Annotated in this window: 217 protein-coding genes, 1 tRNA gene, 1 other RNA gene and 15 pseudogenes (2 of these 234 cut by a window edge); 107 read left to right on the forward strand and 127 right to left on the reverse strand. The window is 64.9% G+C overall.

Going from position 1 to position 229162, the window contains the following annotated elements; all coding sequences use genetic code 11:
* The 9 genes from G6N54_RS09780 to G6N54_RS09820 all read right to left on the reverse strand — a co-directional run.
* Positions 1–646, reverse strand: partial view of a hypothetical protein gene (locus G6N54_RS09780; RefSeq protein ID WP_163789859.1) — the 5' portion only. The gene continues 200 nt to the left of window position 1, outside the view; only the first 646 of its 846 coding nucleotides appear in the window; the start codon lies at positions 644–646; its stop codon lies beyond the left edge, outside the window.
* A complete protein-coding gene (locus G6N54_RS09785) occupies positions 643–1821 on the reverse strand; it encodes an NHL repeat-containing protein (RefSeq protein WP_232073535.1) in 1179 nt (392 codons plus the stop codon). The genes G6N54_RS09780 and G6N54_RS09785 overlap by 4 nt, the downstream gene beginning before the upstream one ends.
* Positions 1818–2705 carry a NifU family protein gene (locus G6N54_RS09790; protein WP_163789860.1) on the reverse strand — a complete coding sequence of 296 codons (888 nt, stop codon included), beginning with the start codon at positions 2703–2705 and terminating at the stop codon, positions 1818–1820. Before G6N54_RS09790 ends, G6N54_RS09785 begins: the two co-directional genes overlap by 4 nt.
* Positions 2702–3949 (reverse strand): tetratricopeptide repeat protein, encoded by a 1248-nt coding sequence (locus tag G6N54_RS09795; RefSeq protein WP_179969191.1) that lies wholly within the window; start codon positions 3947–3949, stop codon positions 2702–2704. Before G6N54_RS09795 ends, G6N54_RS09790 begins: the two co-directional genes overlap by 4 nt.
* A complete protein-coding gene (locus tag G6N54_RS09800; protein WP_163789861.1) occupies positions 3946–4212 on the reverse strand; it encodes a hypothetical protein in 267 nt (88 codons plus the stop codon). Before G6N54_RS09800 ends, G6N54_RS09795 begins: the two co-directional genes overlap by 4 nt.
* A 5-nt stretch (positions 4213–4217) precedes the next feature.
* Complete coding sequence (locus G6N54_RS09805; RefSeq protein ID WP_179969192.1) at positions 4218–5045, reverse strand: hydrogenase maturation protease; 828 nt, start codon at positions 5043–5045, stop codon at positions 4218–4220.
* Positions 5046–5068: 23 nt separating this feature from the next.
* Positions 5069–6676, reverse strand: a complete 1608-nt coding sequence (locus G6N54_RS09810; RefSeq protein ID WP_163789862.1) for a nickel-dependent hydrogenase large subunit — start codon at positions 6674–6676, stop codon at positions 5069–5071.
* A gap of 52 nt (positions 6677–6728) precedes the next feature.
* Positions 6729–7700, reverse strand: a complete 972-nt coding sequence (locus tag G6N54_RS09815; RefSeq protein WP_163789863.1) for an NADH-quinone oxidoreductase subunit B family protein — start codon at positions 7698–7700, stop codon at positions 6729–6731.
* Between the two features lie 66 nt (positions 7701–7766).
* Positions 7767–8333: a DUF1641 domain-containing protein gene (locus tag G6N54_RS09820; RefSeq protein WP_163789864.1), complete on the reverse strand. Its 567-nt coding sequence runs from the start codon at positions 8331–8333 to the stop codon at positions 7767–7769.
* A gap of 257 nt (positions 8334–8590) precedes the next feature.
* On the opposite strand from G6N54_RS09820, the gene G6N54_RS09825 reads away from it, so the two are divergent.
* Positions 8591–9652, forward strand: a complete 1062-nt coding sequence (locus G6N54_RS09825) for an AraC family transcriptional regulator (RefSeq protein WP_163789865.1) — start codon at positions 8591–8593, stop codon at positions 9650–9652.
* On the opposite strand, the gene G6N54_RS09830 is transcribed toward G6N54_RS09825, so the two are convergent.
* Genes G6N54_RS09830 through G6N54_RS09845 form a run of 4 tightly spaced genes read right to left on the reverse strand, consistent with a single transcriptional unit; the run spans position 9649 to position 13358 of the window.
* Positions 9649–10551, reverse strand: coding sequence for a LysR family transcriptional regulator (locus G6N54_RS09830; protein WP_163789866.1), 903 nt, complete (start codon positions 10549–10551; stop codon positions 9649–9651). The genes G6N54_RS09825 and G6N54_RS09830 overlap by 4 nt on opposite strands.
* Positions 10548–11492, reverse strand: coding sequence for a CbbX protein (gene cbbX, locus G6N54_RS09835; RefSeq protein WP_232073537.1), 945 nt, complete (start codon positions 11490–11492; stop codon positions 10548–10550). Before cbbX ends, G6N54_RS09830 begins: the two co-directional genes overlap by 4 nt.
* Positions 11489–11914, reverse strand: coding sequence for a ribulose bisphosphate carboxylase small subunit (locus G6N54_RS09840; protein ID WP_163789867.1), 426 nt, complete (start codon positions 11912–11914; stop codon positions 11489–11491). Before G6N54_RS09840 ends, cbbX begins: the two co-directional genes overlap by 4 nt.
* Before the next feature lie 13 nt (positions 11915–11927).
* The gene (locus G6N54_RS09845) at positions 11928–13358 is read right to left on the reverse strand and encodes a form I ribulose bisphosphate carboxylase large subunit (protein ID WP_163789868.1); all 1431 of its coding nucleotides are present in this window, start codon (positions 13356–13358) and stop codon (positions 11928–11930) included.
* A 170-nt stretch (positions 13359–13528) separates the two neighbouring features.
* Here G6N54_RS09845 and G6N54_RS09850 point away from each other — a divergent pair, with 170 nt between their 5' ends.
* Complete coding sequence (locus G6N54_RS09850) at positions 13529–14527, forward strand: class I fructose-bisphosphate aldolase (protein WP_163789869.1); 999 nt, start codon at positions 13529–13531, stop codon at positions 14525–14527.
* On the opposite strand, the gene G6N54_RS09855 is transcribed toward G6N54_RS09850, so the two are convergent.
* On the reverse strand, positions 14515–15726 hold the full coding sequence (locus G6N54_RS09855; protein WP_232073538.1) for a GAF domain-containing sensor histidine kinase: 1212 nt from the start codon (positions 15724–15726) through the stop codon (positions 14515–14517). The genes G6N54_RS09850 and G6N54_RS09855 overlap by 13 nt on opposite strands.
* Positions 15723–16403, reverse strand: a complete 681-nt coding sequence (locus G6N54_RS09860; RefSeq protein ID WP_232073539.1) for a response regulator — start codon at positions 16401–16403, stop codon at positions 15723–15725. Before G6N54_RS09860 ends, G6N54_RS09855 begins: the two co-directional genes overlap by 4 nt.
* A gap of 154 nt (positions 16404–16557) precedes the next feature.
* Here G6N54_RS09860 and rpe point away from each other — a divergent pair, with 154 nt between their 5' ends.
* From rpe to G6N54_RS09875, 3 genes are read left to right on the forward strand one after another with little or no spacing between them, the layout of a single operon-like run.
* Positions 16558–17244, forward strand: a complete 687-nt coding sequence (rpe, locus tag G6N54_RS09865; RefSeq protein WP_163789870.1) for a ribulose-phosphate 3-epimerase — start codon at positions 16558–16560, stop codon at positions 17242–17244.
* The gene (gene tkt, locus G6N54_RS09870; protein WP_232073540.1) at positions 17241–19301 is read left to right on the forward strand and encodes a transketolase; all 2061 of its coding nucleotides are present in this window, start codon (positions 17241–17243) and stop codon (positions 19299–19301) included. The genes rpe and tkt overlap by 4 nt, the downstream gene beginning before the upstream one ends.
* 3 nt (positions 19302–19304) lie before the next feature.
* A complete protein-coding gene (locus G6N54_RS09875; RefSeq protein WP_163789871.1) occupies positions 19305–19646 on the forward strand; it encodes an HAD family hydrolase in 342 nt (113 codons plus the stop codon).
* On the opposite strand, the gene hypE is transcribed toward G6N54_RS09875, so the two are convergent.
* From hypE to hypF, 4 genes are read right to left on the reverse strand one after another with little or no spacing between them, the layout of a single operon-like run.
* On the reverse strand, positions 19603–20670 hold the full coding sequence (hypE, locus tag G6N54_RS09880) for a hydrogenase expression/formation protein HypE (protein WP_163789872.1): 1068 nt from the start codon (positions 20668–20670) through the stop codon (positions 19603–19605). The genes G6N54_RS09875 and hypE overlap by 44 nt on opposite strands.
* Complete coding sequence (gene hypD, locus G6N54_RS09885) at positions 20663–21763, reverse strand: hydrogenase formation protein HypD (RefSeq protein WP_163789873.1); 1101 nt, start codon at positions 21761–21763, stop codon at positions 20663–20665. Before hypD ends, hypE begins: the two co-directional genes overlap by 8 nt.
* Positions 21760–22035 carry a HypC/HybG/HupF family hydrogenase formation chaperone gene (locus G6N54_RS09890; protein WP_163789874.1) on the reverse strand — a complete coding sequence of 92 codons (276 nt, stop codon included), beginning with the start codon at positions 22033–22035 and terminating at the stop codon, positions 21760–21762. The genes hypD and G6N54_RS09890 overlap by 4 nt, the downstream gene beginning before the upstream one ends.
* 3 nt (positions 22036–22038) lie before the next feature.
* On the reverse strand, positions 22039–24348 hold the full coding sequence (gene hypF / locus G6N54_RS09895; RefSeq protein ID WP_163789875.1) for a carbamoyltransferase HypF: 2310 nt from the start codon (positions 24346–24348) through the stop codon (positions 22039–22041).
* A gap of 145 nt (positions 24349–24493) precedes the next feature.
* Between hypF and G6N54_RS09900 the strand changes: the two genes are divergently transcribed.
* On the forward strand, positions 24494–24835 hold the full coding sequence (locus tag G6N54_RS09900; RefSeq protein ID WP_163794637.1) for a hydrogenase maturation nickel metallochaperone HypA: 342 nt from the start codon (positions 24494–24496) through the stop codon (positions 24833–24835).
* Between the two features lie 12 nt (positions 24836–24847).
* Complete coding sequence (hypB, locus tag G6N54_RS09905; RefSeq protein ID WP_163789876.1) at positions 24848–25693, forward strand: hydrogenase nickel incorporation protein HypB; 846 nt, start codon at positions 24848–24850, stop codon at positions 25691–25693.
* Positions 25694–25700: 7 nt separating this feature from the next.
* On the opposite strand, the gene usfY is transcribed toward hypB, so the two are convergent.
* From usfY to G6N54_RS09915, 3 genes are all read right to left on the reverse strand, one after another.
* Positions 25701–26003, reverse strand: coding sequence for a protein UsfY (gene usfY / locus G6N54_RS31040; protein WP_269475883.1), 303 nt, complete (start codon positions 26001–26003; stop codon positions 25701–25703).
* A gap of 102 nt (positions 26004–26105) precedes the next feature.
* A complete protein-coding gene (locus G6N54_RS09910) occupies positions 26106–26525 on the reverse strand; it encodes a nuclear transport factor 2 family protein (protein WP_163789877.1) in 420 nt (139 codons plus the stop codon).
* Entirely contained in the window at positions 26522–27733 is a 1212-nt protein-coding gene (locus G6N54_RS09915) for a cytochrome P450 (RefSeq protein WP_163789878.1), read from the reverse strand. The genes G6N54_RS09910 and G6N54_RS09915 overlap by 4 nt, the downstream gene beginning before the upstream one ends.
* Before the next feature lie 162 nt (positions 27734–27895).
* Here G6N54_RS09915 and G6N54_RS09920 point away from each other — a divergent pair, with 162 nt between their 5' ends.
* Positions 27896–28483 carry a TetR/AcrR family transcriptional regulator gene (locus tag G6N54_RS09920; protein ID WP_163789879.1) on the forward strand — a complete coding sequence of 196 codons (588 nt, stop codon included), beginning with the start codon at positions 27896–27898 and terminating at the stop codon, positions 28481–28483.
* Between the two features lie 267 nt (positions 28484–28750).
* Here the strand turns inward: G6N54_RS09920 and G6N54_RS09925 are convergent.
* The 4 genes and pseudogenes from G6N54_RS09925 to pgm form a co-directional block, all read right to left on the reverse strand.
* Positions 28751–28873, reverse strand: a pseudogene (locus tag G6N54_RS09925) (SDR family oxidoreductase); the annotation flags it as partial.
* 613 nt (positions 28874–29486) lie between these two features.
* Positions 29487–29562: transfer RNA gene (locus G6N54_RS09935), tRNA-Ala, on the reverse strand.
* Between the two features lie 56 nt (positions 29563–29618).
* Entirely contained in the window at positions 29619–30815 is a 1197-nt protein-coding gene (locus tag G6N54_RS09940; protein ID WP_456299238.1) for an MFS transporter, read from the reverse strand.
* Positions 30816–30872: 57 nt separating this feature from the next.
* The gene (gene pgm, locus G6N54_RS09945) at positions 30873–32504 is read right to left on the reverse strand and encodes a phosphoglucomutase (alpha-D-glucose-1,6-bisphosphate-dependent) (protein ID WP_163789881.1); all 1632 of its coding nucleotides are present in this window, start codon (positions 32502–32504) and stop codon (positions 30873–30875) included.
* An 80-nt stretch (positions 32505–32584) separates the two neighbouring features.
* Here pgm and crcB (G6N54_RS09950) point away from each other — a divergent pair, with 80 nt between their 5' ends.
* The 3 genes from crcB (G6N54_RS09950) to G6N54_RS09960 are packed head-to-tail and all read left to right on the forward strand — an operon-like array spanning position 32585 to position 34442.
* Complete coding sequence (crcB, locus tag G6N54_RS09950) at positions 32585–32983, forward strand: fluoride efflux transporter CrcB (RefSeq protein ID WP_163789882.1); 399 nt, start codon at positions 32585–32587, stop codon at positions 32981–32983.
* On the forward strand, positions 32980–33348 hold the full coding sequence (gene crcB / locus G6N54_RS09955) for a fluoride efflux transporter CrcB (RefSeq protein WP_163789883.1): 369 nt from the start codon (positions 32980–32982) through the stop codon (positions 33346–33348). The genes crcB (G6N54_RS09950) and crcB (G6N54_RS09955) overlap by 4 nt, the downstream gene beginning before the upstream one ends.
* Positions 33345–34442: a DUF190 domain-containing protein gene (locus tag G6N54_RS09960; RefSeq protein ID WP_163789884.1), complete on the forward strand. Its 1098-nt coding sequence runs from the start codon at positions 33345–33347 to the stop codon at positions 34440–34442. The genes crcB (G6N54_RS09955) and G6N54_RS09960 overlap by 4 nt, the downstream gene beginning before the upstream one ends.
* Before the next feature lie 26 nt (positions 34443–34468).
* Here G6N54_RS09960 and G6N54_RS09965 read toward each other — a convergent pair whose 3' ends face one another.
* The 4 genes and pseudogenes from G6N54_RS09965 to G6N54_RS09985 all read right to left on the reverse strand — a co-directional run bounded on the left by G6N54_RS09965 (position 34469) and on the right by G6N54_RS09985 (position 37431).
* The gene (locus G6N54_RS09965) at positions 34469–35527 is read right to left on the reverse strand and encodes a hypothetical protein (RefSeq protein WP_163789885.1); all 1059 of its coding nucleotides are present in this window, start codon (positions 35525–35527) and stop codon (positions 34469–34471) included.
* A gap of 25 nt (positions 35528–35552) precedes the next feature.
* Positions 35553–36179 (reverse strand): GNAT family N-acetyltransferase, encoded by a 627-nt coding sequence (locus G6N54_RS09970; protein WP_163789886.1) that lies wholly within the window; start codon positions 36177–36179, stop codon positions 35553–35555.
* Positions 36180–36213: 34 nt separating this feature from the next.
* A pseudogene (locus tag G6N54_RS29865) lies at positions 36214–37050 on the reverse strand (TIGR03619 family F420-dependent LLM class oxidoreductase).
* 24 nt (positions 37051–37074) lie between these two features.
* Positions 37075–37431, reverse strand: coding sequence for a DUF488 domain-containing protein (locus G6N54_RS09985; protein WP_163789888.1), 357 nt, complete (start codon positions 37429–37431; stop codon positions 37075–37077).
* Between the two features lie 116 nt (positions 37432–37547).
* On the opposite strand from G6N54_RS09985, the pseudogene G6N54_RS09990 reads away from it, so the two are divergent.
* A pseudogene (locus G6N54_RS09990) lies at positions 37548–38938 on the forward strand (protein adenylyltransferase SelO).
* A 2-nt stretch (positions 38939–38940) separates the two neighbouring features.
* On the opposite strand, the gene G6N54_RS09995 reads toward G6N54_RS09990, so the two are convergent.
* On the reverse strand, positions 38941–39768 hold the full coding sequence (locus G6N54_RS09995; protein WP_163789889.1) for an LLM class F420-dependent oxidoreductase: 828 nt from the start codon (positions 39766–39768) through the stop codon (positions 38941–38943).
* Positions 39769–39871: 103 nt separating this feature from the next.
* On the opposite strand from G6N54_RS09995, the gene G6N54_RS10000 reads away from it, so the two are divergent.
* A complete protein-coding gene (locus tag G6N54_RS10000) occupies positions 39872–41434 on the forward strand; it encodes a flavin-containing monooxygenase (protein WP_163789890.1) in 1563 nt (520 codons plus the stop codon).
* On the opposite strand, the gene G6N54_RS10005 is transcribed toward G6N54_RS10000, so the two are convergent.
* A complete protein-coding gene (locus G6N54_RS10005; RefSeq protein ID WP_163789891.1) occupies positions 41361–41756 on the reverse strand; it encodes a DUF4267 domain-containing protein in 396 nt (131 codons plus the stop codon). The genes G6N54_RS10000 and G6N54_RS10005 overlap by 74 nt on opposite strands.
* Positions 41757–41776: 20 nt before the next feature.
* Positions 41777–44053: an SDR family oxidoreductase gene (locus G6N54_RS10010; RefSeq protein WP_163789892.1), complete on the reverse strand. Its 2277-nt coding sequence runs from the start codon at positions 44051–44053 to the stop codon at positions 41777–41779.
* A 373-nt stretch (positions 44054–44426) separates the two neighbouring features.
* Here G6N54_RS10010 and G6N54_RS10015 point away from each other — a divergent pair, with 373 nt between their 5' ends.
* Positions 44427–47312: an MMPL/RND family transporter gene (locus tag G6N54_RS10015; protein ID WP_163789893.1), complete on the forward strand. Its 2886-nt coding sequence runs from the start codon at positions 44427–44429 to the stop codon at positions 47310–47312.
* 39 nt (positions 47313–47351) lie between these two features.
* Complete coding sequence (locus G6N54_RS10020) at positions 47352–47972, forward strand: DUF732 domain-containing protein (RefSeq protein ID WP_232073547.1); 621 nt, start codon at positions 47352–47354, stop codon at positions 47970–47972.
* Here the strand turns inward: G6N54_RS10020 and G6N54_RS31300 are convergent.
* Positions 47969–48274: a DUF808 family protein gene (locus tag G6N54_RS31300; protein WP_163794639.1), complete on the reverse strand. Its 306-nt coding sequence runs from the start codon at positions 48272–48274 to the stop codon at positions 47969–47971. The two genes, G6N54_RS10020 and G6N54_RS31300, sit on opposite strands and share 4 nt — an antisense overlap.
* Before the next feature lie 264 nt (positions 48275–48538).
* Here G6N54_RS31300 and G6N54_RS10030 point away from each other — a divergent pair, with 264 nt between their 5' ends.
* The gene (locus tag G6N54_RS10030; protein WP_232073549.1) at positions 48539–49765 is read left to right on the forward strand and encodes a cytochrome P450; all 1227 of its coding nucleotides are present in this window, start codon (positions 48539–48541) and stop codon (positions 49763–49765) included.
* Positions 49766–49792: 27 nt separating this feature from the next.
* Here the strand turns inward: G6N54_RS10030 and G6N54_RS10035 are convergent, their stop codons facing one another.
* Positions 49793–50125, reverse strand: coding sequence for a DUF732 domain-containing protein (locus tag G6N54_RS10035; RefSeq protein WP_163789895.1), 333 nt, complete (start codon positions 50123–50125; stop codon positions 49793–49795).
* Positions 50126–50275: 150 nt separating this feature from the next.
* Here G6N54_RS10035 and G6N54_RS10040 point away from each other — a divergent pair, with 150 nt between their 5' ends.
* The 4 genes from G6N54_RS10040 to G6N54_RS10055 are packed head-to-tail and all read left to right on the forward strand — an operon-like array spanning position 50276 to position 54276.
* On the forward strand, positions 50276–51007 hold the full coding sequence (locus G6N54_RS10040; RefSeq protein WP_170313037.1) for a CDP-alcohol phosphatidyltransferase family protein: 732 nt from the start codon (positions 50276–50278) through the stop codon (positions 51005–51007).
* On the forward strand, positions 51004–51639 hold the full coding sequence (locus G6N54_RS10045; protein ID WP_163789896.1) for a lysophospholipid acyltransferase family protein: 636 nt from the start codon (positions 51004–51006) through the stop codon (positions 51637–51639). The genes G6N54_RS10040 and G6N54_RS10045 overlap by 4 nt, the downstream gene beginning before the upstream one ends.
* A 1-nt stretch (position 51640) precedes the next feature.
* Positions 51641–52549 carry a phosphatidate cytidylyltransferase gene (locus G6N54_RS10050; protein ID WP_163789897.1) on the forward strand — a complete coding sequence of 303 codons (909 nt, stop codon included), beginning with the start codon at positions 51641–51643 and terminating at the stop codon, positions 52547–52549.
* 20 nt (positions 52550–52569) lie between these two features.
* On the forward strand, positions 52570–54276 hold the full coding sequence (locus G6N54_RS10055) for an ABC transporter ATP-binding protein/permease (protein ID WP_232073551.1): 1707 nt from the start codon (positions 52570–52572) through the stop codon (positions 54274–54276).
* A gap of 1 nt (position 54277) precedes the next feature.
* On the opposite strand, the pseudogene glnA reads toward G6N54_RS10055, so the two are convergent.
* Positions 54278–55713 (reverse strand): annotated as a pseudogene (gene glnA, locus G6N54_RS10060) (type I glutamate--ammonia ligase).
* 336 nt (positions 55714–56049) lie between these two features.
* Here glnA and G6N54_RS10065 point away from each other — a divergent pair.
* Entirely contained in the window at positions 56050–57825 is a 1776-nt protein-coding gene (locus tag G6N54_RS10065; RefSeq protein ID WP_163789899.1) for an NAD-binding protein, read from the forward strand.
* A gap of 197 nt (positions 57826–58022) precedes the next feature.
* Here G6N54_RS10065 and mtf2 read toward each other — a convergent pair whose 3' ends face one another.
* The 7 genes and pseudogenes from mtf2 to G6N54_RS10100 all read right to left on the reverse strand — a co-directional run bounded on the left by mtf2 (position 58023) and on the right by G6N54_RS10100 (position 63274).
* Positions 58023–58844, reverse strand: coding sequence for a fatty-acid O-methyltransferase Mtf2 (gene mtf2, locus G6N54_RS10070; protein ID WP_163789900.1), 822 nt, complete (start codon positions 58842–58844; stop codon positions 58023–58025).
* Between the two features lie 75 nt (positions 58845–58919).
* On the reverse strand, positions 58920–59750 hold the full coding sequence (locus G6N54_RS10075) for an LLM class F420-dependent oxidoreductase (RefSeq protein WP_163789901.1): 831 nt from the start codon (positions 59748–59750) through the stop codon (positions 58920–58922).
* A 156-nt stretch (positions 59751–59906) separates the two neighbouring features.
* Positions 59907–60098 (reverse strand): annotated as a pseudogene (locus tag G6N54_RS10080) (hypothetical protein); the annotation flags it as partial.
* A 108-nt stretch (positions 60099–60206) separates the two neighbouring features.
* Positions 60207–60623, reverse strand: coding sequence for a hypothetical protein (locus G6N54_RS10085; RefSeq protein WP_163789902.1), 417 nt, complete (start codon positions 60621–60623; stop codon positions 60207–60209).
* Between the two features lie 24 nt (positions 60624–60647).
* Positions 60648–61013, reverse strand: coding sequence for a hypothetical protein (locus G6N54_RS10090; RefSeq protein WP_232073553.1), 366 nt, complete (start codon positions 61011–61013; stop codon positions 60648–60650).
* Between the two features lie 28 nt (positions 61014–61041).
* Positions 61042–62961 (reverse strand): hypothetical protein, encoded by a 1920-nt coding sequence (locus tag G6N54_RS10095; RefSeq protein WP_163789903.1) that lies wholly within the window; start codon positions 62959–62961, stop codon positions 61042–61044.
* 4 nt (positions 62962–62965) lie between these two features.
* Positions 62966–63274: an RNA 2'-phosphotransferase gene (locus G6N54_RS10100; RefSeq protein ID WP_232073555.1), complete on the reverse strand. Its 309-nt coding sequence runs from the start codon at positions 63272–63274 to the stop codon at positions 62966–62968.
* A gap of 208 nt (positions 63275–63482) precedes the next feature.
* Between G6N54_RS10100 and G6N54_RS10105 the strand changes: the two genes are divergently transcribed.
* Both G6N54_RS10105 and G6N54_RS10110 read left to right on the forward strand, forming a co-directional pair.
* Positions 63483–64292: an SDR family NAD(P)-dependent oxidoreductase gene (locus tag G6N54_RS10105; protein WP_163789904.1), complete on the forward strand. Its 810-nt coding sequence runs from the start codon at positions 63483–63485 to the stop codon at positions 64290–64292.
* 224 nt (positions 64293–64516) lie between these two features.
* The gene (locus G6N54_RS10110) at positions 64517–65056 is read left to right on the forward strand and encodes a restriction endonuclease (protein WP_163789905.1); all 540 of its coding nucleotides are present in this window, start codon (positions 64517–64519) and stop codon (positions 65054–65056) included.
* Positions 65057–65068: 12 nt separating this feature from the next.
* On the opposite strand, the gene G6N54_RS10115 is transcribed toward G6N54_RS10110, so the two are convergent.
* Positions 65069–65533, reverse strand: a complete 465-nt coding sequence (locus G6N54_RS10115; RefSeq protein ID WP_170313087.1) for a CAP domain-containing protein — start codon at positions 65531–65533, stop codon at positions 65069–65071.
* Positions 65534–66355: 822 nt separating this feature from the next.
* Between G6N54_RS10115 and G6N54_RS10120 the strand changes: the two genes are divergently transcribed.
* Positions 66356–66670 carry a hypothetical protein gene (locus G6N54_RS10120; RefSeq protein WP_163789906.1) on the forward strand — a complete coding sequence of 105 codons (315 nt, stop codon included), beginning with the start codon at positions 66356–66358 and terminating at the stop codon, positions 66668–66670.
* Between the two features lie 22 nt (positions 66671–66692).
* Here the strand turns inward: G6N54_RS10120 and G6N54_RS10125 are convergent, their stop codons facing one another.
* Both G6N54_RS10125 and G6N54_RS10130 read right to left on the reverse strand, forming a co-directional pair.
* A complete protein-coding gene (locus tag G6N54_RS10125) occupies positions 66693–68111 on the reverse strand; it encodes an SDR family oxidoreductase (protein WP_163789907.1) in 1419 nt (472 codons plus the stop codon).
* Between the two features lie 84 nt (positions 68112–68195).
* Complete coding sequence (locus G6N54_RS10130; RefSeq protein ID WP_163789908.1) at positions 68196–68663, reverse strand: limonene-1,2-epoxide hydrolase family protein; 468 nt, start codon at positions 68661–68663, stop codon at positions 68196–68198.
* A 95-nt stretch (positions 68664–68758) separates the two neighbouring features.
* Here G6N54_RS10130 and G6N54_RS10135 point away from each other — a divergent pair, with 95 nt between their 5' ends.
* The gene (locus G6N54_RS10135; RefSeq protein WP_163789909.1) at positions 68759–69388 is read left to right on the forward strand and encodes a hypothetical protein; all 630 of its coding nucleotides are present in this window, start codon (positions 68759–68761) and stop codon (positions 69386–69388) included.
* Here the strand turns inward: G6N54_RS10135 and G6N54_RS10140 are convergent.
* On the reverse strand, positions 69336–70595 hold the full coding sequence (locus G6N54_RS10140) for an IS30 family transposase (protein WP_456299236.1): 1260 nt from the start codon (positions 70593–70595) through the stop codon (positions 69336–69338). The genes G6N54_RS10135 and G6N54_RS10140 overlap by 53 nt on opposite strands.
* A 22-nt stretch (positions 70596–70617) precedes the next feature.
* Between G6N54_RS10140 and G6N54_RS10145 the strand changes: the two genes are divergently transcribed.
* Both G6N54_RS10145 and G6N54_RS10150 read left to right on the forward strand, forming a co-directional pair.
* A complete protein-coding gene (locus G6N54_RS10145; protein ID WP_163789911.1) occupies positions 70618–70950 on the forward strand; it encodes a hypothetical protein in 333 nt (110 codons plus the stop codon).
* 3 nt (positions 70951–70953) lie between these two features.
* Positions 70954–72222 carry a cytochrome P450 gene (locus G6N54_RS10150; RefSeq protein WP_163789912.1) on the forward strand — a complete coding sequence of 423 codons (1269 nt, stop codon included), beginning with the start codon at positions 70954–70956 and terminating at the stop codon, positions 72220–72222.
* A 68-nt stretch (positions 72223–72290) separates the two neighbouring features.
* On the opposite strand, the gene G6N54_RS10155 is transcribed toward G6N54_RS10150, so the two are convergent.
* Complete coding sequence (locus G6N54_RS10155; RefSeq protein WP_232073557.1) at positions 72291–73283, reverse strand: AI-2E family transporter; 993 nt, start codon at positions 73281–73283, stop codon at positions 72291–72293.
* 533 nt (positions 73284–73816) lie between these two features.
* Between G6N54_RS10155 and G6N54_RS10160 the strand changes: the two genes are divergently transcribed.
* Positions 73817–75331, forward strand: coding sequence for an FAD-dependent oxidoreductase (locus G6N54_RS10160; RefSeq protein ID WP_163789914.1), 1515 nt, complete (start codon positions 73817–73819; stop codon positions 75329–75331).
* 166 nt (positions 75332–75497) lie between these two features.
* Here the strand turns inward: G6N54_RS10160 and G6N54_RS10165 are convergent, their stop codons facing one another.
* The 5 genes and pseudogenes from G6N54_RS10165 to pdxR all read right to left on the reverse strand — a co-directional run bounded on the left by G6N54_RS10165 (position 75498) and on the right by pdxR (position 80246).
* Positions 75498–76199: a GAF and ANTAR domain-containing protein gene (locus G6N54_RS10165; protein ID WP_163789915.1), complete on the reverse strand. Its 702-nt coding sequence runs from the start codon at positions 76197–76199 to the stop codon at positions 75498–75500.
* Between the two features lie 291 nt (positions 76200–76490).
* Complete coding sequence (locus tag G6N54_RS10170) at positions 76491–77249, reverse strand: SDR family oxidoreductase (protein ID WP_163789916.1); 759 nt, start codon at positions 77247–77249, stop codon at positions 76491–76493.
* Positions 77250–77288: 39 nt separating this feature from the next.
* A complete protein-coding gene (locus G6N54_RS30385; RefSeq protein ID WP_232073559.1) occupies positions 77289–78143 on the reverse strand; it encodes a LuxR C-terminal-related transcriptional regulator in 855 nt (284 codons plus the stop codon).
* Positions 78047–78757, reverse strand: a complete 711-nt coding sequence (locus tag G6N54_RS30390) for a hypothetical protein (protein ID WP_232073561.1) — start codon at positions 78755–78757, stop codon at positions 78047–78049. Before G6N54_RS30390 ends, G6N54_RS30385 begins: the two co-directional genes overlap by 97 nt.
* An 80-nt stretch (positions 78758–78837) precedes the next feature.
* Positions 78838–80246, reverse strand: a pseudogene (pdxR, locus tag G6N54_RS10180) (MocR-like pyridoxine biosynthesis transcription factor PdxR).
* A gap of 215 nt (positions 80247–80461) precedes the next feature.
* Here pdxR and G6N54_RS10185 point away from each other — a divergent pair.
* The 6 genes and pseudogenes from G6N54_RS10185 (at position 80462) to G6N54_RS10210 (ending at position 87044) form a co-directional block, all read left to right on the forward strand.
* Positions 80462–80671 carry a hypothetical protein gene (locus G6N54_RS10185; protein ID WP_163789917.1) on the forward strand — a complete coding sequence of 70 codons (210 nt, stop codon included), beginning with the start codon at positions 80462–80464 and terminating at the stop codon, positions 80669–80671.
* A 38-nt stretch (positions 80672–80709) separates the two neighbouring features.
* Positions 80710–81630: an NADP-dependent oxidoreductase gene (locus tag G6N54_RS10190; protein WP_163789918.1), complete on the forward strand. Its 921-nt coding sequence runs from the start codon at positions 80710–80712 to the stop codon at positions 81628–81630.
* 16 nt (positions 81631–81646) lie between these two features.
* On the forward strand, positions 81647–82084 hold the full coding sequence (locus tag G6N54_RS10195; RefSeq protein ID WP_163789919.1) for a cupin domain-containing protein: 438 nt from the start codon (positions 81647–81649) through the stop codon (positions 82082–82084).
* Positions 82085–82140: 56 nt separating this feature from the next.
* Positions 82141–83535: pseudogene (locus tag G6N54_RS10200) on the forward strand (MFS transporter).
* Positions 83536–83688: 153 nt separating this feature from the next.
* Complete coding sequence (locus G6N54_RS10205) at positions 83689–84111, forward strand: MmpS family transport accessory protein (protein WP_179969193.1); 423 nt, start codon at positions 83689–83691, stop codon at positions 84109–84111.
* Positions 84108–87044, forward strand: coding sequence for an MMPL/RND family transporter (locus G6N54_RS10210; RefSeq protein ID WP_163789921.1), 2937 nt, complete (start codon positions 84108–84110; stop codon positions 87042–87044). Before G6N54_RS10205 ends, G6N54_RS10210 begins: the two co-directional genes overlap by 4 nt.
* Positions 87045–87092: 48 nt before the next feature.
* Here the strand turns inward: G6N54_RS10210 and G6N54_RS10215 are convergent, their stop codons facing one another.
* A complete protein-coding gene (locus G6N54_RS10215) occupies positions 87093–87317 on the reverse strand; it encodes a ferric uptake regulation protein (RefSeq protein WP_163789922.1) in 225 nt (74 codons plus the stop codon).
* 329 nt (positions 87318–87646) lie between these two features.
* On the opposite strand from G6N54_RS10215, the pseudogene G6N54_RS31310 reads away from it, so the two are divergent.
* From G6N54_RS31310 to G6N54_RS10230, 3 genes and pseudogenes are all read left to right on the forward strand, one after another.
* Positions 87647–88419: pseudogene (locus tag G6N54_RS31310) on the forward strand (SDR family NAD(P)-dependent oxidoreductase).
* A 51-nt stretch (positions 88420–88470) separates the two neighbouring features.
* The gene (locus G6N54_RS10225) at positions 88471–89004 is read left to right on the forward strand and encodes a cupin domain-containing protein (RefSeq protein ID WP_232073565.1); all 534 of its coding nucleotides are present in this window, start codon (positions 88471–88473) and stop codon (positions 89002–89004) included.
* A gap of 63 nt (positions 89005–89067) precedes the next feature.
* A complete protein-coding gene (locus G6N54_RS10230) occupies positions 89068–89460 on the forward strand; it encodes a Rid family hydrolase (protein WP_163789923.1) in 393 nt (130 codons plus the stop codon).
* A gap of 13 nt (positions 89461–89473) precedes the next feature.
* Here the strand turns inward: G6N54_RS10230 and G6N54_RS10235 are convergent, their stop codons facing one another.
* From G6N54_RS10235 to G6N54_RS10255, 5 genes and pseudogenes are all read right to left on the reverse strand, one after another.
* Complete coding sequence (locus tag G6N54_RS10235; protein ID WP_163789925.1) at positions 89474–90424, reverse strand: alpha/beta fold hydrolase; 951 nt, start codon at positions 90422–90424, stop codon at positions 89474–89476.
* Between the two features lie 671 nt (positions 90425–91095).
* Positions 91096–92256: an aldose epimerase family protein gene (locus G6N54_RS10240; protein WP_163789927.1), complete on the reverse strand. Its 1161-nt coding sequence runs from the start codon at positions 92254–92256 to the stop codon at positions 91096–91098.
* A gap of 52 nt (positions 92257–92308) precedes the next feature.
* A pseudogene (locus tag G6N54_RS10245) lies at positions 92309–93317 on the reverse strand (NADP-dependent oxidoreductase).
* Positions 93314–94285 (reverse strand): LLM class F420-dependent oxidoreductase, encoded by a 972-nt coding sequence (locus tag G6N54_RS10250; RefSeq protein ID WP_163789929.1) that lies wholly within the window; start codon positions 94283–94285, stop codon positions 93314–93316. Before G6N54_RS10250 ends, G6N54_RS10245 begins: the two are co-directional and overlap by 4 nt.
* Positions 94282–95412: an acyl-CoA dehydrogenase family protein gene (locus G6N54_RS10255; protein ID WP_163789930.1), complete on the reverse strand. Its 1131-nt coding sequence runs from the start codon at positions 95410–95412 to the stop codon at positions 94282–94284. Before G6N54_RS10255 ends, G6N54_RS10250 begins: the two co-directional genes overlap by 4 nt.
* Before the next feature lie 82 nt (positions 95413–95494).
* Here G6N54_RS10255 and G6N54_RS10260 point away from each other — a divergent pair, with 82 nt between their 5' ends.
* On the forward strand, positions 95495–96013 hold the full coding sequence (locus G6N54_RS10260) for a winged helix-turn-helix transcriptional regulator (protein ID WP_163789931.1): 519 nt from the start codon (positions 95495–95497) through the stop codon (positions 96011–96013).
* Positions 96014–96122: 109 nt separating this feature from the next.
* Here G6N54_RS10260 and G6N54_RS10265 read toward each other — a convergent pair whose 3' ends face one another.
* The 4 genes from G6N54_RS10265 to G6N54_RS10280 form a co-directional block, all read right to left on the reverse strand.
* A complete protein-coding gene (locus tag G6N54_RS10265) occupies positions 96123–97145 on the reverse strand; it encodes a hypothetical protein (protein ID WP_163789932.1) in 1023 nt (340 codons plus the stop codon).
* Positions 97146–97270: 125 nt separating this feature from the next.
* Entirely contained in the window at positions 97271–97624 is a 354-nt protein-coding gene (locus tag G6N54_RS10270) for a hypothetical protein (protein ID WP_163789933.1), read from the reverse strand.
* A gap of 240 nt (positions 97625–97864) precedes the next feature.
* On the reverse strand, positions 97865–99184 hold the full coding sequence (locus tag G6N54_RS10275; protein WP_163789934.1) for an amidohydrolase family protein: 1320 nt from the start codon (positions 99182–99184) through the stop codon (positions 97865–97867).
* Between the two features lie 73 nt (positions 99185–99257).
* Complete coding sequence (locus G6N54_RS10280; RefSeq protein ID WP_232073569.1) at positions 99258–100037, reverse strand: thiolase family protein; 780 nt, start codon at positions 100035–100037, stop codon at positions 99258–99260.
* A 66-nt stretch (positions 100038–100103) separates the two neighbouring features.
* Between G6N54_RS10280 and G6N54_RS30400 the strand changes: the two genes are divergently transcribed.
* Positions 100104–100274 carry a hypothetical protein gene (locus tag G6N54_RS30400; protein WP_232073571.1) on the forward strand — a complete coding sequence of 57 codons (171 nt, stop codon included), beginning with the start codon at positions 100104–100106 and terminating at the stop codon, positions 100272–100274.
* A 160-nt stretch (positions 100275–100434) separates the two neighbouring features.
* Here G6N54_RS30400 and G6N54_RS10285 read toward each other — a convergent pair whose 3' ends face one another.
* The 4 genes from G6N54_RS10285 to G6N54_RS10300 form a co-directional block, all read right to left on the reverse strand.
* Complete coding sequence (locus G6N54_RS10285; RefSeq protein ID WP_163789936.1) at positions 100435–100866, reverse strand: Zn-ribbon domain-containing OB-fold protein; 432 nt, start codon at positions 100864–100866, stop codon at positions 100435–100437.
* Positions 100859–102259: an aromatic ring-hydroxylating oxygenase subunit alpha gene (locus G6N54_RS10290; protein ID WP_163789937.1), complete on the reverse strand. Its 1401-nt coding sequence runs from the start codon at positions 102257–102259 to the stop codon at positions 100859–100861. The genes G6N54_RS10285 and G6N54_RS10290 overlap by 8 nt, the downstream gene beginning before the upstream one ends.
* A gap of 19 nt (positions 102260–102278) precedes the next feature.
* A complete protein-coding gene (locus tag G6N54_RS10295) occupies positions 102279–103184 on the reverse strand; it encodes an SDR family NAD(P)-dependent oxidoreductase (RefSeq protein ID WP_163789939.1) in 906 nt (301 codons plus the stop codon).
* 81 nt (positions 103185–103265) lie between these two features.
* On the reverse strand, positions 103266–104162 hold the full coding sequence (locus tag G6N54_RS10300) for an enoyl-CoA hydratase/isomerase family protein (RefSeq protein ID WP_232073579.1): 897 nt from the start codon (positions 104160–104162) through the stop codon (positions 103266–103268).
* An 82-nt stretch (positions 104163–104244) separates the two neighbouring features.
* Here G6N54_RS10300 and G6N54_RS10305 point away from each other — a divergent pair, with 82 nt between their 5' ends.
* From G6N54_RS10305 to G6N54_RS10315, 3 genes are read left to right on the forward strand one after another with little or no spacing between them, the layout of a single operon-like run.
* On the forward strand, positions 104245–104685 hold the full coding sequence (locus G6N54_RS10305; protein WP_163789943.1) for an SRPBCC family protein: 441 nt from the start codon (positions 104245–104247) through the stop codon (positions 104683–104685).
* The gene (locus tag G6N54_RS10310; protein WP_163789945.1) at positions 104682–105875 is read left to right on the forward strand and encodes an acyl-CoA dehydrogenase family protein; all 1194 of its coding nucleotides are present in this window, start codon (positions 104682–104684) and stop codon (positions 105873–105875) included. Before G6N54_RS10305 ends, G6N54_RS10310 begins: the two co-directional genes overlap by 4 nt.
* Positions 105865–106920 carry an acyl-CoA dehydrogenase family protein gene (locus G6N54_RS10315; protein ID WP_163789948.1) on the forward strand — a complete coding sequence of 352 codons (1056 nt, stop codon included), beginning with the start codon at positions 105865–105867 and terminating at the stop codon, positions 106918–106920. Before G6N54_RS10310 ends, G6N54_RS10315 begins: the two co-directional genes overlap by 11 nt.
* A gap of 3 nt (positions 106921–106923) precedes the next feature.
* Here the strand turns inward: G6N54_RS10315 and G6N54_RS10320 are convergent, their stop codons facing one another.
* The gene (locus tag G6N54_RS10320; protein WP_232073581.1) at positions 106924–108132 is read right to left on the reverse strand and encodes a cytochrome P450; all 1209 of its coding nucleotides are present in this window, start codon (positions 108130–108132) and stop codon (positions 106924–106926) included.
* Between the two features lie 139 nt (positions 108133–108271).
* On the opposite strand from G6N54_RS10320, the gene G6N54_RS10325 reads away from it, so the two are divergent.
* The 3 genes from G6N54_RS10325 to G6N54_RS10335 are packed head-to-tail and all read left to right on the forward strand — an operon-like array spanning position 108272 to position 111685.
* On the forward strand, positions 108272–110350 hold the full coding sequence (locus tag G6N54_RS10325) for a CoA transferase (protein ID WP_232073590.1): 2079 nt from the start codon (positions 108272–108274) through the stop codon (positions 110348–110350).
* Positions 110331–110570: a hypothetical protein gene (locus G6N54_RS10330; protein WP_163789953.1), complete on the forward strand. Its 240-nt coding sequence runs from the start codon at positions 110331–110333 to the stop codon at positions 110568–110570. Before G6N54_RS10325 ends, G6N54_RS10330 begins: the two co-directional genes overlap by 20 nt.
* Positions 110567–111685 carry a thiolase family protein gene (locus G6N54_RS10335; protein ID WP_163789955.1) on the forward strand — a complete coding sequence of 373 codons (1119 nt, stop codon included), beginning with the start codon at positions 110567–110569 and terminating at the stop codon, positions 111683–111685. Before G6N54_RS10330 ends, G6N54_RS10335 begins: the two co-directional genes overlap by 4 nt.
* Here G6N54_RS10335 and G6N54_RS10340 read toward each other — a convergent pair whose 3' ends face one another.
* Positions 111686–112906: a CaiB/BaiF CoA transferase family protein gene (locus G6N54_RS10340; RefSeq protein ID WP_163789957.1), complete on the reverse strand. Its 1221-nt coding sequence runs from the start codon at positions 112904–112906 to the stop codon at positions 111686–111688.
* Between the two features lie 108 nt (positions 112907–113014).
* Here G6N54_RS10340 and G6N54_RS10345 point away from each other — a divergent pair, with 108 nt between their 5' ends.
* From G6N54_RS10345 to G6N54_RS10360, 4 genes are read left to right on the forward strand one after another with little or no spacing between them, the layout of a single operon-like run.
* The gene (locus tag G6N54_RS10345; protein ID WP_163789959.1) at positions 113015–114238 is read left to right on the forward strand and encodes a CaiB/BaiF CoA transferase family protein; all 1224 of its coding nucleotides are present in this window, start codon (positions 113015–113017) and stop codon (positions 114236–114238) included.
* Positions 114214–115455, forward strand: coding sequence for a CoA transferase (locus tag G6N54_RS10350; protein WP_232073592.1), 1242 nt, complete (start codon positions 114214–114216; stop codon positions 115453–115455). Before G6N54_RS10345 ends, G6N54_RS10350 begins: the two co-directional genes overlap by 25 nt.
* On the forward strand, positions 115452–115898 hold the full coding sequence (locus tag G6N54_RS10355; RefSeq protein WP_163789961.1) for a VOC family protein: 447 nt from the start codon (positions 115452–115454) through the stop codon (positions 115896–115898). The genes G6N54_RS10350 and G6N54_RS10355 overlap by 4 nt, the downstream gene beginning before the upstream one ends.
* A gap of 54 nt (positions 115899–115952) precedes the next feature.
* Entirely contained in the window at positions 115953–117146 is a 1194-nt protein-coding gene (locus G6N54_RS10360; protein ID WP_163789963.1) for a cytochrome P450, read from the forward strand.
* A gap of 11 nt (positions 117147–117157) precedes the next feature.
* Here G6N54_RS10360 and G6N54_RS10365 read toward each other — a convergent pair whose 3' ends face one another.
* Genes G6N54_RS10365 through G6N54_RS10370 form a run of 3 tightly spaced genes read right to left on the reverse strand, consistent with a single transcriptional unit; the run spans position 117158 to position 119299 of the window.
* The gene (locus G6N54_RS10365; RefSeq protein ID WP_232073594.1) at positions 117158–118093 is read right to left on the reverse strand and encodes a phosphotransferase; all 936 of its coding nucleotides are present in this window, start codon (positions 118091–118093) and stop codon (positions 117158–117160) included.
* A complete protein-coding gene (locus G6N54_RS30405) occupies positions 118090–118497 on the reverse strand; it encodes a protein kinase family protein (RefSeq protein ID WP_232073596.1) in 408 nt (135 codons plus the stop codon). The genes G6N54_RS10365 and G6N54_RS30405 overlap by 4 nt, the downstream gene beginning before the upstream one ends.
* A gap of 7 nt (positions 118498–118504) precedes the next feature.
* Positions 118505–119299, reverse strand: a complete 795-nt coding sequence (locus G6N54_RS10370; RefSeq protein ID WP_163789965.1) for an SDR family NAD(P)-dependent oxidoreductase — start codon at positions 119297–119299, stop codon at positions 118505–118507.
* 137 nt (positions 119300–119436) lie between these two features.
* Between G6N54_RS10370 and G6N54_RS10375 the strand changes: the two genes are divergently transcribed.
* From G6N54_RS10375 to G6N54_RS10390, 4 genes are read left to right on the forward strand one after another with little or no spacing between them, the layout of a single operon-like run.
* Positions 119437–120486, forward strand: coding sequence for an acyl-CoA dehydrogenase family protein (locus tag G6N54_RS10375; RefSeq protein ID WP_163789967.1), 1050 nt, complete (start codon positions 119437–119439; stop codon positions 120484–120486).
* 11 nt (positions 120487–120497) lie between these two features.
* On the forward strand, positions 120498–121637 hold the full coding sequence (locus tag G6N54_RS10380) for an acyl-CoA dehydrogenase family protein (RefSeq protein WP_163789969.1): 1140 nt from the start codon (positions 120498–120500) through the stop codon (positions 121635–121637).
* 45 nt (positions 121638–121682) lie between these two features.
* Complete coding sequence (locus G6N54_RS10385; protein WP_163789971.1) at positions 121683–122282, forward strand: TetR/AcrR family transcriptional regulator; 600 nt, start codon at positions 121683–121685, stop codon at positions 122280–122282.
* On the forward strand, positions 122279–123103 hold the full coding sequence (locus G6N54_RS10390; protein ID WP_163789973.1) for a hypothetical protein: 825 nt from the start codon (positions 122279–122281) through the stop codon (positions 123101–123103). Before G6N54_RS10385 ends, G6N54_RS10390 begins: the two co-directional genes overlap by 4 nt.
* A 4-nt stretch (positions 123104–123107) precedes the next feature.
* Here G6N54_RS10390 and G6N54_RS10395 read toward each other — a convergent pair whose 3' ends face one another.
* A complete protein-coding gene (locus G6N54_RS10395; RefSeq protein ID WP_163789976.1) occupies positions 123108–123302 on the reverse strand; it encodes a hypothetical protein in 195 nt (64 codons plus the stop codon).
* Positions 123303–123395: 93 nt separating this feature from the next.
* Between G6N54_RS10395 and G6N54_RS10400 the strand changes: the two genes are divergently transcribed.
* The gene (locus tag G6N54_RS10400) at positions 123396–124601 is read left to right on the forward strand and encodes an amidohydrolase family protein (RefSeq protein ID WP_232073604.1); all 1206 of its coding nucleotides are present in this window, start codon (positions 123396–123398) and stop codon (positions 124599–124601) included.
* A 95-nt stretch (positions 124602–124696) separates the two neighbouring features.
* Here G6N54_RS10400 and G6N54_RS10405 read toward each other — a convergent pair whose 3' ends face one another.
* From G6N54_RS10405 to G6N54_RS10425, 6 genes are all read right to left on the reverse strand, one after another.
* Positions 124697–125632, reverse strand: a complete 936-nt coding sequence (locus G6N54_RS10405; RefSeq protein ID WP_163789978.1) for an SMP-30/gluconolactonase/LRE family protein — start codon at positions 125630–125632, stop codon at positions 124697–124699.
* Complete coding sequence (locus tag G6N54_RS10410) at positions 125625–126149, reverse strand: nuclear transport factor 2 family protein (RefSeq protein WP_163789980.1); 525 nt, start codon at positions 126147–126149, stop codon at positions 125625–125627. Before G6N54_RS10410 ends, G6N54_RS10405 begins: the two co-directional genes overlap by 8 nt.
* 448 nt (positions 126150–126597) lie before the next feature.
* Positions 126598–127212 carry a cytochrome P450 gene (locus G6N54_RS31315; protein ID WP_332107610.1) on the reverse strand — a complete coding sequence of 205 codons (615 nt, stop codon included), beginning with the start codon at positions 127210–127212 and terminating at the stop codon, positions 126598–126600.
* The gene (locus G6N54_RS31320; protein ID WP_308207258.1) at positions 127185–127820 is read right to left on the reverse strand and encodes a cytochrome P450 family protein; all 636 of its coding nucleotides are present in this window, start codon (positions 127818–127820) and stop codon (positions 127185–127187) included. The genes G6N54_RS31315 and G6N54_RS31320 overlap by 28 nt, the downstream gene beginning before the upstream one ends.
* A 26-nt stretch (positions 127821–127846) precedes the next feature.
* On the reverse strand, positions 127847–128434 hold the full coding sequence (locus tag G6N54_RS10420) for an enoyl-CoA hydratase/isomerase family protein (RefSeq protein ID WP_232073606.1): 588 nt from the start codon (positions 128432–128434) through the stop codon (positions 127847–127849).
* Positions 128435–128642: 208 nt separating this feature from the next.
* Entirely contained in the window at positions 128643–129839 is a 1197-nt protein-coding gene (locus G6N54_RS10425) for a cytochrome P450 (protein WP_163789981.1), read from the reverse strand.
* A gap of 111 nt (positions 129840–129950) precedes the next feature.
* On the opposite strand from G6N54_RS10425, the gene G6N54_RS10430 reads away from it, so the two are divergent.
* Both G6N54_RS10430 and G6N54_RS10435 read left to right on the forward strand, forming a co-directional pair.
* Positions 129951–130748 carry an enoyl-CoA hydratase/isomerase family protein gene (locus tag G6N54_RS10430; RefSeq protein WP_276057119.1) on the forward strand — a complete coding sequence of 266 codons (798 nt, stop codon included), beginning with the start codon at positions 129951–129953 and terminating at the stop codon, positions 130746–130748.
* Between the two features lie 2 nt (positions 130749–130750).
* Positions 130751–131953, forward strand: coding sequence for an acyl-CoA dehydrogenase family protein (locus tag G6N54_RS10435; protein WP_163789985.1), 1203 nt, complete (start codon positions 130751–130753; stop codon positions 131951–131953).
* Here G6N54_RS10435 and G6N54_RS10440 read toward each other — a convergent pair.
* Genes G6N54_RS10440 through G6N54_RS10485 form a run of 10 tightly spaced genes read right to left on the reverse strand, consistent with a single transcriptional unit; the run spans position 131950 to position 141217 of the window.
* A complete protein-coding gene (locus G6N54_RS10440) occupies positions 131950–132717 on the reverse strand; it encodes an enoyl-CoA hydratase/isomerase family protein (protein WP_163789988.1) in 768 nt (255 codons plus the stop codon). The genes G6N54_RS10435 and G6N54_RS10440 overlap by 4 nt on opposite strands.
* On the reverse strand, positions 132714–133514 hold the full coding sequence (locus tag G6N54_RS10445) for an enoyl-CoA hydratase/isomerase family protein (protein WP_163789991.1): 801 nt from the start codon (positions 133512–133514) through the stop codon (positions 132714–132716). Before G6N54_RS10445 ends, G6N54_RS10440 begins: the two co-directional genes overlap by 4 nt.
* Positions 133511–134374 carry an enoyl-CoA hydratase/isomerase family protein gene (locus tag G6N54_RS10450; protein WP_163789994.1) on the reverse strand — a complete coding sequence of 288 codons (864 nt, stop codon included), beginning with the start codon at positions 134372–134374 and terminating at the stop codon, positions 133511–133513. The genes G6N54_RS10445 and G6N54_RS10450 overlap by 4 nt, the downstream gene beginning before the upstream one ends.
* Positions 134371–134598 (reverse strand): lipoyl domain-containing protein, encoded by a 228-nt coding sequence (locus G6N54_RS10455; protein ID WP_163789996.1) that lies wholly within the window; start codon positions 134596–134598, stop codon positions 134371–134373. The genes G6N54_RS10450 and G6N54_RS10455 overlap by 4 nt, the downstream gene beginning before the upstream one ends.
* Positions 134595–136616 carry an alpha-ketoacid dehydrogenase subunit alpha/beta gene (locus G6N54_RS10460; protein ID WP_163790000.1) on the reverse strand — a complete coding sequence of 674 codons (2022 nt, stop codon included), beginning with the start codon at positions 136614–136616 and terminating at the stop codon, positions 134595–134597. The genes G6N54_RS10455 and G6N54_RS10460 overlap by 4 nt, the downstream gene beginning before the upstream one ends.
* Positions 136617–136667: 51 nt before the next feature.
* A complete protein-coding gene (locus tag G6N54_RS10465; protein WP_232073608.1) occupies positions 136668–137072 on the reverse strand; it encodes a nuclear transport factor 2 family protein in 405 nt (134 codons plus the stop codon).
* A 5-nt stretch (positions 137073–137077) separates the two neighbouring features.
* The gene (locus G6N54_RS10470) at positions 137078–137482 is read right to left on the reverse strand and encodes a Zn-ribbon domain-containing OB-fold protein (RefSeq protein ID WP_232073610.1); all 405 of its coding nucleotides are present in this window, start codon (positions 137480–137482) and stop codon (positions 137078–137080) included.
* Complete coding sequence (locus G6N54_RS10475) at positions 137479–138648, reverse strand: acetyl-CoA acetyltransferase (protein WP_163790003.1); 1170 nt, start codon at positions 138646–138648, stop codon at positions 137479–137481. The genes G6N54_RS10470 and G6N54_RS10475 overlap by 4 nt, the downstream gene beginning before the upstream one ends.
* Positions 138645–140147, reverse strand: coding sequence for a class I adenylate-forming enzyme family protein (locus tag G6N54_RS10480; protein WP_163790004.1), 1503 nt, complete (start codon positions 140145–140147; stop codon positions 138645–138647). The genes G6N54_RS10475 and G6N54_RS10480 overlap by 4 nt, the downstream gene beginning before the upstream one ends.
* Entirely contained in the window at positions 140144–141217 is a 1074-nt protein-coding gene (locus G6N54_RS10485) for an LLM class flavin-dependent oxidoreductase (protein ID WP_163790006.1), read from the reverse strand. The genes G6N54_RS10480 and G6N54_RS10485 overlap by 4 nt, the downstream gene beginning before the upstream one ends.
* Positions 141218–141293: 76 nt before the next feature.
* On the opposite strand from G6N54_RS10485, the gene G6N54_RS10490 reads away from it, so the two are divergent.
* From G6N54_RS10490 to G6N54_RS10520, 7 genes are all read left to right on the forward strand, one after another.
* A complete protein-coding gene (locus tag G6N54_RS10490; RefSeq protein WP_163790008.1) occupies positions 141294–142142 on the forward strand; it encodes a MaoC/PaaZ C-terminal domain-containing protein in 849 nt (282 codons plus the stop codon).
* Positions 142139–142771, forward strand: coding sequence for a TetR/AcrR family transcriptional regulator (locus G6N54_RS10495; RefSeq protein WP_232073612.1), 633 nt, complete (start codon positions 142139–142141; stop codon positions 142769–142771). Before G6N54_RS10490 ends, G6N54_RS10495 begins: the two co-directional genes overlap by 4 nt.
* The gene (locus G6N54_RS10500; protein ID WP_163790010.1) at positions 142761–143507 is read left to right on the forward strand and encodes an SDR family NAD(P)-dependent oxidoreductase; all 747 of its coding nucleotides are present in this window, start codon (positions 142761–142763) and stop codon (positions 143505–143507) included. Before G6N54_RS10495 ends, G6N54_RS10500 begins: the two co-directional genes overlap by 11 nt.
* A gap of 73 nt (positions 143508–143580) precedes the next feature.
* Positions 143581–144348 carry an enoyl-CoA hydratase/isomerase family protein gene (locus G6N54_RS10505; RefSeq protein ID WP_163790013.1) on the forward strand — a complete coding sequence of 256 codons (768 nt, stop codon included), beginning with the start codon at positions 143581–143583 and terminating at the stop codon, positions 144346–144348.
* A 74-nt stretch (positions 144349–144422) separates the two neighbouring features.
* Complete coding sequence (locus G6N54_RS10510) at positions 144423–145997, forward strand: class I adenylate-forming enzyme family protein (protein WP_232073614.1); 1575 nt, start codon at positions 144423–144425, stop codon at positions 145995–145997.
* The gene (locus tag G6N54_RS10515; protein WP_163790017.1) at positions 145994–146659 is read left to right on the forward strand and encodes a nuclear transport factor 2 family protein; all 666 of its coding nucleotides are present in this window, start codon (positions 145994–145996) and stop codon (positions 146657–146659) included. Before G6N54_RS10510 ends, G6N54_RS10515 begins: the two co-directional genes overlap by 4 nt.
* Positions 146660–147784: an acyl-CoA dehydrogenase family protein gene (locus G6N54_RS10520; RefSeq protein ID WP_163790019.1), complete on the forward strand. Its 1125-nt coding sequence runs from the start codon at positions 146660–146662 to the stop codon at positions 147782–147784.
* 3 nt (positions 147785–147787) lie between these two features.
* Here the strand turns inward: G6N54_RS10520 and G6N54_RS10525 are convergent, their stop codons facing one another.
* The gene (locus G6N54_RS10525) at positions 147788–148597 is read right to left on the reverse strand and encodes an SDR family NAD(P)-dependent oxidoreductase (RefSeq protein WP_163790022.1); all 810 of its coding nucleotides are present in this window, start codon (positions 148595–148597) and stop codon (positions 147788–147790) included.
* Positions 148598–148802: 205 nt separating this feature from the next.
* Between G6N54_RS10525 and G6N54_RS10530 the strand changes: the two genes are divergently transcribed.
* The 3 genes from G6N54_RS10530 (at position 148803) to G6N54_RS10540 (ending at position 151688) form a co-directional block, all read left to right on the forward strand.
* The gene (locus tag G6N54_RS10530) at positions 148803–149414 is read left to right on the forward strand and encodes a TetR/AcrR family transcriptional regulator (protein ID WP_163790024.1); all 612 of its coding nucleotides are present in this window, start codon (positions 148803–148805) and stop codon (positions 149412–149414) included.
* 178 nt (positions 149415–149592) lie between these two features.
* A complete protein-coding gene (locus G6N54_RS10535; RefSeq protein ID WP_163790025.1) occupies positions 149593–150348 on the forward strand; it encodes an SDR family oxidoreductase in 756 nt (251 codons plus the stop codon).
* 188 nt (positions 150349–150536) lie between these two features.
* The gene (locus G6N54_RS10540) at positions 150537–151688 is read left to right on the forward strand and encodes a DUF427 domain-containing protein (protein ID WP_232073616.1); all 1152 of its coding nucleotides are present in this window, start codon (positions 150537–150539) and stop codon (positions 151686–151688) included.
* A gap of 112 nt (positions 151689–151800) precedes the next feature.
* Here the strand turns inward: G6N54_RS10540 and G6N54_RS10545 are convergent.
* A pseudogene (locus tag G6N54_RS10545) lies at positions 151801–152154 on the reverse strand (SDR family NAD(P)-dependent oxidoreductase); the annotation flags it as partial.
* A 152-nt stretch (positions 152155–152306) separates the two neighbouring features.
* Between G6N54_RS10545 and G6N54_RS10550 the strand changes: the two are divergent.
* Entirely contained in the window at positions 152307–153164 is an 858-nt protein-coding gene (locus G6N54_RS10550) for a mycofactocin-coupled SDR family oxidoreductase (RefSeq protein ID WP_163790027.1), read from the forward strand.
* 359 nt (positions 153165–153523) lie between these two features.
* Here G6N54_RS10550 and ssrA read toward each other — a convergent pair.
* From ssrA to prfB, 11 genes are all read right to left on the reverse strand, one after another.
* Positions 153524–153891: a transfer-messenger RNA gene (gene ssrA / locus G6N54_RS10555) on the reverse strand.
* A gap of 115 nt (positions 153892–154006) precedes the next feature.
* Positions 154007–154849: a maleylpyruvate isomerase family mycothiol-dependent enzyme gene (locus G6N54_RS10560; protein WP_163790029.1), complete on the reverse strand. Its 843-nt coding sequence runs from the start codon at positions 154847–154849 to the stop codon at positions 154007–154009.
* Positions 154850–154867: 18 nt separating this feature from the next.
* On the reverse strand, positions 154868–155905 hold the full coding sequence (locus G6N54_RS10565; RefSeq protein WP_163790031.1) for a tetratricopeptide repeat protein: 1038 nt from the start codon (positions 155903–155905) through the stop codon (positions 154868–154870).
* A 6-nt stretch (positions 155906–155911) separates the two neighbouring features.
* Positions 155912–157153, reverse strand: a complete 1242-nt coding sequence (locus tag G6N54_RS10570) for an ATP-binding protein (protein WP_163790033.1) — start codon at positions 157151–157153, stop codon at positions 155912–155914.
* A gap of 53 nt (positions 157154–157206) precedes the next feature.
* Positions 157207–157956 (reverse strand): EamA family transporter, encoded by a 750-nt coding sequence (locus tag G6N54_RS10575; RefSeq protein WP_232073758.1) that lies wholly within the window; start codon positions 157954–157956, stop codon positions 157207–157209.
* Between the two features lie 92 nt (positions 157957–158048).
* Positions 158049–158558, reverse strand: a complete 510-nt coding sequence (gene smpB, locus G6N54_RS10580) for an SsrA-binding protein SmpB (protein WP_163790036.1) — start codon at positions 158556–158558, stop codon at positions 158049–158051.
* A gap of 2 nt (positions 158559–158560) precedes the next feature.
* Positions 158561–159454, reverse strand: coding sequence for a permease-like cell division protein FtsX (gene ftsX, locus G6N54_RS10585; protein ID WP_163790038.1), 894 nt, complete (start codon positions 159452–159454; stop codon positions 158561–158563).
* Complete coding sequence (ftsE, locus tag G6N54_RS10590; RefSeq protein ID WP_163794650.1) at positions 159454–160143, reverse strand: cell division ATP-binding protein FtsE; 690 nt, start codon at positions 160141–160143, stop codon at positions 159454–159456. The genes ftsX and ftsE overlap by 1 nt, the downstream gene beginning before the upstream one ends.
* Before the next feature lie 44 nt (positions 160144–160187).
* Positions 160188–160670: a hypothetical protein gene (locus tag G6N54_RS10595; RefSeq protein WP_163790040.1), complete on the reverse strand. Its 483-nt coding sequence runs from the start codon at positions 160668–160670 to the stop codon at positions 160188–160190.
* On the reverse strand, positions 160667–161635 hold the full coding sequence (locus tag G6N54_RS10600; protein ID WP_232073618.1) for a mechanosensitive ion channel family protein: 969 nt from the start codon (positions 161633–161635) through the stop codon (positions 160667–160669). Before G6N54_RS10600 ends, G6N54_RS10595 begins: the two co-directional genes overlap by 4 nt.
* A complete protein-coding gene (prfB, locus tag G6N54_RS10605) occupies positions 161625–162731 on the reverse strand; it encodes a peptide chain release factor 2 (RefSeq protein ID WP_163790042.1) in 1107 nt (368 codons plus the stop codon). Before prfB ends, G6N54_RS10600 begins: the two co-directional genes overlap by 11 nt.
* A gap of 183 nt (positions 162732–162914) precedes the next feature.
* On the opposite strand from prfB, the gene G6N54_RS10610 reads away from it, so the two are divergent.
* Entirely contained in the window at positions 162915–164276 is a 1362-nt protein-coding gene (locus G6N54_RS10610) for an FAD-dependent oxidoreductase (protein ID WP_163790043.1), read from the forward strand.
* 32 nt (positions 164277–164308) lie between these two features.
* Here the strand turns inward: G6N54_RS10610 and G6N54_RS10615 are convergent, their stop codons facing one another.
* The gene (locus G6N54_RS10615; RefSeq protein WP_163790045.1) at positions 164309–164512 is read right to left on the reverse strand and encodes a hypothetical protein; all 204 of its coding nucleotides are present in this window, start codon (positions 164510–164512) and stop codon (positions 164309–164311) included.
* A gap of 82 nt (positions 164513–164594) precedes the next feature.
* Positions 164595–164923 (reverse strand): annotated as a pseudogene (locus G6N54_RS10620) (hypothetical protein).
* A 124-nt stretch (positions 164924–165047) separates the two neighbouring features.
* Here G6N54_RS10620 and G6N54_RS10625 point away from each other — a divergent pair.
* On the forward strand, positions 165048–165476 hold the full coding sequence (locus tag G6N54_RS10625) for a pyridoxamine 5'-phosphate oxidase family protein (protein ID WP_163790047.1): 429 nt from the start codon (positions 165048–165050) through the stop codon (positions 165474–165476).
* A gap of 32 nt (positions 165477–165508) precedes the next feature.
* Here the strand turns inward: G6N54_RS10625 and G6N54_RS10630 are convergent, their stop codons facing one another.
* The gene (locus G6N54_RS10630; RefSeq protein ID WP_163790049.1) at positions 165509–166597 is read right to left on the reverse strand and encodes an SMP-30/gluconolactonase/LRE family protein; all 1089 of its coding nucleotides are present in this window, start codon (positions 166595–166597) and stop codon (positions 165509–165511) included.
* 64 nt (positions 166598–166661) lie between these two features.
* Between G6N54_RS10630 and hisN the strand changes: the two genes are divergently transcribed.
* From hisN to G6N54_RS10650, 4 genes are all read left to right on the forward strand, one after another.
* The gene (gene hisN / locus G6N54_RS10635) at positions 166662–167444 is read left to right on the forward strand and encodes a histidinol-phosphatase (RefSeq protein ID WP_163790051.1); all 783 of its coding nucleotides are present in this window, start codon (positions 166662–166664) and stop codon (positions 167442–167444) included.
* A gap of 77 nt (positions 167445–167521) precedes the next feature.
* Positions 167522–168919: an acyl-CoA dehydrogenase family protein gene (locus tag G6N54_RS10640; RefSeq protein ID WP_163790053.1), complete on the forward strand. Its 1398-nt coding sequence runs from the start codon at positions 167522–167524 to the stop codon at positions 168917–168919.
* A gap of 39 nt (positions 168920–168958) precedes the next feature.
* Complete coding sequence (locus G6N54_RS10645; protein ID WP_163790055.1) at positions 168959–170167, forward strand: acyl-CoA dehydrogenase family protein; 1209 nt, start codon at positions 168959–168961, stop codon at positions 170165–170167.
* A gap of 92 nt (positions 170168–170259) precedes the next feature.
* Entirely contained in the window at positions 170260–171519 is a 1260-nt protein-coding gene (locus G6N54_RS10650) for an IS30 family transposase (RefSeq protein ID WP_456299235.1), read from the forward strand.
* A gap of 43 nt (positions 171520–171562) precedes the next feature.
* Here G6N54_RS10650 and G6N54_RS10655 read toward each other — a convergent pair whose 3' ends face one another.
* On the reverse strand, positions 171563–172093 hold the full coding sequence (locus tag G6N54_RS10655; protein ID WP_163790058.1) for a GNAT family N-acetyltransferase: 531 nt from the start codon (positions 172091–172093) through the stop codon (positions 171563–171565).
* Positions 172093–172314: pseudogene (locus tag G6N54_RS31325) on the reverse strand (aldo/keto reductase); the annotation flags it as partial. The pseudogene G6N54_RS31325 and the gene G6N54_RS10655, both read right to left, overlap by 1 nt.
* A 66-nt stretch (positions 172315–172380) precedes the next feature.
* Here G6N54_RS31325 and G6N54_RS10665 point away from each other — a divergent pair.
* The 27 genes from G6N54_RS10665 to nuoN all read left to right on the forward strand — a co-directional run bounded on the left by G6N54_RS10665 (position 172381) and on the right by nuoN (position 199546).
* Positions 172381–173328: an acrylyl-CoA reductase family protein gene (locus tag G6N54_RS10665; protein WP_163790060.1), complete on the forward strand. Its 948-nt coding sequence runs from the start codon at positions 172381–172383 to the stop codon at positions 173326–173328.
* Positions 173329–173391: 63 nt separating this feature from the next.
* Positions 173392–174360 (forward strand): NADPH:quinone oxidoreductase family protein, encoded by a 969-nt coding sequence (locus G6N54_RS10670; protein ID WP_163790062.1) that lies wholly within the window; start codon positions 173392–173394, stop codon positions 174358–174360.
* 166 nt (positions 174361–174526) lie between these two features.
* On the forward strand, positions 174527–175642 hold the full coding sequence (locus G6N54_RS10675) for a homogentisate 1,2-dioxygenase (RefSeq protein ID WP_163790065.1): 1116 nt from the start codon (positions 174527–174529) through the stop codon (positions 175640–175642).
* Positions 175642–176841, forward strand: coding sequence for an alpha/beta hydrolase (locus tag G6N54_RS10680; RefSeq protein ID WP_163790067.1), 1200 nt, complete (start codon positions 175642–175644; stop codon positions 176839–176841). The genes G6N54_RS10675 and G6N54_RS10680 overlap by 1 nt, the downstream gene beginning before the upstream one ends.
* Entirely contained in the window at positions 176838–178121 is a 1284-nt protein-coding gene (locus G6N54_RS10685; RefSeq protein WP_179969194.1) for a CaiB/BaiF CoA transferase family protein, read from the forward strand. Before G6N54_RS10680 ends, G6N54_RS10685 begins: the two co-directional genes overlap by 4 nt.
* Before the next feature lie 3 nt (positions 178122–178124).
* Positions 178125–179024 carry a hydroxymethylglutaryl-CoA lyase gene (locus tag G6N54_RS10690; RefSeq protein ID WP_163790068.1) on the forward strand — a complete coding sequence of 300 codons (900 nt, stop codon included), beginning with the start codon at positions 178125–178127 and terminating at the stop codon, positions 179022–179024.
* Entirely contained in the window at positions 179024–179653 is a 630-nt protein-coding gene (locus G6N54_RS10695) for a TetR/AcrR family transcriptional regulator (RefSeq protein ID WP_163790070.1), read from the forward strand. Before G6N54_RS10690 ends, G6N54_RS10695 begins: the two co-directional genes overlap by 1 nt.
* Before the next feature lie 24 nt (positions 179654–179677).
* Positions 179678–180916 carry an acyl-CoA dehydrogenase family protein gene (locus G6N54_RS10700; protein WP_163790073.1) on the forward strand — a complete coding sequence of 413 codons (1239 nt, stop codon included), beginning with the start codon at positions 179678–179680 and terminating at the stop codon, positions 180914–180916.
* Positions 180913–181953: a phosphotransferase family protein gene (locus G6N54_RS10705; RefSeq protein WP_232073620.1), complete on the forward strand. Its 1041-nt coding sequence runs from the start codon at positions 180913–180915 to the stop codon at positions 181951–181953. The genes G6N54_RS10700 and G6N54_RS10705 overlap by 4 nt, the downstream gene beginning before the upstream one ends.
* Entirely contained in the window at positions 181950–182288 is a 339-nt protein-coding gene (locus tag G6N54_RS30410) for a DUF6285 domain-containing protein (protein WP_232073623.1), read from the forward strand. The genes G6N54_RS10705 and G6N54_RS30410 overlap by 4 nt, the downstream gene beginning before the upstream one ends.
* A gap of 9 nt (positions 182289–182297) precedes the next feature.
* On the forward strand, positions 182298–182699 hold the full coding sequence (locus G6N54_RS10710; protein WP_163790075.1) for a nuclear transport factor 2 family protein: 402 nt from the start codon (positions 182298–182300) through the stop codon (positions 182697–182699).
* Between the two features lie 8 nt (positions 182700–182707).
* A complete protein-coding gene (locus G6N54_RS10715; RefSeq protein ID WP_163790077.1) occupies positions 182708–183244 on the forward strand; it encodes a YceI family protein in 537 nt (178 codons plus the stop codon).
* A 30-nt stretch (positions 183245–183274) separates the two neighbouring features.
* Entirely contained in the window at positions 183275–183676 is a 402-nt protein-coding gene (locus G6N54_RS10720) for an Rv3143 family two-component system response regulator (RefSeq protein ID WP_163790079.1), read from the forward strand.
* Positions 183677–184012: 336 nt separating this feature from the next.
* Positions 184013–184390, forward strand: coding sequence for an NADH-quinone oxidoreductase subunit A (locus G6N54_RS10725; RefSeq protein ID WP_163790081.1), 378 nt, complete (start codon positions 184013–184015; stop codon positions 184388–184390).
* Positions 184391–184398: 8 nt separating this feature from the next.
* Entirely contained in the window at positions 184399–184953 is a 555-nt protein-coding gene (locus G6N54_RS10730; protein ID WP_036467525.1) for a NuoB/complex I 20 kDa subunit family protein, read from the forward strand.
* Positions 184950–185678, forward strand: coding sequence for an NADH-quinone oxidoreductase subunit C (locus G6N54_RS10735; protein WP_163790083.1), 729 nt, complete (start codon positions 184950–184952; stop codon positions 185676–185678). The genes G6N54_RS10730 and G6N54_RS10735 overlap by 4 nt, the downstream gene beginning before the upstream one ends.
* A complete protein-coding gene (gene nuoD, locus G6N54_RS10740; RefSeq protein WP_163790085.1) occupies positions 185678–187003 on the forward strand; it encodes an NADH dehydrogenase (quinone) subunit D in 1326 nt (441 codons plus the stop codon). Before G6N54_RS10735 ends, nuoD begins: the two co-directional genes overlap by 1 nt.
* Positions 187000–187773, forward strand: coding sequence for an NADH-quinone oxidoreductase subunit NuoE (gene nuoE / locus G6N54_RS10745; protein WP_163790087.1), 774 nt, complete (start codon positions 187000–187002; stop codon positions 187771–187773). The genes nuoD and nuoE overlap by 4 nt, the downstream gene beginning before the upstream one ends.
* Positions 187770–189086 carry an NADH-quinone oxidoreductase subunit NuoF gene (nuoF, locus tag G6N54_RS10750; RefSeq protein WP_163790089.1) on the forward strand — a complete coding sequence of 439 codons (1317 nt, stop codon included), beginning with the start codon at positions 187770–187772 and terminating at the stop codon, positions 189084–189086. The genes nuoE and nuoF overlap by 4 nt, the downstream gene beginning before the upstream one ends.
* Before the next feature lie 8 nt (positions 189087–189094).
* On the forward strand, positions 189095–191512 hold the full coding sequence (locus tag G6N54_RS10755; protein WP_163790091.1) for an NADH-quinone oxidoreductase subunit G: 2418 nt from the start codon (positions 189095–189097) through the stop codon (positions 191510–191512).
* Positions 191509–192768 carry an NADH-quinone oxidoreductase subunit NuoH gene (nuoH, locus tag G6N54_RS10760; protein WP_163790092.1) on the forward strand — a complete coding sequence of 420 codons (1260 nt, stop codon included), beginning with the start codon at positions 191509–191511 and terminating at the stop codon, positions 192766–192768. The genes G6N54_RS10755 and nuoH overlap by 4 nt, the downstream gene beginning before the upstream one ends.
* Positions 192761–193306, forward strand: coding sequence for an NADH-quinone oxidoreductase subunit NuoI (nuoI, locus tag G6N54_RS10765; protein ID WP_163790094.1), 546 nt, complete (start codon positions 192761–192763; stop codon positions 193304–193306). Before nuoH ends, nuoI begins: the two co-directional genes overlap by 8 nt.
* Entirely contained in the window at positions 193303–194088 is a 786-nt protein-coding gene (locus tag G6N54_RS10770; protein WP_163790097.1) for an NADH-quinone oxidoreductase subunit J, read from the forward strand. The genes nuoI and G6N54_RS10770 overlap by 4 nt, the downstream gene beginning before the upstream one ends.
* A complete protein-coding gene (gene nuoK, locus G6N54_RS10775; RefSeq protein ID WP_025735676.1) occupies positions 194085–194384 on the forward strand; it encodes an NADH-quinone oxidoreductase subunit NuoK in 300 nt (99 codons plus the stop codon). The genes G6N54_RS10770 and nuoK overlap by 4 nt, the downstream gene beginning before the upstream one ends.
* 21 nt (positions 194385–194405) lie before the next feature.
* Positions 194406–196292, forward strand: coding sequence for an NADH-quinone oxidoreductase subunit L (gene nuoL / locus G6N54_RS10780; protein WP_163794653.1), 1887 nt, complete (start codon positions 194406–194408; stop codon positions 196290–196292).
* A 78-nt stretch (positions 196293–196370) separates the two neighbouring features.
* Positions 196371–197954 carry an NADH-quinone oxidoreductase subunit M gene (locus G6N54_RS10785; RefSeq protein ID WP_163790099.1) on the forward strand — a complete coding sequence of 528 codons (1584 nt, stop codon included), beginning with the start codon at positions 196371–196373 and terminating at the stop codon, positions 197952–197954.
* On the forward strand, positions 197951–199546 hold the full coding sequence (nuoN, locus tag G6N54_RS10790) for an NADH-quinone oxidoreductase subunit NuoN (RefSeq protein ID WP_163790101.1): 1596 nt from the start codon (positions 197951–197953) through the stop codon (positions 199544–199546). Before G6N54_RS10785 ends, nuoN begins: the two co-directional genes overlap by 4 nt.
* On the opposite strand, the gene G6N54_RS10795 is transcribed toward nuoN, so the two are convergent.
* The 8 genes from G6N54_RS10795 to G6N54_RS10830 form a co-directional block, all read right to left on the reverse strand.
* Positions 199473–200708: a DUF6545 domain-containing protein gene (locus G6N54_RS10795; RefSeq protein ID WP_163790103.1), complete on the reverse strand. Its 1236-nt coding sequence runs from the start codon at positions 200706–200708 to the stop codon at positions 199473–199475. The two genes, nuoN and G6N54_RS10795, sit on opposite strands and share 74 nt — an antisense overlap.
* Complete coding sequence (locus tag G6N54_RS10800; RefSeq protein WP_163790104.1) at positions 200705–201205, reverse strand: hypothetical protein; 501 nt, start codon at positions 201203–201205, stop codon at positions 200705–200707. Before G6N54_RS10800 ends, G6N54_RS10795 begins: the two co-directional genes overlap by 4 nt.
* Complete coding sequence (locus tag G6N54_RS10805) at positions 201192–201668, reverse strand: helix-turn-helix domain-containing protein (RefSeq protein WP_163790107.1); 477 nt, start codon at positions 201666–201668, stop codon at positions 201192–201194. The genes G6N54_RS10800 and G6N54_RS10805 overlap by 14 nt, the downstream gene beginning before the upstream one ends.
* A gap of 218 nt (positions 201669–201886) precedes the next feature.
* On the reverse strand, positions 201887–207175 hold the full coding sequence (locus G6N54_RS10810; protein ID WP_163790108.1) for a beta strand repeat-containing protein: 5289 nt from the start codon (positions 207173–207175) through the stop codon (positions 201887–201889).
* A gap of 189 nt (positions 207176–207364) precedes the next feature.
* On the reverse strand, positions 207365–207526 hold the full coding sequence (locus G6N54_RS10815; RefSeq protein WP_163790110.1) for a hypothetical protein: 162 nt from the start codon (positions 207524–207526) through the stop codon (positions 207365–207367).
* A complete protein-coding gene (locus G6N54_RS10820) occupies positions 207523–207774 on the reverse strand; it encodes an LLM class flavin-dependent oxidoreductase (RefSeq protein WP_197939584.1) in 252 nt (83 codons plus the stop codon). Before G6N54_RS10820 ends, G6N54_RS10815 begins: the two co-directional genes overlap by 4 nt.
* A gap of 88 nt (positions 207775–207862) precedes the next feature.
* Positions 207863–209014 (reverse strand): acyl-CoA dehydrogenase family protein, encoded by a 1152-nt coding sequence (locus tag G6N54_RS10825; RefSeq protein WP_163794654.1) that lies wholly within the window; start codon positions 209012–209014, stop codon positions 207863–207865.
* 129 nt (positions 209015–209143) lie between these two features.
* Complete coding sequence (locus tag G6N54_RS10830; RefSeq protein WP_163790115.1) at positions 209144–210067, reverse strand: AMP-binding protein; 924 nt, start codon at positions 210065–210067, stop codon at positions 209144–209146.
* Positions 210068–210208: 141 nt separating this feature from the next.
* Here G6N54_RS10830 and G6N54_RS10835 point away from each other — a divergent pair, with 141 nt between their 5' ends.
* From G6N54_RS10835 to G6N54_RS31530, 3 genes and pseudogenes are all read left to right on the forward strand, one after another.
* Positions 210209–210883 carry a TetR/AcrR family transcriptional regulator gene (locus G6N54_RS10835; RefSeq protein ID WP_163790117.1) on the forward strand — a complete coding sequence of 225 codons (675 nt, stop codon included), beginning with the start codon at positions 210209–210211 and terminating at the stop codon, positions 210881–210883.
* Positions 210884–211002: 119 nt separating this feature from the next.
* Positions 211003–211695 carry a hypothetical protein gene (locus tag G6N54_RS10840; protein WP_163790119.1) on the forward strand — a complete coding sequence of 231 codons (693 nt, stop codon included), beginning with the start codon at positions 211003–211005 and terminating at the stop codon, positions 211693–211695.
* Between the two features lie 110 nt (positions 211696–211805).
* Positions 211806–211947, forward strand: a pseudogene (locus G6N54_RS31530) (hypothetical protein); the annotation flags it as partial.
* A 58-nt stretch (positions 211948–212005) separates the two neighbouring features.
* On the opposite strand, the pseudogene G6N54_RS10845 reads toward G6N54_RS31530, so the two are convergent.
* The 8 genes and pseudogenes from G6N54_RS10845 to G6N54_RS10880 form a co-directional block, all read right to left on the reverse strand.
* Positions 212006–213484: pseudogene (locus G6N54_RS10845) on the reverse strand (GMC family oxidoreductase); the annotation flags it as partial.
* 180 nt (positions 213485–213664) lie between these two features.
* Positions 213665–214114, reverse strand: a complete 450-nt coding sequence (locus G6N54_RS10850) for a hypothetical protein (protein WP_163790123.1) — start codon at positions 214112–214114, stop codon at positions 213665–213667.
* 2 nt (positions 214115–214116) lie between these two features.
* Positions 214117–215376, reverse strand: a pseudogene (locus G6N54_RS10855) (DUF58 domain-containing protein).
* A 7-nt stretch (positions 215377–215383) separates the two neighbouring features.
* A complete protein-coding gene (locus tag G6N54_RS10860) occupies positions 215384–216346 on the reverse strand; it encodes an AAA family ATPase (RefSeq protein ID WP_163794655.1) in 963 nt (320 codons plus the stop codon).
* 26 nt (positions 216347–216372) lie between these two features.
* Positions 216373–216855 carry a hypothetical protein gene (locus G6N54_RS10865; protein WP_163790126.1) on the reverse strand — a complete coding sequence of 161 codons (483 nt, stop codon included), beginning with the start codon at positions 216853–216855 and terminating at the stop codon, positions 216373–216375.
* On the reverse strand, positions 216852–217784 hold the full coding sequence (locus G6N54_RS10870; protein ID WP_163790128.1) for a DUF4129 domain-containing protein: 933 nt from the start codon (positions 217782–217784) through the stop codon (positions 216852–216854). The genes G6N54_RS10865 and G6N54_RS10870 overlap by 4 nt, the downstream gene beginning before the upstream one ends.
* A 161-nt stretch (positions 217785–217945) precedes the next feature.
* On the reverse strand, positions 217946–218809 hold the full coding sequence (locus tag G6N54_RS10875) for an SDR family NAD(P)-dependent oxidoreductase (RefSeq protein WP_163790130.1): 864 nt from the start codon (positions 218807–218809) through the stop codon (positions 217946–217948).
* Positions 218806–219408: a TetR/AcrR family transcriptional regulator gene (locus tag G6N54_RS10880; RefSeq protein WP_163790132.1), complete on the reverse strand. Its 603-nt coding sequence runs from the start codon at positions 219406–219408 to the stop codon at positions 218806–218808. The genes G6N54_RS10875 and G6N54_RS10880 overlap by 4 nt, the downstream gene beginning before the upstream one ends.
* 55 nt (positions 219409–219463) lie before the next feature.
* On the opposite strand from G6N54_RS10880, the gene G6N54_RS10885 reads away from it, so the two are divergent.
* A complete protein-coding gene (locus G6N54_RS10885) occupies positions 219464–220600 on the forward strand; it encodes a phosphotransferase family protein (RefSeq protein ID WP_163790134.1) in 1137 nt (378 codons plus the stop codon).
* A 5-nt stretch (positions 220601–220605) separates the two neighbouring features.
* Here the strand turns inward: G6N54_RS10885 and G6N54_RS10890 are convergent, their stop codons facing one another.
* A complete protein-coding gene (locus tag G6N54_RS10890) occupies positions 220606–221814 on the reverse strand; it encodes an IS110 family RNA-guided transposase (RefSeq protein WP_232073761.1) in 1209 nt (402 codons plus the stop codon).
* Positions 221815–222061: 247 nt separating this feature from the next.
* Between G6N54_RS10890 and G6N54_RS10895 the strand changes: the two genes are divergently transcribed.
* Complete coding sequence (locus G6N54_RS10895) at positions 222062–223177, forward strand: hypothetical protein (protein WP_163790136.1); 1116 nt, start codon at positions 222062–222064, stop codon at positions 223175–223177.
* On the opposite strand, the gene G6N54_RS10900 is transcribed toward G6N54_RS10895, so the two are convergent.
* Together G6N54_RS10900 and G6N54_RS10905 are read right to left on the reverse strand one after the other, a co-directional pair.
* The gene (locus tag G6N54_RS10900; protein WP_163790138.1) at positions 223160–224539 is read right to left on the reverse strand and encodes an LLM class flavin-dependent oxidoreductase; all 1380 of its coding nucleotides are present in this window, start codon (positions 224537–224539) and stop codon (positions 223160–223162) included. The genes G6N54_RS10895 and G6N54_RS10900 overlap by 18 nt on opposite strands.
* Positions 224536–225774 carry an MFS transporter gene (locus tag G6N54_RS10905; RefSeq protein WP_163794656.1) on the reverse strand — a complete coding sequence of 413 codons (1239 nt, stop codon included), beginning with the start codon at positions 225772–225774 and terminating at the stop codon, positions 224536–224538. Before G6N54_RS10905 ends, G6N54_RS10900 begins: the two co-directional genes overlap by 4 nt.
* Before the next feature lie 172 nt (positions 225775–225946).
* Here G6N54_RS10905 and G6N54_RS10910 point away from each other — a divergent pair, with 172 nt between their 5' ends.
* Positions 225947–227293, forward strand: coding sequence for a flavin monoamine oxidase family protein (locus G6N54_RS10910; RefSeq protein WP_163790140.1), 1347 nt, complete (start codon positions 225947–225949; stop codon positions 227291–227293).
* Here the strand turns inward: G6N54_RS10910 and G6N54_RS10915 are convergent.
* The gene (locus G6N54_RS10915; protein ID WP_163790142.1) at positions 227288–228247 is read right to left on the reverse strand and encodes an alpha/beta fold hydrolase; all 960 of its coding nucleotides are present in this window, start codon (positions 228245–228247) and stop codon (positions 227288–227290) included. The two genes, G6N54_RS10910 and G6N54_RS10915, sit on opposite strands and share 6 nt — an antisense overlap.
* Before the next feature lie 222 nt (positions 228248–228469).
* Here G6N54_RS10915 and G6N54_RS10920 point away from each other — a divergent pair, with 222 nt between their 5' ends.
* Positions 228470–229162: the 5' portion of a flavin monoamine oxidase family protein gene (locus G6N54_RS10920; protein WP_308207233.1), read on the forward strand. 654 nt of this gene lie beyond the right edge of the window; the window shows 693 of its 1347 coding nt (coding positions 1–693); its start codon is at positions 228470–228472; its stop codon lies beyond the right edge, outside the window.

The following is a 229162-nucleotide window of genomic DNA, read 5'->3' on the forward strand; positions in this document are numbered from 1 at the left end:
GCGGATCCGCGCCGGCGCTGTGCGATCCAGCGACCACGGACTTAATCGCATCCAGGTGTTCACGGCGGGCAGCGTCTTTGTTGACGCCGGAACTGTCGAACATCAACATCGACAAGGTCAGCGGAAACCGTTGCCCCGCTTCCGTTCGCACCACCCAGCGGCCGCCCAGCCAGGGGCGTGCCGGATCCACCTGCTGCATCTCCCCGAAGCCGCCGACCACGCCGAGGCTGGGTTCGTCGAGTTGATCGTCCAGCGGTGCCGGGCCCAGTAGTCCCAACGGTTGCCGCGCGCAGATCGAAAACAACGCAGCCGTCCCGATGATCTTGCCGGCGCGCAGGTCCGGTGTGATGCCGGCCGACTCGGCGGCCTCGGCGTATTCCAGGCATAACCGGTCCAGCGCGTGGTGCAGGTCGACCAGATCGTCACGCTCGGCCGTATCGGCCGGCGCCCTTCCGCCACCGAGTATTTCGCCGAACCGCTCGGCTGCGCCAATCAACGCATCATCCAGCGCTTCCAGGTGCGTGGCCACCAGCCGATCGGCCTCGTCGTCGTCGACCACCAGCCGCTGCAGCGACGTCGGCACGCCGGCCGGGGTGGTCCAGTAGAACCCGACCTGGCCGTCGGCCTGAACGATGCGGGGCCTCACCGCCGCCGCCAAATCACGACGCGATTGTTGCCCGAGTCCGCGACCGCCAGTCGGTCCCCGCACAGCGACAGGCCGTATGGCCAGCACAGGGTGTCGCGCTGCACGGAGGTCCAGCGGTTTTCGCCGTTGGCACCGAAGTGCGGCTGGGCCAAGACATAATCGGCGGCGCGATGGTCCGTTGGAATCGCTTCCCACAACAGAATTCGGTTGTTGGCGGTATCGGCCACCGCCAACCGATCGCCCTCTAGCCCGATCGCGTAGGGGAACCGGAACCGATCGCCGGTGTGCGGACCGTACGGCCATTCCTGCGAACTACTGAAATCCGGCTGGCCAATCAAGACGTCGGCGGGGCCGTCGGACGCCGGCGAAGGTGTCCAGCCCAGAAGGCGGTGATTGCCCGCGTCGGCGATCAGCAGCAGATCGTCGTGGCCGGCAATGTCGTGGGGCCAGCGGAAGCTGGCCGGGCCGGCACTCTCACCCCGGTTCTCTTCCCGGTGCGAGGCATCCGGTTGACCGAGCACCACGTCGGCGAGCTGACCGGGCTCGGGAATTCCGTTGTGCCAACCCAGCACCCGACGATTACCGGTGTCGGCCACCCAGAATGCACCGCCGATCACCGCGATCCCGAACGGCCAGTAGAACGACCCGGCCGAGCAGTCGGCGCCGGCATTGGGTTCCACCTCGGACGCGTCGGGCTGTCCGAGCACGATGTCCGGGGCGGTGTCGCTGTGCTCAGGGACCCCGTCCCAGATCAGGATGCGGTGATGCCAGGCATCCGCGACGACGAGACGTCCATCATGCAGCAGAACCCCCGTCGGCAGGTTCATCCCGCGTTCGGGTCCCCGGCGCCCCGCCGCGCGCCCTTCCGTTGAGCCATCCGGCTGGCCGAGCACCACATCGGCCGGCTGCTCATCGTCCGTCGGGACACCGTGCCACAGCAGCACCCGATGGTTTCCGGAGTCCGCGACTACCATGTGATCGTCACCCAGGAACACCCCGCGTGGCGAATACATCCACGCCATGGTGGGTTTCGCCGGAGGCAGCGCGAGTCCGCCGGGCGCGGGTGCGCCCAACCAGACGTCCGGCGACCATCCGCCGGTGAGGTCGACATCGGCCACCGGCTCGACCCGCGGGGGTAAGGCGGTGATGTTGCGCCGGACCGTGTAGCGGCTCATCCGCGCACTCGGACCCACACGTCTCCGTTGTCGACGCGCAGCGGCAACTGCTCGAGTTGCGCTCCGGGGGCACTGAGGCATTCACCCGAGGACGCGTCATAGCAGAAGCCGTGCCACGGGCAGGTGAGCGTGCCGTTGTGCACGTCCAGGATGGCGTTGTCCAATGGCATTGCCTCATGCGCACATTCGTTACGGTATGCCGACAACCGATGGTCGACGCTGACGACGATCACCTCCGCGCGCTCCCCCGAGTCGGCCGTCAGACTGCAGACCGTCAACTCGCCGTCGATCAAACCGGTGGCGGGCCCGACGACCGCCCACCCATCGCGACTGGAGGCCGAACCGATGCGCAGCGCCTCGATCGGGATCAGTGTCGGCGACGGCTCGTTGGGCAGCACCTCGACCGCCGAGATGGCCGGCACGCCCTCCACCAAGGCCTGTTCGACCAAGTTGCGCAAGGTCACCGACGACATCGAACAGCCGTTGCAAGCACCTTCCAGCCGCACGTAGGCGGTACCGTCGTCGACCCGGACCAGGGCGACATCGCCTCCGTGGCTTTGCAATTGGGGCCGAACCGACTCCAGCACCCGGTTGGCGTGGGTCAGCGGGTCCGGCCGGATGATCTCGTGCAGCGCCAACAGTAGGTGCACGATCGGATCGTCGACCAGCTCGAACAGGATCGCCCGGGCGGCGTCGTCCTCGCGCATGCGGCGCACGATGGTGACCAGTCCCGCACGATGCACGGCCTCGAGGGCAGACTTGAGTTCTTCGGCCACAGCGCGGGCCTTCGGGTCGAGGTCGGCCAAGGCCGCGACCGCGTCGTCGACCCGCTTGGCCAGTTCTTCGAGCCCGGGCTCGGAAATCTTCGACGACACCACCGTCATGTGACGTCCTTGGAGCGCAAAAGTGCGATTTGCCTTGCGATCTCGTCCAGCACACCGCGTACCGCACGCACCGATTCGTGGTCCTGCTGCTCCTCGAAGAGGAACCGCGCCTCGTAGAGCTTGGCCTTGGCCTGGTCGAACATCCCGAGGTGGGCCAGCGCGTTGCCCTGGTTGGCCAACACCCTGGCCCGACCCAGTGGGTCGGTGTCGCGGTCGCGGGCCGCGAGCACCGCCTCATACAGTTCCACCGCCTCGACAAGATTGTCGGCCTGATGCTTGGACGGGGTGTACACCAGCGAATTCGCCAGGTTCAGCTGAACGCTCGCCCACTGTTCGGGGTAACTCTCGCGGGTGTAGACCTTCAGCGCGGAACGCAGCGATTGCGCGGCCACCCCGAGACGAAGCTGGCCGGACGCCTCCACCATCGGCATGGTCAGGTACGCGGTCGCCAGGTTGGCGTGGGCCGAGGCCCACAGCAGCGGCGCCTCCTCCCGCAACACCAGCTGTAGCGCGGAGTGGTAATGGGGTATGGCCTGGGCCAGCAGCCCCGGATTGTCCTGGGCGCGTTCGTGTATCAGCCCCGCGACGGTCAGATGCAGTTCCGCGCGGGCAATGCGAAGACCGTCGGCGCCATCCAGTAGACGCAACGCCCGTTCCAGGCGGGGCTGCGCCGACGGGTCGTCGATGTCGCGGCAGATCGACCCGGCCGCCGCGATCAGCATGCCTTCCAGGCATGGCGATAGGTCTGTGGCGGACTGGGCGGCCCGTTCCAGCAGCGCGATTGCCGCCACCGGATCCCCTTGCGCTACCAGGTAACTGGCTTGTGCGGACAATGCGACGGCGGCGAGCTCGCCAGTTCTGCCGTCGGCGTCGGGCGGGGTGTCGCGCTGGCCGATCGTGAACAACACGAGGTCCACCAGGACATCGAAGTCACCCAGCTCGGCACGTAGCTTGTCGGCATCGACGCCGTCGGGTTGCAGCACGAACCGGTTGTATCGACTGACGGGATCGTCGGCGGTCAGTTGTCCCAACGCCGCCTCGACGTCACCGGAGTGGGCGAGCTCTAGGGCCCGCAGCGACTCGGGCCAGGCCGCGGGTTCGTTCCCGTTCAACAGCGCCGTGCGCACTGTGTCGTTCTCCATACCAGCGGGAATCAGCAAGTACCCCAGCGGCAGCGGGAACGCGCCGAGCGCTTGCGGTCGGGTGGCCAGGGCGATTTCAGCGGCGGCGGTCATGGCGGTCATCCATTGAGTGGTCCTCGGATATTGCGTTCGGCAGCACGCTTGATCAGGTTGGCCGACAACTCGGCGCGCCGCTTGGTGGAGTGCCCGTCGATCCGCTTTCGCACCACACCGTCGGCGAACACCACGATGATCTCGACGAACCAGCGGCCGGATTCCTCGACGACGACGGTCTGCACGTCGAGCGCCTCGTCGGCCGAGCTGTCGGCCCGCACCACCGTCGGCGGGCGTTCCGGCTGCGCCCCGTCCGTCGGCGGTTCAGCCATCAGAATCACCCCGATGACTCCCGCCGGCCCCCCAGCGGAATGCGTAGCGACTTGGTTGCATCGTCCCAGAATGCACCAGCGACGCCCGAAACGGCGCGGTCAGCGACCACCTCGCGGATAAGCAGCGATCGGTCACCCGCGGGGTTGCGCTGCTTCAGCAGCAGTCCCCCGCTGCGCGGGCCGCGCAAAGGGATCAGCCACAGGTCGCCGTCGCGGAGCACGGCGGCCACTGCGTCGGAGGGAAATCGGCTGGCCGCCAACGCCGCATCCAGGCGCAGGTAGCCGTCGGCGGTGAATTCGACCGTGGCCTCCGGGGTCGCGGCCGGTCGAAGTGCGGCCAGGTGGTCGGCCTCGATCCGATCGATGACCAGCTCCATCGCGGCCTGCACCGGTGCGGACAGGTCGGCGCCGAGCTCGACGCCTGCCACCTCGACGAGGTAGACGGTGATGTCGGTCGGGCAGTCCTCGCCGAGCGCCCAACGGGCGAACGCGATGGCGTGATCCCAACGGAACGAGTGGGTGTGCAGACCCTGCAGCGGCGGCAGGTCCGCCAGCTCGGAGCCCGGCACCTTGAAGATGGTGCCCGGCGCGGAGCCGGTCGCCGCCGCGTCGATGATCACCACCGATTCGGCCCCGCGCATTTGGAACGCCACGTCCATGCCCGCGGTGCCGCCATCCACCAGGCGTGCCCCATCGGGGACCCCGCGTTCCCAAAGGTGACGGACCAGAACGGGTCCGACACCGTCGTCACCTCGCAACAGGTTGCCGCAGCCGACCACCAACACCTCACAACCTGGAGTCTCCAGGTCGACCGCGTCGCCGGTGCTGGCCATACCGCAATCAGAGGCAGTCAGGATCACACCATGCCGTTGATCACGAACTGGGACAACTCTTTACCCGTCTTGCCGTCATAGGCGTGCACAGTACACACCAGGCAGGAGTCGAAACTGCGCGCCACGTGCCCGAGTTCCACCGGATCCTCGGCGTCCACGATCGGCGAACCGACCAGCGCGCTCTCGATCGGGCCGAGAACCTGTCCGCTGTCCCGCGGGCCGATGTTCCAGGCGGTGGGCGTGACCACCTGGTAGTTCTTGATCTTGTTGTCCTCGATCACAATCCAGTCGGACAGCGCGCCACGGGCCGCCTCGGTGGAGCCGAAGCCCATGCCCTCGGCGTGCTCGATCGGCTTGGAGTAGAAGCTCTCCTTGAGGTCGAGCTGGTCGAGCCACTCCCGGACCCACTTGTAGTACTTCGGGCCCTCGTGCATGCGGGCGAGCTGGCGGACCATGACACTGGGCCCGATCTTGTTCATGATGTCGACGAACAGCGGGTCATTGTCCTGGTGCGCTGCGGCGTTGGGCCCGCCGGCCGCCATCCGGCGCGCCAACGGGCCGGCCTCGAGCGGGATGTTGCCCAGGTTGCCCACGGCGTAGCGGGGCGACTTGGCCCAGCTGTATTTGCCGTCCTTGCGACCCTGTTCGGGATCGATCGGAATCGTCTCGCCTTCGAAGGGGTGCAGCGGGCGGCTGCCCTCGTAGAACGAGTGCGTGACGTCCTCGCGGACGTTGGCCTGGTCGAACTCGTACCACTGGCCCTTCGCGTACACACCGGAACGGCCGATCAGTGCGGCGTTGCGCCCGGCGATGGTCGGGTTCTCATAGAGCGACGGGTCGAAGTAGGTACCGGTCGAGATGTAGTTGCCGACGCCGGCGCCGTACTTGTCCAGGCCCACATCCAGGCAGTAGCGGATGAAAAAGCCGCAATCGCTGTTGTATTGGGATTCGTTCTCGTCGACCCAGGCCAGCACGTCTTCCCAGGTCTTGTTCTCCAGCCAGCGGTCGATGGTGCAGCCGAGCCAGTGCTTCTCCAGCCAGTTGTCCTTCCAGTGCTCGAGGATCGCGATCGAGCGGGTGACGTCGGACAGCGTGGGCGCGCACATCACCCCGCCGGGCACCATGAAGCTGGAGTGCGGCCACTGCCCGCCGAAGATCGCGTAGACCTCTACCGGCTTCGCCGAAAGCACCACGCCCGGTTGGTAGCTGGTGCCGACGTAGGGCGCGAACCGGCGGACGGCCTCGTCGTAGAGCTTGGACTTCGCGTAGTTCTTGTTGGTCAGGTCGATCGCGAACAGCGCGTAGAAGTAGCGCGGGATCGACTGCAGCGTCTCGCAGGCCTGGCAGATGTTGCGGACCAGGGTGGCGTTGTGCGGCATGTGCGTCCGCCACGCGGTGTCCAACGCGTACGCCGACTTATAGAGGTGGCTGCCACCGCAGATGCCGCAGATGCGCGGGCACACGATGAGGCCGGCCTGGGGGTCCTTGCCCCGCAGAATGATTTCGAAGCCCCGGAACATCGCGGCCTCGGTCCAGGCCGACGTGACGACGCCGTCCTCAACGGTGACGCGAACGTCGAGGTCTCCCTCGACGCGGCCCAATGGGCTGACATAGAGGTCGAGCGCAGTCATGTATTCCTCCTGAAATGTGGTGCACTACCTGGGCTGTGGGCGTGCGGGGCGGTCAGACGACGAACATGTTTTCTTTGGACCATTGCGGCGCGGCGATCCGGGCGGCCGCGGCGTGTGCCATGTAGGTCAGGTGATCCGAGCCCTCCGGGACTTCCCGCGGGATCATCCCGGACACCTTCTGCGTCTTGAACACGGTTCCCGGCGCCAGATCGAAGTGCGGGAATTCCGGTTCGGTGCAGCCCAGACACGGCATGCCGGCGCGGGTCTTCGACGACTGGCGGTTCCACAGGATCCGGTTGCACGGGGAGTGCGTCATCGGGCCGCGGCAGCCGAATTCGTAGAACAGGCAGCCTGTCCGGGTGCCCTCGCCGAAGGACATCGTCGACTGCTTGTACTCGAAGAATTGCACTCGGGTGCAACCGGTTTGGGTGAAAGTCTTGAAGAACGTCTCGGGTCGGTGCAGTTCGTCGAGGGTGATGTCACCGGCGCGGCCGGTCGCCAACGCGACGAGGATCTGAGTGATCCAGTCCGGGTGCGCCGGGCAACCGGGAATGTTGATTACGGGCAGGCCCATCTTGGACCGAAAGTCGGGCCCGAGGAACCCGCCCCTGTCGCGCTTGTGGAATTGCAGGCCGGTCGACGCGGACGGGTTGGGCTCCATCGCCGGGATGCCGCCGAAGCACGCGCAGTCACCGATGGCCACCACGATCTGCGCGGCGGACGCCAGGTCGGTGACCCAGTCCTTCATCGCACGGTCGGCGAACATGTCCATCCGGCCGGTGCCGTTGGGCGCCTCGATCACCGTGCCCTCGAACACGAAGATGTCCAGCGGCCGGTCGCCGTTGGCGCAATCCCAAAAGACCTTTTGTGCATTTTTGCCGAGTTCGAGCCCCAATGACGGATGCCACAATAAGTCGAGACCGAAATCGACAATCAAATCGACGACATTCGGTTCCTCGGCATTGAGAAATGACATGGTATTTCCGCTACATGCCCCGCCTTGAAACCATAAAACGGATGCCATAGGAACTCCTCTCGAAATGACGGTCGAGGGCGCGACCGCATTTGGTAATCGTGGGCTGGAAGTCTGTTACTGCGGGAGGCGCTTGCCGAACGCCCGGGCCACCTGTACCAGGAAGCCCAGACCGCGGTTGACGTCTTTGTCCTTGCTGACCCGCCACAGTCCGAACAACCCCTTGGGGCCTCCCGGGTCCGCGGCGGCGGCGGTCTTGCCCTCGACGAGGGCTTGACCCAACTCCCCCAGCACGTCGACGGCCCGCGGATCGACCAGCGGCGACTGCAGGATCTTGTTCAACGCCGGTGTCGCGGTGACCAGCGACGACGCCAGTTCGGACAAGCTGGCCGCGAGCGCCTGCAGGTCGACCGATCGCAGCTCGGATGCCACGCCGTCGAAACTGGGCAAGTTGGCGCCCGAGAAGTCGCGCGCTCCCGCGCGCAACTCGCCGACCGCCGATGCCAACGTCTCGCTGATCGCGTCACCGCGGCGGACGAAGCCGTCGAGGCCGGTCAGCAGGATCGCCAGCAGGTCGGCATGGTCGAGCAAGTTGTTCAGCGACGCGGCAACCGCAGGGTCGTCGAGTCGGTCGCGCAGTTGGTCCGCTGGGGACAGCGTGACAACTTGAGCGTTTGCCGGCATGGCACCTCCTTGAGGGATCGGGTGGGCTGTGCCCCGATTCCGAGAGAGCCACAGCGGACTGTGGCCTCGATCACAAAGCTAGCGGCCAGTTCGCGTTCTGCCTATCGCTTTCGCGCAACAGCTGTCAGGATTGCGAAGAGTTAGACGCGTTGGCGCGCGCTCGGCTAGCAGGAGACTTGCATGATCGCCACCGATTATTTAATAGACACTTCACAATTCGATGGCACGTCGTCGGAGCAGCCAGCAGACGATACGCGGTGTCGCGGCTAACCCGTCTGGGGTTCATCGATATCCGCCGGACGGCGAATCCGGTGCGGCGCAAGGTGCGCTCGCGGGGCGTCCCGCCCGCCCTGGCGGACAACGAAATCTTCTATACCGAGAACCCGACCGAAGCCATGAGATTGATGGCCAAAGCGCTCGCGCCGCTGTCGTTGCAGGTGGGACCCGACGACGCCGCGGGGTTTGCTGCGACCATGCATGGCGTGCGGCTGCGCAACGTCAGCATGCTGTACCTCGACGTGCATGTCGCTGCCACCATCGACATTCCGGTGCTCGGGCAGTACTTCGGCGTGCACATGCCCATGAACGGACGTGCGTTGGTCGATCACCGCGGCCGCAACTTCGAAGCCAACACGATCCGCGCGCTAGTGACCAGCCCGGGCGAAGCGCTGCGGATACAGTTCGACCACGACTCCCCGCAGCTGCTGATCCGGATCGAGCAGCGCGCTATGGCGGCCCACCTCACCCGGTTGCTGGGCCGAAGCTTGACCAGGCCCTTGGAGTTCGAACCCGATTTCGACCTTGCCAGCGAGGCCGCGATGCGTTGGCACACCGCGGTTCAGCTCATTCACAGCGAGGTGTTCCACCCCGGCTCGCTGATCCAGCGGGGCCAGGGTATCGGTGCGATCGAGGAACTGGTGATGAGCACCCTGCTGCAGCTGCAGCCGTCCAATTACCACGAAGAATTTCTCCAGCCGGCGCAGCCAGATCCACGACGGGTCGTCGTCCATGACGCCATGAACTTCATCGACGACCATCTCGCTGAACGCATCACGATGGACGAACTCGCCAAGGCGGTCCACATGAGTGTCCGCTCGATCCAGCAGGGCTTCCGCGAGGAGCTGAACATGACGCCGATGACCTACGTTCGCGAGCGCCGGCTGGAGCGAGTCCACGAGGAGCTCATGGACGCGATGCCCTCCGACGGGATTACCGTCACTGCGGTCGCCGAGCGATGGGGCTTCAACCACCTCGGAAGTTTTGCCGTGGAGTACCGAAAGCGGTGGGGCGAGGCGCCATCCGACACGTTGCGGCGCTAGGAAGCCCGGCGCACCGCGCTGACCTGCCGCCAGCCGAGGTCGGGATACGAGACCAGATGCTGGATGAGCAGTTCGGTGGCCATCGGCGGTGTGGGTTGGCTGACCACATGCCAGGGCCGCTTGACCGGCGTGCCCGGTACGGGCAGCTCGACCAACGCACCGGAGTCGAGCTCGCGCTGCACCGCCTGGCGCGAGACCAGCGTGACGCCCAGCCCCGCGACGGCCGCCGACACCACCGCACCGTGCGAGCCAAGCACCAACTGCGGCGGCGTGACGCCGAGCTCCTCGAGCAGGGTCATCAGCGTCGAGCGGGTGCCGGAGCCCTGCTCGCGCAACAGCCAGGTGGCCGTCGCCGGCGCGAAGCCGTCGGCGACCTCCGGACGCCCGACGACGATCAGCGTGTTCGGGCTGATCGCGCGGACCCGGACCTTCGACCGCAGCTCCTCGGGCGGCCGGCCGGCGAACACCAGGTCGACTTCATGGCGCGACAGCATCGGCCACAGCGCGCCACGCGCGGCAACTTCGACATGCAGCACCACGCCAGGATGTCGAGCACGAAACGACGCCAGCGCCGCCGGGATGAGCAACTCTCCCGCCGACGTCACCGCGGCCAACCGGATCGAACCGTTTTCGGGATCCGCCTCGCCGCGCGCGGCCAGAATCGCCTCGTCGTGCAGGCCGAGGATGCGGCGCGCGTATTCCACGTACCGCAGCCCGGCCGGGGTCAACCGCACCCCGCGACCATGCCGGTCGACCAGTGTGATCCCGATGTCGCTGCTCAGCGCCCGCAAGGCCGAGGAAATTGACGACTCGGTGACCACCAGACGTTCGGCGGCGCCGCGCACCGAGCCGGTGTCAGCGACCTCAACGAGCGCCCGCAGGCGCGCATTTGTCGTCATGCCGTCTCCCGTGTCTCGAACACCCGACTGGCCAACAGATCTACCGCCTCTATCGTGGTCAGCGCCGTAAGACCGACGCTCGTGTCGGCCTTTTCCAACAACCGCCGCGCATGCCGCAGCCGAGCTCGCTCCAACGCGTTACGCACACTGCGCGCATTGGCAAACCATGGCTGGTCACGGCGCCGGCAAAGATACTGGCGCAGCACGCCGCGCGCTTCCTCGGAAAACCGGTATCCCAGGCCGGCGATCATCAGGCCAGCGATGTCCTCGAGCTCCCCGATGCTGTAGTCCGGGAACGTGATGTGGTGGGCGATCCGGCTTTGCATCCCGGGGTTGGCCGAGAAGAACTGGTCCATCTTGTCCGCGTACCCGGCGAGAATCACCACCAGGTCGTCGCGATTGTTCTCCATCACCTGCAGCAGGATCTCGATCGCTTCGCCGCCGTAGTCACGTTCGTTTTCGACCTTGTAGAGGTAATAAGCCTCGTCGATGAACAGCACGCCGCCCATCGCCCGCTTGATGACGTCCTTGGTCTTGGGCGCGGTGTGGCCCACGTATTCGCCGACGAGGTCGTCGCGGGTCACGCTGACCAGATGACCGCGACGCAGGTAGCCGAGCCGGTGCAGCAGGTCGGCCATCCGCATCGCGACAGTGGTCTTGCCGGTGCCGGGGTTGCCAGTAAAGGACATGTGCAGCGTCGGCTGCGGGGCGCTGACCCCGAACCGTTCCCGCATGCGGTCGACCAGCAGCAGGGCCGCGATTTCGGCGATGCGGGTTTTCACTGGTTCCAGGCCCACGAGTTCGCTGTCCAGGGCGGACAGCACCTCGTCGACGCCCGAGGCAGCCCGGGCCGCCGCCAGGTCGACGACGGCGTCCGGGCCCAGCGGCTCGGGCTCGGTCTCGTCGACAACCTCACCGGGCGGGAAACCAAAGGCGGTCACGGTGATTCGTACCTCTGCCCGGCCGGCTGCGCCGTCGCATACGCGTAGGTGGTGTAGCCGATCTGGCGGTTCGCCCGCTCGGCTCGCTCCAGCCGGAACCCGGGCTCTTCGGCTGGCCGGTTGACGATGAACGAGAACGCCGTGGTCTGCCGGCCCAGGCTGGCGTCGTAGGCGTTTAGTCGGACGTAGCTGTTCGGGTTGGCCGCTCGGCAAGCGTTGACTTCGAGCAGCACCCCGGCCGCGTCCTTCAGGTCGAACATCGGCAGCCCCCACATCTCCCAGTAGGTGTTGCGTGGATGCGGATCGTCGGTGAACTCCACCGACAGCGGCCAACCGTGCTCGAGCGCATAGCCGATCTGCGCGGTGATCTCCTGGTCGGTGAAGTCGGGCAGGTAGGAAAACGTGCCTTGGGTGATTCGCATGCGCTCGCTCCTCTCAGACCCGGGTCGGCGTCGCGACGACGTCGGGGGTATCGGTGGATTCGTAGTTGAAGGTGATGTCGCCCCAGGTGGCCAGCGCGGTGTCGAGTGCGCGGTTGCGCGACGCGGCCTTCTTGAGGATCTCCGGACCTTCCTTGTAGTAGTCGCGGCCCTCGTTGCGGGCCTTGATCATCGCCTCCAGCGCGACGCGGTTGGCCTCGGCTCCCGCGGCGATGCCCATCGGGTGCCCGATCGTGCCGCCACCGAACTGCAGCACCACGTCCTCACCCAGATAGTGGATGAGCTGGTGCATCTGACCGGCGTGGATACCGCCGGAGGCGACCGGCATGACGCCCGGCATGGACACCCACTCCTGGTCGAAATACAGGCCCTTGACCGGGTCGGCGGCCACGCTGTCCAGACGCAACGTGTCGTAGAAGCCGGCTGTGGTGTTGGGGTCGCCTTCGAGCTTGCCGACCACCGTTCCGGCGTGGATATGGTCGACGCCGGCCAGCCGCATCCACTTCGAGATGACGCGGAAGCTCACGCCGTGACTCTTCTGCCGGGTGTAGGTCCCGTGCCCCGCGCGATGCAGGTGCAGGATGACGCTGTTGTCGCGGGCCCACTTCGCCATCGACTGAATGGCGGTGTAACCGATCGTCAGGTCGATCATGACGACCACCGAACCTAGCTCGGCGGCGAACTCCGCCCGCTCGTACATCTCCTCCATGGTTCCGGCGGTGACGTTGAGGTAGTGGCCCTTGATTTCACCGGTCGCGGCCTGGGCCCGATTCACCGCCTCCATGCAGAACAGGAAGCGGTCCCGCCACCGCATGAATGGTTGTGAGTTGATGTTCTCGTCGTCCTTGGTGAAATCCAATCCGCCGCGCAGCGCCTCGTACACGACCCGGCCGTAGTTGCGCGCGGAAAGGCCGAGCTTCGGCTTGGTGGTGGCACCCAGCAGCGGCCGACCGAATTTGTTCAGGTGTTCGCGCTCGGTCACGATCCCGTGGGCGGGACCCTGAAACGTCTTGACGTAGTGGGTCGGGATCCGCATGTCCTCCAAGCGCAGCGCCTTGAGCGGCTTGAACCCGAAGACATTGCCGATGATCGAGCTGGTCAGATTGGCGATCGAGCCCTCCTCGAACAGGTCGAGGTCGTAGGCGATCCAGGCAATCCACTGCCCCGGGGCGTTGGGCACCGCGTCGACCCGGTAGCACTTGGCCTGGTAGTGCTCGAACGTGGTGAGCCGGTCGGTCCAGACCACCGTCCAGGTCGCCGTGCTCGACTCACCAGCGACGGCGGCGCCCGCCTCCTCGGGGGGCACCCCCTCCTGCGGGGTGATCCGGAACGCGCACAGGACGTCGGTGTCCTTCGGCTCGTAATCCGGCTGCCAGTAACCCATCTCTGCGTACGGGATCACTCCCGCGTTCCATCTCTCAGTCATGGCTCGAATGGTGTCAGCGCAACAATCAACCTGTCTATCGATAATAGACCGCTAATACTTAGGTAAATAGTTAAGTATTGAATTACCCCCATCGCTTCCACCATTCGGGTGACGCCGAACCATCGCTGCTGCTCTTACCGTGTGCGCACACCGAGAGACAGGGAGCACCGATGAGCACGTGCCGACAGATCGCCCAAGCCATGACGGCGCCCGGAAAGGGCATCCTCGCCGCCGATGAGAGCATCGGGACGATGTCCGCGCGGCTGGAACAGGCCGGCGTCACCGCGACCGCGGACAGCCGCCGCACCTACCGCGAGATCCTTGCCACCACCCCCGGCCTGGCCGACGGGGTCTCCGGGATCATCTTCTGCGAGGAGACCCTCGGTCAGGTCTTCAGCGACGGGCGTCCATTCGCCCAGGCCGTCCGCGAACTCGGGATCCTACCCGGAATCAAGGTCGACACCGGCGCCAAGCCCTGCCCGGGACTACCAGGAGAGACGGTGACCGAGGGGCTGGACGAGCTCCCCGCCCGGCTGGCCCGCTACACCGAGATGGGCGCGGCGTTCGCCAAGTGGCGGGCCGTTTTTGCCATCACCGAAACCACGCCCAGCTGGGGCGCCATCGCGTGCAATGCGAATGCGCTGGCCCGCTACGCGGCGGCCTGCCAGGAGGCGGGGATCGTGCCGATCGTCGAACCTGAGGTGCTGATGACGGGCGACCACAGTCTTGCCCGGTGCGCCGAAGTGACCGCCGAGGTGCACGCCGCCGTGCGCCAGCAGCTGGGCCTTTTACAAGTGGATCTGGCCGGTATCGTGCTCAAACCCAACATGGTGATCGAAGGCGAAGATCACCCCACCCAGGCCACCGCGGAAGAAATTGCCGCGGCCACAGTTTCAGTGCTGCGCGCATGGCCGGCCGAACTCGCCGGCGTTGCGTTTTTGTCGGGAGGGCAGACGCCGACACGGGCCACCCGCAACCTGACGGCGCTGCAGGCGCACCGCACACCATGGCCGTTGACCTTTTCCTTCGGTAGGGCCTTGGTGTCACCGGCACTGGCCGCGTGGGGCGGTGATGAGACACGGATCGCCGCGGCACAGCAGGCGCTGTCCGGCCACGTCTCGGCGAACGCCTCCGCCGTGCGTCTGCGAAACGAGCTTCAGCCGGCCTGATCGGCGACACCGCGCAATGGGACGGTCACCGTGACCGTGGTACCCGATCCCGGCGTCGAGCGCACGACCAATCGGCCGCCCACCAGCTCGGAACGTTCTGTCATCGACAGCATGCCGTAGCTGGTGGGCGCCGGGACGGACGACGGGTCAAATCCGTCGATGCCGATCCCGTCGTCGGCAACCTCCAATCGGGCAACATCCGCCTCGACGGCAAAGCGCACGGTGCCAGTCATCGCGCGGGAATGCTTCACGACGTTCTGCAGGCATTCCTGCGCGATGCGGTACAAGGCCACCTCAACATGCTCGGGCAGTCGCTCGTCGGCCAACTCCAGGTCCAGGTCTACCTCCGGGATGGTCGATACCAAGCTGGCCAGCCCGCCGGCCAGACCGAGGTCGTCCAGCACAGGTGGCCGGAGCCCGCCGATCGCCGAACGAGCTTCTGCCAGCGTGAGATCGACTAAGTCGCGCGCTTTTTCGAGCTGTTCGGTGGCTTCGGCGCTGTCGTCGGTCTCGACGGCGTGGGCAGCCGCATCGAGTCGGTAGCTCAGGCTCACCAGCCGTTGAGAGATCCCGTCGTGAATGTCGCCGGCCAATCGCCTGCGCTCGGATTCCTGCGCGGCGATCACCTGTTCGGCGAAGGTGCCGTGCACCCGTTCCCGCGCGGCCAACTGCCGGTGCACCCGCGCTTGGTCGAGCGCGCCGGCGGTCAACCGCCCAATCGCCAGCAACAGCTGGATGTCACGGTCGGTGAAGTCCCGGCGGGCCACGGTGTGCACATTGAGGACGCCGACGAGCCGGCCCACCCCCGTCTCCATCGGGACCGATGCCATCGAGGTGAAGTCCGAGCCGCGCAATGCCGCGATCGGGACATAGCGCGGGTCTTCGTCTTTCCCGCTGGTGATGACCACGGGTTCGCGGTGTTGGGCCACCCAACCCGAGACTCCTTCGCCCAGCCGCAGCTGCACCTGGCCGATGCATTCGTCGAATGGTGGTGTCGCGCCAGCCAGACTCAACGACCCGCCGGAATCATCGAGGACATGCACGAAGCACACGTCGGACGCCGTGGCCGCGGTGATGAGCCGGGCGACCGCCGCCGCCACCGGCTCTACCGCCGGGCCGCTGCCGGTAGCGGCCACGATGTCGAGAAGCAGTGCGACCTCGCGGTCGGCATCCACCAGGCCCCGCACCGATCCCGTCACTGGTAGATCCCCTCGCGCAGCGCCACCGCGACCGCAGCGGTGCGGTCACTGACACCGAGCTTGCGATAGATGGAGCGCAGGTGGCTCTTGACCGTCTCGTCGCCGATAACGAGTTTGCTGGCAATGCCCCGATTCGACAGGCCAGCGACCACGAACGACAGGATTTCGCTTTCCCGCTGGCTCAGGCCCTGGCGCGCGCCCGGCCAGAATTCGTCGCGCTGCAGCCGGGCGGCGGTGTCGGCGGCCCGCGCGGCCAGGCCGGCGTCGATGGCGGTCAAACCGCTCTGGACATACTCCAGTTGCCGCACTAGTTCGTCGCTGTTGATGCCCTTCAGCAGATAGCCGGATGCCCCGACGCGGAGAGCCTGGAATAGGTACTGCTCGTCCTCGTACACCGAGAGCAGGATCACCTTGCTCGCCGGGTTGCGTTCGCGGATGTCACGGCACAGATCCAGACCGCTGGCGCCCTGCATTCTGACGTCACAGAGCACGATGTCGGGTTGCAGACTCTCGATGATTCGGAGCGCATTTTCGGCGCCGACCGCCTGGCCTACGACCCGCACCCGGTTACGAAAAGAGGCAAGCATCGCTTTAAGGCCCTCGATCACCATTTCGTGGTCGTCAACCAATACCACTCGAATGGGTCCGGTAATCGGCACCGCAGAGACCGCCATCATGCGAACACGATAATTGGCGACGCCAATGCCGTCACCTCCTTTTGCCCACATATTGCCGGTGACAACGTCACCCCGTATTCCCCCGCGTTGGGGGATTCGGCTTCCCGCAAGCCGCCGTAACGTCCCGGCAAGAGTAGAGGGAGGAATCGCTTTGATGACACCAAAGTTGGTCGCGTCGGTGCTGCCGGCAAACTTCGCCGAACTCGGCCGCGACGTTGCCGAGATCGAGCGCGCCGGTGTCGACCGGATTCAATGGGACGTCATGGACGGCCGGTTCGTCCCCAATCTGACCTTCGGTCCCGACGTGATCGCGGCCTGCCGCGACCGCGCCGCAATCGATTTCGAGGCGCATCTGATGGTCGAGGATCCCGATCCGATGTTGCCGCGGTGGGTGATCGAGGCGGGTTGTGAAATCGTGATCGTCCATGCCGAGGCGTGTCGACACCTGCACCGCACCCTGTCGAGCATCCGCGATCTCGGCGCCCGGGCCGGTGTTGCCCTCAATCCGGCCACCCCGTTGAGCGCGGTCCTCGACGTGCTCGACATCGTCGACCTGCTGCTCATCATGACGGTCAACCCAGGATTCGGCGGCCAGCGCTATCTCACCAGCATGGAACCCAAGATCGCGGCCGCTCGAGCTGAAATCGACCGTCGCGGAATGAATATCGAGCTCGAAGTGGACGGCGGCATCGGGCCTCGCACCATCGCCACTGCCGCGGCGGCCGGGGCCGACGTCTTCTGCGCCGGTTCGGCACTGTTCGCGGAGCCCAACATGACTGACCGGGTAAACGCACTGCGCACAGCCGTTTACGAGGCGAGCGGAAGGCTGGTGGCCCCGTGACCATCACACCACGAACGACCAGCGCACCGGAAGTCGCACTAATCCCTAAAGCGATCGAATCACTCACCAGCACAGACGAATTGGACCGACTAGCGATCAACACACTGCGATTCCTCGCTGCCGATGGTGTGCAGGCCGCCAACAGCGGACATCCCGGCTTACCGCTGGGTACCAGCGCGATCGCCTGGACGTTGTGGTCGCGGCACCTGCGCCACGACCCCGCTGATCCGCGCTGGCCCGACCGCGACCGCTTCGTGCTGTCCGCCGGCCACGGCTCGATGCTGCTCTACGCCCTGCTGCACCTGTTCGGTTACGGCCTGTCGATCGACCAACTGCGGAAGTTCCGGCAACTGGGCTCGCGAACCCCCGGGCACCCTGAGTACGGTCACACCCCTGGGGTCGAAACAACCACGGGCCCACTGGGACAAGGGCTTAGCAACGCTGTCGGGATGGCGTTGGCCGAACGGATGCTGGCCGCACGGTGCAACACCGACGAGCACACGGTCGTCGACCACCGCACCTGGGTGCTAGCCGGCGACGGCGACTTGATGGAGGGAATCAGCCACGAGGCCGCGTCGCTGGCCGGGCGCCTCCGGCTGGGCAAGTTGATCGTGATCTTCGACGACAACGACATCACCATCGACGGACCGGCGTCACAGAGCTGCACCGACGACGTCGAGGGCCGGTTCACCGCCTATGGCTGGCGAGTGCTCAGCGTCCCCGACGGCAACGACGTGCCCGCACTTGACCAGGCGTTCACCGAGGCGGTTCGCGGCGACGGCAGGCCTACGTTCATCCGGGTGGGCACCACCATCGGCTTCGGGGCGCCCGGCATCGAGGGGACCTCGAAAGCCCACGGGAGCCCATTGGGGTCGGAAGTGCTCCACGCCATGCGCACCCGTCTGGACTGGCCCGACGCACATTTCCACGTGCCCATTGCGGTCAGCGCGACCGCGGCCGTGACGGCCGCGCGAGGTGCCACGGCACGGGCGCAGTGGACTCAGATACACGCCGCGTGGCAAGTTGACCATCCGCAGCTCTCAGCGGACTTCCCGCTCGACACGGTTCCCACCGCCGACGACCTATCGGTGCTGACGCCGCTGGCCGACGGTTTGGCGTCGGGCGGAAAGTCAGCGACGCGCAAGGCATCCGGCTCGGCACTGGCGGCGCTGGCGGCCGTCTATCCGGGACTGGTCGGCGGGTCCGCCGACCTGGCCGCCTCGACCAACACCGCGATCCCCGGCGGTGACATCACGCCGGAGGACTACAGCGGCCGCACGATTCATTTCGGTATCCGCGAGCACGCGATGGCGGCGGTGATGAACGGCATCGCATTGCACGGCGGGCTGCGTCCATTCGGAAGTACCTTTCTGGTGTTCGCCGACTACCTGCGCCCGGCTTTGCGACTTTCGGCGCTGATGAAATTGCCGGTGGTGTATGTGTTCACCCATGACTCGGTACACGTCGGCGAGGACGGGCCCACACATCAGCCGGTCGAACAGCTGGAGTCGCTTCGACTCATTCCGGGCCTGACCGTGTTGCGTCCGGCGGACGCCGCCGAGACCGCGCTCGCGTGGCAGATTACGGCGGAGAACACCACGGGTCCAACAGCTTTGGTGCTGAGCCGCCAAGACCTTCCGGTGTTGGGCGGTGCCGGTCTGGACGACACCCGCCAATACGGCATGCGCGTGGTCCGCCCGGTGGCCGACACCGCCCACATCGTGCTGGCGGCCAGCGGCTCGGAGGTCGCCTTAGCCCTCGAGGCTGCCGAGTTACTCAGCGAGCATGGGATATCGGCGATCGTCATCTCGGTGATGTGGCGGGAACGGATCGCGGCCGCGCTGGACTCCGACGGCAGCGCCCTGCCCGATCTGCCGGTGGTGTGGATCGAGGCCGGCGTGACCACCGGCTGGCGGGCGCTGGCGCGGCCAGGCGACTCGGTGATCGGCATCGACCGCTTCGGCGAGAGCGGACCGGGTCCCGAGGTGGCAGCGCACCTGGGCCTGACCGCGGCGGCCGTCTTCGACGCTGCGCTGCGCAGCATCGCAGCGGGATGACTCGTGGCGCTAGAGGCGGTCGTCTTCGACGTCGACGGCACGCTGGCCGATACCGAACGCAACGGTCATCGGTTGGCGTTCAACGACGCGTTCGCCCAACACGGTTTGAACATCAACTGGACACCCGAGGCATACGGCCGGCTACTGGCGATCGCGGGCGGCCGCCACCGCATCAGATATGACCTGCGGGAGAGGGGGTTTGGCAGCCGCGCCGGTCGGTTGGCCTACGACATACACCAAACCAAGACAGCACTGTTCACCGATCGCATTCTCAACGGCGAGATCTGCGGGCCGCCAAGGACTAGCAGATGCGTGGAAGTTGCTCACCCAGTTGACGTTCGATGACCTGCGTAGTGCCAAATGGGGTCTTGCCCACCACCATGCCGGGATGCTCGGCAACGACACGACCGATGATCGCCGCGTTCGCGCCCTCGGTGCGCGTCCGCATCGCGGCCAGTACCGCTTCGCTATGGCCGGGATCGACGAACGCCACCATCTTGCCCTCGTTGGCCACCTGCAGGGGATCTAGCCCGAGAAACGAGCAGGCCGACGAAACCGCCTCGGGAATAGGGACTTTCGCCTGATCGAGTTCTATGCCGACCGACGCCGCACGGGCGATTTCGACGACCGCGGCGACAAGGCCGCCGCGGGTGGGATCGCGTAGCGCGTGCACCGCGGATCCTGCGGCGTCGAGCATGGCCGCGACCATCCGGTGCAACGGAGCGCTATCGGTGGTAACGGTGGTGCCGAAATCGATACCTTCGCGCACACTCATGATGGCCACACCATGCTCGCCCACGTTGCCCGACACGATGATATGGTCTGCGGCGCGGACCCGCTCGGGCCCAATGTGCACGCCCGGGGGAACGACACCCACCCCCGCGGTATTGACGAATAGCTGGTCGGCACCGCCGCTCGCGACGACCTTGGTGTCGCCGGTGACAATGCCCACGCCGGCGTTGGCGGCCGCCTTGCCCATGGTTTCGGCGACCGCGCCGAGCACATCCAGCTCGAGTCCTTCTTCCAGGATGAACCCGGCGGTCAGCGCGACCGGTTGGGCTCCGCTGCACGCCAAATCGTTGATCGTGCCGTTGACCGCCAAGTCACCGATGTTCCCACCCGGAAAGAACAGCGGGTGGACCACATACGAATCGGTGGTCAACGCGATGCGCCCGCCCGCGATATCCAGCAACGCCGAATCGCGCGCGGCACCGGCCACGCCGCCGAAGGCGGGCAGGAACAGGTTCTCGATCAGCTCCTCGGAGAGCACACCGCCGCCGCCGTGGCCCAGCACGATGCGCTTCGTCTCACGAAGCGGCAGCGGACAAACCCAATCGGCCGGGTCGATGGCGACCGGTGGCTCAGGCATGAGCGGCTTCCAACCGCCGGAACTGGTAGTAGGCCGCACAGGCGCCCTCGCTGGACACCATGGTCGCGCCCAGCGGCGTACGCGGCGTGCACGACTTGCCGAATGCCGGGCACTCGTTGGGTTTCAGCAGACCCTGCAGCACTTCCCCACTATGGCACTCCGCCGATTCGGACACCCGCAAATGCCCAACCCCGAACTTCAATTCGGCATCGAACTGTGCGTACCTCGGCGACAGCGCCCACCCGGACTTGGGGATCATGCCGATGCCGCGCCACTGCCGATCGGTCACCACGAACACGTCCGCGAGGGTCTGCTGGGCGACCGCGTTGCCCGCGGCGGTCACCGCGCGCGGGTAGGCGTTACGCAGTTGCGGCGTGCCCGCCTCCAGGAGGTCGACAGCCTGCCGGACGCCTTCGAGCAAATCCAGCGCCTCGAATCCGGTGACCACGATCGGAACCTGGAATTCGTCGACCAGCGGCCCGTATTCGCCGGTGCCCATCACGGTGCATACGTGTCCGGCGGCCAGGAATGCCTCGACCCGGTTAGTCGGCGAGCTCAAGATCGCCGTCATGGCCGGAGGCACCAACACGTGCGAGACCAGCATGGAGAAGTTCGTGAGCCCGAGTCGCTGCGCGTGCACCACCGCCATCGCGTTAGCCGGCGCGGTGGTCTCGAAGCCGACCCCGAAAAACACCACCTGCTTGTCGGGATTGTCGGCGGCCACCCGGGTGGCATCCAAGGGCGAGTACACGATTCGAACGTCGCCACCGCGAGCGCGCACACCGAACAAATCCTGACTGCTGCCCGGCACCCGCAACATGTCGCCGAAGGAGCAGAAGATCACGTCCTCGCGCGCCGCGATATCCAGCGCGCGGTCGATCATCTCGAGCGGCGTCACGCATACCGGGCATCCCGGACCGTGAATGAATTCCACCGCACCGTCCAGCAATTGGTCGATGCCGTTGCGAATGATCGAATGTGTTTGCCCACCACAGACTTCCATGATGGTCCAGGTTTTGCTGACGCGCTTCTTGATGTGGTCGACCAAGGTGTGTGCGGCCACCGGGTCACGGAATTCATCCAGATACTTCATGCCGGTTCCCTCCTGCCTTGACCCTCGTCACCGGCCAATTCGTCATCGAGAACCCCGAGGTCGTTGAACATCCGCAAGGTCTCCTGCGCCGACGCCTCGTCGAGGCGGGTGATGGCGAAACCGGCGTGCACGATGGTGTATTCGCCGATTTGCATGTCCGGCAGGTACGCCAGGCACACGGTCTTGGTGGTGCCACCGAAGTCGACGGTGCACATGCGCGTCCCCGCCTCGTCCCAGGTGCCGACGACTTTGCCAGGAATTCCGAGACACATACGCTATGTCCCTCTCTCGTGCCGGCGTGCCGCGATGACTGCCTGGCCTAGCGCCAGACCACCGTCGTTGCACGGCAATACTGCGTGGGTCAGCACCTCGAAACCGTTGCTGGCCAATTCTTTACGGAGTCCATCGCGTAGCAATCGGTTGACGAAGACGCCGCCGGTCAACCCGATGGTGCCGACACCTGCTGCGACTCGATATACCGCCTGCGCGGTCGCCCTGACGACGGCGGCGTGAAAGCCCGCGGCCAGATCGGCCGTTGGCGTGCCGCTCCGCAGACCCCGCACCAGTTCGGTGATCAGCGGCACCGGGTCCAAGACCCCCGCGGTCACCTCGAAGTCCATCGGCGCCGGTCGACCAAGGCGCGCCAGATGTTCGAGCTCGACGGCCGCCTGTCCCTCGTAGGTCACGTCGTGGCAGACGTCGAGCAAGCTGGCCACGGCGTCGAACAGGCGACCCATGCTGCTGGTGGCGACACATCCGATCCCATTTGGGATCTGCTGGGCGAGCACTCGGCGCGCCTGCTCGCTCAGCCGGGCGAACGCCGGAATGTCCTGTGCCCATTCGACGCCGGCGCGGTGTAGCAGGTCCAGGGCTATCCGGTCGGGGTGACGCACCGCGCCGTCACCGCCGGGCAGGGCAAACGGCTTCAGGTGTCCGACCCGCGTGAAGGCCACCGGGTCGGTCACCATGAGAAGTTCACCGCCCCAGATGGTGCCGTCCGTGCCATAGCCGGTGCCGTCGAAGGCGACCGCAAGCATTGGCGAGTCGAGCCGGCCGTGCTCGGCCAGCAGCGATACCGCGTGGGCGTGATGGTGTTGCACCTGCAGCACCGGCCGGCCCTGCCGCCGCGCCCAATGAGTCGTGGCGTAGGCCGGATGCAGATCGCAAGCGATAAGTCGGGGTTGACGGTCGGTCATGAACGCCAGGTGTTGCTCGGCCGATTCGAAGCAGCTCTGAGTCCGCGGGTCAGCCATGTCACCCAGGTGCGACGACAGGTGGGCGTTTCCGTCAGAGGACAACAGACAAAACGTCGTCTTGAGGTCCCCACCGGTTGCCAGGACCACGGGGACACCGGCCGTAGCGGGTGTCGAAACTGGAAGCGGCGCGTATCCGCGGGAACGTCGAATCGGCACCAGGCCGCCGTCGCCGTCAATCGTGAGAACCGAATCCTCGCACGGCACATGGATGGGTCGGTCGTGGCTGAGCACCGCGTCCGCCAAACCGTCGATCCAGTTCAGATCGGCATCGCGGAAGACGATCGGAGACCCCCCGTTGTTGGCCGAGGTCATCACCAGCGGGACCGGACCCAAACGATCGAAGAGCAGGTGGTGAACCGGCGAATAGGCAAGCACCACTCCGATCTCGGACAGGCCGGGTGCCACGCACGCCACGTTCGAGTCGTCGCGGGCGGGCAGCAGGACGATCGGCGCGGCAGGTGACCGCAGCAGTTGGGCCCCAGCATCGTCGACGTAACAGATACGTTGCGCCGCAGCGATATCGGAGACCATCACCGCGAAAGGTTTCGCGGGCCTACCCTTTCGGTGCCGCAGGTTGGCGACCGCAGCGACGTTGTCGGCGCGGCAAGCAAGATGGAACCCGCCGATGCCCTTGATTGCGACAATCAGGCCGTCCTCGAGCGCCTGCGTGGCCGCGGCGAGCGGTTCGAGGAAGTTACCGGGGCCCCGCCAAGACAGGGTCGGGCCACAGTCCGGGCAGGCAATGGTTTGCGCGTGGAACCGCCGGTCGGCCGGGTCTCGGTACTCGGCCGCACACGTGGCGCACATCGGAAACTTCGCCATGGTGGTGGCGGGCCGGTCGTAGGGCAGGTCGGTGATCACCGTGTAGCGCGGACCGCAGTTGGTGCAGGTAATAAAGGGGTGCCCGAAGCGGCGGTCGGTCGGATCGCGGAGTTCGCGCAGACAATCAGCGCAGATTGCGATGTCCGGCGGCACCAGGGTGCGTCGGTCGTCGTCGATGCGGCTGTCGACGATCCGGAACCCGGACTCGCCATTCGTCAGCAGTTGGCGGGCTTCGATCGAGTCGATACGCGCCATCGGCGGGTGGTCAGCGCTGAGAGCCGATACCGCGGCTTCGACGGCTTCGGGTGCACCCTCGAACTCGCAGTGCACCGCGCCGGAGTCGTTGTACACGCAGCCGGCTAGCCCGTGACGTGCGGCGATGCGTGCGACAGCGGGGCGGAATCCAACGCCTTGGACCACGCCCGCGATGTCGAGCCGCAACCGCACGCTGGTCACCGCAACACCTGACTGCCCATCACGAACCTCCCGAGCAGCAAGGACTCCCATGCCTAGTGGGCTGGCGGCATGGGCGGTCACGCTCAGGTTAGACCGGACCCAATGTGCCGACAATCACAATTTCGCACACAAAATCTGCGTTTTTCCGCAGTTAATTTTCGCGACAGCGTTGTCCCTCGCGAGGCAGCATGGTGTACTGCACGAGCTGTCGCTGTGTCAGGCCATCGCGGGTCTGGTGAAGCCCCATGCGGCGGGTCGTCGCGTCGATGTCGTGCGTGTCCAAGTCGGCGCGCTGCGACAGGTGGTGCCCGATTCCCTGGAGTTCTGTTGGTCGTTGGTGTGTCAGCAACTCGAAGAGAATATGGTCGATGCCCAGCTGGAGCTCGACCTCGTTCCCGCGGAGGTACTGTGCCACGACTGCGAACAACAGTCGCGGATTGAGTCTCGGTGGTCGGTCTACTGTCCGGGTTGTGCAAGCACGGACGTTGACGTGTTGTCCGGCAACGAGTTCTTGGTCACGTCGATCGAAGTGTCATGAAAGGGCAAGTGAGTGGGTAGATTTCACCGTCACGACGACGGCACCGTGCACAGCCACGACCACGATCGCGAGGGTCACCAGCACGAGCACGGCGACCACAGCGGATATGCGACCGGCTCGCAGCGCATCGACGTGCTCGAGTCCATCTTCGCCGAAAACGACAGTCGCGCCGCCATCAACCGGCGCGCCTTCGAGGCCAATGGCATCCGAGCCTTGAACCTGATGAGCTCGCCTGGATCGGGCAAGACCACGGTGCTGGCCGCCACCCTGGACGAACTCGGCGGCGAGATGGCCGTCGGGGTGATCGAGGGCGACATCGCCACCGACCTCGACGCCGCCAAACTCGCCGGCCGGGGCGCGCAAATATCGTTGCTCAACACCAACAATGGCTTCGGTGGCGAGTGTCACCTGGACGCCCCTATGGTCAACCGGGCACTGCAGGGGCTCGAGCTACCGGCGCTGGACCTGGTGATCGTCGAAAACGTCGGCAACCTGGTCTGTCCGGCAGAATTCGACGTCGGCGAGCACGCCAAAGCGATGGTTTACTCGGTCGCGGAGGGTGAAGACAAGCCACTGAAATACCCGGTCATGTTCCGGTCGGTCGATGTCTTGCTGCTCAACAAGATCGACTTGGTCCCCCACCTCGACGTCGACATTGCGACCTACATCGATCACATTCGACAAGTGAATCCGACCGCCGAAATCCTTCCAGTAAGTGCGCGCACCGGCGACGGCATGTCGAAGTGGTTTGACTGGTTGCGACAGTTCGCGTCCTCGAGTCGCACATCCGGGCCCGTTGCCGACGACGCGGGTTCCGCCCGGCACCTCGGCCAGGAGACGACCACAACACAAGGCTGAGCGCTGATTAGAAGACGGCTGAACTTCCCGCGGAATACACAGACAGCCAACGACTTTCCATTCTCAATACCCGGCGATGCTCCAGCGCAAGCCAGACTAGGCCACCTACGATCACCGGTATTCCGACGCCAACAAGTGTCAGCACCCACTCTCGGTGTCCGTACGCGGCTGCGGCCACCCCGCCAACCAATGACGCGACCCCGAGCACAATCGCCAAGAGTCCCGGCCAACAAAGTCTGTCTATGAAAAATTCGCCGGCATGCGGACACGTCGTGCGGAAATGATCGGTCGGATCTGCGGTGTCGCTCATAGCTTCTCCTCGGTAGAGCTGAGACGAAGCTAGTCGTGATCACTCGATCGGCCGTCCCCCATCCGGGTGGTCAGCGATGTGATCCCAAGGCGGAGTGCGTCGCTAATGAACGTCGGTGATCAAGTGGGTGAGCAGAAGCGACGCGAGCTTCCACGCGTCGGCGTGGCGAACCCAACGCTCGGTGTAGTGCCCGTAGCCGGTGACAGATGTGCCGTTGTCGAACACAATCCGATCCTGCACGGCCCATATCACCCGCGCCTCGTCGTCGTCGAGGTCGACCTCCGGGGTATGGACTTGGTGAGCAGTCTTGGCACCGGCTACCAGAGACTTCAAGAGTGCCAGCGTCTCGTTCCGCCCCACCGTCATCTGCGGATCGGACTGTCCGTCACTCATCCCGAATTCGATATCGTCGACCATCAACGCCGCCAAAGCATTCCAGTCCTGGGTGTCGAGTGTCCGGCAGTACTTGGCCTTGGCTTGCGTCAGTTCGTAGAACGCGATCAACTCGGCATGCCCGGTCATCGGACCGTCAGTTCCAATCGATCAAGTCGGCGGACCAGGATGCTGGGTAGCCATTGGCCGACGTCGGTGGCCTCGATCCAGGTGGTCTGGTGCAGCAGTGTCCGAAAGACGATCTGGGCTTCCAGGCGCGCCAGTGCAGCCCCGACGCAGAAGTGAGCACCCTTGCCGAACGTGATGTGCCCTTTGCCGCCGCTACGGTCCAGGCGGAACTCGTTGGGTCTGTCGAACTGTCGGGGATCGCGGTTGGCGGCTCCCCACATCAAGAGCAGGCGCGAATCGGCGGGCAGATCGACTCCGGCCAGCGTCGTGTCTCGGACGACGTGGCGGTAGTGGCCGCGGAACGGCGACTCGTACCGCAAGGTTTCCTCGATGAACGCACCCAGCAGATCGGGCTGGGCGCGGAGCTGTTCCTGAATGTCTTTGTGCGTTGCCAGGATCCACGCTGCACTGCCCAACAAGGAGGCGGTGGATTCGCCCGCGGCACTGAACAACGTCAGCATGATCGCCATCGCCGGCATGTGCTCCACCTCGCCCGAGGCGTAGCGGGCCGCCAGGTCGCCGATCAGCCCCGGCGAAGAATGTTCACTGGCCTTCGCGAAATGCTCCATGACGTAACCGGCTAGCTCCATCGCCGCCGCGCCGGCGGCGTCGAGCTCGCTCGGGCTAACGACGCCGTCGAGCAGAGTCGTCGTGGCGTAACCCAGTCGGATTAGCTTGTCGACGTCATCCTGGGGCAGTCCCAGCAGGTCGGCGACGACCATCATCGGGAGCCGATTCGCCATGGCACTCATCCACTCGATGCGCCCGTCGATCAACCCTCGAGTCCACAATTGGGTCGCAGTGGCTCCGGCGAATTCTTCGATGACGCGAATTCGCTTGGCAGCCAGATGAGGCACCAGTAGCTTGCGGTGTGCATCGTGCAGGGGGTCGTCGGCAGTGGCCAGGGCGTGCTGCGGGCCGCCCAGCGGTCCCATATCGAACGGTGTGACGGTGCCGTCGCGGTACACCATCGTCGCGGTCAGATTGGAAGAAAAGTCCTCGACACGGTTGACGGCCTCGGTCACGGCGTCCCAGCCGCACACCGCGTAGAAGGTGGAGTCGCCGATGCGTTGGACCGGTGATTGGTCGCGCATCCGATCGTAGAGCGGGTACGGGTCCTGTAAGGCCTCGGTGCCGAAGAAGTCGGTCGCGTCCGCCAAGAGGGTCATGGGGTCAGGGTGAACTCCGCCGGCACCTGCGTCAATGACCTGCGGCAAACGTGAAAACCGACCCGGCGCGGGCACGCCCGCGGCCCCCTCAGGGCACGCGCCCAACCAGCGCCTTCGCTGAGAAATGGACCTTGCTTTTTCTCACGGTGATAGAACGCAGTGATGGATTCGCGGCAAGCGCCGGCGGCTGATGACTGGCTGATAGGGCGAGATCGTCATACGGAGGCTGCCGAACGCATCTACGCCGCAGCCGCCGACCTGATGTCCCAACACGGGTATGACGGCTTCAACATCGACGCCCTGGCTGCCAAGGTCCACTGTTCGCCGGCGACCATCTACCGCCATGCCGGAGGCAAGAGCACCATCCGCGACGCCGTGATGAGCCGGCAGGCCGAAGGCGTACTCGAGTCGGTCCGCGAAGCCATCGCCGGGTTGACCGGTGCGGAACGCATCGTCACCGCCACCACGGTCGCGTTGAAGCGGCTGCGGGCCGATCCACTGTCAATCATCATGCGTTCGATGACCACACTCCCCGGCGAAGAGTGGCTCACGAAGTCCCCTGTCGTCACCCGCCTCGCCGACGAAATGGTCGGCCTGACTACGCCCGATCCCCTTGCGTCGCAATGGCTGATCCGAGCGTTTCTTGCACTGTGGTGCTGGCCGATCGCAGACGCCGATACCGAGGAGCACATGGTGCGGCGATTCCTCGGACCGCCCTACGACGCGGCATCCAACGACCCAGTCGCATAGCTTCAATTAGGTGCACAGGGCTCAGCTCAGCTGATCTTGGTGATTTGCACCGGCGTGCTCAGGACGAGTGAGCGGTTTCGTCCGCAGTTTCCGCTCGTGCCGGTGGTTTGGTCTGCGATTCCAGCAGACGCTCAAGAAATGGCTACGCGCCCAGCCACATCAGCCACCCAGCGTCACCGAACAACAGGTAAGCAACTGCTGCGGGCGCACCGCTAACTCGTCACGGGGCCGCACGCGCAACGATGTGCGGTCATGACGATCGCATGCTCATAGCTGCTCGGCGCCGCCGTCGACGAAAAGTTCGCTTCCAGTCATGAAGCTGCTTTGGTCGGAGGCCAAAAAGAGCACTGCGGCGGCAATCTCGCTAGGCCTTCCCAACCGGCCCATGGGCGACCATACTGCGCTCGCAAGTAAGCCGCTGCCCAGTCAGCAAATTCAGCTCGCCCAGGAATTGACCCCGGCCGTGGCGGGCCAGGACGGTTTCGCTGTGATCGGCGCCGGACTGGCGAACCATTTCGACGACGGCGCTGACCAATACGACAAAGTCATAACTAGGTTGGCTTGCCTCAAACAGCAGCTCCTCCAATAGAACTGGATTCGCCATGCCGTTGCTGTGCAACCGCGTCATTTGATCGTCATCCAAGACGGGAAAGACCTCAGTCTCGCTCGCGCACTCACACGTCTGACTACAGGAAGACGACGGTCACTGGCAGCGCAGCGGTTTCGTTTCCAGTGCCTGGGCAGGATCACATTCTCGGCCTCCGGCACGAGGGTTCCGATTGCCAAGTGAGACATGGCATTTCGGCGTAGCGGCCGAGGCCAAAGCCCGCGCCCGGCGGTAAACAGTGCCGACGTGCCACCCAGTGTGACTCGAGGTTGGCGAATGATGTTGTGTCTGTGCGCGTTATGGTCGGTCGCGCTCGCGATCCGACTGCGGCGAACCAAAACAATAACCCGGCCGATGGCCGGGGCGATCTGCAGCCAATGACGCGACTCATCACAATGGTGGAGCTAAGGGGATTCGAACCCCTGACCCCCACACTGCCAGTGTGGTGCGCTACCAACTGCGCCATAGCCCCAAGAAGTTGTGCCAATCGAAGCTACACCACCGATAACCGTCCTTCAAAACTGCTGGTCAGGCCGCATCGAGCTCGGCCTCAGACGGTAAGAGCTCCGGCGCCGGACGCGGTTCCGGCGACACCACCCACCCGAAGGCCGCGATCACCAGCACAATCCCGCTGATCGTGAAGCCCCAGCCGTAGTTCAGCTGCTCGGCGACCCAGCCGACCGCCATGGACCCGACGATCGCGCCCAGATCCGTCACCATCTGCACCGCCGCCACCGGAAGGCCCGCGCGGGCCTCGCTGCCCAGGATGTCGGCGACCGACGCCTGCAGCGGCGACATGAAGATGCCCGTCGTAGCACCGCTGACAAACGCCGCGACCATAAACGCCGCCAGCGACGACGCAAGGCCCAGCCAGACGGTCGCCACCCCGGAGGCCGTCAGGCCGACGATCAACAGCGTGCGCCGCCCCATCCGGTCCGACAGGTAGCCGCTGGGGACGACGGCAACGGCATTACCGCCCGCGAACGCCGCGAGCGCCCAGCCGATGACGCCGACGCTGCAGTGCATCACGTCGGAGAGGAACAGCGGGACCAGCGCGATGCGCAGCCCGAACGCCGACCAGCCCGTTGCGAAATTGGACAGCAGCGCCGACCGATAGGCGCGAACGCGCAGCGCTTGTCGCATCGTCACGGTTGATCGGGTTGGGGGCGGCGGCGCGGCCAGTGCCGAATTCCGCAGGCTGTAGAACAGCACCACCGCCACGCCCAACATTGCGACGCCGTACACGACGAACGGAGCGGTCAACCCCCACCCCGCCGCCAGGCCGCCGACCGCCGGCCCGCCGACAGCCCCGATCATGAATGAGGTGGTGAACAGGCCCGCGATCCGCCCGCGGGCGTCGGCCGGGCTGATGTGGATCATCAGTCCCAAAGCCGAGACATAGAACATCGTCGACCCGACACCGCTGAGGGCACGAAAGAGCAGCAGTTGCCAGTATGTCTGGGAAAACGCGCATGCGGTGGTCGACACTGCCACGACCAGCAAACCGCCGATATAGATGCGCCGCTCACCCAACCGCTGTGCGAGTAACCCGCTTACCGGTGCGAAACACAACCGACTCAACGAAAAGACCGTGACCAAGAAAGTCACGGCCTTGATGCTGACCCCAAACGTCCGCGCAAAGGCCGGCAACGCCGGCGACACAACACCGTAGCCCAGTGCGATCATGATATTCGCCCAGCTGAGGATCCAGACTTCGCGCGGCAGCTGAACAGAACGTGATCCGCGCCCCCCCCCCTGCGCGGGCACGACAGAGGGTAACGGTCACCCAATGACTTTATTAACTACCTCGCGCGCACTTTCCTGCACCTCGGCCAAATGCTCTGGCCCGTTGAAGGATTCCGCATAGATTTTGTAGACATCCTCGGTTCCCGAAGGTCGCGCAGCAAACCATGCATTGGCCGTCGTCACTTTCAGTCCGCCCAGTGCGGCGCCGTTGCCAGGCGCGGCGGTCAGCTTGGCGGTGATCGGCTCTCCCGCCAGCTCCGTGGCGGCCACCTCGTCCGGTGACAGCTTGGCGAGCCGGGCTTTTTGCTCACGGTCGGCGGGCGCGTCGAGCCGCGCGTAGTACGGCGTGCCGCACTTGTCGGCCAGCTCAAGATAGCGCTGCGACGGCGTGGACCCGGTGACGGCCAAGATCTCGGACGCCAACAGAGCGAGGATGATGCCGTCCTTATCGGTGGTCCACACCGATCCGTCGCGCCGCAGGAACGACGCCCCGGCCGACTCCTCGCCGCCGAAGCCGATGGTCCCGCCGATCAGGCCGTCGACGAACCACTTGAACCCGACGGGCACCTCGACGAGTTTGCGTTCGATGCCGGCGACCACCCGGTCGATGATCGACGAGCTGACCGCCGTCTTACCGACCGCGATGCCCGCCGGCCAGGCCGGCCGATGCGTGTAGAGGTAGTCGATCGCCGCGGCCAGATAGTGGTTCGGGTTCATCAGCCCCGCGTCCGGAGTGACGATGCCGTGGCGGTCCGAGTCGGCGTCATTGCCGGTGGCGATCTGGTAGTGGTCCCGGTTAGCGATCAGCCCAGCCATCGCATCCGGGGAGCTGCAGTCCATTCGGATCTTGCCGTCGTGGTCGAGCGTCATGAATCGCCACGTCGCGTCGACCAGCGGATTGACCACGGTCAGGTCGAGGTTGTGCCGTTCGGCGATCGCACCCCAGTAATCCACGCTGGCCCCGCCCAGTGGGTCGGCGCCGATCCGCACCGCGGCCTTGCGGATCACGTCGAGGTCGACCACGTTCGGCAGGTCGTCGACGTAGGCGTCCATGTAATCGTGGCGCTGGGCGGTCTTCAGCGCGCGAGCCAACGGAACCCGCTTTACCCCCGCGCCCCCGTCACGCAGAATCTCGTTGGCGCGCTTGGCGATTGCGTTGGTCGCGTCGGTGTCTGCCGGGCCACCGTTGGGCGGGTTGTACTTGAAGCCACCGTCGTTGGGCGGGTTGTGCGACGGTGTCACGACGATCCCGTCGGCCAGCGTGTCGGTGCGGCCGCGGTTGTAGCGCAGGATGGCGTGACTGACCGCCGGGGTCGGCGTGTAACGGTCGGCCGAGTCGATCATGGCGACCACATCGTTGGCGGCCAGCACCTCCAGCGCCGACACCCACGCCGGCGCCGAGAGGCCATGCGTATCCCGACCGATGAACAACGGCCCGGTGGTGCCGTGCGCGGCCCGGTACTCGACGATCGCCTGGGTGATCGCCACGATGTGGGCTTCGTTGAACGCGCCAACCAGGGCCGAGCCGCGGTGCCCCGAGGTGCCGAACGCCACCTGCTGCGCAACGTCGTCGGGGTCGGGTTGGATGGTGTAGTACGCCGTGACTAAACGGGCTAAGTCGACGAGGTCTTCGGGCTGGGCCGGCTGACCGGCTCGCGGATTGGCCATGTCTACAGATTGTGCCCGTGTCGGACGCGCCCGTCGCTCTACGCTGCATAGCGCAAAGGCAAACGAAAGGGAACCAACGAGTGGCACGACCTGACTATCGCGAGTCGGGCGCGGTCTTCGCCGGTGGAGCGGTGGGTGCGACGGCCCGCGCGGCGCTCAACACGCTCGCGCAGCCAGACCCGGCGACCTGGCCGTGGCCGACATTCGTCGTCAACATCGTCGGCGCCTTTGTACTGGGCTATGCCACCACTCGGCTGCTAGAGCGCCTGCCGCTGTCGAGTTATCGGCGGCCCCTTCTCGGCACGGGATTTTGTGGCGGCCTGACTACCTTTTCGACGATGCAGGTCGAGACGCTAAAGATGCTCGAACACGGCCATTGGCTGTTGGCGCTGGCCTACACCGCCACCAGCATTGTGCTCGGCTTGCTGGCCGTGCACCTGGCCACCGTTTTGGTGCGCCGGGTGCGGGTGCGCTCGTGACGACGGTTTTGGTCTGGGCCGGGGTCGCCCTGATCGGCGGCATCGGCTCGGTGTCGCGGTTCCTGGTGGATCGCACGGTCACCCGCCGGCTCGCGCGCCCGTTTCCGGTTGGCACGTTGGCGGTGAACATCAGCGGCGCCGCACTGCTCGGATTCCTCGGTGGGCTGGCATTGAGCAAGGACGCGGCATTGCTGACCGGCACCGCCTTCGTCGGCGCGTACACCACCTTTTCCACCTGGATGCTGGAGACTCAGCGACTCGGCGAGGAGCGGCGGACGTGGGCGGCGGTCGCCAACATCGTGGTCAGCGTCGTGCTCGGCGTCGCCGCGGCATTGCTCGGACAATGGTTGGCGGAGCGGCTATGAATGAGCCCTGCCTGAAGTTGACCGCGTATTTCGGCGAGCGGCAACGCGCCGTCGGCGACGGCGGGCGGTTTCTGGCCGACGCGATGTTCGATGTGTTCGGCACCCGGGGCGTCGCGACCAGCGTGATGCTGCGCGGCATCGCCAGTTTCGGGGCGAGCCATGAGCTGCGCACCGACGTGTCGTTGAGCCTGTCCGAGGACCCAGCGGTCGCGATCGCCGCGGTCGACGTGGAGCCCAAGATCCGTGCCCTGGTGGACGAAGTGGCCGCGCTGACCGGCCGCGGGCTGCTGACTTTGGAGCGCGCGCGGCTGGTCACCCGGCAACGCGGTACCGGCGCGCTCGGCGACTTCGACACGCACAACGGCGATGCGGCAAAGCTGACGGTGTATGTAGGCCGCCAAGAGCGCGTCGCTGGAAAGGCGGCTTACTACGCGGTCTGCGAACTGCTCTATCGGCACGGATTCGCCGGTGCCATAGCGTTTCTCGGCGTCGACGGCACCGCTCACGGACAACGCCGCCGGGCGCATTTCTTCGGCCGCAATGTCAACGTCCCGATGATGATCATCGGCATCGGATCGACGGAGCAGGTTTCAGCTGCCGCAACGGAATTGGCTGACGTGTTGGCCGAACCGCTGCTGACGGTCGAACGGGTGAGGTTGTGCAAACGCGACGGCGAGATGTTCGCACGCCCACAGCAGCTGCCGACGACAGACGCCCACGGACGCACCCTGTGGCAAAAGTTGATGGTGTACACCGCCGAGACCACCCGGCACGACACACTGCCCATCCACCGGGCCCTGGTGCACCGACTGCTGCATTCGGGAACGGCCCGCGGGGCAACGGTGCTGCGCGGCATCTGGGGATTTCACGGTGATCATAAGCCGCACGGGGACAAGCTATTTCAGGTCGCACGGCGAGTCCCGGTGACAACGATCATCGTCGACACACCGGAGTCGATCGCACGCAGTTTCGACATTGTCGACGAGCTGACCGGCCGACACGGGTTGGTCACCAGCGAAATGGTCCCGGCGGTGCTGTCGTTGGACGAGACGCAGCGCCTCGGCGACATTTCCCTGGCACAGCACGACTACTGATACCAAACCCCTTCGGGTGCAACCTTTTAACGGCGCGGATGGCACGGCGGGATGAGGGCTTTGTCCTCGTCGACCAGCTGACCCATCAGTTTGTTGTACGCGGCTTGCCGGGCAAGCGTGTCTTCGGCGGACGGCGGCGCGAACGAGTCTCGCCTCACCTCGGTCACCAGTACTACCGCATCCGTGGAGATCTTGGCGATGCGCTGCAGATGCGGTGCGAGATCGGGTGCCGACGCCTGCTGGGAGTAGGCGACAAGCTGATCCGACCAGTCCCGGTATTTGTCCAGTCCGGGGCCGCCGGGGGCGATCAACGACGCGTCGAGCATGTCGGGGTGGGCGTGGATGAAGTTCACGGCCGAGTCGGCGGTACGGCAGTCCCGGCTGGGCCGGTTCTGCTGGTACACCGCGAAAACTCCGCCGAACACGGCGGCGACGACAATCACGGCAGAAACCAGCCGAAACCGCAAACCTGGCGGCGGAGCGGCTGAGTCCTGCGCCTGCGCCAGCACCGCGAGTGCTTGTGGGCTCAAGGCGGCCGCCGAGCGCAGCAGCTCGAGGCGCTCCGGCAACGGGCGCGCTTTGTGCCTCGCCCAGCCCATTCGGGCCGCCACCAGCACCGCCAGCCCGCCCCAGGTCAGCCCGGCCCGGACATCGTTGCCGACGAATTCCAGCACCGCTGCCACCACCCACAGCACCGGCACGACCCACGCGACCCGGCGCTGCCACGCCGGCACCCGGCGCCGGTAAGCCATCGAAAGATCGCCGATGCGGATCGCCGCCGCCAAAACGTCCGGGTCCGAGGGGACCACACCGCGACGCAGCGCCTTGACCGCTTGGGAGCGTTGCGCCAGGTCCAGTCCGGTCACGGTCCGTGCGTAGCTCCGCCGAATCGGACGCTGGGCCCAGGTCATCAACGCAGTCACGATCACGCTGAACACCAGCACCGACAGCAGCGGCCAGGTCCATCCGGCGGCCGCGAAGCCGCGGAGTCCCAGCCCGCAGATCACCGAAAGCGTGAGTGTGAATACCGCCGCGTTTACCAGCCACAGCACCCACCAAGGCGCCACCACGAGCCGAGCCCACATGGCTACTCACTCTGGCAGAGGCAGGTCAGCTCTGTCGGGCCTGGGGCACGTCGTCGGGGGTACGGGGCAACACATACAGCGCCATCCGGCGGTTGGACATGTCGTGCTCGCCGAGAAATATGCAGCCGCCTCGTTCACAGAACTTGCGCGCCAAGACGTTGCGGTGGTCGGGATCGAACATGATTCGGCGACAGTGCGGTTCAAGGTTGAAGACGCTGACCAGTAAGTGCGGTAGCAAGTAGCTGACGTGCCCCTGGCTCAGGTAATCCAAGTCGGCCACCGCGACGTGTAGGCCCAAATCATAGGGATCGTAGTCATATCTAGCCGCAATGGAATCCTTTGCTGCCCTGTAGAGTTCGAGGTATCCGTGGTCTACCCCGTCCAGGCTGGCCACGAAGGGGCGAGAGAAGCTGCTGTCGAGTTGCGCACGCAGGTAACGACGCCAGCGCTCCGGCGGCCAGGGGTACTCCCATGATTCGGCCAGATGTGGTCGGTTCATCCACTCCGAGATCATCTCGGCGTCGGCGTCCGGATCGGCCAGACGCAAACCGTACGGCTCGGGTAGTTGTGGTATCGGCGGCGGCGCGACATCCCGAACCTCGGCGCTGATGTCGGTCAGTTGGCGGGGCAGGATCGCTTCAAAATCTGTCATGCCTTCCGCGCAGCCTACCCTCGTCGTCGCAGGCCTAGCTGTGATTCGTGACCCACCGATCGGCAAGCGCGCCAACCCAGCCGGCAACCGCGTCCGATCGCTCGGGTGGAGGCTCCACCAGGACCAGTTCGTCGACGCCCAATTCAGCCAACGCGTCGAGGTCCTTCTCGCGCGGATTGCGCAACGCCACCGCCAACCGCAGCTGGGCGCGGTCACGACGCGCCTCGGCGCACCAGCGGTCCAGCTTGCCAATGCGATCGCGCACCGCCGCCACATCGTCGAGGTTGAACCCGTACCAGCCGTCTCCCCAGCTTGCCACCCGCTGCAGCGCCGAATCGCTGTTGCCCCCCAACATAATTGGGATGCGATGGTCGTGAACCGGCTTGGGATTCACCCGGATCGAATCGAAACCGACGAACTTCCCGTCAAACGAGGCCACGTCGTCGCGCCACAACGGGCGCATCGCGGTGACGTATTCGGCGGTGCGCGCCGCTCGGTGCTCGAATGACATTCCAAGAGCGGCGAATTCCTCTTTGGACCATCCCGGCCCACGCCGAGCGCCAGCCGTCCGCCGCTCAACCGATCCAGACTCGCGGCCTGTTTGGCCACCACCACTGGATTGTGCTCGGGCAGCAGTAAGACGCGGCGAAGGACAGTGCGACCATCGGATCAAGCCAATCCGCCTGCGCTGGAACAGCAATCACACCATCATCGGAGCACGGGTAGTGCGAGGCGGTCCGGTCCACCATGACGACGTGCTCACCAGCCCAGAGGGTGGCAAAGCCGTATTCGTCGGCGCAGGAGGCGACGGCGCGATCACCGCCCGGTCGGCGCCGGCCCCGATTCCCAGTGCGTGCAATCCGAGCTGCATCGCACGATCGTCTCACGCCGAATTTCAATGGCCTTTGAGTAATTTCGCCAGGACCGCCGCGTGGCTTCCGTCCAGTTCGCGGGTGGCGCTGACCAGGGTCACGACGCCGTGCTCGGTCAGCTTGCGAAGCTCGTCGAACGCTGCGTTATCGCCCAGCTCTGCCCGGTAGCGCGACGCGAATTCGTCGAAACGTTCCGGTTGGTGGTGATACCACTCGCGGAGTTCCTTCGACGGCGCAACGTCCTTGCACCAGATGCCCACCCGCGGGTCGTCCTTGCGGATTCCCCGCGGCCAGATGCGATCGACCAGGACGCGCTGGCCGTCGTCGGGGTCGACGTCTTGATAGATCCGCTCGACCCGGATACGCCGTTTGGCGCTCATCCCAACAGCCTAGCCACACCCGCGATAGAAACCGATGCTCGTAACCTGGGGGCGTGAGTGTTGCATCGGAGATCAGCGTCCCCCTGCAAGACCGCTTCGCGCGCGAGCTGCCCGAGATGGGTGTCCGCTGGCAGTCCGAGCCGACCCCGGACCCACAGCTGCTTCTCCTCAACGAGCCGCTGGCCGCGGGACTGGGTCTGGACGCGGCCTGGCTGCGGAGCAGCGACGGGGTGCGATTTCTCGTCGGCAACCTGTTACCCGCCGGCGCGGTTCCGGTGGCGCAGGCCTACGCCGGCCACCAATTCGGTGGCCTGCAGCCCCGGCTGGGCGACGGACGCGCGCTGCTGCTCGGTGAGCTAGTCGACGACCACGGACGGGTTCGCGACGTCCACCTGAAGGGCTCCGGCCCAACCCCGTTCGCCCGCGGTGGCGACGGCCTCGCGGCGGTGGGCCCGATGCTGCGTGAATACGTGATCAGCGAGGCGATGCACGCGCTGGGCGTGCCGACGACACGCTCCCTGGCGGTGGTCGCCACCGGCCGGCCGATCCAGCGCGACACACTCCTGCCGGGTGCCGTGCTCGTCCGCGTCGCCAGCAGCCACCTCCGCATCGGCAGCTTCCAGTACGCCGCCCTTACCCGCGACGTCGACTTGCTGCGGCGCCTGGCCGACCATGCGATCGCCCGCCACCATCCCGGGGCGGCGGAGGCCGAACATCCTTACCGAGCACTATTCGAGTCGGTGGTCGGTGTCCAGGCCGCCCTGGTCGCGCGATGGATGCTGATCGGATTCGTCCATGGAGTGATGAACACCGACAACACCACGATCTCCGGCGAAACGATCGATTACGGTCCGTGCGCGTTCATGGAGGCCTACGACCCGGACACGGTCTTCAGCTCGATCGACCACTGGGGGCGCTACGCCTACGGCAATCAGCCCGCCATCGTGGGTTGGAATCTCGCCCGGTTCGCCGAGGCCCTGCTTCCGTTGCTGGCCGACAACGTCGAGGAGGGAATCGCGTTCGCCGAGCAGGCGTTCGGCGTCTTCCAAACCGAGTACGACGCCACGTGGTCGTCCGGCATGCGCGCCAAACTCGGGTTACCGGAGAACGTCGACGCCGCGCCGTTGGTCGACGACTTGCTGTCCCTGCTCAAGGAAAGCCACGTCGACTACACGTCGTTCTTCCGTCACCTCGGCCGGGCCGCCCGGGGCGACGCCGAGCCCGCGCGCGGTCTCTTCGTCAACCTGGCCGGCTTCGACGAGTGGCTGTCGCGCTGGCGCGCGTTGGACCCCGACGCCGCATCGATGGATCACGCCAACCCGATCTACATTCCGCGTAACCACCTCGTCGAGGAGGCCTTGACCGCCGCGACGGCCGGCGATCTCGGCCCGGTGCAGCAGCTGCTGGACGCCGTGACCAATCCCTATGACGAACGACCGGGGTTCGAGCGTTATGCGAGCCCGGCCCCCGAAGATTTCGGCGCTACCAAACCTTCTGCGGCACTTAGTTTTACGCGAACTTTGCGAACTCGGCCTGCAGCCCGTCCAAATGGCGGAGCGTCTCGTCTCGGGGTTCGGTGGGCAGCTCCACTAAGATGTGCTCGGCGCCGATATCGAGGTAACCCTGTAGCTCTTTGGCCGTCGGTTCTCCGCCATGGAAGTTGATCGAAGGGACATCCGGACCGGCCACCTCGCGCAGCTGCTCGAGCGCGGGCGCGAGTTCGGATGCCGACGGTGTCATCGAGAGCCAGCCCGCATGGAGCCGGGCGATGCGTTTGAAACCCGCCGGCCCCCCACCGAGGTAAAGCGGCGGATACGGTTGCTCCACCGGCTTGGGCCAGCTGTAAATCGGGTCGAAGTCGACGAATTCCCCATGGAATTCCGCCTTTTCCTGCGTCCAGATTTGAATCAGCGCGTCCAGTCGTTCGTCGACCACGCGTCCTCGAACCGCGGGATTCACCCCGTGGTTCGCGATTTCCTCGCGCAGCCATCCCACACCCACGCCGAAGCGAAATCGTCCCTGCGACACCAGATCCAGCGATGCGACTTCTTTGGCGGTGTAGATCGGATCGCGCTGCGGGATCAGCGCTATGCCGGTGCCCACCAGCAGGTTTTGCGTCGCGACCGCAGCAGCCGTCAGCGCCACGAACGGATCCAGCGTGCGGTAGTACTTCGCCGGAATCGGGCCGCCGCTCGGGTAGGGACTTTTCGTATCGACGGGAATGTGGGAGTGCTCGGCCAAAAACAGCGACTCGAACCCTCGCTCCTCGAGTCCCCTTCCCAGCTCGACCGGGCTGATGCCCTCGTCGGTGACAAACGTCAGCACACCCAAACCCATGTCTGCTCCCCTCGCCGGATGACGATCATCAGTCAACCGCATCGAGGCTCACGTGTCATCGATCAGATTCCTCACGGGCCGAAGTCGTGCGACAGTTTGTCCGATGACGAAAAACGTTGCGGCGATCGGCGCCGGGCCCAGTGGGCTGGTCGCCGCGCGTTGGCTCTTACGGCAAGGATTCGAGCCGATCATCTTCGAGCGGGCCCCGACGCTGGGCGGGCAGTGGGCGGGCCTGCATGGCCGCAGCGGCGTGTGGCCGAGCATGCATACCAATAGCAGTCGCACCGTCACCGCCTTCAGCGACCTCGAGCACACGACGGACCACGTCTATCTGTCCAACCGCGAGGTCCTCGATTACCTGCATCGCTATGCCGACACGTTCGGCCTCACGTCACGTATCCGGCTGGGCGCCCCGGTCGAACTGATCAGGCGGGATCCAGCCGGCTGGGTGGTGAGGCACACCGGCACCGACCGGCACTTCGAGCGAGTTGTGGTGGCCAGCGGGCGATTTCATGCCCCCGCCATTCCGACCGTGCCGGGTCTCGAGACCTTCTCCGGCCCCGCCGGGGCCATCTCCACTTATCGCTATCGCGATGGATCCACCTATCGCGGTAAACGAGTTCTCGTCGCGGGCTGCGCGATCAGTGCCCTGGAAATCGCGTCGGAGCTCGCCGAGCTCGGTGCAGCGCGCGTCGTCGTCACCCAGCGGCGGCAACGCTATATCGCGCCGAAGTTCGTCGCGGGTGTCCCCTCCGACCACCGGCTCTACACCCGCCACGGCGCCCTGGCGACCGAGCATCTGGCCGCCGCCGAGATCGACCAGATGCTCAAGGAGATCGTCGTAAGCGCCGCGGGCAGCCCCGATCAGTACGGCGCGCCCGCACCCGATCCCTCGTTGTCGACGGCGGGCGTGACGCTGAGCCAGCACTATCTTCCATTGGTTGCCGAGGGCCGAATCTCGGTGCACCCCTGGATGAAATCCGTCGCGGGTTGCACCGTGACTTTCGCCGACGGGCATGCCGAGCAGTTCGACGGGATCATCTTCGGCACCGGCTTCCGGCTTAGTCTGCCGTTCCTCAGTGACGACATCCGGGCGGTACTCGACCTCGACGCGATGCACCTGGACGCCGACCGCTACACGTTTCATCCCGACCTGCCGGGCTTGGCGTTCATGGGCCTATGGGACCAGTCGGGCGGATACTTTGTGCCGCTGGAACTTCAGGCCAGATGGATCGCGTACACGTGGGGCGGTGCGATCCCGGCAATCGCGGAGGGCGACCAACGCTCGGCGATCGATGCCTATCGCGCCAATCGGGGAACGTCGCAGAAGACCCGGATGGACCTCGCGGCGCTGACCTTCGCCCGCGCCGCCGGGGTCGAGCCCAGCCTGGACAACTGGCCGCGGCTGCGCCGTGCATTGCTGTTCGGCCCGCTTGCGCCGAGTTGCTTCCGGCTCGAGGGCCCGGATGCCTTACCCGACGCGGCCGAGCGGTTCGAACGCGATGCCGCCCGCTTCGGCGCGATCACATCGAACGACATGACCGCACGCGAACAGGGCCAATGGTCGCGGGTTCAAGCCGCCGACTCTGGCCTCAGCCGGCCGGCATCTCGGCTGCGGTGGGCCCGCGCCGCGCCGCCCCCCACAACCCGACGCCGATTCCAATGACGGCGCCGCCCAGGCCGATCAGCTGTTGTGAGCGCTTGAGCTCGCTGTGCACACTCAGGCCACCCAGCAGATCCGACGCGTCGGCCCCGCCGGACGCCAGGAACCACCCGCGAGTGTTCTTGCCGCGCAACGCGGCTGAGGCAAGCAACCCGCCGATCAACGCGTCGCGGTAACCCATCGATCGCAGCAGTAGTCGCGCCGTCGGAGTCGGCTCCCCGGGGTCGCCCCAGAGCTTGTTCGCACCGAGGGGATCAACGAGAAAGTGGACATCCGAAGCGAGTCGGATACTGCCCGCGATGAGCGCGGCACGGTCGATCGGCATGGCCGCAGCCTATCCCTGCCTCACCGGGCCGCGGTAACCCCGTCCGCCCCGGCGCCGACGGCGTGTTTCGCAAGGCAGGCCGCGCCAGGAGCGCAGGTTTCGACGACAGCTTTCAGCTCGTCGGCGGACAACCGAGCCGAGGCGCCGGTGAACTTCGGGTCGATGACGCTGCTGCCGAATTCGAGCCACTTCGGGTCAGCCGCCACATCGAGGAAACTAGCCAGCCGCGCCAGAGACGACCGGGTGTCGGCGACCAGGTCCGCGTAGGACAGCGGCAGGTAGCGGCCCGCGGGCAGGTCGGCGAGCTCGGATTCGCCGGTGACGATCAGTTCGCTCCACATCCGGGCGAAGCGGGCGATGGGCAGGTTCTGGCCCATCAGGGTGTCGACCTCGCAGGTGTCGCCGACCAGGGACGCGAGCTCGATCGGTATCGCCGTCGGATCCAGCCGCAGGCCGGGGTGTCGACGCTCCGGGTCGAGATCGAGGAGCTCCAGCGCGTCTTGAATCAGCGCCATCAAACGGAATCCGGTGTGTTCGCTCATCGAGACCGCCGTGTCCGGCCCATTGCGGTACAGGTGCACGAACTTCGCGTCGGGGAACGTCTCACGCAGCCACGGGACACTGCTCAACGACATGGCTGACCGCTCCACCACCACGGTCCCACCGAAATGCCTTGCAAGCCAAGCGAAGAGCTGCTGGTAGTGCCGCCGCGACGTTTGCTCAGGCCACGCCGGAATCTCCGCGGCGAGGGCATCGAACACGCCGTCGGGGTCCGACGAAAGATGCGGCAGCGTCATCATGGAAATCGCGGGGATCCCGGTCGTGCCCGCATCGAATCGGGTTCCCTGCAGGCGCGGGTAGATGAACTCCGGCATGGCCGAACCGCCGCGGACCATGGAGTCGAAGATCGGGTGCGGCTCGGCCAGCATCCGCCAGAACTGTTCGCCGGACAGCACCTGGTCGGCGGCCGACGACGCGCGCACCGAGAGGTAGAACTCGTTGAGGCTGAGCACATCTGGGTGAGCGGTGAGGACTCGCGACAGCGCAGTCGATCCGCTGCGTCCGACCGTGACGATGAACGTCAGCCCCCGAATGGGGCGCACCCGGTCGGCGGCGTGCGCGGTGACGTCGAATGGACCTCCGACAGCCACCAGGGGTGCGACCGTCGACTCCCGGGGTTCGTGCTTCTCGGGTTTGATCGTGAGGTAGCGCTTGTACCGCCCGACGCTGCCCAGCAGATAGTCGAAGTCGACGATCGTCTCGCGGTGTGGCTCGCCAATCACCGCTCGCGTACCGGTCGTGTCGTAGGTCCGGCTGTGCCCGAGGTACGGGAAAAACCCGCTGGCCCACCGCAGCCGTCGTTCCAGCAGATTGGGGCCCTCGATCGGGCCCTCCACCAGCGTCAGAGGGATCGGCGAGAGCGCGTTGAACAAGTCCACCAGCGTTTGCACCGCGACGTCGTGGTGGTGGACGACGTGATAGGTGCTCAGGCCGCCGGGGGCCAGCCGCATCAAGCGGACCATCTCGTCGGCGGCTTCGTCGGCCGGCATGTAGTTCAGATGGCCGTTGTGATCCCCCCTGAGCCTGATCGACATTTTGGTGCGCAACGGCCGCCCGGAGACCGAGAACAGGCGCATGCCGCTGTCCGCCGACGTGGACAGAAAGGAAAGCGGGTGCAGGGGGAAGTCCGGATGCGGTGGGCGATTGACGATCAGGGCGCTCGGCCGCAGCACCACGACCCGGCGCCCGGTCCGCCGCGCCCAGTCCCGTACCAGCGACTCGGACTCGAATTTGGACTGCTCGTAGTTGTTCTCGAGCCCTTGTTCGTCGCCCAGCTCCGTCTCGCAGATGAGACCCGACTTCCGCTTCCCGGCGACGAAAGCGGTCGACACATGGAACAGATCCGGCTCGCGCGATCCGGCCTCGGCGAGTTCGAGGATGCGAGTGGTCCCACCGACGTTGGTACTGCGCAGGTCGGCTAGGTCGGCGTCGAGCTCGATGCTGCCGGCGCAGTGCAGGATAGCGTCGGCGCTGTCGGCGAGTTCCTGGAATCGGCCCTCGGACAGCCCCAATTTGGGTGCGGCGAGGTCCACCGGCACAACGGTGAGTCGTTGGCGCAGCTCGTCCTCGGTCCACACCCGCCCATCGGTGACGGCCAGCGGGAGGGCCTTGCCGATGCGAGTGATTGGGTCCGACTGCGGCCGGGTAAGCAGCGTGAACGTCTCATCCCCGCGAAGGAGTTCTCCCAGGATGTGAATCCCGAGAAACCCGGTCGCGCCCGTGATCGCCCAGTGCATTACTACCCGTCCTCGCGCGAGACTTCGCGCCGAAACAGCCCGAATAACCCCCTCGCGAACTTACTTGCCGATCAGAGGTGCCGCCATCCGATCGACATACTTGAACCCGTTACCGCAGCTCACAAGACTGGCAGACGCCAACGAGCGCTGGCGGCGGCCGTAGGCTGTAATAGGTTTCCTGTCGCCGTCGATTCATCAATGAGAGACTTTGGAAGCGTTGCCTGGACATCACCTGCCCTCGCGGCAGGTTGACCGCATCACCGAGGAGACGAGAAATAGTGACAGCGGCTGCTGGCGCACCGGGGAGGACAGCGTGGCCCGAAGGGATCACGACTGACGTGAACGCCGACAACTTCTGCTGGCTGTGGGCCCTATGACGGATCCACGAGTCGACGGTGAACGTCGAACGCCCTTTGTCGCGCGGACGATCCATCGGATGTCTGTGCCCATCATCTTGGCGTGGCTGGCCCTCACCGTGATCGTGACGATGGCCATCCCCTCGCTCGAGAAGGTGGAGCAAGAGCGCTCGGTGTCGCTGAGCCCCAAAGATGCGCCGTCAATCCAGGCCATGCAGCGCTTGGGCCAGGACTTCAAGGAATCCAATTCCGACGCCTTGGCGATGATCGTCCTGGAAAGCCAGCAGCCGCTGCGCGACGATGCTCACCACTACTACAACCAATTGCTCAAGCAATTGGAAAGCGATCCGGACCATGTCCAGCACATTCAGGACCTGTGGGGAAACCCGGTCACCGCGAGCGGCGCGCAAAGCGAGGACGGTAAAGCCGCATACGTGCAGCTCAAGCTGGCCGGCAACCAGGGCACGAGCCTGGCGAATGAGTCAGCCGACGCCGTCCGCAACATCGTGGACCGGATGCCTCCGCCGGCCGGGGTCAAGGTCTACGTCACCGGCCCCGCGCCGCTCATTTCGGACCTGAATCACAGCGGTCAGAAGACGATCCTCAAGGTCACGCTGGTGAGCCTCGCGGTGATCTTCATCATGCTGCTGCTGGTCTACCGTTCACTTATCACGGTCATCTTGCTGCTGCTGATGGTCGGAATAGAACTGCAGGTGGCGCGCCAAATCGTCGCATTCCTTGGGAACATCGGCGCCATCAGTCTTTCCACTTTCGCCGCTAATCTGCTGATCACTCTCGCGCTCGCGGCGGGAACGGACTACGGCATCTTTTTCGTCGGCCGCTATCAGGAGGCCCGCCAGGCCGGAGAAGATCCGGCGACGGCGTACTTCACGACGTACCGCAGCACGGCCAAGGTTGTGTTGGCGTCCGGATTGACGATCGCCGGGTCTGTTTTCTGCCTCAGCTTCACCCGGATGCCCTATTTCCAGACGATCGGTATCCCCTGCGCGGTCGGCATGCTCGTTGCGGTGGCGATCGCGCTCACGCTGGTTCCGGCGGTTCTTGCCATCGGTGGCCGAGTCGGTCTGTTGGAGCCCCGGCGAACGAGCACGGATCGGCGCTGGCGCCGGATCGGCACGGCGGTCGTCCGGTGGCCAGGACCCATTTTCGCCGCGGCATGTGCCGTCACTCTGGTGGGCCTGCTCGCGCTGCCGGGGTACACGACCAACTACCACGATCGCGTGTATCTCCCCGATGACCTCCCGACCAACCAGGGCTATTCGGCCGCAATTCGGCACTTTCCGCTGGGCCGAATGTTGCCCGAGTTCGTGTTGATCGAGGCCGATCACGATATGCGCAATCCGTCAGATTTTCTGGTGCTGGAGCGACTGGCCAAGGGTGTTCTCGCGGTCCCCGGCGTCTCCCGGGTGCAGTCCGTCACCCGGCCCGCGGGGACCGCGATGGCGCACACGACGATTCCGTTCAGGTTCGGCGTCATGAACGCAAGCCAATTGGTGAACCTCGAATATCAAAAAGCCCGCATGAACGACATGCTGCTGCAGGCCGATGAGCTGAACAAATCGATCAGAATCACGACAACGCTGTACCACCTGATACTCCAACTCAACGCGGTGACGCATGACCTGGCCGGCCGAACGCACGAAGTCCAGGCGATCACCGGCGAACTACGAGACCAGATCTCGAACTTCGAGGATTTCCTGAGACCGATCCGCAGCTACTTCTACTGGGAAAAGCACTGCTACGACATCCCCATCTGCTTTGCGATCAGATCGCTTTTCGATTCGTTCGACGGCATCGACGCGATCAACGACAAGCTGGGCGAGCTGGTCATCAACATCGACAAGATCGACGTGCTGATGCCGAAGCTGGCCGCCGAGCTTCCGATTCAGATCGAAACCATGAAGAGCATGCGCACCATGATGCTGACCATGCATTCGACCATGACCGGCATCATCGGCCAAGCCGATTCGCAGGGGAATATCTCGACGGAGATGGGCGAGGCGTTCGACGCGGCGAAAAACGACGACACCTTCTACCTGCCGCCGGAGATTTTCAAGAACCCCACCTTCCAGCGCGTGATGGGGCTGTTCATGTCGCCGGATGGGAAAGCGGCGCGCATGACCATTTCGGATAGGGGAGATCCCGCCACTCCCGAAGGCATCGCGCGCGTCAAGGCGATCAAGACCGCGGCCGAGGAGGCGCTAAAGTCCACACCGCTGGAGAACACCAGCATTTATGTCGGCGGCGTCTCGGCCACCTACAAAGACTTGCAAGACGGCTCCCAATATGACCTGATGATCGCCGGAATCGCTTCGCTCTGTCTCATTTTCGCGATCATGCTGATGATCACGCGAAGCTTTGTCGCGGCGATGGTGATCGTGGGTACGGTCGTCACGTCGCTGGGGGCGTCGATCGGACTGTCGGTGCTGCTCTGGCAGCACATCATCGGGCTCGGGCTGGAATGGCTCGTGTTGCCGATGTCCGTCATCATCTTGTTGGCGGTGGGGTCCGACTACAACCTGCTGCTTGTCTCTCGGATGAAAGAAGAGCTCGGCGCCGGTATCAATACGGGCATCATCCGGGCGATGGGCGGTACCGGAAAGGTCGTCACGGCCGCCGGCCTGGTATTCGCCGTCACGATGGCCTCCATGGTCGTCAGCGACCTGACGGTGATCGGCCAAATCGGGACCACGATCGGTCTGGGCCTGCTGTTCGACACCTTGATCGTGCGCGCCTTCATGACGCCCTCCATCGCCGCGCTGCTGAGACGCTGGTTCTGGTGGCCGTTGAAGGTGCGGCCGCGGCCGGCCAGCTACCTGCTCCGGTCCGAGGGGCCCCGCCCGATGGTGCGCGCCCTGCTCGGCACCCGGGCGCCCGACTAAGACGCCGCACCGTCGCTCGCGGCCGCTACCATGGCCGTCATGTCCGAGCCGGTACCCGCTACCGACAAGACTGCCGGGCTGGCCGAGAGCGAGACCGCCGCCGCGCCCACTGCCGCGGAACCCGAGGCGGTCACGTCGGCCAACTCGGCCGGTCTGGCGTGGTCGCGCGGCGATGACGACGTCGATACCTCGGGCGACGCGGTGGGCCCGCGCCAATCATGGCGCGCCACCTGGCGTACCGCGGCCGCCCTGCTCGCGGCCGGGCTCGTGATCGCCGGTGCAATCGTCCTTGGGCGTTCGCTGTTGACTACGCATCCCAAGGCCGCGGCGCCCGCACCCACCACGGCACCGACCTCCAAGGCGGCCCCAGCGACGGCATCGACGGCCGCCCCGTCATCAATCGTGTCGACACCGAGTCAGGACAACAAGTACGTTCAGGACCTCAACGATCAAGGAATCTCGTTCGCCAATCCGGATGCCGCCATCTACAACGGCAAGATGGTGTGCGAGAACATCCGTCTGGGCATGACGGTGCAGCAGATCATCGCGGATTTCCGCGCGAGCAACCCCGCGCTGGGCAGCCACGCCGAGACGTACGTGACCATCTCGGTGCACGCTTACTGCCCACAGAACAGCAACCTGGTCGCTAGCGGGCCCTAACCAACCCACCAAGCCTTCTCGGCGCCCTCATAGCACGAGTAGACGCCGCCGAGCATCAGAACCGGAACCACCAGGCGCGGCGCGAACTGAGCGAACAGCATCGCCACGGGCAGGATCAACAAACCGTGCCGTGCTTCGTCGATCCGAATATCTTTGAGCCGGCCCAGGATCCGCTCGATGGTGACACGATCCTCGAACCGGGCGAGTGGCGCAGACGGCTTTGGATCGGTGGACGGAGAGCCGGTAGTAGTCGTCGACCAGCCGGCCGCATCAGCACTAAAAAGGGTTGGGCTAGAACATATCTGAAACGTACTATCGAATGCGCTATCGCCTTTTCAAACGGTGGCCGTCGCTTTCGCGATGGTGATGTTGCAGGTGTGGCCTACTTCCGTTAGGAGACGGCCAACCAGATCACACCGGCTGCCGTACCGTGGGACTGATTTAGGTCGTGCCGATAAACGCTCCCGAGGAGGATTGCTATCCAGACGAGCACCCGGTTTCGCTGGATCGCCAGGTATGGCGCTCCGCGCGCGTTCTTGGCGGTGCAGGCTCGCCGCGGACAACCCTTGGCCCGGTTTCTGCTGGGCCGGGCCAGCGGAGACGAGATGTATCGCCTCATCGAGGACATCAGGCAACAGGGCCGCCTGTTGCGGCGGCCGTTCGTGTGGGTGAGCGCCGACCACGAAATCTGCCGGGCGGTGTTACGCGACGACCGGTTCGGGGTCACCAACATCGTGAATGCCCCGCTCCCCCAGCCCTTTCCGGCATTACTGGAGCGAACGGACCCCGGCCTGCCCAACCCGGTGGAGCGTCCAGCCATGGTGATGTCGAATCCGCCGGATCACACCCGTTATCGGCGTTTGTTTGCGCAGAGTTTCACACCACGGGCCATCGACAGGCTCAGTGCTCGAGTCGGTGAAATCACTGCCGAATTGCTCGATGGCCTACAACGCAACCCACGGCCCGACCTGGTCGCCGACTTTGCCACCGAATTGCCGGTCGCGGTGATCACCGAGATCCTCGGGTTGCCAATCGATGCGCGCCCGCAGGTGCGCGAGTGGGGCTACAGCTTGGCGCCGCTCTTGGATTTCGGTACCAGCTGGAAGACGTTTCGCCACGCCGTCGAGCGGTTAAAGGAAGTCGACCGCTACGCCGCCGAATTCATCGAACGAGCGCGTGAGGGTGACTCGCACAACGACCCGTTCGGCCGCGTGGCCGCCGGCGGCGAGCTGACCCATCGCGAATTCGCCGCCAACGCAGCGCTTCTGGTCGGCGCCGGGTTCGAGACGACGGTGAATCTGATCGGCAACGGAATCGTCCTGCTGCTTGCGCATCCCCGGCAGCTTGCCCTGCTACGCGAAGATCCAGAGCTCTGGCCGTCGGCGGTCGAAGAGATTCTGCGATTCGAGAGTCCGGTGCAGATGCTGGTGCGCACCGCGCAGCGCGACGCCGACATCGCCGGAGAGCACATCCGCGCCGGCTCAATGTTCGTGCTGTTGATGGGCGGCGCCAACCGCGACCCACGCGTATTCAGCGACCCCGGCCGGTTCGACATCACCCGATCCAACGCGCGAGAGCATGTCGCGTTCGGTTCAGGCATCCACGGTTGCCTCGGCGCCGCCCTGGCACGAATCGAGGGCGTCATCGCGCTGCGCACCCTCTTCGAGCGCTTCCCGAGCCTGAGCCTGCGTGACCAGCCCGAACCGCTCGAGCTGGTCACGTTGCACGGATTCAAACGGCTACCCGTCGAATTAGGAACGCGGCCAGCCGGAGACGCGCGGTCGGTCAGGTAGCGCCGGCCCCGGCCTGCCAGACCAGACCTACGATGACGCCGGCAGTTGGTTAGTCAGTTCGCCGGCATGTTGAGGGCAGTAGGTGTTCACCGCGATCGAGGTGAACTGGACGGGGCTGTCCCCCTTGAACGCAGGATTGCTCTCCTCCAAGTCCTTGATGACCTCGGTCTCGGGCATGCCTTCGTCCATTAGTTTGCATTCGCTCTTGCCCACCCCGATGGCGATGCTCGGGGTCTGATAGGTGATGCCGGCATTCTTCAGCTGGGTCAAAAAGTTCGAATCCGGACTCGGATCGGCCTGAGCCGGTGCAGCAACGGCGATAACAGCAGCAACGCCCGCAAAAACGATTACCCCTCGCATCGCTTCATCTTCCTACAGGCTGGCGCGGTTGTCCTGCCGACCGTTATTGGGATCGGTAGTCATGGTCGCCGTATGTACTCGTCGCAATCGCAAGGCCACCCAGGCAGCGAATGCACAACAAATCGGCACCATACGAAAGGAGCCCCGGCCGTGACCAGCCTCTACGCGCTCAAGCCGTGGTTTACCCGGCGTTTGACGCCCATCGTCGACGCCGCTGTGGCGCGGCAGGTCTCGCCGGATGTGTTCACCGCGGCCGGCGTGACCGCGGCTGCGGCTGCCGGAGTGGCGGTCGCGTTCGGCTGCTGGCCGCTCGCGGCGCTGTTCATGGTGTTGCGGCTGGCCGGGGCCAACCTCGACGGCGCGGTGGCCCGCGCTCGTGGCGTCAGCCGGCCTTGGGGGTTCGTCGTCAACGAGCTCGGCGACCGAACGGCGGACCTGTTCGCCTTCGCCGGTCTGGCGGTGTGGGCGGCCCGGCAGCATGGCCCCGGACTGCACTGGCTGTCCTGGCTGGTGTTTCAGGTGTTGGTCGCCACGCTGGCCGCGACTCTTCCGACGTTCGCATCGCTGGCCGCGGCGGCCGCCGGCGCCACACGCCGCAACGGTGGCCCGCTCGGCAAGACCGAGCGCTGCCTGTTCGTGGTGCTGGCCACGGCGTTCCCGGTCGTCATGCCGGTACTGCTGGCGCAGTTGGTGAACGGTTCACTGATCACCACGGTGCTGCGGCTGCGGGCGGCGCGCCGCGAGCTGAAGCCTCAGCGCGTTGTCTTGGTGGAGCACTTCGACGCGGTCACGCAGCCGATCGACGTGGTCACGCAGCCGATCAACACGATCACCCGACCGTTGAACCTCGTCACGCGACCCCTCGCGGCAGTGGCAGCATGACCGCGAACCGGATGCCGAGCGTGCTTCGGCACGGGCTCTGGCGGACCGTGTGCGCCGCCTCGGGCGGCCTGACCGTCAGCGGACGCTGGCGCGCCACAGGCGCTTGCGTGGTCGTAGCCAATCACAGCTCGCATGCCGACTCCGCGGTGCTGCTGGCGGCGCTGCCGCCCGCGACCCGGCCGGTGATCGGCGCGGCGGCCGACTATTGGTTCGCCGTACCCACGCGGCGCGCCGTGGCGACCTCACTGATCGGCGTCCTGCCGGTGCGGCGCTCCGGTGACGGCACCTATGCCGCACTGCTCGCAGCGGCGGGCCCCGCGCTGAAAGCCGGACGCACGGTCGTCATCTACCCGGAGGGAACCCGGTCGACCGACGACACCATCGGTGAGTTCCGTTCCGGCGCACTGCGATTGGCCTGCGATTGCGGTGTACCGATCTTGCCCGTCGCGATCGCGGGCACCGCGGACGTACTGCCTAAGAACGGCCGCTACTCCCCCGCCCCGATGCGCGTTCAGATCGGTGCGCCGCTCGACCCACACACCACGTCGGCCCCGCAGCTGCGGGCACACGTACTGGCCTTGCGCGAGGACGCGGGGGCCGAGCTCGTCGACCGCTACGCGCTCGCGTCCTGACATGACGATCGTCGAGAAGTACCTATCGTTCGTCCACCGCGATCGGCGGATGCCGCTCCACGTCGACCTGGGCCCGATGCACATCCACCTCTACTCCCGGGCCGTTTTTCTGCTGTGGGTCACGGTGGCGATCCTGGCGCTGGCCGGCATCGTCGTCCTGGTCTCGCGCAAGCGGGAGCTGATCCAGAAATGGCGTACCTGGGCGCTCATCGCGCCCGCGGTTGGCCTCCCGGTGTGGCTTGGTCACGGCACCACCGCGGCACTGGCGGCGGCACTGGCCGTTGTCGCGGTGATCGAATACGCGCGATTGGTGAGGCTGCGCCGACTCGATACCTGTGTGCTTGTAGCGCTGGCGGTGCTCTACCCGATCGCCGCCTGGTTGCGCCCGTCGCTGTTGCAGCTCGCGCCCGCCGCCGTGCTGCTGTGCGCGCTGCCCTCGGTGTTCGGCGGGGATGTCGAGCACGGCGCCAAGCGCACGGCGTTCGCGGGGTTCGGATCGGTGTGGATCTGCTGGTCGCTAGCGCACCTCGTCATGGTGTGGCCGGACACGTATTTACTGTGCTTTGCCGTCGCGGCCACCGACGTCGCCGCCTGGTGTGGCGGAAAGGGGTTGCGCCGCATGGCGTGGGCGCGTCGGCCGTTGTCTCCGTTAAGCCCCAACAAGACGGTCGGCGGGATGGTCGGCGCGATCATCGGGGCGTCCGTCATCCTCTCACTGTTGGGCACCATTTCGATCGGACTGCTCGTCGCCGTTTCCATCGGTGGGGTTTTCGGCGACCTGCTCGAGTCCATGTTCAAGCGTCAAGCCCAAGTCAAGGACGCCGGCTGCTGGCTGCCGGGCTTCGGAGGACTGCTCGATCGGATCGACTCGTTGCTGCTAGTACTCCCGCTGGCCTACCTACTCGGATGAGGAATCAGATGACCTGTTCTGTGGCACCCACAATCACCACCCGTATCCCGCGGGCGACGATGGTCGGTGGGCTCGACGTACGCGACGTGAGTCTTACTCTCGAACGCAATATTGTTGCACTGGACCAGATTTCGTTCGCCGCACGTCCCGGCACCTTGACGGCGGTGATCGGCCCTTCGGGTGCGGGCAAGTCCACTCTTGCCCGAGTGATCACCGGGGCGGCGCGTCCGAGCGGCGGAGCGGTGGCGTTGGACGGGCGCGACCTGCACACCGCGTCGAGCAAGTCGTTGCGCCACCGGATCGGGATGGTGCCGCAGGACGACGTGGTCCATCCCCGGCTGACCGTCGGGCAGGCGCTGGAATTCGCGGCCGAACTGCGGATGCCCGCCGACACGGCCGCGTGCGATCGCCGTCAGGTAATCGCCTCGGTACTCGAGGAACTCGAGCTGACGACCTACACCGCGACCCGCATCGAAAAGTTGTCGGGCGGGCAGCGCAAGCGCGTGTCAATTGCCTTGGAGCTGTTGACACGTCCCTCGCTACTGGTGCTCGACGAACCCACGACGGGCCTCGATCCCGCGCTGGACCGCGCCGTCATGACCACGCTGCGCCGGCTCGCCGACGCGGGTCGGGTGATTGTAGTGGTGACGCATTCGTTGACGTTTCTCGATGTCTGCGACCAGGTACTGCTGCTGGCACCCGGTGGCAAGACGGCATTCTGCGGCCGCCCGGGCGAGATCGGGTCGGCGATCGGCGCCCGCGACTGGGCCGACATCTTCAGCATCGTCTGCGCCGATCCCGACGGGATGCGACGTCGTTTCATGCACGGCATGGGATCGCAGGACGCACTCACGGCGATTCAGGTCATCTGCCATCAGCCCGCGCAACGGAGTGAACCCGCAGGTCCCGGCCGATGGCGCCAGCTGTGGACGCTGGCACGCCGGCAGGTGCGACTCCTGGTCGCCAACCGCGGTTACTTCGTTTTCCTGGCCGCACTGCCGTTCATCGTCGGGCTGCTGCCCCTGACCGTCGCCGGTCATGCCGGGCTCGGCCACGCGGACGGGTCCGTACCGTTCGAGGCGAAGCACGTCATTGCGTTGATGAGCTTCGCCGCAATCCTGATGGGCGTCACGCTCACCGCACGCGACCTCGTCGGCGAACGCGCAATCTTCCATCGCGAGCAAGCCGCTGGATTATCCACCTCCGCATACCTTCTGGCGAAGATCGTAGTGTTCGGCGGGGCCGCGACTTTACAGTCGGCGATCCTGGTTCTGCTCGTCACGGCACCCGGGATCGGCAAGCCTGGGCCGTCGGGGGCGGCGGCACTGGGCAGCCCGATGTTGGAGCTGTTCGTTGGCGTGGCGGCTACCTGCGTGGTGGCGATGGTTGCGGGGCTTGCGATTTCGGCGTTGGCGCGCACCAGTGACCAGGTGATCGTGCTGCTGGCGATGACCTTGATGACGCAACTGGTGCTCGCCGGTGGGTTCATCCCGGTGACGGACCGGCCGCTGTTCGAAATCCTCGCCTGGTTCACGCCCGGGCGATGGGGTTTCGCGGCCACCGCGTCGACCGCGGATCTGACCCACCTCGTGGTCGGAATCGCGAACGACCCCCACTGGCGCCGCGCCGAGTCGGCATGGTTTTTCGATATGGCCATGTTGGCTGTGCTGGGGTTGACCTTCGCCGGTTTCGCGTGGTGGAAGAGTCGTCCCACGGTGCGCGCGTGACTCAGACGTCGTAGTAGAGCTCGAATTCGTACGGCGTCGGCCGCAGGTTGAACGGCGCGAGCTCGTAGTCACGTTTGAAGCTGATCCATGTCTCGATCAGGTCGGGAGTGAAAACGCTTCCCTCAGTGAGATATTCGTGATCCTCTTCCAGCCGGTCGATCACGGCCGCCAGTTGAGTGGGTGCCTGCGGAATCTCCGCGGCCTCGTCCGGCGGTAGCTCGTAGAGGTCCTTGTCGACCGGGGGTGGTGGCTCGATCTTGTTCTTGATCCCGTCCAGGCCGGCCATCAGCTGGGCCGCGAACGAGAGGTACGGGTTGCCCGACGAGTCGGGGCAACGGAACTCCAGCCGCTTGGTCTTCGGGTTGCTGCCGGTGATCGGGATACGCACGCACGCCGACCGGTTGCGCTGGCTGTAGACCAGGTTGATCGGGGCCTCGTAACCCGGGACCAGCCGCTTGTAGGAGTTCACCGTCGGGTTGGTGAACGCCAGCAGCGCCGGCGCGTGGTATGCAGGCCACCGATGTAGTGACGGGCAGTGTCCGACAGGCCGGCGTATCCGGTCTCGTCGTACATCAAGGAACCGCCGTCCTTCCACAGCGACTGATGACAGTGCATGCCGGAGCCGTTGTCACCGAACAGCGGCTTGGGCATGAACGTCACGGTTTTGCCCGCCTGCCACGCGGTTTGCTTGACGATGTATTTGAACATCTGGAGGTCGTCGGCCGCGTGCAGCATCGTATTGAACTTGTAGTTGATCTCGGCCTGTCCGCCACTGCCCACCTCATGGTGCCCCTTCTCCAGAAGAAAGCCGGCGTTGGTCAGGTGGGTGAGAATGTCATCGCGCAGGTCAACGTAATGATCGGTGGGGGCAACCGGGAAGTAGCCTCCCTTGGGACGGACCTTATAGCCAAGGTTCGGACTGCCGTCGGGTTCGTTCTCCTCTCCCGTGCTCCACCATCCGGATGTCGCATCCACCTTGTAGAACGAGCCGTTGGTGCGGGAATCGAAGCTCACCGAGTCGAAGATGTAGAACTCGGCCTCCGGGCCGAAGTAGGCGGTGTCCGCGATGCCGGAGCTGATCAGGTAGTTCTCCGCCTTGCGGGCGACGTTGCGCGGGTCGCGCGAGTAGACCTCGAGGGTGAAGGGGTCGTGCACGAAGAAGTTCACGTTGAGCGTCTTGCGGGCGCGGAACGGGTCGATCGTCGCGGTCTCCGGATCGGGAAGCAGCAACATGTCCGACTCGTGGATCGACTGAAGCCCGCGAATCGACGAGCCGTCGAACGCCAAGCCCTCCTCGAAGACGCCCTCGTCGAAGGCGTAGATCGGAATTGTGAAGTGCTGCATGGTGCCCGGCAAATCACAGAAGCGGACGTCGACATACTCAACGTGCTCGTCCTTGGCGAGTCTGAAGATGTCGTCGGGCGTCTTCTCGGACAAGGAATGCTCCTTTACGTAATGGCGCGACAGCGCTTTCTACGCCTCAACTATTTCGCCTGCGTGACAAACCCAAGTCGAATCTGTTGCGCCTCAAAAAGACTTGCGGGACATCACCGTTGACTTCTTTGCCGGAATCCTTCCGGTGGCATGTTTCGGCATTGTGTCCGATAGTCATATGAGCCAGCGGACGCTGGTAACAGCAGAGGTCGGAGTATTCATGGCGTACCACATGAAGTCGCAGCCGAATGGCGAACAGCGGGACCACGTTCGGCAGCTCGACATCGACTAGCTTGTCGCGATCGACCCTGGCGACAAGCGGACGAATCGACAGCACAAATGGGCGAACTCTTTCAATTCCATCGCGAAATCATCGTCAGCGGCGACGACCCGCTGTCGAAGACGATCGCCGAGGAGCTAAGGGGTGCGGGCGCTCGGCTCATCAAGATCAACACCGCCGCCGATCTTCTGGGCGCCGGGGTACATCGCGCGCGCGCCGTCGTCTGCGCTGGACCCAATGACGCGGTGAACCTCGAAATTGCCTTGTTGGCAAGAGAATACAGTCCGAATGTCCGCGTGGTGGCGCGTCTGGCCAATGACGTGCTGCGCGAAGCGGTGACCACCGTCAATGGCCCGGGCGCGATCTTGGACGTCGCCGATCTCGCGGCGCCCTCCCTTGTCGAGGCGGTACTGTCGCGTAACGCGCACCAGTTCGACACGGCCGGTATCGAATTCGTCGTCTGGGGATCCGAGGCTCCCTACAACGCGACACTGCGCGAGATCTACGCCGACCTGGCCCCGGTCGCGGTGGTCCACGGCAAGAACTCACCCGCCCCCGGCGAGGTGGTGCCGTGTCCCGGCCGGGATCTGCAGGTCTATGCCGGCGACTGGACGTCGATGATCGGCGTCAAAGACGAGTTGGAAGCGCGCGGGTTCACCTTGCCTCCCGCAACCGCGACGCGCTCGCGTCACTCACGGATACGCCGCGCCATCGATGCCGCGCGCACCATGCGCGACGACGTCAACCCGCTGCTTCTGCCCTCGTTGGTCTTCGCGCTGTTCCTCACGCTCGGCTCGACGGCCGTGGAGCAGTTCGCCTATCAGCATCAGCAGATGTCGTGGCTCGATGCGCTGTACTTCACCTCCGAGACGATCACGACCGTGGGCTATGGCGAATTCGGTTTCGGCGAGGAATCCGTTTTCCTGCGACTGTTCAATGTCGGGTTGATGTTCGGTGGCGCGATCGTTACCGCCATCCTTGTCGCTTTTCTCGCGGACCTGATGCTGTCCCGGCGCTTCGTCCAGACGGCCGGGCTGCGCCGGGCACGCCATATGCGCGACCACATCGTCGTGATCGGACTGGGCTCGATCGGCGTCCGCGTCGTCAGCGACCTGGCGACCGCCGGATACGACGTCCTCGTCATCGAACCGAACGTGAATAACCGATTTCTGCCGACGGTGGCCGAACTGGACGTGCCGGTGATTTTCGGAGACTCGGCGATGCGCCAGACGCTGGAATCCGCCCGTGTCGATCGCGCCCGCGGAGTCGCAGTGGTGACGCAGGACGACATGGAGAACATCGAGACCGGGATCGTCTTGCTGGAGATTTTGGGATCGGATACCAAGGTCCCGATCGTCATGCGGGTGCAAGGCCGCGCGCTGGGCACCGCGGTGAATCGGCGGTTCGGTTTCGAGAATGTGCGATCGATCGTCGACCTGGCGGCCCCGTGGTTCATCGGCGCGGCGATGGGACTGCAGGTGCTGGGCACGTTTTGGGTCGGGCAGCGTTCCTTCATGGTCGGCGGAATGCTCGTGGCGGAGGGCAGCGAGCTCGATGGTCTGCGCATGGTGGACTTGTCCACCCAGACGCGGGTCATCGCGATCACTCGACCGGAGGGGCCGGTTCGGCTACGCCCCCGCCGCGACGCTCTATTGAAAGCCGGTGACACGGTCTATGTGATCGGGCCCTATCGCGAGTTGATCGCAACGCTGCGCAAGGGCCAGCCTCCGCCGCTGACCGCCGTCAACGGAGAGCGTGCGGCGACGCTGGCGGCGGCGCGTGCACACAGGCCGGACGTCCGCCGGCCACGGTGGGCACCCGAACAGCAGGCTTGAGTCGCGCGGCGCCGGTCGCGGCGCAAGTATGGCCGGATGGCCGAGGGCGCCTGCGGAGGCGTATGAACTTTGACGACCCATCGGGGCGAGCCCAGTTCGCCCGCGGTCGACAGTCACCTTGACTCGCAACTGGTACCGCGCGCACAGCGCCTCGATCGCCGCCGGCCTATTTGGCCAACGAGGAACTGCCTGTGTCGTCACGCCTTCGCGAAGCAGTACATCCGGTAGTCGGTGGATCCGCCCCTTTGCATGTCCTGATAGACCCGCCACACGAGCACGTAGCCGTGGACCAGCAGCCACCTGTGCAGGAATGCCGGGACCAGACGCTCGACCGCGCGCATCCACCACTGCGAATTTTTCTCCATCCCCCGCATGACCTGTTCATTGATTGTCCTGTGCGAAAGCATCGACATTGGCGCGTTGGCTAGCTGCGCCTCCCAGGCTGCGACGGTGTCAGCAAAGCGGAAGTCGGCATACAGGAAATGGCCTCCCGGGCTCAGCACCCGGCCGACCTCGTCGAGGAAGCGCGGAAACTCGCGGTAAAGGTGCGAGGACTCGATATTGATTACCGCGTCGAAAGATTGGTCGGGGAACGGCAGCTGTTCGGCGTCGCCTTTCACGAATTCCAAGCCGTCGAGATGGTGCCGTTGTTGGCAGAACGCGATGCCGACGGGGTTCAAGTCCAGTCCCGTATACGAGGCCGGATGCGTTGTACGCATCAGGTAAGAAGCGCCGCCGCCGTGGCCGCAACCGACCTCCAGCACTCGTTTGCCAGCGAGGTCCACCTGGGTAGCGATCCGGTGGTAGAGCTGGATAAAGTACCGGTCGTGCTCGTCGGAAGCCGGTAGCGGCACCCCCATCGGCGGGTCTTCCTCGTAGCCGTAATTGAGGAACAAAACATCGTCCGAACGGAGCCGACGGGTCAGGTAGGGATAAAAGTATTGATATATGAACTGGATGAATTTCGCTTTGAGAGTCCAAAGCGGCGACGGACGAAACTCTGGGGCCTTGAGTTCCATGGACGGAGTGTAGTGCGATAGATCACCGGCGCGACAGAATTCTTCCGAATTCGCATATCGATGACGAGGGGCGTCTTAGCCCTGGTAGCTGTCGACCTTTGCGGCGTAGTCGTCGAGCAACCGCAACGATTCGTCGAGCGGGCGGCTGGGCAACAGCAAGGCGAGTCGGCCGTAGCCCAAATCCTGCGCCGCTTGCCAATAGTCGGGTTTAGCCGGTGTGCCGAACATCGCCAGTGGGACATCGCGCCCGCTGCCCTCACGCAGTTGATCGATGCGCTTGGCCAGATGCTCCAACGGGAGCGGATTGGATATCCAGCCCGCGTCGTGGCGAATCACCCGCTTGACCGTGGCATCGGAGTCGCCGCCGATGAAAATCGGCGGGTGCGGTGTCTGAACGGGCTTGGGCCGCAGGTAGGAAGAATCAAAGTTGACGTGCTTGCCGTGGTACTCAGCGGGTTCCGTGGTCCACAGCGCCTTGATGGCCTCGATGCGCTCATCGAGCAGAGCGCCGCGGGTCTTCGGGTCGGTGCCGTGATCGCGCAACTCTTCGATGTTCCAGCCCGCGCCCACGCCGAATATGAAGCGGCCACCGGAGATCAGGTCGATGCTGGCCGCTTCCTTTGCCGTGATGATCGGGTCGCGTTGGATCAGCAAGGCGATCCCGGTGAACAGCTCGATGGACGAGGTCACCGCGGCCGCCGCGGCCAGCGTCACAAACGGGTCGAGGGTCCGGTAGTAGATCGACGGCAGTTCGCCGCCCATCGGGTAGGGAGACTCCCGGCTCGCCGGGATGTGCGTGTGTTCCGCGATGACCAGGGACGTGAAACCACGCTCTTCGATGCCACGTGCCAGGGACACCGTGTCGATCGTGTCGTCGTTGACGAACGTTGCGACTCCGAACTTCATCGTCGCCCTCATCTGTCGGCTGCCGTCTACCGGGAGATCAACACCCCAACGCACGACGCTAATCCCGATGGGTGGCGGCCGTGTCAGTTGGGCTGGTCACCCCGGTGGCCTTGTCTCTGTGAGACGGCCACATTGGGCACCGACCGAGGCAGGCGGCTACAGCGGTTCGCCGATCTCAGGAACTAGGGCAATGTCCTCGGGCTGGCCATTGCGGAAGATTGCGGCGAGCTCACGTACCCGCCGTTTCGCCCAGTCAGTATCAAATTGACCCAAGATTTCATATTCGTACTTGAAGCGCTCCGCGCGATCACCAACACGTTTTGCAGCTTGGCTCGTCACTACGCCTTCGCCGAGCTTCTCCGACAACCGATCCATGTAGGCCTAGAAGTTCTGCAGATTTATCGCCCAAGGCGCGGTCCAGACTCGTCAAATCTGGGCTTGGGTTCCAATGGCCAGTCAGCCTCCCTGCAGGATGCTGTCACGCGCGACCGAAAAGTACTTCTCGATGCTTCCACGGATCCACTCGAGCCTTTGGATAGTAGTCGGGAAATCAACTTTCAGCTGATCCTTCCTTATCTCGTCGCGTGGAATGCCCTGCCTGATCGCCAACATGAAAATATATTGCCACTTCCCAGACCGATCAGAGGGACCAAACACATTGGGAGCGTCAAGCGGGGCAATCATGCAATTTATCGAAGCCGCTCGGGGCGATTCATAGATTTGAATCTTGCAATCCGCTGAAGAGTAATAGACGACTGAACTATTCGCCCCCCCTTCGACGACATCGTCGTCGTACTCATCTAATTGAAAGCCCAATTCATTCAATAAAGGTTCGACAATGGACCGGACCCCGGCCAAGAATTCCTCTGTCATTTCCGACCGTTCGCCTCCATATGGCTACCTTGCATCCCTCGACCGCAGTGCATCACAGGCGCTAGGAAAATGAACCTTGAAGAGCGCCTCAAGCCTGGACATCACTTCGTTCTCGTCGGCATCCAGTCCAGGAGCAGCTCTGCCAACATGTGCGTTACTGAGCATCAGCATGAACTGCCATTTCTTCGATCGGTTGACCAAGCCGAATTCGTTCGGTGCATCGAGCGGTGCGAGCATGAAGTCTATCCCGTCATCACGGGCCGACCAACAAACCTGCAGTTTGCAGTCTTCGCCGCGATAGTAGCTTGCCCAAGCTGCACGGTCTCCATAAATCTCAGTATCTTGTATCTCGTCGAGCTTGAAACCAACGCCAGACAACGTTGGCCTCAAAAACGTTCCACCTCACCTGGTTTCATGGTTAGCCGCCTCCTACGTATACCCACGAATCCCCGACTTGTCGGTAACCGTACGCTTCCGCATTGCTCTTCAGGAAAGCGATCTCCATCGCGGAGAACGAATTCGGATCCACTTCGAGAACATCTTCGACAGAGTCGAACTTCCCCAGCAGTTCATAGTCGATCCGCGGTACTCTGCTCTCCATTTGATCCCGCAGGAACTGCTCGTTGACTTGCCACACAAGGCCCTGCGATTCAGATTCACCCAGGCCATAGGTCATCGCTTCCCAGGCCGGGTCGCCGGTGCTGAAGAAGATTCCACCGTGACCCCTGGCTTCGCCGATGTAGCCTGCTTCCAAGCCACCGAATTTACCCAAAACAACTCGATCTGGGTTGTCGCCGACGTAGTGAGTCGACATTTCCGCGATTTGCCGAGCGAGGGTTGTGGTGGGCTCTCCGTGCGTGAAGGCGGAATTGAGATCCTGCCCCGCTTCCCCTGCCAACGGGTGGAAAGTGATTGGGTGTTCGAAACCGATCGGTGTATGCGGCAAATGTGTTGGGCCGTAGTCGATTGCGGCAGCCGCGTCAATGTCGGCAAGCCTCCCTACGCCTGCCACTTCCGGACCGAAGAGCAGTCCAGGCAAGGACACCGCTGCGTCGGAGGCTTTACCGCCCAGGTAATAGGCCGCGCTCGGCGAGTTCAAGGCATTCTGCACTTCGCCGATCGCCGCCCCCGCTGGGTTTTGAACAGTCTCGACGGTGCCTTGGATCATTTGCTTCCACGCGTCAAGCGCGCCCGGCAATCCGCGATTTCCTACCCCGAGAAGGTTGTGCACGCCCTCTTCGGTTGCAAACCAGCGGTCAGCGAATCCTTCACCGAATCCCGGGGGTGGCACAGGCTTCGGCTCAGGGGGCATATAGGGAGGAATTCCGCCCTGGTCGATCCACCGCTGTGCGCCGGCCACCGTTTCGTTCACGCGCGCCTCGATCTGATCCGGCGGCACGCCGTCGCCACGCAACACCTGGCGCAACAACGCCTTAGCGCTCTCCATCTCCGCCGGGCTCGGCTGAGGCAGCGGAACGGGCCCTTCCCGCAACAACATCTCCTGCAGCGACCGCGGCCTGCCGCCGGCTGCAGGACCCAGCGGGCCCCTCGGTGGCGCGCCGCCCGGCGCCCCGGCCGCAGGAACCGGCGGCACCTTCGGGGGTGTACCGCCCGGTGCCACGGCCGCCGGAGCCGGTGCGTCCTTAGGTGGGGCACCGCCGGGCCGAGGGTCTGCAGCTCCGGGGGGCATCAACATGTCTTGCCACGTCTTGGGCTTTCCCCCGGGCGGAGCCTCGCCAGGCGGAACCAACATGTCTTGCCACGTCTTCGGCTTACCCCCGGGAGCCGGGGGGCCCTGCGGCGCCGGAGCACCGCCCGGCGCGGACCCGCCGGCGCCTAACGGGACCGCACCGACGGCAGCGCCGATCGCGGTGGCCAGCTCGTGATCGGCGGTGTGGGCATGCACCTTGCAGGCGTTGAGGTCCGCCTGCAGGTTCTGCAGCTGGTAGGCCAGGTCGAGTCGATTCGGTGGAATTCCCTTGGGGCCAGAGTCGATTCGCCAGTCCGGCGTGATGGACCACCCGTTCGCCTGGGCAGCGTGCTCGATCTTGTCCAGCTCACCCTTGCACGCGCTCACATCCGCCTCGGCACGCGAAACCGCGGCCGCTACTTGCCTGGATTCCGCGCCGTCGGCCTCGATGTCGCGGCGAATCTTGCCTACGTCGATGCGGAAAGCGTCCCCCGCCTCGCCTTGCCAATCTGCGAGCACGCTATGGGCCTGTTGCAAGCTTTCCCCCAAGCGTTGCAACGTATTGGCGCGCCCGGTCGCCGTCTGGAACACCGCGCGAATCGCGTTCAGATCCCAGCGCTTGACGTCCGCGGGAGTCAAAGACCCCACCCGACTACCCCTGTTCTCGCACCGACCTGATCGCGCTGGCCGAGTCGTCCTCGTTCGTAGCGAACGCGACCATCGCTTCGGCGACGTGCGTCCCCAACCCGCCCACCCGGAGCTTGTGATGGCTGTGCTGGGTCTCCCACCGGGCAGCCAGCTGACCCAACGCCAGCTGCGAGGACCCGATCCAGCCCGGTGTGGCCTCGGCTAGCCCGTCTTCATGGCCGGCGAAGTCGATAGCGGCCTCACCGATCCCGTTGAGCACTTGGTTGCTGCCAACGTGCAGTGCGACGAGATCGACATCCAACTCATCAGCCACGATGACCCCCTCCCGGTCCCCTACACGGTGCCGTGAAGCTTAGCCCGTTTCGCGAAACCACGCCCTTCACCCTGAACCCATCGCCCGTGCCCTCGGCACCGGCGACCGCTACGGGCTCAACGGCGGAATGCCCAAGTCACTGACCCTGCTCGATCGGCTGGGCCGTACTATTCGCACGCTAGATGGCAGAGCGCTCTTGGAGGTCTCAGTGAGTCAACCCCATCCCCTCGACCGATACGTGGGCTCTTGGGCACTGGTAACGGGCAGCGCCAGGGAACGAGGCCTGGGCTTTGCGTACGCATGCGAGATTGCCAGCCGCCGTGTCAATCTCGTGCTGGTAGACATTCTGGCCGAGGAGCTGGAGGCCCGGGCGGCGACGCTTCGAACCGAGTACGGCGTCGAAGTCCGCACCATCACAGTCGATCTCGGCGACTTGTCGGTCTATCCGAGAATCCTCGAGCGGCTCGCCGACATCACCGTCGACGTCCTTGTCTGCAATCGCATGTACACCCCGAAGGACACGCCGAAAATCCTGGATATGTCGTTGGGCGTTCACAACGCGATGATCGATGTCAATGCGCGCGCCTACGTGAACCTGATCTACCCCTTCGCGCATCTGATGACGCGGCGGGGACGGGGAGCCATCGTGATCGTTTCATCGGGCGCCGGCCTGATTCCAGCGCCCTACACCGGCGCATACGCCGCCAACAAGGCTTTTCAAACCGTCTTTGGTGAGGTGCTGTGGTACGAAACCCGCGGTACCGGCGTTGACGTCTTGGTCATGTCCGCCGGCCTGATGGACACGCAGGGCCACACGTTATCGCAGTATCCACGCTGGCAGATCGCCGCCCCACGAGATGCCGCCGCGGAAACGCTAAGCGCCATTGGCCGTAGGCATCTCGTCATGCCCGGACGGCCGAATCGCTTCACCACCCTGCTCACCACCCGGCTGATCCCACGTCGCCGCGCCGTAATGACCATGGGGCGCTTCATGGAACGTGGATTGGGCAAGAACTAGCCGAGGATCTTCGCGGTCTCGCGTCGGACAAATCCCCCGCCGGCCGGCAAGCCACCAGTAGGTGTGCGAACAGACTCAAGGAACGCCGTGCCGAATTTTCATGCCTTTCACCCTTGTATTCGGCTCCTTGTCGTCGCCCATCTCTATCATCGGCTCATGCATAGGGCGTTATCGATCGTTGCTTCCGCGACTAAATTCCGGGGCCCGCGAGGCATTTCCACGGCATGAGGATCGCGTTCATCTTTCTCCCGCTTTACTTCGGGCTTCTGTTGGGCTACTTCACGCACCGCGTCGCGCTGGGCCTGGTAGGTGCCTGCTGTGGCCTCCTGTTCGCCGGACTCATCCAGCCGGCCTACCGTCGGTCACGGCGCCGACCACGGACCCATGCAGCCATCAGCGAGGTCGACGCGATGGACGGCGTGGAGTTCGAAGACTACGTCGCCGCACGTATGCAACGCGCGGGCTGGGAGGTCAGCTTCACCCCCGCCGTGGGCGACTACGGCGTTGACCTGATCGCGCAAAAGGACGGCCAGTACGCGGCGATCCAGTGCAAGCGGCACGGCAAGACGGTCGGCGTCGCGGCCGTCCAGCAGGTGGTGGCGGGTGCGCGTCATCACGGGTGCACGCGGAGCATCGTGGTGAGCAATCAGGAGTTTACCACTGCCGCAAAGCAATTGGCCTACACGCACGGCTGTCAATTAATCGGTCGCAAGGCGTTACGAAGCTGGGTACCCGCACCCACCGGAAAGGCATTGCGCGACTGAGGCTCGGCCGCCTCACGCGGCGAAATCTCCAACGATGGTCATTTTGTTGCCGTCAGACGCGGTGGCGAAGCCGACCTCGGTGTATGCGCAGTTCAGGATGATCGCGCGGTGTGGCGGACTTTGCATCCACAAGTCGAGCGCCTCATTCGGATTGGCCGCAGATCCGGTGCCCCAGAAGACGACCTCACCACTGTAGGGAGTCCGATAGCCCGCATCGGTGATACGCACCTGCGGTGAAGAGCCGTCCGAACCGATGTGGCCATTCACGCCGCTTCTGAGCATGTCGTTGGCGTGCCGCTGCGCGGCTTCTGTCAGACGCGGGTCGTTGCCGATCGCCCCGCATCCTTCGCGAACCAGATTGACGCCGCTGTACAACGACTCGTCTGCGTGCGCCCTAAAATTAGCAACGGTCCGGGGAGCCGTTAGGGAGAAGGCGCCGAGCGAGAGCACGGCAGCAATCTTGACCTTTCTCGTCATGTTGCCTGCTGCCACGCTTTGTTTGTCGCTCGTGGGCGCGCAGACGTTACCGTCTGGTGACTAGCCAGGTCACCCGGGCCGGGCGCTCAAAACGTCCAGCTCTGCCGCGGATCAACGAGGCAACCCTGGCGCTGAGCAGTGCCATATCCGCGATTCTCGCTGAACCCGCTGCTTAGCGCGGACACGACGTTTTGCTCACCGCAGGTGCGCGTCTCTCCTGCGGGCGTCTCTGGACGGTCGCGACTCCCACCCTCCTGATGCGCCGGTGCCCTTCAGGTTCGGTTCGGCTGACTCCTCATGCCGAGAGACTACGTGACCTATCACATATTATTCGACGATTCGCATATTTTGCTCGCAATGATATATATAGATTAGCTATAGTAAGGATGGCGGAAACGAAGCAACCGGAGGCGGTGGCCCAGGCGCCGAGGCCCATCCCACATCGTGATTAAGAGTCGAAATGAAGTCCAAACGCGCTCGCATCGGCGCTGCCCTACTAAGCTGTACCGCAGCAATCATGCTTCCTACTGGCGTTGCCAGCGCTGATCCACCAGACCCACACCTGCCGGACCTCCCGACGAACTACTGCGAGGGCCAGCGATTTATGGGATTTGTCTGCGACGGCACCAAGTATCCCGATGGATCGTTCTGGCACCAGTGGCGCGAGTCGCAAGACAGCGAGTACAGCTGGGGTCCTCCCATTTGGCACTTCGACTGCGTCAGCGGCGACGAGCCTTTCCCGGCCCCGCCCCCACCCGGCGGCTGCGACGGAGCAATTCCGCCCGCCTGACCTCAACCCGCACACTTTGAATAGGAATCGAAATGAAGTCCAAACTCTCTCGTATCGGTGCTGCGCTACTGGGCTGTACTGCAGCGCTCACGGTTTCCGCTGGCGTTGCCTCCGCTGAACCACCAGACCCGCACCTGCCCAACATCACCCGGAACTGGTGCGAGGGTGCGCGGATGTGGGGATACATCTGCGACGGCGCACCGTACGCGGACGGCTCGTACTGGCATCAGTGGGAAGACGAATACACGTACCACTACGACTGCGTCAGCGGTAACGAGCCATTCCCGGCCCCGCCCCCACCCGGCGGCTGCAACGGGGCAATCCCACCCGCTCCGCCACCGCCCTGAGCGCGGCGAGCAATAGCTGCAACTACCAATTGCTCGGCGAGTAATCCTTGAGAAAGCAGCCGCGCAGATCTTCGCCGGCCTCCCCGCGCACGATGGGGTCGTACACGCGAGCGGCGCCATCGACGAGGTCGAGCGGGGCGTGGAAACCCTCCTCGGCCAGCCTGAGCTTCGTTGGGTGCGGACGCTCGTCGGTGATCCAACCGGTATCGACGGCGGTCATCAGAATGCCGTCCTGCGCTAGCATTTCGCCGGCGCTGGTGCGGGTGAGCATGTTCAGCGCAGCCTTCGCCATGTTGGTGTGCGGATGCCCCGGGCCCTTGTATTTGCGACTGAACTGCCCCTCCATGGCGGACACGTTCACGACGTATTTGCGGCGAGCAGGTGATGCGGCCATCGCCGGGCGCAGCCGGCTCACCAGAATGAACGGCGCGGTCTGGTTGCACAGCTGAACCTCAAGCAGTTCCATCGGGTCCACCTCGTGTACGCGTTGCGTCCAACTGTTGATGGACGCGGTATCGGGCAGGAGGCCACCGGCATCGATTGCGGTGCCCGCGGCGATCCGGTCCGGCGATGCGCTTCGAGCCGCGAGGGCTAATTCCGTTACAGCGTGCGGAGTTTGGTGCTCAGCGAGGCTTCCGGCGAGTGCCGCGGGATGGGCGTCGCTGACGCGGTCGAACGTGATCACATCGACGAGTGCCGGCGCCGGAGTGCACTCCGACTCCACGAGCGCCGCGTAGGAGCCGGGCGCTCGGCGGACGGTTTGGGCGGCGTTGTTGATCAGGATGTCCAGCGGGCCTTGCCCGGCCACGGTGTCCGCCAGCGCGACCACCTTTGCCGGGTCGCGCAGGTCAATGCCCACGACGTGTAGGCGATGCAGCCAGTCGCCGCTGTCGGGCATCGTGGCGAAGCGGCGCACGGCGTCGTTCGGAAATCGGGTGGTGATGGTCGTGTCGGCGCCGTCGCGCAGCAGCCGCAGCGCGATGTACATGCCGATCTTGGCGCGCCCACCGGTGAGCAGGGCGCGTCTGCCCGTGAGGTCGGTGCGCGCGTCGCGCTTGGCGCGGTTCAGCGCGGCGCACCCCGGGCAGAGCTGGTGGTAGAAGGCGTCGACGACCGTGTAATGGTTCTTGCAGATATCGCAGGCGCGTGACCGGCGCAGCGTGCCTGCGGAAGCCCCAACCGTGGTGGACACCAGCGGCAGGCCCTGCGTCTCGTCGTCGATGCGCCCAGGCGCGCCGGTCGCGGTAGCGGCGACAACGGCGCGGTCAGCGGCCGCGATTTCATCGCGCTTGGCGTTGCGACGGGCCTTCTTGACTGATTTGAAGATGCCCGCCGTGGCCCGACGCACCGTGACGGCATCGGGATGTTCGGGTGGCAACGACTCGATATCCGCCAGCACCTGCAGGCATACGTCGAGCTTGTCCGGGTCGATCGCTTTCACGTAGGAAGGGTACGGCCTTAGTCCCGTTGATCGCGTATTGCTCGCCTTCCACGCGGTCGGAGCAGCCCGGATGTAATCACTGGGTCAGGGGCGGAGAGAGCCGCCCAGCCGACGGATCGGGTGGGTCAGACTGGTCGCGACGGTTTGTGCGAGGAATCCTGTGGCATCGAAATATTCGCGCCAATGCGTGATCTTCCCGGCATCGAAGGTCAGCACTCCGGCGACGGGTGCGGCGGCGATCAGCGTTCCATCGGCTCGTCGCAGGCGGTCAATGCGCGCGGTATGCACGACGTCGTCGTTGCTGGCGATGCTGAGGATTTCGACATCGATCGTCGCAAGCCCCAAGACCCGATGTGCGATGCGGAGAAAGCGCATTGCTTGACGCGGGCCGGTGAGCTTTGGGATGGGACGTTGATCCCAAACGCCTTCGCTGGCAAGCACATTGAAGGGCGTGCACATCGCATCGAACGACTCGCCCCATGCGGCGAAGAACTCGAGGGCCCGCAGCTCGTGCTGATCGGATGTCGTGTCGGACGCAGTCTTGACGGGCATGCGGCTATCTCCTATCCGGTGTTAGCGATCGTTCGCCGATCGCGATGTTCCCTAGTGCCGCCGTCAAGCGCTCACCCGTCCTCATCCTTCCTCAGGTGGAAACGTCGCGGCCATCCGGGCAGACGATCCGCCATCACTATTATTTAGCACTCATTCAATGCCGCGATGATGTGCTTGAGATGCGAAGACTCTTCCAGGCTGAGCGATATCAGGCTACAATTCTAATTTCTATTCAACAACATGGATTGCCGCCGGAAGGGAGCGCCATGTCGTACCGGGTGCAATTGCTATGTGCATGGGCCGGCCCGGCCACCGTGCTGGTGACCCTGCTCGGATGGCTGATTGCCGGCATCCTGCCGATCCCGCTGGGATCGTCGAGCAGCACCCAGGAGGTCGTTAACTTCTACGGCCACGACACCCGCGTGCTGAGCGGGTTGGTCATCTCCCAACTCGGCATCTGCCTGGTCTTTCCGCTGATCGGCTTGATCGGCTATTTCTTGCTGCGCATCGAGGGCCGACGCCCGATCTTGACGTTCGTGCAACTTGTCACCGGAGCGGCAACAGGTGTGCTGCTGCTTCTTCCTATGCTGCTGATGGCCGTGATCGCGTTTCGGCCCTATCGCAATCCCGAAATCACGGTGACGCTCAATGACATCGCGTGGCTGGGTGGATTCAAGGTTTGGTTGCAACAGTTGTGTCTGTCGGGGTGGACAGTAGCTTGTTGAGGCGGTTGGTGGGGTTGTCCCAGTTGAAGCGTTTTCGGGGTCGTCCGTTGAGTTCGTCGGCGACGTAGGCGAGGTGTTCGGCGTCGTGCACCGAAAGGTCGGTGCCCTTTGGAAAGTATTGCCGTAGTAGGCCGTTGGTGTTCTCATTGCTACCGCGCTGCCAGGGTGAGTGGGGATCGCAGAAGTAAACCTCGATGCCGGTGTCGATGCTGATGCGGGCGTGGTGGGCCATTTCGTGGCGTTGGTCCCAGGTCACGGTGCGGCGCAAGGTGGCGGGCAGGTCTTTGACCGCGGCGATCATGGCCTCGGCGACGGCCTCGGCGCTACGGGTATGGGGTAGGTGCAGCAGTCGGACATATCCGGTGGAACGTTCAACCAGCGTGCCGATTTGAGAGGCCTGGTCCTTGCCGATGATCAGGTCTCCTTCCCAATGGCCTGGCACGGCGCGGTCGTTAGCTTCGGCGGGCCGCTCACTGATGTTGACCATGCCTTGGATACGGCCGCGGCCGTCACCGGCGCAGGCCCGTCGGCGCGGTTTACGCAACGCGCGCCCGGTGCGCAGGCATGTCCTCAGTTCCCGGCGCAGTTCTCCGCGCCCTTGCACGTAAAGCGCCTGGTAGATGGTTTCGTGGGACACCTGCATCTCCGGGCGGTCAGGATAGGTCGCGGTCAATACCCCGGCGATCTGTTCGGGGCTGTACTTGTTGACCAACAACGCTTGCACCTCGGCCCGCAATTGCTCACAGCGGCCCAACTTGCCGGTCTTGGGTCGACGCGCCCGTTGCTCGCTGCGCCGCTGAGCGATGCGCGCCGAGTAGCCCGACTTCGCGTCCCAACCGGCCCGGCGGGCCCTGAACCGATACCGGGCGCGATAACGGCCCACATGCCCTCGCATGACACCGTTGTGGGCAATCTCGCGCATGATCGTCGACGGCGCCCGGCCCAACCGGCGCGCCATCGAACGGATCGACTCACCGTGCGCGGTGCCGATCATGATCTGTTCACGCTCATCCGCCGACAGCCGCGGCCGTCGCTGTCCTTGAGGCTTTGACCATCGTGGATTCACACCACCAAACCTGCGAAACCACTTGCTACCGCACGTCGCCGACACGCCGACCGCCACCCCGGCATCCTCCGAGGACCATCCCGCAGCGATCAAATCCCAATACCGCCGCTGCACCACCAACAACTGAGGCTGACCCGTCATCAACACCCCTAACTACGAAGTGTTGCAACCACCCCTTGAACTCAAGCTGGTGTTCCTCACCCCGATCGCACCGTTCATCATCCAAAACGTCGTCATCGGGATCGCCATCCTCAGCGATCAGGCGCAAATCCTGCCGCGCTGGGTCGGATACCTGAACTTCTGGATTGCGGCCTCGTTTCTGCCCGACGTGCTGGCCTTCTTTTTCCACAGCGGGCCGTTGTCGTGGCGCGGCGTCCTGGTGTTCTGGCTAGCCCTAACGACTTACAGCGTTTTTCTCGTCGGCATGGGGCTGGTCATGCGATCCGCGATACTGCGATCGGCCAGCGCAGCGGACCCAACGACCCTGGGGGGCTAACGCATGACAGTCGAAACCGGCCAACATCGTTGCGTTCGTCCGCCGTTCGACCCGGTCAGCATCTCGCCGGTTAGCTTTTGGCAACTCACCGCCGAAGAGCGCGAACCACATTTCAAGATCCTGCGCGACGAGCGTCCACTTAGCTGGCATCCTCCGCTGGAGGGCACGGTGATTCCCGCACCGGTTGACGGGGTTTGGGCGATTACCCGCAATGAGGACATTGCGTACGTCAGCAAGCATCCGGAGATATTCTCGTCAGCCCAAGGGGTGCAGATCGAGGCCATCCCCGACGACATCCTCGATGCCGCGGAATCGTTTCTGGGCATGGACGGCGCGAGACATTCGAGCCTGCGCCGACTGATCAGTTCGGTGTTCACGCCCCGACAGGTGGCAGCGATTCAGGACCAGGTCACCCAGCAAGCCGTCAAGATTGTCGACGATCTCCTCGCCACCACCGAAGGCGATTTTGTGGAGCAGGTGTCCAAGCCATTGCCGATGTGGACGATCTACGAAATGGTCGGTCTTCCCGCTGAGCGGCGCGACGAAGCGGCGCTGCACGCCGACGGCATGGTCTCATGGGCCGACGCCGACGTCGCCGCCGGACGCGAACCTGGTGCGGTGGTTACCGATTCACTTGTTGGTCTTCTCACGCTTGGCCTTGAATTGGCCGAGGAGCGACGTGCGCATCCCGAGAACGACTTGATGTCTCGACTGGTGGAGGCCGAGGTTGAGGGTCGCTGCCTCACCGACGACGAACTGGGCGCGTTCTTCGTCCTGCTCTCCGTTGCGGGGAACGACACCACGCGCAACACGATGACACTGACCACAATGGCCCTGCAGCAATACCCCGAGCAACGCCAACTGCTGGTCGACGACTTCGATGGTCGTATCAAATGCGCCATCGAGGAGTTTGTTCGGTGGGCGACCCCGGTGATGACCTTCCGCCGCACCGTCGCTCAGGACACGGAGCTACACGGCCAGCGAATCAACGAGGGCGACTGGGTGGTCATGATGTATTCGTCGGGCAACCGTGACGAACGAGTCTTCACCGACCCGAATGTTTTTGATATCCAACGTAAACCGAATCCCCACGTCGCCTTCGGTGGAGGCGGACCGCACTATTGTATGGGCGCATTTCTGGCGAAGATGCAACTCGAAGCCTTCTTCCGCGAGCTGATCTTCCGCGCCCCGACCCTGCGCGTCGGTCAGCCCGAATACCTCACCGGGAATTTCGTGCGCGCCGTCAAATCTCTTCCCTACGCTCTCGGCTAAGTGGCGCCGAGCGGTCACTTGACGTTGCGCCGGGTACCAAACGTTCACCTGACGAAGCGGCGGCGGTTTCACAGCTTGTCGAGTCGCGGAAACAGAATTTCCTGCGCCAGGAGCTGCAGGGCAGCCGCGATCGGGATGGCAACAAGCGCTCCGACGATCCCGAGCAGCGAGCCGCCGATCAATGCGGCCACCACGGTGATCAGCGCCGAAACATTGACCGCTCGTCCAATGATCTTGGGCACCAGAAGGTAGTCCTCGGCGAGCCGGAACACCACGAAGAACACGATGGTTCCGATGCACACCGGAAGCGACACGGTGAGCGCGACAGCGGCGACGACGAAACCGGCGATCGTCGACCCGACGACCGGGATCAGGTCGAAGACGGCCACGAAGATGCCAAGCAGCAGCGAGTAGGGTACCGCGAACGCGGTCAGCCAAATGAAGGTGGCAACCCCGGCGATGACCGAGATCAATACGTTGCCTAAAACGTAGGCACCGACCTTGGCGAAGACTTCGTCGCCGATGAGGATGGCGCGCGGCCGCCGGGTGTGTGGCACCAATCGGTAAAGGGTGGTGCGGATGCGGGGCATGTCGACCAGGAAGTACACCGTCAACACCGCGACGATGAGGATGTCGGCGACCGCTTCGAAGATGGCGGTTCCCGCACTGACCAAATCATTGAGGATCGATCCTCCCGAACCGTTGAGGGAGTCGGTGATCCGCTCCTGCAGATGGAAACGATCGTTGAGCCTACCGACAGCCGAGGAGTGATCCTGGGCCTGCTGGATGTAATGCGGCGCTTCGTGTATCAGCTCACCCGCTTGTTGGGCGAGCGGCGGGATAGCCGCACCAACAAAGGCACCCAGTAGTGCAAGAAAGATCGCGAACACCAACGTGGTCGCCGCCCACCGCGGCAGTTTGTGATTGACGAACCACGAAGTTGCCGGTTCGAGACCCAGTGCAAGAAAGAACGCCACACCGATGAGCAGCAGTATCGACGACATTGCTTCCAGGACAAGCACTGCCCCGTAGGTGACGGCGACGCCGGCGGCCGCTGCCATCCCCACGAAAAAAGGAGATCGCCGGTCAAACTGGCGACCCGGTCGGCCAAGGGGTTGTTCGTCTGAACTCATCTCGGCCGCTGCGGTTTCCGCCTCGGCGACCGGCCCGTCCTGCTGGTGAGGTTGGGCCACTAGATCTCGATCTACCTCGACCTCTCGGCCTTCGCCGATGAGGTCGTTATTGACACCCACCATTGGTCGACCTCCGCTAGTCCGTCCGCGGAACAGCCTCCGCTTTCCCCGGAGTACCCGGTTCCCGAGCTGCGAACAGCCGAGCTTCGTGCAGGTCATCTGCTTGCACCTTGCTGTCGGGGTATTCGCAACGGACACAAAATTCGGATGTCCGACATCGCGACGAGCGGATCGCCGCGCCGGGCTCACGTCACTTTTGGCGCGGGCATCACGCTTAGACCCACGCGTGGAATCGAGCCGCCGTCGTCATGGCCTCGGCGGGCTCCAGCAGGTTAGTCACGCCGGCCCTTTTTCACTGCGAGGTGGCGTTTCCCGGAGGGAACGCTAGGTATCAGGCAACGATGACGTCTTTGTGGGTTTCCGACCGGGTCGAACAACCTTGGGCCGTAAGCAAGCTCGATGACGGTCCCCGGTCGGCCGATGTCGTCGTCATAGGCGCGGGCATCACCGGGCTGATGACGGCGGTCCTGTTGGCGCGCGCCGGCAAGGACGTATTGGTGTTGGAGGCACGCACCGTCGGCGCATGCGCCACCGGAAACACCACCGCCAAGGTCAGCTTGTTGCAGGGCAGCCACCTTTCGAAGATCCTGTCCAAACACGGGAAGGGTGTGGCCCGTGCTTACGTCGACGGCAATCGTGAAGGTCAGCAGTGGATCCTGGACCATTGCGCGTCTCACGGCGTGGCGGTGCAGCGCGAAGACGCCTACACCTACGCCCAGTCCGCAAAGGGCATCCTGGCCGCGCGGGCCGAACTGAAGGCGTGCCAGACGATCGGAATACCCGCGGCTTGGGAAGACGATGCCAAGGTGCCATTTCCATACCACGGTGGTGTGCGACTGGCCGAGCAGGCGCAGTTCGATCCCATGTCATTCTTGGACACGTTGGTCGTCGAATTGCTCAGCCGCGGCGGCCGGTTGGTCGAGCACACCCGAGTACGTCGAGTGTCCGGCCACGGAAACGGACATCGCATACATGTCAACGACGCCGCAGGGCAGGAAGTCGAGATCAACGCCGCACAACTTGTGCTAGCCACCGGTATTCCAATTCTGGACCGCGGCGGCTATTTCGCGCGTCTGAAGCCAAGCCGGTCTTACTGCTTCGCGTTCAAGGTCCCGGGCGACATCACCCGACCGATGATGATTTCCACCGACTCCCCCACGCATTCAGTGCGCTACGCGCCAGTGGCGGACGGAGAGAGATTGATCGTGGGCGGCGCGGGCCACACCGTGGGTCGCGAAAAGAGCCCCTCCAAAGCACTGGCGGAGTTGTTGTCATGGGCTCGTACTCACTACCCCGGCGCGGTCCAGACCCACTTCTGGTCGGCGCAGGACTATACCCCTATCGATCATTTGCCCTATGTCGGCCCAATCTTGCCGAACAATGAAACCATCTTCATTGCAACGGGTTTCAGTAAATGGGGCATGACGAATGGCGCCGCGGCGGCGCTTGCGCTATCGAGCCGGATACTGGGTGGCCGAATGGATTGGTCCAGCGCCTTTGCCAGCTGGAGCCCGCACGAACTGTCGGGCCTGCTGACCGCCGTCCAATCCAACCTCGAGGTCGGCTTCAACTTGACCAAGGGCTGGGTCACCCCGGCGACACGGACGGGCCGTCGCGCACCCAACGAAGACGAGAGTGGCGTGGTGAGCGGACCACCGTGGCATCTGGAAGCCAGATCTCAGGTCGATGGCATAGAACATCGTGTTTCTCCGGTATGCCCCCACCTCGGGGGGATCGTGAATTGGAACGACGCCGACATGTCCTGGGAGTGCCCGCTGCACGGCTCGCGGTTCGCGCCTGACGGCACGCTGTTGGAAGGACCCGCCACCCGTGATCTGACCGCGCACCCGCGCTAACTAGTGCGCCCATTCAATGTCGTTGCGCGATGACGTTTTCAACGACACGGCTCGAACTAAGTTTGTTTTAACCTAACGCTGAGCGCAGGAGCTACGCGACCCGCCCGCGCGTTACAGCAGACCCGGTACCGATACCGGTGTCGGTGTGGTTGCGGCGCTTCAGGATTCAGTTGCTTTGGGTGCGCGTTTCTATGACACGGTTGGCAACGTCGGCAAGCTTGATTTGACTCTCCTGCGATAGAAGTCGCAGCATCTCGAAGGCACGCACATCATCGACGCCGTAGCGCTCCATGATGATGCCTTTGGCTTGACCGATACGGTCTCTGGTCGACAACGCCGCTTGCATATTCTCGTCGTGACGTGTGGCCAAAATCGCGGCGGCAGCATGAGGGGCGAGTACTGTGCCGGTGGTCTCGGCATCGGCGTCCCAGACTCCGGCCCTGAAAGAAAACAAATTCAGCGCTCCGGCCGTGCGGTCCGCGGTGTACAGCTTGAAGCACAGGCTACTTAGTACCCCCAGCTCCATAGCCGCGGGCGCATAGCGTGGCCAGCGCGATTCGGTCCGGAGATCATCACATCGCACAACCGTTTCCTGCAGGGCGGCCTCGGCGCAGGGTCCTTCGCGGAAGTCGTGCTGCAGGTTGTCAAGTTCGGCAGCCAAGCCCGTGGTATCTGCCAGGGACTCGAACTCTCCACCCTTTTTCACGAGCAGTATTCCGGCGATGTCGGCTCCCGGAATGAGCTCCACCGCTGTCGCGGTCACATCGTTGAGGACCTGCACAAGTGCTCGGGGCGCGGCAATCGTGCGGGCAAGCTCAGCCATGCGCACAGCGAGGTCGTGCCTGAGGGTCGGGCCGGAGGAATCCATGTAATCCGACTACCCACGATTCAACCCGCAACGCGACCAACCATCGGAACTGGTCAACAGAGCAAAGCGCCACCAGCTTCCGTCACGGCATCGAGTCGCGCCTTCCGCAGGTCACAAGTTCACCACGATCGTCATCGCAAGTTCTTACGCCACAGCGCCGTGGCGGGTCGTTTTGCCCGATGGGGACAGCGAGGACGTGGGCATCGTGAGAAGCAACGGTGTCCGTAGTTCCTGCGCCGCAACCAAGTGCTGGCCTCACGCGATTGGAATCACTTGAACCCAATCACTTTCCTAACTCCGGCGGCAGGAGTTTGCGTCGATCCAATCGGAGTATCGAGTAGCGAAGATAGTGGCGTTCTCGCCGGGTGCCAGGGTGTGATCGTCGATCACCGCACCGAAGTACGGCGCCTGGGCATCAGTCACGACCTGACGCTGATCACCATTGGCTGCCAGGCCCGCCCGGACAAAGTCGTCCATGCCCATTGCCTCGGGTCCGGCGATCTCCGTTACTCCGTTGAAAGGGCGTCCGACAGCCGCATGTACAACGGCGGTGGCGACATCGTCGGCCGCGATGGGACGGAACAACGCGTGCGGCAACCTGACAATGTCTCCGTCTGTTGCGGAATCGGCCAAGCCAAGCGCGAATTCGTAGAACGGAGTTGCTCGCACGATCGAATAAGGCCGGCCCGAATCTTTGATCAGGTTTTCCTGAGCTGCTTTCGCGGTGTTGTAGCCGCTATCGGGCATGATCTGCGCGCCCACTACGGACAACGCGACATGGTGTTTGACGCCCGCTTCCTGTTCAGCAGAAAGAAGATTCGTGGTCGTGGTCGTGAAGAAATGCATGACAGGTTCATCGTCGAACAACGGTGAATCGGCGACGTCGACCAGGACATCCGCGCCGGCGACGGCGTCAGCGAGCCCTTCACCGGTTAGTGAATCGACCCCTGATCGGCGTGAGGCGATGAGCACGTCGTGTCCCTGCGCGCTGAGTTTGGGCGCTACTTTCGACCCGATCAGCCCACGATCGCCAATGACCACGATCTTCATGATGTACCTTCCAGAGTTGCGCCTGCCTGGGCAGGCGAATTACGCGAGACCGAGTTCACGGGCCCGGCTCACCGCTGCACTGCGGTGTTCAACGCGGAGCTTGCGGTACACGGCGCGCTGGTGGGTCTTCACGGTGTTGAGCGAGACGTATAGCCGCGCACCGATCTCACGTCGCGATAACCGGGTGGGCAGCAAGCGAAGAACCTCGAGCTCCTTGGGGGTCAGCTCCTCACCGGACGCGAACACCTTGCCGAATTCGTTGACCGGTTTCGCGGCGATCGGATCAGCACTGCGCGCGATGTCATCGGCAGCGGCCAAGTGGCGCGCTGCCTCATCGCGGAGGCCCTCACCCTCGAACCAGGCTGCGGAACGTCGGTGCAGGTCGGCGACGAGATCGGGGTCGCTGCGGCGCAGCTCGGTGCGCAGCAACTCCGCGAACAGCTGGTGGTAGCGATACCAGTGACGTGACATGTCCAGTGGCACCACAAACAGGTTTTCGCGCTCGATCTTCTCCAAGATCGAGGATGAGCCAGACGTTTGCAGCATGGCGTCGCACAGCGCACCGCTGAGTCGGCCCAAGACCGAGGTCCGCAGCAGAAAACGGCGGATGTGCGGCGGCTGACCGTCGAGCACCTCGGCGACCAGGTAGTCGACGATGTGGCGGTTGTCGCCGGCGAAAGTCTGGATAAATGCGGCCGCGTCGACGCGACCGGCCAACGACAGCCCGGCAAGATGCAATCCCGCAGCCCACCCTTCCGTGCGGCAAAGCAGCAGTTGCACTTGCGCGTCGGTCAATTTCAAACCGACCATGCCGTCCAGCAGTTCCGCGGCTTCGCCGGACTGAAAGCGCAGATCCTCGGCCCGCAACTCCAGCAGCTCGCCGCGGGCCCGCAACCGCGCAACGGCAGCATGGGATCCGAGCGGGTCGCGATGGCCAGCTGGAATGTCTGCGGCATCCGTTCGACGACGAAACCCACCTGCTCATGCACGCTCCGATTTTCGACAAGGTGATAGTCGTCGAGGATCAGCGCGATCTGGTGATCGATGGCGGCCAGCTCGCCGAGCAGGGTGGGCAACACCAACTGTCGGAAGTCGGCACCCCTCTTGGTGAGCTCGAACGCACGCGGCGCCACCCCTGGGCTGGCTTTGCCCAGCGCCGCGATCACGCAGGACCAGAATCGCGAGGGATCATTGTCGGACGAATCAAGGGACAGCCAGCCCCGTCGACGACGATCATCGGCGCCGCTTGCCCATTGCGCCAAAAGCGTTGTCTTGCCCCAGCCCGCCGGTGCACTGAGCAACGTGAGCTTGCGAGAGGGTTCCGCCGAAAGGATCTCGATCAGCGCCCGCCGTTCGATGAGCTGAGCGCGGATGGTCGGGGCGGACGACTTGGTGGCCAGCAGCAGGGCCGGCTCACCCGTTTCGGTCGATGCTTCGCCATCGAACTCCAAGGGGATCGGTGTGACGTGCAGCCGATCGGCGATCGTGGAGCTGCCGGCGGCGATCATCCATTGAACGCTAATCGCGATGTCGCCCTGATCGTGGGCCACTTGGGCACGGCGAGATGGGGCCAGTTGACCGGGGGTGTTCAGTGCAGCAGGCGAATCAAGGCGTCCAGCGCCGCTGACCATGCGCTTGGCGCGGGCGCCGCAAACCCGATCACCAAGCCGTTCCGCTCGCTGGCGGCTTGGGGATGGCGATACACGTCAAGACCTTCCACGCCGAGCCGACGCCACGCGCGTTGCCGGCACAAGGCGCTCTCGTCGGCGCCGGCAAGCTCAAGTAGCACCTGCAGGCCCGCGGGCATTCCCGCGACGGTGGTCTTCGGCGACGACTGGGCAACCGCGGCGACAAGTTGCTCGCGGCGGCGCCGGTACTGGGCGCGCATCGTGCGGATATGTCTGTCATAGGAACCGGACACGATGAATTCGGCCATCGCCAACTGGTCGACGAAACCCGAAGTCTCCTCGCGTAAACCTCTCTGCTCGCCCACCGCATGGACGAGTCGGTCCGGCAGGACCAGCCACCCAAGCCGAAGGCCCGGCGCCAGCGACTTGCTCGCCGTCCCCATATAGATGACGTGTTCGGGATCGATGCCTTGTAGCGCACCGACGGGGCTGCGGTCGTAGCGGAATTCGCCGTCGTAGTCGTCTTCGATGATCAATCCCCCGGTACGTCGCGCCCAATCGACGACCGCCGCGCGGCGGTCGGAATGCAACGGCACGCCAAGCGGGAATTGGTGCGACGGCGTGAGCAGCACACTGCCCGCATCCGCTATGCCGTCGAGCGCCATGACATCGGCGCCATGCGAGTCTATTGCCAGTGGGGGGCAACGTAATTGCGCTCGAGTCAGCGACGCCCGCTGGGTATCCAGACCAAATTCTTCGACGGCGACGGCGGCGACCCCGTCCGTGGCCAACGCGCCGGCCACGAGGTTCAATCCTTCGGCGGCGCCGCTGCAGATGACGATGTTGCCCGGTCGGGCCCGAACCCCCCGAACACGAGCAAGATATTCGGCAAGGGCGCTGCGAAGCTCCGGCCGCCCATCTGGATCGGTGTAGCCAAACGCCTCGAACGGTGCGGCGTTGAGCGCTCGCTTGACCGCACGACTCCACTCCGTCCGTGGAAACGACGACAGGTCCGGATGTCCTGGTCGTAAGTCGTGGTCCAACTGGCGCTGCGTCCGTCGCTTGGTGGGTGAGGCGATGACCGGACGACTTCGGCCCGTTGGGCAACCAAGGTGCCCGAGCCATGGTGCGAGGTGAGCCAGCCCTCGGCGATGAGTTCGGCGTAGGCCCGGGCAACCGTGTTTCGCGCAACACCGAGGTCGGCGGCCAGCACGCGACTCGAGGGCAACTGAACGCCCGGCACCAATCGCCCCGAACGGATCGCGTCGCGAATGGCTTCCATCACCCCGTCACGCACCTTGCCGCCGGGGCGATCCAAGTAGAGATCCAACCCGGCGACCGAGCTTTGTGACCCGTTGGTTGCGCGCATTTCAGTGCTCGACGCGCCCCACGCCGGCGATCCCGTCCATGGCGTCATCTCCCCTAGAAAGGCGAAGTTAAGAGTACGCCGGTTGGCCGTCCACCCTGGGCCTTCGATCGCCCAGTCACCCTTTGCACTCACCCGGGTGAATTAGCTCGCCGGGTGATGACGACTCACCCATCAGCTGTGAATGCTGGCTCAGCAGATGGCGAGCGGAGGGCTACATGCAGCCGACGGTGTACCAGATCCGCATCCGCGGGCTCGTGACCGAGCGGCTCGGGTCCGCATTAGAGGGAATGCACCTTGAGACCGGTGCGGCCGAATCCGTGTTCACGGGTGAAATCCGAGACCAGTCACAGCTTTACGGACTGCTCGACCGAGTCCGTGATCTGGGCCTCGAGCTCGTCAGCGTACAACCCGCAGCCGACGGCTGACCCGATAAAAACCAACCGCACATCAGGAAGGATATGCAATGAAAGCCATTACTGTTTCAGACCATGAGGCCGGTGTCGCCGGCCTGTCGATGACGGAACTGCCCTACCCCCAGACCGCCGAGAACGATGTCATCGTACGGGTCGACGCCGCGGGTTTCACGCGCGGCGAACTTGACTGGCCGCACACCTGGATCGACCACGCGGGCCGTGACCGGACACCGAGCGTACCCGGCCACGAGCTGTCCGGAGTCGTGGCCGAGTTGGGTTACGGCACAACCGGTTTGACCGTGGGCCAGCGGGTGTTCGGGCTTGCCGACTGGGCTCGCAACGGCTCGCTCGCGGAATACACCGCCATCGACGCCCGCAATCTCGCACCGCTGCCGATCGACATTGACCATACGGTTGCCGCGGCACTGCCAGTCTCCGGATTGACTGCCTGGCAGGGCCTGCTCATCCACGGCCGCCTCGCCGCCGGACAAACAGTCCTGATCCACGGCGCCGCGGGCGGGGTCGGGTCGATCGCGGTGCAGCTGGCTCGTGAAATCGGAGCGCGGATCATCGGCACCGGCCGGACAGCGGATCGAGACCGGGCGCTGGAGCTCGGCGTCCACACCTATCTCGATCTCGAGACCGAAAGGCTCGAGGATGCAGGGCAAGTCGACGTCGTGTTGGATGTGATCGGCGGAGAGGTCCTCGACCGATCAACCGATCTGGTGCGGGCCGGCGGAACGCTCGTCACCATCGCCGAGCCACCGAAGACGCAACCGTACGACGGGCGAGCGATTTTCTTCGTCGTCGAAGCCGATCGCGCCCAGCTCGTTGAGCTGGCTACCCGAGTACGGGATGGACGCATCAAGCCGTTGGTGGGCGCCGTGTTGCCGCTCGCCGAAGCCGCCGCAGCATTCGCTCCCGGCAAGCGCATCGCAGGCAAGACGATCCTGCGCGTCGCCGGAGAGTGAAAAGGACTCTCCCGCAATGTCCCTCAAGATACCGCTCGCCGTACTGACACTTGCGGCGATGCTGGCGCCGACGGCCCGCGCCGAGCCTACGCCGCAGAATTCGCATCAAAATCCAGTTGTCCGACCGGTTTTCAACCAACTCACCAATGTCGCGGGCAAATCACTTGAAGGGGTGACCGTCAGTTATCCGCCCGGGGCTAAAAGCCTGGCTCACCACCACGCGAAATCGGCGTTCATCATGGCGTACGTGATCTCCGGAGCGATCCGCAGCCAGGTCGAAGGTGAGGCTGCGCGCGTCTATCATGCCGGTGAGACGCGGAGTGAAGCTCCCGGCGACCACCACACGATCAGTGAAAATGCCAGCACCATTGAACCCGCCGAACTACTCGCGGTCTTCCTAGTCGATACCGGTGACGGTCCGCTCACCACGGACGACGACGAGCCGCCGCAGTGACGCTGCGCGATACCGCGCCAACCAGCCGCGCGATGGTGGTCGCGGTGATGGTGTCGATGGTCGCGTTCCTCGACTCCACCGTGATCAACCTCGCTTTGCCGGCCACCGAACATGACCTCGGCGGCGGCCTGGCGTTGCAGCAATGGATCATCGACGGCTACCTGCTGGCGATGGCGGCCGCGATTCTGCCGGGCGGGTCCATCTCGGATCTGTTCGGCCGCGTTCCGGTAATGCGCTTCGGACTGTTGGCTTTTGGGGCGGGCTCGGTCTTGGCGGCGGCGTCCACCTCACCGGCGATGCTGATCACTGCGCGCATCATCCAGGGCGTGGGCGCGGCATTTCTGGTGCCGGGCTAGCTGGCACTGATCAACACGGTGTTCGATAAAGCCCGCCAGTCCGCGGCGATCGGCGTCTGGACCGGATGGACAGGAACCGCATTCGCGTTGGGCCCTCTGCTAGGCGGACTGTGCGTCGATTTCCTTGGCTGGCGTTGGATTTTCGTGTTGTCGGCGATCCCCATGGCGGTCGGGTATGCGCTGACGTTCTGGCTGTGTCCGATATCGGGGCGAGTCGAAGGCGCGCGCGTCGATACCGCCGGAGTGGTTCTGTCGTCGGTTGGGCTGGCCGCGACCGTGTACGCGTTGATCGAGGCGCAACGCGACGGCTGGATCGACCCGATGGTCACCACACCATTGGTGATCGGGGTTGCCGCACTGGTCGGCTTCGTGAGCTGGCAGCGCCGCAGCAGCCGCCCGATGCTTCCGTTGCCGCTGTTCACCTTTCGCAACTTCGGTGCCGCCAACGTCGTCACCGCGTTCGTCTACGGCGGGTTGACGCTGGGATCACTGGCCGTCGCGCTGTACACCCAGGAGATCGGCGGCTACTCCGCCACCGCAGCTGGCCTGGCGACCCTGCCGATCCCGGTGGTGTCGTTCGTATTCGCACGTCACGTCGGGCGCATCGCCGCGCGAGTGGGGCCGCGCGCGTTCCTGATCGCCGGCCCCGCCTTGGCAGGGCTCGGGCTGCTACTGATCCGCCCGAAATCTCATGGTTTCCATGCAATTACCGACCTGGCCCCGCGGATGACCGTACTGGCCGTCGGGCTGGTCGCGACTATCCCACCGCTGACGTCGGTGACGTTGGCCTCGGTGCCGGCCGAATACAGTGGCCTGGCATCGGCGATCAACAACGCCGTCTCGCGGTTAGCCGCGTTAATGTCGATCGGGTCCCTCGGCTTGATTAGCGCCGGCACGGCGAGTGTCTCCGGATTCGCCCACGCGTTAGAGGTGAGCGCCGCACTGTTTTTCCTGGGCGCGTTGTTCGCCGCGCTCTTGATCGCCGATCCCCCGGCCGGGCGCCAACCTGTGCCCTGCGATATCGCGGCGTTGTGCCGGGACCGGCCCGGTGTGCAACCCGCCCTGGCCAGCAGCCCCTCGACCGCGGCCGCATGACTCGCCCGCCGGACGAAAAGCGACAGTGAAAACTGTGAGCACCGCCACGCACGGGAATCAACTCGACCGCCATGGCGTTTGCGCAGCGGTGGCGAACGGGACGAGATGCCTTAATATCAGCCGATCGAGAACTGCTAAGCCGGGGGCACGGTGGTGAAACTTCTCAAGCGTGCATGGGTTCTGTTGGTCGTGGTCGTCGCAGTGATCATCGGCGGCGTCGCGGTTATGCGACTTAATGGCGTCTTCCCTGGTCCCGGCTTGCCCAAGCCCGACCCCCGGGATGCGACCCCGCCCTACGCGGCTAAGACCGCGATCTACGAAATCCTGGGACCGGCCGGGACGACCGGCGTCGTCAACTGGATGGATGCCGACGCCCAACCGCAGAAAGCCAACTTCACCACGTTGCCGTGGTCGCAGACGATCGTCGCCGAAATGCCCGGAATCTTCGCCTATGTCGTCGCCGAAGGTGACAGCGCCACGATCGGTTGCCGGATCACCGTCGACGGCAAATTGGTCGACCAGCAACAGTCCAACGGGCGCAACGCTCAGGTCTCCTGCTTGGACAAGTCCGCGTGACCGACAACACGAGCGACACGGACGAAATCCCTGTCCCGCAGCGCGCCGAAGTTGAGCGCCACCCGCGGATTGCGCGCAGCATCCGGGTCCTCGCGCTGCCGATCATCGTGATCTGGCTGCTGATCGCTGTGGGCGTCAACGTCTTCGTCCCCCAGCTGGAGGCGGTGGCAGAGGACGTCTCGGTGCCGCTGTCACCGTCCGACGCGCCCTCAGTAACCGGGATGAAGCACATCGGGCAGAAATTCAAGGAGTACGACTCCGACAACCTCGTCCTGGTGACCCTGGTCGGTGACAAGCCGCTCGGTCCGGACGCTCACCGGTATTACGACGAGCTGGTCAGGAAGCTGAAGCAGGACACCAAGCACGTCGAGCATGCGCTCGACTTCTGGGGCCAGCGGTTCACGGCGTCGGGCGTCGAGAGCTATGACCACAAGTCGGCCTACGTCCAGGTCAACCTCCGCGGTGACCAGGGTGGGGCCGTCGGCGACAAATCCGTTGACGCGGTTCGCCAGATCGTCGAGGAGACGAAGCCGCCACCTGGGGTGAAGGCCTACGTCGCGGGTCAGGGAGCCCTGACCGACGACACGATCGTGGTGGGCAATGAAAGCCTGTTCAAGATGACGATCATCACCATCATCGTCATCGCGATCATGCTGGCGTTCGTCTATCGATCTGTCGGCACAGTGCTGCTGACGATGGTGATTCTGTTCGTCGGGCTGGCCACCGGCCGAGGCGTGGTGGCGCTGCTGGGAAGCACCGGGATCATGGGGCTGTCGACCTTTGCCGTCAATATATTGACGGCACTGGCCATCGCGGCCGGTACCGACTACGCGATCTTCATGGTGGGCCGCTACCAGGAGGGTCGCGAGCGGGGACTAGACCGCGAAGCCGCGTACTACGACACCTTCGCCGGGGTCACCAAGGTGGTGCTGGGTTCGGGTTTGACGATCGTCGGGGCGTTGGCCTGTCTGCATTTCACCCGGCTGCCCTACTTCAGTTCACTCGCGTTTCCGTGCGCAATCGGCCTGCTGGTGGTGGTGGCCGCCGGGGTGACCCTGACGCCCGCGCTGATCGCGTTCGCGAGCGGGTTCGGTGTCTTCGATCCGAAGCGAAAGTTCAACTACACCCGGTGGCGCCGCCTGGCGACGGCCATCGTGCGGTGGCCGGCTCCCATCCTCGCCACCTCGGTCATCATGGCGATTGTGGGCGCTCTTGGGTTGGCGGGCTTCAGCCCCCGCTACAACGACTTGTACTACCTGCCGAAGAGCGCGCCCTCGGTCCAGGCTTACGACGCGGCCGATCGACACTTCACTCAGGCCCGGTTGAACCCGGATCTGCTGATGATCGAATCGGACCACGATCTGCGTAATCCGACCGACATGCTGGTCCTGGACAAGATTGCCGGAGCCATCTTCCGGGTGCCCGGCATCGAACGGGTGCAAAGCATCACCAGACCTCTCGGGCCGCCGATTCAAGATGGATCTGTTCCGTTCCAGCTCAGTGTGCAAACGGCACCTATCCGCAGCAACCTGACGTACCTCAAGGACCGCGTCGCCGACATCAAGAAGATCACCGGCTTCCTCGATACTCAGATCACCCTGTTGGAGCGCCAGTACGCGATAACCCAGAAGCTCGCGGACGCCGCGGACGACAGCTCGAAAACCACCGGGGAGACGGCAGCGATCACTGACGAAATCCGGGACCATATCGCCGATTTCGACGACTTCTGGAGACCGATCCGCAGTTACTTCTACTGGGAGAAGCACTGCTACGACATCCCCATCTGCTGGTCGCTACGAAGCCTGTTCGACGCCCTCGATGGTTTCGATCAACTGGCCGAAAAGTTCCACACCCTCACCGGCGACCTCGGTAGCACGGCTAAAGCCACGCGCGAATTGCTGGCGATCATCCCAGAGAACATCGCCGTCACAAAGGCGATCCGCGATACGACGCTGAACATCTACAGCACGTTCGACAACCTGGTCGAACAGTTCGACCGGTTGACCGACACGAACGCCGCGATGGGCAAGTCCTTCAACGACTCTCAGATCGAGAGCCTGTTCTACCTGCCGCCGGAAATCTTCCAGAACCCGGACTTCCAACTGGGATTGAGCTTGATGGTGTCGCCGGACGGCAAGGCCGCACGCTTCATCATCACCCACTCGGTGGATCCGGCGACCACAGAAGGAATCGCATCCGTCGACAAGGAGCGCAACGCGGCCAAGGAGGCACTGAAACTCACCTCGCTGCAAAACGCCGACATCTACCTCGGCGGCACGGCCGCAACGTTTTACGACATCGCCACCGGCGCCAAGTACGACCTGCTGATCGCCGCGGTGGCCTCGATCGTGCTGATCTTCATCATCATGGTGATCGTCACCCGCGCTTTGGTCGCGGCTGGCGTCATCGTCGGCACGATCGTGATGTCGCTGGGGGCCGCCTTCGGGTTCTCGACACTGATCTGGCAGCACCTCATGAATTTCCAGTTGCATTGGGTGGCAACCGAATTCGCGTTGATCGTGCTTTTGGCGGTGGGATCGGACTACAACTTGATGTTGGTGTCCCGAATCGAAGAGGAAATCGGGGCGGGCTTGAAAACAGGACTCATCCGCGGCATGGGCCTCACCGGCCCGGTGGTGACGGCGGCAGGTCTGGTGTTCGCCGTCACCATGGCCACGATGATCACCAGCGATCTCCGGGCGATTGGCCAGTTCGGTACGACGATCGGGCTCGGCCTGATGTTCGACACGTTCGTAGTGCGGTCACTGATCACGCCGTCGATCATGACCGTGATGGGACGCTGGTTCTGGTGGCCGAAGCGGGTACGGGTCCGTCCCGCCAGTCAGATGCTTCGGTCCGTGGGTCCGCGCCCGCTGGTTCGAGCGCTCGTGTACCAGCCGCGGCATGGAGCTCCCGCCGAGTCGCAGCCGTAACCCTCGCTACCGGACACCGACGTACGAGTTGAACTGGGGCGTAATGATTTACGCCTTGCGCGCCTTGGCGGCTTCGCGTTTATTCTTCTCTTTCACGTGGGACGAGCAGTTATGCGACAGATCGCAATAGAACTGGTCACTGCACTCATGCGAACAATAGTTTGATGCGTACGGATGCCAGTCGGGATCGGACAGGTGCCGCTGTCGGTCGTTCGCATCGAACGTGTGGCCGCAATGCACGCAGGTCTTGATCTTGGTCTTGGCCTTAACCATAACGGTCAGGGTACGCCCGATTGGCCTGGAAACGGTGCCGATTTGAGAACGACAGTTCGTTAGCGGGCGCGATTGACGCAGCCGCAAATTGCCGACGGCACAGCCTTATCCATCCACGTCTGGATTCGCGGAGGTGTGCTAATCACCCGGGTGAACAGGTCGTTCGGGTGATGACAGCTCACCCCGCCTGGCCGCAGTCTCAGTAGGAGCAGAACGGCGCGGGATTGTCACCCCTTTTGTGGGGCCGCTGCCCCGGGCAGGACATCACGCGTGGTCGCGGCAAGGGCGGCGGTCAGTCGAAGCCGTCGGGATGACCAGGGAGGCACCCAATGCATTTTGAGGCCAAGAAGGTCGTTGTTGTCGGCGGCAGCGCCGGCATCGGTCGACAGGTCGCCATCGACATCGTCGCTCATGGCGGGAGTGCGGTGATCGTCGGACGCTCGAAAGCGCGTGTCGACGACACCGTCGCCGAGCTGAAGAGCCGGCGCGGCGACGCCTGGGGCATCGCCGCCGAGCTGACGGATCGCGCCGCGGTCGCCGAGGTGCAGCGCGCGATGTCCGCGCATCACCGCGACGCGACACTGCTCGTCAACGCGGCCGGATTCTTCATCCCGAAGCCGTTTGTCGAGTACAACCAACAGTTCTACGACTCGTACATGGAGCTCAACTTTGCCTTGTTCTTCGTGACGCAAACCGTCGTCGGCGGAATGATCGCCAAGGGCGAGGGCGGCGCCATCGTCAACGTCGGCAGCATGTGGGCACACCAGGCCGTCGGCGCGCGACCCCATCGGCGGGGCACTCGATGCAAAAAGCCGGGCTGCATGCACTCACCCACAACCTGGCCATCGAGCTTGCCGGCCACCAGATCCGCGTCAACGCGGTGGCACCGGCCGCCGTCAAGACCCCGGCGCTGGAGCGATGGGTCCCGAAAGATGAGATCGACGCCACGCTCGACACTTTCGCACCGTTTCATCCCCTCGGTCGCGTCGGTACGCCCGCCGATGTCGCCAACGCCGTCACCTATCTGCTCTCCGATGAGGCCAGCTGGGTCACCGGCGCGATTCTCAACGTCGACGGCGGCGTTATGGCCGGCCGCAACTGAAGCAGGGCCGAAACATCTTGTTGTGCTGGACAATCGAGAAGGAGGTTTGCAGTGACAGTCGATATCTTGAGGCCGGGCGGCCCGCCGGCTAAGTCTGTCGGCCGCGCGGAAGGCAAGTACGTGTTCAATGGCACGATCGGTGTCCGCCACATCGTCAATTGGGCTCAGGCACAAGGACGCTTCTCCATCCTCGAGCATCCGATGTCACCCCGAGCCCTAGCCGCACCGCTTCATCGACACCACAACGAAGACGAGTACAGCTGGATCATCGAAGGACGCGTAGGTGCGTTGCTAGGCGATGAGGTGCGCTACGGCGGACCTGGCGACTTCATTTTCAAGCCACGAGGCCAATGGCATACGTTCTGGAACGCGGGTGATGCGCCCGCCCGCATCCTGGAGATTATCTCCCCCGCAGGATTTGAGCAGTTCTTCGACGAGCTTTCCGACCTCGGCGGCATAGACGCGATATCGGCACCAGCCCTAGCCGAACTCTGTGCGCGGTACGAGCTGGAGATGGACGTCGACAGTGTCCCCGAACTATGCAACCGCTTCGGCCTGAAGTTCCCCGGCGAACCCGTCTGGTAATGAACCGCCGGGTTCGCAATCCCTTCGTGCACCAACATATTTCACACCACAAGGAGTCTCGAGATGACAACCATTACCCCGATCCTCACCGGAGTGGGCGCGCACATCGCTACCGGATACGCCGATGCTGTCGCGGTATCCGGAGGCAGCACACAGATTTTCGTCTCCGGAACACCCGGGCTGCGCGAAGACGGCACCCCGCCTGAGGACTTCGCCGACGAAGCCCGGCAGTGCTGGGCTAACGTCGAAAGCGCGCTCGGCAAGGCCGGCGCCAAGCTCACCGACATCGTCAGTGTGCGCCACTGGCTGACCAGCCGCGACGATCTGCCGGCCTACCTGCCCATGATTACCGAGATCATCCACCACGAACCGGCCGCCATGCTCTCCATCATCGACGGGCTGGTGTGGCCGAACCTGCGCCTCGAAGTCGAAGTCGTCGCCATCGTGGCGACCTGAGATTTGTACAGGATCAGCGGGATATGTCTTGGCCCGTCGACACGGTCTCGCCGACGGGTTCTGCGCGGCCGATGAAGTCGATGGCGGCATTGATCCCAGGTCGGTGTCGCAGGATGCGGTAGTGCGCCAGGCGCCCCAGCCCGCGAGTGGTCATCAGTGTCGCGCCCGGCCAGAGATCGGCAAGTTTCTCACTCATGTCGTGCGGGCTGTCGGGGTCGTCGGGATCGTGGATGATCAGCAGCGGCGGCGGAGTGTCCAGGGTGGTCGCGATTCGATTGATATCGGTGTCGAACAGCGGCATCTTCAGACGCCGATCGAGGCGCCGATGCAGACCGCCGAGGATGCGCGGTCCGAAACCGTGACGATCGGCGAAAATATCTAGGTACCAAGAGAAGTCACCCATCGGTGCCAGAAATACCAGGCGTTCGGCCTCCGCGCCTCGGGCGACGGCCAGCGCGGCCGCTTTGGCGCCCAGGGAGTGCCCCACGATTGCGCGCGCAGGTCCGTGTGTGCGCACAAAAGCCCGCACCGCTTCGGCGCATTCGACGATCGTCGTACGTCCCGGCGCGAGCTCGCCCGGTTCGGATTCGTTGTGGCTCGGCAGATCGAAGGCGATGACCCGGTGTCCCGCTTCGACAAGCGGTTTCACGAAGACTCCGAGATGCGCGCGGCATCCGCCCCAGCCGTGCACCAGATACACCGGAGGCCCGTCGCCCCAGCACTCCCCCGCGATCCGGTGTCCGTCCCAGCGTGCCTCGAGAGGCTCGCCCGGCGGGACGCCGGGCGGCATGCGAAGGCTCGCGTCGACGGCCGGCGGCGTACACCACAACTCGACAGCCCACTTCGAACCGATTGCCGGGGCGAATCGTTCGAGCAACCCCAGCGCCCGCCGCACCCACGGCTCGACGGGAGGCTCGATGCCAGAGCCCGCTTCGGTTCCGGACACTCCACTTTCACCAACCATCAGTCCCTCCTTTCCGACGAGGGGTGGGCCACCTCATGCACGTGCCGTCACTGTCCATCGCCCGGAGGTCCCGGGCTCGTGGGACTCGTCGGGTTCGTGGGAGTCGTCGAGCTAGTAGGGCTCGTGGGGCTCGTCGGAGTAGTAGTGCTCGTGGGCGTGGGAGTCGCAAGGCCTGGGCCTACACCACACCAGTCCGCCACATCTTTCGGGTACTGCTCAAGCGGCGGAGGACAACGCTGGCCCGGCGGGAAATTGGCGCCGGCGTTGAGCAGATCGCAGGGCACATAGACCTGCTTGCCCGTCTGAGTGTTGGTCAGACATTTCGTCGGCGGCTGGCCATGGGCGTTGACGGGAACAACAGCCGCCACCACCACGGCGCCGAGCGCCCAAGCAAGACGGCGATAGGTCATCAAAGCTCCTCATTGCGGTGTCGGGGCGTGCACTACGTGACATCGCCGTCGTATGACGATTAAAGCCGCTCACCCCGGGAATCATTCAACCCCGTAGATGCGGCGAGTACCCAATATCGCCCTGAACCGCACATTCTCAGTGAGGCTCCGACAGTCGAACTTGACACAAAAATCGTGCTTACCAGCAGAAATGAGGAATTTCGCTACTTGAAACGACGCGTGAGGGTTTGCGAATACGCCCAGAGACTTGGGCGCCGGCGCTCATTCCGTGCCGAAGGCAAAAACCGTCGTCGAATCGTAGGTCTGGCCCGGATTGAGCGTGGTGGTCGGGAAGTTCGGGTGATTCGGCGAATCCGGGTAGTGCTGGGTCTCCATCGTGAATCCCGCGCCCTGCCGGTAGATATGCCCGCTGGTGCCGGTGAACGCACCGCCGATGAAGTTAGACGTATAGAACTGCACACCGGGTTCGGTTGTGGAGACAGTCAGGGTGCGCCCCGTCTGCGGATCCTCGGCCCTGGCCGCCTCGACGAGCCCAGCGTTGTTGTCGCGGTTGATCACCCAGTTGTGGTCGTAACCGTGAGCCAACAACAGCTGCGGGTCATTCGCGGAGATATGCGTGCCGATCGCGGTCGGTGCGGTGAAATCGAACGGCGTGCCCTGCACCCGGGCGATCTGGCCGGTAGGGATCTGCGCAAGGTCGGTAGGCGTGTAGTTGTCCGCGTGGATGGTGAGCCTCTGGCCGTAGATATCGAGCGTGTCCTCGCCTGCCAGGTTGAAGTAGCTGTGATTGGTCAGGTTGATCACCGTCGGCGCATCGGTGGTCGCGTGGTAGTCGATGCGCAGTTCGTTCTTCTGGTTCAGGGTGTAGGTGACAATGGTCGTCAGTGTTCCGGGGTAACCCATTTCGCCTGCGGGACTGACATATTGAAGCTTCACGCCCACGCGGTCGCTACTGTTCTGCTGACTGGCCTGCCACACCTTCGTATCGAAACCCGCGGTGCCGCCATGCAGGCTGTTGCCATCGTTGTTGATCGGCAGGTGATACTCGTTGCCGCTCAACGAGAAGGTGCCCTTGGCGATCCGGTTGCCATAGCGGCCGACGATCGCGCCGAAATAGGTCTTGGCGGATCCGGTGTTGTCCAGGTAACCGGCCAGGGTCGGAAAGCCCAACACCACATTGCCGACATGCCCGGTGCGATCAGGGACCTCGATCGACTGAATAATGCCGCCGTAGGTCAGGATTCGCACGCGCATGCCGTGCCCGTTGGTGAGCGTGTAGCGGGTCACCGGGGTTCCATCCACCTGACCGAACGGCTCGTCGGCGATCGACGGCGGCTCTGCGGGCGCGGTGGTCGTGTCGCTGCATGCCGCCAAGCCCACGGCACCGAGCGCGATCAGTTGAAGCAATCTTTTACTGCTCATGATGAGTCAAGGATCGTCCATTCGCAGCAACAGGTCGAGGCATCCGATCCAGTCAGACGAAAGGGTCGTCGAGCGCGAGCACCAGCTTGCCGGTGTTGTCACCGCGAAACAGTGCCAACAAGACCTCGGGAAAGTCGCTGACGTCGCCGCGCACAACCTGCTCACGCGAACGCAATTCACCGCGGTGCAGCCAATTCGCCAGCTGCGCAACGCCTTCACCGTATCGGTCGGCGTAGTCGAAGATCACGAAGCCGGTCATGGAAGCGCGAGCAACCAGCAGCTGCATGTAGTTGCGCAGCCCGCTGAGCTCACCGGTCGCGTTGTACTGCGAGACGGCCCCGCAGAGCACGACGCGTGCGCCGAGAGCCAGCCGCGACAGCACGGCCTCCAGGACCTTTCCCCCTACGTTGTCGAAGAAGACGTCAATCCCATTGGGCGCGTGCGCCTTGAGCTGCTTGCGCAGATCGTCTGCCTTGTAGTCGATGGCAGCGTCGAAGCCGAGCTCTTCCACCAGCCAGCGGCACTTGTCTTGGCCGCCGGCGATGCCGATCGTACGGCACCCGTTGATCCGTGCGATCTGTCCGACGACGCTGCCGACCGAACCGGCAGCCCCCGACACGACGACGGTCTGGCCGGGCCGCGGTGAGCAGCCCGAAATAGGCCGTCAGCCCGCTGATGCCAAGGGCACCGAGATGCACCGGAGCGGGCGCGAGGGTGGTGTCGACTCGGGTGACGCCGGCACCGTCGGAAAGCGCGTAGCGCTGGACGCCGAAGGTGCCATACGTCTCGTCACCGACCGCGAAATCCGGGTGCCGCGACTCGATGACGCGTCCGATGCCAGCGGCGCGCATCACCTCGCCGATCTCCACCGGCGGCACATACGACCGGCCCGCGTTCATCCATGTCCGCATCGCCGGATCGACCGACACGTACTCGACCCGCACCAGGAACTCGCCGTCGGCCGGGGTCCCGGCGGGCGCGTCCGTGATCTGCCAATCCGATTGCTTGGGCAGGCCGACCGGACGCGCCGCCAGCCGGCACTGGGCGTTGGCAAGCGTCACGATTCACCTTTCTGGACGGCGCTGAGGGTTTCCCGGCCACCGGGGTCTTCGGCGGTGGAGGGCACGACGGCGACGCAGTCTGCGCCGGCCTCGCGGTAGGTGTTGAGCCGCGCCGCGATTCGATCGCCGGATCCCAAGGCAGCCACGTTGTCGAGGAGTTCGACGGGAATGGCTGCCGCGAGGTCGCGGCGGGTCGCGCCGGTCCGGGCCTTGACGACGAGTTCGCGAAAGCCCAAGGCGCTGAACATCTCGCCGTAGCCGGGTGGGCTCAGGTAGACCGCCAGCTGACCAGCCAGTTGGGCATGTGCGGCCGAACCGGGATCGAGCGCAACCGGCACCCACACCGTGAGGCGCGGCGCGGCTCGACCGGCCGCGGCGGCGGCGGCATCGATCGCCGTCCGAACCTCCGCGACGCGGGCCGGTGAGGCGAGGTTGAGCACGACCTCGTCGGCGGATTGCGCTGACAGGCGGATCATGCCAGGACCGAACGCCCCCAACGCGATTCGTGTGTCGGGGCAGGGGTGGCGCAGCCGAAACCCGCGGCTGCTGATGTGCCTGCCGGCATACTCGGTGCGCTCGCCGTCCAGCATCGACCGCAGGCATTCGATGGTTTCGCGCATCACCGGCACGTGGTGCGCCCAGCCACGGTCATGCCAGCCGGCCACGATCGCCGGACTCGAAGCCCCCAGCGCAATATCGACGGGGCTGCCGGTGAGGGACGCGACCGAACTCACACCGAGCGCCAGCGTCACCGGCCCCCGAACCGCGACCGCCAGCGGCCCGATCTTGAGCGGCAATCCGGGCGCACGCAACCCGACCGCTGTAGCGAGCGCGAACGCGTCGTAGGTGGCCATCTCCCCGATCCATAGCGCGTCGCAGCCGGTATCGGACGCCGCCAGCGCGATATCCATCGCCTCGTGATCGGGACGGTCCAGCCAGAACGGCAGGACGACCTGGAGACCGCTCATAGCATCGAAACGTCGGCGGGCAGGTCGAGCAGGAGCCGCCCGGGCAGCTCACGCGAGGCCTCGTTGACCTGGAAGTGGGCGGTGGCGGTGAACGCGTCGCGGAATCGGCGTTGCAGGGGCGCGCCGTCGTAGATGGCGCTGCCGCCCGCCAGGTCATACATGGTGCGCACGACATCGGCCGACGTCCGTACGGCGTGCGTGGCCGCCAGCCGTAGCCGGCTGCGCAGCGCCACCGGCACCGAGTCGGCATGTTGGCTGGCCTGCCAGGCGTCCTCGATTGACTCGTAATACAGTGCACGGGCGGCACCCAGGGTGGCCTCGGCGGTCGCCACCCCCGCCTGGGTCGCCGGACGTTCGGCCAGAGTGCGCGTCGCGCCCAGCCCCTTCTTGCCGCCGGCCAGCTCGACGAGGTCGTCGATCGCGGCGCGCGCGTTACCCAGCGCGGCGGCACCGATGCACAGCGCGAAGAATCCGAACACCGGGAAGCGATACAGCGGCCGGTCTATCACCGGCCCGTCGAACACCGAGAACACGCGGTCGGCGGGCACGAAGACCTCCTCGGCGACGCTGTCGTGGCTGCCCGTTCCGCGCAGGCCCAGCGTGTGCCAGGTGTCGAGCACCCGCAGGTCGCCCTTGGGCAGCACGACGACGGAGGGCACGCGCCCATCGTCGACGAAGCAGCCGGCGAACATCATGTCGGCGTGGTTGATCCCGCTACAGAAGGGCCAACACCCGGACACCACGACGCCGCCGTCGACCGACCTTGCCTTGCCGCGCGGCGCCCAGACCCCCGCGGCGACACCCTGACCACCGCCGAACATCTCGTCGCGAGTGTCCGGCGGCAGGTAGGCGACCAGCAAGGCACTGGTGATCGCGATCGACACGCACCATCCCGCCGAGGTGTCGCCACGCGCCACAGCTTCGGCGCACCGCAGCGCCGGCCCGGGCGCGAGCTCGAGCGCGTCGACCTCCCGCGGCATGGTGGCGCGAAGGAAGCCGGCCTCGCGCAGCCGGGCTACCAGCCCGTCCGGGAGTCGACGTTCGCGATCGATCTCCGCCGACATCTCCCCCGCCGCAAGCGCGATCTTCGCGGCCAGGGTTTCGAGTTCGGTGTCGCTGTGATTCATCGGGGCTCCCAGGTACCGGCAGTCGGTTCAATTTTGTTACCATTTAAGGTACAGCAATTGAACCAAGTAAAGTAAATGAACTGTGGCCCTCACCGACCTGTCGCACCGCTTCGAAGGGGAGTCGGTAGGTCGCGCGCTCGAACTGGTTGGCGAGCGCTGGACGCTGCTGATCATGCGGGAGGCCTTCTTCGGGGTGCAGCGCTTCGGCCAGCTCGCACGCAACCTCGGCATTCCGCGGCCCACGCTGTCCTCGCGACTGCGGACGCTCGTGGATACCGGCCTGCTCGATCGAGTCCCCTATTCCCGGGATCCCGAGCGCCACGAGTACCGGCTCACCGACGCGGGGCGCGAGCTCTTCGGAGCGATCGTCGTCCTGATGCGGTGGGGTGACGAGCACCTGCCGAACGCAGACGGGCCACCGATTGTGTTGCGACACCAAACCTGTGGCAAGCCCATCGATGCCCGCCTGGTCTGCGCACACTGCGGCGACGAGATCACCGCGCGCAACGTGACACCCGAAGCCGGACCCGGCTTCCGGGCCAAGCAGGCAGCGCCTGACAATTCGCGACCACCCGAACGGCGGTCGCCCGGACAACCATGACCGGCTCAGTCGACGAGATCGGCTGGCGTGTAAGCTATTTCGAAAGCCGTGCGGCCGAACTCGTGTTTCGGGCCTGAATCGAATTGGTGAGCCGACTCACCGCCATTCGTCAGTTCGATTTGTCGAATCGCTGGCGCTGCCGAACCCCATATGCGGCCGCCTTGACGGCCTTGTCATTCTCCATCCCCGACCCCAAGGCACCGCCCAGTGTTGCGACCGCCGCCACCAGCCAAGCCATCAACAACAGGGTCGAGAGATCGACGGGATGGCCGATGTTGTGAGCGACCAATTCCGGCGGAAGCGTCCACCAGGCGGTCACGAGCAGCAGGATGAACAGCCCAAGATGGAGAACAGCGACACCGATGGTCAGGCTCACGACAGTTGCTGCGTTGTACAACACCGCGCGTTCGCGTTGGCCGGCCGACGGCGGCCGTTCCCATAATTTGTGGTCAAGGATGAGCCACCCGATCATGGCTGCGCTCGCCAAGATCGTCGCCGCGCTCAACCGCCGGGGGCCCATGGTGTCGGACAATTGCCAGATCGTCGGATACGCCAAACTCACGGCCCCAGCGGCGAACGCCGCCATCAACACTTTGGACAAACCAGCAGCCAATCGCCACGGGCGGTTGGCGTAAACCATGCCCATCAGAAGCTGTAGACGCGACAAGGCTGTCGGCGCGACGTAGCGGACAACATCGCCCTCCTGCGTCCGTACCAGCCGCTTTACGCATTCGTCTTGCTTGTCTGACGGGGACGTCACCTCGGCCACAAATATCTGCGCCAAGTTCCTCACCCGGCGATCCATGAACGCACCGCCCACTGCAGGGATGGAAATCAGCCCAAACCGGTCTCGCACGCTGATGTCAACAATCACCGGAGTCGTCCCGTGACGTCGTACTAGATCGGTCAGATAGATGACGATGTCCTCGGCCTCGCCAGCCGGGTCAACGGTGCGGATCACCTCCACGACCCCGGCATGCTCATCGACGGGATAGGAGTCGCGTCGCACAGACACGTCCCACTGGCCATTCGCGGGAGCCCAGTCCGTCAGCGAATCAGCAAGACGTTCGGCGATCACCGCCGGAACACCGGGATCGGCGATCAACAAGATTGACGACGAAGCGGCTGGCATTGCGCCAGGCGTACCCGTAACCCACCGCGCGAAACGTCCCTGGTGGCCGCATGCGTCCTTCGCCGAACTGCGCCGGACGTCTCTTCCACGCTCGATACCGACGAGCGTTGTCGAAATTTCCGCGCCTACCGGTCATCCAGCTTGACTGTGACGGTCACACGACCCCGGTCGTCACGGCTGGCGACGGCGTGCCCAGTTTGATCGGTTCCGTTGAGCTGCAGTGTAATTGGACCGCCGCCATCCAGGAAGTTTCGCCACCAGTTCTTGGCGTCGGGAAGCATGACACGGATGGCGATCTCGTCACCGATCCGCCGGTAACTCACCGGTGTCGTGAACGTCTTGCCCGAGCGACGGCCGACGTACGAAATCACTGTCGTGTTTCGGCGCATCACTTTGCCCACCCGCGGCGCATCGAGGAGCTTGGCCACGACACCGTTGACGGCGGGCACTAAGGGGGTGCCGAATATTCCGCGGCGCATCACATCTCCTTAGGGCAGTTCGCTGAGTACTAGCCTAGTGGCGCCGCAGCCCGGGCACAGCAATGTAAGCGGTGCCGCCCTTGCGGATACGCACGCGGACGCATGCCGTGAGCCAGCAGCCGCACCTCAGTTTGCCCCGAGCTTGCCGATCGAAGTGACGCGGATGCCTTCCTAACGTAGGACCGAAATCAAGTCGACTTGTAATAGGAGTGCAAAGCGGCTGTGCAGAGCCCGACCCGGTCAGGACTCTGATCTGCCACCGGTCATGATTGTCGCCATCCGAGCCTTGATTTCTCCATATGTGATGGCTTGCGAACCAGGCCTCGGGATGCGATCGACGTCGACCTTCGGCGTCAACAAGTGCTTTCCGGCGACTTTCCGACGCAGAGCAGCCACCGTGCAGTTCTCTCGCCCCAGCCGCTCAACCCCGCTATATCCGAAGGCATTCGCGGCATTGCGCCACGCAATGGCCTCGACCTCGTCATCCGAACAGCCCTGGAGGTCCGCGGCGAGTTGTTCGGGAGCGTCGGGCCAGCTTGAATCCGAATGCGGGTAATCCATCTCCCAGCAGATGGTCTCAATGCCGATGCGGTGCCGGTTCTCGATGCCTACGCGATCCCGAATGAAGCAGGACAGGAAGTTTCGCCGGAATACGTCCGTTGGGAACACGCCGTTGCCAAGATCATCGCCCGTCCAGGCTCGCTGACGCCTGTAGACGTCCTCGAAGCGCTCCAGCAGGAATGGAATCCATCCAATGCCGCCCTCGGACAGAGCGAACTTGACCTTCGGGAACTCCTTGACAACCCGCGAGAAGAGGAGGTCCGCGGTGAACCGTCCCGTATCCAGTGCCAGCATCGAGTTGTACGCGAGATAGCTCGTCTGATCGGAGGGCACCGGCAGACCGCCGCCGGTTCCGATGTGAATGTTGACAACGGTGTTGTTCTCGCAAATGGCTTCCCACAACGCATCCCAGTGCTTGTCCTGCCACGGCGGCTGCCCGTAGTTGGAGATGTGTTGCGGGACCGTCACGGCCCGGCAGCCCAGCGAAGCCAGCCGACGCACTTCCGCGGCCGCTTGCTTCGAATCCCACAGTGGGAGAATCCCCATCGGAATGAAGCGGTCAGGGTGAGCGCCGCACCAATCTTGGATGTGCCAGTCGTTGTAGGCCTTGACCATCACGCCGGAGATCTCGCGATCGCCGCGGAACGTGAAAAGGGCGCCCGAGATGGTCGGGAACGAAGGGAAACAGACGGACGCCAGCACACCACAGGCATTCATGTCGTCGACGCGGGCGTCGATGTCATAACATCCCTTACGCATGTCCTCGAACCGCGATGGTTCGAACCCCCACTCGTCGTTGGGTCTACCGGCCACTGCGTTCAGACCGATGTTGGGCAACTTCACACCGTCGTAGACCCACGCAACCGAGCCGTCCGGCTCTTCGACAATTCGGGGTGCGTCGTCTGCGTATTGCGCCGGCACGTGTTTGGCGAACATGTCGGGGGGCTCGACGGTGTGGTCATCCACACTGATCAACACCAGATTCAACGGATCGACCATCATGGCACTCCTTCAGCTGATCGCTCGCTTGGTACGAATCGGCACTGCTTATTCAGTTGGTCGACATTCGGGTTCAGCTGCGGCGCAACAACATCATCGTCGTGCCACTGTTGGCCCCTCCGACACCACAGGCCGCCAGTTCGGCGCCGACGACCTGTCTCGCCCCGCCGTCACCGCGCACTTGCACACAGGCCTCGTGCAGATGGCCGAAGCCATGCAAGCGCCCCCCCGACAGCCGTCCGCCGGCCGTGTTGATAGGCAGCGCACCGCCGAGGGAGAAGCGCGCCGGTTCGGCCACCCATTCCCCCGATTCGCCGAACTTGCAGAACCCGAAGTCCTCGAGGAAGCACAACACGAAGACGCTGAAGCCGTCGTACAACGACGCGTAGTCGACGTCGTCGGGCGTGAAATCCGTTCGGTCCCAGAGGGTCGACCACCGCGAGTTGAGCCGGGCGATGTCCTGGCCGCCTTCCCACAGGAACCGATCGTGGTGCGCACAGTCGAGCGCTTCCACCACGACCCCTGGGTGGTCCAGTGCAGCGGCATGTTCGGCCCGCGAGACCACGAACGCCGTCGCGCCGTCGCACGCGATATCGCAGTCGTACATGCACAGCGGGTCCGAGACCATGCGAGCCCCGAGATAGTCGGCCAAGTCGATTGGTTCGGTGTACACCGCCTTGGGATTCAGCTTCGCGTGTGCGCGCTGCACGATGGCCACCTGCGCGAGTTGCTCGCGGGTCAACCCGAATCGGTCCATCCGCGAACGTAGCTGCAGCGCGGCGAGGTTGGCCGCCGAGGCACCGTAGGGCAGCTGCCACCCGAGTTGCCCGCTCGCCCTGCTGCCTGCCGGCACCCCGTAACCTCGTCGCCGGTCCGCGCCCTGAGCGGTTCCCTCCCAAATGCTGCGCCAACACAGCACGTGGTTAGCCATCCCGCCGGAGACAGCGAGCATCGCGTCGACGACGGCACCGAGTTGCCCCGGGTACTCAACCCGCCGGCCACCCAGTTGGGGCGTATCCCGAGAGCGTCGTGGATTTCCCGTAGCCCGGCGCCCGAGAATCCGTTGCCGGCCATCGACGCGCCGGGATAGGTGGTGAGGCCATCAATGTCGGCCAGGGTGAGCCCCGCATCCTGGACTGCGGCCACACACGCGTCGACCGTGAGCTGCAGGGGATCGCGTCCGAGACGCCGTCCGATGTCGGACTGGCCGATGCCGCTGACTATCACATCGTCCGTCAATCGACCTGCCATCAGCGCTCCGGGGTGAACAGCGGAATGTACACGTCCTCGCCGTCGCCGTCCGTCCCGATGTCGAACCTGACGCGCACCGGCATGCCGCAGCAGACCGAATCCGGTTCGACGTCAACGAGGTTCGTCAAGACGCGAACACGCCCGTCCTCGACCGGGTTCACGAAGGCGATGACATAGGGAGTGGGGATTCCCGGGAAGAAGGGATGATGGTTGACGGTCCACGACTCGACAGTGCCGCGACCCGACAGCGTGACCCACTCCGGCACCGCGTGATCGAACTGGCAACGCAGCGTGGGCGGATGGATGAACCGCTCGCAGTCCGGACAGCGCTGCAGACGCCAGACACCTTCGGCGCCCGACGTCCAATACGGTCGGTTGATCGCGGTGACGGCGGCGAGCGGGCGTCCGCCCGCCTGCGATATGTCAGTCATCAACGCCGAAGATGAATCGGTCGGCAATGGCGTGCTCGTTGCGAATCGACATCTCCTGCGCGGTGTTCAGCCACAGCCCCTCGAATCCCCGTAAATGCATGCCCGCGTGGATTGCGTCGATGTTCTTGAGGTCCTGGGTGGGCAGTTCGCCCCACCCGTCGTGATCCTGCCAGCGTTCGACTTCCAGCCAGCTCGTCTCCGGAACTTGCCCCGCGGGAAAGTGTTCGAGTGAGAACATCTCAAACACACAGCGATTCGGGTCCTCGGCATCGGGCAGCATGCGATAGCCGAGGACACAAGACTTCTCTACGAGAATGACCAGGGTCGGGAACACGTGCCAATCCCCGTTGCCCGCGAAGTACTGTTCCATCGTCATCTTCGGGAAGTCGACACCCTCCGCGAGCGCCAATTCCTCGCACATCTGGTGGTACAGCACGAAAGGTGGTATATCGCTGGTCTCCATGGACGCCAGCTTCTGTGCGGCGCGGTAATCCCGCTCTGTGACGAGCGAACCCACCTCGAGGTAGTTGTACTGCATCGAGTTCGCGAATACCTCCGGCCGCGCTGCCTGCTCCTTGCGAGCGCTGTCGCGGTCACCGCTATCTGGTCGTGCCGTGTACACGAACCGTGAGTGATTCCGATACGGGATCGTCGGGGTGTACGGCGCGTAGACGAATTCCTGGGGCGGCGCCGGTTCCGCCGAGGGCCGTGGCCCCTGCACCGCCCGCAAGGTCTGTGGATGGGTTCCCGGCGTGTGGTAGCCCTCGATGAATGCGTCGATCACGGTCTTGTAATTGGCGGCGAGCGTAGTGCGCTTTCTCCAGCGAAACCGCATGTCCTGCAAGCGGAACGGGGCCAGGGCCGTCGGGAGCGGGTCCAGCCATTCCAGCAGATCTGGCGCGTTCTCGGCCATGCTGATGAAGACCCAGCCGCCCCAGGTTCCCACCGAGACGGGACGCAGCGACCACTGCTCACGCGGACGATTAAGGAACTCGTCCCGAGACGGGACGAACGACGAGCGGCCATCGAAGCCGTATCGCCAGCCGTGGAACGGACAGCGCAGTTCGCCATCGCTCGCACACCCGGCACCGCGCACCACCTTCATCCCGCGATGCGTGCACGCGTTGTAAAAGGCCTTGATGGTACCGTCCTTCTGCCGCACCACCATGATCGACTGCCTGCCGATGGTGTACTCGCAGTAGCTGCCGGGGTTCGGAATCTCCTCCTCACGGCAGGCCGGCTGCCACACCGCGGTGAACAGCCGCTCGAGTTCGAGCTGGAGAAACTCGCGATCGATGTAGCGAGTCTTCGGCACGAACGTCTCACCGCACGCGTACCTCTGCGGGACCTTCCCCTTGGTCTCCGGTTCGATAGCATCGTCGATCGCGGTCATCGCGCACCCCTTTCGGTGCTCAGCTCGCGGGTGGTTTGTCAAAGATGTTGGGGTACAGGACCGCTTCCTTGAACGAGGTCTCGATTTCGGTAAATGCAGTCGGGATGTCCCACGTCCCCAACGCCGACACGATCTCGCGTTCCACCACTGGATTGGACATCAGACTGATTCGGCCGTTGCCGGCGAAAATCACCCGTCGGTTGAGCCATTCCGATTGCTCACTGGCGAGGTACACGACGGGAGGCACCACGTTCTCGGGAGCAAGGCGTCGATTCTCCGACGAGTAGTCCATGCTGCCGCCGCCCTTGATCCCCTGGGTCATCCGAGTGCCGGCGATCGGGGCAACGGCATTGGAGCGCACCCCGTAGCCCTTGAGCGCGTTGGCGCACGAAAACGTCAGCCCAACGATGCCCATCTTGGCGGCGGCGTAATTGGGTTGGCTCGGCGCACCTTGCAGGCCGGACATCGAGGTGAAGTTGATCAGGCGGTATTGGCCGCCGCGATTCTCCCGCCACCAGGCGGCGGCGTGCCGCGTCAGGTTGAACGTGCCCTTCAGATGCACCGCGATCACGGAGTCGAAGTCCTGTTCGCTCATCTTGAAGACCATGCCGTCGCGCAGGATGCCTGCGGCGTTCACCATGACGTCCAAGCCACCCAGCGTCGCCGCCGCCCGATTGATCAGCTCCTCGCAGGCGGCGAAGTCCGTGATATCGGTGGCATCGGAGAATGCCTTGCCACCGCGCTCGTTGATGGCCGCGGCCACACTCTCGGCGGGGCCGGCGTCGTGGCCGCTGCCGTCCACGGCGACCCCCGCATCGGAAACCATCACGGTGGCGCCTTCGGCGGCCAGACCTTCCGCCACCGCGGCACCGATGCCGCGACCGGCACCGGTCACCAGGGCTCTGCGACCGTCGAGAACGCCCATGCTCGCCTCCTGATCTTTCGCCTCAGCTACAAGACAACTAGGCATGAACTGTATATGTGTTCGGCCTGCTCGTGACCGCGGTCATTCGAAACCCCATTCGGCGTATCGGCGCTCGAGTTCGGCCATCGCCTCCCGCGCGCCGCGCGCCGTGCGCTCCTTCATGAAATTGAATTCGTCGTCTCGCCAGGCAAGGTTCGTGAATACGCTGTGCCCCATCGGAACCCAATCTGCGAACTGCGCCATGCCGACGGCATTCCAGAACGTGATCAGCGCGTGCTTGCCGATCATCAGGCCGTCGGCCGAGTGGTGTGCGATCGCTCGCGCGTAGCGCATTGCCTCGTCGCGCAGCGCGTCGGCGGGGACCACGGAGGCGGCGACTCCCCATTCCTTCAGCTCTGGGGCGCGCACCTTCCGCCCGGTGATCATGGCCTCGTACCCGCGGTTCGGGCCGAGCTTGAGCAGCGTGAGCGGCATGGCCGTGGAGAAGCCGGCGAACCCGATCCGCGCCTGCGGCCGGGCGATGTACATGTCGTCGGAGACCACAAGGATGTCGGCCGCCAATGCCAGATTCATCCCGGCGCCGACAGTGGCGCCCTGGCAGGCGGCGATGACCGTCTTCGGGAACTCGAGCCAGTTCGTCAGGTGCCGGTGCAGGCGTCGGGCGTTGCCCAGCCTCGCCGTCTGCGGCAGCCGTTTACCCTTGGTCAGTCCGGCTTGTTCGACCGGCAGTCGCCGGACATCGTCGCCGCTGGAGAAGTCCTTCCCGACGGCCGCCAGCACCACGACCTTGACCTCGTCGTCTGCCTCGGCACGATCCAATCGATCCTTGAACAATCCGTGCATATCCGGCGACAGGATCGCGTTTCGCCGATCGGGCCGATTGATGGTGATGACGGCGATGTGGGGTTCGACGACCTCGTAGCGGACCCAGTCCTCGTCGACCAAGAATTCGTCGCCGTCGCTCGTGTCGTCGCCCATCACGCCGCCTCTCCGATGCGCCAACGGCGCTGCACACAAGAACACTATCCGATTAAGTGTTCACCACTGATAATGTTCGCCCATGCCTCGAATCGCGATCAACAAGAGCGTCGATGCACCCGCCGCGACCGTCTGGACGCTGCTGGCCGATTTCGCCGACGTCAGTTGGATTCCGGTTGCGGTGCGTGTCGACGTCGAGGGTGTTGGCGTCGGTATGAGCCGGTCGATCCACGGCGGTGGCGTCGTGCCGGTAGTCGAAACGCTGACGCATCTCGACGAGCGCGGCATGCAGCTCGGCTACTCGATTGCCGGAAACCCGCTGCCGGTAAGCCGATTCGAGGCGCTCGTCGAGGTTCGACCCGAAGTGGACGCCAGTAAAGCAACCGTTACGTGGAACGTGGACTACGACCCGATCGGGTCGACCGAGAACGACGCCGCGGCGGCGCGCGAATCAATCGAGGCCGTCTACGACATGATGGCCGGCTGGTTGGCCGACGCGGCCGCCGCGGGGGGCCGAACGTGACCGAGCACGACTACGGCGTACCGCTTTCAGCGGCAGATCGGGCGTTTCGTGACCATGTGCGCGAGTTCCTGACCATCGCGCTGGACTCAGAAATCCGGTCGAGAGCTCGCACCGAGTCCGCACGACTGGATCGAATGCGCCTGTGGCAGCGGCGCCTTCACGATGCCGGACTAGCTGCCATCTCCTGGCCGACCGAGTTCGGCGGGCGCGGCGCCACGCCGGTGCAGCAACTGATCTTCGCCGCCGAGCTGGCCGCGGTCCGCGCACCCGAGCCGATCAATCGCAGCGCCATCAACCAGCTCGGCCCCACGATCATCCAGTGGGGCACTGCGGAACAGCGCGACTACTACCTGCCGCGCATCCTGTCCGCCGAAGACGTGTGGTGTCAGGGATTCAGCGAACCCGACGCGGGCAGCGACCTCGCCTCGCTGACCACCCGAGCGCGGGTCGAGGGTGACGAGCTGGTCGTCAGCGGTCAGAAGGTATGGACGTCCAAAGCGCATTACGCGAACCGCATCTACCTGCTCGCTCGAACCGATCCGAATGCCGATCCCCGCAAGGGAATCAGTTACATCCTTGCCGACCTCGCCTCGGCGGGCATCGACGTCAGGCCCATCCGCCAAATCTCCGGAGACTCCGAGTTCAGCGAGGTCTTCTTCGACGATGTCCGCGTGCCCCTGAGCAACGTGCTGGGTCCACTGCACGACGGCTGGCGGGTGGCGAAGTCGACATTGGGCTACGAGCGGGTCGGTCAGAGCCGCACCCATCGCATCGAGCGTCGGCTCGACATCCTGATCGAGATGGCAAAAGACAGTGGTGCGCTGAACGACAGTGGTCGAGCCGACGACTACATCACCGACCACCTGGTGCGTTTCGCGGCCCAGGTGGAGGCGTTGCGCCAGATCTCGTCCCAGGCGACCGCCGCCGGCATTCGCGGGGTCAGCCCGGGACCGGAAGCATCGGTTGCCAAATTGCTGACTTCCGAGGTCGATCAGGCGATGGCGAACTTCGGCCTCGACCTGGCCGGCCCCGCGGGGATCCTGGAGCCTGGTTCACCGTCCGCCGCCAAGCACGGCAATGTCGCCAAGAGCTACCTGCTGATGCGGGCCGCGACGTTCGGGGCGGGCACCTCGGAAATCCAGCGAAACGTCATCGCCGAGAGACTGCTGGGGCTTCCCCGTGACCCGTGATCCCGAGCCATCGCTGCACGACATTGCCGACACCGCAGCCCAGCTCGCGCAACTGCGAACAACCGCTGACGAACTGCTGGGCCGGATCTGGAGCGTCGAGCGCACCCGCGGACTGCTCGACGGGCCGGGGCCGTCCTTCGACGAAGACCTCTGGAAGGTCGTCGCCGAAATGGGGTGGCCGGATGTTCTGGTCGCCGAATCGCAGGGCGGCGGAGGTGGCGGCCTGCGCGAGCTGTGTGTGCTCGTCGAGGCCGCCGGTGCCGCGGCACTGCCCGTGCCGCTTGCCGCGGTGGCGGCCGCGAAGTGGTGCGAGCAGCGTTGCTCCGACGGTGTCACTCTGGCCCTCGACGACACCGACGCGAAGGTGAACGCCGACAGCGTCAGCGGAGGTTGGCCGGCGGTGCCGTTCGGCGGTGCCGCCGACAGGCTGCTCGTCCTGGGGAGACAAGACGGAGACTCCATCCTGGGCGTGGTGGACGCCAACGGACCGGGCGTGCAGCGGGAATCCGAGCGACCTTTGGATCACAATCCTGCGGCGAGCATCGCCCTCGTTGACGCTCCACTCCGTGCGGTCGCCACGGGCGCAACCGCTATCCGCCGGTATCACGACGCGGTCAACAGGATGCGGCTCGCCACGGTGGCGGAGTTGGTCGGGATCGCCTCGGCGGCCAATGACGCCGCGGTCGAGTATGCGAAGATGCGGGTCACGTTCGGGCGCCCGATTGGGACGCGACAAGCGATCAAACACCGCCTGGTGGACCAACGTACGGTGATCGAGATTGCCCGAGCTCTGGTGAATCGCGCCGCCGACGCCTGCGAACTGCAACACCCCGACGCCGACCCGCTGCTGTCGTTGGCGGTCTTCTGGGCGGTCGACTCGTTGCGACGAGTACCGGAAGGAGCCATTCAAGTGTTCGGCGGAATCGCGTACACCTGGGAGCACGACGCCCACGTGCACCTGCGCCAGGCGGCGACCCGGGTGGCGTTGCTGGGTCCCCGCGACCGGCATCGTGCCGTCGTCGCGGCGTGGCTCCGGACCCGCTGAGTCTCAGCGGTAGTCGAGTACGACCGGAAGACGGTCGTAGGTGTGCACCAGCGCCGACGGCCGAAGCACACCCTCGCCGGTGACGCGTAAACCTTTGGCACGCTTGATCATCTCGTCGAGGACGAAGCGTGCTTCGCGCCGGGCAAGGGCGGCTCCCATGCAGAAATGCTCTCCCACACCGAAACCGAGATGACTGGCTGCATCGGCCCGGTGCACATCGAAGGATTCAGCGGTCGAACCCCAGTGGTCGGCGTCCCGATTGGCCGACGCGTAGGCCAGCAGCAGACCGTCGCCTTCGCGGATGGTGACGCCTCGGACCTCGACGTCGTGAGCCGCCTGGCGCGCCATACTCATCACCGGCGTCCACCACCGCAGGACTTCCTCGACGGCGTTGTCGCCCACTTTCGGTTCGGCGAAGGCCTGCGCGGCCTGGTCCGGGTGCATAGCGAAACACGCGGCGATGCCGGCGATCACGCTCTGCGTCGTCTCGCTGCCCGCGGCCAGCAGTGTCAGCGCATACGTCATCACCTGAATCTCGTTGAACGGCTCGCCATCGATGCGCACCTGCGACAGCATCGACAGCAGATCGTCGGTGGGGTCCTTGGAGCGCTCGGCAACCAGCGCCATCAGATAGGGTGCCACCTCACCAAAGATGGTCTCCATGTCACCGTCGTCGGCGACGCCGCTACCCACCTTGGCGATCGTGGTGGCCCACGCCGCCACCTTCGGCCAGTCCGCCTCCGGAACACCGAGCAGGTAGGCGAAAACGTAGACGGGAAAGGGCTCCGCGACGCGCTCGATCCAGTCGAACTCGCCGTCGGGGAGCCCGTCGAAGATCGACGCGATCACCTCGCGTACCCGTGCTTCGAGCTTTGCGACGGCCGCCGGTGTGAACCGCACGCCAATCACCTTGCGATGAGCACGATGTTCCGGTGGGTCCATGAAAAGGATGCCTCTACCCCCGTAATTCTGGGGGTCCCGGCCCTCGCGATGGGCGATCAGATCCATCATGATCGCGATGCGTTCGGACCTGAATTTCTCCGGCCGCGCCGAGATCGTCTTGATGTCCTCGTATTTGGTGATCACCCAGAATCTTCCCTGCTCGTACCAGTGCACGGGATCGGTCTCGCGCAGCTGCCGGAACGTCGCGTTGGGGTCGCCGAGGTAGAAAGAGGCATCCTCGAAACGCGCGTCAGACCGCGCTGTGGTCATCGCCATAGGATAGACAATAGAACAGATTGTGTGAATCTGTGAACCCTTTGCCGTGGCATGCGGGATGGACATCAATGTAACGATTACTGTTCAATTGTCCTATCGCTGACAACCTCACGACCGCAGGAGCTGACGAAGGGTGACCGACGCCGCACTTCCATCGGGCTTCCTGTCCGGATTGCGGGTCCTGCACATCGGCGACGGTATCGCAGGTTCGGCCGCGGCGACCCTACTCGCCACCCTCGGCGCCGATGTGGCCCGGCCCCCGTCGACCCAGCCGCGCCGCGCGGGCCCGCTCGTCGATACGCCCACCGGACCGGTCGCGGCGGTCGAACTCGTCCTCGACCGGCCGAAGCGCGTACTGGCATCCGATCCGAACCTCGGTGACTACGACATCGTCATCGCCGATGGCGCGTACCCACCTCCCGACCCGACGGCAGACGGCGTATTCGTCTCTGTTTCACCGTTCGGCGCCGACGGACCGCACCACCATCGTCCGGGAGGCGAGATCACTGCGCAGGCGAGCGGCGGCCTGTTGGCCACCATCGAGGACGCACACGGAACCCCGGTGCCCGCACCGGGTTACGTCGCCTCGAAAGCCGTCGGAGCGGTGGCAGCACTCGCAGCTTTGCATGGATTGGATCGACACAATCGCGAGGGCGGCGCGGTGACTATCGATGTCTCGGCCCAGGAAGCGGTGATCTTCACCGCGGCGCTGCCCGAGTGCGCGCATCTGCTGTACCGATGCCCCGGGCGCGCAGGCAGCGGGCGGTATCTGGCCCCGTCGGGCGCCTTCGCCTGCCGCGACGGCCTGGTACGAATCACCGCGGTGGAAAACCATCAGTGGAAGGGGCTGCGTGCCGCGCTCGGCGACCCCGACTGGGCCACGGGACTCGACGAACGTGGCGCCCGCATCGAGCACGCGGAACTGATCAATTCTCGCGTCACTGATTGGACCGCAAGCAGATTGAAGGCGGACTGCGCGTCTGTGTTGCAGGCCAACGGCGTGCCGTCTACTCCGGTGAACCACCCCGCTGAACTGTTGACATCGCCGCAACTCGCACATCGTGGCTCCCTGCAGAAAACACAGCTGGCCGGTTACGACGCGGTGGTGCTGGGTCCGCCGTGGTCGGTCAGCCCCGGTGCGTCCGGTGCGCCGTCGCGACCGGGTCTTGCCGGCCTGCGGATCGCCGAACTCACCCATGTGCTCGCGGGGCCCATCGTCGGCGCGCTGCTCGGGGCGATGGGCGCCCTTGTCACCCGGGTCGAGGATCCGCAGCGTCTCGATATCTACCGCCGCAGCGGACCCTTCGCGGACGGGGTCGCGGGGCTTGAGCGCGGAGCTTACTTTGCCGTCGCGAATCACTCCAAGCACAGCGTGCTACTCGACCCGTCCCACGCGAGCCAAGATGTGGCCGCGGTCGTCGCCGAGTCCGATGTGCTGATCGAGAATGTCGGGAATTCGCGGCTGCACCGCCTGGCGGTCGATCCGGAGCTGCTCGCCGGCTCCGGCCGACTGGCGCTGAGGGTTTCCGGCTTCGGGTCCGACGGCCCGCCCGCGGGATACCGCTTGTACGCCAACAACGTTCAGGCCTATGGCGGCCTCGCCGGACTCTGCACGTCGGCAGACGGCACAGCCGCCCGCCTGGGCACGGTCCTCGCCGACCCCTTGTCGTCGGTAGTAGGCGCCGTGGTCGTCGCCGCATGGGCACTCGGGCCGCGCCGTTCGACCGGCGCGGTGGTCGATCTGTCGATGGCCGAAGTCGTCGCCTCGACGGTGTCGGAATTCCTCGCGGCCGCGTCCACCGGCCGACCAACCGTCGACGAGCAGGTGCGGCGCGTGGTACACCGCGCCACGGACGTTCGTTGGGTTGTCGCCGAATTGTGCGGCGAGCAATGCGAACAGGATTCGGTTGATTTCGTAGCCGCTATGGTCGCCACCAACCGCGCCGAGGACGCCACCCACAAATTGCGGACCGCCGGCATCGAGGCGGCTGTGGTGCGCCGAGCCGAGGAACTCATCACCGATGCCCACCTCAACGCGCGGGGGTTCTTCCCCGAAATCGACCATCCGGATCCGGATCTCGGCACCGCACGTCTGGTCGGGCTGCCATGGCGTTTCACCGGCGAAGGCCCCGTGGCGCTTGCACCGCCTCCTGCTTTGGGAAGTTCCAACACCGATCACTCGAGGATCAAGCATGCCGACATCGCCACCTGATCGGGCCGCCACGGTGTGGTCCTCGACTTTCATACCGTCAAAGTCGCCGTTCTCCGAGTACGGGGCGGAGGGCTTCAGTGTGGCCTGGGTCGACACCGCCGACGGGCGGCTCCAGGTGCTCGTCGACGGTGCCCGCCCCGCGCCGGGCACCGTCGGACGCTTGGTGACGCGCACGCTCGATGGTGAACCCGTCGAGATGTTCTCGAAGAGTGCCTCGTGACAGGTGTCCACCTCAGCGGCGTCGGGGTGACCGAGTTCGGACGGCACGGCGACACGCCGCTGGCCGAACTCGGTGTAGCGGCGGCTCGAAAGGCATTGGCAGATGCGGATTTCAGCTACGAAGACGTCGGCGAGGTGTTCACGGCCTCGGCGTTGGCGCCACCGCAGACCGGAACGAGGGTGGCTCTTGAGTTGGGCCGCACCGGTGTTCCCGTCACCGCGATCGAAAGCGCCTCGGCCGGCGGGCTCGTTGCACTACGGCACGCCGTCTGGGCGGTGGCATCGCGGCGATGCAACGTCGCGTTGGCGATCGGTTACGAGAAGACCACCGCTTTGGAGCCGGGCGGCGTGGTGCCGGCCCCGGTCGGATTCTGGGACCGCTTCCCGCCGCAGACCCATTACGCGATCGAAGCGGCGCGGTGGCTCCACGACTCCGGCTGCGGCCCCGAGGTGATTGCCGCCGTTGCGGCCAAGTCCCACAACCAGGCCCGGCTGAACCCGCTCGCGGCGCGGCGCAGTGCCGACCCGGTGACCGTCGAGCAGGTCCTCGGCGCCCGCATGGTGGCGGAACCTCTGACGAAGATGATGTGTCACGCGTCGGTGGACGGCGGTGCCGCCGTCGTCGTCACCGCCGAACCGCGGCCCCGGTCGGTGTCGGTGCTTTCGATCGAGCAGACCAGTTGGCCCGCCGATCCGGAGTGGCCGCTCGTCGGCCCTGTCGTTGGACCGCCGTCGCAGCTGGGCGTCACCGCCCGGCGGGCGTACACGGCCGCTGGTATCGAGCCGCACCACATCGATGTGGTGTCGCTGCACGACATGTGCGCCAGCGAGGAGATCACCGCGCTGATCGCGATGGGCCTGGCGGATTCGGCCGGACTGCGGAAGCTGGCAGAGTCGGGCGGCCTTGCCAATGACGGTGCGCTGCCTACCAATACCGACGGTGGGTGCATCGCACGTGGTCATCCGATCGGCGCGACCGGTCTGGCGCAAGCCGCCGAGATCGTCTGTCAGCTCCGCAGTGAGGCCGGTGCGCGACAGGTTCGCGAGCCCCGAATCGGCTTGGTTCAGGCGGTTGGCGGCGGCGGATCGTGTGCGGCTGCTGTGCTCAGCGGCTGATCACGCGATGACGCCACTCTCTTTGAGCGCCATGATGCGGTCCCAATCCCCACCGGCCTCGAGAATGAGTTCCTCTGTGTGAGCGGCGAACTCGGGCATCGGGTGCAAAGCAAGTGGGGTCTCGTCGTAGAGCACCGGGCTGGCAACGAGGTCGAACGTCTCGCCATGGTGTTCCACCGCAACGATGTTGCCGTTTATCCGTACCTGCGGATCGGCGGCTACCTCTACCGTGTTCTGCACCGGTGCCCACTGACCGCCGAATCCGTCGAGGGCTCTCCGCCAGTGGTCCAACGGCTGGGCTCCAATCACCTTGCGCAGCACCTCAATCGCCTGGGGCGCGTTGGCCGCAAGTGCCGCATGGCTGGCAAACCGCTCGTCGGCGGCGAGTTCGGCGGCGCCGACCCGGTGACAGAATTCACCGAAGTAACGGAACCCCTGCAGCATCGATAGCCCGAGGAAACGACCGTCCGAGGTGCGGTAGAACCCGACGAGCGGGTTGTTGGGTGTGACGTTGGCGCCGGCGGGATTGGTCTGCCATGGCTCACCGCTCACGAGAGCGGCGTTGATGGCCACACCGGACGCCCATACCCCGACGCCCAGCAGCGAGATGTCCACGACCCGCGCGTGGCCCGTCCGTTCCCGCTCGTACAGCGCGGCGGCGATCCCACCGGCGATCGTCATCCCACCGATCGAATCTCCGTAGGCCGGCCCTGGCTGCGGCACCACGCCGTCGAGGTCGCACGGTGTGGAACCCAGTGCTCCTGCCGCGCGACTCCAAAACCCCGTCATGTCGTAGCCGCCGCTTGCGGCATCAGGGCCCAGAGGTCCGTATGCACTTCCCCGCGCGTACACGATGTTCGGGTTGACTGCTCGTAGGTCGTCGACGTCGATCCGCAGCTTCCTACGTGCGTCGGGCAGGAAGTTCGTCAGGAACACGTCGCTCGACTTGGCGATATCCATCAATAGGTCATGCCCGCTCGGGGTGGAAATATCAAGAGCGACAGAGCGTTTCCCACGGTTGGCGTGCTCCATGACCGGGTTGCGGTCGCCCGCGATCTCGATGTGGCCCAGCTGGCGCAACCCGCGCTGCGAATCACCGGTTTGGGGGTGTTCGATCTTTATGACGTCGGCGCCCCAATCCGCCAGGACCGCACCGGCGGCGGGCACGAACGTCCATTGGGCGACCTCGAGGACACGCACCCCGGACATCGGTCCGCTCATCACGTATCTGCTCCTCTTTCCACCGTCTGTGTCGGCGACCTAACGCCGGACTACCAACCGTCTTTAAACAATAGAACAGATAATGTCCATTTGCGATATGGTGGGTTCGTGACTGGCGCGTTGTCCCACCTTCGAGTGTGCGATCTCAGTGGGCAGCTGGCGGGCGCCGGCGCGACAAAGATCCTCGCCGCATTCGGCGCGACCGTCATCCGCGTAGAGGATCCGGCAACGCGAGGCACGTGGGACGCACTGCGCACTGTCGGCCCGTATGTCGATGAACGTCGTGGCGTAGACCTCGGCGCGGGGTTCAACAACCACAACACGGGTAAGTACGGCGTGACGATCAACCTTCGATTCGACGAGGGCAAACAGCTGCTGCGCGAACTCGTCGCCATCAGTGACGTCGTCTGCGAGAACTTTGCCGCGGGAGCGTTGGAGCATCGCGGATTCGGCTACGAGGACCTTCGCCGGATCAAACCCGACATCGTCTACGTGTCCAACTGCGGGTTCGGTCGCACCGGCCCGTACCGTGACTTCAAAACCTGGGGCCCGATTGTGCAAGCGGTGAGTGGTCTCACCTACACCTCGGGGCTACCCGATGCGGAACCGGCGGGCTGGGGATTTTCCTACATGGACCACGGATCCGCGTTCTACATGACCGTGGCGATCATGGCGGCGCTGCACCATCGCGAACGCACCGGCGAAGGGCAGCACGTCGACTTGGCGACGGTGCCCGCGGGGATCGCAATGCTGCCCACCGAGATCCTTGATTGGACGGTGAATGGGCGACCCGCGAAAGCGGGTGGCAACCGAGCCGACTTCGGCGAATGCGCACCGCACGGGATCTACCCGTGCCGCGGCGACGACCGCTGGATCGCCATTGCCTGCCGGGACGATCGCGAGTTGGCGCTGCTGGCAAAGGTGCTCGACGAGCCCGCCCTGACATCCGATCGATTCGGCACTCTCGCAGAGCGATTGGCATCGCAAGACGAGTTGGACGAGTTGATCGGTGCTGTCACGGCTGAGCGGAATGCCCACTCACTCGCCGCCGACTTGGTCGACGAAGGGATCCCGGCAAGCGTGGTCAAGAGTCCACAAGAGCGGATCGATGGCGATCCCGAGCTGGCCGAAATGGGTTTGTTCCCCACCGTGACACACCCCGACATGGGCCGAGTCCGCGTCGAGGGTGTACCGATGACGTTCTCCGCCACGCCGTGGACGATGGACGTCGGCGGGCCCAAGTTGGGTCAGCACAATCACGAGATACTCGGCGATCTACTCGGACACGACGACCAGACGCTCAAGGCATGGACCGAGCGAGGTGTGATCTGAGCGCGTTGGCAGACCTACGGGTGATCGAGATCAGCGGCCAGTACACACCTGTCGCGGGCCGGGTGCTTGCCGAACTCGGCGCCGATGTCGTCGTGGTCGAGCCACCGACGGGCTCCGGACAGCGCCATCGTCCCCCGTTCGTCGATAACGAGCCCGGTACCGATCGCAGTCTGCGATGGTGGGGCGGTAACGCCGGAAAACGCAGTGTCACTATTGATTTCGGATCAAGAGCTGATATCGGTGCGCTGCGCCGGCTGATCGGCAGCTCCGACGTCGTGCTCGCAGGTGGCGATTCGTTCGCCGAAGGTGAAGTCAACTACCAAGACATCGCGACACACCAATCCGGGCTGATCTGGGTAGCGGTCACGCCGTTCGGCGTCGGCAGTGCGCGCGCTGGTGAACCCGTCACCGATCTCACGATGCTTGCCGGAGGCGGTCCCGTGTGGAACTGCGGCTACGACGACCATTCAATCGCGCCGATGCGTGGCGCCGGCGATCAGTCCGTCAATGTCGGCGGCATGTACGGCGCCATCGGCACGCTGATCGCCCTGGCCCACCGCGATCACACGGGTGTCGGTCAATTCGTCGACGTCAACGTCACGGCGGCGTGCAACGTGACCTGTGAGCAAACCACCTACCACTGGCTGGTCAACCAGGCGACCTGCGTCAGGCAGACTGGACGCCACGCATATCCGACCCCGAGCTCGCCGGTTCAAGTACGTTGCGCGGATGGACATTACGCGACCACCGGAGTGCTCCCGCGCAAGCCTGCGGAGTTCACCAGGTTGATTCAGTGGCTCACCGATCTGGAACTCAACGACGAGCTGCCGGAGACCTACTTTCTGGAACTGGCCGCCGCCCGCGACCAACCTGTTGACCTGTCCGCAATTGGCGAGGACGACGAGACGACGGCGATCTTCAGTGCGGCACGGGATGCCATAACGCTGATTGCCACTCACTTGCCCGCGAAGGAATTCTTCATTGCAAGCCAGCGGCGCGGGTTCCCGGCGGGCGCGATCCTGGCACCGCACGAAGCGTTCGACGACGCGCACACCGTGGCACGCGGAATGCACGTGCCGGTCGAGCACGCCGAACTCGGTCGCACGGTTGTCTACCCTGGGGCACCGTACGTGTTCAGCGCCAGCCCGACGGTCGCGCCTAAGCGCGCGCCGCTGTTGGGCGAGCACAACTCGCTCTTGGACGAGCTCGCACCGTGACATCCGGGCACCGCCTCACCCATGTGGGACTGTGCGTGCGCGACATCGAGCGATCGACTGAGTTCTATTGTGCAGCAATGGGTTTTGTCAAAGTTCGACAGATGTACGTCGACGATGACGCGACCGCCCGCCTACTCGATGTCGACGACTTAGTGCTCGAGCTGGTGTATCTGGAGCGCGACGGCGTCCGTTTGGAACTCCTCGGTTACGCCCGGCCAGGGACAATAGGAGCCACCGGCCCTCGCGCGATGAATGCCCTCGGCTTCACCCACCTGTCGTTCCGCGTCGACGACGTCGACGCCCTTGCCGGCACCATCGTCGCGCACGGCGGGCAACTGCTGGCAGGCCGCACCGTCATCTTCAGCGGCAAGAGCCGAGGCCTGATGCTTACCGATCCGGACGGCAACCTTCTCGAATTGATCGAGCGAACTCCCCCGTCATGAGCAGTCAACTAGGCAATATTCGTTCAATTGTTCAGCAGATGATAGAGTTCGCACGTGCCCGCGACCAGCGAGTTGAGCTATTCGCCCTTCTCAAAGGCGATCTTCGACGATCCTTATCCGGTCTATCGCAGGCTGCGCGCCGAGGCGCCGGTGTACCGCGACCCGGACCAACGCTGGTGGGTGCTGTCCCGCTTCGCCGATGTCGCCGGCGCCCTGCGCGATTGGGAGACGTACTCCTCGAAACTCGGCCCCGCGCCGGAGAATCCGGATGACGACGGTCGGAAGTATTCGGTCATCTCGATGGACCCGCCCCGACACGACCGCATTCGCGGCGTCCTGAAAGGGTTCTTCACCCCGCGCGCGGTCGCCGCGATGGAAGGCGCACTGCAGTCGGTGGTGGATCACCACCTCGACAAGTTGAAGACGGGTAGCACCGTGGACGCCATGGAGGCATTCGCCTTCTCCGTCCCCACGGATGTGATCGGTGATCTCCTCGGCGTGCCACGCGGCGATCGTGAGCAACTCCGCGTCTGGTGGGAGGCATTCCTCACTCGCCACGAAGGCGAAGTCGCGATGCCGCCCAGTGCGATCGAAGCCAACCGCAAGATCAGCGCCTACGTCGGCGACCTGATCGAACAGCGGCGCACGAATCCGGGCGACGACTTGATCAGCATCGTTTTGCAGGCGACGTTTCACGACGCCGAGGTGGGCCGGGATCGCGTGCTCACGCCGCATGAGGTGCTGATGTTCTGCAATCTGCTGTCGGCCGCTGGATCCGAGACGACACAGAAGCTGATCTCCAACGGTTTGGTCGCGATGCATGACCACCCGGACCAGTGGCGGCGAATCGTCAACGACCGCAGCCTTATTCCGGCAGCCGTCAACGAAGCACTGCGTTACGACACCCCGAGCCATTGGGTGGCCCGCACGCTCACCCGTCCGGTCGAGCTGCACGGGGCCACGATGGAGGACGGCGACTGGGTACTGCTGTTGCTCGGCAGCGCCAATCGCGACGAGCGCCGCTACGACGATCCCGACCGCTTCATCCTGAACCGGCCCCGCGGCACCGACGTCTACTTCGGCTGGGGCATCCACATTTGCCTGGGGCAGTGGTTGGCCCGCCGTGAAGCGCAGATGGTCTTCGAATATGTGGCAAGGAAATTCCCCAACTACGCGATCGGCGCGCACGAGCGGATACTGACCGCCACGGTCCGGGGCTACACCAGCGTCGAGATGACGTTGCGGTGATTCACGCCCTGCTAGCGATTCAGTAGGTCTGGCAATGCGACGAGGTGTCCGATCCCGCCGGGAGCTGCCAACACCGGCTCGAGCAGCAGCATCTGACGCATAACCCGCCTGTGCAGCACTTCGATCAGCGCTGCGTCGTGTTCGGGTCCGGCATCGCGAATGAAGTTTTCCAACATGAGATCTCCGGATTGCCGATCCACCGGTTGGTTTCCGAGCAAGGCACCGATGTCGTCGGAGTCGGCTGATGTAATCCGACCGCAGAACTGATTCGCCCTCGCACAGAAGCGCGCTACCGATCCCACGGTGTCGCGCTGGTATTCGGCGACGTCGTCGCGCATGTCGAGCGCGTCGATCATCGTCGGCAGCCCGGCGATCACCCCGGAGTATTCGATCGGCGCCGGCGCCGGCAACGACGCCGATTGCAACCGAACACCGCACTGGCGCGCGATCGACTCGATCGCATGCAACGACAGCTGGTGGAACCACTCGATGTACTGCAGTATCTCGGGCAACGCGAGGTCCAGGTGGAGGGCGATGACGAGGCCGAGAGGTGTGCACAATGCAAACTTCGCGGTGTGGTATTCGATCGCGTCCAGATCCAGGGGCTCTCCGGAGACGCGTTCGTAGCGTTGCAGCACGCGCCCGATGTCGCCCATCGGCTCCGTGGCGTTGCGTAGCCGCAGGCCGCCGAGATCGTGTGCGACGTCGCCGATGTGCGCCAACTCCACGTCGATTATGCCCGTCACCTTCCCGTCGGCGTGCATGAACTGACCGGAGTCGCCTAGCACAAAACGGGGCGACGAACCACGCTGCGGCACGTTTCGCCGCAGCCAGCCGATGGCGAACTCCAACAACGGTTCCGGGCGCCGCTTGTGCTGACGGTATCGAGAAACAAAACCCTCGAAATAGTCCAGCGCAATCGCCTCGGACGTCGTTGGCACGGTCATGCCCAGGTCCTGAAAACCGTGGGATCGATGCGGTGCACGGTGACCAGCGCGTCGACGTAACCGTCCATGACCGCATCGACTTCGTGTTCGTCCGCATTCGAGAGGTCCGAGTCACCTGGCAACCAGTCCATCACCACCGCGCGGCCGCCGTCGACCAGGCCGTGAATATGCGGAACGGGTATCGAACTCGCCTGCAGCACCCGGAGGATCTCCGCCTCCCGGCTGATTTCCATCGTGCCGAAGCCGTCGCGGTTGCCGCGGACGTAAAGCCTGACTTGCCGGTCGTCGCGCTGGGCGACGACGAACCAGGCCGGCCGCCAACGATACTGCCGTTGGAAGCTGACCACCTCGCCGATGTGGTCGGTGATCCAGTCGTGAACGACGTCATCCAGGGGCGCGGCCACTGCGGGCCTACTCGAAGACGCCGGGCGACTTCGAGTAGTCGACGGTTGACAGCTCGGTCATGCCGCCGTCGACGTGCAGCACGGTGCCCGTGACGAACGCGGCATCATCGCTGGCGAAAAATGCTACCGCGGGCGCGATCTCGGTGTCGGGGTCAGCGCCTCGTTTCATCGGCGAGGCCTCCGCGGTTCTGGTGTAGTTGTCCCATTCCGTTCCGATCATGTCGCGCTGCACGTCGGTCAGCGCAAACGGGCACACCGCGTTCACCCGGATACCGTGCGACGCCCATTCGTTGGCCGCAACCTTCGTCAAGGCGCCTATTGCGCCCTTCGCCGCAGAATACGGTGCGGTGTAAGCCATTCCGCCCAGCGCCGAACCCGAGACGAAGTTGATCACCGAGGCGTTACCGGCGGCTTTGAGAACGGGGTGCGCGAGCTGCATGAACCGGAAAGTCGCCTTGGGCCCGGTCGCTTCGGATAGCTCCCAGTCCTTGTCGGTGACAAGTTCGAGCGCCTTGGGCATCGCGAAATACTGCGCCGCATTGACCAGTACATGCAGTTCGCCGCCGTGTGCGGCGGCTTTGACGGCGGCCGCGATGTCCTCACGTTTGGCGACGTTCGCCTTGACGAAGGCCGCAGTACCGCCGTCCTTCTCGATGAGGTCGACGCACTCGGCGGCCTTGTCCTCGTTCAGATCGGCGATCGTGACCCGGGCGCCCTCGGCGGCCAGCCGCCGAGATATCGCCCGGCCGAGTCCTTGCGCTCCACCGGTGACCAACGCGTTCCGATCGTCGAGGCGACTCATTGAATCCTCCGGATGTAACAGTTGAACACGATGCGTTCTATCATTCAGTATGATGGCAGACCGCCGATGCTCGGCATCGGGAAGGGGTATCGGATGCGACCACCGGCACCGTCAGGGAACGGCTAGGCAGCACGGGGATGCATATCGGACTGACGGCCGAGCAGGAACTTCTGCGCGACACCGCGGCGCGCCTCGCCGACGCCGTTGCGACAACGAGTCCCGACGAGGTCGCCTGCGGTGATCGGCTCGCGGCGCAATGGCAACGCGTAGTCGAACTCGGCCTGCCTGCGCTGCGCGCCCCAGCATCATGCGGTCTCGACGCGAGCGGCGTCGAGACCGCGGTTGCGCTGGAGGAACTCGCGCGACGGCTCAGCGCGGTACCCGCGCTTGGACAGGCAACGCTGGCAACTGAGCTTCTGCACGCGGCGGGCGCAGACAAGGAAGTCGAGTTGATCTCGGAAGGTGCGCTGCGGATCGCGCCGGTGATGAGGACCGACCTCACCGACTTCGCGGACTCCGCCCATGCGGATGGCGTGGCACTCGATGCGGCCGGAGCGACGCACGCCGTGGTCGCAATTCGCGCGGACGGGGAACGGCATCTGGCACTCGCCCCCCTGGGCTCCTGCCCGGATAGCGCAGGACTCGACCTCACCCGCTCGATGTGCCGGATCACCGCGGCTGACGTCGACTCGATGACGCCGACCGGAGATCCGATCACGGCCGAACGGTGGAGCGCCGTGCGCGCGATGGCGCTGACCGCCGTCAGCGCGGACCTGCTCGGCGTGATGGCGGGCGCGTTGGACGACGCCGTTCGCTATGCCGGCGAGCGGGTGCAGTTCGGCGTCAAAATCGGTAGCTTCCAAGCGATTCAGCATCTGCTCGCCGATTCTCTCGTTCGGGTGGAGGGAGCGCGGAGCTGCGTATGGCACGCGGCGTGGGCCGTCGACCATCTGCCGGCCGACCAGGCTCTGCTTGCCGCCCGCACCGCGAAGGCATACACCGCGGCCGCGGGACGCGATGTCGTCGAGACGGCCATGCAGGTACTCGGCGGTATCTCGATCACATGGGAGCATGCAGCACATCTGCGGTTGCGCCGAACTCTGTTGAGCCGCCGGCTATTCGGAGACGAAGTCACCCAGTATGAAGCGATCGCGGCGATGAGGCTGGCCGATCGGGATCTGAACTAGCGGGAAGCATCATGGATTTCACCGACACCCCCGAGGAAGCGGAATTCCGCGCAGGCCTGCGCACCTGGCTCGCCGAGCACGCAGCCCACGCGGTCATTCCCGACGACCCGGGTGCGCGCGCCGACGCAGCCAACGCATGGCACCACACGCTGTACGAGGCCGGCTATATCGGACTGTCATTTCCGACCGAGTACGGCGGCCACGGCCTATCGCCTATCTACGAGGCCATCCTGAACGACGAACTCGGCCGCTCGGGCGCCCCGCCAATCGAAGGGGTCGGGCACCTTTCGAACGCGCTGCGCTTGTTCGGTTCGGATCGACAACGCACCGAATTGCTGCCGGATCTGCTGTCGGGCGCTGTCCGGTGGTGTCAGGGCTTTAGCGAGCCGGAGGCCGGATCGGACCTCGCGAGCCTCAGGACGAAAGCCGAGGCCGTCGACATCAACGGACAACCTGGGTTCCGAATCAACGGGCGCAAGGTCTGGACGAGTTTCGCCGCCGTCGCGGATTGGTGTTTCCTGTTGTGTCGCACCGAACCTAAGGCAGCCAAGCACGCGGGCATTTCGGTTCTGCTGGTACCGATGTCGACGCCCGGCATCGAGGTATCCCCGATTGTGAACGCTGCGCGCAACCGCGAATTCGCCGAAGTGACCTTCACCGACGTCGAGGTACTCGCCGAGAACCTGCTCGGTGAGCGCGGTCAGGGCTGGTCCATCGCCAATCAGTTGCTTGCCTACGAACGCGGACCGAGCGACATCAACTGGATCAGCCGGCTCACGGTCCAGTTGCGCGCCCTCGAGGACGACGTGCGTTCCGGCCGCCTGCCCGACACCCCGTCGGCCCGGGTCCGGCTCGGCGAGGCATACACCGAATTGCGCGCACTGCAGGTCAAGGTCCAACGCTCACTCACCGACCGCGTCAAAGGCGCTCTTCCCGGCGCTGAAGGGTCGGTCGACAAGCTGCTGATGGCGAGGGCCGACCAGACATTCGGGCACACGACGATGGACCTCCGCGGTAGCTCATCCGTCTTGAGCGAAGGCCTGGAGTGGGATCTCTACGTGTGGTCACGAGCAACAGGCATCTACGGCGGAACAGCGCAAATCCAGCGCAACATCGTCGCCCAACGGGTGCTCAACCTACCTCGTCACTGACGTTCGTCATTGACGTCCGTCAGTAAACGGCGGTAGCCTGCCGAGATGTCGTCGAAGACCAGTTCCCGCGACATTCGACGGCTGGAAACCAGAGCGCGTCTGTTCGACACCGCGATAACGGAGATCGGCCGAAACGGCCTGGCCGGCGCGGATGTCGCCGCCATAGCGAGCGCGGCAGGAGTGGTGCGCGGCACCTTCTACTTTCATTTCCCGACAAAAGAGCATGTGCTCGTCGAATTGCAGCGCAAAGAGGAGTCCAGGATCGTCGCCGATCTCCGTGCGAGAGCCGTTGAACCCGATGACCTCACCACGGCGTTGACTTTGCTGGTTGATCGGGTACTCGCCGCGAAACGTCGACTGGGACCCGTGGTGTTCCAGGACATGCTGGGCTTGCACTTCTCATCCTCACGCCCCGCCGAGGACAAACTCGCGGAACATCCCCTGGCTCAATACATTGTGGAGATACTCACCCGGGCCCAACAGGTCGGGCAAATCGACCCCGACGCGGACGTGAGCGAGCTCGCGGTGTTCTTCGGCACCGGCATATTCGCCCTGCTGGCCTCCGGGGAGCGTGATCTCGCCAGCTCATCCAAAGTTCTAAGGCGTTATGTGACAACGATTGTCAAAGGAATGGAGACGAGATGACGCAGAACACCATCGAGGGGTATCGCGATTATCTGGCGCGCCGCGACGGCGACGCCGACCTGCTCAATCGTTGGCTGGAGCATCGCGAACAGTTCTTCGACGACTTGGTCGCGACGCCGGTCACGTCTCGTCACCACGTCGATCGCGAGACCTTTCTGCGAAACCTCAAACGCCGTCATCCCGAGGCGGGCCTCGACAAAAGAATGCTGTTTCTGCTGGCCACCGCCAAAATGAATCAGGCTGAGCGCTTCGGGGTCGGACTGGGCGAAACCTACGGGCGAAACAGCCACGGGAACCTGCCGCCCGAGCGGGTCTACATCGAGCTTGAGGAGCACTATCACACCCGCCTGTTGGCCTACTCCCTCGACATCTTCGACTTGACTTTCCAAGTCATGCCCCCGCCGATGGTGATGCGACAGTTCGTGAAGCTCAATGTGTTTGTCCCGGAACGCCTTCGAGTGTCCTTCGTCGGGGCTGGCGAAATGGCCGGCTGCGTGATGTTCGATGAGCTTCGCCGCGTGGGCATCGAGCTGTTCGCCGACGAACCCGACGTGGCCGGGCGCATCGATCTGCTCTATACCGAGATCCTCACCGACGAGGTGGGACACGTCGGCTACTGCGCCTCCCGATGCACGCGCGCGGAGCGGGCGGTGATGCGCCGCCTCTACCCGATAGTCGGACGACTCGTCGCTCGCCAAACCCCGGAAATCCTCCGGCTCGTCGATCGGGACAAGCTGTTTCGTCGGTTCGATCGGCCGTTCGACGTCGCCGAACTCACCGCCGGACTGAGCAACGAAACCTACCTGATCACGCAGCCATGACGCGTCATCGCTCGCGATAGTGCGCCAGCGCCTCCTTCATACCGGCCAATCGCCGTTCCAGCAGTTCGTCACCTTCGCCGGCCTCGATCCGCCGGGTCACGTCGGCGATCTCGTCGACCAATCGCCCCGCGGCCTCATCGCGCGTGAGGAGATCCTGGTCGACCCAGTCATCGTGCGGGATCCGCTCACCGGGGTCCATGCTCGCCCTTCCTGTCGGTCCGCGCTATAGTCAAACAAACAGAATTTGTTCAATTGTTCTACGCCATCCAGCCTAACAGCAGAAGGATCGACGATGCCGCTGCAACCCGCCATGAAGCTCCTGTCCGTTGACGACCACCTGATCGAACCTCCGCACGTCTGGACCGACCGGCTACCCAAGAAGTACCTCGAAGACGGGCCCCGCATCGTCGAATTTCCCCGCGAGGGCAAGCCGCCAGTGCACCAATGGGTGTACGAGGGCCGTAGCTACCCGAACATCGGCCTGAACGCCGTTGCGGGCAAGTCGCCCGAGGAGTTCGGCGTCGACCCGGTGCGCTATGACGACATGATCCCCGGCTGTTACGACCCGAAAGCCCGGCTGGCCGACATGGACATCGATGGCGTCCACGCGATGCTGTGCTTCCCCTCGTTCCCGAGGTTCTGCGGCACGGTGTTCCTCGAGGGAACGGACAAAGACCTCGCCCTGCTCAGCGTCCAGGCCTGGAATGACTTCTCGCTCGACGAGTGGTGCGCCACCGATCCGGCGCGATTCATTCCGATGATGATCAGCCCGCTTTGGGACACCGAGCTGATGGTGGCCGAGATCGAGCGCAACGCCGCGAAAGGCTGCCGCGCCGTGGGTCTTCCGGACACCCCGTTGAATCTCGGGTTGCCCAGTTTCCACACCCCGCACTGGGATCCGGTCTGGTCGGCCTTGGAAGAGACCAACATGACGGCCGTCATGCATTTCGGATCAGGCGGGATGCCGCCGTCGACGGCCCCCGAAGCGCCGTTCGCGGTGATGGTTACGCTGATGGGCACGACGTCGATGGCTGCGGCCGTCGAATTGGTGTTCTCCCCGGTGTTCCACAAGCATCCCAACCTCAAGGTGGCATTCTCGGAAGGGGGCATCGGGTGGATGCCCTACCTGGTCGAACGCGCGGACTACGTGTGGCGAAAGCACAAGTACTACCAGAACATTCGCCCCACGATTGCGCCGTCGGAGTTATTCCGCCGCAACATCACCGGCTGCTTCATCGAAGACGAGGTCGGTGTGGCGATGCGCCACCAGATCGGTATCGACAACATCACGTGGGAGTGCGACTATCCGCATTCCGACTCGTTCTGGCCCAAGAGTCGCGCCCGCGCCGAGGAGATGCTGGCCACCGTGCCGGACGAAGACGCCCACAAGATCGTCGAACTCAACGCCCGGCGCTGGTATGCCTTCCCGGAGGCGGGCTTCAAGTCCGCCACGGCGGACAAGGGATGGCGACCCAACAACGGTGAGCCCCCGGAGTAGGACTACGACGCGGTGATGTCCGACCACGGCGGTGTCGGTTACGGCGCCTTCATCGAGAACCTCGCCAATCAAATGGCAAATAAAGAGAAGAAGGGCTAGCCGAGCGCGAGAGCGGCACGCCAGTCGCTGATGGCCAGCAGCCGACCGGTGGATGCGAGCGTGACGTAGAGAGTCTGTTCGTCGTCACCTAGCGTGACGTTGGTGGTCATCGGATCGTCGAGTGGCAGTGCCCCGAGCAGTCCACCGGAGGGCGAGAATGCCGTGACACCACCCGCCCCCAACGTCGCCACCAGGATCGTGCCGTCGCGGGCAACGCACAACCCGTCGGCCCCACCGATATTCAGCGGTCCCCCGCTGGGCACTGTCGCCAGTCCACGGCCACCCGCAACGCGTCCCGGCGCGGACAATTCGAACTCCCATATTCGCCGGGTACGGGTTTCGGCGACGTACACGCGGCCGCCGTCCGGGGACAGCGCAACTCCGTTGGGCATCTCGAGCGGGTAGACCACCTCTTCGAGACGGCCGTCGGCCGTCCCGTACAGCAAGCCCGTCATTGCCCGGCTGCGATCCCGAGTCGTCCCGCCGTCGGTCACGTAGAAGCCGCCCTCGGCATCGACACATATATCGCTTGGCCGGACCAACGGGGTCGCCCGGCCGCCCCGGGTGGCGAATTCCAGCGCCAGGGTGCGCACCGAACCGTCCGTTGCGACCAGCTGAAGTTGCGGCGTGACCGGGTCGGCGGCCGCGCCCACCGGCCGGAACAACTGTGCGCACCCGTCGAAGTCGTATGGCCACCAACCGATACCGAATGTCGAACCACCGTTCTGGCAGACCACCAAGCGCCCGTCGGGAAGACGTCCGACGCCATTGGGACCGCCGCCGACGACGGCGACAAGTTCCCTCGTTCCGTCGGGCAGTACCCGCCAAAGTCGGCCCGCGGCCATCTCGGACAACACAACCGAGCCGTCGGGGTAAGCGATCGGGCCCTCCGGGAACGCAAAACCATCGGCGAGGCAGCGTATTTCACTCATCGGCCTGGCCTCGCCACCACTCGGCGAACTTTGGATCCGCCAGTGGAATGTCGCCGACCCCGACCTGGCTGCGGGGCCAGTCCGCAGCCCGCTGCGTCAGGGGGGATCTGTCGTGTGCCACGCCATACCAGAGCCGGTGACGGCGGTGGGCGAATAGCCACCGCCCGCCGACCCGTTCATAGCGGTCCTCGTATCGGATCAGCTGGTCCACGAACCCGGCAGCACCGGTCTGCGCGTAGCAGTGCGCCCACACCTGACCGGTCGCATGGCCCTCGTCCTGCAGGTCGATGAGGTGGTTGGTCACCAGGATCACCGCGAGAATACTGTCACCGAGGCTGTCCCTCATCAGCGTGCGCAATGCGTCAGGCCCCTGCCCGTACTCACCGAAGCGAGCATTGGGCGAGAACAGATCTGCCATGGCCTCGACGTCGCGGGTTTCGATCGCTGCGGCGTAACGGGGCGGCAGCGCTCGAATCTCCTCTCGCGAAAGAAGCTCAGCGATACGGTTTTCCGTCATCGGCTCACCCGCCCATCACACTGATGTCCTGGCTTGCGAACGCTGACGCCGCACCGGACGCGAGCCATGTCGACACCTCTGTGACGTCGTCGGGCTGCCCCAACGCGCGGATACGGCGAACAAGTCCATGTGGCGCCCTTCGACGAGTTAACTCAAACACGTGAACATATCATGTTCTATTGTCTAAGCATGGATCGCCAACTCCTCCAAGCCGCGGGTGTCACAACGGTCGGCCTCGCACACTTCGCGTGTCCGACCGTTTTCGAACCACTCAATCGGCGGTTGGGATTCACAACGAACACCAGACGACACGTATACGTCAACGGCGCGATCGAGATTGCGATTGGGTTGTCGTCGGCGAAGTCGCAGACACACCCGCTCGCCACGGCGCTGGGGACTGCGTACGAGGTCTACTTGGTGGGCGGCTCGCTTCGAGCTGGGCACGCCACTAGGCGCGTGTGAGCACGATCAGCAGGTGAGTGGGTCCTCGCAGCGATGTGTTGGTCGACCAGGCCGTCTCGCCGGCGGGCGCGATCCCCGAGGCCTGTGTGACCAGTTCGCGGAGCACAGCCTGCGCCTCCATGCGAGCCAAAGGTGCTCCGACACACATGTGAGCACCGTAGCCAAACGCGATGTGGTTGCGCGGGTTTCGATCGGCGTGATACTCATCGGGGTTCTCGAAGACGAGCGGATCGCGATTCGCCGCCGCGAAATTGAGCATCACCCGTGAGCCAGCTGGAATCGTTACCTCTCCGACGCGATAGTCGGCCCGCGTGTACCGGTAGAGATTTTGGATCGGCGTCAAGATTCGGGGTTGCTCCTCGACTGCCATCGGGATGAGATCCGGTTTGGCGCAGATCATTTCGAACTGGTCGCGATTGCGGGCAAGGGTATCGGACATGCCGCCAAGCAGATTCGTCGTGGTCTCGTTACCCGCGATCAACAGAAGCATCGCGATGAGGAACAGCTGATCGTCGGTGAGCGAGCCGTCGTCTGCATGGGCGAGAAGCCGGCCGAGAACGGAGTCTGAGCCTTTCAACTCGCCGTTCGCGAACTGACGCATGAAGTAGCGTTGCAGCGCGCCTCGGACCAAACCCGGAATCGGCCGACGTCGCCGTCGGGGATGCCAAGGATGTGGGCAATCATCCACATCGGCATCGGGATAGTCAGCCGCGAAACGACGTCACATCCCGGATCCGCCAGCACGTCGGCGACCAACTCGGATGCCAGTCGGTCCGCGATCTCCTGCCAGCTGGCCATCGCACCCTTGCTGAAACCGGGTTGGACCTGCTTGCGTAATCGAGCGTGTTCGACGCCGTCAGACAGCACAAGCACCGGGGCCGCGATCTTCATGCGTGTAACGCCCTCAGTGCTGGTGACGGCGACGGTGTCACGTAACGCCGCGCGGACGTCTTCATGGCGACACAGGATCCACGTGGCGCGCTTCGCGTTGTAGTGGACGCGTCCCTGTCGATGCAGTGCGCGGTAAGCCTCGTACGGCTGCGCCGCCGTCGCGCGATCGAGGGGGTCGTAGTCAGTGTTGACTGCGCCCGTCCACCCTTGGTGGCCACGACGCCAAACCCGCAGCGTGGCTGCGGCGTTGAGTCGAATCGCAGACGCGAACGGGGTGACGATTGCACCCCTGTCGATCAACTTTCCCCGAAGGGCCACCGTCTCACTCCTTCCGCCCCTTCCGGTCAACGGCCCTGGAACCGGGGATCCCTCTTCTCGATGAACGCTGCGACACCTTCGGCGACGTCGTCGGTGCCCGCGACCTGTTCGACGAGAAGCGCCTCGGTGCTGAACGCCGCCGACCGGTCGACATCGAGGGCCTGATTGAGCATCGTTTTCGCCGCCGCGAGGGCGCGAGTGGGGCCGCTCGCCAATCGCTGAGCCCATTCGGTGGCCAGCGCCTCCAAGTCGCAGTGGTTGGCGACGACTTCGTTGACCAGACCGATTCGATGTGCCTCGGCGGCCGACAGCTCCTCGCCGAACAGGATCAGTCGCTTGGCGACGTTAAACGGGACCTTGCGCGTCAGAAGGTAGGCGGCACCGCCATCGGGGGCCAGCCCGCGGCGCACGAAAAGCTCGATCAGCTTTGCGCTCTCGACGGCGACGACGAGATCGCATGCCAGCACCATGCTCGCGCCGACACCCGCCGCTACCCCGTTCAATGCGCAGATCACCGGTTTGTCGCAGTCGAGCAGGGCGGCGACCACAGCTTGCGACCCGGTTCGCAGGATCCGCGCGGCGTCGCCCGCGATACGGTCTTGGCTGGCCCGCATGTTGGGGTCACGCAGATTGGGTCCGGTGCAGGGTGTCGTTCCCCGCTCGCCGTGAACACGACGGCGCGGATGTCGGGGTCGCTGGACGCCGAGGTCAGATTGGCGATGAGATCCCGTTGCATCGCCCGCGTCACTGAGTTGCCGACCTCCGGCCGATCGAGTATCAACCAGTGCACGCCGGCATCGGTGCGCACCGTCAGACCGGTACTCACAAGGCGATGGGCACGCTGGCCGGCCCCCGCACGGAGTTCGTGTGGACGTAGGACACCTTGTCCTCGTCGACGTCCCACTTCGGGAATCGCTTGAGCGTCTCCTCGAGAGCAACCCTGGCCTCCAGCCGTGCGAGCGCCGCACCGAGGCAGAAGTGCGAGCCGTGCCCAAAGCTGATGTGGCGGATGCCGGTTCGAGTGACGTCGAACGCATCGGCGTGCTCGTACTGACGCTCGTCTCGGCCCGCCGAGCCGGTCAGCAGCGCCACCTTCGAGCCGGCCGGGATCACCACGTCGTGGTATGTGGTGTCGCGCAGCGTGAAACGGCCCTGTATCGGCGACGGCGCATCGTAGCGGAGCAGCTCTTCGACGGCGCCTCCGATGAGCGCGGGATCGTCGACAAGCTTGGCTCGCTGCTCGGGGTTGCGCGCCAGAGTCAGCGCCGCCCAGCCCAGCAGGCGCGCCACGGTTTCGTTACCCGCGACGTTGATCATCGCGATGAACACCAACAGCTCGCCATCATCGAGGCGGCGCGGGTCTACGTCGGGTGCGATGAGATCGGAGTCCATGAGGTCGCTCACCACGTCGGTGCTCCGGTCGCGGCGGCGCAACTCGATCTGCTGTCGGTAGTACTCGAACAAGTTGGCAGAGGCTTGGTCCCCCGCTGCATTGCGCTCCGGATTGCCCTCGTCGCGGTGCACCTGGGCGTCCGACCACTCGCGCAGATCGTCGTGATCTTCTTCGGGAAAGCCAAGCAACGAACTGATCACCATCACCGGCAGCTTGGCCGAGAAATCAGCGACGTAATCGAATCCGCCAGAGCCGACGAACGGATCAAGATAGCGCCGGCACAGCTCGCGAACGTAGTCCTCCAGCTTGGCGATCCGGCTGCGAAAGAATGTGCGGTTCACCATCTTCCGCATCGCCGTGTGATCCGGCGGGTCCATCATGATCATCGCTTTGGGCGCCGCCCAGGGATCCTCGGTGATCATGTCGAGCGTGATGCCGTGCTCGGAGGAGAACACCTCGGTGTCCAAAGATGCCGCCATAACATCATCGAACCTGCTGAGGGCGTAAAAGTCGTACTGGTCGTTGTAATAGATCGGCGCTTCGTCGCGCATCCGCTTCCACACCGAATACGGCTCGGCATGCAGGGCCCGGTCGAAAGGATCCCAACGCAGATCCGTCGTCGTCATCGGCACCGTCCTTCCGGTATGGAACACTATTACATTAGTTGTCTAATTGCACTACCATTCAGGTGCCCGGCATGGCGGCTCGAGGAGGAATTTCAAGTGGAAACGCGGGAGATGGACCACGTCGTGTACGAGAAAGACGGGGCGATCGCACGCATCATCCTGAACAATCCGGACCGCGCCAATGCCCAGACATCGGAGATGGTGCACAGCGTCAACTCCGCACTCGACGACGCTCAGTACGACTACGACATCAAGGTCGTCATCATCAAGGCCAAAGGCAAGGGTTTCTGTTCTGGTCACATTCCCGACGGCAGTTATCCCGAGTTCAAAGCGGAGCTGGAGGCGTCGGGCAAGGTCTGGCGCTCGGCAGCGCAGCTGTTCCTCTGGCCGGTCCTCAAGCTCTGGGAATTCCCCAAGCCGGTGATCGCGCAGGTACACGGCTACGCCATCGGCGGCGGCACCACCTGGGCGCTGATCCCGGAGATCACCATCTGCAGCGACGACGCGTGGTTCCAGATGCCGCTTGTTCCGAGCTTCGGGCTGCCCGGCTCGGAGACCATGTTCGAACCGTGGGTCTTCATGAACTACAAGCGGGCGGCCGAGTATCTCTATACGGCACAGAAGATCTCGGCCGAGCAAGCCCTGGAATTCGGACTGGTGAACCGGGTCGTGCCACGCGAGCAACTCGAAACCGAGGTCGAGCAGCTCGCGGCGAAGATCGCCAAGGCGCCGCTCATCACCTTGCAGGCGACCAAGGCCGGCATCCTGCGCGCGTGGGAGAACATGGGATTCCGCACGCATCAGCAGGCCAGCAACGACCTGCAAGCGGTGGTGACCGGCTCCAAGGAATTCCAGGACTACATGGTCGAGCTCCTGAAGAAGGCCGCCAAGCCGTCAGATCGGGTCTAGCCGTGCCGCTTACGCCGATCGTCCGCTTCGGCGGTGGACCGGAGATCGAACAGCTACGCAGCCGGCTGCGCGGGTGGCTCGACGACCACCTGCCCGACGAATTCCGCCGCACCGCGGCCAATCCCGACTACCTGCCACGCGACGCGCATGAGCGTGCCGTGCAGTTCTGCCAGGCACTACACACGCAGGGCTGGTTCGTCCCGCAGTGGCCGGCTCGATTCGGCGGCGGCGGGCTCGGCGTGGTCGAACAGGTCGTGATCCGTGAGGAACTCGCTTACGCCGGTGCGCCGCTGGTCAACACGAACGGCGTCAACATGCTCGCTCCGGTGCTGTTCCAGTTCGGCACCCCCGAGCAGCAGCAGGAGCACCTGCCCAAGATCGCCCGCTCCGAGCGGATGTGGGCGCAGGGATACTCCGAGCCGGAGGCTGGATCCGATCTCGCCGCCCTACGCATGACCGCGCGCCGAGACGGTGACGACTATGTGCTCGATGGCCAGAAAACATGGACCAGCAACGGCGTTCTGGCCGATTGGATTTTCGTGCTGGCACGCACCTCCCCGCTCGGAGAGAAGCGCCAGCAAGGCATCTCGTTCTTGCTCGTCGACCTGGTCTCCCCGGGTATCACCCGGCGTCCCATCCGCTCGATGACCGGATACCCGACCTTCGCCGAGGAGTTCTTCGACGGCGTGCGGGTGCCTGCCGCCAATCTGGTTGGCGCCGAGGGCGACGGCTGGAAGGTCGCGAAGGCGCTGCTTGTGGCTGAGCGGTCGAACGTGACGCGCGCCGCGCAGGCGCAGCGCTACCTCGACGAGCTGGTCGACTGGTGCCGCGGTCAACGCGGGAGTTCTCATGATCCGCTGGCGGATCCGGCGCATCGGCTGGCCCTGGCCCGCGCGGTCGAACGCGTCGAGGTGGGACGTGCGCTCTCTTACCGGGTGGCACACCAGCAGGCTGCCGGCCAGCTCGATCCCGCGTTGCCGTCGTTGTCCAAGCTCTACCATTCGGAACTCACCGCCGAGCTACGCCAGCTCGGTGCGAAGATCCTCGGGCCGGCGGGTGCGCTACTGCCCGACGATCCCGACGCGCTGCTGCACGGCCATTTCTCCGAGGGATTGCTGTTGTCATTACTACACACCATCGGCGGAGGCACCAGCGAGATTCAGCGGGATCTCATTTCGACTGCGGGACTGGGGCTTCCGCGCTAGCCGAACTGTGTCCGCCCCGTGGCGGCAGCCGAACGCTGCTGCGCGACGGTGGCAACGGCCAGCTCGAGCGGCTGGAAGGACGCCAACTGAGCGGTCTCGGTGGCTGCGATGAGTCGTTTGGTCAGCTCCACCGCGCCCGCGTCGGCATCGGCGATCCCGCGAGCAATGGCGAGTGCATGGTCAATGGCGGAACCCGGGTCGACGAGATCGGTGACCAAACCTAGAGCGTACGCATCCTCCGCAGGTAACCGGCTCCCGCGCAGCAACAGTGACGACGCCCGGTGCCTGCCGAGCTGCTGGGTCAGTCGCCAGGCCAGTCCGCCGTCGGGCACCACGGCGCGCGCCACGAACGGGGCAGAGAAGAACGCGTCGCGGGACGCGACAACCAGGTCACACGACAGCGCCAGGCTCCAGCCCAGACCTACCGCCGCCCCTTCCACGACGGCCACGGTCGGCACCGCCACCTCCCGCAGCTGGGCCATGACACGCTGAGCGTGCTCGACCCGGCCCGCCGCACCCATCGGCCCATCGCCGTGTGCGGGTCCGGTCTTCAAATCGCCACCAGCGCTGAAGAATCCGCCGTTGCCGGCGATCACAATGCCACCTGCACCCGCCGCGGCGGCGAGAGCATCCGAAAGCCCCGTCCACGACTCGTACCGCAGAGCGTTCCGCTGAGTAGGACGGTTCAGCAGAATGAGCGCAATCCCATCCCTGTCCTCGGCGAGAACCAGCGGGTCCGCGTCGGCGGCGGGTAAATTGGTCACCCGCGCTCGAGGAACTTGTCGATCGCGGCGCGATGTTCCGGGGTGGTAACGCACTCTGTCTCCGCCGAGATCCCATACTCGAGGATCGCAGTCACCGCGCGCTCGGCGTGCAGGTTCAGCGTGCGCTTGGTGTCCTGCACCGCGCGCGCCGGAAGCGCAGCGAGCCGGTGAGCCAGCCTGAGCCCTTCCGACTTGATGTCGGCGTGCGGCACCACCCGATTCGCCAGTCCCAACTCAACGGCTACGGGTGCTTTGATCCGCTCACCGAGCATCAGGTACTCCTTCGCCTTGAGCAGGCTCATCAGCAGCGGCCACAGCACGGATCCACCGTCTCCGGCCACTAGCCCACTCGCCACGTGAGTATCGGCGAAGAACGACCGATCCGACATCAACACGATGTCGCACAGAACAGCGATGCTGCAGCCGAATCCCACGGCGGGGCCGTTGACGGCCGCAACGATCGGCAACGGAAAATCGATCATGTCGCGCACGATGCGCCGCGCATCACGCATGCCTTCGCGCCGGGTGACCGGATTCTCGACGTGAGTGTGCAGCCATTCGACGAGATCGCCGCCGGCAGAGAAGAAGTCGCCCGTGCCGGTGATCAGGACGGCACGAGCATCGGAATCCTCGCCCAAGGTGCTCCACAGCCGGGCGAACGCGCCGTGCATGCGTTTGTTCACCGCGTTGGCGTTGTCCGGATTGTTCAAGGTGACGATCCGAACCGCACCGTCGTTGGCCACAAGTATCTCGTCACACCCGGTCATTTCGCAGGTGCCCTGCGGAAGTTCGGTCAAGAGCTTTCGGTCCCTTCGGAGTGTTTGTCCGTCGGCATCCAGGCCGGGCGCCGAGTCGCTACGAAAGCGTCACGAGCGGAGGCAGCAGGCCACGTCGGAGGACGTTTCTGCAGGAACGCCGTGAAGGCCTCGATCTGTTCGGCGGTGCCCATCGAGGCCCAGTACCCGGATACGTCGACGGGTGGCAGCGCGCGGGCCATCTCCCGCTTCATCGCGGCACGTGCCGCGGGACCGGTATTGCGCACGCGGTCGAGCAACGCCACCGTCTCCGCGACGAGCGAATCGTGCGGCACCACCTTCCCGACGAAACCGAGCCGCTCCGCCTCGGCCGCCTCGACCCAATCATTGCCGTAGATAAGGTGATTCGCGCGCAGCGTGCCGACGCGCTGCGGAATGCGGGCGGCGACGAACGCCTCGTACACCCCGCGGGTCAAGTCGGGTACGCGTAGCCGCGCCCGGTCGGATGCGATCACCAGGTCGGCGTACAGCGTCATCACGAGGCCGCCCCCGAGGGCCAGCCCGTTCACCGCGCAGACAACGAGTTTCGGGATCTTGCCGAGCGTCTCGAACGGAGTTGCATCGTAGGCCTCGGTGAAGGAATCCCAGCGCCGATCGGGATTGCCGACCGCGTTCATATCGCCGCCGGCACAGAACATATCGCCCGTGCCGGTGATCACCAGGAAGTCGAGCGATGGCTCGTCGGCAACAATCATCGCCGCCCGCTTGATGCCGTGGTAGCCGTCCGCGGTCAACGCATTGCGCTTCTCCGGGCGGTCGATCGTCACCGTCAGCGTGTCGCCGTCGATCCGCGCGGACAGCTCCTCGGCCGCCAGGTCGACTTCGTTCGGTAACGCGGTCACGAGATGACCGCGACGGCTGTGCCTACCTGATAGGTGCCGCCCTCTTCGACTTTCCAGGACACCGTGCCCGAGGACGGCGCCTCGATGTCCATTTCCGCCTTGTCGGTGGCGATTGAGTAGAGCCGGTCACCCTCGCTGACGGACGCGCCGTTGTCGACGAAGAACTCGGTCACCTCGGCTTCGGTAATGGCGTCCCCGGGCTTGGGCAGCCGCACCTCGGTCACACGACCCTCCTGATGGCCTCGACCAGTTGCGTGGCACCGGGTCGACAGGCGGCTTCGAGGCTGGCCGCCCGCGGTACCGGTGTGTAGGTTCCGGCGACGCGCTGAATCGGCGCGCTGAGGATGCCAAACAGTTCCGTTCCTACCGCTGCAGCGAGTTCGGCTCCGGGACCGCAGAATCCGACCGATTCGTGGGCAACGACCAACCTGGTCGTCTTACGCACCGAGTCGAGTACCGTAGCCAGATCGAGCGGCACCAACGTGCGCAGGTCGATCACCTCTACGGCGATACCGTCGGCTTCGACCTCCTTGGCGGCCTCGAGTGCGGCGTGCACCATGGCCCCGTAGGAGACCACCGTGACATCGGAGCCCGCACGTTTGACGTCCGCCTGTCCCAGGGGGATCACGTAGTCGGCCACGGGAACCGACCCCTTGCCACCTCCGTAATACAGCTTCATCGATTCGATGAACAGGCAGGGATCGTCGTCCGCCAGGCATGCGTTCAGCAGGCCCACAGCGTCGGCGGCGGTACTGGGCCACACCACTTTCAACCCGGGAGTGTGCATCGCCCACGCTTCGACCGCCTGCGAATGTTGCGGCCCCGCGCCCATTCCCACCATGGTGCGGATCACCAGGGGCGCACCATGGCGGCCACCCGACATGTAACGCACTTTGGCGGCATGATTGGCGATCTGGTCCATCGCGACGCCGAGGAAGTCCATGAACATCAATTCCGCCACCGGCCGAAGGCCGGCGAGCGACGCGCCGAGCGCCGCGCCGACGATCGATGATTCGGCGATGGGCGTGTCGAGCACCCGGCCTTCGCCGTATTTGGCCGACAGACCGGCGGTGATTTTGAACATGCCACCGCCCGACGGGTCGCCGATGTCTTCGCCGAGTAGGACGATCGATTCGTCAGCTGCCATCGCGCGATCCAGTGTGCGGTTGATTGCCTGCACCAATCCGAGTTCCTCGGTGTCTCCGGCGGGTAGCTCCGCACGTACCGCACCGTCGGCACTGAGCTCGGACCCATTGTCGGCGAACACCTCTCGAGTCAAGTCGTCGACGTCGGGAGGCGTTGAGGCAACCGCTGCGGAGAACGCCGCGTCGAGCTCGGCCGTGATCTGTGCATCGATCTGGTCGAGTTCGGCCGCGGTGGCGGTGCCGTCGTCGATCAGGCGCTGACGGAAGCGCGCGAAGGGCGGGTTCGCGCGCTTGGCGGCAAGCTCTTCCTGATCCGCGTACCCCATCGCGTCGCCGAAGTAGTGACCCTGTAGGCGGTACGCCACCGCCTCCACGAACGACGGTCCGTCGCCACTGCGTGCGCGCTCGACCGCCTCGGCCACCGCGTCGAAGACAGCGTGGGGATCCGCGCCGTCCACCGTGACACCCGGGATGCCGTAACCCCGCGCCCGGTCCGACAGCCGGTCGGAGCGCGTATAGCGATTGAAGGCCGTGCCCTCCGCCCAGGAGTTGTTCTGACAGAAGAAGATCACGGGCAGCCCCCACACCGACGCCATATTCATGGCCTCATGCACGTAGCCGATGCTGGTTGCGCCGTCGCCGAAGCTGACCAACACGACCTGACCAGTGCCTCGCCGCGCCGCCGCCAACGCGATGCCGTTCGCGATGAGCGGACCCGCACCGACGATGCCGGTGGTCCAGGCGACGCCGTGCTCAGGGTCGTAGATTCCCATCGCGCCGGCCTTGCCGCGCGACAACCCGTCCCTACGCCCCAGGATTTCGGCGAAGTACCCGCGCAGATCGATGCCCTTGGCGAGCACGTCGCCGAGGCCGCGGTAGGTGGTGACGAGTTGGTCGTCATCGGACAGCGCGAGCATCGCCCCAGCCGACATCGCCTCCTGGCCGTCCACCGGCCAGTAGCTCATCGCGGCCTCGCCCGACGACAAGGCCTTGCGAACGCGTTTGTCCCCCTGCCGGACCTTGCTCATCAATCGGTAGAGGGCCAGCGCGCGATCGTTTGTCGGAGCTGACGATTCGGTGTCTAGTTGGGTGGACATCCACACTCCTCGACGGTCTGGTGACCGATTCTACAATATGACGAAATGTGTTCAATCGTGCAGCTGATTGAGTTTCTCCAACTCGGCCGCGAACAGCATGCGATCGAAGTAGCAGCGCTCGAGAATCAACCGGTTTCCGTCGAAACCGAACAGGTTGACGCTCAGCATGTCAACCGCCGTCCCGGGACAGGTCGTTCGTGTTTCGACGAGTACCCCGTTGGCGGCGTGGAAGATTCCCACCGCGCTGTAATGCATTCGCGGCAGGCTTTCCCACTGCGCAAGGATCATCTGGCGAACCTCGGCGTCGCCGTCGTAGACCGTTGCCGTGGGCACGATCTCGTACCGGGGGTGCGCGAACGTCGCCATGATGCCCTCGAGGTCGCGCTCGTTCTCGGCGGCAACATGGCGAAGCACGAGCGCTTCGCGCTCTCGCGCGAGATCCGCTGGGGACGGCACGCGGGTCACCTTCGCTCGAACGTGGGCAGGTTTCGCCCGTCCGGCAATGGGATCCAGGCGATGCGTACCGCATCGCCCACCCGTGGCGGTGGCCCGAAGACGTTGGACATCATGCGGGCATTCTCGGCGAGATCAACCAACACCACCGAGTAGGGCACCTTGTCGGCAAGCGCGGGTAGCGCGGGGCGGTGGTGCACGCTCACGGCGTACACGACGCCGTCGCCGGATAACCGCTCCCAGCGCAGCGCATCCGCTCCGCAGTGCGGGCACATCACGCGCGGGTACCACACCAGTCGTGTGCAGTCCGCGCATCGCTGCATGTGCAGCTCGCGCTCGCGGGTCGCCTCCCAGAACGGGGCTGATGCCGAACTGGGCTCCGGAACCGGAACAACCGCGGGCTCTGGGTTCACAGCGTTGCGTCCGTTCCCAGAATCACCGTCGACGTCGCCGAGAACACCCCGCCGGTGCCGTGAGCAAGCGCCACGTTCGCGCCCGCGACCTGACGTTCCTCGCATTCGCCGCGCAGCTGTCGAGTCGCCTCGACGAGCAGGAAGGAGCCGAAGGCACCCGGGTGGGTGTAGGCGAGTCCGCCGCCCGTCGTCTGCCCCGGCAGCGCACCGCCCGGTGCCAGTGCGCCGCTGCCCGCGTAGGGACCACCCTCGCCCTTCTTGCAGAAACCCAGATCCTCGAGAGCGAGCAGGACGGTGATGGTGAAGGAATCGTAGAGCTCGACCACGTCGACATCCTCGGGAGTCAGCCCGGCGGTGCCGAATGCGGCTGGACCCGACACCGCACCCGGGGTCACCGTCAGATCGGGCATCTGCGAGATCATCGCGTGTGACGCTGCGGATGCCGCGCCGAGCAGGTACGCCGGCGACTTCGACAGCGTCGCAGCCTTTTCGGCACTGGTGACGACAATCGCCGCGGCACCGTCGGTGACGAGACAGCATTCGAGTTTGTGCATCGGCTCGGCCAGGCAGCCGGAGCCGAGCACGTCGTCGACGGTGATCGGGTCTCGCAGATGTGCGCGCGGGTTGCGCGTGGCCCATGTCCTGGTGTCCACCGCGATTTGAGCGAGTTGTTCGGCGGTGGTTCCGAACTCGGCCATGTGCCGGTTGGCCGCCAGCGCGTACGCGCTGATCGGCAGCATCACACCGAACGGGGTTTCCCACTCGAGGCGCTCCGGTGTCGCGAACACACCGAGTCCCTTCTCGCCCCGCTTGCGCGCCGCACGGGGGGTGGCGGCGTAGACGATCACCACGGTTTCCGCCAAACCGGCCGCGATGGCGGCCGCGGCGTGCTCGACGTAGAGGCCGTAACTCGCTCCGCCGGTCTGCGTCGCATCGGTGAAACGCGGTGTGATACCGAGGTATTCGGCCAACTCGACCGAATGCATGAGGGTGCCGCCGGTGCAGCTGCACAGCCCGTCGACCTCGCGCAGCGACAACCCGGCATCCGCCACCGCCGCGCGAATGACGCGAGCCTCGAGCTCGCGCAGCGGGACGTCGATGATCCCGTCGGGCGACACCTCGTCGGCGACCCCGACGATCGCGGCCGCGCCCCGGATCCCGGTCATGCCCGCACCTCCACCACGTCATCGAACAACTCGCGCAGCGCGGGTTGGCTGACCTTCATCGAAGGTGTGCGCGGCAACTCGCCGACGATGATGAGCCGGGCGGGCAGCTGATAGCGCGTCAACCGATCCCTCAGGAAATCGAGCAGTTCGTTCGCGTCCGCCGCGGCAGACGAGCACAGTTCGACCGCGGCCGCCGGGACGGCGCCCAAGCGCTCGTCGGGCAGACCCGTGACTCCCGCGTCACGCACCGCGGGGTGACTTCGCAGCGCCTCGACGACGTCGGCGGGCGCCACCTTGAAGCCGCCGCGGATAATGATGTCGTCGGTGCGCCCGTCGACGTAAAGGAAGCCGTCGGCGTCGATGCGCCCAATGTCCGTGGTGCGCACCCATTCTCGACCTTCGGTGCGCACCTCGATCCGGCCCTGGGCGCCGGGGCCAAGTTCGGAATCGTCGTCCAGGGACACGATGCGAACCTCGCGGCCCCGCTGCGGACGTCCGACGCTGCCGCGCTTGGACGTCGCCCATTCGCGGTGCAATGCGAGGTTCCAGCCGGCCACCCCACCGGCGAACTCGGTGGCGCCGTAGGAGGGCATCACGGCCACGTCGTAGCGCTTCTCGAAGGCCTCCTGGACGGTGACCGGCAAATGTGCGGTGCCCGAGGTGACCACCTCGACGCTGGCGAAGACCTCTGGCTCGACGTGAGCGTCGAGCACCATCGATAGCGCAGATGGCACCAGGCTTACCGCCCTCGGCTGGTGCCGCAGCACGAGATCGACGAAGTCGGTCACCCGGAAGCGCTCGAGCAGGGCGATGCGGCGGCCTTCACAGAGATTCATCAGTGTGCGGAAGAGCCCGGACATGTGTACCAGCGGCGAACTGACGATGGCGACCCCGGAGCGCAACCGGGGTTGGTTGTTGCCGGAACCGGAATAATGCGCGGCCGCCACGGCAACCGTGTTGCCGAATGCTTGGTACGTCAGGGGAATTCGCTTCGGCGGCCCCGTCGTGCCGCTGGTCAGCATCTCCACTGCGATGCCGTCGGGTTCGGGCCGGAACGGACCGGGCCCGGGCGCTTCCAGACCCGTCACCGCCGTCACCCCGGCGGGGTCGTTCGCGACACGCAGGCCCAGCGCGCCGGTGGCGGCATCCCGAACACCCACGCGCTGCCAATCCGATTCAAGGGCGATGACGGCAGCCAAGTTGAGCTCGGCGATGTCGGCACTCAGACCGGTGTCCCCCTGCGCGGCGTTTACGGTGACCGTCGTTGCCCCGGCGAGAAGCACACCGATCAGAGCTCCCACCATCGCGGGGTGGTTGCGCAGCACCACACTGACCGGGGCGCCGGCATCTAATCCCGTTGCGGTGAGCCGTTGTTCGACTTCGGTGGCGATAGTGTGCAGCGCCGCCCAGTCGGTCCACTCGCCGGCGAACTCGATGGCGGGCTCACCTGGGTCCAGTGTCAGTACCGTCCGGAGCCGTTCGGCGAGTTCGTTGCTCACACCGGGGCTGCCGAGAGTTCGGTGGCGGCCGGGATCACTTCCTGGGCGAACAGCTTCATGGAGTCGTAGACCTTGGCCCGATCCATGGCCCCACCGCGAGACATGCGCAGCATGATGTTGCGCCACCCCATGTCGATGACGGTCCGCATTTTGTCGATGATGCGGTCCGGGCTACCCATCAGCGTCAGGTGCGAGTTGAACACCTGCTCGTAGCTCTGCTTGTCGTGCTTCTCGAACCAGTCGGAATAGGCCTTGTAGTCGGCCGGTATCTCGCCGCCGCGTTCGAAGGGATTCGAGTACGCCCGATGCCTTTCGATGGACAATTCGACACTCTCGCGCGGGTAGGTTCGGGCGAACGCATCGTCGTTGTGGCAGAACGCATTCAACAGCGCCCAGACGTTCTCGGTGGCAGCAGCGAGACCCTTCTTTGCCTGGGTCTCCAAGTAGATGTCCAGCGCTCCCTGCAGGTCCGGGTCCACGGTGTAGGGATTGCCGATGATGGCACCAAAGCCTTTGTCGGCCAACCATTCAAAGCTCGACGGAGTCTTCATCACCGTCCCCCATATTGGTATGGGTTGCTGTGCCGGCCGTGGGTAAATCGTTACGTCGTCGAGCTGGAAGTACTTCCCGTCGTAACTGACGCCCTCCTGGGAGAGGAGAAGGTTCACGATCTCGAGGCACTCCTGGTACCGGCCGGTGGCCTCGTCCATCGGGATCCCGAAACCCTTGAACTCGTGAGCTTGATAGCCGCGCCCGAAGCCGGCGTCGAACCGCCCGCCTGACAGAACGTCCACCATCGCGATGCGCTCGGCTAACTGGATAGGGTTGTGGAACGGACTGACCATGCACGCGGTGCCGATGCGGATGCGCTTGGTCTGAGCCGCAATGGCCGACGCCATCAGCGGAAGGTCGGCCAGCATGCCGTATGGCGAGAAGTGGTGTTCGGCCAGCCAGACCTCGTCGTAGCCGAGTTCCTCGGCCCAGCGCGCCTCCTCCAGCACATTGGCCAACACCTCTTGATCCGAGAGATGGTTGGGCTTGTCGCCGAGGATGAAAACGCCGAATTTCATAGGACTGCTCCCCACAAACTAGTTGCAGTTACTGCGACTATATTGCACGATTGAACATATCACGTCAATCTGTTCGGTGCTTGATCTGAGAGGTTCGCAATTGGCCGTCACCACCGAAGCCGTGGGTACCAGGCTCGATCCGACGACGTTCACGTGGACCGAGACTGACGTCATCCTGTACGCGCTGGGCGTGGGCGCCCGGCCGCCGGCCGACCTCGACTTGCTCAACGAAGTGGGTGGTCCTTCGGTGTTGCCCACCTTCGCGCTACTCGCCAACTGGTGGGCAATCAAGGATCTGCGCGCAGTGCTGGGATTGGGCAGCTACCCGATCGTGCATGGCGGACAATCCCTCACCGTCACCCGACCGTTGCAGCCGCGCGGTGAACTGACGGTGACCGGCGAGGTCACCGCCGTGTGGGACAAGGGCAAGCACGCGTCGATCGAGGTGACGACACACGGAACCGACGCCGCAGGATCGGTGTTCGTCGCCACGGGGCAGACGATGGTGCTGGGCGGTGGCGGCTTCGGCGGTGAGCGCGGCCCGGCGGCACCCGATGATCCCGAAGGGCCGGCCGACGTCACCGTCGACGACGAAGTCCGACTTGAACAAGCCGCCGTGTATCGACTCAGCGGCGATCGCAACCAGCTGCATATTGATCCGGCCGCTGCACGCAAGGCCGGCTTCGACGACGTCTTCCTGCACGGACTCTGCACTTTCGGGTTCGCGGCGCGCGCGCTCATCGACAGCGTGGCCAAGGGCGACCCAACTGCGCTGCACTCAATCAGCTGCCGCTTCGCCAAACCCGTCATGCTCGGCGCCCCGCTACGCACCGAGGTCTGGCGCGAGGGCGAGCAAGTGCGGTTTCGCACGAGTCAGGGATCCGCCATCGCCTTGTCCGCCGGCGCCGCGACGCTGAGAGGATGACGACCATGGACCAGCGACGCGTACGCGGCCAGCGCAATCGGCAGGCACTCTTACACGCCGCGGTCGAACTGTTCGGGACGAACGGCTACGAATCCACCACGGTCGAACAGATCTCAGCCCTGGCCGGAGTCGCGCCCCGCACCTTCTTCCATCACTTCGCGGCCAAGGAAGACATCCTCTTCGACGGCTATACCGACCGCCTCGACGCGGCGACGCGCCGCTTCCGCGAATCTCGATCGAGTTCGCTGTGGGGCGCGCTCGCCGAGGCGTCCGCCGCCGTCGCCGAGGCGATCAGCGCACAGCCGGAGATGTTCCTGGTGCGCGCACGCATGTACGCGCGTCATCCCGACCTTCGCGCTACCCGTCTGCGCATCAATGACGACTGGATGGGTCAGATGACCGACGAGGTAGCCCGCTGGCTCGACATCGATGCACGCACTGACCTACGCCCCCGACTGGCCGTCATCGTCGTCAACGGCGCCAACCGCGCCGCGATCGACACCTGGGTGGCCGGCGACGGGCTCGGTGACATCACGGCCCTGATGTCTCAAGCGATACAGCTGTCTCGGCCGTCGATCACCCGGATCGAGCGCCTTGTCAAGGCCGAGAGGAACAGCCGTGTCGGATGATCGTCGGCTGGCCGTGGTCACCGGCGGTGCACGGGGAATCGGCGAGGCCATCGTTGCTGAACTCGTCGAGGCGAACTACCGAGTCGCGGTCATCGATGTCAACGGCAAGGCCATCGCGAGAGCGCGCGAAACCGATTCTGCGCGTGCGGGTTCGGTGCTCCCGGTCGAATTGTCGATCACCAACCGACACGCGGTCGAACACGAACTTGCCGCACTCGCCCGTGTGCACGGCCCCATTCGGGCGCTCGTCAACAACGCTGGAATGACGCTCCCGGCGTCCTTCCTCGACCAGACCGACGAGGATTGGGACCGTATCATGGTGGTCAGCCTCACCGGCACTTTCATCATGGCTCAGGTCGCTGCGCGCCAGATGGTCGACGCGCATGAGGGCGCCATCGTCAACATCAGCTCGGTATCCGCCCACGGGGTGCGCACGGGGCCACCCGCCTACGCGGCCGCGAAAGCCGGCGTCGGGGGGCTCAGCAGACTGATGGCTGTGCAATTGGGTCCACTGGGCGTGCGGGTCAACACCGTCGTTGTGGGGACGACCGCCACACCCTGGTTGCTGTCCAAAAAGTCGGCCGCCGAACTCGACACGATGCGCGAATCGACGCTCACCGGCGCAATCGGCGAGCCGGACGACATCGCGAAAACCGTCGCGTTCCTGTGCTCTGATGCGGCCAAACACGTCACCGGACAGCTGATCTCGGTCTCGGGTGGCCAGTGGATGCCGTGAGGACAATCGACCGTACGATATGACAGATATTGATAAACTGTTCAGTTGACGGTGTGCAGCAAAGGGGCTCGGAGTGCAGCTAGAACGTATTCTGTTCGACGTCAGCGAGCACGTCGCCACGATCACCCTCAACAGGCCCGAACGACTCAACGCCACCGACGACCGAGCACGTTCCGAACTCGGGTGGGCATGGGGCCAAGTCCGTGAGAACCCCGACATCAGGGCCGCCATCATCACCGGTGCGGGCGACCGCGCGTTCTGTGCCGGGCAGGACATCAGGGCGACGGCCTCGGACGGCATCCGCAACAAGGTGCCCGGCTCGCGGTTGCATCACAACGTCTGGAAGCCCGTCATCTGCGCGCTCAACGGAATGGTCGTCGGCGGCGGCCTGCACCAGGTCGCCGATTCCGACCTCATCATCGCCGCCGAGCACGCCGAACTGATCGACACCCATCTGAAGGTGGGCAACGTGTTCGCGCTCGAGCCGGCTGTGCTCCTGCGCCGCATGCCCATCTCGATGGTCATGCAGCTCGCGTTGATGACGAAAGACGGCCGGATCAGCGCCCAACGCGGCTACGAAATCGGTTTGATCAACGAAGTGGTGCCGAGCGGGCGTCTGCAAGACCGTGCGCGGGAGATCGCGCTGTCGATCGCAACGCTGTCTCCCGCGACCACCCAGGCTTCAATCAAGGCCATGTGGACCAGTTTGGACGTGGGGCTGCATGCCGCGAACGACGTAGCCTACCGCTATGTGCTGCACCATCAGATGACCCACCCCGACTACCGCGAGGGAATGGTCGCGTTCGCCGAGAAGCGCGAACCACGTTGGGCCGACGAATGACTCCGACAGCCGCGACGTCGGCCGACTCGGCAGCCAGGACGTTCCACTATTCTCCGCTCCCCTACCAGCCCGCCATGCCTACCATGCTGGCCTCCGTCGTCACCGAACACGGCTCATCCGATCTGGTCGTCACATGCCTCGAAGGCGGATCAGTCGAACGAATCACCTACGCGCAGGCCTACATTGACTCCGCGACCATGGCGGCACGACTGATCAACGCCGGCGTGACCAAAGGCGTCCGCGTGGGGATCCTGGCCCCTAACGGCCCTGAGTTCGTCGTGGCGTTTCTCGCCGTCACCAGAATCGGCGCAGTCGCGGTGCCGCTCAACACCTTTCTTCAACCCGCGGAGTTGCGCTGGGTCCTTCGCGATGCCGACGTGCACACCGTCCTCTCGGTCGAATCGGTCCTCGGCAAGGATATGTTGGCCCGCCTGGCAACGGCCGCCGAAGGATTCGAGGTGCCACTGCGCTCTCGCGCACTTCCTCAACTACGTAACGTGCTCCCGCTGGTCGAGACGAGTGGGTGGCCTTGCGGATGGCCAGAGCCCGTCGCGCCCGACTTCTTGGCGGCATGTGAACGAACCGTCCGGCCCTCCGATGACCTGTTGGTGATCTACACCTCGGGCAGCACGTCACACCCCAAAGGCATCGTCCACACCCACGGCACCGCGATCACACACTCGAGATTCATTGCTACACAGCATGGCTGGAGCGGCGAAGACCGGATCTACGTGCCGATGGTGTTCTTCTGGGTGGCCGGGCTGATCTTCGGCTTCCTCGGCCCGCTCCAGCTGGGCGCTACGGTACTGACCGAGCACAAGTTCGACGCCGGCCACGTCCTGCGGCTCCTGGAACAGGAACGGGCCACCTACACCACCGGATTCCCGCACGTGGGCCCCGCTCTCGTCAATCACCCCGACTTCGCAACCACCGATCTGTCCCGGCTGCGCGAGGGATACCAACAGGCGCTGCTCGCTCCCGACCGGCGCACCTCCGACCCTTCGTTGCGGGTTGCCCAGCTCGGTATGACGGAGACCTGTAGCAGTCACACCTGGTGGCCACCGCACGAAGAGGTTCCCGAAGCCAAGCGCGGCTCGCTCGGGGTTTCGGCGCCGGGCTACGAACACAAGGTGATCGACGAGCATGGTGTCGAGGTCCCCAACGGGGTGACGGGCGAGATCTGCGTGCGCGGCCCGGCATTGCTGCGCGGCATGATCGGCAAGCAATGGCACGAGATCGTGGACCGCGACGGCTGGTTGCACACCAAAGATTCCGGTTACCGAGACGATGACGGACATCTGTATTTCGCCGGACGGACCGACGAAATGATCAAGACGTCGGGCACGAATGTGGCCCCCATGGAGGTCGAAGCCGAGCTGCGCCGGCTTCCCGAAGTCCGGGTGGCCTACGTGGTCGGCGTGCCCGATCCGGAGCGGGGTGCGATCGTGAGTGCGGCGGTCGTGCTCAACGACGGCCACCGCGCCACCGCGGAGGATCTGATCGTGGCGTGCCGGGCGCGGCTGGCCGCGTACAAGGTGCCCAAGAAGTGGGTGATTTTGCCGGACGCGGAAACCCTGCCCTACACGACGACGGACAAGATCGACAAGCGCCGTCTGGCGGTATTGATCAGCGAAGCTGCCCTGGCATGACCGACAGTGCACTCGCCGACCTAGCGGCTCGCGTCGATCGACTCGAGGCGCTCGACGAAATCCGGCAACTCGCCGCCAAATACGCGATCGCCCTGGACATGCGTGACCTCGATTCGCTCGTCAACCTCTTCGTGGATGACGTCGGCGTTCCGGGTAGGCGTCGGGGTCGGGCGGCGTTGCGCCAGTGGTACGACACGGAACTACGCCACGACCTGCTGGGAAGCGCACACGGCGTATTGGGCCACGTGATCGACCTTCACGACGCCGACCATGCCAGCGGTCTGATGTACTCGCGCAACGACCTCGAGACGGCGTCGGTGTGGGTTATCGAACTGCTCGCCTATCTCGACTCGTATGAACGCCGCGACGGCAGATGGTACTTCGTGCGACGCACGCCACTGTTCTGGTACGAAAGTGATCTCGCCGATCCTCCCGTCGGCCCACGAAAAATGAGGTGGCCCAACACCGCAGCACACGAGGGCGGCTTCCACGATGCATTCCCGAGCTGGCAGGAGTTCCGCGCCGCCGACCCGGGACGATTCGATGCGCCGGTACGCGCCCCCGCGCCCGCCGGCGAGTGGATCCGCACCCTGCGCCGCGACGGCCCTGTGCCGCAGATCAATCCGACGGGGCGCGCCGCTGACGATCCGAGGAATGGCTAAATGGCCGAAGGGTCGGACCCCGTGGCATTCGCGCTGACAGATGAACAGCGTGACTTCCGGTCGGCGGTGCGCGCTTTCCTCGAGCACTATTCGCCGGAGCCGGAAGTGCGGCGGGCGATGCAATCCCACGACGGTTACGACACTGCGGTGTGGCGAGCCATGGCCGAACAGCTGAATCTGCAAGGCCTGGTGATTCCCGAGGCATACGGCGGTGAGGGCTTCGGATACACCGAAATGGCATTGGTCCTCGAGGAAATGGGGGCTGCACTGCTGCCCGGTCCCTATTTCGCATCCTCGGTGTTGGCGGCGAGCGTGCTCGTGCTCTGCGCTGATGAGGATGCCAAGACGCGGTATCTGCCCGGCATCGCCAATGGGGATACCATCGCCACCGTCGCCCTCACCGAACGCAATGGCCGGTGGAATCTCGACGGCATCGAAACACGGGCCGAGCACGTGGACGGCGGCTGGACGCTGCACGGCACCAAACACTATGTGCCAGATGGCATTCTGGCCGATCTCATCCTGGTTGTGGCACGCACGGGCACCAGTGTAGGTGTGTTCTGTGTCGACGACGTGGCCGCACTCGACCGGCGCCCGCAGTCGACGCTGGATCCGACTCGTCGCCAAGCCGTCATCGACATGGTCGGCGCGCCGGCCACCCAACTGGGCGCTGATAGCGCCACCCTGGCCTTGGCACTCTCGCACGCCTCTGCCGCGTTGGCTTCCGAGCAAGTCGGAGGTGCGCAACGATGCCTCGATCAGGCTGTCGGCTACGCCAAGGTACGCCATCAGTTCGGGCGGCCAATCGGGTCATTCCAAGCGATCCGCCACGCCTGTGCTGACCTGATGCTGGCAGTCGAATGCGCCCGGGGTGCAGCGCAATACGCCGCTCATGCCGCTGATAGGCTTCTCGACGCTCTTCCCGGCGCTGCGGCCTTGGCCAAGGCACACTGCACCGAGGTGTACGCACGAGCCGCCGCAGCGAACATCCAGCTACACGGCGGTATCGGATTCACCTGGGAGCACCCGGCCCACCTGTACTTCAAGCGGGCGCAGTCCTCGGCCATGCTGCTCGGCGACGCGGACCACCATCGTCGTCTGTTGGCGGACTGTGCCGGCTTGTAGCCGCTAGAAGTCCGTTCCGCCGTCGATGTTGATCACCGCGCCCGTCAAGTACGCGGCGCGGTCGCTGAGCAGGAACGCCACGAGTTCACCCGCCTCGTGCGGGAGCCCGCCGCGCCCGAGCGCTACCCGCATGTTCCAGTCCGGATTGCTCGAAAGGTGGGTATAGATCGCCTCTTCGAGAGGTACGCCGTACTGTGCGGCCCTTCTTTCCCGGATGTGATCGTTGGTCTCGGTGTCAAACAGCCCCGGGCACATCACATTGACCCGAATGCCCTCCGGCCCGTGAGTTTTGGCCAATATCTTCGACATCGTGAGCACGGCCGCCTTGAGTGCGTTGTACGGCGGGATGAGGATCTTGGGTGCACGCACCGAGTACGCCGCGGTAGTCACGATCGTGCCCCCGCCGTTACGTTGCAGATGGGGAATGACCGCCCGACACGACCGGACCGTCGCCATCAGGATTATCTGGTAGTACCGATCCCACGACTCGTCACCGTGTTCCAGGAACGGTCCCTGCTGGTTCATCGGGCCGGCGGTCACTGCCAGTCCCCGAAGCGGCCCCAGTTCGTTTGCGGCCCGGTCGATCGCCCGCTCGACTCCGTTTCCGGGTGCGGCGGCGTCCACGACGATACCGACGGTCCGGACACCATACATATCACCGAGTAGCTTTGCGCGATCGACCGCGCGCTGTTCGTCACGAGCCAACAGCGCGACATTCGCGCCCTCGGCGGCGAGTTGGTGTGCGGCACCGAAGCCCATACCAGTGGTCCCGCCCACCAGCACGAAGTTGCGGTCCCTGACCCCGAGTTCCACGCTCAGCTCCTCCGCGCCGCAGTCGGCACGCCCCAATATAAACAACTAAACAAGATATGTATCGATGCATACTACGACGCCGCCAGGCGCGACCTCGACGTTGTGCCGCGCCGAGGCTCATCAGCAGCCTGAACAGGTGATGTCGCGTAGCATGATTACCTTGGCGAGGTCGCCGTAAGGGCCCTCCCATCAGGCAAGGAGCGTTATGGCAACCTCACGCGCGGCGGCCGACGTCGAGGAACAGGACGAGTTCGATCGGCGCGATCAGATCCTGGAGGCGGCCAACCAGTGCTTCACGCAGCTGGGCATTCAACGCACCAGCGTTCAAGACGTAGCGCGGATGGCCAACGTTTCCCGCGGCACCGTGTACCGCTACTTCGAGGATCGCAACATTCTGATCGACGCCGCGATCGAATTTGGCGCGCAGAAGTTCTACGAGCTGGTCGCTGCCGCGATGGCCAAAAAGTCGACCTTGGCCGAGAAACTTGGTGCGATGGCAGAAACGCACGCGACGATCCTGCTCGACCACCGCACCCGCAACCGTCTGATGGCCGACGATGCGGAGCTGATGCGCCACATGATCTCCGATGGCGACTCAGCTGTCCGGCGCTCGACCCAGTTCCTGGTGCCGTATGTCCGGGACGCACAAAAGAAAGGCGAGGTCGGCTCCGGCATCGACGTCACCGCCGCGAGCGAGTGGCTGGCACGGATCATCTACTCGTTCTCGACGGTCAACGAAGCGCAGACGTTCGACATGTCCAAGCCCGAGACCGTGCGAAAGTACGTGGAGAAGTTCGCCGTCAACGGTCTCCGCTGACCTGTACGAACCCATCGACCCGTGCTGTCCAATTGAACAGCACTTGTATTACTGTGCTCTGCGAGGTCGTGGCGCGGTCCGCGCGGGCAGGTCGGAGGACACAAAAACCCATGGCGGAGATCTGGCGCGAAGAGCGGCAACGGCCGATGTTGGTGCGGCAATCGCCACGGGCCGTGTGATGACGGACCGATCATTGACGGGCAAACGGATCGTCGTTGTGGGCGGCTCCGCCGGCATCGGCCGCGCTTTCGCCATTAGGGCGGTCATGGACGGTGCCCGACTGGTCGTCGCCGCCCGCCGCGAGCTCCCCGCCGAGGTCCTTGCCGAGGCGGTCGCGGCGAAATCGGTATCGGCTGATATCCGCCTCACCGAGGACTGCGCCCGCATCGGACAGCTGGCGGCTGACACCCTGGGTGAGGTGGATCTGCTGTTGATCTGCGCGGGTTACGCGCCGCTCAAAGCCTTTTCCGAGGTCGATGCCGAGGACTGGATGAAAGTGCTGACAACTAACGTCATCGGCGTCCACCAGGTCATCCAAGCCCACTTGAAACTGCTCACGCCGTCGGCGGTCGTCGCCGTGCTGTCGTCGGATTCCGTGCGCCACCCACACCGTGCCCTCGGCGCGTACTCCGCCAGTAAGGCTGCGATGGAGCGGAGCCTGGTCGCCTGGCGGCTAGAACATCCGGGGTACCGCTTCAGTTGCGTGGAGGTCGGCGCGACCGTTCCCACTGACTTCATTTCGGACTTCGATCCCGATCTTCTCGGAGTCGTTGCCGGCGAATGGATCTCGCGTGGACTCGTTCCAGCGACACACATGACGCCGGAGTCGGTCGCGGACACGTTGGCGGGGATCTTCGCCAGCGCGCTCGACAATCCGAATGTCGGACTAGAACATCTGACGCTCAAATCGCCTGCAGCACCGATGACCTCATGAACGTTTCGCCGCTGTTCAGATCCGAGTTCGCGTGGGAGGCACGCAATGACGACTGAGGTCGAGTCGGCTTGGCCGACCCACCCTGACTACCGGATACGTATCAATCCTTGCCTTTCAATCCTTGCCTTTTCAAAGGTCAGGTGTGGGCGGACGACATACTCCTGGCGGAGAGTGACGATTGCCTGATTGTGAATGAAACCGACCACGTCGATCGCCTCTACTTCCCCGAGCAGTCCGTGCGGTGGGAACTGTTCACGCCCTCGGAGCGCACGACGATCTGTCCGTTCAAGGGTGTTGCGTCCTACTGGAACCTCACCGCCGCAGAACCCGCGACCGATGACATGGTCTGGACGTATCGCTCCCCGCTTCCCGAGGTCGCAGCCCTCGCCGGCCACGCTTCGTTCTACTCCAACACTCTGCGGGTCGTCGTCGTGGAAACCTGGCCCGACGGCACTTCGGTACCCACGTCCTTTCCACTCTGGGGAGACGCCGCCGAGCTCGTCCGGCTGATCGACGTGGAGCCCGCGGCCGAGCGGCAATTCGTCGGACCCGCGCACGGACCCACCCACCGCGACGTCGTCGAAGGCGGCCAGTTCGCCGCGGAAGCAATCGTCGCGGTCTCGAAAACGCTGACGGGCCAGCGTGTCACGTCGGCCTCATTGAGCTTTTTGAGATCAGCGCCCTTTACGGCTCCGGTGGATATCGAGGTAGATGTGTTGCGGAGGGGAAGAACCCTTTCGACGGCCGAGGTTCGGATCAGTCAGACCGGCACATTGCGCAGCGCGGGACTGCTGCTCGCCGACTCCGGCGCAGCCGATGTCATGCGAGACGTCGAGAAGATGCCCGATGTAGTCGGCCCCGACCAAGCACTGCCGTTCGCCGGCTTCGGCATGACGGGCAGGGAGATTCGTGTGGTAGACGGCGCCTACGATCCGAATCCCGACCGGGTGGCGGCTCCTCGTATCGATGCCTGGGTGCGCTTCCGCGACGCTCCGCAACAGAGCTACCTGCATGCCGCCCTGCTCGCGCAGTCGACGACGCACTGGACGATCGCTGCAGGCATGCTTCCTCATCACGGCTTCGGGGAAGCGCGCGCCCACCGCGACCTGTCCACTGGAATCATAAAGCTAGACATCGCCTTTCACGACGAGGTCGACGTCACCGACTGGTTGCTTTACTCGAACCGGGCGTTCTGGTCTGGGCGGGGACTGGTACAGGGCGAGGGGCGGGTCTTCGACCGCGGCGGCAGACTGGCGGCCTCTTATGTCGTGCAAGCCATGGTGCGCAACTTCGACCGTGACCCGGCGTCGATGGGTCATGACAGCCGAACCGCCATGTGATGACTGTCGTGAACATGACCGAAGCCGCAGGCGGTCCGGAACTCAGACGCTCGCACAGCGCTATGCCGTCGCCACAGATCGGCGCGATGAAGCTTTGCTGGTGGGCGTCTTGCACCTGGACGAGGTTTATCCGTATCAACGCCTCCCAACCGTTAGGGGAGGTATCCAGCAGACCCGACCAGAACATGCCGTCCGCGTTGTTGACCAGGATGGTCGGTGTCCCCGACTCGTGCGAGGTTCTAGCGATAGCGGCGTCGACCTGGTCCTGATCGCGGACATCAGTGACACATCAGATGCACCCAACCTCGGCTGCCGCCGACTCCGCCGTGTCAGGATTCCGCTCCCAAATCGCCACTCGCGCGCCGAATCCGGCTAACGATCCAGCGATCGCGCGCCCGATTCCTGCCCCACCTCCAGTCACGACAGCCACTCTGCCGTCGAGGGCCACCGCGTCGCGAGCCAGCACCGTTGGACGTCCTTTCCTTGGCGCCGATCGAGCACTATCGGCTCGCTTGCACGGCCGACCGGCACTGAAGGCCGTGTGACAGATAAACACTTAGTGTTCTACTATTCACTGTTGACTGGGGATGCCCCTCGCTGGCCGGTCTGGAGGATGACATGAATCGACTGAAGGGCAAGGTCGCCCTCGTCACCGGTGCCGCCCGAGGCCAAGGACGCAGCCACGCCGTGCACCTTGCGGATGAGGGCGCCGACATCATCGCGATCGATATATGCGCCGATATCGATTCGAACGAGTACCCACTGGCAACGCCCGAGGACCTCGACGAGACGGTCAATCTCGTGGAGAAGTCAGGACAGCGGGTGGTTTCGGCCACCGTCGACGTGCGGGACCGCTTCGCGCTGAAAGCCGCCCTCGAAGACGCCGTCGCGCAGCTCGGCGGTTTGCACGCTGTGGTCGCCAATGCTGGAATTTGCCCCCAGGGCAACCACATTCCATTCCGCGGATTCATCGATGCTTTCGATGTCGACTTCGTGGGCGTCGTCAACACAATCCACGTGAGCCTCGACCACCTGACCGCCGGCGGCTCGATCATCGCGACCGGGTCCATCGCCGGACTCGTCGACCAGAAGGATCTCGCAACGGGTGGCGGGCCGCAGGGACCCGGCGGAGCCGGTTATGGCATGGCAAAGAAGATGATTCGGGATTACACCAAGGCGCTAGCCCTGACGATGGCGCCACACGACATTCGTGTCAACGCAGTGCATCCGACCAACGTCAACACGGACATGCTGCATAACGTGCCGATGTACAAAGTGTTTCGACCCGATCTAGCCGAGCCGACTCGCGAGGACGCGGAACTGGTGTTCCCGGTCCTGCAGGCGATGCCGACACCGTGGGTGGAGCCCGAGGACATCTCTCACGCGGTCGTGTACTTGGCATCCGACGAATCCCGATTCGTCACCGGCCAGCAACTGTTCGTGGATGCGGGTGCGGGCCTGAAGATGGGGATGTAGCCGGGCTGCCACCTGCGACCAAAAATTCCGTTACGAAGCCCGGTGAAGTGCTCGATGTGATGCTCAATCCACTCATGGACTGTCATCGCTGAGAACTCCGGTCCGCCTAACGCCTGCACGGCTCTGGTCGGCGCGGACTTGTCGACCAGCTTCTTGAACTTAGTGGCTTATCCGAGCTCTTCGAAGGAGGCCGAGAAATAGTTCCCCATTAGACGGTAGAGGAACCTCGACGCAGGCGCTCCCGTCTTTGCGGGAGCCGCTTTGGAGCGATGCCTTCGCAGGATAATCGGTAAATGTTGATGGCGTGTTGATGAAATGGAAAAACTGGTCAGGACTTGGTGTCCTGACCAGCACTTTCTCGGTGGAGCTGCCGGGAATCGAACCCGGGTCCTACGGCATTCCCTCAAGGCTTCTCCGTGCGCAGTTCGCTATGCCTCTACTCGGATCTCCTGATCACGCAAACTAGTCAGGATGACGATCCCAGTCGCTGTTTGATGTCCCCACGGGCCCCGCGACCGAACCCGTGGGTGGGTCCCTCTAGCTGATGCCGGGGTCCGGGTCGAGGGCGTTCCCGGTCCGACAGACTAGCTTCGCTTAGGCAGCGAGAGCGTAGTCGCGCTGATGAGAATCGGCGCTTATATGGTTGCAACGACGCTTACGGTGGTCTCTTGCCTGCACCGGCACGCTTCCCTTGATTCGATGCGCGAAGTCGAAACCGTTCAGCCCCTTGTCTTGTGTTCTCGCGCTTTGTGTTTCTCAGCCGCCGATTTTCGGCAGGACACTCCATTGTACGGCCCTACCAACCAGCGGCAACGGGATTATGTTCCCGCGCCAGGCTGCGGTCAGATCACGAAGTTCAGCCGCTCGACGATCCGGGCAGCGACCTCCTTGTCACCACCGAGTTCGATGTCCTGCGGGCGCGCCGGGCACATCGGGCGCCCGCCGGCCAGCCGGGTGAACTGCAGGGCATCCACCCGGACGGTCGCCGTCGGCTCCAGCCCGCCGAAATCCGCCACCACCTGGGCGCGCCCGTCGACGCTGACGCGGATGCTGCGCGCCAGCGGGCCGGTCAGATCGAATTGGATGCGGGAACCCTCGGGCGCCTTGGCCAGCTTGCCGACGACGAAGCCCAGGGTGGCGGCGACCTCGTCCAGCGACAGCCGCGACGCGGCGCCTTCCAGCTCCGCGTCCGACGGGCGCTGAATCGCCAGGCGGATGTCTTGCTCGTGCATCCAGCAGTCGAAGGTCCGGATCCGCATGAATCGTCCATAGCTCTCCGGACCCGCTGGCGTAAATCCCTCGGCGTTCCAGTCGTCTACGGACATGTCCTTCAGGACCTTGCGACGCCCCTCGGTCACCGCGCGGAATTGTTCCAGGACACTGCTGCTGGATTGGGTACCGAGGTGGCGGACCCAGCACTCGTTCATCGCCCCGATGTCGTTGCGCACATGGTCAAGTGCCTTGACGTCGATGTCCGGTTCGGGCGCGGCGACGCCGTCGAGAAATAATTCGGTGCCGATGATGTGCGACACCACGCCCTGCACGTCCCAGCCCGGCAGCGGCGTCGCCGCCCGCCACTGCGCCTCGGGCAACTCGGCAAGCAATGCATCGATGGAGTCCCACACCCCGAATAGACCGTTCAGCACGTCGGACTTGTCGAGAATCGAGACAACACGTGTGGCCATGCTCGGATGCTAGGCCGATTAGCGGCCGATCGTTAGACCCACCCGCGCCAGAATCAGACCGGCGATCGTCAGGATGCCCGCCGCCGCGATCGTCCAGGCCGATCCGCCGAATGCGCTAACCCACCCTCCGAGGCTGATTACCAGCAACGCATGGACCAGACGGGCAACGACAAAGGCCCGCTCCCGCAAGACCGACACGAGAACCGTGCGCGGGATCGCGTACAGCAGCCGGCCCAGAATGAAGACCAGCGCCGCCGTGACCACTCCGGTCGCCACGCGCAGCACCACCGTGGGATGACCGTCGCCGTGATTGAACCCGACGAATTGGATCAGGACCGCCAAAACCGTGGCGACGACGGTCAACCGCCGCAACATCTTCGCTAGCACCGCGCCGATATTCCGGCGGACCAGATCACCCAGCGTCGGGTCGCTGCCCGCGGCACCGAGGAACCCCCGCAGAGCGTGGCCGAACTTGCCCCGCTGCAACCGATTGACCGCCATGTTGTTCAGCGCCGCGGCATGGTTTGCATCCAGCGCCAACGCTTGCCGGTAGGAGTCGGTCGATTCCCGGATGCGGCCCATGTCATGCAGGATCGAGCCGCGCAGGACGAGGGCGTCGGGACTGGTGGGGTCGAGCCGCAACGCTTCGTCGATGACCACCAGCGCCGAATTCAATTGGCGGGACTTTTGCAGCAGACGTGCGTAAACCCGGTGTTGCAGAGGCTCATTCGGATGCGTCTTCACACCCTGCCAAGCCATCCACAGCGCGTCACCGTGCCGACCGAGACCATCGAGCGACAACGCGTAGATCCGCATCGCCAACTCGTGTTGCGGCGCGGCCGCCAGTGCGGCGTAGGCGCTTCTCGAAGCACCGTCATAGTTTTCGAGCAAATATTCGGCGCGCGCGTGTTGAGCCAGCAAGCCGGGATCAGCCGGGTTTTGCGCCAGCGAACGGCGCAGAATATCGCGACCGCGTTCGTAATTCTCGGTGTCGAAGTACGCCTCGGCGATATGAATGGCTTGGTCGGCTTGGTCGACACCGGGCTCCGATGCCATCGACAGTTACCGAATTTTCCTGCGCCGCAGGTATTTTGCTAAATCGTCGTAGGTTCCGTCGTTGTTGCCGAATTCGACGATGTTGCGCGCGACCTCGAACCACGGCCCGGTGCTGGGACGGATCTGTGCCGCGGCTTCGTCCACATCGGCCATCGTCACCGGACGAACCTGCCCGCTGCGCATCGACGCCGACATCGCCAATTGCGTTGCGCTGTCGCACACATGCGCAAGATCGGCGCCCGAAAACCCGTCGGTACGCTTCGCGATCGATTTCAGGTCGATACCCGCGACCGGCCGATCTTTCAGGTGCGAGCGCAGAATCCCCGTCCTGGCGTCGGTATCGGGAAGTCCCACGAAGATCATCCGGTCAAAGCGGCCGGGCCGCCGTAGCGCCGGATCGACATCCCAGGGCGCATTGGTGGCGCCGAGCACGTACACCCCGTCGTTGGTCGACGTCGCCGAATCCATTTCCTCCAGCAAGGTATTGACGACCGGTCGCATCCCGGAGCTGCCGCTCAACGCCGAACGCCGGTATCCCAAGGCATCCAGTTCGTCGAAGAACAGCACGCAGGGGGCGTTGCGGCGGGCGCTGTCGAAGACCGAACGGATGCTGCGTTCGCTCTCGCCGAACCAATGGTGCAGCACGTCGGCGATGCCCACCTGATAGAAATTCGCCCCGAGCTCACCCGAAATTGCTTTGGCGATATAGGTTTTGCCGCAACCGGGCGGCCCGTAGAGCAACAGGCCACCGCGCGCCGAAACCTTGTACGCCTTCATCAGCTCGGGATTGCGGATCGGACCGAGCAACGAAAGTTCGATCTGCCGTTTGACATCGATCATGCCCGCGACATCGTCGAGCCGTACGCCGCTGCGCTCCAGGACGTCGAAGTCGCCCTCGTTGACGACCTCGGCGGGCGCGTCGACGAAAGCGGGCTCGATGATGTCGGCGACTTGCCGCTCGGCACTGGACCAATCGAACTGCGCATCACCGGCCGATCCCCCGGTCACGGGTGCTCCCTCGGCGGCCGGCTGCGCGGGCGCCGCAAGCGCCGTGCTGCAGCGCTGCACCAGGCTCAACGCGTTCGCGTTGCCGGCATCTTGGCTCAGCGCCGCGCTGCAGTGGCCCAGCGCCTCCGCGTAACGCCCCCGATCCGCCAGCAAGCCGGCGAGATGCAACCGCAACTCGACCACATCAGGGCTGCGTTCCGCGGCAGCGGACAGCTCCCGAATAACCGGGTCATCACCCAACGTTTTCTCCCGACCTAGTCCCGCCCGGACCATAGTAGGTCGCGCCAGCGAAGTTAGTTGGCGGCGATCATGGCCACCGAACCCATGGCCATCACCATGCCGATTCCCTGCCAGCGAGTCACTCGCTCGCGCAACACCATCATCGCCAGGACGACGGTGGCGGCCGGATACAGCGAAATCATGATGCTGGCCAACGACAACAGCCACGACTGCAGCGCGATCAGTTGGGTCACCAGGGCGCAGATGTCCAGCAGCGCAATTGTCAGCGCCATCTTCATCGACTTCCCGCGCGTCAGCCGCAAGTTACGCCTCGAGGCGGCCAGCGCGGTGATCACCACGGTGGCCGACAGTCGCGCGAACATCAGCGGCCACAGCTTCGAGTCGTGCGGCGACTGGTGCAAGAACACCAAGTCCAGGCCGAACGCGGATCCGGCCAACGTCGTGAGCCAGGCAACCTTGGGGGTGAAGCGGAACTGCGACTTGCCCTCGACCGATGCCTCCCGGCTGACCAGCATCACCGCGACGATCGCCAGCACGACACCCACCGAGGCCGCTGAGCCGGGTCTCTCCCCCATCGCGACCCCGACCGCAACCGGTACCGCGGCATTGAGCACGCCCGCCAACGGGGCGACCACCGAGATGGGCCCGGAGCCTAAGGCGGCGTAGAACGCCCACATGCCGAACGCCTGGCCGATGCCGTACAGGCAACCCCAGAAAATCGCGCCGGAATGAATCGGGCCACCCGCTGCGAAGGCGATCAGGCCCAGCAACACGGCCTCGAGAGGATAGGCGGCCAGCATCACGCGCAGCGCCGCCACCCGTCGCGCTGCCACGCCGCCGAAGAAATCGCTGACCCCGTACGAGACGGCGGACAGCTGCGCGGCGGCGGCTCCGATCAGTTCATACCCTTTGCTCGGCGACCCAGCTCCCGTAGCACTTCACGCTGGGCGTCACGGCGCGCCATATCCTGGCGCTTGTCATGTGCTTGCTTGCCTCGCGCTAGCGCGAGTTCAACCTTGACCTTGCCCTCGGAGAAGTAGAGCGACAGAGGCACTAGCGTGAGGTTACCATCGCGAATTTTTCCGATGAGTGTGTCGATCTGTCGCCTGTGCAACAACAACTTCCGATTACGACGAGGATCATGGTTTGTCCAGCTACCGTGTTCGTACTCGGGAATGTGCAAGTTACGCAACCACACTTCGCCGTCATCGACCGTTGCGAACGCATCGGCCAGCGAGGCTTGTCCTTGCCGCAGACTCTTCACCTCGGTGCCGACCAAAGCCACTCCGGCCTCGAACGACTCCAGGATCGAGTAGTTGTGCCGCGCCTTGCGATTGGACGCCACAATCTTCTTACCGCCCGGCTTGCCACCACTCGCCTTGGCACCACTGGACTTTGCGGTCACAGCTAACGCCGTACGTAGAGGCGCAACGTCGCGTAGGCCGTCAAGCCGGCCATCGACACGCCGAGCAGGAACAGAACCGGAGAGATGTAAAGGATGTCGGCATAGTCAACGCGAGCGATCAAATTGGCTTGGTAGAACTGATTTAACGCGTTGTCCAGGAACAATGCGCGCACTACGAGCAAGCCGCCAACAGCGATCGCCACACCGAGGGCCGCCGCGAACATCGCCTCCACCAGGAACGGCAGCTGGGTGTACCAGCGACTTGCCCCCACCAGCCGCATGATCCCGATCTCGGTGCGCCGCGTATAGGCCGCAACCTGAACCATGTTGGCAATTAACAAAATCGCCCCGACAGCCTGCACCAATGCCACGGCGAACGCGACATTGCTCAAACCGTCCAGGACCGCGAACAGCCGGTCGATCAGGTCTTTCTGGTTGAGAACCGAGAGCACCCCGGGCTGGCCCTGCATTGCCAGGTCAAAGTCCTTGTGCTGCTCGGGATTGTTCAACTTGACGATGAAAGACGCGGGGAAGGAATCCTTGCCCGCAACGTCCTTGTACTGCGGGAACTTTCGGATCGCGTCGTCGTAGGCGTCCTGACGATTAAGGAAGCGAACCGATTCGACGTCATCGCGACCCTCGATCTTCGTTCGCAACGCCTTACACGGATTGGTGCTGCACGCCGGGTCGTTGGCGGAGACGTCCTCGGTGAGAAACACCTGCGTCTCGACGCGGTCGAGGTAGATGGCGCGGGAGTGTTCGGCCAACCGAACCACCAGCAGACCACCACCGAACAGGCCGACCGAAATCGCGGTCGTCAGGATCATCGCGACCGTCATCGTCACATTTCGACGAAGACCGGTCAGGACCTCGTTGAGCAGGAAGCCAAAGCGCACTAGCGGTCCATCCCATAGACGCCGCGCTGCTCGTCGCGAACCAGCCGGCCCAGCGACAACTCCACGACGCGCTGCCGCATCGAGTCGACGATGTGGTGGTCATGCGTCGCCATCAGCACCGTCGTCCCGGTGCGGTTGATCCGCTCCAGCAGATCCATGATGTCGTTGCTGGTGTCGGGGTCCAGGTTTCCGGTGGGCTCGTCGGCCAGCAACACCAGCGGCCGGTTGACGAACGCGCGCGCGATCGCCACGCGCTGCTGCTCACCACCGGACAGCTCGGTCGGCAACCGGTTGGCCTTGCCGGATAGGCCGACCGTCTCGAGCACGTCGGGCACCACCCGGTTGATCTGATCGGCGCGCTTGCCGATGACTTCCAGCGCGAAGGCGACGTTTTCATACACCGTCTTTTGTTGTAGCAGACGAAAGTCCTGGAAAACGCAGCCAATCACCTGACGCAGCTTGGGCACATGCCGGCCGGGCAGCTTGTTGACGTGGAACTTCGACACCCGCACGTCCCCGGTTGTCGGCGTCTCCGCGGCCAGCAAAAGTCGCATGAACGTCGACTTGCCCGACCCCGACGGGCCGATCAGGAAGACGAATTCACCCTTGTCGATTTTGACGTTGACGTCGTCCAACGCCGGACGCGCCGACGCCTTGTACTTCTTGCTGACACGGTCAAGGGTGATCATCACGGCACGCCAGTGTAGCGGTGAATTTCGCTGAACCGCGAAGATCAGCGCGCCGGTGGCGCCGATGTGGGCGAGGGCCCCGGCCCCGGCATCGGCTGCTGCGGGGGCGGTGAAGTGGGGCTCGAGCTGGGCGGACAGAAGGGCGGCGGCAGCAGGCAGGGCAGCTGGAACGGCGGCGGTGAGGTGGTCGTGGTCGTTGGCGGCGGAGGAGGCGCCGTGGTGGTCGGAGTCGGCGGCACCGTACTCGTCGGAGTCGGAGCATACGTATTGGTTGGCGCCGGCGGCTGCACCCTGGTGCGCGGCACCCAGGTGTAGTTCGGGTCTGGCACGAAGCCGGGCGGTACCACCTGCGAAGGCGGCGGTTTGGGGGGCGGCTCCGGGCGGTTGTCGTTATAGACCCACCAGACCCCGAAGAACGCGACGATCAGCACCACGGTCGAGGTGCGCATGCGGCCACCGAACACATAACGCGGCCAGCGGCGGTCCTCGTCGCGGTGCTTCTCGAGGACGTTGAGAGTCAGCTTCACTGCTTCACCGACTCCTGCGCTGCCTCGGTGGCCTGCGCCACGCCCGCGTCGTCTTGAACCACGCTGACCGTCGCGTCGGCGGTGGTGACGATGCCGGCACGACCGAGCGCCCGCATGACCAGCACCCGCAACTGCCGGCCCGCCTCGAACTGTTTGCCGGGCAGCGTGCGGGCCACCATGCGCAGCGTGACCGTGTCGACTTCGATGCTTTCCAGTCCCATCAGCGTCGGTGCATCCAACAGCAACTCACCCAGCAACGGGTTGTCCATCGCCTGGTCGCACACCTCGTGCAAGACCTCGTTGACCCGGTTCAGGTCGGCGCTGGTCGAGACGGGAATGTCGATCACCGCCCGCGCCCAGTCCTTGGACAGGTTGACGGTCTTCACGATCTGGCCATTGGGGATGGTGAACAACTCACCATCCGACGAACGCAGCCGAGTCACCCGCAACGTCACGTTCTCGACCGTGCCGCGCGCCTCGGCGCTGATCCCGGCGACCGTCAACGAGACCAGGTCACCGAAGCCGTACTGCTTCTCGACGATGATGAAAAAACCGGACAGCAGATCCTTGACCAGCTGCTGAGCGCCGAAACCCAGCGCCGCACCGATGACGGTGGCCGGCGCCACCAGGCCGCCGACGGAAAAGTTCAGCACGTCGGCAATCTGGACGACGGCCCAGATCGCGATCAGGACGATCGAGACCCACTGGATCACCGACGCCACGGCCTGGCGATGCTTGGTCGCCTCCGAGCGCACCAAGGCGTCGCTTTCGGTGAATCCGACGTCGAGCTGCCGGGTGACCTGCTGAGCTACCCAGGTCACGAAGCGGACCGCCAGCACCGCGGCGATCAGCAACATGACGATGTGCAGACCCTGGTCCAGGATCCACCGACCGGTGTGGCCGTGCCAAAAGCCGTGCCACTGCTGAGTCATCGTCATAGCAACAAAAGTTGTATTAGTCGTCATCTTTTCGGTTGCGCCACCGGATTCCCGCTTCCAGGAACCCGTCGATGTCCCCGTCCAACACGGCCGCCGGATTGCCAACCTCGTACTCGGTTCGCAGATCCTTGACCATCTGATACGGATGCAACACGTAGGAACGCATCTGATTGCCCCAGGAGCTGCCGCCCTCACCTTTGAGCGCGTCCAGCTCAGCGCGCTCTTCTAAACGCTTGCGCTCCAACAACTTTGCTTGAAGAACCCGCATCGCCGCAACCTTGTTCTGCAATTGCGACTTCTCGTTCTGACAGGTGACGACGATACCGGTCGGGATGTGGGTGAGTCGAACCGCGGAGTCGGTGGTATTGACCGATTGGCCGCCGGGACCGCTGGATCGGTACACGTCAACTCGCAAATCGCCTTCCGGAATATCGATGTGATCGGTGGTCTCGACCACCGGCAGCACCTCGACTTCGGCGAACGACGTCTGCCGGCGGCTTTGGTTGTCGAACGGGCTGATCCGCACCAGCCGATGGGTGCCCTGTTCCACCGACAACGTGCCGTAGGCAAACGGTGCATGCACGGCGAAGGTGGCGCTTTTGATCCCGGCCTCTTCGGCGTAGGACGTGTCGAACACCTCGACGCCGTACTTGTGTTGCTCGGCCCACCGGATGTACATCCGCATCAACATCTCGGCCCAGTCCGCGGCGTCCACCCCGCCCGCGCCGGAGCGGATGGTGACCAGCGCCTCGCGCTCGTCGTACTCGCCCGACAGCAGCGTGCGCACCTCGGCGGCTTCGATGTCGGCGCGCAGCGCCTTCAGCTCGGCGTCCGCCTCGGCCAGCTCGTCGGCGCCGCCCTCCTCGGCGGCCAGTTCGTAGAGCACCGGCAGGTCGTCGACGCGCTGCCGCAATCCCTCGATGCGGCGCAGCTCGCCCTGGGTGTGCGACAACTCGCTGGTCACCCGCTGCGCGTTGGCTTGGTCATCCCACAGTTTCGGATCGGATGCCTCATGTTCCAGCTTCTCGATGCGGCTGCGCAGACCGTCGACATCGAGCACCCTCTCCACCGTGGTCAGGGCGGAGTCGAGGGCGGCGATATCGGCTTGACGGTCGGGTTCCACAGCCGACCACGTTACCGGCGCGCTGGTCGGCGGCGAATGCTCAGGTCACGACGCGCAGCACTTCGACCACCTTCCGGGGATACCGTCTAGCATCGAATCACCATCATCTGCGCCCGGGACTGCGACGCCCAGCCCATTCTCAGCCCCTTGCGTCGCAGCAAGGCATGAACAGAAGGCTTGGGTATGCGTCGATTTCATGTCGCCATCGTCGGCTCCGGACCGTCGGGATTCTTCGCCGCAGCATCTTTGCTGAAGGCCGCCGACACCTCCGATGAAATCGACGTCGCGGTCGACATGCTGGAGATGTTGCCGACGCCATGGGGCCTGGTGCGCTCCGGCGTCGCGCCCGATCACCCCAAGATCAAGTCGATCAGCAAGCAATTCGAAAAGATCGCCGGCGATCCACGCTTCCGGTTTTTTGGCAACGTGGCGGTGGGTGAGCACGTGACTCCCGCTGAACTCAGCGAGCGCTACGACGCCGTGATCTATGCGATCGGGGCGCAATCGGATCGCTCGTTGAAGATTCCCGGCGAAGATCTGGCCGGCAGCATGGCCGCCGTCGAATTCGTGGGCTGGTACAACGCCCACCCGCATTTCGAGAACGCGACCCCGGATCTGTCGGGTGCCCGCGCCGTCGTCATCGGTAACGGCAATGTGGCACTCGACGTCGCCCGCATTCTGGTCACCGCCCCCGACGCGCTGGCAGCCACCGATATCGCCGATCACGCCCTGGAATCGCTGCGCCCATGCGGCGTGGAAGAAGTGGTGATCGCCGGCCGGCGCGGACCCTTGGAGGCCGCGTTCACCACGCTGGAGTTGCGCGAGCTCGCCGACCTCGAAGGGGTCGATGTGATCGTCGATCCCGCGCAACTGGAGGGCATTAGCGACGAGGACGCGGAGGCCGCCGGCAAGACCATCAAACAGAACATCAAGGTGCTGCGCGACTACGCCAACCGCGAGCCGCGCCCGGGTCATCGTCGGATGGTGTTCCGGTTCCTGACATCGCCGATCGAGATCAAGGGCGACGAGCGGGTCGAGGGAATTGTGCTGGGCCGCAACGAATTGGTCGCCGACCAAAGCGGGCGGGTGTCGGCCAAGGACACTGGGGAGCGCGAGGAGCTGTCTGCTCAGCTGGTGGTGCGCTCGGTCGGCTACCGCGGCATGCCCACCCCGGGGCTGCCCTTTGACGACCAGACCGCGACGATCCCCAACACCAACGGCCGGATCGAGGGCAGCCGCAACGAATACGTCGTCGGGTGGATCAAGCGGGGGCCCACCGGAGTCATCGGCACCAACAAGAAGGACTCTCAGGACACCGTCGACACCCTGCTCAACGATCTAAGCGGCGCTGACGAACCGTCCAAATTCCCGGACGACCATGCCGACACAGTGGCCGACTGGCTGGCCTCGCGCCAGCCGAAGCTGGTCACCTCGGCCCACTGGGACGTGATCGATGCGTATGAGCGTGCGGCCGGAGAACCGCACGGGCGTCCCCGGGTCAAACTGCCGAACCTCATCGAACTATTGCGCATCGGCCACGGCTGACCTGTTGCAATAGCGTTGGGGCTGAGCGTGATTCAGCGCCTGACGACGACCAGGCCCGCGCCGGCGAGTAACAGGACGATGGCCGAGGCGATCGCCCACCCGGCGCCGGCGAGCCACCAGATGATGCCCAGCACCGCGAGCGCGGGTGACACCGCGAAGAGCACCAGGACCGGGTGCTCGCGTATCACCGCAAGTGCACTTTTCGCCCGGATCGGGTCGATTTCTTTGCCCGCCATGGCTAAAGAATGCCATCTCCGAAGCACAATGCAAGAGCAAAGGCATCCGGCCGCGACCGGGCACCGCAAGCGATTTCACCAATTAGAGCGCGGGGGCTTCGGGCGGGGCGAACTTCCAGTTATCGGGATTCTTCGACGAGTACACCACCTGATGCAGTTCGCCCATGCTCGGCCATTGGTCGACGTCGACCGCCATCCGGCAGTAGACGGGGTACTCGTTGACGGTGGGCCCGTTGATGACACCTGTGATCGTGACGTATTGCTGGCCGGTGACGTCGGGTCGCGGGCTCACGCCTGTCACCAACAATGTGCCGCTGAGCGGGTCAGCGCGGGGGCCCCGCGGGATGAACCGCTGGGCAAGAAATCCCCCAGCACCGCGACGAGCAGAAGCAGCAGACCGAATTCCCACACGCCGCCATGGTAGGCCGACCGGCGCAACGTTCGGTTGAGTTGACCTAGGACCCTACTGTTGCACTCGGATTCGCCGTAGCGTCGACCTCGAACCGCTTCGAAGTGTCAAGGAAGGGTGAGGTCGATGACGGATGAGCCCGCGAGCATTTTGCCGGAGGACGAGAGTTGGCGCAGGTTGGGTGGCGTCGCCCTAGGCCGACTGGTAACCAGTTTCGCCGGTGAGCCCGAGATCTTCCCGGTGAACTATGCGGTGCAAGATAAAACGGTGCTGTTTCGCACTGCCGAGGGCACCAAATTGTTTTCCGCCGTGGGGAACAGCGTTGTGGTGTTCGAGGCCGACGATCACAACGTCGCGGAAGGCTGGAGTGTGATTGTCAGGGGCCGCGCCCGGGTACTGCGGACCGCAGCGGAGATCGAGGAAGCCGACCGCGCCCAGCTGATGCCGTGGACCGCGACCGTCAAGAAGCACTACGTCCGGGTGACCCCGACCGATATCACCGGGCGTCACTTCACCTTCGGCCCGGAACCCGACCCGAACGCAAGCTTTGCCTGACGCGCTCAGCCCGCGAGCAGCCGATGCTTGCGTTACTGATTTGGCACCTCGACGATGGCGCCTTTGATCGCAAAGTCGTTTGCGTCCGGCGCGACCGAAACGACGAGGTTCTTTTCGCCGGCATCGAACGCGAGGTTCGTTGTTCCGGTGCCGGCTGCGATGTCAAAGACGTGTAACAGCTGACCTTCTGGCGAGATCTTCAGGATTCTGCCGCCGGACAATTGTGCTGCGTAAATGTTGCCCGCCGCGTCGACCTTGATACTATCGGGCCCGGTCCACCAACCATCTGTCTTGTTCTTCGTAAGAACGTTGAGGAGTGCGAAGTTGGACCGATGGCTGAGCGAGCCGTCTGCCTCGATGTGAAACTTCTTGATGCTGTTGCCAATCGTTTCGCTGACGTACAGCGTCTGCTGATCCGGGGACAAACCAACACCGTTCGCGTAGTTGAGGTCTGCGGCAACGGTGACCCAGTTATCGCTACCCGGTGCCCGGTAGATCACTCTGCCCACAACCTCTTTTGGTGGTGTTTCGAAGGGCCCGCAGATCGACGCATAGACGCCCCCATTCTTCGCAACGACGATGTCATTTACTCCACCTTCGAACTCTGGCCCATGCCAGCGCCGAATTTCGTTGCCTTGCATATCGGTCTCGATGATCCCCGGATGGGCCATGCCCGAGCACGCCAGGAGGAACGTCCTGTCGAGCGTTAAGGCGTCTCCGTTGTGCTCGCAGTTTGGTTCAGCGTTCAGCGTGGCAAGGGTCTTTCCATCCCAGCGGAAGAACTTGCTGTCGGCGACACTCACGAAGTAGACATTGTTGTCCAGAACCAGGGGGCCCTCGGGTAGCGCGATGCCATCAACTAAGACTCTTTGGTCGGCACCGTGGTGCCCGCTAGCAAGCTCAACTCCACGGCCACCGCAACCACCTACCCCAACAGATAAGGCCGCGACAATACTCATGCGGTACAGCCAGGCTGATGGCATCCGCTCTCTCATGACCACATCCAATTCTGTATTGATTCCGGGCGAGCGGTCGTAGCGCATGACCACTACAGCGTTAAACGTCGGCTGGCCGCAATTCTGGCGTGCAGTGAGCTCTTGGCCCTCGACGATCGGCGACACTAGGGCTGCCAGCAGTAGTGAACGGTGTTGATCGCATTTCCAAGCACCTGGTAGGACTGCTGGCATGAGTCAGGACGATCTCGCGTTGGCGATGACGCTTGCCGACCGTGCGGACACACTGACCCGCGACCGGTTCGGCGCACTGGACCTGTGCGTCGACACCAAGCCCGACCTGACCCCGGTCACCGACGCCGACCGGGCGGTCGAAGCGCAGCTGCGTGAGGTGCTGGGGCGCCAGCGGCCCGACGACAGCGTCGTCGGCGAGGAATTCGGCGGCAGCACCACCTTCACCGGCCGGCAGTGGATCATCGACCCGATCGACGGCACCAAGAATTACGTGCGCGGAGTTCCGGTGTGGGCCAGCTTGATCGCACTGCTCGACGACGGTGTCCCCGTGGTCGGCGTCGTAAGCGCGCCAGCGCTGCAACGGCGGTGGTGGGCGTCGCATGGCCACGGCGCATTTGTTTCCGTCGAGGGCGCTTCGGCGCGTCCGGTGTCGGTTTCTTCAGTGGCGCAACTGGATTCGGCGAGCCTCTCGTTTTCCAGCCTGTCGGGTTGGGCGGAGCGTGGCCTGCGGGACCGCTTCATCGAGCTGACTGACGCCGTCTGGCGGGTGCGCGCGTATGGCGACTTCTTCTCGTATTGCCTACTTGCCGAGGGGGCCGTCGACATCGCGGCCGAACCGGAAGTCTCGGTGTGGGATCTGGCCCCGCTCGACATCCTGGTGCGCGAGGCGGGCGGAACGTTCACCGGCCTGGACGGCATCGCGGGTCCCCACCGCGGCGATGCCGTGGCGACAAACGGCCTGCTTCACGAGCCGGTACTGCGCACTTTGGGTGTGAACTAGCTAACAGGCGCGCTTTATCTTACTCCGGAGTAAGATAGGGTCCTGACTGCATCGCCCCAACTACGGAGGCTGCTGAAATGACGGATAATGTTTCCGGCTCAAACACTTCCCGGCCCCGCAACAAACGACATGGCCGCGAGACCGGCGTCGGGATGCAACCGCACCGACGCACCGGGATCGACATCACCCTGGCGCTACTCACCCCGCTCGTCGGCCAGGAATTTCTGGACAAATACCATCTGCGCGACCCCCTGAACCGGAGCCTGCGCTACGGCACCAAGACGATCTTCTCTACTGCCGGTGCGGCGTCCCGGCAGTTCAAGCGGGTCCAGAATGTGCGCAGCGGGCCCACCCGGCTGAAGTCCAGCGGCAAGGACTACTACGACCTGAGGCCCGACGACGAACAGAAGATGATCGTCGAGACCCTCGAGGAATTCTCCGAAGAGGTGTTGCGGCCCGCGGCGCCCGACGCCGACGAGTCGGCGACCTACCCGCCGGACCTGATCACCAAGGCCGCCGAACTCGGCATCACCGCGATCAACATCCCCGAGGACTTCGAGGGCATCGCCGCACACCGCTCGAGCGTGACCAACGTGCTGGTGGCCGAGGCATTGGCCTACGGGGACATGGGTTTGGCGCTGCCCATCCTGGCGCCCGGCGGCGTGGCATCCGCACTCACCCACTGGGGCAGCGCGGACCAGCAGGCCACCTATCTACCGGAGTTCGCCGGCGAGAATGTCCCACAGGCCTGTGTGGCCATCGCCGAACCGCAGCCGCTGTTTGACCCCACCCGGCTCAAGACCACCGCGGTGCGCACGCCGAGCGGATACCGGCTCGACGGCGTGAAGTCATTGGTCCCGGCCGCGGCCGACGCCGAGTTGTTCGTCGTCGGGGCGCAGCTGAACGACAAGCCGGCACTGTTCATCGTCGAGTCGGGCGCCAAAGGCCTTACCGTCACAGCAGATCCGAGCATGGGGATTCGTGCCGCCGCCCTGGGCCAGCTCGAACTCTCCGGAGTGTCGATGCCGTTGAATGCCCGGCTGGGTGAGGACGAGGCCACCGACGCGGATTACTCCGAAGCGATCGCGCTGTCCCGGTTGGGCTGGGCGGCGCTGGCCGTCGGCACCTCGCACGCGGTTCTCGACTACGTGATCCCGTATGTGAAGGAACGCGAGGCATTCGGCGAGCCCGTCGCCCGCCGCCAGGCCGTGGCATTCATGTGCGCCAACATCGCGATCGAACTCGACGGGCTGCGGCTGATCACCTGGCGCGGCGCGGCGCGTGCCGAGCAGGGCCTGCCGTTCGCCCGCGAAGCGGCGCTGGCCAAGCGACTCGGCACCGACAAGGGCATGCAAATCGGCCTGGACGGCGTGCAATTGCTCGGCGGCCACGGCTATACGAAAGAACACCCCGTCGAACGCTGGTACCGCGACCTGCGGGCCATCGGCGTCGCCGAGGGCGTTGTGGTTATTTGAGTCGTTATCTAACTCGGACTGCTAAGCGAAAGATCAATCATGGCAATCAATCTGGAACTGCCCCGCAAGATGCAAGCGGTGATCGACAAGGCGCACCAGGCCGGCGCGGAAATGATGCGACCGATCGCCCGTAAGTACGACCTCAAGGAGCACGCCTACCCGGTCGAGTTGGACACCTTGGCGAGCCTGTTCTCGGGGGCCGCCGAATCCAACGCCCTGGGGCTGACCGGGGCCGAAGCTTTCCGGGGTAGCGAAAGCAAGGAAGAGAACCGCAACGGCGCCAACATGGCGGCGGTGCTGCAGACGCTGGAGGCGTGCTGGGGCGACGCGGCGTTGATGCTGTCGATCCCGTATCAGGGCCTGGGCAACGCGGCGATCAGCGGGGTGGCCACCGACGAGCAGCTGAGCCGGCTGGGCCGGGTGTGGGCCGCGATGGCGATCACCGAACCGAGCTTCGGATCCGACTCGGCGGCGGTGTCTACGACGGCCAAGCTGGACGGCGACGAGTACGTGATCAACGGCGAAAAGATCTTCGTCACAGCGGGTTCGCGGGCCACGCACATCGTGGTCTGGGCGACGCTGGACAAATCGCAAGGTCGCGCGGCGATCAAGTCGTTCATCGTGCCCCGCGAACACCCCGGTGTCAGCGTCGAGCGACTGGAGAACAAGCTCGGCATCAAGGGCTCCGACACTGCGGTGATCCGCTTCGACAACGCACGGATACCCAAGGACAACCTGCTGGGTAATCCCGAAATCGAGTCGGGCCAAGGGTTTTCCGGTGTCATGGAGACTTTCGACAACACCAGGCCGGTCGTCGCCGGCATGGCCATCGGAATCGCCCGGGCCGCGTTGGAGGAGCTGCGCAAGATCCTGACCGATGCCGGAGTGGAAATCGATTATGACCGTCCCGCGCACGCCCAGTCCGCCGCGGCGGCCGAATTCCTGCGCATGGAGGCCGACTGGGAGTCCAGCTACCAGCTGACACTGCGTGCGGCCTGGCAGGCCGACAACAAGATCCCCAACTCCAAAGAAGCGTCGATGGCCAAGGCCAAGGCCGGCCGGATGGGCACGGACATCACCCTGAAAGCGGTCGAATTGGCCGGCACCGCAGGCTATTCGGAACAAACGCTGTTGGAGAAATGGGCACGCGATTCGAAGATTATGGACATCTTCGAAGGCACCCAGCAGATTCAGCAGCTGGTGGTCGCCCGCCGCCTGCTGGGTCTGTCGTCCGCCGAACTCAAGTAGCCGCATGGCGTGACGCCGAGCGTGCAACCATGGCGACTTTCGCGCGCTTGAGTTCAAGGGGTGGTTGCAACACTTCGTAGTTAGGGGTGTTGATGACGGGTCAGCCTCAGTTGTTGGTGGTGCAGCGGCGGTATTGGGATTTGATCGCTGCGGGATGGTCCTCGGAGGATGCCGGGGTGGCGGTCGGCGTGTCGGCGACGTGCGGTAGCAAGTGGTTTCGCAGGTTTGGTGGTGTGAATCCACGATGGTCAAAGCCTCAAGGACAGCGACGGCCGCGGCTGTCGGCGGATGAGCGTGAACAGATCATGATCGGCACCGCGCACGGTGAGTCGATCCGTTCGATGGCGCGCCGGTTGGGCCGGGCGCCGTCGACGATCATGCGCGAGATTGCCCACAACGGTGTCATGCGAGGGCATGTGGGCCGTTATCGCGCCCGGTATCGGTTCGGGGCCCGCCGGGCCGGTTGGGACGCGAAGTCGGGCTACTCGGCGCGCATCGCTCAGCGGCGCAGCGAGCAACGGGCGCGTCGACCCAAGACCGGCAAGTTGGGCCGCTGTGAGCAATTGCGGGCCGAGGTGCAAGCGTTGTTGGTCAACAAGTACAGCCCCGAACAGATCGCCGGGGTATTGACCGCGACCTATCCTGACCGCCCGGAGATGCAGGTGTCCCACGAAACCATCTACCAGGCGCTTTACGTGCAAGGGCGCGGAGAACTGCGCCGGGAACTGAGGACATGCCTGCGCACCGGGCGCGCGTTGCGTAAACCGCGCCGACGGGCCCGCGCCGGTGACGGCCGCGGCCGTATCCAAGGCATGGTCAACATCAGTGAGCGGCCCGCCGAAGCTAACGACCGCGCCGTGCCAGGCCATTGGGAAGGAGACCTGATCATCGGCAAGGACCAGGCCTCTCAAATCGGCACGCTGGTTGAACGTTCCACCGGATATGTCCGACTGCTGCACCTACCCCATACCCGTAGCGCCGAGGCCGTCGCCGAGGCCATGATCGCCGCGGTCAAAGACCTGCCCGCCACCTTGCGCCGCACCGTGACCTGGGACCAAGGCCACGAAATGGCCCACCACGCCCGCATCAGCATCGACACCGGCATCGAGGTTTACTTCTGCGATCCCCACTCACCCTGGCAGCGCGGTAGCAATGAGAACACCAACGGCCTACTACGGCAATACTTTCCAAAGGGCACCGACCTTTCGGTGCACGACGCCGAACACCTCGCCTACGTCGCCGACGAACTCAACGGACGACCCCGAAAACGCTTCAACTGGGACAACCCCACCAACCGCCTCAACAAGCTACTGTCCACCCCGACAGACACAACTGTTGCAACCAAACCTTGAATCCACCGCGAATTTTTCGCGACGAGTGCACGTTCGGCGAGAGTTAACCGATTATCGGGCGCGGTGGGTCGTGGTCGCCGCCCGGTCCGGGCAGTTCGAGCTGCCACCACGAGACATCGTGCCAGGCGCCCAGCTTCCACCCCACCCGCCGGTAGTAACCGGCGCGGACAAACCCGAACGCCGCATGCAGCGCGTCGCTCGCCTCGTTGGGCTGCGCAGTACCCGCGAACGCCTGGCGAAAACCGCGCTCTGCCAACCTTTTCAACAGCTCGGCGTAGAGCATCCGGCCGCCACCGGCCCGCCGCGCGTCCTGGGCGAGATAGACACTCGTCTCGACCGCCCACCGATAGGCGGCACGCGGATTGAACGGGCCCGCATAGGCATAACCGGTGACCTGTCCGTCTACCTCGAGCACCAGCCATTCGTGCATCGCAAGCGCCTTTTCGATGCGGTCCGCCATCTGGGGCGCCGTCGGCGGGTCGGTCTCGAACGAGATCGCGGTGTCCAGCACGTAGGGCCGGTAGATGTCGGCACACGCCGCGGCGTCGGCAGCGGTGGCGCGTCGAACCCGCATCAGGCGGCGACCGCGTTCAGCTGCTCGCGAGTGGCATCGCCGCGCTCGATCGACGCTACGTCCAGGTTCTCCTCGAGATGCCCCAGCGACGAGGTACCCGCAATCAGCAGCACGTTGGGCGCCACGCTCAGCGTCCATGCCAGCGCGACCTGCGCGGGTGTGCGTCCGAGTGGCGCGGCGGCCCCAGCGCACCGGGACCGGGCAGTTGCATGGCCCCAAACCTGACCCGGGAAACCGAGAAGCGACCGAGCGGAAAGGCGTCCATACGGTGAGGCTAGCGTCGTCTTATGGAAACTTTTCAGGCGCTGGTCGCCCGTCAAGATGGTGACCGGATCACCGCAGCGGTCGAGACGCTCAGCCCGTCCGACCTACCGCCGGGTGAGGTCACGATCCGGGTGCTGTTTTCCAGCGTCAACTTCAAGGACGCGCTGGCGCTGACACCCAAGGGCGGCGTCGTGCGCGACTATCCGATTGTTCCGGGCATCGACCTCACCGGCGAGGTCGTCGAATCGCAGTCGCCGGACTTCGGCGTGGGTGACAAGGTGCTGGCGCACGGGTATCAGATCGGCACCGGCCACCACGGCGGCTACGCCGAGTACGCGCGGTTGCCGGCCGATCAGGTGGTGGCACTCGGCGCGCTGAGCCCGCGCGAGGGCGCGGCCATCGGAACCGCCGGCTTTACCGCCGCGATGAGCGTGCAGGCGCTGATCGATTGGGGCATCGTGCCCGACGCCGGGCCCATCGTGGTCACCGGCGCGTCCGGCGGGGTGGGTTCGGTCAGCGTCGATCTGCTCGCGGCCGCCGGGTACCACGTGGTCGCCTCCAGCGGTAAGGAAGCGGCGGCCGCAATGCTGAAAGAACTTGGCGCCGCGGAGGTTATCGGCCGGCTGCCCACCGATCCCGACGCCAAACCGCGCCCGCTGGCGAAGGCGCGCTGGGCGGGCGCGGTGGACTGCGTCGGCGGCGCGACGCTGGCCGATGTGCTGAGCAGCGTCGACTACGGCGGGGCGGTGGCGGCCAGCGGACTCACCGGTGGACCCGCGCTGCACACCACGGTGATGCCGATCGCCCGGCGGCGCGAGCTGTGGGCACTGCTCGGCGACTCGCTCAAGCCGCGGCACCTGGACTCGGTCACCAGCGACGTCGACGTCAAGGACGTCGTCGGGGTGTTGGATCAGCTGCGCGCCGGCAGCTACTCCGGCCGCGCGGTGGTACGTGTCGCCGGCGGATTCTGAGCTCGCAGTAGGCTATTCGAGCGCTGGGCGGAGGCGTCCGGCGCTATCGACAACGGAGGCAACATGCGCGCTGCACGGGTGACTCGGCTTGATGGTCCGGAGGCGATCGAGGTGGGCGAGGTCGATGAGCCCACCGGCGACGGGATCGTCGTCGAGGTGCACGCGGCGGGTGCCGCGTTCCCGGACGCGCTGCTGACCCGCGGCCTCTATCAATACCGTCCCGACCCCCCATTCGTGCTGGGAGCCGAGATCGCCGGGGTGGTTCGATCGGCACCGGACGGCGCGCACGTGCAGCCCGGCGACCGGGTCGTAGGCCTGACGATGCTCAGCGGCGGCATGGCCGAGGTCGCGGTGCTCTCCCCCGACCGGGCGTTCAAGCTGCCGGACAACGTGAGCTTCGAGGCCGGCGCCGGGCTGCTGTTCAACGACCTGACGATGTACTTCGCGCTGACCGTACGCGGCCGCCTGCAACAGGGCGAAACCCTGCTGGTGCACGGCGCGGCCGGCGGCATCGGGACCTCGACGCTGCGCCTGGCACCGGCGCTCGGGGCATCACGCACCATCGCGGTCGTCAGCAGCGAGGAGAAGGCCCAGATCGCCACCGCGGCAGGCGCAACCGATGTCGTGCTGGCCGACGGATTCAAGGATGCGGTCAAGGAACTGACCGGCGGCCGCGGCGTCGACATGGTCGTCGACCCGGTCGGCGGTGACCGGTTCACCGACTCGCTGCGTTCGCTGGTTGCCGGCGGACGGCTGCTGGTCATCGGCTTCACCGGCGGCGAGATTCCCACCGTGAAGGTAAACAGGTTGCTGCTCAACAACATTGACGTCGTCGGCGTCGGATGGGGCGCCTGGGCGGGAACACACCCCGGGGCGCTGGAAGAGCAGTGGGCCGGACTCGAACGCCTGCTCAGCTCGGGAGAGCTGGCCGCCCCGCAGCCGGAGGTCTACCCGCTGGATCAGGCCGCCGCGGCGGTCGCGTCGATGGAGAATCGCACCGCTAAAGGAAAAGTCGTCCTGCGGGTCCGTTGACCCCCCGTCCGATCAGCGACACTCAACGTCTGCGACGACACGCCGCGCTCCGCAATGGTTTAAGTCTCGGCGCTAAGGGCGCAAGCACGGCATCACCCTTGTGCACGCTCGAAACAAACAGTAATGTCACTTTCAGTTTTGCCGTCAGCTCCGAGGAGTGCCACCCATGGAATCCTTCGTTCACCTGCGCAAAGGCAAGACGCCGCGTCGCCTGCACGCCGACCTCGACGGCCTCAAGGACGACGAACTCGGCCGGGGCGGGTTCACCGGAAGGACGGCCAACATCTACCGCCGCCACGACCCCACCGCCTTCCGGGCGTCCGGACCGCTGCGGCCGCTCGACGTGCTGTCCAGCGAGCTCAAACCCAGCGACGCCACCGATGCCAACGGTGGACCGCTGCTGATGTTCAGCAACGACGACTGCCGCATCCTGCTCAGCCGCCGGCACGAACCGATGCCCTACTTCGCCCGCCATGTCGACGGCGATCTGCTGTCCTTCGTACACCGGGGCACCGGGCTGCTGGAGACCGAGTTCGGGCCGCTGCGCTACCGCGAGGGCGACTGGGTCTACATCCCGAAGGCATGCACGTGGCGCCAGGTGCCGGATCGCGAAACCACATGGGTGATGATCGAGGCCACCGACGAGTTCCGGGTGCCACCGCCCGGGCCGCTGGGCCGCCACTTCCCGTTCGACCCGTCGCAGGTCACGGTTCCCGAACCGGCACCGATCGAGGACGTCCCTGGTTTGACGGCCCACGAGGAGTACGAGGTCCGGCTTGTCCACCGCGATGTTCTGGAAGGTGGACCGACAACGCTTGTCTACCAACATAATCCGCTCGACATCGAAGGCTGGCGCGGCGACAACTTCGCCTTCACCTTCAACATCGACGACTACAACGTGATCACCTCCGACAGCGTCCACCTGCCGCCGACTGTGCATCTGTTCATGCAGGCAACCGGCGTCTACGTGATGAACTTCCTGCCCAAGCCCGCCGAGGGCGTCGCCGGCACCGAACGAACCCCCTGGTATCACCGCAACGTCGACTACGACGAAATCGCGTTCTTCCACGGCGGCTCGCTCTACGGGATCCCAATGCCCCCGGGCCTGATTACCCATGCGCCACAAGGGGTTCACCACGGCGTACCGGAGAAGGCACGCGAAAGAGCACGCCGCAAGTTCGACGAGCACTCGCGCGTCGACTGGCAGGTCATCGCCATCGACACCCGCCGGCGCCTGACACCGTCACCCGAAGTACTGGCCAACGATTTAGGACAACATTGATGAGTCAAGCCGTGAAACAAACCGTCAAGCACGACTACGAGCGAATCCCGTATCTGGTTGCCTTCCAGAACAATTCCAGTGTCCGCGACGTCTATGGTGGGCTGGCCGAGATCACCGTGCTGGAGAGCTATCTGCTCAAGCCCAAAAACAAGCCGTCGGACACCGTGCTGGTCTTCATGCACCCGATCGGCGGCGGGGCATACCTGCCGATGATCAACGCGCTGGCCCGGGCCGGCCACCACGTCATCTACTGCAACAGCCGGTTCCGCGGCACCGATTCGGCGCTGCTGATGGAGAAGGTCGTCGAGGATCTCGGCGAGTGCATCAAGGACGCCAAGAACCGGCTGGGCTACGCCAAGGTGGTGCTGGCCGGGTGGAGCGGCGGCGGCTCGTTGTCGGTGTTCTACCAGCAGCAAGCCCAGCACGCGACGATCACGTCCAGCCCGACTGGCGACAGGCCCGACCTCACCAAGCTGGAGCTGCCCGCCGCCGACGGCATCATGCTGCTGGCCGCACACATCAGCCGGCACGGCACGCTGACCGAATGGCTCGACGCGTCCATCCTCGACGAATCCGATCCCACCAAGCGTGATCCAGAGCTAGATCTCTACAACCCCGACAACCCCAACCAGCCGCCCTACACCGAGGAATTCCTGGCCCGGTACCGTCAAGCGCAGATTGACCGCAACCGCCGCATCACCGCATGGGTCAAAGAGAAGCTGGCTGAATTGACCGCTCAGGGCCGCCCCGACGACGAGTTCGGATTCGTCGTGCATGGCACGATGGCCGACCCGCGCTGGCTGGATCCCAGCGTGGATCCCAATGAGCGCACACCGGGGACCTGTTACCTGGGCGACCCGCACGTGGTGAACATGAGCCCGGTCGGGCTGGCTCGCTTCTCGACGCTGCGCGGCTGGCTGTCGCAATGGAGCTATGACGAGGCACGCGGCGACGGCGTGGACTGCGGGCGCGACATCGCGATCCCCGCGCTGGTGATCGGCAACCTGGCCGACGACGCCTGCACACCCAGCCACACCCGGCGGCTGTTCGACGCGATTGGGCATCCCGACAAGGAAATGCACGAAATCCCAGGCGCCACACACTATTACGCCGGTCCGGATCAGCGCGACAAGCTGCGCCAGGCCGTCGACATAGTCACCGATTGGCTGGTCCGACACGATTTCGCGAGCGCCGAATGACGTCCGCCAACGACGATCCAGCGCGAAGCGAAGGGGTGGGGGCACCTCCGGCTCGCGGGAAACAGGGGCGGCATTCAGCACCGGGCGGACCGCTCGACGGCATCCGGGTGCTCGAACTGGGCACCTTGATCGCGGGTCCATTCGCCGGCCGCTTGCTCGGGGATATGGGCGCCGAAGTCATCAAGGTGGAGCCACCGGGCGCCCCGGACCCGCTGCGCAACTGGGGACAGGCCGAGCACCAGGGCCACCACGTGTTCTGGACAGTGGCCGCGCGCAACAAGAAGGCCATCACGCTCGACCTGCGCCGGCCGCCGGGTCGCGAGCTGTTCCTCGAGCTCGTCGAGAAGTCCGACATCGTGGTGGAGAACTTCCGTCCGGGCACGCTGGAGAAGTGGGACCTGGGCTACGACGTGCTCAGCGCGCGTAACGCCGGCATCATCCTGGTCCGGGTGTCCGGCTACGGCCAGACCGGGCCCGATGCCCACAAGGCCGGCTATGCCTCGGTGGCCGAGGCCGCCAGTGGACTGCGGCACCTCAACGGATTTCCCGGTGGACCACCGCCGCGGATCGCACTCTCCCTGGGCGACAGCCTGGCCGGCATGTTCGGTGCCCAAGGCGCGATGGCCGCCCTGTACCGCCGCAGCGTCACCGGGCGGGGACAGGTCGTCGACGTCGCGCTGACCGAATCATGTTTGGCCATCCAGGAATCGACGATCCCCGACTACGACGTCGGCGGCGTGGTGCGCGGACCGTCGGGCACCCGGCTGGAGGGCATCGCGCCGTCCAACATCTATCGCAGCGCCGACGATTCGTGGGTGGTGATCGCCGCCAACCAGGACACCGTGTTCGCCCGGCTGTGTGCGGCTATGGGTCGCCCGGAGCTGGCCGGTGACGATCGGTTCGCGACACACACCGCGCGCGGCCGCAACCAGGACGAGCTCGACAAGATCATCGCCACGTGGGCCGCCGAGCGGCAGCTCGGCGACATCGTCGAAACCCTTTCTGCCGCGGGTGTGATCGCGGGTCCCATCAACACCGTCGCGGACGTGGTGGAGGATCCCCAGCTGCGGGCACGCGGGATGCTGGTCGAGCACTACGACGAACGCATCGAGCGCAATGTGTTGGGGCCCGGTGTTATTCCGGTGCTGTCGGAATCGCCGGGCAGTGTCCGCCACGCCGGACCCGCCTGCCCGGGACAACACAACGACGACGTCTACGCCAGGCTGCTGGGCAAGACCGCCGAGCAGCTCCAGGCATTGCGTGGCGAGGGGGTGCTGTAAACCGTGCACGTCGACATCCGTGAGGTGGCGCTGCGCGACGGGCTGCAGATCGAGAAGCCAATCCCGTTGTCCGCCAAGCTGGAACTGCTCGCCGCGGTGGCAGCTACCGGTGTGCGCGAGGTCGAGGTCACGGCATTCGTGTCCCCGACGAAGGTGCCGTCGATGGCCGACGCCGCCGACCTCGCCGCCGAGCTGCACAACTATCCCGACATCGAATTTTCCGCCCTGGTGGCCAGCCCGAACGGCGCCAAGCGCGCCGTCGCCGCCGGCATGCGGTCGATCGAATACGTGGTGGCCGCCGACGACACGTTCAGTCAGGCCAACGTCGGACGCACCAGCGCCGAAGCCACCGACCAGATCGACGAGATCCTCGCGATCGCGCACGGCAACTCCGGCTTTCCGGTCACGGTCGAGGTCGTCATCGCCACCGCGTGGGACTCGCCGTTCGAAGGCCCCACCCCACCGCGGCGGGTGCTGGAGATCGCCGCGGCCGCCCGCGACCGCGGAGCCGACCGCCTGTCGATCGCCGACACCATCGGCACCACCACGCCGGGCCGGGTGAATTCGCTGATCGCCCAACTGCGTCCGGTGATCGGCGACCTGCCGCTGGGCGCACACTTCCACAACACCCGCGGCTCCGGGCTGGCCAGCGCGTACGCGGCGGTCAACGCCGGCGTCACCCGGCTGGACTCCTCGGTCGGCGGGCTGGGCGGCTGCCCGTTCGCCCCGGGCGCCACCGGCAACATCGCCACCGAAGACCTGGTCTACCTGCTGACCGACAGCGGCATCGACGTCGACGTCGACCTGCAGGCCGCGATCGCCGCCGCCGATGTCGCGAAATCGACTGTGGGCCATGACCTGCCGAGCGCCCTACTGCGTGCCGGCGACCGGATCCGGACCTGATGCCCGAGTCCGGCGCCGACGGGTCGCGGGCGCTGACATCCAAAGGCCGTCAGACCAGGCAGGCCATCGAACAAGCAGCGCGAAAACTGTTTGCCGAGCGTGGCTTTCACGGCACCACGCTGGCCGACATCACATCGGCCGCGGGAAAATCACCGGCGGTCTTCTACCGGTATTTCGCCGACAAGGAAAATCTGCTCGCCGCGCTCGCGGAGTCTTTCCTGCACGACGTCGTGGCACCGTCGGGCCTGAGTGTGCACCTGCCGGATTCCGCGGATGACGACGCGTTCTTCACCTCGGTGGTCACCGGCTACTGGAACATCTTCAAGCAGAACATCGGCATCATGATCGCCGTCTCGCAGCTGGCCGCGACACAGCCGCGGTTTGCGGCCGTGCAGAACGAGTTTCGCAAGTTCGGCATGGACATCGTGGCCGCCTCGGTGCGGCGCGCCCAGGAGCAGGGCTACGGCGGCGAGCTCAATCCGCAACACACCGCGGCCGCCATCGCGCTGCTGTTCGAGAACTTCACCACCGTCTTCGTCGGGCAGTCCGGTCTCGGAATCCAGATCAGCGACGAGGACGCCATCGCCACCCTGTCGACGATTTGGAAGAAGACTCTCTACGGCGTGTGACGCGAGGATCGCGAGGAGGTAACTATGGATTTCACTCTCCCAGAACATCTTCCGGGTGTGCTGGCCGAGATGGATGCATTCATCGAGGCGGAGATCAAGCCGCTGGAACTCGAAAATATCCAGTATTTCGACCAGCGACGAGAGCACGCCCGCACCGATTGGGACAACGACGGGATCCCGACGCAAGAGTGGGAGGAGCTGCTCGCCGAGATGCGCCGGCGCGCCGACAAAGCGGGCTGGCTGCGCTACGGATTGCCGGCCTCGCTGGGCGGCCGCGACGGTACCAATGTCGACATGGCGGTGATCCGGGAACATTTGGCGCACAAGGGGCTTGGACTGCACAACGAGTTGCAGAACGAATCGTCGATCGTCGGGAACTTTCCCCAGGTGATCATGATGGAGCGTTTCGGCACCGCCGAGCAGCGCAGTGTGTGGTCCGAGGCGCTGATCACCGGGGAGCGGTCCATGGCGTTCGGGCTGACCGAGCCGCAGCACGGATCCGACGCGACCTGGCTGGAAACCCAAGCCCAACTCGACGGTGACAGCTGGGTGATCAACGGCTCCAAGCGATTCAACACCGGCGTACACCGCGCCACCCACGATTTGGTCTTCGCCCGGACCTCCGGCGAGCCGGGGCAAGCCCGAGGTATCACCGCGTTTCTGGTGCCCACCGACACGCCCGGATTCACGGTCCCCTACTACTGGTGGACGTTCAACATGCCCACCGATCATGGCGAAGTCGAATTGACCGATGTGCGCATCCCCGCCGACGCGGTGCTCGGGGAGGTCGACCGTGGCTTGGAGGTCGCGCAGACGTTCCTGCACGAGAACCGGATTCGTCAAGCCGCGAGCAGCCTGGGCGCCGCCCAATACTGCATCGACCGGGCCGCCGAATATGCCGCCAAACGCCACGTGTTCGGCAAGCCGCTGTCGGTCAATCAGGCCGTGCAATGGCCGCTGGCCGAGCTGCAGACCGAGGCGCAGATGGTGCGCCTGCTGGTGCAATTCGCCGCCTGGCACCTGGATCGCGACCACCACATGGAGGTGTCGGACAAGGTGTCGATGGCAAACTATCGCGCCAACCGGCTGGTGTGCGATGCCGCCGACCGCGCGATGCAGGTCCACGGTGGGCTCGGCTACAGCCGTCATGAGCAGTTCGAGCACATCTACCGCCACCACCGCCGGTACCGGATCACCGAGGGCGCCGAGGAAATTCAGATCCGCCGAGTGGCGCAGCGACTGTTCAAGTTTGGCAAGCAGTGACCGAGGAGCTGGCCACCAACCTAACCACGATCCTGGTGCCGGTGCTCGGCGCGGGCACCACGATCGAGAACCTGCGCGCTCTCACCGGTGGTGCCAGCCGCAGCACATGGGCGTTCGACGCGGTCAGCGACGGCCAGCGCCGCGCGCTGATCCTGCGCACCGGACCGCCCGACGACGTACACGCGGGCATGGAACTCGAGGCCCGTGCGCAGGCCGCTGCCGCCGCGGCCGGTGCACCGGTCCCCCACATCCTGGTGGCCGACGATTCGCCTGCCGCACTGGGCAATCCGTTTCTCGTCTGCGACGAGATCAAAGGAGAAACGATCGTCCGGCGCATTCAACGCCAGCTCGACGCCGCCGGCGGGTACGCCCGCCGAACCGGGCTGCTGCGGCAATGCGCGCAGGCACTGGCCGCCATTCACCGGGCCGACCCGCAGATTCCCGGCCTGACCTACGAGGACCAGCTCGTGGAATACCGCGAGCGGCTCGACGCGATGAACGACACCACCGCCACCTTCGAGTGGGCGTTTCGCTGGCTGGCCTCCCACCGCCCGCCACCGTCGACGAGGGTTCTGGTGCACGGGGATTACCGGATGGGAAACCTCATCGTCGACGGATCCGACCTGGCAGCGGTGCTCGACTGGGAGCTGGTGCACCTCGGCGAGGCCTATGAAGACCTGGCCTGGTTCTGCATCCGCGCGTGGCGGTTCGGCGCCCCGGCCAGCCTCGGCGCCGGCGGCCTCGGCAGTATCGAGAGCTTCGTGCGCGACTACGAGCAGGCCAGCGGAACCACCATCGACCGGGCTGCGCTGCACTGGTGGCTGGTGTTGGCCACCCTGCGCTGGGGTGTCATCTGCCGCTTCCAGGCGGAGCGGCATTTGAGCGGCCAATCCCGTTCGGTCGAGCTGGCGACGATCGGTCGCCGGGTGAGCGAGACGGAGTGGGACCTGTTGAATCTGCTCGAAGCACCCGGTGAGGATGCGCGCCGCGCAGCGGCGAGGGGCAGAGACGGGCAATCAGGGGAGGTCCGGTCGTGATCGGCGCTTACGGTCGCCCACTGGCGGCCGAACTCGTGGCCGCGGTGGCTGAGTTCCTGGAAACCGACGTCCGGGCGGCAACCAGCGGCCAGGTCAACTTACACTCCCGAGTGGCCGCCAACGCGCTGCGGATCGTCGAGCGTGAATTGCTCGACGAAAGCGAGGCGGAATCGCAAGCAGCACTGGCCGGCTTGGGTTTCCCCGACGAGGAGCAGCTTGCCGCCGCCATCCGGGCCGGTGAACTCGACGAGCGTGCCGGCGACGTGCTCGCCGGTCTGCGAACCCTGGTGCGTAATCGGTTGGCGGTTGCCCATCCCGGATACGACAGCGAATAGGAGCCCGCCATGCCTGCTGCTACCGCCGAGGTCGTCGCCGAGACGGCCGACCGGCTGTTCGCATCGATCGTCGACGGCGACAAGACCGCGGTAAGCCGAATGTGGAGCGACGACATCGCGGTATGGCGGGTGGGCTCCACACGTGATGACGACAAGACCCGCGCGCTAAAAGTCATCGACTGGTTCATCGATGCTACGAGCGAGCGCCGCTACGAGATCCTCGATCGTCAGCTCTTCGAGGACGGATCGATCAGCGGCTTCGTCCAGCAGCACGTCCTGCACGCCACAGGCCATGCCGGCCAATCGATCTCCTTGCGCGTTTGTATCGTGATCAGGGTGGGCACAAATGCTCTGATCGACCGGATCGACGAATACTTCGACCCTGCCGGTATAACGCCGCTGATGAGGTGAGACGGACGATGACGACGCTGGAAACGCTGCTGAACGACCCGGACTTGGCCGGGGTGTGGAAGATCGCTCCCGACCGGTCGGCGGTGACGTTCAAGATCAGGAACATGTGGGGTCTGGTGAACGTCAAGGGCCGCTTCACCGAGTTCTCCGGCGACGGACAACTCACCGGCAAGGGCGCGGTCTTCGGCCGCCTCGACATCCACACCGCCTCGGTGAACACCGGCATCGGCCGTCGCGACGAGCATCTGCGCTCGGCCGATTTCTTCGACGTCGAACGCTTTCCCGAGATCAGCGTCGTCGTCACCGCGGTGCACCCGACCGAGGGCAAGGCCGCGGACCTGCGCGCCAACTTCACCATCAAGGGCGTCACCGCGCCGGTACCGTTACCGGTCACGGTCACCGAGACCAGTGACGGTTCGATTCAAATCTCGGGCGAAACCTTGATCGATCGATCCCAGTTCGACATCGGCTGGAACAAGTTCGGCATGATCGCGCCGACGGTCAGGGCCGCGGCGCAGGCCGTTTTCGTACGGTCTAACCAATAAAGCCGGTCGCGCACCAGTAGCATCTGCACCGTGCCCGACGCCACCATCGCTCTGCGGATACTCGTCTACAGCGACAACCCCAACACCCGCGACACAGTGAAGCGGGCATTGGGCAAGCGCCTGCACCCGGATCTGCCCGAGCTGAACTATGTCGAGGTGGCGACCGGCCCGATGGTGATCCGCACGATGGACGAGGGCGGGATCGACCTCGTCATCCTCGACGGGGAAGCGACACCGACCGGCGGTATGGGAATCGCCAAACAGCTCAAAGACGAACTCGAAACCTGCCCGCCGATCCTGGTGCTCACCGGTCGCCCGGACGACGCGTGGCTGGCGACGTGGTCGCGCGCCGAGGCGGCGGTGCCCCATCCGATCGACCCGATCGTGCTGGGCCGCACCGTGCTCGAGTTGCTCCGCGCTCCCGCCATCTAGCCCCGCCGCTTCGATCCGGACCGAGGTCACCCCGGTCCGCTTGCCGCGCACCGCTGAAATGAATGTCAGGCCGGCGCCATGCATATCGTGCCGGCATCGCAGAAAACTGACGCCACACCACGCTCGCCGAGCGTTCCCGGCTGCCCGTCGCTCGGTTGTTGTCTAAACTCGGCGAAGACCACAGCCGAGTGATTACCATCACCCCGAGCACGTGTCCCAGCCACCCCAACGCTATGTTGAAGATCACTGCTACGAGCTACAGACCCGGTTCGTCACAGCAGCCCGGTCGCCGCCTGGTCGCTTTATAGGCGGCCCACGACGGATCTTTGGAGCGAGTTGAACGTCTACATACCCATCCTGGTGCTAGGCGGGATCGCCACCGCCTTTGCTGTCGGTTCGGTCGTGATCGCGAGCCTGGCCGGCCCGTCGCGCTACAACAAGTCGAAGATGGCCGCCTACGAGTGTGGAATCGAGCCGACCGAAACGTCGGTGAGTGGTCCGCATGCGACGCCCGGGCAGCGGTTTCCGGTGAAGTATTACCTGACCGCAATGCTGTTTATCGTCTTCGACATCGAAATCGTGTTCTTGTATCCGTGGGCCGTCAGTTACGACGCGCTGGGGATGTTCGCTCTGGTCGAGATGGTGGCGTTCATGCTCACGGTCTTCGTGGCCTACGCCTACGTGTGGCGCCGCGGCGGCCTGACATGGGATTGAGGTAAATCGTGGGCCTGGAAGAACAGCTACCCGCCGGCATCCTGCTCGGGACCGTCGAAAAGATCGCCGGCTACGTCCGCAAGAACTCACTGTGGCCGGCCACATTCGGATTGGCCTGCTGCGCGATCGAGATGATGGCAACGGCCGGACCACGGTTCGACATCGCACGGTTTGGGATGGAGCGCTTTTCGGCGACACCGCGCCAAGCCGACCTGATGATCGTGGCCGGGCGGGTGAGCCAGAAGATGGCCCCGGTGTTGCGCCAGATCTACGACCAGATGGCAGAACCGAAATGGGTGTTGGCCATGGGCGTCTGCGCGTCGTCCGGCGGAATGTTCAACAACTATGCGATCGTTCAGGGCGTGGACCACGTGGTTCCGGTGGACATCTACCTCCCCGGCTGCCCGCCCCGTCCGGAGATGCTCTTGTACGCAATTCTCAAGCTGCACGAGAAGATTCAGGAAATGCCGCTCGGCGTGAACCGCGAACAGGCCATCGCCGAAGCCGAGCAGGCGGCCCTGGGCGCGCGGCCCACCATCGAGATGCGTGGACTGCTGCGATGAGTTCACCGGAGCAGGACCCGAAGGTGGCCGCCAGCGAGGTGGGTGGTGCGGTGCCCGCGCCCGGCGAAGAAGTGATCAACGTGCGCCGCGGCATGTTCGGCATTTCAGGATCGGGTGACACCTCCGGGTACGGACGCCTGGTGCGGGAAGTCACCCTGCCGGGCAGCAGTCCCCGGCCGTATGGCGGTTACTTCGACGACGTGGTCGACCGGCTCACCGACTCACTGAAGGCCGGCGACATCGAATTCGAAAACGCCATAGAAAAAGTCGTCGTCGACCGCAACGAGCTGACGTTGCACGTGCGCCGCGAGGCACTGCCACACGTCGCCCAACGCCTGCGCGACGAACCCGAACTGCGCTTCGAGATGTGCCTGGGCGTCAGCGGCGTGCATTACCCGCACGAAACCGGCCGCGAATTGCATGCCGTCTACCCGTTGCAGTCGATCACCCACAATCGTCGCGTCCGGCTGGAAGTCTCTGCGCCAGACGGCGATCCGCACATCCCGTCGTTGTATGGGATCTACCCGACCAACGACTGGCACGAGCGCGAGACGTACGACTTCTTCGGCATCATCTTCGACGGGCATCCGTCGCTGACCCGCATCGAGATGCCGGACGACTGGCACGGCCATCCGCAACGCAAGGACTACCCGCTCGGCGGTATTCCCGTCGAGTACAAGGGCGCACAGATACCCCCGCCCGACGAGCGGAGAGCGTACAACTAATGAGCACAATCACTGACTCGACGCACGATGGCGGCGCCGAAACTGTCGTGGTCGCCGGCGGACAGGACTGGGGGCAGGTCGTCGAGGCCGCCCGCGCCGCTGATCCCGGTGAACGCATCGTCGTCAACATGGGTCCCCAGCACCCGTCCACGCACGGGGTGTTGCGGCTGATCCTGGAGATCGAAGGCGAGACCGTCACCGAGGTGCGCTGCGGAATCGGCTACCTGCACACCGGAATCGAGAAGAATCTCGAATACCGGTACTGGACGCAGGGCGTCACCTTCGTGACCCGGATGGATTACCTGTCACCGTTTTTCAACGAGACCGCCTACTGCCTCGGCGTCGAGAAGCTGCTCGGCATCACCGATGAGATCCCGGAGCGGGTCAACGTCATCCGCGTCCTGATGATGGAGCTCAACCGGATCTCCTCGCATCTGGTCGCGCTGGCCACCGGCGGCATGGAACTGGGCGCGATGACGCCGATGTTCGTTGGCTTCCGGGGACGCGAGATCGTGTTGACCCTGTTCGAAAAGATCAGCGGTCTGCGGATGAACAGCGCCTACATTCGCCCGGGCGGGGTGGCGCAGGATCTACCGCCCAACGCCGAAGCCGACATCGTCGAGGGCCTCAAGGTGCTCAAGCAGGTGCTGCGCGAAATGGGTGATCTGCTCAACGAAAACGCCATCTGGAAGGCGCGCACTCAGGACGTCGGCTATCTCGACTTGGCCGGATGCATGGCGCTGGGCATCACCGGCCCGATCCTGCGTTCCACCGGTTTACCGCACGACCTGCGCAAGAGCGAACCTTACTGCGGGTACGAGAACTACGAGTTCGACGTGATCACCGCCGACACGTGTGATGCCTACGGGCGCTACATCATTCGTGTCAAGGAAATGTGGGAGTCGGTCAAGATCGTCGAGCAGTGCCTGGACAAGCTCAAGCCCGGACCGCACATGGTCGAGGATCGTAAGATCGCCTGGCCCGCCGACCTGAAGGTAGGCCCCGACGGCATGGGTAATTCACCCGAACACATCGCCAAGATCATGGGCGGTTCGATGGAAGCGTTGATACACCACTTCAAATTGGTCACCGAGGGCATCCGGGTGCCGGCCGGCCAGGTCTACAGCGCAGTGGAATCACCCCGCGGGGAACTCGGCGTGCACATGGTCAGTGACGGCGGAACCCGGCCGTACCGAGTGCATTATCGCGATCCCTCCTTCACCAATCTGCAATCGGTCGCCGCGATGTGCGAGGGCGGGATGGTCGCCGACTTGATCACCGCGGTCGCCAGCATCGACCCGGTCATGGGCGGAGTCGACCGATGACGGCGCCCGTGGGAGGGAACGGCTCTGGCGAGCGGGTGTTCATCCGGCTCGGACCGCCTCCCGAAGAACCCAATCAATTCGTGGTCGAGGGTGCGCCCCAGTCGTATTCACCGGAGGTTCGGGCGCGCCTCGAGGTCGACGCCAAGGAGATCATCAGCCGCTACCCCGACAAGCGTTCTGCGCTGTTGCCGCTGCTGCACCTGGTCCAGGCCGAGGATTCCTACCTAACCCCGGCGGGCCTGGAGTTCTGCGGCGAGCAAATCGGGCTGACTGGCGCCGAGGTATCGGCGGTGGGCAGCTTCTACACGATGTACCGCCGAGGCCCGACCGGCGACTACCTGGTCGGCGTCTGCACCAACACGCTGTGTGCGGTCATGGGCGGCGACGCCGTATTCGGCTCGCTCAAAGAGCATCTCGGCATCGGCAACGACGAGACCACCGCCGATGGATCGGTCACGCTGCAGCACATCGAATGCAACGCCGCCTGCGACTTCGCCCCGGTCGTGATGGTCAACTGGGAGTTCTACGACAACCAGACACCCGAATCGGCACGGGAACTCGTCGACTCGCTGCGGGACGGGAAACCCAAGGCGCCCACCCGGGGCGCGCCGCTGTGCAAGTTCCGCGAGACATCCCGCATTCTGGCCGGCCTCCCCGACGAGCGCCCCGACGAAGGCCAGGGTGGCGCCGGCGCAGCCACTTTGGCCGGACTGCAGGTGGCGAAGGAGAAGGGCATGGAACCCCCACCGGCTCCCGGAGGCAAGTCATGACCACCCCGCTGACCCCCGTCATCAGCCGCTACTGGGACGACCCGAAGTCGTTCACGCTGGAGACCTACCAACGCCACGACGGCTACCAGGCACTCAAGAAGGCGCTGGCGATGGAGCCCGACGCGGTGATAGGGGCCGTGAAGGATTCGGGCCTGCGCGGTCGCGGCGGCGCCGGCTTCTCGACCGGAACGAAATGGTCGTTCATCCCGCAGGGCGACTCCGGGCCGGCCGCCAAGCCGCACTACCTGGTGGTCAACGCGGACGAGTCCGAACCCGGTACGTGCAAAGACATTCCGCTGATGCTGGCGACGCCCCACCTACTGGTAGAGGGCGCCATCATCGCCTCCTACGCCATCCGGGCCAGCCACGCGTTCATCTACGTGCGCGGCGAAGTGGTGCCGGTGCTGCGCCGGCTGCAGAACGCGGTGGCCGAGGCTTATGCCGCCGGCTATTTGGGCACCGACATCAACGGATCCGGCTACGACCTGGAGCTGGTGGTGCACGCCGGTGCGGGCGCCTACATCTGCGGCGAGGAAACAGCGCTGCTGGAGGGTCTTGAGGGCCGGCGCGGCCAGCCCCGGCTGCGCCCGCCCTTCCCCGCCGTGGCAGGCCTTTACGGCTGCCCCACGGTGATCAACAACGTCGAGACCATCGCCAGCGTGCCGTCGATCATTCTCAACGGCGTCGAATGGTTCCGGTCGATGGGCACCGAGAAATCGCCTGGCTTCACGCTGTATTCGTTGTCCGGACACGTCACCCGCCCCGGCCAGTATGAGGCCCCGCTGGGCATCACGCTGCGCGAGTTGCTCGACTACGCCGGCGGGGTCCGCGCCGGACACCGGCTGAAGTTCTGGACGCCCGGCGGATCGTCGACACCGCTGCTCACCGACGAACACCTCGACGTGCCACTGGATTACGAAGGCGTGGGTGCCGCCGGATCGATGCTGGGCACCAAGGCGCTGGAGATCTTCGACGAGACCACCTGCGTGGTCCGCGCGGTGCAGCGCTGGACGTATTTCTATAAGCACGAGTCCTGCGGCAAATGCACGCCGTGCCGCGAGGGCACGTTCTGGCTGGACCAGATCTACACGCGACTCGAGACGGGCAAGGGCACCCACGAGGATCTCGACAAATTGCTCGACATCTCCGACGCGATCCTTGGAAAGTCGTTCTGCGCGTTGGGCGATGGCGCGGCCAGCCCGGTGATGTCGTCGATCAAGCACTTCCGCGACGAGTACATCGCCCACGTCGAAGGAGGCGGCTGCCCGTTCGACCCCCGAGACTCCATGCTGACGGCCAACGGAAAGGCGTGAATGCGCTCATGACAAGTGCGGCCAAAACCGAGACCGGTGGCGAGACGACGCCGCCCGACATGGTCAAGCTCACCATCGATGGCAACGAAATCACGGTTCCCAAAGGAACACTGGTGATTCGCGCGGCCGAGTTGATGGGCATCCAGATTCCCCGGTTCTGTGATCATCCGCTACTGGATCCGGTCGGCGCCTGCCGCCAGTGCATGGTCGAGGTCGAGGGTCAGCGCAAGCCGATGGCGTCGTGCACGATCGTCTGCACCGAAGACATGGTGGTGCGCACCCAGCTGACCTCCGAGGCCGCGGACAAGGCGCAGCACGGCGTGATGGAGCTGCTGCTGATCAACCACCCGCTCGACTGCCCGATGTGCGACAAGGGCGGCGAATGTCCGCTGCAGAACCAGGCAATGTCCAACGGTCGCACCGATTCTCGATTCGAAGACGTCAAGCGCACCTTCGCCAAGCCGATCAACATCTCCTCGCAGGTGCTGCTGGACCGCGAACGGTGCATCCTGTGCGCGCGCTGCACGCGGTTCTCCGAGCAGATCGCCGGCGATCCGTTCATAGACATGCAGGAGCGCGGCGCCCTGCAACAGGTCGGCATCTACGCCAACGAGCCGTTCGACTCCTACTTCTCGGGCAACACCGTGCAGATCTGCCCGGTGGGCGCCCTGACCGGCACCGCCTACCGATTCCGGGCGCGCCCTTTCGATCTGGTCTCCAGCCCCAGCGTGTGCGAGCACTGCGCCGGCGGCTGCGCCGAGCGCACCGACCACCGCCGCGGCAAGGTGTTGCGCCGTCTTGCCGGTGACGACCCCGAGGTCAACGAGGAGTGGAACTGCGACAAGGGCCGGTGGGCTTTCCGCTACGACACCCAGCCCGACGTGCTCACCACTCCCCTGGTCCGGGACGCCGACGGCACGCTACAGCCGGCATCGTGGGCGCACGCGATCGTGGCGGCCACCCAGGCATTCGAGGCGGCCCGCGGCCGCACCGGCGTACTCGTCGGCGGTCGAGGCACCTGGGAAGACGCCTACGCCTACTCAAAGTTCGCACGAATCGTGTTGGACACCAACGATATTGACTTCCGCGCCCGTCCCTGTTCGGCCGAAGAGGCGGAGTTCCTGGCAGCCCGCATCGCGGGTCAGCCGCTCACGGTCAGCTTCGCCGATTTGGAATCCGCGCCGGTGGTCGTGCTGGTCGGGTTGGAGCCCGAGGACGAGGCACCGATCGTGTTCCTGCGGCTGCGCAAGGCCGCCCGCAAGCGCGGCGTGCCGATCTACGCGGTGGCACCGTTCGCCACTCGCGCGCTGACGAAGATGTCGGGCCGGCTGCTGCAGACCGTGCCCGGCGCCGAACCGGCCATGCTGGACGGCCTGGCCACCGGCGAGGTGGGCGAGCTGTTGTCGAAGACCGGAGCGGTCATCATGGTCGGCGAACGCCTGGCCACGGTGCCGGGCGGATTGTCCGCGGCGGCCCGGCTCGCCGATGCCACCGGGGCCCGGCTGGCCTGGGTGCCGCGCCGCGCCGGTGAACGCGGCGCGCTGGAAGCCGGCGCATTGCCCGGGCTGCTGCCCGGTGGTCGCCTGGTCGCCGACGAAACCCAGCGCGCCGAAGTGGCCGCGGCGTGGAACGTCGACGAATTGCCATCCGCCGCCGGGCGTGACGTGGACGGCATCCTGGCCGCCGCGGCGGACGGAAGCCTGGGCGCGTTGCTGGTCGGCGGTATCGAGCCCGCCGACTTCGCTGATCCCGATGCGGTACTCGCGGCGCTGGACAAGGCGAACTTCGTGGTCAGCCTGGAACTGCGGCACAGCGAGGTCACCGAACGCGCCGACGTGGTGTTCCCGGTCGCGCCCACCACCCAGAAGGCCGGTGCATTCGTCAACTGGGAAGGCCGTTTCCGGCCCTTCGAACCTGCCCTGCACGGCAGCACCCAGCGGGCCACCCAGTCCGATCATCAGGTGCTCGACACGCTGGCCGACGAAATGGGCGTCTACCTGGGCATGACCGGCGTCCAGGCGCCCCGCGAACAAATCTCGGCGCTGGGCAACTGGGAGGGTGAGCGCGCCAGCGGCGCAACGGTCCAGGCACCGGAGCCGCCGCAGCCCGCCAAGGGCGAAGCCGTACTCACCGGCTGGCGGATGATGCTCGACAACGGCCGGGCTCAAGACGGCGAACCGCATCTGGCGGGAACGGCACGCAAGCCCGTCGCGCGGCTGTCGGCCGGCACCGCGACCGAGATCGGCGCGGCCGAGGGCGACACCGTCACGGTCAGCACGCCGCGCGGATCAATCAGCTTGCCGCTGGCCATCACTGACATGCCCGACCGGGTGGTGTGGCTGCCGCTGAACTCGCCGGGGTCCGCGGTGCAGCGGCAGCTGGGCGTCACGATCGGCAACGTCGTGAAGATCGGAGTGGGCAAATGAGCGACTTCGGGCATGACCCCTGGTGGCTGGTGCTCGGCAAGGCGCTCGCCATCTTCGTGTTCCTGATGCTGAACGTATTGCTCGCAATCCTGCTCGAGCGCAAGATCCTTGGCTGGATGCAGCTGCGGCCCGGCCCTAACCGGGCGGGCCCGTGGGGCGCCTTGCAGAGCCTGGCCGACGGGATCAAGCTGGCGCTCAAGGAAAGCATCACTCCCCGCGGCGTCGACTGGTTCGTCTACATGGCGGCACCGGTCATCTCGACGATCCCCGCGTTCACCGCGTTCGCGTTCATCCCGTTCGGTCCCGAGGTATCGGTGTTCGGACACCGCACCCCGTTGCAACTGACCGACATGCCGGCCGCGGTGCTGTTTATCCTGGGGCTGTCGGCGATAGGCGTCTACGGCATCGTGCTGGGCGGCTGGGCATCCGGCTCGACATACCCGCTGCTGGGCGGGGTGCGATCCACCGCGCAGGTCATCTCCTACGAGGTGTCGATGGGGCTGTCGTTCGCGGCGGTCTTCCTGTTCGCGGGGACCATGTCGACGTCCGGAATCATCAAGGCGCAGGATGGCGTCTGGTACGTATTCCTGCTGCTGCCGTCATTCATCATCTACCTGATCTCGATGGTCGGCGAAACCAACCGCGCCCCCTTCGATTTGCCCGAGGCCGAGGGCGAACTGGTCGCCGGCTTCCACACCGAGTACTCGTCGCTGAAGTTCGCGATGTTCATGCTGGCCGAATACGTCAACATGATGACGGTTTCGTCGCTCGCGACGCTGATGTTCTTCGGCGGTTGGCACGCCCCATGGCCGCTGAACATGTGGGATGGCGCCAACAGCGGCTGGTGGCCGGTGCTCTGGTTCACCCTCAAGATGTGGACTTTCCTGTTCATCTACATGTGGCTGCGAGCCAGCCTGCCCCGGCTGCGTTACGACCAGTTCATGGCGTTGGGCTGGAAACTCCTGATCCCCGCGTCCCTGGTCTGGGTGCTGATCGCGGCGGTGATCCGCACGCTGCGCAACCAGGGCTACGCGTATTGGACTCCCCTGCTGGTGGTCTGCAGCCTCGTCTTCGCCGTGGCGCTGATTATGTTGCTGCGCAAGCCATTCAGCACCACACCGGCCAATCGCGCACTGGCGCGAGAACTTCGCAAGCGTAGCGACGCCCTACCGCCGCCACCGGCATTCCCGACGCCACCGCTGCCGGGCAAAGCGCTGACGGCGTCGGGTGCGAGCAAGGAGACAGCACATGGCTAAATTCCTCGACGCCGTGGCCGGATTCGGCGTGACATTCGCCGCGATGTTCAAAAAGACTGTCACCGAGGAGTATCCGGAGAAACCCGGCCCGGTCGCCCCGCGCTATCACGGCCGTCATCAGCTCAACCGGTATCCCGACGGGCTGGAGAAGTGCATCGGCTGCGAGCTGTGCGCCTGGGCCTGCCCGGCCGACGCGATCTACGTCGAGGGCGCCGACAACACCGACGAGGCAAGGTTTTCGCCGGGTGAGCGTTACGGCCGGGTCTACCAGATCAACTATCTGCGCTGCATCGGCTGCGGTCTGTGCATCGAGGCGTGCCCCACGCGCGCGCTGACGATGACCAACGACTACGAAATGGCCGACGACAACCGCGCCGACCTGATCTACGAGAAGGACCGGTTGCTCGCGCCGCTGCTGCAGAACATGCTCGCGCCGCCGCACCCGCGGACCGAGGGTGCCACCGACAAGGACTACTACCAGGGCAACGTCACGGCGGATGGCTTGCGCGTCAACCAAAAGAGCGGGGACGCACGGTGACCGCCGTACTTGCCACCAACTTGGCGACCGATGTCATCGTTCGCACCTCCACCGGCGAAGCGGTGGCCTTCTGGTTGCTGGGCGCGCTGGCCGTGATCGGCGCGATCGGAGTGGTCACGGCCGTCAACGCCGTGTACTCGGCGATGTTCCTGGCGATGACGATGATCATCCTGGCGATCTTCTACATGATCCAGGACGCACTGTTCCTGGGTGTGGTCCAGGTCGTCGTCTACACCGGCGCGGTGATGATGCTGTTCTTGTTCGTGCTGATGCTGATCGGCGTGGACTCCGCGGAATCGTTGAAGGAAACGCTGCGCGGACAGCGCGTCGCCGCGGTGGTCACCGGGGTCGGATTCGGCATTCTGCTGGTCGCGGCGATCGGCAAGGTGACGACCGGGGGCTTCGTCGGGCTGACCACCGCGAACGCCAACGGCAACGTCGAAGGCCTGGCGGCACTGATCTTTTCGCGTTATCTGTGGGCGTTCGAGCTGACCAGCGCGCTGCTGATCACCGCCGCGGTCGGGGCGATGGTGCTCGCGCACCGCGAGCGGTTCGAACGGCGCAAGACGCAGCGCGAGCTTTCCGAGGAGCGGTTCCGTTCGGGCCGCCCGACCCCGCTGCCCAACCCCGGCGTGTACGCACGCCACAACGCGGTGGACGTGGCGGCGCTGCTGCCCGACGGCTCGTACGCGGACGACTCGGTGTCGAGCATGCTGCGAACCCGCGGCGCGGACGGCAAAGAAACTCCCCGCCGGCAAGCCATCAAAGGCGGTGCATCGTGAATCCGGCTAACTACCTTTACCTTTCGGCACTGCTGTTCACGATCGGCGCCTCCGGTGTGCTGTTGCGCCGCAACGCCATCGTGATGTTCATGTGCGTCGAGTTGATGCTCAACGCGGTGAACCTGGCGTTCGTCACCTTCGCGCGCATGCACGGCCACCTGGACGGCCAGATGATCGCGTTCTTCACGATGGTGGTGGCCGCGTGCGAGGTCGTCATCGGCCTGGCCATCATCATGACGATTTTCCGTGCCCGCAAATCGGCGTCGGTCGACGACGCGAACCTACTCAAAGGGTAGAAGAACGCCGCCGTGACAAACATCGCACACTTGACCTGGTTGCTCGTGGCACTACCGCTGGCGGGTGCCACAATCTTGCTGTTCGGCGGCAGACGCGCCGACCCATGGGGGCATTGGCTGGGCGTCATCGCCGCACTGGGGGCGTTCGGGGTGGGCGCCACGCTGCTGTCGGACTTGCTGAGCCGCGACAGTGAGCACCGCACCATCCACCAGACGGTGTTCACCTGGATCCCGGTAGACCAATTCCAGGTCGACTTCGGGTTGCAGATCGACCAGTTGTCAATCTGTTTCGTGTTGCTGATCTCCGGCGTGGGGTCGCTGATCCACATCTACTCGGTCGCCTACATGGCCGAAGACCCGGACCGCCGAAGGTTTTTCGGATACCTCAACCTGTTCCTGGCCGCGATGCTGCTGCTGGTCGTTGCCGACAACTACCTGATGCTCTACGTCGGCTGGGAAGGCGTCGGACTGGCGTCCTACCTGTTGATCGGCTTCTGGTATCACAAGCCGTCGGCGGCCACTGCCGCCAAGAAGGCGTTCGTGATGAACCGGGTCGGCGACGCCGGCCTGGCTCTGGCCATGTTCATCATGTTCAGCACGTTCGGAACGCTGTCGTACGCCGGTGTTTTCGCCGGCGCCCCGGCGGCCGGCCGTGGCGTGCTGACGGCGATGGGATTGCTGCTGTTGGTGGGCGCCTGCGGCAAGTCAGCGCAGGTTCCGCTACAGGCCTGGTTGGGTGACGCGATGGAGGGCCCCACCCCGGTGTCCGCGCTGATCCACGCGGCGACCATGGTGACCGCCGGCGTGTACCTGATCGTGCGGTCCAATCCGCTCTACAACCTCGCTCCCGGAGCGCAACTCGGCGTCGTCATCGTCGGCGCCGTAACGCTGATGTTCGGAGCGTTCATCGGCTGCGCGAAGGACGACATCAAGCGCGCGCTGGCGGCGTCGACGATGAGCCAGATCGGCTACATGGTGCTGGCCGCGGGACTCGGACCCGCCGGTTACGCGTTCGCGATCATGCACCTGCTCACCCATGGCTTCTTCAAGGCCGGCCTATTCCTCGGGTCGGGCTCGATCATCCACGCGATGCACGAAGAACAGGACATGCGCCGCTACGGCGGGCTGCGTGCCGCCGTGCCCGTCACGTTCATCACCTTCGGCCTGGGCTACCTGGCAATCATCGGCGTGCCGCCGTTCGCGGGCTTCTACTCCAAGGACGCGATCATCGAGGCGGCATTGGGCGCCGGCGGCGTCCGCGGCTACACCCTGGGCGGGGCCGCGCTGCTGGGCGCGGGCATTACCGCGTTCTACATGACCCGGGTGATGCTGATGACCTTCTTCGGCGAAAAGCGTTGGGCGCCAGGCAGCCACCCGCACGAGGCACCCGCCCTGATGAGCGGGCCGATGATCCTGCTCGCCTTCGGCTCGGTATTGTCCGGCGGCCTGTTCGCCATCGGGGGCACCCTGCCGCACTGGCTGGAACCGGTTGTCGGAGCGCACGAAGAAAGCACGCACCCGCTTCCGGCCTGGGTCAACACCGCGCTGGCGCTCGGCGTGGTCGCGGTTGGAATCGCAGTGGCTTATCAGAAGTACGGCAGGGCTGAGATTCCCAGAGTTGCTCCCGTCCAGGCGTCGGCACTCACCACGGCCGCACGCAGAGACCTGTACGGCGACGCCTTCAACGAGGAGGTATTCATGCGCCCTGGCGCGCAGTTGACCGACGCGCTGGTCGAAGCCGACGACGCGGGTGTGGACGGCTCGGTCAACGCGCTGGCCGCGTTGGTCGGCCGAACCTCGAATCGCCTGCGGGGCCTGCAAACCGGCTTCGCGCGCTCCTACGCGTTGTCGATGCTGGCGGGCGCCACCCTACTGGTCGCGGCCATCCTGGCGGTGCAACTGTGGTGAGCTCGCGCGCTGCGACGATGCAGAGCAACAGAGCGATGTGGGGGTACCTCCCGCTTGCGGGGGAGAGGAGCGGCGCTCATGACTAGCGTTCCGTGGCTCTCGGTGCTGTGGCTGGTACCGCTGGCAGGTTCGGTGCTCACCATCCTGCTGCCGCCCGGCCTGAAGCAGCTCGCCAAGTGGACCGGCGTGGTGGTCAGTGTCCTGACACTGGCGGTGGCGCTCGTCGTCGCGCTCGGTTTCAAAACCGGTGGCGCCCCTTACCAATTCCGGGAAAAGCATCCCTGGATTCCGGCGTTCGGCGCCTGCTACAACCTGGGCGTCGACGGCATCGCGGTCATCCTGGTGTTGCTGACCGCCATCCTGATCCCGCTGCTGCTGGTGGCCGGATGGAACGACGGCGGCGAGAGCGCCCGGGGACCACAGGCTTACGTCGCGCTGACACTGGCCATCGAGTCGATGGTGCTGATCTCGGTGATCGCCCTCGACGTCCTGCTGTTCTACGTGTTCTTCGAGGCCATGCTGATCCCGATGTACTTCCTGATCGGCGGGTTCGGCAAGGGAGCCGGGCGGTCGAAGGCCGCGGTGAAGTTCTTGCTGTACAACCTGTTCGGCGGCCTGATCATGCTGGCCGCGGTGATCGGGTTGTATGTGGTGACGGCACAACATGGTTCGGGCACATTCGACTTCCGCGAAATCGTGACCGGCATCTCCTCGGGCCGTTTTGCCGGAGTGGACCCCGCGGTGTTCAAGGCGCTGTTCCTGGGCTTCATGTTCGCCTTCGCCGTCAAGGCCCCGCTCTGGCCGTTCCATCGCTGGCTGCCCGACGCGTGCGTCGAGGCCACTCCGGCGACCGCGGTCTTGATCACCGCGGTGATGGACAAGGTCGGTACGTTCGGGATGCTGCGCTACTGCCTGCAGTTGTTCCCCGACGCCTCAACGTATTTCCGCCCGCTGATCGTGACGTTGGCCATCATCGGGGTGATCTACGGCGCGATCGTCGCGATCGGGCAAAAAGACATGATGCGGCTGATCGCCTACACCTCGATCTCGCACTTCGGGTTCATCATCGCCGGCATTTTCGTGATGACGACCCAGGGACAGAGCGGTTCGACGCTGTACATGCTCAACCACGGCCTGTCGACCGCGGCGGTGTTCCTGATCGCGGGATTCCTGGTCAGCCGGCGCGGCAGCAGGTTGATCGCGGACTACGGCGGGGTGCAGAAGGTGGCGCCGGTGCTGGCCGGCACCTTCCTGGTCTCGGCGATGGCCACGCTGTCGCTGCCCGGCCTCGCGCCGTTCATCAGCGAATTCCTGGTCCTACTGGGCACTTTCAACCGGTACTGGCTCGCCGGCGCGCTTGGGGTCACCGCGCTGGTGCTGGCGGCGATCTACATGCTCTGGCTCTACCAGCGGGTGATGACCGGGCCGGTGGCCGAAGGCAATCAGAAAATCACCGATCTACGGCTGCGCGAACTGATCGTCGTCGCACCGCTGCTGGCGCTGCTGTTCGTCTTCGGCGTCTATCCCAAGCCGGTGCTCGACATCATCAATCCCGCCGTGGACCACACCATGATCACCATCGGCCAGCATGATCCCGCGCCGAGCGTGACCCGCCCCGTTTTGAGGGCGACCCCCGGTACAGCCGAAGGACCGCACCAATGACCCTTCCCACCCCCAGCATCGAGTACTTCCTGCTGTGCCCGATGCTCATCGTCTTTGGTATCGCGGTGGTCGGCGTACTGGTTGAAGCGTTCGTACCCAGGAACATTCGCTACGTATCCCAGGTGACCCTGGCCCTCGGTGGTTTGATCGGGGCGTTCGTCGCCGACATCGCGGTCAGCCGATCCCTTCCGGCGTCGGGTCGCAGCGCGGTGTTGGGCGCAGTGGCCATCGACCGGCCGGCGCTGTATCTGCAAGGCACCGTCGTGCTGGTGGCCGTGCTGGCCGTCATCTTCATCGCCGAGCGCAGCAACATCGCCGCCACCGCCAACAAAGTGAAGGTCGCCGCAGGAGTGTCCGGACCGGCTTCCGGCTTGGACGCGTTCACCCCGCAGGCGTCCGCGGTGCCCGGCAGCGACGCCGAACGTGAGGCCGAACGGGCCGGGGCCACCCAGACCGAACTCTTCCCGCTCCTAATGCTGTCCGTCGGCGGCATGATGGTGTTCCCCGCGGCCAATGACCTCTTGACGATGTTCGTCGCGCTGGAAGTGCTGTCGCTGCCGCTGTACCTGATGTGCGGTCTGGCGCGTCACCGCCGGCTGCTGTCGCAGGAAGCGGCGATGAAGTACTTCCTGCTGGGCGCCTTCTCCTCGGCGTTCTTCCTCTACGGCGTGGCGCTGCTCTACGGCGCTACCGGAACGCTTTTGCTGCCCGGCATCCGGGATGCGCTTGCCGCCCATGGTGATAGCTCGATGGCGTTGGTCGGCGTCGCGCTGCTGTCGGTCGGTCTGCTGTTCAAAGTGGGTGCGGTGCCATTCCACTCGTGGATTCCCGACGTGTATCAGGGCGCACCGACGCCGATCACCGGTTTCATGGCGGCGGCCACCAAGGTCGCGGCATTCGGCGCACTGCTGCGAGTCGTCTACGTCGCGTTGCCGCCACTGCACCACGAGTGGCGTCCCGTGCTGTGGTCGATCGCAATCCTGACGATGGCCGTCGGCACCGTCACCGCGGTCAACCAGGTCGACGTCAAACGTATGCTGGCCTATTCGTCGGTCGCCCACGTCGGTTTCATCCTCACCGGTGTGATCGCCGACAACCAGGCCGGTCTTGCGGCGACCTTGTTCTACCTGGTGGCCTACAGCTTCAGCACGGTCGGCGCGTTCGCCATCGTCGGTCTGATTCGCAACTCCGACGGCATCGAGGACGCAAGACTGTCGCACTGGGCCGGGCTTGGGCAGCGTTCTCCCATTGTGGGCGTGATGCTTTCGATGTTCTTGCTAGCCTTTGCCGGTATCCCGTTAACCAGTGGATTCATCAGCAAGCTCACGGTGTTCAAGGCCGCCGCCCAAGGTGGCGCCGTGCCGTTGGTCATCATCGGTGTGATCGCCAGCGGAGTCGCCGCGTATTTCTACGTGCGGGTGATCGTGCTGATGTTCTTCACCGAACCGGCCGACAACACCCCACAGGTCGTGGCCCCGGGCATCCTGAGCAAGATCGCGATCGCGCTCTGTGCCGCGATCACCGTGATTCTGGGGATCTTCCCGCAACCGCTGCTCGACCTCGCCGATCGCGCCGCACAGTTGCTGCAGTAATTGCAGACGCGGCAGCAGGCCACCACTTGGCCAGCTGCACCAATTCGCGGGTTTCCTGCTCGAGGGTTGTTGCCCGGGAGGTGACGATGTGCGTTGCATCGATTCGTTGGGCAGCGAGTCCCGAGGCTTTGGCGTCGGCCGCGTGGGCTAATTGCAGGGCCAGGGTCGCCGTGTCGCGATCGGTCGAGGGGATGGAATGCGCCGCGACGAATTCATCGACTTGGTGCGAGGAGACGTCACGCGCGTAGGGCCGTAGCTGCAATATGAGATCCCGTATTTCGACGACCGTCTGATGGAGTTGCAGTGTCGTCTTACGGCGCCGGACACCGTCTTGCTGCAAATCGAACGAACTCTCCGGCGCGGCTTGGCGCAGGCTGTTCCGCAGCGGTTGCAGTTTGCGCCATTGCCGACTAACGGGATCCAGCCCGCCACGGGCGATAATCGCCAGCAGGCACGGGACCGCGGCGAGCGCGGTACAGCCGACGGCTTCCCAGAAAAAGTACACGCCGTGGACTTTGACCCGGTACGCGCCGGTATGCAGCCACCCCAGCTGTTCAAACACCAGCAGTAGCAGCGATTCTAGGGTGACCCATCCGATGGCCAGTGCCAATGCCACCCCGCAGGCGGCGATCAGGCGTTCGCGACGCGGCGCACCCCGGCGGGTCAGCTCCCGGATGCTCAGTCGCATCAGTTGGACGACCAACACGAGGAACATCGTCGAATAGAAACAATAAGCGAGCACTCCATCCCACCCGCCGCAAACTTCGACGGGCTCTGCCGCGATCCGGGCCCGTGCTGCCGCAACGAGATAGCCGATCACCAATAGTATTGCCGCACAACGGTAGTAGCGATGTCGACGGCGGATGTCGGGTCCAGATAGTCCTGACCACATCATCGTGAAACCGATGAATTCCGTGCTGCCGAAGACCAGGACCACCGCCGCCAGTTGCTGTGCGGTGGTGACGGTGATCAGCGCAGCATCCGAAAGCAGTTGTTGGACAACGTGCTCGCGCAGCAGCTGGGCCGTCAGCAGGATCGCCAGCGTGTTATTCAGATAGGTGTCATACAGACTCGTGTTGAACCACACGTAGCGCGAGACCACGACGATCGCCATGAACAGGATCAGCGGCCAAGCGACCGCCGGGGGCACGGTGCTGGTCATCGCGAGCGGAAGAACACGCTGCGCATGACCGAGCGTTGCGCACCGGCATCGGCGGCGGCAATCATCAGGACCGAGGCGAACGTCTCGGCGTCACGTTCCTGGGCACTGGCGTAGTCGGTGCGGCCCAACACCGATCGCACGGTGGCCGGGTCGAGGTCAGGCAGCAGCGTGGCGCACATGCGGCTGTGCGCAGAGCCCGGAGGCTCACTAATGTGCGGCTGGTCGTGGCCGAGCACCATGTGCCCAATTTCGTGGCAGACGATCTGGTCCATGTGGTACTCGGAGGTGCCGATGTCGTGGACGATCACATCGTCGGTGTCGCGTTTTAGCCACAAACCGCACGGGCTACCGGCAAGCGCCGGTGTGGGTGTTGGTATTAGGCGAATCGGTCGGCCCCGCATCCGGGCCACATTGTCCACGAACTGGTGACGGTCCCACGGCACAGGGATCGGCATCCGGCGGGCTAGCGCCAGCAATTCGGTGTCAGGAGTGGTCATCTCCGCCCCCAGGTGCCGGCTCGAGAGGAGGCAGCTTCTCCAGCTCGCGGACATGGTCGACCATCGCCACTAGATTGGTAAGCGCCGCACCCGTTAGCCCGGAAGCGCGCGTGGCCAGATCCCGCACGCCCGCATCGCGCAGTGCTTGCAACAGGCCCAGCTGCGCTTCGAGGTGTTCGTCAACCTCCGCATCGATCAAATACGATGCAGACACACCGAAAAACTCCGCGATCGCACGTAGATGCGCCACCGTCGGATTGGTTTTCAGTCCGCTGCGCAGCTGCCACAAGTACGCCGGACTGATCGAAACGCCAGTCTTTTCCGTAATGGCCTCGGCAGCAGCGGCATTCGATAGCACCGGCTCCGATGGGCTATGCATGACCTCGAACAACTTGTTGAGCTTGTCCGCCAAATCCGTTGTGGAAACTTGGCCGTCCGTGCTGGTTCGACGCCGGGTCACCATACCTCCGTTCACACCGACACCCCCACTCGTACACCCATGTTAAGGCAGGATGCGGGAAATCGGCTGGGTCGTTATTCGGCCCGCCGGTCCCGTTGACCTACGCCAATTCTCGGTGTTGCCCCCAACCCAAGGGGCCGACTACCTACCGGTCGCCATCCTCCAGGACCGAATCGGTTTGAGTTTCGTCGTCGATATGGCGGTCCGCTCGATCAGCCCGGTCAGTCAACGGTGTACGACAGCGCATCGAGCGCGTCCAAGAGGGCGTCGACGTTGAGCTGGGGTTGGATTCCCGAGGTTCCCGACAGGCCTGGCGCGGCCAACAAGCTAAGGAGTTCCGGCTGAGCTGCGGGAGCCGGGGGCGTCGGTAGAGTCCCGGGAGCCACGGTAACGGGGCCGAAGAACCCGCCGCGGCCGGCGAAGCCACCAGGGCCGACGGTGACGATATCGCCGGGACCGACGGTCAGCGTGCCCCCGGATTCGACGGGGACGGTGCTGCCGGCGTTGACCGTGAGATAACCACCGCCGTTGATAGCAAGGGTGCCACCATCGCCGACGGTCAGGACGGTGCCGGGGTCGAGCGTGATGGCACCGCCGGACTCGACTGTGAGGATGCCGCCGTCATCGAGCGTGATCACGCCACCGGACTCAACGGTCAAGGTGCTGCCGTCGTAGAGGATCAGGGTGCCGCTGTTGGTCAGATTGCCACCGTTGGTCAGGGCGCCGGCGTCGTTGAGGACGCCGCCGCCTTGGACGGCGAGGGCGCCGTCGGGTCGGACGGTGAGGGTTCCGTAGTCGCCGAGCGTGCCGTAGTCGCTGAGGGATCCGCCGGCGTTCACCGTGAGCGTGCCGTAGTCATTGAGAACGCCACCGGAATCGACGGTCAGGGTGCCGTAATCGTTGAGGACGCCGCCGGAATCGACGGTGAGAGTGCCGTAGTCGCTGAGGGATCCCCCGGCGTTCACCGTGAGGGTCCCGTAGTCGCTGAGGACGCCGCCCGGGTCGACGGTGAGGGTGCCGGTGTTGGTCAGGGTGCCGTCAGCCTGGACGGTGAGCGTGCCGTAGTCGTTGAGGACGCCGCCGGATTCGACGGAGATCGTGCCGCCATCGTTGACAACGCCACCGGTGTCGACGGTCAGGGTCCCCGTGTCATTGAGTGTGCCGCCAGCTTGGACGGCAAGGGTGCCGCCGTCGGTGACAACGCCACCCGTGTCAACGGTAAGGGTCCCCGAATCGGTAAGAGTGCCACCGCTATTAACGGTCAGAGTGCCGTAGTCGTCGAAGACACCACCGGGCTGAATGGAGATCGTGCCGCCGTCGGTGACAACGCCACCGGTGTCAACGGTGAGCGTGCCGGCGTCATGGAGAGTCCCGCCGGCTTGGACGGTAAGGGTGCCGTAGTCGTTGAGAACTCCCCCAGAGTTGACCGACAGGGTGCCGCCGCCGTTCACAGTGAGGGTGCCGGTGTCGTTGAGAGCGCCACCGCTGTTGACAGTGAGGTTTCCCGAATCGATAAGGATACCGCCGGAATTGATGGTGAGGGTGCCGCCGTCGGCGATGGTGCCGCCGGAGCTGACGGTGAGGGTGCCGGAATCGGTGAGAGTACCGCCGGGTTGGACGGTGATGGTGCCGGAATCGTTGAGGACGCCGGCGGGCTGGACGGTAACGCTGCCGTAGTCGTTGAGGACGGCGCCGTGGGTGACGTTGAGGGAACCGTGGCCAGTAACGCTGAGGTAGCCGTTGCCGTTTACGGTCAGCGTCCCCTCGTCGCTGAGCAGACCGCCGGTGTTAGTGAGGGTGCCGTCGTCGATGGTGAGGTTGCCGCCAGCGTTGACGGTGAGGTAGCTGGTGGGGCCGATGTCGAGGTTGCCGCCGTCGGTGATGGTAAGGGTGCCGTAGTCAGTGAGGTTGCCACTGTCGGTGAGGTTACCGCTATTGATCAGGGTGCCGTTGTTGATCAAGACGGCACCGGGGTTGACGGTCAGAGCGTTGTTGTTGACGAAGGCGCCGTTGTTGGTGAGGCTGGCGAGGGGGTCGATAGTGACGGCGCCGGCATTATTGACAGTGCCGGCATTGGTGAGGGTGCCGCTGTCGGTGAGGCTGGCACCGGGGTTGACGGTGACAGCGCCGGCGTTGTTGAGGGTGCCGCCGGATTGGACGGTCACGGTGCCGTAATCGCCAAGCGTGCCACCGGGGTTGACGGCCAGGGTGCCGTAATCGCTCAGGGCGCCGCTGTTGGTGAGAGTGCCGGAGGCGGTGAGAGTGGCGCCGTGATTGATGGCCAGGGCGCCGCCATTAGTGAGGGTGCCAGTGCTTTGGATGTTAAGGGCGCCGCCGTCCGTGAGCGTGGCGCCGTTGTTGACGGTGAGGATGCCGGCGTCGTTCAAGGTGCCGCCGTTAATAGTGAGGCCGCCACTGTTAGTGAGGGTGCCGCCGCTTTGGATGGCGAGGGTGCCGGAGTCGTTGACGACGCCGCCGGGTTGGACGGTGAGGGAGCTGCCGTCGCTGACGGTGAGGGTGCCGGCGTTGTTGAGGGTGCCGTATTCGTTGAGGGTGCCGTACTCGTCGAGGACGGCACCGTTGTGGATGGCGAGAATGCCGGAGTCGTTGACGACGCCGCCGTTGACGTTGAGGGCGCCACCGGTATTAACGGTGACGCCACCGGTGTTGGTGAGAGTGCCGCCGTCGGTGACAGTGCCACCGGAGTCGACAGTGACGGTGCCACCACTGCCGACGGTGAGTGCGCCCGAGTCCGTCAGCGTGCCGCCGCTATTAATGGTGAGAGTGCCAGAATCTGTCAGCATGCCGCCCGAGCTGACGGTGGGACTACCCGAGTCGAGAACGGTGCCGGAGTTGGTGAGGGCACCGCCACCGCTAATCGTGAGGGTGCCGCCGTCCATGAGTGTGCCGCCGGAATCGACGGTGAGCGTGCCGCCGTCGGTGAGGAAACCGCCCGAGTTGACGGTGAGGCTGCCGCTGTCGGTGAGGGTGCCACCGCCGTTGAGGGTCAGGGTGCCGCCGGTGCCGACGGTGAGGCCGCTGTCGGCGTTGAGGGTGACGGTGCCGCCATTGTTGACGATGAGGACTCCATCGGTGCCAACGGTGAGAACGTCGTTGTTGGTCAGGGTGCCATCGGCGCCGACGGTGAGGATGCCGCCGGTGTTGATGTTGCCGCCCACCGTGACGGTGCCGCCGTTGGTGAGGGTGCCGCCCGAGTTGACGGTCACGGTGCCGCTGTCGGTAAGGGCGCCGCCAGAGTTGACGGTGAGGGTGCCGCTGTCGCTCAGAGTGCTGCCGTCGCTGACCATGACGGTGCCAGCGTCCGTCAGGGTGCCTCCGCTGGTGATGGTCAGCGTGCCGGAATCGGTGAGAGTGCCGCCAAAGGAGACGGTGAGGGTACCGCCGTCGCTGAGAGTGCCGCCACTACCGATGGTCAGGGCGCCCGAATCGGTAAGACTGCCACCGCTATTGATCGCGAGGGTGGAGCCGGAGTTGATGGTGACGGTGCCAGAGGAGGAGAGGGCGCCGGAGTCGGTGAGAGTGCCGCCGGAGGAGACGGTGAGGGTGCCGTCGGAGCTGACCATCAGGCTGCCGCCGGAATTGATACTGACGGTGCCGTAGTCGATCAGGGTACCGCCATCGGTGAGGATGCCGCTGATGTCGTCGATGGTGCCACTGATGGTGAGGGTTCCGGTGGGGTCGACGGTGAGGGTACCCCCGCTGTCGATGGTGACGCTGCCGCTGTCGATGGTGAGGGTACCGCTGTCCGTGAGGGTGCCGCTGTCGATGGTCAGGGCGCCGGAGTCGGTGACCGTGAGAGAGCCGCCGTTGGTGAGGGTGCCGGAGTCGCTGAGCGTGACGGTGCCGTAGTCGGTGAGGATGCCGCCGTTGTCGAGGGCGCCGTCGACCGTGAGGGTGCCATCGACGGTGAACGTGCTGCCGTCGCTGACCGTGACGGTGCCGGAGTCGGTGAGGGTACCGCCGGCGTTGACGATGAGGGTGCCGGAGTCGGTGAGGGTTCCGCCGGGGTTGACGGTGAGGTTGCCTGCGTCGATGAGATAGCCGCCGGAGTCGACGGTCAGGGTGCCGGAGTCGCTGAGGTAGCCGCCGTTGGCGAGCATGCCGGAGTCGGTGACGGTGCCGCCGCTGTTGATGTTGAGGGTGCCGGTGTCGGTGAGGGTACCGCCGCCGGCGACCGTAAGGCTGCCGCTGTTGGTGAGCGTCCCGCCCGAGTCGATCGTGAGAGTACCGCTGTCGGTGAGGGTACCGCCGTCGGCGACGGTAAGGCTGCCGCTGTTGGTAAGGGAGCCCGAGTCGGTGAGGACGCCACCGGATTGCACTGTGACGGTGCCACCGTTGGTGAGGGTGCCGCTGTTGGTGAGGGTCCCGCCGTTGGTAACGGTGACGGCGCCGCCGTCGTTGACCAGGATGCCGCTATTGGTGAGGGTGCCGCCGTTGGTGGAAACGCTGACCATACCGCCGGGATTTATAGTGAGCGTGCCGTAGTTGATGACAGTGCCGGCGTTGAGAAAGCTCCCGCTGTTGACGAGGGTCCCACCGGATTCGACGACGACGGTAGTGCCCGGGAAGACCTGGAGGGTGGCGCCGGATTCGAGGGAGACCGCGCCGCCGGATTCCACGGTGAGGAAGGCACCGCCGCCGGGGTTCAAGGCGAGAGTGCCGCCGGATTCGACAATGACGGTGCCGCCGTTTTCTACGGTGATGGAGCCGCTGCCTATGACGTGCAGAACACCACCAGACTCGACCGTGATGGAACTGTAAGTTCCGCCCGGCCCCACGGTCACGCTCGAACCGATGTTGAACACCTGGCCAGACGTGACCGTGAGGGGTTGGCTCGCGGAGTCGGCTGCCGACTGGACTGTTGAATTGGCTGTCGAGCCAAGCTGGGTGAGGGTTTGGGTTTGGGTACTGGTGGCATTGGTGGTCGCCTGAGCGACCGCGCGGGCCTGATCGGCCTGCCCCGACTGGTTGGTGGTCTGCGGAGGATCGTCAAACGGCTTGAGAGCGCTCGTGATTGAGGAGTCGGTAGCGTAGCCGTACATCGCGGTGGCGTCTTGGATCCACATCTGCATGTATTCGGCTTCGGTGGCCGCGATCGCCGGGGTGTTCTGCCCGAGGAGGTTGGTCGCAATCAGCGCCATCAACTGGGCCCGGTTCGCCGCAACCACCGGCGGGGGCACCGTCATCGCGAACGCCGCCTCATACGCCGCCGCCCCATAGGCCTGGGCAGCGGTCTGCCCAGCCGCAGCGGCGCTCGTCTGCAACCATTCCACATAAGGCGTCGCGGCAGTGGTCATCGCTACCGACGCCGGGCCCGACCATGCCTGTCCGGCCAGCCCCGCGATCTGTGATGTGTAGCCGGCCGCAGCGGATTCCAACTCGGCTGCTAACGCGTCCCAGCCCGCCGCGCTCGATAGCAGCGGGCCCGACCCAGGCCCGCTGTACATCAACTCGGAGTTGATCTCGGGCGGCAGCAACCCAAAATCCATGGCCCCGTTTCCCTTCCAGCCATGACGACATACTTGTTCGACGGAATGCTGCGGCCCGGCATGGTCCGGACTCGCGAGATGCGCCTTGTCGAAATATGTGTTCGGGCCCAAATATAGCGGCATGCGCGACCAGCAGCAACATATACTGAAATAAATGTGCCGGCACGAGCCTGCCCCGAACCGGCCGGTTCAAAAGGGACTCGCGGCCGTCACGGAGGTGGCCAACACCGCCAGCGGACCCGCGGCAAGTGCAGCGGGTGCGAAGCCGTAGCGATAAATCCCATGGCGCCAACGATTGTCGGCCAGCTTCAGCTCGACCGCCGAAGCCGGCGCCGCGCCGTTGGTCATCATCGTTGTGATCGCCAGATGATGTCGATGGTGGCAGCGATCTTGGCGACAATCGCAGCGGGATATAGCGGCGGCAGGGCGATGGAGCTGACGAGCCGAATCCGGGTGGTTGCGCCGGCTGCGGCCGCGAGCATCGCGAACGCGTTGGGTGTGGGGCCATGGAAGAACAGATGTTCGCCGCAGCCCAAGAAATCCAATCCCCGATCCTCGGCATGTCGTGCGTCCTCAATCACCGTTGGCGGATTGTCCACAGCGACGCCAAATCTCCTGGTGCGGAGACACTTTCGTTGTGAGAATAGCGAGCGTATCGACCGCTGCGTCCCCGGAAGGCTCGACGCCCTAGTACGAGCGCGGAAGCTTGAGCGTGTGCTCGGCGATATAGTTCAGCACCATCTCGCGGGAGACGGGCGCAGTGAGTTGCAGCCTTGCGAGGAACCAGAATTGGGCAAGCGCGTATTCGGTTGCGAACCCGTTTCCACCGTGAACTTGGATCGCGTGATCCAGACAGCCCACACCGGCCTCCGCCGCGGCGAGTTTGGCAATATTCGACACCTCGCCGGCATCCATCCCGATGTCGTAGAGGGCTGCCGCCTTTTGAGTGATCAGCCGAGCTTGCTCGAGTTTGACTTTGCCCTGGGCCAGCGGGTGAGCGATCGCTTGATGCGTGCCAATAGGTGCTGACCAAACCGTACGTGTTCGGGCGTATTCGCAGGCTTTGTCCAGGGCGTAGCGTGCCAGGCCTAGCGAGACCGCGGCCGACAGGATCCGCTCCGGGTTCAGTCCGTCGAATGCGACCCGGAGGCCGCCGCCTTCGGCGCCAACTCGGCAATCCGCGTCTACTTCGACGTTGTCGAAGTAGAGGGTGAATTGCTTCTCGGGTTCATCGAGAGCGGTGGCTATGGGTTGTTTGGTTAAGCCGTCGGCGTTGGGGTCGACCATCAGCAGTGTCAACGCACCGCGCCCCCGGGAGTCATACCCGGTGCGGGTGACCAGCAACAGGTAGTCGCAGTCGTCGACACCTGAGATGTAGTACTTCTGCCCGTTGACGACGTACTTGTCGCCCTTTCGGCTCGCGACGGTGGAGATGTTGTGAGAGTTGGTACCAGCATTGGGTTCGGTAAGTCCGAACGAGAACTTCAGGTCGGCGCTTGCGATTCCGGGTAGCCACCTCCGCTTCTGGCTATCAGTGCCGTGTCGGTTCACGATCGTGCCGATGATGCCCGGGGAGACAAGCAGTTTGAGCAGGGGACATCCCGCTACGGCCGTCTCTTCCAGCACGGCCACCAACTCCTGCAGGCCTTGACCGCCGCCGCCGTATTCGGTGGGCAGGTGCTCCCCGAGGAAGCCGTTGTCCCCCAACGCCCGCCAGAGCTCATCGGGTGACCGTCCCGCATCGCTGACGGCTTTGAAGTACGTGGGGCCGAAGCCGGCGGCGATCCGGTAGACCGCGACCCTGAGCGCCTTCTCCTCGTCACTGGGAAGCAGTGGCAAAACCGGTATCGACGCGCCGTCGGTGATAGTCATATCTTTGAGCTCCTGCCTGATGTATTTTGTGCTGTCTTCGCGACCTGTCATACGTGCCGATGGGACGCGCGAACCAGGTGCTCGCGCCAGTAACCCTCAGACGCGCCGCTCCGTTCTGGCCACAGCGAGTCCCAACGCGGTGAAGTCGAGGGTGGGTGTGTTGGTCTTTTCCCTCAAGACGTGCTTCATGACGCGTCCGACCGCATTCTTGGGCAGCTCATCGACAATATCGACGTAACGGGGAATCATGAAGTACGGCAGCTTGTTTCGGAAGAATTCAAAAAGCTCCCCGGCGTCGGGTTGCACGCCAGGCCGAAAGACGATGCACGCCTTGATGTCATCTTCGGTTTGCTCGCAGGGCACGGCATGGACGGCTACTTCGATGACCGCGGGATGCTCGGCGATGGCCGCCTCCAACTCCATGCTGGACACATTCTCGCCGCGCCGGCGCATCGAATCCTTCTTGCGGTCTACGAATTCCAGTTCGCCGCTGGGAAGGATCCGGCCCAGGTCACCTGAGTGGTACCAGCCCCCAGCACAGGCTTGCTGGGTAGCTTCGGGGTCTTCCCAGTAACCATCGAACATGGTGAACGCTTCACGGCCGCGAAAGCAGATTTCTCCGACGCCGCCTTCACGAACCTCGAGGTCGTGGTCGTCGAAGAGCCGTACCTCTAAGTCGGGCGCGGGCCGCCCCACACCCTTAGCGTCGGTACGCTCTCCGGCCGGCGTGAATGCCAATGGGACACATTCGGTCTGGCCGTAGATCTGCGTCCAGGGCTCGATGTCGAAGCGTCGCCGGAACCGCGCTTGGGAATCGGGGGCCATGGGTGAGACCACCATCGCGCGCACGCCGTGACCGCGGTCATCTGGGCCCGGAGTCGACGCCAGCATCGCATGTCCCATCGCACCGACACCGACACCGACTGTGGCACCCACTTCGCTTGCGCGCGAGAGCGTTCGGCTGGCGCGGCAGTGCTCACCCGCGCTGTCGCCAACGTGGTCGACAGCACCACGAGTCAACTGGGCCCGCCACCTCTACGACGGGCTCGGTTGGCACCGCCGCGATGGAGAGCGCAACGTGCACCCTTTCGTTCTGCCATTACGGACTTATAGCTCACCTCAAAATTATAATCAAGCTCAAATTTGGTGTACACTTCATCGATGCCGCGGAAGAGCAACAGCGTCCGACTCGCCCAGCGGGCAACGAGCACAGATGTCGACGGCCTTCGCGAACGGGGCAAGAACGCACGTATCGCCCGCATTATCGAGGCCGCGTGTGCCATCCTGCGCGCCGACGGGGCGCACGCCCTGACCGTGGCGCGCATCGCCGAACAGGCCGAAGTCTCTCAAGGAACCGTGTTCAATTTGGTCGGCACCCGCGATGAAATCTGGGCCGCGATCGCCGAGCAAAGCTTCGCCCGCATCGAACTGGCTGGTTTTCGCAGCGTCGAGGATCCGCAGATCCGGGCGCGAGCCATCATCGACGCCGTTGTCACCATGATCTGTTCGGACGCAAAGGTATTCCGCCCGCTGCTGCTGAACTGGGAACTCAGTTCCCACGTCAGCAACGCCGAACCGACCCCCGAATTGCTGCGATGCCTTCAAGACGCTCAGGCCGGCGGAGTTATCCAGGACCAGGTTCATCTACGTCGATTAGCTCAGCAGATCACCACAGGGTTCATCGGGGCCATGCATCAGTGGGCAGCTCGTGTCATCACCGACGCGACGTTTCGGCTCCGTACCAGAGACTTTGTTGATCTCGTTTTCATGGCCGCCCGTAGGGACGATCACCCCGCTGCGGTTGCATGGCATTTCGGTACAGCCAGACGCCAATAGCCGTCCGCAAACGATCGCCTGCCGACCGTGCTGCCACCACGGTGATCCGATGCAGAAGCGTTCTGTGGCAGACCAGTTCGATTACGTATCCACACAACAACGATGGACGGACTACATAGATGTACCACGTTGACGACGTGCTCACCAGAATCGATGTCCACACCACCACAGTCATCATTTTGGTGCTCTTCGGCTGGATCGGCGGATTCATGCAAATCGGCGAGGCAATGCGGCTAGGCATTCGGCAACGCGTCGCCGGACAGCCCTTGGGCACCACGATCGTTATGCTCACCCATGACCTGACGTTCACAGCCCACTACCACCACTTCGTCGACGAGATCGGCCACCCGATGTTCGTGTTGTTTTGGGTGGGCATGCTCACCTCGAACGTGATCGAATTGGTACTGCTCTGGCATTGGGTGCGGTTTCAACACACCGGCCTACCGACACCGGCCGTGTTGTTGATCGTCGGCGTATACCAGGGCCTGGCCTTTGCCTTGTGGTGGTGGACGCAATCCCTATTCGACGATCCACTCGACTTCGTCGGCCTCACCATCGTCCAAGTTGGCGCTGTAGTGTTCGGCGTCCCAATGCTTCTCGGACGAGGCACCTCACGCGGATCATCGCGAGTGTTCGTATGGGCCACACTCCTCGGGCCCGGCTCATTAGGCTTTCTGTTCATCCCCTACCTGGCTCCAGCGATTCGCGCCAGCTGGCAATTCTGGTGCGTCGTCGCCGTCACCTTCACCTGCGCTCTGACATTCGTCGTCGTATACGAACGACTGCGAAACACCGACCAATTCACGGCTTGATACCGCAGTGACCAGCGCAAGAACGTGCGCTGCAACTGGAACAACGTCGCAGCTGGGCACGGATGCCGGGGCTCTGCGCGGCCTACCGGTTAGTCGGCCGCGCAGAGCCCGAACCCACCGACAACACCCCGCCGGTCGTGGCGCCGGGCATCCTGAGCAAGATCGCTCCGTGCCGCGATCACCGTGATTCTGGGGATCTTCCCACAACCGCTGCTCGACCTCGCCGGTCACGCCGCACAGTTGCTGCAGTAACTCTCCGCCGCGGAGGCGCTCCCACCAGCAGATCGGATGCCTTCTCTCCGATCATGATTGAAGGGGCGTTGGTGTTGCCGGCGGTGATGGACGGCATGACCGACGCGTCGGCAACCCGCAGTCCGTCAACGCCGCGCACCCGGAGATCCGGTGCCACGACGGCGTCGTCGTCGACACCCATGCGGCATGTCCCGACCTGATGGTGGTAGGTGCCGGCGGCACGCCGGACGTATGCACGCAGATGGTCACGGGTGCGTGCCGCCGGCCCGGGCGCGACCTCGGCATGCCGCCAGTCACGGAAGGCCGAACTGGCCCCTATCTCGCGACAGATCTCCACCGCGTCGACCAGTGCCTCGAGGTCATAAGGCTCGGCCAGAACGTTGGGATCACACTGCGGCGCGGTCGCCGGATCGGCCGAAGCCAGCCGAAGGGTGCCCCGCGACCGGGGGCGAATAATGCCGGGCGCGATCGTGTATCCATTGCGCGGCACCCGGTAACCCTCGGCTGGGTACACCAGGTTCATGAACAACGGCTGTAGATCCGGGCCGGGTCCGCGCCAATACGCGCTGGAGGTGAACAGTTGGCACTCGAGCAGATTGTGGTGCGGTGGCTCGATCGGCCGAGACGCCTCGTAGATATTGCTCACCAAAAGATGGTCGTGCAGGTTCTCGCCCACTCCGGGAAGATCGACGGTGGCATTCACGCCGATTTCGGCGAGATGCTCGGCAGGGCCGATCCCACTGAGCATCAACAGCTTTGGTGACCCGATGGTGCCCGCGCTCAGCACAACCTCGCTCTCCGCCGAAGCCTGAAGAACCTGCCCGCGCACCGAGTACTGCACTCCGACCGCTCGCCCCCCGCGGATGGTGACATGATGCACGAGCGCCCCGGTGGTGACGGCCAGGCGTGGATTGCCCCTCGCCGTTGCCATGAAACTGCGCCACGCGCTGGCTCGGCGCCCGTTGCGGGTGGTCAGTTGGCTGTAGCCGACACCGAGCTGGCTCGGACCGTTGAAATCATCGACGATCGGGTGTCCCAGGGCATTCGCGGCTTCGATGAACGCGACCGAAGTCGGGTTTGGCCGGGTGATCCGCTCGACCGGCAACGGCCCGCCCGCTCCGTGCCACGGGCTCGCCCCGTCCACGTGGTCCTCCGAACGCCGAAACAGGCCGAGGACGCTCTCGAAATCCCAGCCTGTACACCCGAGTTGGGCCCACCCGTCGTAATCGCTGCGATGTCCCCGCATGTATATCTGCCCGTTGAGCGAGCTGCTGCCGCCCAACACCTTTCCCCGCGGCCAGTACAGGCGCCGATTGCCGGCATGCCGCTGGGGGGTAGTCATAAAGGCCCAGTCCTGAGCACTGTGCAGCAGCGCCGGCCATCCGGAACTGGTGTGGATATCGGGGTTGATGTCGGCAAGACCGGCCTCGAGCACGTGCACCGAGTAACCGCGCTCCAGCAATCGGCGCGCGACAACACTGCCCGACGCACCGGCGCCGACCACGATGTAATCGGTCGTATGTGTTCGGTGGCTCACTGTGGACTCCCCCCGTAGAACGGCGCCGTCTCGTCACACCGCGTGCCACCACATACTCCTCATGCGCGGACCAGGCGGCCAGGACCAAAAACCTTGCAGGTACGTCGACGCACCTCCAAAAACGCCCAAAGCCAGCCAAAACTCGCGATGACTCGCGGCGTTGTCACGCCCAACGCGTGATCAGCCCAGGAAGGGGAGGGTTGCCAGTACGTAAATCGCCAACACCGCCAGCGGAGCCACCAGGGGCACCCACGGCAAGGTCAGCGGAAACAACATCGCCGCCATGCCCACAAGGGTGAATCCCACGGCGCCAACCAGTGTCGGCCAACCCGCCATCACGATCGGTTCCGGCATTCCGGCGGCGTGCCGAGACACCAGGTAGGCCGCCGCGCACAGCCCCGATAGTCCCACGAATATGTAGGAAGGATTCCCGACCACGATCGCCGCCACCGAAAGCAACACGGCAACCGTTGCCGCGGGCCGGAACACGGTCCCGACGCCCACCGCGGTCAGCGCCGCCAGCGCGACGCCCATGGACTGTCCGTGGGCACCCATCACGGCCAGGCCGACCATCAGCAGGCCGAATACCGTTGCCAAAGAATGGACCCCGAATCGCGCGGCGGACGACATCGCTACCCCCGCAGCCGTCCACGAACCCGATGACGGCGATCTGGCATCACGCCCATCGACTGCTCCAGGGTGTGATCGCAGTGCCAGGCGACGATGTCGACGCCGATCGTCGCCATGTCGCGATACATGGCCGTGCGCTGCAACGCCCACAGCCGATCCACCAGCGGGTCCTGCTCGTTTTCGAACGGCGAAACGTCGAGCGTGTCGACGGCGATCACGACATGACCGCGCTTGCGCAAATCGATCAGCGCCAGCGCGAATTCCGTGTCGAGCAGTGTCGAGAACGCGATCACGATCGCCCCGGCGGGAACTGCCGCGCGCGGCGCCAGTGTGCCGGTGGTGTTCTCGAACCGCTCACCCGCACCCAGCACGGTATCGAGGACACGATAGAACTGCCGCTGACCGATGTCCGCGCCGAGCCACCGCGGCCGATTTCCGCCGAGCGCCACGATTCCGGCGCGATCGCCGTAGCACAGCGCGGTCTGCACCACCTGGGCCGCGCCCCGCACCACTCGCTCGGTGGCATCGGTCGCAGGACCGGCGGGCTGCCGATACGCGTCGATCAGCACGACGACGTCCGCCGCACGGTCGGTCAGTCGTTCCGTCACATGCAACTGGCCACGGCGCGCGCTCACCGGCCAATTCACCACTCGCAGTTGGTCACCCGGGACGTAGGGACGGATATCGGCGTACTCGACGCCAGGGCCGACATGCCGGGTCAGGTGGGCGCCGAGGCGGTTGAGCAACTCGGTTCGCGGGATGGGCGTTGATTGCGTTGGCGTCAGCGGAAACACGATGACATCGGCGGCGTCGACGGTCGCCGTCCCCGTGAGCAGTCCACCGCGTGCGACCGCGTCGACGCGAGCACAGATCGAGTATCGGCCCCAGCGTTCCGCCGTTGCGGCAACCGTTTTCGCGAGCCGGGAATCCGAATCGAGCGCTTCGAGCTGCATGCCCTCGACATCGGGCACCGTGAGCTCGATGGCCGAGGTGATCAGCGCCCCGGCTTCCGGTGTTGCCGACAGCGTCAGTCGCGCCTGCTCGCCCTCGAAACATCGCTGCGACTGCGGTTCACCATGAACCTGTACCTCCGGTACGGGATGTTACCAGCTGATCGAGCACAGCACGCCGAGCAGCGGCGCCGCGAACGCAATGAGCTGCCAATGCGCACCGATCACGGCGGCAACGAGCGCGACACCCGCACAGGTCGCAATCGCCCGCGTCAATGGCGATGCGCGCCAGCGGAACTCGGCTGTGTTCACGGCGAGCTCATCCAGTACCCTCGTTGGTGCGAGGTACCGGCAAGCGCCGCAACAGTTCTCCGACGACGTCGGCACCCTGAATCTTGCGCACCCACATCTCCGGGCGCAGGGTGATTCGGTGTGCGACCGCCGCGATGGCCAGAGCCTTGACGTCCTCGGGGATCACGTAGTCGCGACCAAGCAACAGCGCGCGGGCCCGGGCGAGCTGGACCAGGTCGAGCTCGGCACGCGGGCTGGCGCCAACCGCGACTTGTGGATGGTGCCGGGTGGCGGTGGCCAGCGACACCACGTAGTGCAGCACGTCCTCGTGCACCGTCACCTGCTCGACCGATTCGCGCATCGCCAGCAGATCCTGGGCGTCGACCACCTGGTTCACCGTCGGCTCGGCCGAACCGCGTTCGAGACGACGGCGCAGCATCGAGGTCTCGTCACGCTCGGAGAGGTAGCGCAGTTCCAGCCGCATCGCGAATCGGTCCAGCTGCGCTTCAGGTAACGGGTAGGTGCCCTCGTACTCGATTGGGTTATCGGTCGCCAGCACGATGAATGGCGTTGGCAGCTTGTGGGTTTCGCCGTCAATGCTGACCTGGCCCTCGGCCATCGCCTCGAGCAGCGCCGCCTGAGTCTTGGGCGGCGTGCGGTTGATCTCGTCGCCGAGCAGCAGGTTGGTGAAAATCGGGCCGGCCCGGAACGCGAACTGGCCGGACTGCATGTCGTAGATCGTCGAACCAAGCAGGTCCGCCGGCAGCAGATCCGGCGTGAACTGTACCCGGGTGAATCGCAGACCCAGTGCGGCGGCGAATGATCTCGCGATCAGCGTCTTGCCGAGTCCCGGCAGATCTTCGATGAGTACGTGGCCGCGCGCGAGCACCGCGGTGAGGATGAGGGTCAGCGCGGAACGCTTGCCCACCACCACGCGTTCGATTTCGTCGAGCACCGCCTCGCAGCGTGCGGTGGTCGTACTGGCCGGCATCGCGGTCGGCATCGTCGCACCCCCTGTCATACCTGCTCCAATTTCCGGAGGATCTCTTCGAATGCGGCCCGGCCCGGACCCGGCTGGTAGTCGGCGGCGCGCCTGATGTTGTTGGGATTGACCCATTCCCACAGGTCGGCGCCGAACAGCATGCGGCCGGTCGACTGAAATGCGGCCGGGTCCTTGGCTAGTCGCTGGCCCGTCGCGAGTTCGTATCGGCGGGCGAGCATCGGACGCAGATGCCGATCCCAGTCCGCTCGGGTGGACTCGGACCAGCGAATCGTCGTCTCGGTGGTGGCGAGCCAGTGCCGCAACGAATCCCCGAGATCGTCGGGATCCAGGTCGGCGGCGGGCTCGTTCCCCTGCCCCAGCAATCGGCGTATGTCGAGCAGCACCAGGGCCAGGGCGAGGCCCGAGGCTACCAGTACGAACGGGCGATCGTGCAGGATCAGCACCAAGAGCTCCGACCCGGCGACCAAGCAAATACCCAGCGCTATCAGCTTTTTCATGCGGGGCTCCGTAGCTCGGCGAGAACCAGCCGCAGCACCTCGACAGCTACGTCCCGATGCGTCTCGCTCATCACGTGAGGGCTGAACCGCGCCTCCTCGAACAGGTTCGCCAGCTGGGCGGCGTTATCGATATGCAGCACCCGGAGTTCGACGGCACGGGCCAACACCTCGGTCGGCGTATCGAAGTCCTGGGGAGCAGCCCCGGGAACATTCGCGAGCTCACGTTCCATCGCGGCATAGCACGCGATGATCGCCTCTCGCGGTTCACGACTCAGATCAGCCATCTCGGCTAATCCCCGTTCGGCCGCTCGCACCAGGGATTCCGACGGTCGCGCCGGCGGCACATAGTCGGCCACATCACCGGCGAGCGGGTGCGCCGTCGCGGCGCGGAATCGCCGCCGCGACATGATCAGCGTCGCGACGACGAGTAGCAGCATCGTCGGGACCGTGGCGGCCAGCAGGATTCCCAGCATGTTGCCCTCGTCGTTGTGCGGGGGCGGGCGCTGCGGCGCGGGTGCGGCGGGGGGCGACGCCGCGCCGGCGTCCGACGCGTGCTGTGCGGGAGGGGCACCGTGCGGCAGCGCAAAACGAGCCAGCAGCACCGCAATCAACAGCCACGCGGCAATCACGGCGAACCCGATCAGCAGCACGCGCCAGCTCGGTCGCCCGCGGCCGGTGCCGAGCATCGCGGAGATATCGCCCGCGTTCGGCGCCGCAGCCCGTGGATCCCGTAGTCGCGCGATCACCGAGACCGCGAGCAACGCGATTGCGGCACTCAGCAGAACGACGATGAATACGAGTGCCGCCCGGCCACTGCCGTCGGCGTGCGGCGCACGATCGCGAGCCGGAAGATATCCGCGCAGCGCAGCGGCAACGACGATCAACAGCACGATGAGCGCAACGACGCGCCCCGTCGGCTTATCGGGCATCTGGCACACCGCTCGCCGGTCTTCCTATGCCGTTGCGGCACAGGCTTGATTCATACTTGCACGTCAGGCGGGCGTGTGGCCAGGAACCGCCGCATCCCGCGAGCGTAAGCACACTGCGAAATCAGGCCTACTTTTTCGCAGTGCGTTTACGCTCGCGAGCCTTATGCAGGAGCAAAGGGCCGGAAGCTGCCGTCGAGAACCTCGTGGTGACCGATGGTGCGCCCGGTGACGACGGCGGGGTCCACGAGCGCCAATTGCGCTGCCGCCCGACCGAATTCATCCGCGGTCGCCGTATCGTTGAACGCCGTCGCGTAGTACGACAGGCCCGGCGTCATGATCGGCTTCGACGGAGCCAGCGCGTTGACTGCGATGTTGTGGTCAGCCAGATCGAACGCCGCACACTGGGTCAGATGCTCGAGCGCCGCCTTGGAGCCCCCGTAGCCGGGCAGGACACCGCCGCTTCGCTCGGGATACGGGCCGTCGCCGGGCAACCGTGACGCCACGGAGGTGATGTTGATGATCGAGCCGCCACCGGCGTCGATCATGTCCGGGCACACCATTTGCATCAACTCATACGCCGCGAACACCGCGATGTCGAAGTGGCGTCGAAAGGCCGACAACGGCGCGCTGACGAACCCTGGCCAGCCCGGTTTGACGGCGCCGGCCGGTTTGGCGGCCTTCGGACGCGGTTGTGCACCCGGAACCGGCGGGCGACCCGGCGCGGTGAAGGCCGCATTGTTGATCAAAATAGTGATGGGACCCAAGGCATCTCGCGCCTCGCCCACCACGCGGGCGACGTCGTCCGGGTCGGTCAGATCGGCGCGGACCGCGACCGCGTGCCCGCCCGCCGCTTCGATGGCCCCGACGGTTTCGCCGATGGTCCCAGGCAATCGGTCATCCCACACCTGCTCGGTGCGACCGGCCACCGCCACGGCGGCACCCTCGGCGGCCAGCGCCAGCGCGATCGCCCGGCCCAAGCCGCGGCTGCCGCCGGTGACAATCGCGGTGCGGCCCGCAAGCGTCATCGCGTCACCCCGTGCACGACGATGGCGGTGGTCTGATCCACCCACGCGTCATCCAGCTTTTCGTCGGGGCGCAGCAACATCCGAAGCATCGTCGCTCCCCCGATCAGCTCGATCAAGCGGTCCGGATTGACGTCGGGATGTGCTTCACCGCGGTCGACGGCCTCGCGCAGCCGTGTCTGCACTGCGGCGAACAGGCCGGTGAAGCGCGACATCACCCGGGCGTTGAGTTCGGGATCGGCCGTCATGTCCGCCACCAGACCCGCCAGCGCGGCGCGCACCACCGGGCTGGTGAACACGTCCCGCGTCGCCTCGATCATCATCCGCAGATCGGCGGCGAAGTCACCGGCCGGGGCCTCCAGCGCGCTGGGCGCGGTCGGAAACGCCGTTTCGTGTACCAATTCCGCCTTGCTCGACCACCGGCGATACAGCGCAGATTTCGTGGTGCCGGCCCGCTCGGCGACGGCGGCCAGGGTGAGATTCGAATAGCCGATTTCCACAAGCAGTTCCGCGGTCGCGGCAAGGATGGCAGAGTCGATACGCGGATCCCGGGGGCGCCCGGCACCAGGGGCCTTGTCAAGGTAGGACGGGTCTGCTTTCATAACGCTACCTACCGTATCGTAATTGCCGCGAAGGTCTCAACGAAGGAGGCACCCCGTGGCCAATGAACCCGTGCTCGACAACGTCAACCGGCTCCAGCGCTCCAGCCGCGACGTCACGACACTGCCGGCGGTGATGTCGAAATGGTTGTCCACCGTCCTGCCCGAGGGAGCAGCGCCCGAGGTCACCGTCGAAAGTGGCATCGACTCGACGGGCATGTCGTCGGAAACCATCATCTTGACCGCACGCTGGCAGGAAGGCGCAAAGTCGATCGAGCAGAAGCTGGTGACGCGGGTCGCGCCCAGCGCCGAGGACGTGCAGGTCTTCCCCACCTACCGGCTTGACCACCAATTCGAAGTGATCCGAAAGGTCGGCGAACTCACCGAGGTCCCGGTTCCACCGGTGCGCTGGCTCGAGCCCACCGGCGAGATGCTGGGCACCCCCTTCTTCGTGATGGACTACGTCGCCGGTGAAGTGCCGCCCGACGTAATGCCCTACACCTTCGGCAACAACTGGTTCGCCGACGCGCCCGTCGAGCGGCAACGCGAACTTCAGGACGCCACCGTCGGCGTGCTCGCGAAGTTGCACTCAATCCCCAACGCCCAGAGCGCGTTTGGATTCCTTTCCGAGGGCCGAGGCGATACCGCCCTGCGCCGGCACTACAGCTGGGTGCGGGACTGGTACGACTTCGCGGTGCCCGACATCGGCCGCTCTCCCCTGCTGGAACGCACGTTCACCTGGTTGGAAGACAACTGGCCGACGGACGTGGACGCGCGCGAACCTGTATTGCTGTGGGGCGACGCGCGGGTGGGCAACGTCTTGTACCGCGACTTCCAGCCCGTCGCGGTGCTGGACTGGGAGATGGTGACGCTCGGTCCGCGCGAACTCGACGTCGCGTGGATGATCTACGCGCACATGGTCTTCCAGGAGCTCACCGGACTGGCGGGGCTTCCGGGATTGCCCGACGTGATGCGCGAGGTAGACGTGCGCGACACCTACCAGCGACTCTCGGGTGCGGAGGTGGGCGACCTGCGCTGGTTTTACGTGTACTCGGGCGTGATGTGGGCTTGTGTGTTCATGCGTACCGGTGCGCGGCGAGTGCACTTCGGCGAAACCGAGAAGCCCGACGACGTCGAGTCGCTGTTCTACCACGCCGGATTGATGAAACGTCTTATCGGAGAGGACTCTCTATGACGAAGTCAAGCCGCGGACTGGGTGGCCGGGGGTGAGTCGGGTTGCCAGGTGCGGTTGTCGCGGATGAGTGCGTAGAGGACGTTGGTGCGGCGTCGGGCCAGGCAGATAGTTGCCAGGATCGGTCGTTTGCCTTGGTCTCGTTTGTGCTGGTAGTAGGTGCGGGAGGCCGGGTCGCAGCGGATGGCGGTCAGCGCGGACATGTACATCACCCGGCGCAACCGGCGGCTGTAGCGCTTGGGGGTGTGCAGTCGGCCGGTGCGTTTTGCCGAATCGCGAGATACCGGTGCGAGCCCGGCCCAGGCGGCGAGCTGGTCGGCCGACCCGATCAGTTTGGGATCGCCGACCGCGGCCAGGAATTCCGCGCCGAGCCGAAATCCCATGCCGGGCATGCTGGTGATCACTTCGGCCAGGGGATGGCGGCGAAATCGGTCCTCGATGTCGGCATCGGTTTGTTTGATGCGGTCATCGAGGGCAATCACCCCCTTGGCCAATTCGGCAACCAGCCCAGCGGCGACTTGTTCGCCAGGCAGTCGGACCGTTTGGGTCTTGGCTGCCGCCACGGCAGCCGCGGCAATGGTTGCGGCGTTACGAACGCCGGCGTCGGTCAGGATCCGGGTCAGCCGCGAAACACCGCTCTGGCGAATCGCTTTGGGGCGTTGGTAGCGCGCCAGCAGCACGACCCAGCCGCGGTCAGAGCTCAGCTGGGCGACCCGTTCCAGGGCAGGACAGACCGCCACCAGCTGTTGACGCAGTCGGTTGATTGTGCGGGTGCGGTCAGCGACCAGATCGCTGCGATGAGCCGTGAGCATGCGCAGTTCGGTGATCAAGTCATCGTCGGGGTGCAGCAATGGCAGATCATTACCGCGCATCCGCGACTGATCAGCGATCACCCGGGCATCTTTAGCATCGGTCTTGGCCTCCCCACCGCGATAGACCGTCGCGGCCTGCCAGACCGCCCGGCCCGCCAGGTAACGCACCGACCTACCGGCATCAGCCAGCACCGTCAACAACAGGGCGGCATACACCGTGGTCAAGTCCACCGTCCACGACACCTGATCACCCAACAACTCGATCTCGCCAATCAGTGCACGGATCGATTGCTCATCGTTGACGAGTCTGCGCGACAACACCACAGCGCCCGCACCGTCGACCACACACACCCAATGATGCTCCTTGCCGACATCAACACCAGCCCACAACCGGTCCGTTGCAATCGATCTCCTATTCGCTTGTCTGCCAACACGATCCCCATGGACAACCCCGCCAGCATTTCCTTAAACAAGCGATCACATCGCAGATCTCAATCAGCAGCCCGAGGAAGTCCAGGCAGGCCGGGCGGCCAGTCCTCTCAAGCCGCACCACCAGGCCGGCAACAGAAATGGATGCCTCACCCGACCCACCCGGGTCGCAGCACAACGTAACAACACGCAGCAACTGCACCTACAAACTTAAGGACCAGTAATGCTCGGACCGCTCGACGAATACCCGGTACACCAGGTTCCCCAGCCGATCGCGTGGCCCGGCTCCTCGGACCGCAACTTCTACGATCGGTCCTACTACAACGCTCATGACCGCACCGGAAACATCTTCTTGATCAGCGGGATCGGCTACTACCCCAACCTTGGTGTCAAGGACGCGTTCGTGCTGATCAGGCGCGGCGACACCCAGACCGCGGTGCACGTTTCGGACGCGATCGATCAGGACCGGCTCAACCAGCACGTCAACGGCTACCGGGTCGAGGTCATCGAACCGCTGCACAAGCTGCGGATCGTCCTCGACGAAACCGAAGGAATCGCAGCAGATCTCACCTGGAAAGGCCTGTTCGACGTCGTCCAGGAACAACCGCACATCCTGCGCTCGGGTAACCGGGTCACGCTGGACGCACAGCGGTTCGCACAGCTCGGCACCTGGAGCGGGCACATCGTGATCGACGGTGAGGAAATCACGGTCGACCCCAACACGTGGCTGGGTAGCCGCGACCGGTCGTGGGGCATCCGTCCGATCGGTGAGGCCGAACCGGCGGGCCGGCCGGCCGACCCGCCGTTCGAGGGCATGTGGTGGCTTTACGTGCCAATGGCTTTCGACGATTTCGCCATCGTGCTGATCATCCAGGAGCAGCCCGACGGGTTCCGCTCGCTCAACGACTGCACCCGGATCTGGCGCGACGGCCGCGTCGAGCAGCTGGGCTGGCCGCGGGTGAAGATCCACTACACCTCCGGCACCCGCATTCCGACCGGCGCCACGATTGACGCGACCACCCCCGACGGCTCCCCCGTCCACTTCGACGTCGAGTCCAAACTGCCGGTGCCCATTCACGTCGGCGGCGGCTACGGCGGCGACTCGGACTGGATACACGGCATGTGGAAAGGCGAGAAGTTCGCCGAACGGCTGACGTACAACATGACCGATCCGGCGATCATCGGGCGGCCCGGTTTCGGGGTGATCGACCATGTCGGTCGCGCGGTCTGCATCGAGGGCGACAAGGCTTCGGTCGAAGGTTGGGGCCTCTACGAGCACGGCGCACTGGGTCGCCACGACCCGTCCGGGTTCGCCGACTGGTTAACGGTTGCGCCGTAACCGATCTCGGTAGGCCGCGCCGGGGTGATCGGCCGGCAATAGCGGGCTGGCGCCGCCCAGCCGCTCACGCAGCGTGCTTGGCGCCACCCGCTCCGGCACGCGCCCGCGTCGGCGCAGCTCCGGCACAACGAATTTCGCGAAGTCCACGAACGTGCCCGGCGTTGTGATGTAGGCGAGGTTGAAGCCGTCGACGTCGGCCTCGTCGACCCAGCGCTCGAGTTCGTCGGCTACCTCGATCGGCGAACCCACCAGCACCGGGCCACGGCCGCCGATGCCGATTTCTTCGGCGAGTTCCCGCGCCGTCCAGGTGCGCTCGTCGGTGGTGAAGGAGGCCAGCGCCGAGCGGTTGGCGTCGGTCTCGCTGTAGCGCAGCGGATCGTCGTCGCCAAGCTCAGCCAGGTCCACCCCGGTCCAGCCGCCGAAGAGCGCCAATGCGCCTGTGGTGCTGACGAATTGGCGGTATTCGGCCAACTTGGCCAGCGCTTGCTCGCGCGACTCGGCGACCACCGGGGTCACCATGGTGAATACCTTGATCGAGCGGGGATCTCGGCCCAACTCGGCGGCGGCCTCCCGCAATGCCCGCACCGGGCCGCGCACGATCTGCGGAGTCGGGCCGGAGATGAAGGCCGCCTCGGCGTTCGCCGCGGCGAATTTGACACCCCGGGGCGAGGCACCGGCCTGGAACAGCACCGGTGTGCGCTGCGGCGACGGTTCGCACAGGAACGGCCCCGGGACCGAGAAGTAGCGGCCCTTGTGGTCGATGTCGTGCACCTTGGCCGGATCGGTGAACACGCCGCGCACGGGATCGCGCACCACCGCGTCGGATTCCCACGACGCCTCCCAGAGCTTGTAACAGACCTCGAGATACTCGTCGGCGATCTCGTAGCGCTGGTCGTGCGGAATCTGGGCGTCCAGGCCGAGATTGCGCGCCGCACTATCCAGGTACGAGGTGACGATGTTCCACGCCACGCGTCCGCCAGTGAGGTGATCTAGCGTCGACAACCGGCGCGCCAGCGCGTACGGCTGCTCGTAGGTCAGCGACAGCGTGATCCCGAAGCCGAGAGTCTCGGTCACCGCCGCCATTGCCGAGACCGCGGCGGTCGGGTCGTTGACTGGGAACTGCGCGGCATCGAGCACCGCCGCATCGCGCGACGCGCCGTAGACGTCGTAGACGCCAAGCACGTCGGCGAGAAACAGCGCATCGAAGCCACCCGCTTCCAGGACTCGGGCCAGCTCGGTCCAATAGCCGAGCTCACGATACCGATAACCCTGATCCTCGGGGTGCCGCCACAGCCCGGCCGACTGGTGCCCGACACACGCCATGTCGAAGGCATTGAGGTAGATCCTGCTCGCCGCGCTCACTCGATCTGATCCGCATATGTTTCCCGTGCCGCGGAGGCCGCGGCCACGGTGATTGCCGCCAGCACCGCGAAATACCCCACGATCAACCACGGTTTGCCGCCCCCGGCGACCAGCAGAGCCGCCGCGATCAGCGGTGCGAACCCGCCCGACAGCACAGCTCCAATCTGGTAACCCAGCGACGACCCACTGTAACGCACCCGGGTGTCGAAGAGTTCGGCGAACCAGGCGGCCTGCGGGCCATACATCGCGTCGTGAACGACGTTGACGCCGAACACAATCGCGACTATCACCGTGATCGCAGACCCGCTCGCGGCGGCCACGAAGAACAGCGTCAGAGCCACCACCCCGGCGAGCGCGCCGAACAGATACGGTGGCCGCCGGCCGAACCTATCGGACACCCATGCCCAGCCCGGGGTGCTGACCAATCCGAGGGCCGACGAAATCAACACCGCGATCAAACCGACCCCGCTGCCCTTGCCGAACGAATCCTGAAGGTAAGTAAGCGAATACGTGGTCAGCAACACGAACAGCGCGATCTGAGATATTCGTAGCCCGGTGGTGATCAACACATTACGGGGCTGGCGGCGCAGCACCTCCAGCACCGGCAACGCCGAGAGCTCGTCGCGTTGCTTGAGGCGATCGAAAACCGCGGCGTCGGTCAGCCGTAGCCGAATGAACAACCCGACTCCCACCAGAATCGCGCTGAACAGGAACGGAATTCGCCAGCCGAACGCCAGGAAAGCGTCGGCGCCGCAAGATTTGCGGGTGGCAAAGAAGACCGACGTCGCCAGCAACATCCCAGCGGGAGAACCGAGCTGGGTGAAGCTGCCGAACAGGCCGCGGCGCCCGGGCGGCGCGTGCTCGACCGAGAGGACGGCGGCACCGCCCCACTCGGCGCCCACGGCCAGCCCCTGCAGCACCCGCAGCGCCGCCAGCAGTGCCGGCGCGAGCAGCCCCGCGGTCGCATAAGTCGGCAGCAGCCCGATCGCGGTCGTGACGAGGCCCATTGTCAGCAGCGCGACAACCAGAACGGCTTTGCGCCCCAGCCGGTCCCCGTAGTGGCCCGATACCACGGCGCCGATCGGCCGGGCCCCGAACCCTGCCGCGTAGGTGGCGAACGAGGCCAATGTCCCAGCCGTCGACGAAACATGAGGAAAGAACAGCGGCTTGAAAACGAGCGCCGATGCTGTCGCGTACAGATAGAAGTCGTACCACTCGATCGTGGTGCCGATCATGCTGCCCAAAGCGATGGTTCGCAGCTGTTTGCGGGCGCCGGAAGTAGCGGTCGACTCGGTGATGATCACGTGATCGCAGATTAGCCGCGTTGTCGACGGCGGCATAGCGTTGCTCTCGCCATGATGCGAACCGCTCTACCGCTGGCACGGCACCATGCGGTTGACTAGAGGGGTGACAAAGCCGTCGTGGACTGTCGATGTTGTGGTGGTCGGCGCCGGCTTTGCCGGGCTCGTCACGGCGCGAGAGCTGACGCGACAGGGCCACGAAGTGCTGGTTTTCGAGGGCCGCGACCGCGTGGGCGGGCGTTCGTTCACCGGCAGCGTCGCCGGATTGCCGGTGGATATGGGGGGCGCGTTCGTCGGCCCGACCCAGGACGCCGTGCTGGCGCTGGCGGCCGAGCTGCAGATCCCGACCGTACCTACTCACAACACCGGCAAGAACGTCATCCACTGGCGCGGCTGGACCCGGTCCTACCACGGCACCATCCCGAAGCTATCGCTAACCGGATTGCTTGACATCGGACGGCTGCGTTGGCAATTCGCCAGAATCGCCCGCAACATTCCGGTGGACGCACCCTGGAATGCACGCCGAGCCACCGAGTTGGACGGCGTGTCGTTCGGACAGTGGTTGAGCTCGGTACGCGCCACGGCGTCATCTCGCGACCTGATGGCCATCATGGCCCGGGTGACCTGGGGATGCGAACTCGATGACGTGTCGATGCTGCACGCGGCGCGCTACATCCGTGCCGCTGGAGGTCTGGACCGGATGCTCGACACCGAAGACGGGGCCCAGCAGGACCATTTCCCGGGTGGCACCCAGCAGATCGCTCTGGCGGCCGCCGACGAACTGGGCGCGCGTGTCGTGCTGAAGGCCCCGGTCCGGCGCATCGAGCGGCACGGTGCCGGTGTCACGGTCACCTCCGACGCCGGCACGGCCGACGCCGGCTTCGTCGTCGTCGCGATCCCGCCGGCCCATCGCGGGGCCATCGAGTTCACTCCCCCACTGCCCGCCGAGTACCAGCAACTGGTCGAGCAATGGCCGCAGGGCCGACTCAGCAAGGCCTTCGCGGCGTATTCGACGCCGTTTTGGCGGACCAACAGGTGCTCGGGACAGGCGCTCTCCGACCGGGGCCCGGTGTTCATCACGTTCGACGTCAGCCCGCAAGCCGACGGACCGGGCATCCTGTTGGGCTTTGTCGACGCCCGGGCGTTCGATTCCTTACCCTCCGACCAACGCCGCCGCGACGCACTGCGCTGCTTCGCGTCGCTGTTCGGCGACGAGGCGCTCAATCCTCTCGACTATACGGATCATCGTTGGGGCACCGAAGATTTCGCTCCGGGCGGCCCGACCGCGGCGGTACCGCCGGGGTCGTGGACGCGGTTCGGGCGGTGGCTCCGCGAACCGGTCGGGCCTATTCACTGGGCCGGCACCGAGACCGCCGACGAGTGGACCGGATTCTTCGACGGCGCCGTCCGGTCCGGCCTGCGAGCGGCCGCCGAGATCACCGCCCTGCTATGAGCTGATCTGCGCGATCGGTAGCGTCACCGATTCGGCCAGTAACCGAAGCTGGCCGGTGACCTCACGGTGGTGCTCCAACATCGAGCAGTGACCGCCGGGCAGCTCGACCAGGCCCAACACGTTGGGCGCGGTGCGAGCGATCGCGCGCGACGCGGCGATCGGCGTGAGCCGATCGTCTTCGCTGCCGATGACCAGTGTCGGCACCGTCAACCCGGTCAGGTCCAGGTACCGCGAGCCCAGGGATTCGACGAGCATCCTCGTGCAACCCCCGCGCCCGGCGGCCGCCGTCTGGGTGAACAAGTCGTGGATGAGTCTGGCGGCGCTCGGGTCGGCGTCCTTGCCGACCGCGAGCATCGCGATCAGGGAGCGCGTGGCGATCAGCGCCGGGCCGGGAATCGGGATTCCGCCGAACACGTTTATCAGGCCGCGCGCGGCGAGCGAGCGGGCCGACGACAGTTGGCCCGGCACCGAGAGCAGCCTGACTTGGCGGACCAGATCGCCGGTGGTCGTGTTGATCAGTGCGACGGCATCGGCGCGGCGGTGGACCTTGTAACGGTAGCGGGCCGACCACGCGGCGATTGTGATCCCGCCCATCGAGTGCCCGGCGATCACCGCGCGCTCGTGCGGCGCCAACGTCGCCTCCAACACGCAATCCAGGTCGGAAGCAAGGTGTTTGAGGCTGTATCCGCAGCGCCGCGGCACCCCGCTTCGGCCGTGGCCGCGGTGGTCGAACGCGATCACTCGGTAATCGGCGGCCAGGGCGGTGATCTGGTAGGCCCATGCCCGGATCGCGCAGGTGATGCCGTGGGTCAGCACGATGGGGTAACCGTCCTCGGGCCCGAAGACCTCTGCGTGCAGTGGAGTGCCGTCGACCGCGCGGACGCTCAGGATGCGGCTCGGCGGTAAAACGTCGGGCAGCGGATCAACCACGCGTGTCGTTCGCCGAGCACTCATCGCCAGCTCCCCCCGTCGAACACGGCCCCGTCGCCGCGCTCTGGATACGCCGATCCTATAACGGCACGGGCGTCCAACTATGCAATTTCGACCAAACCCGCGCGCCCGAATCGCAGCACACAAATTGGAGCTAACCGGCAAACCCCGGCACGGCACTGTTTGCCATGTGAGAGGCTAACTGTCATGTCCCCGATGTCCCGTCGGGCGGTGCTCACAGCAACGATGAGCACGGTCGCTGGCGGGCTGCTGGCTGCCTGCACACCTGGTCAACATTCGGCTCCTCCGCCACACCCGCCGCCGGAGATCAAACCCGATACTCAGTCCGTCCTGATCGTCGGCGCCGGCATGGCCGGCCTGGCTGCCGCGCGCAACCTGGTCGACGCTGGTTGGCCGGTCCGCCTGATCGAAGCCCGCGATCGCATCGGCGGCCGCGTCCATACCGTCCGCGACTGGGGCGTGCCGATCGAGATGGGCGCGTCCTGGATCCACGGCACTGCCAACGATCCGATGATGGAACTGGCGCGCAAGGCGCATGCCGAGGTCATCCCGACCGACTACTACGGATGGGCGAAGCTCGCAGTGGATCGTCGGCTGGCGCCGGTCGACTACGACGACGACCATTGGCGCAAGTTCGTCGAACGGGCCTGTGACCGCGTCAGCGGAGGCAGCCTCGCGGCCGCCATCGACGACGCGGCCCGACGCGCGGAGCTCTCCAGTTCGGACCGCACCCAGCTGGCGTTCTTCGTCGCCACCGAGATCGAGGACGAGTACGCGGCCGGTGCAGACCAATTGTCCGCCAAGACGTTTGACACCGGTGATTACGCCGACGGCGATCAGTCCGTGATCACCAACGGATACGACGCCCTGCCGAAGCTGCTGGCCGACGGACTTCAGATCGTGCTCAACACACCGGTC

The sequence above is a fragment of the Mycobacterium stomatepiae genome, from assembly GCF_010731715.1.
In the GTDB taxonomy this organism is placed as follows: domain Bacteria; phylum Actinomycetota; class Actinomycetes; order Mycobacteriales; family Mycobacteriaceae; genus Mycobacterium; species Mycobacterium stomatepiae.

What these genes read in the sequence shown, in the direction of transcription:
- G6N54_RS10275 (WP_163789934.1), bottom strand. Translation starts at nt 99,184, where the DNA reads ATGGTCGATCCGTTGAATCTGGTGTTGATCAGTGTGGATGACCACACC.
- G6N54_RS09850 (WP_163789869.1), top strand. Translation starts at nt 13,529, where the DNA reads ATGAGCACGTGCCGACAGATCGCCCAAGCCATGACGGCGCCCGGAAAG.
- G6N54_RS10755 (WP_163790091.1), top strand. Translation starts at nt 189,095, where the DNA reads ATGACAAGTGCGGCCAAAACCGAGACCGGTGGCGAGACGACGCCGCCC.
- G6N54_RS09785 (WP_232073535.1), bottom strand. Translation starts at nt 1,821, where the DNA reads ATGAGCCGCTACACGGTCCGGCGCAACATCACCGCCTTACCCCCGCGG.
- G6N54_RS10395 (WP_163789976.1), bottom strand. Translation starts at nt 123,302, where the DNA reads ATGGACCCCGGTGAGCGGATCCCGCACGATGACTGGGTCGACCAGGAT.
- G6N54_RS10320 (WP_232073581.1), bottom strand. Translation starts at nt 108,132, where the DNA reads ATGACCACAGCGCGGTCTGACGCGCGTTTCGAGGATGCCTCTTTCTAC.
- G6N54_RS10815 (WP_163790110.1), bottom strand. Translation starts at nt 207,526, where the DNA reads ATGATGACCAACGGCGCGGCGCCGGCTTCGGCGGTCGAGCTGAAGCTG.
- G6N54_RS10680 (WP_163790067.1), top strand. Translation starts at nt 175,642, where the DNA reads ATGAGTCAAGCCGTGAAACAAACCGTCAAGCACGACTACGAGCGAATC.
- G6N54_RS10075 (WP_163789901.1), bottom strand. Translation starts at nt 59,750, where the DNA reads ATGAAGTTCGGAGTCGCAACGTTCGTCAACGACGACACGATCGACACG.
- G6N54_RS10530 (WP_163790024.1), top strand. Translation starts at nt 148,803, where the DNA reads ATGGCAACCTCACGCGCGGCGGCCGACGTCGAGGAACAGGACGAGTTC.
- G6N54_RS09915 (WP_163789878.1), bottom strand. Translation starts at nt 27,733, where the DNA reads ATGACCCTCTTGGCGGACGCGACCGACTTCTTCGGCACCGAGGCCTTA.
- G6N54_RS09815 (WP_163789863.1), bottom strand. Translation starts at nt 7,700, where the DNA reads ATGGCATCCGTTTTATGGTTTCAAGGCGGGGCATGTAGCGGAAATACC.
- hypF (WP_163789875.1), bottom strand. Translation starts at nt 24,348, where the DNA reads ATGGGAGTCCTTGCTGCTCGGGAGGTTCGTGATGGGCAGTCAGGTGTT.
- G6N54_RS10050 (WP_163789897.1), top strand. Translation starts at nt 51,641, where the DNA reads ATGACGATCGTCGAGAAGTACCTATCGTTCGTCCACCGCGATCGGCGG.
- G6N54_RS10650 (WP_456299235.1), top strand. Translation starts at nt 170,260, where the DNA reads ATGACGGGTCAGCCTCAGTTGTTGGTGGTGCAGCGGCGGTATTGGGAT.
- G6N54_RS10835 (WP_163790117.1), top strand. Translation starts at nt 210,209, where the DNA reads ATGCCGCGGAAGAGCAACAGCGTCCGACTCGCCCAGCGGGCAACGAGC.
- G6N54_RS10640 (WP_163790053.1), top strand. Translation starts at nt 167,522, where the DNA reads ATGACGGATAATGTTTCCGGCTCAAACACTTCCCGGCCCCGCAACAAA.
- G6N54_RS10460 (WP_163790000.1), bottom strand. Translation starts at nt 136,616, where the DNA reads ATGTCCACCCAACTAGACACCGAATCGTCAGCTCCGACAAACGATCGC.
- G6N54_RS10010 (WP_163789892.1), bottom strand. Translation starts at nt 44,053, where the DNA reads ATGCACTGGGCGATCACGGGCGCGACCGGGTTTCTCGGGATTCACATC.
- G6N54_RS10250 (WP_163789929.1), bottom strand. Translation starts at nt 94,285, where the DNA reads ATGAGCGGTCTCCAGGTCGTCCTGCCGTTCTGGCTGGACCGTCCCGAT.
- G6N54_RS30390 (WP_232073561.1), bottom strand. Translation starts at nt 78,757, where the DNA reads ATGATCGCCGCCGGCAGCTCCACGATCGCCGATCGGCTGCACGTCACA.
- G6N54_RS10520 (WP_163790019.1), top strand. Translation starts at nt 146,660, where the DNA reads ATGGCCGAAGGGTCGGACCCCGTGGCATTCGCGCTGACAGATGAACAG.
- G6N54_RS09840 (WP_163789867.1), bottom strand. Translation starts at nt 11,914, where the DNA reads ATGCGAATCACCCAAGGCACGTTTTCCTACCTGCCCGACTTCACCGAC.
- G6N54_RS10600 (WP_232073618.1), bottom strand. Translation starts at nt 161,635, where the DNA reads ATGACGACTAATACAACTTTTGTTGCTATGACGATGACTCAGCAGTGG.
- G6N54_RS10235 (WP_163789925.1), bottom strand. Translation starts at nt 90,424, where the DNA reads ATGGTTGGTGAAAGTGGAGTGTCCGGAACCGAAGCGGGCTCTGGCATC.
- G6N54_RS10375 (WP_163789967.1), top strand. Translation starts at nt 119,437, where the DNA reads ATGCATATCGGACTGACGGCCGAGCAGGAACTTCTGCGCGACACCGCG.
- G6N54_RS10685 (WP_179969194.1), top strand. Translation starts at nt 176,838, where the DNA reads ATGACGTCCGCCAACGACGATCCAGCGCGAAGCGAAGGGGTGGGGGCA.
- G6N54_RS10860 (WP_163794655.1), bottom strand. Translation starts at nt 216,346, where the DNA reads ATGCCGGCCAGTACGACCACCGCACGCTGCGAGGCGGTGCTCGACGAA.
- G6N54_RS10905 (WP_163794656.1), bottom strand. Translation starts at nt 225,774, where the DNA reads ATGATCGGCACCACGATCGAGTGGTACGACTTCTATCTGTACGCGACA.
- G6N54_RS10140 (WP_456299236.1), bottom strand. Translation starts at nt 70,595, where the DNA reads ATGACGGGTCAGCCTCAGTTGTTGGTGGTGCAGCGGCGGTATTGGGAT.
- G6N54_RS10015 (WP_163789893.1), top strand. Translation starts at nt 44,427, where the DNA reads ATGACGGATCCACGAGTCGACGGTGAACGTCGAACGCCCTTTGTCGCG.
- G6N54_RS10185 (WP_163789917.1), top strand. Translation starts at nt 80,462, where the DNA reads ATGCAGCCGACGGTGTACCAGATCCGCATCCGCGGGCTCGTGACCGAG.
- G6N54_RS10475 (WP_163790003.1), bottom strand. Translation starts at nt 138,648, where the DNA reads ATGACCGGGATCCGGGGCGCGGCCGCGATCGTCGGGGTCGCCGACGAG.
- ftsE (WP_163794650.1), bottom strand. Translation starts at nt 160,143, where the DNA reads ATGATCACCCTTGACCGTGTCAGCAAGAAGTACAAGGCGTCGGCGCGT.
- G6N54_RS10120 (WP_163789906.1), top strand. Translation starts at nt 66,356, where the DNA reads ATGAAGTCCAAACTCTCTCGTATCGGTGCTGCGCTACTGGGCTGTACT.
- G6N54_RS10305 (WP_163789943.1), top strand. Translation starts at nt 104,245, where the DNA reads ATGCCTCGAATCGCGATCAACAAGAGCGTCGATGCACCCGCCGCGACC.
- nuoN (WP_163790101.1), top strand. Translation starts at nt 197,951, where the DNA reads ATGACCCTTCCCACCCCCAGCATCGAGTACTTCCTGCTGTGCCCGATG.
- nuoI (WP_163790094.1), top strand. Translation starts at nt 192,761, where the DNA reads ATGGCTAAATTCCTCGACGCCGTGGCCGGATTCGGCGTGACATTCGCC.
- G6N54_RS10370 (WP_163789965.1), bottom strand. Translation starts at nt 119,299, where the DNA reads ATGAGTCGCCTCGACGATCGGAACGCGTTGGTCACCGGTGGAGCGCAA.
- G6N54_RS10665 (WP_163790060.1), top strand. Translation starts at nt 172,381, where the DNA reads ATGGAAACTTTTCAGGCGCTGGTCGCCCGTCAAGATGGTGACCGGATC.
- G6N54_RS10380 (WP_163789969.1), top strand. Translation starts at nt 120,498, where the DNA reads ATGGATTTCACCGACACCCCCGAGGAAGCGGAATTCCGCGCAGGCCTG.
- G6N54_RS10160 (WP_163789914.1), top strand. Translation starts at nt 73,817, where the DNA reads ATGACGTCTTTGTGGGTTTCCGACCGGGTCGAACAACCTTGGGCCGTA.
- G6N54_RS10020 (WP_232073547.1), top strand. Translation starts at nt 47,352, where the DNA reads ATGTCCGAGCCGGTACCCGCTACCGACAAGACTGCCGGGCTGGCCGAG.
- G6N54_RS31315 (WP_332107610.1), bottom strand. Translation starts at nt 127,212, where the DNA reads ATGCGTCAGTTCGCGAACGGCGAGTTGAAAGGCTCAGACTCCGTTCTC.
- nuoE (WP_163790087.1), top strand. Translation starts at nt 187,000, where the DNA reads ATGACGGCGCCCGTGGGAGGGAACGGCTCTGGCGAGCGGGTGTTCATC.
- G6N54_RS10265 (WP_163789932.1), bottom strand. Translation starts at nt 97,145, where the DNA reads ATGCCAGCCGCTTCGTCGTCAATCTTGTTGATCGCCGATCCCGGTGTT.
- G6N54_RS10240 (WP_163789927.1), bottom strand. Translation starts at nt 92,256, where the DNA reads ATGAGCAGTAAAAGATTGCTTCAACTGATCGCGCTCGGTGCCGTGGGC.
- G6N54_RS10425 (WP_163789981.1), bottom strand. Translation starts at nt 129,839, where the DNA reads ATGACGACGACGGATCTGCGTTGGGATCCTTTCGACCGGGCCCTGCAT.
- nuoH (WP_163790092.1), top strand. Translation starts at nt 191,509, where the DNA reads ATGAGCGACTTCGGGCATGACCCCTGGTGGCTGGTGCTCGGCAAGGCG.
- G6N54_RS10710 (WP_163790075.1), top strand. Translation starts at nt 182,298, where the DNA reads ATGCCTGCTGCTACCGCCGAGGTCGTCGCCGAGACGGCCGACCGGCTG.
- G6N54_RS10170 (WP_163789916.1), bottom strand. Translation starts at nt 77,249, where the DNA reads ATGAAGATCGTGGTCATTGGCGATCGTGGGCTGATCGGGTCGAAAGTA.
- G6N54_RS10190 (WP_163789918.1), top strand. Translation starts at nt 80,710, where the DNA reads ATGAAAGCCATTACTGTTTCAGACCATGAGGCCGGTGTCGCCGGCCTG.
- G6N54_RS10875 (WP_163790130.1), bottom strand. Translation starts at nt 218,809, where the DNA reads ATGACGCTTGCGGGCCGCACCGCGATTGTCACCGGCGGCAGCCGCGGC.
- G6N54_RS10230 (WP_163789923.1), top strand. Translation starts at nt 89,068, where the DNA reads ATGACAACCATTACCCCGATCCTCACCGGAGTGGGCGCGCACATCGCT.
- G6N54_RS09800 (WP_163789861.1), bottom strand. Translation starts at nt 4,212, where the DNA reads ATGGCTGAACCGCCGACGGACGGGGCGCAGCCGGAACGCCCGCCGACG.
- G6N54_RS10390 (WP_163789973.1), top strand. Translation starts at nt 122,279, where the DNA reads ATGACGCAGAACACCATCGAGGGGTATCGCGATTATCTGGCGCGCCGC.
- G6N54_RS10035 (WP_163789895.1), bottom strand. Translation starts at nt 50,125, where the DNA reads ATGCGAGGGGTAATCGTTTTTGCGGGCGTTGCTGCTGTTATCGCCGTT.
- G6N54_RS10645 (WP_163790055.1), top strand. Translation starts at nt 168,959, where the DNA reads ATGGCAATCAATCTGGAACTGCCCCGCAAGATGCAAGCGGTGATCGAC.
- G6N54_RS10115 (WP_170313087.1), bottom strand. Translation starts at nt 65,533, where the DNA reads ATGACGAGAAAGGTCAAGATTGCTGCCGTGCTCTCGCTCGGCGCCTTC.
- nuoD (WP_163790085.1), top strand. Translation starts at nt 185,678, where the DNA reads ATGAGCACAATCACTGACTCGACGCACGATGGCGGCGCCGAAACTGTC.
- G6N54_RS09790 (WP_163789860.1), bottom strand. Translation starts at nt 2,705, where the DNA reads ATGACGGTGGTGTCGTCGAAGATTTCCGAGCCCGGGCTCGAAGAACTG.
- G6N54_RS10715 (WP_163790077.1), top strand. Translation starts at nt 182,708, where the DNA reads ATGACGACGCTGGAAACGCTGCTGAACGACCCGGACTTGGCCGGGGTG.
- G6N54_RS09845 (WP_163789868.1), bottom strand. Translation starts at nt 13,358, where the DNA reads ATGACTGAGAGATGGAACGCGGGAGTGATCCCGTACGCAGAGATGGGT.
- G6N54_RS10795 (WP_163790103.1), bottom strand. Translation starts at nt 200,708, where the DNA reads ATGACCAGCACCGTGCCCCCGGCGGTCGCTTGGCCGCTGATCCTGTTC.
- G6N54_RS10195 (WP_163789919.1), top strand. Translation starts at nt 81,647, where the DNA reads ATGTCCCTCAAGATACCGCTCGCCGTACTGACACTTGCGGCGATGCTG.
- G6N54_RS10655 (WP_163790058.1), bottom strand. Translation starts at nt 172,093, where the DNA reads ATGCGGGTTCGACGCGCCACCGCTGCCGACGCCGCGGCGTGTGCCGAC.
- nuoF (WP_163790089.1), top strand. Translation starts at nt 187,770, where the DNA reads ATGACCACCCCGCTGACCCCCGTCATCAGCCGCTACTGGGACGACCCG.
- G6N54_RS10535 (WP_163790025.1), top strand. Translation starts at nt 149,593, where the DNA reads ATGACGGACCGATCATTGACGGGCAAACGGATCGTCGTTGTGGGCGGC.
- G6N54_RS09890 (WP_163789874.1), bottom strand. Translation starts at nt 22,035, where the DNA reads ATGTGTCTCGGAATTCCTGGCAAAGTCGTCGGCACCTGGGACGAGGCG.
- G6N54_RS09995 (WP_163789889.1), bottom strand. Translation starts at nt 39,768, where the DNA reads ATGGGTTTGGGTGTGCTGACGTTTGTCACCGACGAGGGCATCAGCCCG.
- G6N54_RS10805 (WP_163790107.1), bottom strand. Translation starts at nt 201,668, where the DNA reads ATGGTGACCCGGCGTCGAACCAGCACGGACGGCCAAGTTTCCACAACG.
- G6N54_RS09985 (WP_163789888.1), bottom strand. Translation starts at nt 37,431, where the DNA reads ATGAGCGCCAAACGGCGTATCCGGGTCGAGCGGATCTATCAAGACGTC.
- G6N54_RS10800 (WP_163790104.1), bottom strand. Translation starts at nt 201,205, where the DNA reads ATGACCACTCCTGACACCGAATTGCTGGCGCTAGCCCGCCGGATGCCG.
- G6N54_RS09910 (WP_163789877.1), bottom strand. Translation starts at nt 26,525, where the DNA reads ATGACCGGGCATGCCGAGTTGATCGCGTTCTACGAACTGACGCAAGCC.
- G6N54_RS10695 (WP_163790070.1), top strand. Translation starts at nt 179,024, where the DNA reads ATGCCCGAGTCCGGCGCCGACGGGTCGCGGGCGCTGACATCCAAAGGC.
- G6N54_RS10495 (WP_232073612.1), top strand. Translation starts at nt 142,139, where the DNA reads ATGACGACCATGGACCAGCGACGCGTACGCGGCCAGCGCAATCGGCAG.
- G6N54_RS10215 (WP_163789922.1), bottom strand. Translation starts at nt 87,317, where the DNA reads ATGGTTAAGGCCAAGACCAAGATCAAGACCTGCGTGCATTGCGGCCAC.
- rpe (WP_163789870.1), top strand. Translation starts at nt 16,558, where the DNA reads ATGACACCAAAGTTGGTCGCGTCGGTGCTGCCGGCAAACTTCGCCGAA.
- pgm (WP_163789881.1), bottom strand. Translation starts at nt 32,504, where the DNA reads ATGGCCAATCCGCGAGCCGGTCAGCCGGCCCAGCCCGAAGACCTCGTC.
- G6N54_RS10565 (WP_163790031.1), bottom strand. Translation starts at nt 155,905, where the DNA reads ATGGCATCGGAGCCCGGTGTCGACCAAGCCGACCAAGCCATTCATATC.
- G6N54_RS10785 (WP_163790099.1), top strand. Translation starts at nt 196,371, where the DNA reads ATGACTAGCGTTCCGTGGCTCTCGGTGCTGTGGCTGGTACCGCTGGCA.
- G6N54_RS10625 (WP_163790047.1), top strand. Translation starts at nt 165,048, where the DNA reads ATGACGGATGAGCCCGCGAGCATTTTGCCGGAGGACGAGAGTTGGCGC.
- G6N54_RS10255 (WP_163789930.1), bottom strand. Translation starts at nt 95,412, where the DNA reads ATGAATCACAGCGACACCGAACTCGAAACCCTGGCCGCGAAGATCGCG.
- G6N54_RS09805 (WP_179969192.1), bottom strand. Translation starts at nt 5,045, where the DNA reads ATGGCCAGCACCGGCGACGCGGTCGACCTGGAGACTCCAGGTTGTGAG.
- usfY (WP_269475883.1), bottom strand. Translation starts at nt 26,003, where the DNA reads ATGAGCGACACCGCAGATCCGACCGATCATTTCCGCACGACGTGTCCG.
- G6N54_RS09960 (WP_163789884.1), top strand. Translation starts at nt 33,345, where the DNA reads ATGAATGAGCCCTGCCTGAAGTTGACCGCGTATTTCGGCGAGCGGCAA.
- G6N54_RS10865 (WP_163790126.1), bottom strand. Translation starts at nt 216,855, where the DNA reads ATGAAAAAGCTGATAGCGCTGGGTATTTGCTTGGTCGCCGGGTCGGAG.
- hypD (WP_163789873.1), bottom strand. Translation starts at nt 21,763, where the DNA reads ATGAAGTATCTGGATGAATTCCGTGACCCGGTGGCCGCACACACCTTG.
- G6N54_RS10295 (WP_163789939.1), bottom strand. Translation starts at nt 103,184, where the DNA reads ATGGGCGTTCTCGACGGTCGCAGAGCCCTGGTGACCGGTGCCGGTCGC.
- G6N54_RS10045 (WP_163789896.1), top strand. Translation starts at nt 51,004, where the DNA reads ATGACCGCGAACCGGATGCCGAGCGTGCTTCGGCACGGGCTCTGGCGG.
- G6N54_RS10270 (WP_163789933.1), bottom strand. Translation starts at nt 97,624, where the DNA reads ATGCGCCGCGGAATATTCGGCACCCCCTTAGTGCCCGCCGTCAACGGT.
- G6N54_RS10915 (WP_163790142.1), bottom strand. Translation starts at nt 228,247, where the DNA reads ATGAGTGCTCGGCGAACGACACGCGTGGTTGATCCGCTGCCCGACGTT.
- G6N54_RS10165 (WP_163789915.1), bottom strand. Translation starts at nt 76,199, where the DNA reads ATGGATTCCTCCGGCCCGACCCTCAGGCACGACCTCGCTGTGCGCATG.
- G6N54_RS09795 (WP_179969191.1), bottom strand. Translation starts at nt 3,949, where the DNA reads ATGACCGCCATGACCGCCGCCGCTGAAATCGCCCTGGCCACCCGACCG.
- G6N54_RS10610 (WP_163790043.1), top strand. Translation starts at nt 162,915, where the DNA reads ATGCGTCGATTTCATGTCGCCATCGTCGGCTCCGGACCGTCGGGATTC.
- G6N54_RS10880 (WP_163790132.1), bottom strand. Translation starts at nt 219,408, where the DNA reads ATGAAAGCAGACCCGTCCTACCTTGACAAGGCCCCTGGTGCCGGGCGC.
- G6N54_RS10000 (WP_163789890.1), top strand. Translation starts at nt 39,872, where the DNA reads ATGACGAAAAACGTTGCGGCGATCGGCGCCGGGCCCAGTGGGCTGGTC.
- hisN (WP_163790051.1), top strand. Translation starts at nt 166,662, where the DNA reads ATGAGTCAGGACGATCTCGCGTTGGCGATGACGCTTGCCGACCGTGCG.
- G6N54_RS10670 (WP_163790062.1), top strand. Translation starts at nt 173,392, where the DNA reads ATGCGCGCTGCACGGGTGACTCGGCTTGATGGTCCGGAGGCGATCGAG.
- G6N54_RS10405 (WP_163789978.1), bottom strand. Translation starts at nt 125,632, where the DNA reads ATGAGTGAAATACGCTGCCTCGCCGATGGTTTTGCGTTCCCGGAGGGC.
- G6N54_RS10385 (WP_163789971.1), top strand. Translation starts at nt 121,683, where the DNA reads ATGTCGTCGAAGACCAGTTCCCGCGACATTCGACGGCTGGAAACCAGA.
- mtf2 (WP_163789900.1), bottom strand. Translation starts at nt 58,844, where the DNA reads ATGGAACTCAAGGCCCCAGAGTTTCGTCCGTCGCCGCTTTGGACTCTC.
- G6N54_RS10005 (WP_163789891.1), bottom strand. Translation starts at nt 41,756, where the DNA reads ATGCCGATCGACCGTGCCGCGCTCATCGCGGGCAGTATCCGACTCGCT.
- G6N54_RS10485 (WP_163790006.1), bottom strand. Translation starts at nt 141,217, where the DNA reads ATGAAATTCGGCGTTTTCATCCTCGGCGACAAGCCCAACCATCTCTCG.
- G6N54_RS09810 (WP_163789862.1), bottom strand. Translation starts at nt 6,676, where the DNA reads ATGACTGCGCTCGACCTCTATGTCAGCCCATTGGGCCGCGTCGAGGGA.
- G6N54_RS10350 (WP_232073592.1), top strand. Translation starts at nt 114,214, where the DNA reads ATGGACCGAGCGAGGTGTGATCTGAGCGCGTTGGCAGACCTACGGGTG.
- G6N54_RS10700 (WP_163790073.1), top strand. Translation starts at nt 179,678, where the DNA reads ATGGATTTCACTCTCCCAGAACATCTTCCGGGTGTGCTGGCCGAGATG.
- G6N54_RS10065 (WP_163789899.1), top strand. Translation starts at nt 56,050, where the DNA reads ATGGGCGAACTCTTTCAATTCCATCGCGAAATCATCGTCAGCGGCGAC.
- G6N54_RS10430 (WP_276057119.1), top strand. Translation starts at nt 129,951, where the DNA reads ATGGACCACGTCGTGTACGAGAAAGACGGGGCGATCGCACGCATCATC.
- G6N54_RS10810 (WP_163790108.1), bottom strand. Translation starts at nt 207,175, where the DNA reads ATGGATTTTGGGTTGCTGCCGCCCGAGATCAACTCCGAGTTGATGTAC.
- G6N54_RS10340 (WP_163789957.1), bottom strand. Translation starts at nt 112,906, where the DNA reads ATGAGCGGACCGATGTCCGGGGTGCGTGTCCTCGAGGTCGCCCAATGG.
- G6N54_RS10675 (WP_163790065.1), top strand. Translation starts at nt 174,527, where the DNA reads ATGGAATCCTTCGTTCACCTGCGCAAAGGCAAGACGCCGCGTCGCCTG.
- G6N54_RS10155 (WP_232073557.1), bottom strand. Translation starts at nt 73,283, where the DNA reads ATGGCAGCGGCCGCCGGCGTCGCCGTCACCTACGGGGCAGTGCTTGTC.
- G6N54_RS10330 (WP_163789953.1), top strand. Translation starts at nt 110,331, where the DNA reads ATGCCGACATCGCCACCTGATCGGGCCGCCACGGTGTGGTCCTCGACT.
- G6N54_RS10515 (WP_163790017.1), top strand. Translation starts at nt 145,994, where the DNA reads ATGACCGACAGTGCACTCGCCGACCTAGCGGCTCGCGTCGATCGACTC.
- G6N54_RS10290 (WP_163789937.1), bottom strand. Translation starts at nt 102,259, where the DNA reads ATGACCGCGATCGACGATGCTATCGAACCGGAGACCAAGGGGAAGGTC.
- G6N54_RS10400 (WP_232073604.1), top strand. Translation starts at nt 123,396, where the DNA reads ATGCCGCTGCAACCCGCCATGAAGCTCCTGTCCGTTGACGACCACCTG.
- G6N54_RS09970 (WP_163789886.1), bottom strand. Translation starts at nt 36,179, where the DNA reads ATGACAGATTTTGAAGCGATCCTGCCCCGCCAACTGACCGACATCAGC.
- G6N54_RS10365 (WP_232073594.1), bottom strand. Translation starts at nt 118,093, where the DNA reads ATGACCGTGCCAACGACGTCCGAGGCGATTGCGCTGGACTATTTCGAG.
- G6N54_RS10410 (WP_163789980.1), bottom strand. Translation starts at nt 126,149, where the DNA reads ATGACGGAAAACCGTATCGCTGAGCTTCTTTCGCGAGAGGAGATTCGA.
- G6N54_RS09860 (WP_232073539.1), bottom strand. Translation starts at nt 16,403, where the DNA reads ATGATGGCGGTCTCTGCGGTGCCGATTACCGGACCCATTCGAGTGGTA.
- G6N54_RS09920 (WP_163789879.1), top strand. Translation starts at nt 27,896, where the DNA reads ATGGATTCGCGGCAAGCGCCGGCGGCTGATGACTGGCTGATAGGGCGA.
- G6N54_RS10150 (WP_163789912.1), top strand. Translation starts at nt 70,954, where the DNA reads ATGACAGTCGAAACCGGCCAACATCGTTGCGTTCGTCCGCCGTTCGAC.
- G6N54_RS10850 (WP_163790123.1), bottom strand. Translation starts at nt 214,114, where the DNA reads ATGTCGTCCGCCGCGCGATTCGGGGTCCATTCTTTGGCAACGGTATTC.
- G6N54_RS10560 (WP_163790029.1), bottom strand. Translation starts at nt 154,849, where the DNA reads ATGGCCACACGTGTTGTCTCGATTCTCGACAAGTCCGACGTGCTGAAC.
- G6N54_RS09830 (WP_163789866.1), bottom strand. Translation starts at nt 10,551, where the DNA reads ATGACGACAAATGCGCGCCTGCGGGCGCTCGTTGAGGTCGCTGACACC.
- G6N54_RS10110 (WP_163789905.1), top strand. Translation starts at nt 64,517, where the DNA reads ATGAGGATCGCGTTCATCTTTCTCCCGCTTTACTTCGGGCTTCTGTTG.
- G6N54_RS10510 (WP_232073614.1), top strand. Translation starts at nt 144,423, where the DNA reads ATGCCTACCATGCTGGCCTCCGTCGTCACCGAACACGGCTCATCCGAT.
- G6N54_RS10085 (WP_163789902.1), bottom strand. Translation starts at nt 60,623, where the DNA reads ATGACAGAGGAATTCTTGGCCGGGGTCCGGTCCATTGTCGAACCTTTA.
- G6N54_RS10300 (WP_232073579.1), bottom strand. Translation starts at nt 104,162, where the DNA reads ATGGGCGACGACACGAGCGACGGCGACGAATTCTTGGTCGACGAGGAC.
- G6N54_RS10615 (WP_163790045.1), bottom strand. Translation starts at nt 164,512, where the DNA reads ATGGCGGGCAAAGAAATCGACCCGATCCGGGCGAAAAGTGCACTTGCG.
- G6N54_RS10840 (WP_163790119.1), top strand. Translation starts at nt 211,003, where the DNA reads ATGTACCACGTTGACGACGTGCTCACCAGAATCGATGTCCACACCACC.
- G6N54_RS10735 (WP_163790083.1), top strand. Translation starts at nt 184,950, where the DNA reads ATGAGTTCACCGGAGCAGGACCCGAAGGTGGCCGCCAGCGAGGTGGGT.
- G6N54_RS09820 (WP_163789864.1), bottom strand. Translation starts at nt 8,333, where the DNA reads ATGCCGGCAAACGCTCAAGTTGTCACGCTGTCCCCAGCGGACCAACTG.
- G6N54_RS10870 (WP_163790128.1), bottom strand. Translation starts at nt 217,784, where the DNA reads ATGCCCGATAAGCCGACGGGGCGCGTCGTTGCGCTCATCGTGCTGTTG.
- G6N54_RS10895 (WP_163790136.1), top strand. Translation starts at nt 222,062, where the DNA reads ATGCTCGGACCGCTCGACGAATACCCGGTACACCAGGTTCCCCAGCCG.
- hypE (WP_163789872.1), bottom strand. Translation starts at nt 20,670, where the DNA reads ATGCCTGAGCCACCGGTCGCCATCGACCCGGCCGATTGGGTTTGTCCG.
- G6N54_RS10420 (WP_232073606.1), bottom strand. Translation starts at nt 128,434, where the DNA reads ATGCGGGCCAGCCAAGACCGTATCGCGGGCGACGCCGCGCGGATCCTG.
- G6N54_RS10550 (WP_163790027.1), top strand. Translation starts at nt 152,307, where the DNA reads ATGAATCGACTGAAGGGCAAGGTCGCCCTCGTCACCGGTGCCGCCCGA.
- G6N54_RS10285 (WP_163789936.1), bottom strand. Translation starts at nt 100,866, where the DNA reads ATGACTGACATATCGCAGGCGGGCGGACGCCCGCTCGCCGCCGTCACC.
- G6N54_RS09965 (WP_163789885.1), bottom strand. Translation starts at nt 35,527, where the DNA reads ATGTGGGCTCGGCTCGTGGTGGCGCCTTGGTGGGTGCTGTGGCTGGTA.
- G6N54_RS10130 (WP_163789908.1), bottom strand. Translation starts at nt 68,663, where the DNA reads ATGCCCGTCAAGACTGCGTCCGACACGACATCCGATCAGCACGAGCTG.